This is a genomic window from Streptomyces sp. 3214.6 (assembly GCF_900129855.1).
GTDB lineage: Bacteria > Actinomycetota > Actinomycetes > Streptomycetales > Streptomycetaceae > Streptomyces > Streptomyces soliscabiei.
The window spans coordinates 5,936,740-6,165,553 of sequence record NZ_LT670819.1; the positions used below are offsets into that span (position 1 = coordinate 5,936,740).

Consider the following 228,814-nt stretch of genomic DNA (forward strand, 5'->3'; position numbering starts at 1 on the left):
AAGTGACGGTACCTGCAGAAGAAGCGCCGGCTAACTACGTGCCAGCAGCCGCGGTAATACGTAGGGCGCAAGCGTTGTCCGGAATTATTGGGCGTAAAGAGCTCGTAGGCGGTCTGTCGCGTCGGATGTGAAAGCCCGGGGCTTAACCCCGGGTCTGCATTCGATACGGGCAGACTAGAGTGTGGTAGGGGAGATCGGAATTCCTGGTGTAGCGGTGAAATGCGCAGATATCAGGAGGAACACCGGTGGCGAAGGCGGATCTCTGGGCCATTACTGACGCTGAGGAGCGAAAGCGTGGGGAGCGAACAGGATTAGATACCCTGGTAGTCCACGCCGTAAACGGTGGGAACTAGGTGTTGGCGACATTCCACGTCGTCGGTGCCGCAGCTAACGCATTAAGTTCCCCGCCTGGGGAGTACGGCCGCAAGGCTAAAACTCAAAGGAATTGACGGGGGCCCGCACAAGCAGCGGAGCATGTGGCTTAATTCGACGCAACGCGAAGAACCTTACCAAGGCTTGACATACACCGGAAACGGCCAGAGATGGTCGCCCCCTTGTGGTCGGTGTACAGGTGGTGCATGGCTGTCGTCAGCTCGTGTCGTGAGATGTTGGGTTAAGTCCCGCAACGAGCGCAACCCTTGTTCTGTGTTGCCAGCATGCCCTTCGGGGTGATGGGGACTCACAGGAGACTGCCGGGGTCAACTCGGAGGAAGGTGGGGACGACGTCAAGTCATCATGCCCCTTATGTCTTGGGCTGCACACGTGCTACAATGGCCGGTACAAAGAGCTGCGAAACCGTGAGGTGGAGCGAATCTCAAAAAGCCGGTCTCAGTTCGGATTGGGGTCTGCAACTCGACCCCATGAAGTCGGAGTTGCTAGTAATCGCAGATCAGCATTGCTGCGGTGAATACGTTCCCGGGCCTTGTACACACCGCCCGTCACGTCACGAAAGTCGGTAACACCCGAAGCCGGTGGCCCAACCCCTTGTGGGAGGGAGCTGTCGAAGGTGGGACTGGCGATTGGGACGAAGTCGTAACAAGGTAGCCGTACCGGAAGGTGCGGCTGGATCACCTCCTTTCTAAGGAGCACTTCTAGGCAGCCGCAAGGTTGTCCAGAGGCCAGTACATCGGCGTACGTCCGATGCTGGTTGCTCATGGGTGGAACGTTGATTATTCGGCACTCTTGATCGTCTTCTCCTTCTAGTACTGCTCTTCGGAGCGTGGAATGAATGAGGGAAGCGGCGGGGGTGCCGGGCACGCTGTTGGGTGTCTGAGGGAATGAACCCCTCAGTTGCCGGCCCCAGTGAACTCCAGCCTGTTGGTTGGGGGTGATGGGTGGCTGGTCGTTGTTTGAGAACTGCACAGTGGACGCGAGCATCTGTGGCCAAGTTTTTAAGGGCGCACGGTGGATGCCTTGGCACCAGGAACCGATGAAGGACGTGGGAGGCCACGATAGTCCCCGGGGAGTCGTCAACCAGGCTTTGATCCGGGGGTTTCCGAATGGGGAAACCCGGCAGTCGTCATGGGCTGTCACCCATACCTGAACACATAGGGTATGTGGAGGGAACGCGGGGAAGTGAAACATCTCAGTACCCGCAGGAAGAGAAAACAACCGTGATTCCGGGAGTAGTGGCGAGCGAAACCGGATGAGGCCAAACCTACGACGTGTGAGACCCGGCAGGGGTTGCGTCGTGGGGGTTGTGGGATCTCTCTTCTGTCGTCTGCCGGCGACAGGACGAGTCAGAAACCGTTGATGTAGGCGAAGGACATGCGAAAGGTCCGGCGTAGAGGGTAAGACCCCCGTAGTCGAAACGTCAGCGGCTCGTTTGAGAGACACCCAAGTAGCACGGGGCCCGAGAAATCCCGTGTGAATCTGGCGGGACCACCCGCTAAGCCTAAATATTCCCTGGTGACCGATAGCGGATAGTACCGTGAGGGAATGGTGAAAAGTACCGCGGGAGCGGAGTGAAATAGTACCTGAAACCGTGTGCCTACAAGCCGTGGGAGCGTCGGATATGTGCTTGCACATATCTCGTGACTGCGTGCCTTTTGAAGAATGAGCCTGCGAGTTTGCGGTGTGTTGCGAGGTTAACCCGGGTGGGGTAGCCGTAGCGAAAGCGAGTCCGAACAGGGCGTTTCAGTAGCACGCTCAAGACCCGAAGCGGAGTGATCTAGCCATGGGCAGGTTGAAGCGGAGGTAAGACTTCGTGGAGGACCGAACCCACCAGGGTTGAAAACCTGGGGGATGACCTGTGGTTAGGGGTGAAAGGCCAATCAAACTCCGTGATAGCTGGTTCTCCCCGAAATGCATTTAGGTGCAGCGTCGTGTGTTTCTTGCCGGAGGTAGAGCACTGGATAGGCGATGGGCCCTACCGGGTTACTGACCTTAGCCAAACTCCGAATGCCGGTAAGTGAGAGCGCGGCAGTGAGACTGTGGGGGATAAGCTCCATGGTCGAGAGGGAAACAGCCCAGAGCATCGACTAAGGCCCCTAAGCGTACGCTAAGTGGGAAAGGATGTGGAGTCGCAGAGACAACCAGGAGGTTGGCTTAGAAGCAGCCACCCTTGAAAGAGTGCGTAATAGCTCACTGGTCTAGTGATTCCGCGCCGACAATGTAGCGGGGCTCAAGCGTACCGCCGAAGTCGTGTCATTGCAGCAATACGCCCAACGGCGGCTGTGATGGGTAGGGGAGCGTCGTGTGCCGGGTGAAGCAGCACCGGAAGGTAGTTGTGGACGGTTCACGAGTGAGAATGCAGGCATGAGTAGCGATTCACACGTGAGAAACGTGTGCGCCGATTGACTAAGGGTTCCTGGGTCAAGCTGATCTGCCCAGGGTAAGTCGGGACCTAAGGCGAGGCCGACAGGCGTAGTCGATGGATAACCGGTTGATATTCCGGTACCCGCTGTGAAGCGTCAAACATTGAATCAGGCGATGCTAAGTCCGTGAAGCCGTTCCGGACCCTTCGGGGAATGGAAAGTGGTGGAGCCGACGGACCAGACTTGTAGTAGGTGAGTGATGGGGTGACGCAGGAAGGTAGTCCATCCCGGGCGGTGGTTGTCCCGGGGTAAGGGTGTAGGGCGAATGGTAGGCAAATCCGCCGTTCATATAGTCTGAGACCTGATGCCGAGCCGATTGTGGCGAAGTGGATGATCCTATGCTGTCGAGAAAAGCCTCTAGCGAGTTTCATGGCGGCCCGTACCCTAAACCGACTCAGGTGGTCAGGTAGAGAATACCGAGGCGTTCGGGTGAACTATGGTTAAGGAACTCGGCAAAATGCCCCCGTAACTTCGGGAGAAGGGGGGCCACGCTTGGTGAGAGCACTTGCTGCTCGAGCTGGGGGTGGCCGCAGAGACCAGCGAGAAGCGACTGTTTACTAAAAACACAGGTCCGTGCGAAGCCGTAAGGCGATGTATACGGACTGACGCCTGCCCGGTGCTGGAACGTTAAGGGGACCGGTTAGTCACATTTCGGTGTGGCGAAGCTGAGAACTTAAGCGCCAGTAAACGGCGGTGGTAACTATAACCATCCTAAGGTAGCGAAATTCCTTGTCGGGTAAGTTCCGACCTGCACGAATGGCGTAACGACTTCTCGACTGTCTCAACCATAGGCCCGGTGAAATTGCACTACGAGTAAAGATGCTCGTTTCGCGCAGCAGGACGGAAAGACCCCGGGACCTTTACTACAGTTTGATATTGGTGTTCGGTTCGGCTTGTGTAGGATAGGTGGGAGACTGTGAAGCTTGGACGCCAGTTCAGGTGGAGTCGTCGTTGAAATACCACTCTGGTCGTGCTGGATGTCTAACCTGGGTCCGTGATCCGGATCAGGGACAGTGTCTGATGGGTAGTTTAACTGGGGCGGTTGCCTCCTAAAGAGTAACGGAGGCGCCCAAAGGTTCCCTCAGCCTGGTTGGCAATCAGGTGTTGAGTGTAAGTGCACAAGGGAGCTTGACTGTGAGACCGACGGGTCGAGCAGGGACGAAAGTCGGGACTAGTGATCCGGCGGTGGCTTGTGGAAGCGCCGTCGCTCAACGGATAAAAGGTACCCCGGGGATAACAGGCTGATCTTCCCCAAGAGTCCATATCGACGGGATGGTTTGGCACCTCGATGTCGGCTCGTCGCATCCTGGGGCTGGAGTCGGTCCCAAGGGTTGGGCTGTTCGCCCATTAAAGCGGTACGCGAGCTGGGTTTAGAACGTCGTGAGACAGTTCGGTCCCTATCCGCTGCGCGCGCAGGAACATTGAGAAGGGCTGTCCCTAGTACGAGAGGACCGGGACGGACGAACCTCTGGTGTGCCAGTTGTTCTGCCAAGGGCATGGCTGGTTGGCTACGTTCGGGAGGGATAACCGCTGAAAGCATCTAAGCGGGAAGCCTGCTTCGAGATGAGTGTTCCCACCTCCTTGAGAGGGTAAGGCTCCCAGTAGACGACTGGGTTGATAGGCCGGATGTGGAAGCCCAGTAATGGGTGAAGCTGACTGGTACTAATAGGCCGAGGGCTTGTCCTCAGTTGCTCGCGTCCACTGTGTTGGTTCTGAAACCACGAACGGCCCCATGCCCATGGTCACGGGTGTGGTGCGGCTGAAACAGTTTCATAGTGTTTCGGTGGTCATAGCGTGAGGGAAACGCCCGGTTACATTCCGAACCCGGAAGCTAAGCCTTACAGCGCCGATGGTACTGCAGGGGGGACCCTGTGGGAGAGTAGGACACCGCCGAACAAATATTGAAGAAAACCCCCGTGCCGTTCGGCACGGGGGTTTTCTGCGTTTATGGTTGTCTGGACGGGCTCTCCTTAGGGAGAGTCCGTTTTGCGTTACAGGCGGCCTGCCGCTTTCAGTGCCAAATAGGCGTCTGCCAGGGCAGGGGCGAGCTCGCTCGGTGTCGCGTCGACGACGGTGACGCCGTGCCGACGGAGTTGCTCGGCTGTGCGATGGCGTTCCGCCTGAGCCTGGGCTGCGGCTGCGGCGTCGTACACAGCGTCGGTGTCGCCGCGGGACGTGGCCATGCGGGCGATGCGTGGGTCGGCGACCGAGGCCACCAGGACGGTGTGGCGTTGGGTGAGCTGAGAGAGGACGGGCAGGAGGCCTTCCTCGACTGGGGCGGCGTCGAGCGTGGTCATGAGGACGATGAGGGAGCGGCGGGGAGTCGTGCGGAGCGCTGCTGCCATGAGGCCGCCCGCGTTCGTTTCGACCAGTTCGGGTTCAAGCGTGGCCATGGCGTTGACCAGGGATGGAAGAACGTCCCGTGCGGTCCGGCCCTGGACCAGGGCGCGTACGCGGCGGTCGTAGGCGAGGAGGTCGACTCGGTCGCCGGCGCGCGATGCCAGCGCGGCGAGGAGGAGGGCCGCGTCCATGGAGGCGTCCAGGCGGGGAGCGTCGTCGACACGTCCTGCTGAAGTGCGGCCGGTGTCGAGGACCAGAAGGATGTGTCGGTCCCGTTCGGGTCGCCACGTGCGGACCGCGACCGTGGAGTGGCGGGCTGTGGCACGCCAGTCGATGGAGCGGGTGTCGTCACCAGGAACATATTCGCGCAGGCTGTCGAACTCTGTGCCTTCGCCGCGGGTCAGGACGCTGGTCCGGCCGTCGAGTTCGCGCAAGCGGGCCAGCTTCGACGGGAGGTGCTTGCGGCTGGTGAACGGGGGGAGGACGCGTACGGTCCAGGGGACCTTGTGGGCGCCCTGGCGGGAGAAGAGGCCGAGGGGGCCGTAGGAGCGGATCGTGACGCGGTCGGTGTGGTGGTCGCCGCGGCGGGTGGGGCGTAGGCGGGTGGTGAGGCGGCGGCGTTCGCCGGGCGGGATCGTGAGGCGGTGACGGGAGGCCTCCGTCTCCGTTCCTGGCTGCCAGCTGCTGGGGGGCCAGGCGTCGCGGAGGTGGGCGCGCAGTGGGCGGCGGGACGGGTTGGTGATCGTGAGGGTGACGTCCGCCGGTTCGCCGAGGCGGGCGGTGGTGTCGCCGGAGCGGGTCAGGCCCAGGCGGCGTACGGGGGCCGCGAGTGCGAAGTCGCAGGCGCAGGCCACGGCAAGGGGGGCGTTGACCGCGAGGATGCCCGTCCAGCCGGGGTCCCAGATGCCGACGGGGAGGGAGCCGAGGGCCGCGAGGAGTGCGGTGCGTCCGGTGAGTGCCATCAGCGGGGGACGGGGACGTGGGTGAGGATCGCGTTGATGACGGAGTCGGCGGTGACGCCTTCCATCTCGGCCTCCGGGCGGAGTTGTACGCGGTGGCGGAGCGTGGGGAGGGCGAGGGCTTTGACGTCGTCGGGGATGACGTAGTCGCGGCCGGTCAGCCATGCCCACGCGCGTGCTGTGGCGAGGAGTGCGGTCGCGCCTCGCGGGGAGGCGCCCAGGGTGAGCGACGGGGATTCGCGGGTGGCGCGGCAGATGTCGACGACGTAGGCCGTGATCTCGGGGGAGATCGTTGTTTTGGCGACGGCCGCGCGGGCCGCTTCGAGGTCGGCCGGGCCTGCGACGGGGCGTACGCCGGCGGCGTGCAGGTCGCGTGGGTTGAAGCCCTCCGCGTGGCGGGTGAGGACGTCGATCTCCTCCTGGCGGGAGGGGAGAGGGATCGTCAGTTTGAGGAGGAACCGGTCCAGTTGGGCTTCGGGGAGGGGGTAGGTGCCCTCGTACTCGACGGGGTTCTGGGTTGCCGCGACCAGGAACGGGTCGGGGAGGGCGCGTGGGGTGCCGTCGACGGTGACCTGGCGTTCCTCCATGGCCTCGAGGAGGGACGACTGGGTTTTCGGCGGGGTGCGGTTGATTTCGTCGGCGAGGAGGAGGTTGGTGAAGACGGGGCCGGGCTGGAAGGAGAACTCGGCGGTGCGGGTGTCGTAGACGAGGGAGCCGGTGACGTCGCTCGGCATGAGGTCGGGGGTGAACTGGACGCGCTTGGTGTCGAGTTCGAGTGCGGATGCGAGGGCGCGGACGAGCAACGTTTTGGCCACTCCGGGGACTCCTTCAAGGAGAACGTGTCCGCGGCAGAGGAGGGCGACGACGAGGCCGGTCACAGCGGGGTCCTGGCCGACCACGGCCTTGGCGATCTCGGCGCGCAGGGCTTCCAGGGAGGCTCGGGCGCGGCCCGGGTCCCCGGTGGTCCCGGCGTTGTCAGTGGTCGGGTCCATCATGGACGGCGTACCTCTCTTTCGAGGGCGTCGAGTTGGTCGGCGAGCGCGATCAGGGCCGCGTCGTCGCCGGGGGGCGGGCCGAAGAGGAGGGAGTGCAGGGACTGTCCGTCTCCGTGGAGGTGGGCGGACAGGGCGGGGATGAGTGCCTCGGGCGCGTGCGCCTGGGTGACGGGGACGCCTAGGAGAGGGGCGAGGCGGGTGCGGGTGGTGGAGCGAAGAGCGGCGGCGGCGCGGTCGCGGGCGGCCGCCTTGCGGTAGAGGCGGGCGCGGCCTTCGACGGTTTCGGAGGCGTGGATCGCCACGGGGAGTTTTTCGGGCACGAGGGGGCCCAGTCGGCGTGCCCGCCACAGGGCGGCGAGGGCTGCCGCGACGAAGAGCTGCAGGGTGCCCCAGATCCAGCCGGAGGGGAGCAGGTCGAGGAAGCCCTTTTGGTCGTCCGGGGCGGCGGCGGAGGTGTCGGAGAGCGAGGGGAGGTACCAGACCAGATGGGTGCGGGAGCCGAGGAGTTGGAGGGCGAGCGAGGCGTTGCCCTGCTTGTCGAGGCGGTTGTTGTAGAGGATGTCGGGCGCGCCGAGGATGACGGTGTCGCCGTCGCCGGAGGCGTCCGGGATGCGGAGGAGGGTCGCCAGGCGCTCGCTGGGGTAGCACTCGTCGGCGCCGAGGTGGCGGCTGGTGTAGCGGATGCCGCCGGTTTCCGCGGCGCCGGCGCCGCGGGCGGCGGGCAGGGCGCACTCGGGGGAGAGCGTGGAGCCGCGGCTGGTGGCCGGGTCCGCGGTCACGCCGGGGGCGAGGGTTCCCACGGACCAGCTGCCGGGGGCGACGAGGACGGTGCGGCCGCCGGAGCCGGCGATCGCCGAGTGCAGCTCGTTTTGTTGGCGCTCCGTCAGGAGGTCGGGGGTGGCGACGAGGAGGGTGGTGGCGGGGCCTGCCGCGGTGCGGGCGTCGGCCAGGGTGTCGACCACGCGGGTCGACACGCCGTGGTCGGTGAGGAGTTCGGCGATCGCGTGGCTGCCGTAGGGGTGGGCGGAGCGGGGGTCGAGGGCGCCGTGGCGGGCGTCGGACTGGAGCGCGGCGAGCGTGACGGCTCCCGCCAGGAGCAGTACGAAGGCGAGAGTGAGTCCTCGCGCGCGGGTCCACAGCCGCAGGGCGGTGGGCGAGGCCGAGGTGGAGGGGAGCGTGGCCTCGGTCGTCATTCGGCGGCTCCGTGGCGGGCGGGGTGGGCCGTGGTGTGGGTGTTGCTCGCCGCCAGTTGGGGTTTGGTGCGTTCCAGGTCGAGGTCGAGTTCGGCCATCCGCCTGTACGACTGCTCCGTCGCGCGGCGGCCGCCGTATGTCACGTCGTCGAAGTCGCGGGCGGCGGTGCGCAGTCGGTCGGTGTGGGCGGGCAGGGTGCGGCCGGCCTCGTCGGCGGCTTCGTCGGCCGTGCGGCCGGGGTGCGTGTCGAGGAGAGCGCGTTCCTCCAGGGAGCGGACGACGGCGCGCATGCGTTCCTGGACGGCCCTGTTCCAGTGGCCCTGGGCGGCGTGTGCCTCGGCGGTGGCGCGGTGTTCGGCGGCGCTGCGGGAGCGGTCGTCGAACAGGGCGGCGGCGGAGGAGGGTTGGCGGCGCGGGGTGCCCAGGCGCCACCACAGGGCGCCCACGACGGCCACGACGGCGAGGACGACGACCAGGAGGCCGAGTGTGCCGCCGGGGGTGGCGGTCGAAGCGGTGTCGAACAGGTCGCCGATCCAGTCCCACAAGGTGTCCAGGGCGCGTTGGAACAGGCTGGGGTCGTTCTGGTGGTACAGGTCCTTGGACAGCTCGCGGCGGGCCGCCTCCCGCGCGGGGTCCCGTGGGATGGTCACCGGCGGTTCGTCACCCGAGCGGGCCAGTGACAGTACGGTGCCGTCGCCGCCCGCCCGCAACAGGGCTTGCGCGGCCCGGCCGGCGGCGCGGGAGAGGGCTGCCGCGGGTGCGTCGGTGAGGCCGGGCAGCGCCCGGACGGGCAAACCGCCCGGGGGCGGTACCGCTGTGAGAACTCCCCCCGCCGGGATCACCGCATCAGCTCCCCGGGGTGGTGCCGGGAGTGGGGGCGCCGTAGCCCTGGACGCCGGCGGCGCGGGCCAGGTCGAGGTCGAGGGCCTCGCGGCGGATGCGCTGGTCGATGTAGAGCAGCACGATGACGCCCGCCGCGATCGGGAAGGTGATCATGGAGCCGATGACCGAGCCGATGCCGCTGACGATCAGGTAGGTCCAGCCGTAGTCGCCGCCCGCCTCGACCATGCCGCCGACGCCGCCGTCGCTCAGGGCTGCGCCGAGGAGGGCGAAGGGGACGACGACGATCATCGCGACGATGTTCGCGATGATGAGGGCGAGCAGCTGGATGCCGAAGACGCGCCACCAGGAGCCGCGGGTGAGCTTCGCGGAACGGCCGAGCGACTTCTTGATGCCCTGCTTCTCCAGCATCAGCGCGGGGGAGGCAAGGGAGAACCGGATCAGCAGCCACAGCACGAGGGCGATCGAGCCGAGGATGCCGAAGGCCATGAGCGCGTCACCCGCGTCGGAGTTCCCGGCGGCGCCCACGAGGATGCCCGGCAGCAGACAGGCGAGGACGACGGCGGCGGTGATGAGCATCAGCAGGAGGATCAGCCCGAACAGCCGGGGTACTTGGGGGCGGGCGTCGCGCCAGGCCTCCTTGAGAGTGACGGGTTTGCCGAGCACGGCGCGGCTGGTGACGGCTGTGAGCAGGGCGGTCGCCGTGATGGTGCCGAGGAGAGTGATGAGGAGGACGGGGCCGGAGGCGCGCATGGCGTCGCCCATGGCGTTGAGCTGCTCGTCGACGGTGGCGGCCGGGTCGCCGAGGGCGGCGGTGTCCGTGGAGCCGTCGAGGATCAGGCCCTGCAGCAGGACGACGAAGACCTCGGTGACGATCGCGACGGTCAGCGAGATGCCCAGGACCGTGCGCCAGTAGGTGCGCATGGTGGCGACGGCGCCGTCGAGGATCTCGCCCACGCCGAGCGGGCGCAGCGGGATCACGCCAGGCTTCGCGGCAGGCGGGGGGCCGCCCCAGCCGGCGCCCCAGCCCCCGGGAGGGCCGTAGCCGCCGTAACCGCCGTAACCGCCGTGTCCGGCGGGGCCGCCGAGGTGTCCGCCTCCAGGTCCGGCGGGCGGGTGGGGGCCCCAGCCCGGGCCAGGCGGCGGGGGTGGCGGCGGTGGCGGGGCCTGGCCTGGGCTCTGGGGGCCTGCGGGCGCCGACCACTGGCCGGGCGGCGGCTGTTCCTTGGACCACTTCGTGCCGGGGCTCTGTGGGTTCGCGTCCGGCTGGTCCGCGGGCTGCTGCTCGGCGGGCCGGCCGGTCGGCTCGGCGGGGTGGGACGCGCCGGGCTCCTGTCCGTCGGACGGGGCGGATCCGGGCGAGGCCCAGCCCGGAGTGTCTTTCATCGTCGCTCCTTCACGGTGCCCGTCCGCGGTCGCGGCGGCAGGTTGGCAGCCATCGTGTCATGGGGTGCTGACCGAGGGACCGGCCGCGGTATGGGCCGCACATCTTCAATGGTCCGTCGGATAGTGGGCAGACTGACCGCATGGCTGATCAGTACGCGCAATCCGGCGAGGGCAAGCGGCCGACCGAGGCCCCGGTGCTTCGTTGGGAGGAGCCGCCAGAAGGTCCCGTACTGGTTCTTCTCGACCAGACGAGACTGCCGGCCGAGGAAGTCGAACTGGTGTGTACGGACGCGTCCGCGCTGGTGGAGGCGATCCGCTCGCTGGCCGTGCGGGGAGCGCCGCTGCTCGGGATCGCCGGGGCGTACGGTGTCGCGCTCGCCGCCGCGCGCGGCTTCGACGTGGACGAGGCCGCGAACGTGCTGGCGGGGGCCCGGCCCACCGCGGTGAACCTGTCCGTCGGTGTGCGCCGCGCCCGGTCCGCGTACCAGGCGGAACTGGCCCGCAGCGGCGATCCGGGTCAGGGCGCGCTGGCGGCGCTGGCGGCCGCGCGGCGGCTGCACCAGGAGGACGCCGAGGCCAGCGCCCGGATGGCCGGGCACGGGCTGGCACTCCTCGACGAACTGCTGCCCGGCGGCGGACACCGTGTCCTCACGCACTGCAACACCGGCTCGCTGGTGTCGGGCGGGGAGGGGACCGCGTTCGCGGTGGCGCTCGCCGCGCACCGGGCGGGGCGGCTTCGCCGGCTGTGGGTCGACGAGACGCGTCCGCTGCTGCAGGGCGCTCGGCTCACGGCGTACGAGGCCGCGCGCAACGGCATGGCGTACACCCTGCTGACGGACAACGCGGCGGGTTCGCTCTTCGCGGCGGGCGAGGTGGACGCGGTGCTGATCGGGGCGGACCGGATCGCGGCCGACGGATCGGTGGCGAACAAGGTGGGGAGTTATCCGCTCGCGGTGCTCGCGCGCTATCACCATGTGCCGTTCATCGTGGTGGCGCCGGTGACGACGGTGGATCCGGAGACGCCGGACGGGGCGTCGATCGAGGTGGAGCAACGTCCCGGGTTCGAGGTAACGGAGGTCACGGCACCGCAGGCGCCGGTGACGGGCGCGGGAGGAGGGATTCCGGTGGCGCCCTTGGGGACCCAGGCGTACAACCCGGCGTTCGACGTGACGCCGCCGGAGCTGGTGACGGCGATCGTCACGGAGGAGGGCGCGATATCGCCGGTGACGGCCGATGCCCTTGCCGAGCTGTGCCGCAGGGCGCGCCGGGGTGGGGACCGGCGCTGACCGGACCGGCCCGCGGCTGCCGGTGTCATGAGCGTGCGGGTTGGTTGGCGATCAGGAGGGTCGTGCCGGCGGGGCGGAAGCCGAGGCGGGCGTAGATGCGGGCAACGGTCTCCTTCGCGTAGGCCAGGAAGATCGTGTCGACGCCGTGGTCGCGGGCGTGGGCGACCAGGGCCGCTGTCACGGCGGCGGCCAGACCCTGGCGGCGAGCTGAGGGCAGGGCGCAGACGCCGCCGATCTCCGTGGTGCCGGTCGCGGGGTGGTAGTGGCCCGCGGCGAGCGGTGTGCCGTCCGGGGCGAGGGCGGCGACGAGCGTCTTGTGTCCGGCGCGGATCGTGGGGCGGACCACGGCCACGGTGCCGTCCTCCGTGAGTTCCTCGGCCAGCCTCGACAGCTCCGTACGGTCCGCGGGGCGTGCCGGGTTCGATGGGTCCGTGGTGGGGATGGGCTCCGTGGCGAAGGCCAGGCGGGGCAGGGCGAGGACTGCGGGCAGGGCGGGATCGTCCGCGGTGAGCGCGCGCAGTGTCATGCCGTTCGGAAGGGGCTGTGGTGGGAGTGAGCGACGGGGAGGGAGAACCATCAGCGGGCGGCGCAGTACGGGCAGGCCGGCCGCCTCGATACGGGCCTGCAGTGTCGGTGCCGACTCGGCCAGCCATTCGAAGGCCTCCGGCACGCCGAGCTCACGCTGGCGGGCCCGCACCCGGGCGATGTCGGCGGAGCCGACGAAGGCCGCGCCCTCCGCGCTGGGCTGGGCGTGGCTCGGTCCGCCGTAGTACGGGGCACCCGGCTCCCTGCGTACGAACAGTCGTAGCGCGCCGAAGTCCTCGGCTTCGGCGAAGAGGAGGGGCACGGTGGAGTAGTACCGCTCGATGCGGTCGCGCAACGGGTCGCTCATGCGGCGCATCCCATCACCGAGACCGCCGCGCGCACCGCGGTTTTTCACTGGCATCACCGCCGGTGCCGGCCCGGGCGCCGCCGCGCACAGAGGCACTACATCAGCCGCTGACATCGGCTACGGAGGACGGGGGCAGACAGTGACGGTCCCGTACGACTATCGTCACTGGCCGGTGACCCTGCTCACCTGGGCAACCTTCACCGTTATGAGAATGGGATGATGTCGTTTATGAAGGGACGAGTCCTTGTCGTCGACGACGACACCGCACTGGCCGAGATGCTCGGCATCGTGTTGCGTGGTGAAGGTTTTGAGCCGTCTTTCGTAGCCGACGGTGACAAGGCGCTGGCTGCTTTCCGTGAGGCGAAGCCCGATCTGGTGCTGCTGGACCTGATGCTGCCCGGCCGGGACGGCATCGAGGTGTGCCGCCTGATCAGGGCGGAGTCCGGCGTGCCGATCGTGATGCTCACGGCGAAGAGCGACACCGTCGACGTGGTCGTCGGGCTGGAGTCCGGCGCCGACGACTACATCGTGAAGCCGTTCAAGCCGAAGGAGCTGGTCGCCCGGATCCGGGCTCGGCTGCGGAGGTCGGAGGAGCCGGCGCCCGAGCAGCTCGCCATCGGCGACCTCGTCATCGACGTGGCCGGTCACTCCGTGAAGCGGGACGGGCAGTCGATCGCGCTGACGCCGCTGGAATTCGACCTGCTGGTCGCGCTCGCGCGCAAACCCTGGCAGGTGTTCACCCGCGAGGTGCTCCTGGAACAGGTATGGGGCTACCGGCACGCCGCCGACACCCGCCTGGTCAACGTGCACGTCCAGCGGCTGCGCTCCAAGGTCGAGAAGGACCCCGAGCGACCCGAGATCGTGGTGACCGTCCGTGGCGTCGGATACAAGGCAGGACCCAGCTGACATGTCCGGGGACAGTGCCGCTTCGGCTCCCGGCCGGTCCGGGGCCCGACCGGAGCGGCCTGTCGGCCGTAAGACACCGGGTTCACGCTTCGCCCGCCTCCTCGAAGGCGGACTGCTGCAAGGCGGGGTGCAGGGCAGCCCCGTCCTACGGCTGCTGCTGCGCTGGGTACGCCGGCCACTGCTGCCCGTCATGCGGCTGTGGCGGCGCAACATCCAGCTCAAGGTCGTCGCCACGACCCTGCTGATGTCGCTGGGCGTCGTCCTGCTGCTGGGCTTCGTCGTCATCGGGCAGGTCCGCAACGGCCTGCTGGACGCCAAGGTCAAAGCGTCCCAGAGCCAGGCCACCGGCGGATTCGCCGTGGCCAAGCAGAAGGCCGACGAGGCCTCCAGCGCCGTCGCGGACGACGGGACCCCGCCGGGCAGCCGCGCCTCGCGGAACGTCAGCGAATGGATGAGCGAGCTCGTGCTGTCGCTGTCCAGCGGCGGCCAGGGCGCGTTCGACGTGGTCACCCTGCCCTCCGGCGACGACAGCGGCGGCTACGGACCGCGCGCCTCCGGCTTCGTCGACCCCAACAAGAGCGTCCCGGAGAACCTGCGCGAACGCGTCAACACCAGCACCGGCGCGGTCCAGAGCTACTCCCGCATCATCTACCTCAGCGACAAGGAGTCCCAGCCCGCCCTGGTCATCGGCAAGCAGGTCAGCGACCCCAACGAGGACCCGTACGAGCTGTACTACCTCTTCCCGCTCACTCAGGAGGAGAAGTCGCTGAGCCTGGTCAAGGGCACCCTGGCGACCGCCGGACTCTTCGTCGTCGTCCTCCTCGGGGCCATCGCCTGGCTCGTGGTGCGCCAGGTCGTCACACCCGTGCGGATGGCCGCAGGGATCGCCGAACGGCTCTCCGCGGGACGCCTGCAGGAGCGGATGAAGGTCACCGGCGAGGACGACATCGCCCGCCTCGGCGAGGCCTTCAACAAGATGGCCCAGAACCTCCAGCTGAAGATCCAGCAGCTGGAGGACCTGTCGCGGATGCAGCGGCGCTTCGTGTCCGACGTCTCGCACGAGCTGCGGACGCCGCTGACGACCGTCCGCATGGCAGCCGACGTCATCCACGACGCCCGCGTCGACTTCGACCCCGTCACCGCGCGGTCCGCGGAACTCCTCGCCGACCAGCTCGACCGGTTCGAGACGCTCCTCGCCGACCTGCTGGAGATCAGCCGCTTCGACGCCGGCGCCGCCGCCCTGGAAGCCGAACCGATCGACCTCAGGGAGGTCGTGCGGCGCGTCGTCAGCGGGGCCGCCCCGCTCGCCGAACGCAAGGGCACGACCGTACGCGTCATCGGCGACCAGCAGCCCGTCGTCGCCGAGGCAGACGCCCGGCGCGTGGAGCGAGTGCTGCGCAACCTGGTCGTCAACGCCGTGGAACACGGCGAGGGCAAGGACGTCATCGTCAAACTGGCCGCCGCGGGCGGCGCCGTCGCCATCGCCGTACGCGACTACGGCGTCGGGCTCAAACCCGGCGAGGCCACCCGCGTCTTCAGCCGCTTCTGGCGCGCCGATCCGGCACGCGCGCGTACCACCGGCGGCACCGGCCTGGGCCTGTCCATCGCCCTGGAGGACGCCCGACTGCACGGCGGCTGGCTGCAGGCCTGGGGCGAGCCCGGCGGCGGCTCCCAGTTCCGGCTGACGCTGCCCAGGACCGCCGACGAGCCGCTGCGGGGCTCGCCGATACCGCTCGAACCCAAGGACTCCCGCCGCAACCGCGGCGAACGCGACGACGCGGGCCGCCCGCGCGGCGGAGGCGAGAAGAGCGCCACGGTGCCGGTGCAGCCCGCCAGTGAGCAACTGTCGGCCGCCCGCGCCCCGCTCACACCCCGCATGACCAGCGTGGCACCCACCGCCGACCCGACAGCCCTGCCCGGCAACGGCGCACGCGTCGTGCCGCGGACCGCCCCGGGCACCGGAAACGGACGACGACCCGACGAACCGTCCACGACACGGGCCGCGACGGAGACAGCACACGGCGAGGACCCGGAGCCGTCCGAAACGGCGGACCAGGATGACACGGCACTGAGGGGGACTCCGGACCGGCGGGGAGCCGCGACGGAGAGCTCGGACGAGCAAGGGGAGGCATTCCGTGGGCGCTGAACGGCGCAAGGGGGGAACCCGGCGCACGCCGGGGCGCACGATGGCGTACGCCGCCTGTGGCGCCGTGCTGTTGGCGGGGTGCGCCTCGATGCCCGACAGCGGCGACCTGCGCGGCGTCGAATCCACACCGCGCCAGGACCCCCAGGTGCGCGTGTTCGCGATGCCGCCCCCGGACGACGCACAGCCCCAGGAGATCGTCCAGGGCTTCCTCGAGGCGCTCACCAGCGACGACCCGAGCTACTCCACGGCACGGCAGTACCTGACCAACAAGGCCGCCCAGAAATGGGAGCCCGAACGCTCCACGACGGTCCTCGCCGACGGACCGGCAACCGTGGCCGGACCCACCGGAAGCCGGGACGACGGCAACGACTTCTCGTACGTCCTGACCGGCACGAGAGTCGCCGTCGTCGACGCCCAGCAGTCGTACACGCCCGCCTCGGGCAACTACGGCCAGACGGTCCACCTCACCCGCGACAAGAAGACCGGACAATGGCGCATCGACGCGCTCCCCCCGGGCGTCGTCATGGGCAAGTCCGACTTCCAGCGCAACTACGTGTCCGTCAACAAGTACTACTTCGCCTCCAACACCGCCGCCGACGGCTCCGGACAGCCCATGGCCGTCGCCGACCCCGTCTACGTACGGGAACGCGTCGACCCCATGACGCAGATGGTGCGCAGTGTGCTCACCGGACCCACCAGCTGGCTGCGCCACGTCGTCAGATCCAGTTTCCCCACGGGCACCGCACTGCCCAAGGGCACCTCGCTCGCCCCCGACGACCAGAACAAGCTCACCGTGCCGCTGAACGACAAGGCAGCCCACATCGGACGCGGCAAGTGCGACGAGATGGCCGCCCAGCTGCTGTTCTCCCTGCAGAGCCTCGCCCCCACCATCGAAGAGATCGCGCTTCGCGCGGGCGGCACACAACTGTGCAGCCTCGCCGCTGACCGGGCCGCGGCCGTCGCCGCACGCGGATCGCAGACCAACCCCGGCTACCTGTACTTCATCGACGGCCAGCACCGCCTCGTCCGCATGACGAGCGGCAGCGGCAACACCCGGGCCGAGCCCGTGCCCGGAGCGCTCGGCGACGGCGCCAAGGCACTGCGCTCCGTCGCCGTGGCCCGCGACGAACACAGCGCGGCCGGAGTCGCCCTCGACGGCAAGACGCTCTACGTCACCTCCACCGTGTCGGGCAGCTCCATCGGCGACCCCGCACTGCAGAGCAAGGGCAAGACGGAGACCGACCGGCTCACCACCCCCAGCTGGGACGCCCAGGGCGACCTGTGGGTGGCCGACCGCGACCCCGACCGCCCTCGGCTGCTCCTGCTGGCGAAGGGCCGCGGCCAGCCGCTGGAGGTCCTCACCCCGGGACTGGACGGCCGGATCAACGCCGTACGAGTGGCTGCCGACGGGGTGCGGATCGCGCTCGTCGTGGACAAGGGCGGCAAGCAGTCCCTGCTCATCGGGCGGATCGAACGCGGCGCGGGCAGCGGCGAGCAGCCGTCCGTGTCGGTCCAGGAACTGCGCTCGGCGACACCGGAATTGGAACAGGTCAGGGCCATGGCGTGGGCTGGGGACAGTCGGCTCGTGGTGGTCGGTCGCGAGGCCGGCGGCGTGGAGCAGGTCCAGTACGTGCAGTGCGACGGCTCGATCCCCGAGGCCGGCACACTTCCCGGCCTCACCGAGGTCACCAGCATCGCCGCCTCCGAGGACAGCAACACCCCGCTGTTCGCCACCTCCAAGGACGGGCTGCTGTGGCTGCCCGGCGGGAGTGGCTGGCGGACCCTGAAGGAAACCGCTTCCACCGTGTTTTACCCGGGATGATTTTTTTTCCCGCGGGAGTGACGGCGGGCGGACTGTGAGATCGCCTCAGGTCCGCCTTCCCGAGAGTTTTCCACAGCCTCTCGTTCATGGTTCCAGGGTTTTCCACAGGGGTGGTGGGCCGCTTCGGACATGGGCACAGTGGTCGACGTGGAAAGCGTTCGCAAGTGGTGGCAGGAACTCGCCGGCCTGGTGCTGCCCGCCGACTGCGGAGGCTGCGGAAGCTCACGTACGGTGCTCTGCCCGCGATGCCGTACGGCGCTGAGCGGGGCCGCGCCGTTTCGGGTACGGCCGGCGCCGGAACCGCAAGGGCTGCCCGCTGTGCACGCGGCGGCCCGGTACGCGGACGAAGTCCGGGCCGTCCTGCTCGCCCACAAGGAACGCGGCGCGCTGGCGCTGACGCGACCCTTGGGTGCGGCGTTGGCGGGGGCTGTGCGGGCGGGGGTGGGGGAGGCGGGGGTGGGGGTGGGGGAGGGGGAGGCCCCCCAGTCCGCCGGAAGCCTGCTGCTCGTCCCCGTCCCCTCCGCCCGTGCCGCCGTGCGTGCCCGTGGGCATGATCCGGCGCGGCGGATCGCGCTTGCGGCGGCCGGTGAGCTGCGGCGGGCCGGGATGCCGGCGCGGGTGGCCGCGGTGTTGCGGCAGCGGCGGCCCGTGGTCGATCAGTCGGGGCTCGACTCCCGGCAGCGGCTGGCCAACATGGTGGACGCGTTGGGGGTGGTGCCCGGGGGTGCGCGGGTGCTGCGCGGCGGTCGTGTGGTGCTTGTCGACGATCTGGTGACGACGGGCGCTTCGCTGGCGGAGGCGGCGCGCGCGGTACGGGCGTCGCTGTCGGCTTCGGTGCCGCCGTTGCCGTCGGTGTCAGCGGATCAGGAGAGGCGGCCGGAGGAGGCGCGGGGGCGGGCGGCATGGTGGGGACGCCCCGGTGAGGGGGAGCGTTGGGGGGAGGTGGGGGGCGGGATGGGTGGTGAAGGGGCGGCGGCGGTGTACGGGGGTGTCACCAGGGAAGGCAGACAGGTGAAGTCGTTCGGAGTGAGGGAGACAGGCGCGGGAGGTGCCGCTGACGTGCTGTGCGCGGCCGTGGTGGCGGCCTCGCCGGACTCTTTCGAAATAAACCGGAACTGAGTGAGAACTTGCGTCGTTGCAGGTAATGAGAAGGTCAATTCACCTGAACGGAGGTACGCCGCAGTAGAGGGTGACGACATCCGTCCGGGCGAGATATGTTCGGTTGTGAGGGAAAGCCGCAGGCCACACCTCTCATATCCGAATGCCGTGCTGCGGTTTGCGTAATCGCCCGCAGTGCCTGGGGTGTAGATCTCGCCCATGGGGGAGGAGGAGGTGGAAGTCACCAAGTCCGAGGTTCCGGTGCTCACCGGAGCCTGGTGCAAAAGGGAGATGCTCCGCGGCGAAGCGGAGTGATCCGGGAACGGAGTTCTGCGTGGACATCGTCGTCAAGGGCCGCAAGACCGAGGTGCCCGAGCGGTTCCGCAAGCACGTGGCCGAGAAGCTGAACCTGGAGAAGATCCAGAAGCTCGACGGCAAGGTGATCAGCCTCGACGTCGAGGTCTCCAAGGAGCCCAACCCCCGACAGGCCGACCGCTGTGACCGAGTGGAGATCACGCTCCGCTCCCGCGGTCCGGTGATCCGGGCGGAGGCGTCGGCCAACGACCCGTATGCGGCACTCGACCTGGCGGCGGAGAAGCTCGACGCCCAGCTGCGCAAGCAGCACGACAAGCGTTACACGCGCCGCGGCGCCCGCAGGCTCTCCGCGGCAGAGGTTCCCGACCACGTCCCGGGTGTGGCGACGCTCAACGGCAACGGCCGCCCCGTCCAGGCAGGGGAGTCGGACAGTGTGCCGACGAAGAAGATCGGCTCGCTGGAGGTGCAGGGGGACGGCCCTCTCGTGGTCCGCGAGAAGACGCACGTGGCCGCTCCGATGACCCTCGACCAGGCCCTCTACGAGATGGAACTGGTCGGACACGACTTCTATCTGTTCGTCGACTCCGAGACGAAGCAGCCGAGCGTCGTCTACCGGCGGCACGCCTACGACTACGGCGTGATCTACCTCGACACCGACCCGATGGTGGCGCAGGCGCACTCGCCCGAGGCGGGTGGCGCGCTGGGCGGCTGACGCTGCCCGGTGGCAGTGAGCGGTGACAGCTGAGCGGTGTGCCCCTGGAGCGCGGTGTGCGCCCCCAGGGGCATCCGTGTGCGACCCCTTCGGGCATCGCTCTGTCACCGCGTTGTCGTTCGGGCATGGAATCATGGCAGGGCGGCTCAACCGGTGGGTCGTTGCCTTGGGTTGGCGATGGCTCAGGACCACGGCCACAGCCTTCAGGGGGAGGAACGATGGCGGACAGCTTCGGACCGATGCGGGACGAGGGCGCCGACGACGGCGTCGTCGGCATGGGCCCGGACGAGGGCACTCCACGCAAGGAGCCGATCAGAGTCCTTGTCGTGGACGACCACGCCCTGTTCCGTCGAGGCTTGGAGATCGTGCTCGCGGCCGAGGAGGACATCCAGGTCGTGGGTGAGGCGGGCGACGGGGCCGAGGCCGTGGACAAGGCGGCCGACCTGCTGCCGGACATCGTGCTGATGGACGTACGGATGCCCAAGCGCGGTGGTATCGAGGCGTGCACCTCCATCAAGGAGGTGGCCCCCAGCGCGAAGATCATCATGTTGACGATCAGCGACGAGGAGGCCGACCTCTACGAGGCGATCAAGGCGGGTGCGACCGGGTATCTCCTCAAGGAGATCTCCACGGATGAGGTCGCCACCGCGATCCGCGCGGTCGCCGACGGGCAGTCGCAGATCAGCCCCTCCATGGCGTCGAAGCTGCTCACCGAGTTCAAGTCGATGATCCAGCGGACCGACGAGCGTCGGCTGGTGCCCGCGCCGCGGCTGACCGACCGTGAGCTGGAGGTGCTCAAGCTGGTGGCCACGGGGATGAACAACCGTGACATCGCCAAGGAGTTGTTCATCTCCGAGAACACCGTGAAGAACCATGTGCGCAACATCCTGGAGAAGCTGCAGCTGCACTCCAGGATGGAGGCGGTGGTGTACGCGATGCGGGAGAAGATCCTCGAGATCCGCTGACTCCGGTCAGGCGGGGCGGGCAGGTCGGGCGGGTCGGCCGGTCAGGCGAGTGCGCGGGTCAGTTCTTCGGTGAGCGGCTCGCGCAGGTCGGGGGCGTCCACGCGTTCCACGCGTACGTCCGTGCAGTCCACCCAGGTCGCGGCCTCCAGCAGGGCCTGTGCGACCGCCGGGACCGCCTTCGGGCCGTCCAGGGTGACCTGCCTGGCGACCAGGGTGCGGCCTTCCCGGGCCGGGTCCACGCGGCCGACGAGTCGGCCGCCGGCCAGGACCGGCATCGCGAAGTAGCCGTACACGCGCTTCGGCTTGGGGACGTAGGCCTCCAGGCGGTGGGTGAAGCCGAAGATCCGCTCGGTGCGTGCCCGTTCCCAGATCAGGGAGTCGAACGGGGACAGGAGCGTGGTGCGGTGGCGGCCGCGCGGGGGCGTTTCCAGGGCCGTCGGGTCGGCCCAGGCGGGCTTGCCCCAGCCTTCGACGGTGACGGGGACCAGGCCCGAGTCGGCGATCACCGCGTCGACCTGCTCGCCCTTGAGGCGGTGGTAGTCGGCGATGTCCGCGCGCGTGCCCACGCCGAGGGACTGGCCGGCCAGGCGGACGAGGCGGCGCAGGCATTCGGTGTCGTCGAGTTCGTCGTGCAACAGGTCGGCGGGTACGGCGCGTTCGGCGAGGTCGTACACGCGTTTCCAGCCGCGGCGGTCGACGCAGACCACCTCGCCGTACATCAGCGCGCGTTCCACGGCGACCTTGGTGCCGGACCAGTCCCACCACTCGCTGGTCTTCTTCGCGCCGCCGAGTTCGGTGGCGGTGAGGGGGCCTTCGGTGCGGAGCTGCTTGATGACCTGCTCGTACGTGCCGTCGGGGAGGGTGTGGTTCCAGTGCGGGCGGCTGCGGTAGGCGCGGCGGCGGAAGGCGAAGTGGGGCCATTCCTCGATGGGGAGGATGCAGGCGGCGTGGGACCAGTACTCGAAGGCGTGGGTGTCTTTCCAGTACGCGTTCTCGACGGTTTTGCGGCCGACGGCGCCGAGGCGGGCGTAGGGGATGAGTTCGTGGGAGCGGGCGAGGACGGAGATGGTGTCGAGTTGGACCGCGCCCAGGTGGCGGAGGACGCCGCGGACGCCGGCCTTGCGGTCGGGCGTGCCGAGGAAGCCTTGTGCCCGTAGGGCGATGCGGCGGGCTTCGTCTGCGGAGAGCTCGGTGGCGGGGCGCGGGGTCGTCATGGCTCGCACGATAGGGGGTGGGTCTGACAGTGGCGGTTGAGCTGGGGGTTCGGGGGCTCGCAAGGGCTTCGTTCCGAAAAGCCGGCGGCCGGTTCAAGGGCCGGGCGGCTGGGGAGGCGCGGGCAGGTAGGGCGCCGTCGACGGCAGTCCGAGGTCCGACGGGAGCAGGGAGGCGAGCCAGCAGTCTCGTCGTACGCCCTTGTTGTTGATGGAGGAGCGCAGGGTGCCTTCGTGGGTGAAGCCGGCGTTTTCGGCGACCGCGCGGGAGGCGGTGTTGCCGACTTCGGCCCGCCATTCGACGCGGTCGATGGAGAGGCTGGTGAAGGCCCAGTGGGCGGCGGCGAGGGTGGCCTCGGTGGTGTAGCCGAGGCCCCGGTGTTCCTTGGTGGCCCAGAAGCCGACCTCGGCCGTGCCGAGGGAGCGCAGGGTGAGGCTGAGGACGCCGGTGAGGGCTCCGTCGGGGAGGAAGACGCCGAAGGTGAACATCGAGCCGGTCGACCAGCCCTCCGGTGCGAGTAGTTCGGTGAAGCTCTGGGCGTGTTCGGGGAGGTAGGGGGAGGGGATCGTGGTCCAGCGCTGGATGTCGGGGTCCTGGGCGGCGGTGTACACGGCGGCGGTGTCCTGGGGGCCGAGGGGGCGAAGGACGAGGCGGGTGGTGGTGAGGGTGACGGGCTCGGGCTCCATCGGCCGATTCTCCGTGCGCGCGCGCACGGTGCGCCATTGTTTTGCGGTGCGTGAGCGTGTGATCACAATTCGCGCAATTCGTGTGGCGGACGCGGCACCATCGGCGGGGCCCGGCCGTTGTCCCGGGTAGAAGATTTTTGGAGCAGGTGCGCAGCAGTGTGCGGTCCTCGTACGGCAGGCCTCCCGGCGCGGTGGGGTCCTCGCATACGATGGCCGTTGCTCAGCAAGTCAAAAGGAAACCGACCGTCCCAGGCCCGACCGGCAAGGAGACCAACCCCCGTGTCCGTCCTCTCGAAGATCATGCGTGCAGGCGAAGGCAAGATCCTGCGCAAGCTGCACCGCATCGCGGACCAGGTCAACTCCATCGAAGAGGACTTCGTCGACCTCTCCGACGCCGAGCTGCGGGCCCTCACCGATGAGTACAAGCAGCGGTACGCCGATGGTGAGAGCCTGGACGACCTGTTGCCGGAGGCGTTCGCCACCGTGCGTGAGGCCGCCAAGCGTGTCCTCGGTCAGCGTCACTACGACGTGCAGATCATGGGTGGCGCCGCCCTGCACCTTGGTTATGTCGCCGAGATGAAGACCGGTGAGGGCAAGACGCTCGTCGGCACGCTGCCCGCGTATCTGAACGCGCTGTCCGGCAAGGGCGTCCACCTGATCACGGTGAACGACTATCTGGCGGAGCGCGACTCCGAGATGATGGGGCGCGTCCACAAGTTCCTGGGTCTGAACGTCGGCTGCATCCTGGCCAACATGACGCCGGCCCAGCGTCGTGAGCAGTACGCGTGCGACATCACCTACGGCACGAACAACGAGTTCGGCTTCGACTACCTGCGCGACAACATGGCGTGGGCGCAGGACGAGCTGGTGCAGCGCGGCCACAACTTCGCCATCGTCGACGAGGTCGACTCCATCCTGGTCGACGAGGCCCGTACGCCGCTGATCATCTCCGGTCCGGCCGACCAGGCCACGAAGTGGTACGGCGACTTCGCGAAGCTGGTGACGCGCCTGAAGAAGGGTGAGGCCGGCAACCCGCTCAAGGGCATCGAGGAGACCGGCGACTACGAGGTCGACGAGAAGAAGCGCACGGTCGCCATTCACGAGGCCGGTGTCAGCAAGGTCGAGGACTGGCTGGGCATCGACAACCTGTACGAGTCGGTGAACACCCCTCTGGTGGGCTACCTGAACAACGCCATCAAGGCGAAGGAGCTCTTCAAGAAGGACAAGGACTACGTCGTCATGGACGGCGAAGTCATGATCGTCGATGAGCACACCGGTCGTATCCTCGCCGGCCGCCGCTACAACGAGGGCATGCATCAGGCGATCGAGGCGAAGGAGGGGGTGGACATCAAGGACGAGAACCAGACGCTCGCCACGATCACCCTGCAGAACTTCTTCCGCCTCTACAAGCGTCACGACCACGACGGCAAGGAACAGCCCGGTCTGTCCGGCATGACCGGTACGGCGATGACCGAGGCAGCCGAGTTCCACCAGATCTACAAGCTCGGCGTGGTCCCGATCCCGACGAACCGGCCGATGGTCCGTAAGGACCAGTCGGACCTGATCTACCGCACCGAGGTCGCGAAGTTCGAGGCGGTCGTCGACGACATCGCCGAGAAGCACGAGAAGGGTCAGCCGATCCTCGTCGGTACGACGTCGGTCGAGAAGTCCGAGTACCTGTCGCAGCAGCTGTCCAAGCGGGGCATCCAGCACGAGGTGCTGAACGCCAAGCACCACGAGCGTGAGGCGTCGATCGTCGCCCAGGCCGGCCGTAAGGGCGCGGTGACCGTCGCCACCAACATGGCCGGTCGTGGTACGGACATCAAGCTCGGTGGCAACCCCGACGACCTCGCCGAGGCGGAGCTGCGGCAGCGTGGCCTCGACCCCGAGGAGCACATCGAGGAGTGGGCGCAGGCCCTGCCCGCCGCCCTGGAGAAGGCCGAGCAGGCGGTCAAGGCCGAGTTCGAAGAGGTCAAGGACCTCGGTGGCCTCTACGTCCTCGGTACCGAGCGGCACGAGTCGCGGCGTATCGACAACCAGTTGCGTGGTCGTTCGGGCCGTCAGGGCGACCCGGGCGAGTCCCGGTTCTACCTGTCGCTGGGTGACGACCTGATGCGGCTGTTCAAGGCGCAGATGGTCGAGCGCGTGATGTCGATGGCGAACGTGCCGGACGACGTGCCGATCGAGAACAAGATGGTCACGCGCGCGATCGCGTCGGCGCAGTCGCAGGTGGAGCAGCAGAACTTCGAGACGCGTAAGAACGTCCTGAAGTACGACGAGGTCCTCAACCGTCAGCGTGAGGTCATCTACGGTGAGCGGCGTCGTGTCCTGGAGGGTGAGGACCTGCAGGAGCAGATCCACCACTTCATGGACGACACGATCGACGCGTACGTGGGTGCGGAGACCGCCGAGGGCTTCCCGGAGGACTGGGACCTGGACCGGCTGTGGGGTGCCTTCAAGCAGCTGTACCCGGTGAAGGTCACCGTCGAGGAGCTGGAGGAGGCGGCCGGTGACCGGGCCGGTCTGACCGCCGAGTTCCTCTCGGAGTCCATCAAGGACGACATCCGGGAGCAGTACGAGTCCCGGGAGTCCCAGCTCGGCTCGGAGATCATGCGTGAGCTGGAGCGTCGGGTCGTGCTGTCGGTCCTGGACCGCAAGTGGCGCGAGCACCTCTACGAGATGGACTACCTCCAGGAGGGCATCGGCCTGCGCGCGATGGCGCAGAAGGACCCGCTGGTCGAGTACCAGCGTGAGGGCTTCGACATGTTCTCCGCGATGATGGACGGCATCAAGGAGGAGTCGGTCGGCTACCTGTTCAACCTGGAGGTCCAGGTCGAGCAGCAGGTCGAGGAGGTTCCGGTGGAGGACGCCGAGCCGGTCGACATGGAGAAGCAGGACGTGGTGCCGGCGCAGGCGGGTTCGCGTCCGGAGATCCGGGCGAAGGGGCTGGACGCTCCGCAGCGTCGTCAGCTGCACTTCTCGGCTCCGACGGTGGACGGCGAGGGCGGCACGATCGAGGGCGACTTCGAGAGTGACGACGACGAGCCCGTGCGCTCCGAGGCCGACGGCCTTACGCGCGCGGAGCGGCGCAAGCAGGCGAAGGCCGGGCGGCGCCGTAAGAAGTAGGGCTCGGGGACGGGCAGTTCGTAGCGGCTTCGGGGCCGGGTCACCTGTGGGTGGCCCGGCCCTTTGGCGTGGGCAGGCGCGAACTTCCGCGAGCTTGGCCCTCACGGCCCCCTTGGCCTTCTGGTGGCCTGGGTGGTCCTGTGGGTGGTCCTGGGGGCCCTTGTGGGCGGGGAGGAGGGGTGCGGAGGGTTGGGGGGCCAGTCCGCCGGGCTGTTGCGTTCAGCGGCTCTGTGGGCCGTTCGGTTGTCCTTTCAGTCGTCCTGGGGGTGGGGCCTGCGGGGGCCGTCGAGTTCCACCGCGGTGCAGCGCCAGCGGCGGTCCGTGCCGCGTTCCAGGCGGAAGGCCATCGCGCGCAGGCGGTCGCCGGCGCCGATGCGGGCGAAGGCCTCGATGGCGCCGGGGCGGGGGACGTAGTAGCCGATGTCGCGGACGACGGGACGGGCGCCGTGGGCGGTGCGCAGGGCGCCGCTTTCGGCGAGGCGCGCCAGGTCGTCGTAGGCGTGGCCGAGGGTGTGGCGGAGCATGAAGTGGACGGGGCGTCGGCCGGTCAGGACGGCGAGGAGGCGGTCGGCGAAGAGGTCGGTGGGACGGGGCTGGGAGGCGGGGCGGCCGGGGGTCTGAGCGGCGACGGTGGGCGCGAGGGTGGGGGTGCCGGTTCCGGTGCCGGTTCCGGTGCCGGGGGCTCGGGGTGGGCGACTGCCGCTGCCCGGGGTGCGGGGTGGGGTGCCCGCGGGGCGGCGGGTGTCGCGGCGGCCGGGAGGGCGGGTGCCGGGGTGTGCTTGCGTCCTCGTCATGACCTTGTTCATGGGTGACCCCGTTCGGCGGGCCCGGCGACTACCGGGCGGTAACTTTCCGTTGCGGATCTTGTACGGGGTCGCGGTCCGTGACGGCAAGGAAGCGGGGCGTCGGGGGCGAGGGGTCGGAAGGTTCACCTATCAGGGGTGGCCTACGGTGCGGAAAGCCCGACGCCATGGGGGTGGGCCGGGTGAATTCAGGGGCGCTGGGTTGACGCCTGCGGGGGTGCGGGCAGGGGCCCGAAAGGGGACGGCCGCACGTATCCTGAAGGCGCTCGGGGAGGCGCGGAACCGCCCTCCCGGGGCACCGAGACCGAGCCTGCGACCACGCAACGACCACGAAGAGAGCGGCCAGCCATGCGCGTCTACGTCCCCCTGACCCTCCCCGGTCTCGCCGAGGCGCACAAGACGGGTGAGCTGGGGCGCGAGCCGCTCGTCGCGTACGCCGTCACGCCCGCGCTGCGCGAGTGGTACCTCTCGGACGACATCGAGGAGCTGGAGTACGCGGCGCTCAGCAGGGCCGCGCTCGCCTCGCTGCGCCTGCTCGCGGCGGACCCGGGTGCCCCGCGGCGGCGGGTCGTCGTGGCCGTCGACGTGCCCGACCGCGCGGCCGCCGTGGACCCCGACCGGGGTCTCGATCCGGCGGCGCTGGGCGAGGTGAGGGTGGCTGGCGTCGTGTCGCTGTCGAAGGCGGCGGCGGTGCACGTGGACGCCGCGGAGGCGGAGAGCAACGTAACGGCTGCGGCGCAGGCGCTCGCGGCGGCGGACGGCGGGGACGACGACGCGCAGTTCGTCGTGGACGGAGCCGAGGACCACGAGCTGCTGTGGTTCGCCCCGCAGGAGATCCCGAACCTGGTCGGGTCGGGGGACTGACCCGCTGTCTCCGGCCGGCTTCGTTCGGTCACTTGATTGTCAGTGGCGGCGGGTACGTTTTCCGGTATGGGGATGCAGCAGGAAGCGGCGCACATCGTCTGGGACTGGAACGGGACGCTGCTCAACGACAATGACGCGATCATCGGGGCGACGAACGCGGCGTTCGCGGAGCTGGGGCTGGAGCCGCTCACATTGGAGCGCTACCGGGCGCTGTACTGCGTGCCGGTGCCGAAGTTCTACGAGCGGCTGATGGGAAGACTGCCCACCGACGCCGAGTGGGAGGCCATGGACGCGGTGTTCCACCGGTACTACGCCGAGCACCGGGTGCGGTGCGGGCTCACCGAGGGCGCGGTGGAGCTGCTCGCGGGATGGCGGTCGGCGGGGCACAGCCAGTCGCTGCTGAGCATGTACGTGCACGAGGAGCTTGTGCCGCTGGTTCGGGGGTTCGGGATCGAGCCGCACTTCATACGGGTCGACGGGCGGACGGGGCCGTCCGGGGGAAGCAAGGCCGAGCACATGGTGCGGCACCTGAAGGCGCTGGCCGGCGTCGAGGCGGCGCGCACGGTCGTGATCGGGGACGCCGCGGATGACGCGGTGGCCGCGTTGCATGTGGGGGCGCGGGCCGTGCTGTACACCGGCGGGTCGCACAGCCGGGCCAGCCTGGAGGGGGTCGGGGTGCCGGTGGTGGACACACTGGGGGAGGCGGTGGAGGTCGCGGGGGAGTTGGCTGCGGCGGCGTGAGCCTTGGGTGCGGCGTCCTGCGGGCGCCGCACCTGGGGGTCAGGTCACCGGTGCCTTTGCGCGGAGCACTGTCAGGAATTCGCGCATCCAGGCCGAGTGGTCCGGCCAGGCGCGGGAGGAGACCAGGGTGCCGTCGACCACTGCTTCGGCGTCCTGGAAGACGGCGCCGGCGGACTGCATGTCGATCTCCAGCGCCGGGTACGCCGTGACGCGGCGGCCGCGGAGGGCGTCGGCGGCCGCGGTGATCAGGGGGCCGTGGCAGATCTGGGCGACGGGTTTGTCGGCGTCGAAGAACGACTTGAGGATCTTGCGGAGTTCGGGGTCGTTGCGGAGGTACTCGGGGGCGCGGCCGCCGGGGATCACGACGGCGACGTACTGGCCGGGGTCGACCTCGGAGAAGGCGAGGTCGGCGGGCCAGGTGTAACCGGGCTTCTCGGTGTAGGTGTCGAAGCCGGGTTCGAAGTCGTGGACGACGAACTGGAGCTTCTTGCGGGTGGGGGCGGCGATGTGGACCTCGTAGCCCTCCTCGAGCAGGCGCTGGTAGGGGTAGAGGACTTCCAGGGATTCCGCTGCGTCGCCGGTGACGATGAGGATCTTCGCGGTCATGGTGGGCGGTTCCTCTCGAGCGGGCGGTGTCATGGGCAAGGTGCCTCTTGGGGGTGGGTTTGCCAAGAGGGGGTGCGTTCGGGCGTTTCTTCCCAGCCGCCTCTTTCATGGTGTTCCGTGTTCCGGTGCTGTGCAGAACGTCAAACTTCTGGTCGTTGTTTTGTACACATACGGCTCATGACGGGGGCCCCGTGAGGAGCGATAGCCTTGGTGGCGTGATCAGCGCGATAGCTCGCGGGGGTGTGGTAACCCCTGCCCTGCGCCCGGTGTGTGCGGACCATCTCCGCGACCGGGCGGTGGACGCTGGTCGGCGCGGGCGGGACGGGGCCGCATGGGGCCCCTGGACGCCGTACACCCCCTGGGAGCAGACGCAGCAGAGAGCAGCGTCACACGCCGGGGACGTGTCGAACATGGCCGATATCCCCCCGCTCATCTCGCCTTGCGGCATAGCGTCGAAGCAGCCCGGAGACCCCGGGTCGTGGCGTCGAGCCGCAGGGGAAGAGACCGTACTTCCTTCTACGTCACGCAACGGCGCGCGACAGGAGCCAGAGGACAATGCAGACCAAGCTGGACGAAGCCAAGGCCGAGCTGCTCGAGAGGGCGGCGCGGGTCGCTGAGAACAGCCCGGTCGGGGGGAACCTACCGACTGGGACGACGAGCGAGGGCACTCCGGGGACCCCGGACCACGCGGCCCTCCTCGCGTTCCTCCAGCGGTACTACCTGCACACCGCCCCGGAGGACCTCGGCGACCGTGACCCGGTCGACGTCTTCGGAGCCGCACTCTCGCACTACCGGCTGGCCGAGAGCCGGCCGCAGGGGACGGCCAACGTAAGGGTCCACACCCCTACGGTCGAGGAGAACGGGTGGACGTGCAGTCACTCCGTGGTGGAGGTCGTCACCGACGACATGCCGTTCCTCGTCGACTCCGTCACCAATGAGCTGAGCCGGCAGGGACGGGGGATCCACCTCGTCATCCATCCGCAGATCGCGGTGCGGCGGGATGTGACCGGCAGGCTCATCGAGGTGCTCGGCGCGCCGCCCGCCGGGGACCTGCCGCACGACGCGCACGTCGAGTCCTGGATCCACGTGGAGATCGACCGGGAGACCGACCGCGCCGACCTGAAGCAGATCACCGCCGATCTGCTGCGGGTCCTGTCCGACGTCCGGGAGGCCGTCGAGGACTGGGAGAAGATGCGGGACACCGCGCTGCGGGTCGCCGACGAGCTCCCCGAGGAGCCCGTTCCCGGCGATCTGGCGCGGCCCGACGTCGACGAGGCCCGTGAGCTGCTGCGCTGGCTGGCCGCCGACCACTTCACCTTCCTCGGCTACCGGGAGTACCAGCTGCGCGAGGACGACACCCTCGCCGCCGTGCCGGGCACCGGTCTCGGCATCCTGCGCTCCGACCCGCACCACTCCGGCGACGAGAGCCACCCGGTCAGCCCGTCCTTCGAGCGGCTGTCCGCCGACGCCCGCGCCAAGGCGCGCGAGCACAAGCTGCTGGTGCTGACCAAGGCGAACAGCCGGGCCACCGTGCACCGGCCCTCCTACCTCGACTACGTCGGCGTGAAGAAGTTCGACGCGGACGGCAACGTCGTCGGTGAGCGGCGTTTCCTCGGGCTGTTCTCCTCCGCCGCCTACACCGAGTCCGTGGCGCGGGTGCCCGTCGTGCGGCGCAAGGTCGAGGCCGTGCTGAAGGGCGCCGGGTTCTCGCCGAACAGCCACGACGGGCGCGACCTGGTCCAGATCATGGAGACCTACCCGCGCGACGAGCTGTTCCAGACGCCGGTGGACGAACTGCGGTCCATCGTCACCAGCGTGCTGTATCTGCAGGAGCGGCGGCGGCTGCGGCTCTACCTGCGGCAGGACGAGTACGGGCGCTACTACTCCGCGCTGGTCTACCTGCCCCGCGACCGCTACACCACCGGCGTGCGGCTGCGGATCATCGACATCCTCAAGGAGGAGCTGGGCGGGACGAGCGTCGACTTCACCGCCTGGAACACCGAGTCGATCCTGTCCCGGCTGCACTTCGTCGTCCGGGTCCCGCAGGGCACCGAGCTGCCCGAGCTGTCCGACGCCGACAAGGACCGTATCGAGGCGCGGCTGGTGGAGGCGGCGCGGTCCTGGGCGGACGCGTTCGGCGAGGCGATGAACGCCGAGTGCGGGGAGGAGCGGGCCGCGGAGCTGCTGCGGCGCTACAACAACGCCTTCCCCGAGGGCTACAAGGCCGACCACACGCCGCGCGCCGCGGTCGCCGACCTGGTCCATCTGGAACAGCTCACCGAGGAGCGGGACTTCTCGCTCAGCCTGTACGAGCCGGTGGGCGCCGGACCGGACGAGCGCCGCTTCAAGATCTACCGCAAGGGTGAGGCGATCTCCCTGTCGGCGGTGCTGCCGGTGCTCAGCCGGCTCGGCGTCGAGGTGATCGACGAGCGGCCCTACGAGCTGCGCTGCACGGACCGCAGCAACGCCTGGATCTACGACTTCGGTCTGCGCATCCCCAAGTCGCTGGCCGGTCCCGGCGGTGACTTCCTCGGCGACGACGGGCGCGAGCGGTTCCAGGAGGCGTTCTCGGCGACCTGGACCGGCAAGGCGGAGAACGACGGGTTCAACGCGCTGGTGCTGGGCGCCGGGCTGAACTGGCGGCAGGCGATGGTGCTGCGCGCGTACGCCAAGTACCTGCGTCAGGCCGGGTCCACGTTCAGCCAGGACTACATGGAGGACACCCTCCGGACCAATGTCCACACCACCCGGCTGCTGGTGTCGTTGTTCGAGGCGCGGATGTCGCCCGACCGGCAGCGCGCCGGGCTCGAGATCGTCGACGCCCTGCTGGAGGAGCTCGACGCCGCGCTCGACCAGGTGGCCTCGCTCGACGAGGACCGCATCCTGCGGTCCTTCCTCACCGTCATCAAGGCGACGCTGCGCACGAACTTCTTCCAGGAGCGCGCGGGCGGCCGCCCGCACGACTACGTGTCGATGAAGTTCGACCCGCAGGCCATCCCGGACCTGCCCGCGCCGCGGCCCGCGTTCGAGATCTGGGTGTACTCGCCGCAGGTGGAGGGCGTACACCTGCGGTTCGGGAAGGTCGCGCGCGGCGGCTTGCGCTGGTCGGACCGGCGGGAGGACTTCCGCACCGAGGTCCTCGGCCTGGTCAAGGCGCAGATGGTGAAGAACACCGTCATCGTGCCGGTCGGCGCCAAGGGCGGCTTCGTCGCCAAGCAGCTGCCCGACCCGGGCGTCGACCGTGACGCGTGGCTCGCCGAGGGCATCGCCAGCTACAAGACGTTCATCTCGGCGCTGCTCGACATCACCGACAACATGGTCGGCGGGGAGGTCGTGCCGCCGGCCGACGTCGTCCGGCACGACGAGGACGACACCTACCTGGTGGTCGCCGCCGACAAGGGCACGGCGACGTTCTCCGACATCGCCAACGAGGTCGCCGAGTCGTACAACTTCTGGCTCGGGGACGCCTTCGCCTCCGGCGGCTCGGCCGGCTACGACCACAAGGGCATGGGCATCACCGCCCGCGGCGCCTGGGAGTCCGTGAAGCGGCACTTCCGGGAGCTGGGCGTGAACACGCAGGCCGAGGACTTCACGGTCGTCGGCATCGGTGACATGTCCGGCGACGTGTTCGGCAACGGCATGCTGCTGTCCGAGCACATCCGTCTGGTCGCCGCGTTCGACCACCGGCACATCTTCATCGACCCGAACCCGGTCGCGGCGACCTCCTACGCCGAGCGCCGCCGCCTGTTCGAGCTGCCCCGCTCCAGCTGGGCCGACTACGACACCGGCCTGCTGTCGGCCGGCGGCGGGGTCTTCCCGCGGACGGCGAAGGCGATCCCGGTGAACGGGCACATCCGGGAGGCCCTCGGCATCGAGGCGGGCGTCACCAAGCTGACCCCGGCCGACCTGATGAAGGCGATCCTGCGGGCGCCGGTGGACCTGCTGTGGAACGGCGGCATCGGCACGTACGTGAAGTCCTCCACGGAGTCGAACGCGGACGTCGGCGACAAGGCCAACGACCCGATCCGGGTGGACGGCGCCGACCTGCGCGTCAAGGTCGTCGGCGAGGGCGGCAACCTGGGACTGACTCAGCTCGGCCGGATCGAGTTTGCCCGCGGCGGCGGCAGGATCAACACCGACGCCATCGACAACAGCGCGGGCGTGGACACCTCCGACCACGAGGTGAACATCAAGATCCTGCTCAACGGCCTGGTCGCCGAGGGCGACATGACCGTCAAGCAGCGCAACAAGCTGCTCGCGGAGATGACCGACGAGGTCGGCGCTCTCGTCCTGCGCAACAACTACGCGCAGAACACGGCGATCGCCAACGCCCTGGCCCAGTCCAAGGACATGCTCCACGCCCAGCAGCGCTTCATGCGCCACCTGGTCAGGGAGAAGCACCTGGACCGGGCGCTGGAGTTCCTGCCCACGGACCGGCAGATCCGCGAGCGCCTCGGCGCCGGGCAGGGGCTGACCAGCCCGGAGACGGCCGTCCTGCTGGCGTACACGAAGATCACGGTGTCGGACGAGCTGCTGCACACCTCGCTGCCCGAGGACCCCTACCTGCGCACGCTGCTGCACGCGTACTTCCCGACGGCGCTGCGTGAGCGGTTCCCCGAGGGCATCGACAGCCACCCGCTGCGCCGCGAGATCGCCACGACCGTCCTGGTCAACGACACGGTCAACACGGGCGGTACGACGTATCTGCACCGGCTGCGCGAGGAGACCGGCGCGTCGCTGGAGGAGATCGTGCGGGCCCAGACCGCGGCCCGGGCGATCTTTTGCTCGGCGCCGGTGTGGGACGCGGTGGAGGCCCTCGACAACCAGGTCGAGGCGGCCGTGCAGACGCGGATCCGGCTGCACTCGCGGCGGCTCGTCGAGCGCGGCACGCGCTGGCTGCTGAACAACCGGCCGCAGCCGCTCCAGCTCGCCGAGACCGTCGACTTCTTCGCCGAGCGCGTCGAGCAGGTGTGGGCGCAGCTGACGAAGCTGCTGCGCGGCGCGGACCTGGAGTGGTGGCAGAAGATCTACGACGAGCTGACCGACGCGGGCGTCCCTGCCGAGCTGGCCACCCGGGTGGCCGGGTTCTCGTCGGCGTTCCCGGCGCTGGACATCGTCTCGGTGGCCGACCGCATGGGCAAGGACCCGCTGGACGTCGCCGAGGTCTCCTACGACCTCGCCGACCGTCTGCGCATCACCCAGCTCATGGACCGCATCATCGAGCTGCCGCGCGCCGACCGCTGGCAGTCCATGGCCCGTGCCTCCATCCGCGAGGACCTGTACGCGGCCCATGCGGCGCTGACCGCGGACGTCCTGGCCGTCGGCAACGGCACCTCGACGCCCGAGCAGCGGTTCAAGGCGTGGGAGGAGAAGAACGCGGCGATCCTGGGTCGGGCGCGCACCACGCTGGAGGAGATCCAGAGCTCGGAGACGTTCGACCTGGCCAACCTGTCGGTGGCCATGCGGACGATGCGCACCCTGCTGCGGACGCACTCGTAGGCGATACGCACACGGATGAGAGAAGGGCGCTCCCCCAAGCCATCGGGGGAGCGCCCTTCTCGTGTGCCGACCGTGCCGAACGCCTCGACCGTACGGGTTACTTCTTCTTGCCCGAGGTGAACTCCTCGTAGGCGGCCAGGACCTCTTCCGTGGGGCCGTCCATGCGCAGTTCGCCGCGCTCGAGCCACAGCACGCGGTCGCAGGTGGTGCGGATCGCGGCGTTGCTGTGGCTGACCAGGAAGACGGTGCCGGCGTGCTGGCGCATCTCCTGGATGCGGGCCGCCGAACGCGCCTGGAACCGGGCGTCACCGGTCGACAGCGCCTCGTCGATCAGCAGCACGTCGTGGTCCTTGGCGGCGGCGATGGAGAAGCGCAGCCGCGAGCCCATGCCGGAGGAGTAGGTGCGCATGGGCAGGGAGATGAAGTCGCCCTTCTCGTTGATGCCGGAGAAGTCGACGATCTCCTGGTAGCGCTCCTTGATCTGCTCCGGCGTCATGCCCATGGCCAGGCCGCCGAGGTAGACGTTGCGCTCGCCGGTCAGGTCGCCCATCAGGGCCGCGTTGACGCCGAGGAGGGAGGGCTGGCCGTCGGTGTAGATCTTGCCGTTCTCCACCGGCTGCAGGCCCGCGATGCCCTTGAGCAGGGTCGACTTGCCGGAGCCGTTGGTGCCGATCAGGCCGACCGCCTCGCCCTTGTAGGCGACGAAGGAGACCTTCTTGACGGCGTGCACGATCCGCATGCCTGAGGCCTTCGCGGCCTGCTTGGGGCGCATGATGCGGTTGAGGGCGGCGGTGGCGCTGCCCCGGCCGCTGCCGGTTCCGTTGATCCGGTAGACGATGTCGACGCTGTCGGCGATGACGGTGGGGGCCCGCTCGTCGACGGGCTCGGCGGGTGCGGTGCGCGTTGCGTTGCCTGCGTTGTCTGCGATGTCAGCCACGGCCGTACGTCTCCTCAGCCTTCCAGAAGTAGATGAAGCCACAGACGCCGGCGAGCACCGCCCAGCCGGTCGCGATCAGCCACACGTGGGGCGGCAGCTGGCTGGCGTGGAAGCTGTCGATCAGCGCGAAGCGCATCAGGTCGATGTAGACGGCGGCGGGGTTGGCCCTCAGCAGGTCGCCGACCCAGGTGGGCATGCCGTGGTGCTTTTCGATCAGGTTGTCGATGCTCCACATGACGCCCGAGATGTACATCCAGGTGCGCAGGACGAACGGCATCAGCTGGGCGATGTCCGGCGTCTTCGCGCCGGCCCGCGCCATGATCATCGAGACACCGGCATTGAAGACGAACTGGAGCGTCAGCGCCGGGATGACGAGCACCCAGGACAGGGCCGGCGGCACGCCCACCGCGAACAGGATGATCACCAGGGCGGCCATCGAGAACAGCAGCTGCTGGAGCTGCTGGAGACAGAACGAGAGCGGCAGCGCGGCCCGGGGGAAGTGCAGGGCCCGTACCAGGCCGATGCTGCCGGAGATGGCGCGGGTGCCCGTCATGATCGAGCTCTGGGTGAACGTGAACACGAACACGCCCGTGACCAGGAACGGGATGAAGTCAGCCACGTTCTTCTTGGTCTCCAGCAGGACACCGAAGATGAAGTAGTACACCGCCGCGTTCAGCAGCGGGGTCATCACCTGCCAGACCTGGCCCAGCTTCGCCTGGCTGTACTGGGCGGTGAGCTTGGCGGTGGCGAACGCGGTGATGAAGTGGCGGCGCGCCCAGAGCTGGCGGATGTACTCCGGCAGGGGAGGGCGGGCGCCGCTGACCGCCAGGCCGTGCCGCTCGGCCAGGGCTGCGAGCTCGCCGGGACCGTAGGCCGGTGTCTGGGGCGGTGTGTGGAGGACCTGACTCACATCCGCTGCTTTCACTCGGGGGAGGGGGGTTGCGGGCGCCGTTTCCTTAAGTCGTCCGACGTTTTCTTACGTTTCTCTTCACGTTTTCTTACGTCAGGACGGGACCGTATCGTCGCAACGTGAGAGTAGGCCGAGTTGACGTCGGAACGCAACCGTATCGTCGTAACGCCCTATGCTGGTCGCCATGACGACGAACGCGACGAACGCCGAAGGACCCCAGGTGCGCCCGCGCCGCCGGGCGCCCGCGGGTGCGGCCGTGCTCCGCGAGGAGGTGACGGAAGCCATCCGGGCCGCCGTCTTCGAGGAGCTCGCGACCGTCGGCTACGCCCGGATGTCCATCGAGGGCATCGCCCGCCGCGCCGGAGTGGGCAAGACCGCGGTGTACCGCCGCTGGCGCTCCAAGCTGCACCTGGTCCTCGACATTGTCTCGATCATCGCCGTGCAGGGCCTGCCGGCGCCGGAGACCGGCAGCCTGGAGGGCGACCTGCGCATGCTCTACGAGGTGACCTCGCGGGCGCTGCGCCACCCCGTGGCCTCGCAGATCATCCCGGACCTCCAGGCCGAGGCGGCCCGCAATCCCGACATCGCCGAGGCCATGCAGAAGGCGCTGAAGGAGGGGCAGGACGGGGTCGCCCTGAAGATCGTCGCGGCGGCGGAGCAGCGCGGGGAGATCCGTGCGGGGTTCAACGAGGAGCTGGCGCTCGATCTGATCTCGGGTCCGCTTTACTGGCGTTCGGTGGTGATCCGCAGCCCGAAGCTGCCCAAGGGGTATTTGGGCGCGCTGGCTCGCGCGACCGCCGAGGCGATCAAGGCGCTGTAAGCGATCGAGGTGCTGCAGGCGGGTTGAGGCGCGGTACGTGAGCAAGTCGCGGTAGGTGTCGAGGCACTGCAGGCGAGGGACTCCCCGACGAGGACGGCCATCTGCGTGTCGTCGGTCGCCTCCCCCGGATCCCAGCCGCCGCCCCCGCACATCTCGCCACCGTGCGCGGCGGAGCCGCCCTGTCCGGCCGGCGGGAAGCGTTCGGAGAACGCACCCTCCGGTCCGAACTCGAAGGGCGCGCCCAGCGCGTCCCCCACGGCGGAGCCGACGACACAGCCGACAGCGTGCAGCGAGTCAGTCATCCGGGCAGCCTACGGCGACGCCGAGACGACCTGTGTCTCTTCCGTCTCCTGGGCGGCCGCCGCGTCGAGTGCCACGGTGAGCTGGTCCAGGCGCTCGCGCAGGACGCCGATCTCGGAGAGTTCGAGGCCGGTGGCGCCGAGGATCCTGCGGGGCACCTCCAGGGCCTGCTCGCGTAGGGCCGTGCCCTCCTCGGTGAGCCGCACCTCCACCGAGCGCTCGTCGCGGGCGCTGCGCTCACGTCGTACCAGACCGGCCGTCTCCAGCCGCTTGAGCAGCGGGGAGAGCGTGCCGGAGTCCAGACGCAGGTGTTCGCCCAGCTTCTTGACGGGCAGCGGGCCCTCCTCCCACAGGACCAGCATCACCAGGTACTGCGGATAGGTCAGCCCGAGATCCTTGAGGATCACGCGGTACACGCCGTTGAAGGCGCGCGACGCGGCGTGCAGGGAGAAGCAGATCTGGCGGTCCAGGCGGAGCCAGTTCTGCGTGGCGTTCTCCTGGCCGACGGCGGGCGGCGGGGTGGGCACGGGGGCGGTCATATCCCCAGGATAGCTCTTACCCGCAATTTAGTTGTGCCCAATTGAATTGTGTGCTCTACTTATCTCCGTCGGGCGGCCGGACCGGGCCGCCGGAACATGATCTGAGAGGGATGGTTTTCCATGGACGCGCTCTACACCGCTGTCGCCACCGCCACGCACGGCCGCGAGGGTCGCGCCGTCTCCTCCGACGGCAAGATCGACCTCGCGCTGGCCATGCCTGCGGAGCTCGGCGGCAACGGGGAGGGCACCAACCCGGAGCAGCTCTTCGCCGCCGGTTACGCCGCCTGTTTCGGCAGCGCCCTGGGCCTCGTCGGCCGCGCCGCCAAGGTCGACGTCAGCGACGCCGCGGTGACGGCCGAGGTCGGCATAGGCAAGCAGGGCGAGGGCTTCGGCCTGAAGGTCACGCTGCGCGTGGAGCTGCCCGACGCCGTGGACGAGGAGACCGGCCGCAAGCTCGTCGAGCAGGCCCACCAGGTCTGCCCCTACTCCAACGCCACCCGCGGCAACATCGAGGTCGACCTCGTCGTCGAGTAGTCCGGGCCTCTCAGTCGGGACGTCAGCGGCGGGCGGCGGGACACGCGGTCAGTGTCCCGCCGCCCGCCGCACCCGCCACGCCCGCAGCCACAGCGCGGGCACACAGATCAGCACCAGCCAGAAGTGTCCGGGCACCCCTTGCGGCAGCCGCTCGGGCAGCGGATCCGCACCCGCGATCCCGGTCCTCAGGGCGAGCGCGTCCAGATAGGGCCTGCAGTACGCCGCCGTCGACGGCACCGCGGCCGTGAGCGCCCACCGGCTCACCACGGCGGCCCGCCGCTCGCGTTCCCACCCGGCGACGAGCGCCACCGCCCCGACCGCCGCCGCGACGAACGTCATCGGGTGCACCAGCAGGATCAGCGCGTACAGCGCCCCGACCCACGCGTACCCCCACAGGCTCGGCAGGCCGCTCGGACCGACGAACCGGACCGGACAGCGCACCGCCCCCGCGCGCGTGCCCGTCCACGCCCAGGCCCAGCAGGTCAGCCCGACGGCCAAGGTCGACGGATGGCCGAGGCCGCCGGCACCGTCCGGCCAGGACCCGTCGCCGCCCCACCACAACGCCAGGCCGAACAGGGCCAGCCCCAGGAGCGCGGCCCGGCGACGATCCGTCAGCACGCGCGTGAAACGGCCGATCCCCGTCAGCAACACCAGCAGGTTGAACGGTCCGGCCACCGCCGCGCGGCCCAGCGGGTCCCGCCAGCACGCGAGCGACATCGCCAGCCAGACCAGGGTGCCGAAGAACTGGTACGGCGTCGGAGGCCGGAAGACGCGGGCAGTGGGGCGCATTCCTCGCGTCTTCCCCTTCACGGCCTCCTGCTCCCGGCGGCTAGGCCGCACGGCGGATCCTGACGCCTTCCCGAGGCCTTTCCGACGCCTTCCCGCCGTGCTCCCGGTGCCTGCCGCGCCCCGCGCGCAGGTCAGCTGTGCTCCGGAAGCACCGCCGTCATCGCCATCACCATCACCATCGCCTCCGCCTCCGCCTCCGCCTCCGTCACGACCGTGACCGGCGTTCGTCGTCGTGGCCGGCGCTTCGCCCAGCAGGATCTGCCGGGCCACGCGCTCGGCGGCCCGCCCGTCGTCGGAGGCGAACACGAAGGGCGAACGGCGTTCAGCGGCCGTCGGCGACGGGGCCGATCACAGGGCCGGTGGCGGGGCCGGTGGCGGAGGGCTGTGGCACGGGGGCGAGCGGGGTGCGCGCCGAAGGCACCGACGTCGCCGGCTGTGCCGCAGCCTGCGCCGTCGCCTGCGCCGTCGCCTGGGCCGTCGACGGCACCGGACGGCGTTCGGAGAGCGGCACCACCGCCGGCAGCTCCGACTCGCCCAGCACGATCCGCCGGACGACCCGCTCGGCGGCGCGGCCGTCGTCGTGGGCGCAGAACCGCTCGCGGAACGCGGCCCGCAGCTGGGCCGAGCGGGAGCCGCGCCAGTGGCCGGTCGAGAAGATGTCGATCAGCTCGTCCTCGCTGCGCGCGACCGCGCCCGGGGCGAAGGCCCGCAGGTCGAAGTAGGTGCCGCGGGCCGCCTCGTACGCCGCCCAGTCATCGGCGTGGATCACGATCGGGCGGTCCAGGTTGGCGTAGTCGAACATCAGGGACGAGTAGTCGGTGATCAGGGCGTCCGAGGCCAGACAGAGGGCCTCCACGCTCGGATGCCCGCTGACGTCGACGACGCCGGCCAGTCGCCGGGCCACCGGGGCCTCCTGCCAGTAGTGCGCGCGGGACAGCACCATGAAACGCGGGCCCAGACGGCGCAGCACGCGTTCCAGGTCGAGGTGGGAGCCCTGGACGCGGCGGTAGTCGCGGTGGGTCGGCGCGTACAGGACGGCGACCGTGTCGCGCGGGATGCCGAGGGACTCGCGCAGCCGGGCCACGTCCGCCGCCGTCGCCTTCTGGTAGACGTCGTTGCGGGGATAGCCGTACTCCAGGGTCTCGTAGCGTCCCGGGTAGACGCGCTCCCAGGTGAGGCTGGTGTGGCGGTTGGCGGACAGCACGTAGTCCCACTTGTCGACGCCCCTCAGCAGTTCCTCGAAGTCCATGTCGCGGGCCGCCGCCGGGCGTTCCCACAGGTCGAGGCCCATGTGCTTGAGGGGCGTGCCGTGCTGGGTCTGTACGAAGACCTGGCCGGGCCGCTTGACCAGCCGCCGGTCGAAGTTGACGTTGTTGACGAGGTACTTGGAGCGGGCCAGCGCCGTCCAGTAGGCGGCCGTGCCGGGGCGCACCTGGCGCGGGCCCGGCGGGACGGCCCCCTGGTGCTCGGGCCGGGCGATCCACGCCGTGCGCACCTGCGGCGCGAACGTGCGGAACGCCTCCTCCAGTGCGCCCGGGTTGCAGCTGTGCCCGCGTCCCCAGTACGCGGCGAACACGGCCCGGTCGGCGCGCAGCGGCAGCCGCAGCTGGACCCGGTAGTGGGCCTGCAGAACGGCCGTCCGCAGGGCGCGGGACAGCTTCGAGGCCGCCTTGTGCGTACGTCGGCGCACGCACATCGACACCTGCAACAGCCGGTAGGTGCGGTGTAGGCCGAAGTGGACCAAGGCATGGCGCAGCCGTGAGCGGTGGGGGTGCCCCCACTCGAGCGGAGCCGAGAGCGGGGGAGGGACCGAGGCGCCCGGGACGCGGTAACGGCGGTAGTGGGCGCGCGCCCTGCGCAGGAACTCGGCGCGCGAGCCGCGCGGGAGCCGGTCGCGCCTGGTGAACACCGTCGACAGGTGGTCGACCATGCGGTGGAACAACACCGGCTGCCACTCGGCGAGTTCGGGCCGCCGCTCGACGAATGCGAAGACCCGGTCGTACTGCTCGAAGACGTCCAGGTGCCCCCGGCTCGTGGTGGACGGGATGTTGCCCTGGCGGCGCCGGCGGTGGTGCACGCAGACCCGGTCCAGCGTCGCCAGGGTCCGTGCCGCCAGCAGCGCCGGGTACGTCCACGGAGTGTCCTCGTAGTCGCCGGGCGGGAACGTGAGGCCCTCGCGTTCGATGAACTCCCGCCGGTAGGCCTTGTCCCAGGCCACCATCAGCATGCTCAGCAGCCCCGGGCGGTCCGCCAGCCGGAACGGCGCCGGGCCCTCCTCGGTGAGCTGGTCGGCGAACTGGTTGCGGACGGTCTCGCCCGTCCAGTACGTGCTCGCGTAGTCGTAGACCAGGACGTCCGGCTCGCCCGTCTCCTTCAGCCGGTCGGCGATGGTGCGCAGCGCGTTCGGGGTGAGCGTGTCGTCGGAGTCGAGGAACAGCAGGTAGTCGCCGCTCGCCTGCGCCAGCCCCGCGTTGCGGGCCTGCCCCGGACCCACGTTCCGCGGCAGGTGCACGGCGCGCACGCGCGGGTCGCGGGCCGCGAACTCGTCGATGATCTCGCCGCAGGCATCCGGCGAACGGTCGTCGACGGCGATCAGTTCGAGATCGGCGTACGACTGGGACAGCACCGAGTCGAGGCACTCGTGCAGATACGCCTGAACCTTGTACGCGGGGACGATGACACTGAACCTGGGCAAGGCACATCCATGGGTCGGCGCGGGCGGTGGGCAGGGCCTTGCCCGGGAACGGCCAATGGGGTGAATCGGTTACGGTCCGTGCGGCATACGGAGGATTGGGCGTGAGGGGAATGTGGGTGAACGGAGAAGGGCGGGCCGATGACTCGGCCCGCCCCTGACCGCTTTGCGGGGTTACTTGACCGCGCCCGCCATCACACCGGACACGAACTGCCGCTGGAACGCGAAGAACACGGCCAGCGGGATCACCATCGAGATGAACGCGCCGGGCGCGAGCACGTCGATGTTGTTGCCGAACTGCCTCACCTGCGTCTGCAGGGCGACCGTGATCGGCTGGCTGTCGGCGTTGGTGAACACCAGCGCCACCAGCATGTCGTTCCACACCCACAGGAACTGGAAGATGCCCAGGGACGCGATCGCCGGCCCGCCCAGCGGCATCACGACCCGCGCGAACAGCCGCAGTTCACCGGCGCCGTCCAGGCGGGCCGCCTCCAGCAGTTCACGGGGGATCTCCGCGAAGAAGTTCCGTAGCAGGAACACCGCGAAGGGCAGCCCGAACCCGACGTGGAACAGGATCACGCCCAGAATGTTCCCGAACAGGCCGATCTTGCCGAACAGTTCGGCGATCGGGATCAGCGCCACCTGCACGGGCACCACCAACAGCCCCACGACGCCCAGGAACCACCAGTCCCGGCCCGGGAACTCCATCCACGCGAAGGCGTAGCCGGCGAGCGAGCCGATGACGACGACCAGGACCGTCGCCGGCACCGTGATCAGCACGGTGTTGACGAGCGAGTTGGTGATGTCGCTGTTCTCCAGGAGCTTCTGGTAGCTGTCGAAGGTGAGCTGGGAGGGCTGGGAGAACACCTTCCACCAGCCGCTGGCGCTCATGTCCTCGGGAGCGCGTAGCGAGGAGATCAGCAGACCGATGGTCGGCACCAGCCAGAACAGGCCGACGACGATGAGGAAGACGCGGACCAGCCCGCCGTTCAGCTTCTCCATGACCCATTCGAGCCGCTTCGTCACCGCCGCACCTCCCGCCTGAGCCGACGCACGTTGAACCACATCACCGGGATCACCAGCAGCAGCAGGAACACCGCGATCGCGCTGGCGATGCCGGGCTGGTCCTCGGAGAAGCCCTTGCGGTACAGCTCCAGCGCGAGCACGTTCGCGTCGTCCTGCGACGAGCCCGGGGCGATGATGAAGACCAGGTCGAACACCTTCAGCACGTTGATCATCAGGGTGACGGTGACGACCGCGAGGACCGGCGCGAGCAGCGGCACGGTGACCCTGCGGAACACCTGCCACTCGCTGGCGCCGTCGACGCGCGCGGCTTCCAGCAGTTCCCGCGGCACACCCGCCAGGCCGGCCGCGATCAGCACCATCGCGAAGCCCGCCCACATCCAGATGTACGAGCCGATGATCGACGGTGTGACCAGCGACGGGCCCAGCCAGTCCAGCCCGTTGTAGGCCTCCTTGAAGTTGCTCGCGGGGAGTCGGAGTTGAGCGCCGTCGGCCTTGGCGGGGAGGCTGAAGGTGCCGTCGGCGGCGGCCTTCGTCGATGCCACCACCTTGCCGTCCTTCACCGCCTCGATCCTCATCCCGGGGTAGCCCACCTCGGACGGGTCGGGCGCGCCGAGCGTGCCCACGCCCTTGCCGCGGGTGAAGTCCTGCCAGGTGGTGCCGGTGACCTTGCCGTCCTCGGGCTGGGCCCGGACGGCCTTCTTCGCGTCGTCGGGCATCTGGTCGGGGGCGACGCCGACCAGGGGGAGGGCGACCGGGGTGCCGGCCCGGACGGGCGTCCTGGTGATGAAGCCGCCCTGGTCGGCCCGCAGTGGCGAGTCGCGTCCCGGGTGGGCCTTCGGGAACGCCGACGCCTGGGCGAACGTGTCGTGGACGCCCACCCACACGGCGTTGGCGACGCCCTTGTCCGGGTCCTGGTCGTAGACCAGCCGGAAGATGATGCCGGCGGCCAGCATGGAGATCGCCATCGGCATGAAGACGACCAGCTTGAACGCCGTGCCCCAGCGCACCCGTTCGGTCAGCACCGCGAAGATGAGACCGAGTGCGGTGGCGACCGTCGGCGCGAACACCACCCAGATGATGTTGTTCTTCAGGGCGGTGCGGATGCCGTCGTCGGTGAAGAGGGCCTTGTAGTTGTCGACGCCGGCGAAGCCGTCGCCGGACTGGTCGTAGAAACTGCGCACGAGCGAGTACCCGATCGGGTAGACCACGAGCGCGCCGAGCAGCACGAGGGCGGGCAGCAGGAACAGCGCTGCCACGGTCTTTCGGGTGCCGGTCACGCTCTTGCGCGAGCGAGGAGGGGCGGGGGCTCCGGGAGCCCCCGCCGCCGCGGGCGTCGCCATCGCCGGGTCAGTTCCCGTACGCCGTCGCCGCGTCCGACTCCAGTTTCGCCTGGGTGCCGGCCACGTTCGTCGGGTTCTTCAGGAAGTCCTGCAGGTCCTTCCACTCGCCCTTGCCGGGCGTGCCGCCGAACGCCTGCGGGGCCTGGTCGGACATGTCGAAGCGGAAGTCGTCGCCGGCCGCGATCAGCGCCTTGGCGATCGTCTGCTGCACCTCGTTCGGATACGCGGAGATGTCGACGCTCTTGTTCGGCGAGAGATAGCCGCCGAGCTTGGCCTGGATCTCCGCCGCGTCCGGCGAGGCCAGGAACGTGGCCAGCGCCTGTGCGCCCTTGGAGTCCTTCAGGATGACGGCCGCGTCGCCGCCGGAGACCACGGGCGCGGTGGCGCCGACCGTCGGGAAGGGGAACACCTTGGCGTCCGTGCCGACCTTCGACTTGGTGTCGGCGATGTTGACCTGCACGAAGTCACCCTCGTAGACCATGGCCGCCTTCGGCTGGTCGCCGCCGGTGAAGGTCTGGGTCACCGAGGCCGGGAACTCGGTCTGCAGCGCGCCCTTCGCGCCGCCCGCCACCCAGTCCTTCTTGCCCCAGATCTGGGCGAGCGTGGTCAGCGCCTCCTTCACGGAGGGGTCCGTCCACTTGATCTTGTGCTGGGCGAGCTGGTCGTACTTCTCCGGGCCCGCCTGGGAGAGGTAGACGTTCTCGAACCAGTCGGTGAGCGTCCAGCCGTCGGCGCCGCCGATCGAGAACGGCGTGACACCGGAGTCGTACACCGTCTGCGCGGTGGCCAGCAGGTCCTTCCACGTCTTGGGCTCGGCCGCCCCCGCGTTCTCGAAGACCTTGGCGTTGTACCAGACCAGCGACTTGTTCGCGGCCTTGTAGTAGACGCCGTACTGCTTGCCGCCCACCTTGCCGATGTCCTGCCAGCCCTGCGAGTAGTTCTTGGCGAGCTCCGCCTGGGCCTCGGCGCCCAGCGGTTTGGCCCAGCCCTTGTCGGCGGCCTGCTTGATGGCGCCGGGCTGCGGCAGCATCGCCACGTCCGGCGGTGCGCCGCCCGCGATCTTCGAGCCGAGGAAGTTGATGATCGGGTCCTGCGCGGGCACGAAGGTGATCTTCGCGCCGGTGCGCTTCTCGAACTCGGCCAGAACCTTCTTGAAGTTCGCCTGCTCGGTGCCGGTCCAGACGGCGGCCACCTCGAGCGTGGTGCCGTCGAGCTTGGGGAGGGTGAGAGTGCTGCCGGAGTCCTTCGTTCCGGTGCTGCTGTCGCTTCCGCTGCTCTTGTCGTCGTTGCTGCTGCACGCCGTGGCCGAGAGCGCGAGGGCTCCCGCCAGGAGCGTGGCGGCTGCTTTCACGGTCCTGCGTGTCCGGATGGTGTCGTCGCTGGTGCTGCGCATCACTGCCCCGTTCTTCGTTCCTCGTCGAACGTTGAGCGCTGTCCCGTGGGCACTGGTCTACGCCGGGTGTCATGCCTCGGCAAGAGCGCCCCCGCTGTCAAGCGGGGGATCGTGACCGCGTCGTGATCGGTGGGCGCTGCTCCTCACACGCCGGACGGGCTGAATTGGGCGAGTTGGCGTGCCGCCCGCTCCAGGGCGCTGGCCAGCAGGGCCAAGTCGGTGGGGCCGTTGCCCAGTTCTCGGACCGGTCTGCGGGTCGGGGGGTCGCCCATGCGGGGCCACTCCAGGGGGACCACCGTGGGGCGCAGCGTCGCCGTGCGGGGGATACGGCCCGTGACGCGGCCGCCCTGGAACGGGGTGAGGCGGCCGTCCGCGCTCTTGAGGCGGCCTCGGCCCGGCGCCGGTTCGTCCGTGCCTGAACCCGGCGGGTCGAGAGTGATCCGAACGGTGGACATGCGGGCCGGTTCCGACTCCGCCGTACGGCCTCCGGGCCCGGCCGCCGCCACCAGGTGCACGCCGAGCCGCTCGCCCTCGCGGGCCACCGCCTCCAGCGCGCGCATGACGGAGCCGGCGGCGGGCCGGCCCGGGGAGCCGAGAGCGGGGGCGACGAGGGCGTCCAGGTCGTCGACCACGACCACCAGACGGGGCAGCGGCGACACCGTCTCGGTACGTTGCCGGGCGGCCGCTCCCGGGCGCAGCCGGAGGGTGGTGCTGGGCGGGGCCTCCAGATCGGCGGCGCCCGATGCGGCGCCGGACGCGGCGTTGTTGCCCGGCCCGGTCCCCGGGGGCGGGGTGTTCGCGGTGCGCTGCGGGACGATGCGGCCGGAGACCGCGCGGTGCGTGTGCCACTCCGCGAAGTGGGAGCGGCCCAGCAGTTCGGCCCGCCGCTTCAGCTCGGCGCTCAGCGACTGCGCGAACTCCCGCATCCGTACCGGGTCGTTGGCGGTGAGGTGGGTGGTGACATGCGGGACGTCCGTACAGACCTGCAGGCCGTCGCCCGGGCCGCCGCTGCCCTTGCCGACGGTGTCGCGGCCGTCCAGCAGGATGACGCCCAGCCGGTCCGGGCGCTCGGCGGCGGCCAGCGAGGCGACGACCGCCCGCAGCAACTCCGTACGCCCGCTGCCGGTCGGGCCCTCGATCAGCAGATGGGGGCCCTCGGCGACCAGGTCCACCCCGACCGGCCCGCGCGGACCGGCGCCGAGCACGGCCCGGACCCGGCCGCCGAGCGCCTCGGAGTCGTCCGCCGCGTCCGCCCAGCGGGCCATCAGGGAGGCCGGCGTGGCCCGGGCGAGGCCCAACTCGTCCAGGAGACGCGCCGACTGGGGCAGCGGCGCCGACACACGCGTGTGTCGTTCGCCGCCACCACCCGAGCCGTCCGGGCGCAGCGGTGCGAGAGCCCGCGCGAAGCGTTCGGCCCAGGCCAGGGAGACCGCGTCCACCGCGCCGACCGTGCCGGCACCCACCGGGCCGGGCCGCTCCGTCTCCGCCCCGGCCCGCGCGACCCGCAGCAGCCGCAGGGCCGTCGCCACGTCCCCGCTGAGCAGCGCGACCGCCCCGCACGCGCGGAACGTGGGCGCCGCCGCGCAGGCCGCCTCGTACATCTGCGTCACCGGTGCGGCAGGGGAGGCCGCGGGCGTCTCCGCCAGGCAGACGACGTGGATCCCCGCGCGCGGACCGGCCACCGCGAGCCGGCTCACGGCTTCCCGCAGGTCGGCGCCGCCGGGGTCGCCGTCCACCACGAGCACCGTGTACGGGCCGGGGAAGCCGCCGTCCGTCGTGTCGTCGGCCACCGCCCAGGAGGGTCGGCGTTCGGTGCCGCGGGGCGTGGGTAGGTGCACCGGTGCCGTAGCGCTGTCCGTGACGCTCGGGCTGTCGGAGAGGTGGTCCTGAAGGCGGCGCAGGAGTTCGTCGGTGCGGGCCGTGGCCTGGTCGCGGTCGTAGGCGAGGAGGAGACGGCAGTCCTGGCCGTGCCCGGGCCGCAGTTGGGGCAGCCAGCCCAGCCAGGACCACTCGGCGACGCGCTCCTCCTCGGAACGCGCGCGGTCCGCGCTGATCAGGACGACTTCCAGGGCGTCGGGGGAGTGCAGCGCGGCGAGCTGGGCCAGCACCGCGCGTGCCAGCCCGGACAGCCGCGGGCGCGGCCCGGCCAGACCGAGCGCGCCGACCTCGCGCAGCCCCGCCGTCACCGGGACCGCGGGCAGCAGGCCCGAGCCGTCCGGCGCCGGCCGGTCGGCGGTGCCCAGCCGCACGGTGAGCGCCTCCGGGTGACCCGGTCCGCGCTCCCACAGCCGCGGGCCCGGGCCCAGCGCGGTCAGCAGCAGCGCCGCCGGGTCCGGCCAGGTCTCGGGTGCGGGCGGCGGGGCGGCGGCCGACGGCAGCGCCTCGATACCGGCCGGCTCGTCGTCATGCTCCCCCGGGGCGGCCGTCTCCTGGTCGCCCCCGCGGCCCCCGGCCAGCCGCCGAGCCCATGCGGAGAGCCCCCCGCGTCTGCGCACGCCCGGGGGCACGTCGGTGCCGCGCAGGGGGGTGCCTTTGCGGCGGGAGGCGCTCCGCGGGTCGGTGTCGGGGACGTCGTCAGGGCCGTCGTAGGGGGAGGCGGGGGAGGGGGGTGAAGCGGCAGACGGGTGCTGCGGGGTGTGGGAGGCGTGGGAAGCCGGGGAGGTGTGAGGCCCGCGGACGTCGTCGTCCGCCGTGGTGAACGAGCCGAGGCCGGAGCGGCCGCCGTGGGTCGCCGAGGCGTCCATGGCTGCGCCGCCCGCTGCGGGCGTGCCACTCGGGGGAACGGCTCCCTGCGGGGGCCGGCGTCCGGCGTCCGTCGTGCGCGCTGTGCCGTCGCCGTGCCGGCTCTCGATGCGCGGCGCCGTGCCCTGGTCCGGCACCAGCGGTGTCTCCCGGGAGCCGCGCGGGCGCTCGCCCCGGGCGTCGGCCGAGCCGCTCCAGTCCACCGTGCCGTAGGCGTGACCGGTCGGACCGGAAGGGCCCGCCCGGCCGACCGGGTCGCTCGTGGCCGACGCGCTGCCTCCTGTGGCCGGCGCGGTGCCGCCCGGCACGCGCGCGGGGGCCGGTCCCGTCGTGCCGGCCGGTTCGCTGCCGCCCGGCACACGCGTGTGGCGGGCCGCCGCCGCGTCCGTCCCCCCGCAGGGCACCCGGACATGCCCCTCCCCGTCCGGGGTCGTCGCCACCCGGGGGCCCGGGCCGCCGGGCGGGGCCAGGCGCAGGGCCGACTCGCCGATGCGGAGCAGGGCGCCGGGGGCGAGGCGGACGGGCCGGGACGGTACGCGCGTGCCGTCCAGGGTGGTGCCGTTGGTGGAGCCGAGGTCGGCGACCGTGAGCCGGCCGTCGGGCGAGAGCGTCACCGCGCAGTGCAGGCGCGAGACGTCCGGGTCGTCGAGAGGCACGTCGGCATCGGCGGAGCGGCCGACGCGGACCTGGCCGCCGTGCAGCAGATGGACCCCGCCCGCGTCGGGCCCCGCCACCACGTGCAGCCGGGCCGGGGCGTCGTCGACCTCGGGATGCGGTTCGGGGTCGGCCGGGGCGCCCAGGGACAGCACCGCGCCGTCGATCAGCGGGGGCTCGCCGAGCGTGCAGCGCTGTGCGTCGAGCCGCTCCACGCCCGCGTACAGCAAGACCGCGGCCGCGGACGAGGACGACGCGGCACCCTCCCCGGAGACCGCCGCGGCCAGCGCCGACGCCACCGCGGCCAGGGCGGTGCCGGCGGGCGCCGTGACCAGCACGTCGCAGCTCGCGGCCCGGCCCCGCGCCTCGGGGTGCGGGCCCTGCGGGTCTACGACGGTCAGCCGGATCTGCATCGCCGTCAGCGGTCCCTTCTGCACGGGCGCGGACTTCCCCCACCCCACACGAGCACAGCGGCCAGTACTGAAGGCATCCTCGCACCTGTCACTGACAACGTGCCCACCACCCGATGGCAAGTGATCTTGATTGGTCGGCTCTGCCCGCAAAAGTGCCTGACAAGTGCGGCGCCGATGATCAGTTGAGATCGGTCACGTCCGGCTCCGGCAACCAGGACGACCGAGTCACGCGTCTTTCCTTCGCACCCGGACGACAGCCCGGTGTCCGTACGGCGGCACTACAGTGGGTCGGAACACGGACAGACAGGTAAGCAAGCAGCAGGGAGCGCGTGACGTGCGGCCAGTCGGCAGCAAGTACCTGCTCGAGGAGCCGCTCGGACGCGGCGCCACGGGCACCGTCTGGCGAGCCCGCCAGCGCGAGACCGCGGGCGCCGAGGCGGCCGTGCCCGGCCAGCCCGGCGAGACCGTGGCGATCAAGGTCCTCAAGGAAGAGCTGGCCAACGACCCCGACGTCGTGATGCGCTTCCTGCGGGAGCGGTCCGTACTGCTGCGGCTGACCCACCCGAACATCGTCCAGGTCCGTGACCTGGTCGTCGAGGGCGATCTGCTGGCGCTGGTCATGGACCTCGTCGAGGGCCCCGACCTGCACCGCTATCTGCGCGAGAACGGCCCCTTCACCCCTGTCGCCGCCGCCCTGCTCACCGCCCAGGTCGCCGACGCGCTCGCCGCCAGTCACGCCGACGGCGTAGTGCACCGCGACCTGAAGCCGGCCAACGTCCTGCTGCGGCAGAACGGCGGGGAGATGCACCCCCTGCTCACCGACTTCGGCATCGCCCGCCTCGCCGACTCCCCGGGACTGACCCGCACCAGCGAGTTCGTCGGGACGCCCGCGTACGTCGCCCCCGAGTCCGCCGAGGGCCGCCCGCAGACCTCCGCCGTCGACATCTACGGCGCCGGCATCCTGCTGTACGAGCTGGTCACCGGCCGTCCGCCGTTCTCCGGCGGCTCCGCCCTCGAGGTCCTCCACCAGCATCTGAGCGCCGAGCCGCGCCGCCCCTCCACGGTCCCCGACCCGCTGTGGACGGTCATCGAGCGCTGTCTGCGCAAGAACCCCGACGACCGGCCGAGCGCCGAGAACCTCGCGCGCGGGCTGCGGATCGTCGCCGAGGGCATCGGGGTGCACGCGAACTCGATGCAGATCGCCGCCGCCGACGGCGTCGGCCATGTGCTCGCGCCCGACCCCTCGCCCGCGACCGTGCCCGGCGGCGCCTACGACCCGAACGCCGCGACCAGCGTCCTGCCGCACACGAACGGCCCGGCGGGCGCCGCCGACCCCACCGCCGTCCTGCCGCACACGGGCAGTCCGCAGGGCGCGGCCGACCCGACGGCCGTCCTGCCGCCGGTGCCGCCGCACCAGCAGGGGCAGCAGCCCGAGCAGCCGCACCCCTGGCAGTCCCAGATGCAGGGCGCCCGCGCCCGCAACGAGCAGACCCAGGTCCAGCAGTACCTCGACCCCGGCGAGGACCCGCTGCGCCGCCGCCCCCAGCGGCAGGTCAACCGTCAGCAGCCGCAGCAGCAGCCGTATCCCCCGCAGCAACCGCAGCAGCAGCGGCCTCCGCAGCGTCCGCACCAGCAGCAGCCCGGCTACGGGTACCAGGGGCAGCCGCAGCAGCAGTACGCGCCTCCGCAAGCCCAGCAGCCTCACCAGCAGCCCCAGCGGTACGCGCCGCCGCCCCAGCCCCAGCAGCCGCAGCAGCGGCCTGCACCCGAGCCCCGGCAGCCGCGCGAGCCGCGGCAGCGCAGCGCCAACCCGATGCGGATCCCCGGCCTGGGCTGTCTCAAGGGCTGCCTGTTCACGATCGTCATCCTGTTCGTGGCCGGCTGGCTGGTCTGGGAGTTCAGCCCGCTGCAGGGCTGGATCGGCACCGGCAAGAGCTACTGGCAGCTGGTCACCGGCTGGATCGACGACGTCACCGGGTGGATCGGCGACCTGGGCGGGAGCGGCTCGGGCGGCGGGAGCGGCTCGGGCGGCAGCGGGAACTGAGGCACCGGTGGCCGCCGGGGGACCCCGGTGGGCACCGGTTCGACGCCTGCCCTGACCGCGAGTTTGTGGACTTGTCGACATCTGACGGGTGATTTCCGTCTCCGCGGTGAAGGTTGGCTCTTCGGACGCGTACTTTGATGGGCAACACGCGTCTGTAGGAGCAGTCTTGGCACGGAAGATCGGCAGCCGGTACACCGCCCACCAGATCCTGGGACGGGGCAGCGCCGGCACGGTGTGGCTGGGCGAGGGACCGGAAGGCCCCGTCGCCGTCAAGCTGCTGCGCGAGGACCTCGCCTCCGACGAGGAGCTCGTGGGCCGCTTTGTGCAGGAGCGCACGGCACTGCTCGGTCTGGAACACCCCCACGTGGTGTCCGTACGGGACCTGGTGGTCGACGGCAACGACCTGGCGCTGGTCATGGACCTGGTCCGGGGCACCGACCTGCGCACCCGCCTCGAACGCGACCGGCGGCTCGCGCCCGAGGCCGCCGTGGCGATCGTCGCGGACGTCGCCGAGGGCCTGGCCGCCGCGCACGCCGCCGGGATCGTGCACCGCGACGTGAAGCCCGAGAACATCCTGCTCGACATGCAGGGCCCGCTCGGCCCCGGCGGCTCGCACCGCGCGCTGCTGACCGACTTCGGCGTCGCGAAACTCATCGACACCCCCAAGCGGACCCGCGCCACGAAGATCATCGGCACGCCGGACTACCTCGCCCCGGAGATCGTCGAGGGCCTCCCGCCGCGCGCCTCGGTCGACATCTACGCCCTGGCGACGGTGCTGTACGAGCTGCTCGCGGGCTTCACCCCGTTCGGCGGCGGGCACCCGGGCGCGGTGCTGCGCCGCCATGTCACCGAGTCCGTCGCCCCGCTGCCCGGCATCCCGGACGAGCTGTGGCAACTGCTCGTGCAGTGCCTGGCGAAGGCGCCGGCCTCCCGGCTGCGGGCGTCCGAGCTGGCCGCACGACTGCGGGAGCAGCTGCCGACGCTGGCGGGAATGCCCCCGCTGGACGTCGACTCGCCGGACACGGAGCAGGAGGACGGCGCCGAGCCGCACGAGACCGCGCCCACCGCGTCCGCCCCCGAGGCGCCCTCCGGGAAGGCCCGGCGGGGCTCGGTCCCGCTGGTGCCGGGCGCGAAGCCGGACTCCAACCGCGACACCCACACGTCGATGCGCGTCCCCGCGCCCGACGAGCTGGCGGGCGGGGCGCACGGGACGGCCCGGGTGCCGAGGGCGGCCGGCGCACCGCGCCCCGGCTCGGCACGGAACCGTTCCGCCACGCGTCGGCGCCGGATCACGCTGGGCGTGGCCGCGGCGGCGCTGGTCGCTGCCGCGGGGATCGGCACCTGGGCGGCCACCTCGGGCGACGACGCGGGGGCGACCCCGCAGGACACCAACAACTCGACCCCGGCGTCACCGTGACCTCCTCGTCTCCCGAATGCCGGACGGGCTGGGATGCCGGGTCCGTTACGCTGGAGGCGTGGCAGTCGTCGATGTATCCGAAGAGCTCAAGTCCCTCTCCTCGACCATGGAGTCGATCGAGGCCGTTCTGGACCTCGACAAGCTGAGGGCAGACATCGCCGTGCTCGAGGAGCAGGCGGCCGCGCCGTCCCTGTGGGACAACCCGGACGAGGCGCAGAAGATCACCAGCAAGCTGTCCCACCTCCAGGCCGAGGTCAGGAAGGCGGACGCGCTGCGCGGCCGGATCGACGATCTCGCCGTGCTGTTCGAGATGGCCGAGGAGGAGGACGACCCGGACACCCGCGCCGAGGCCGAGTCCGAGCTCACCGCCGTCCGTAAGGCGCTGGACGAGATGGAGGTCCGCACGCTGCTCAGCGGGGAGTACGACGCCCGCGAGGCGCTGGTCAACATCCGCGCCGAGGCCGGTGGCGTCGACGCCGCGGACTTCGCCGAGAAGCTGCAGCGCATGTACCTGCGGTGGGCGGAGCAGAAGGGCTTCAAGACCGAGGTCTACGAGACGTCGTACGCCGAGGAGGCCGGCATCAAGTCGACCACCTTCGCCGTGCAGGTCCCGTACGCGTACGGCACGCTCTCCGTCGAGCAGGGCACGCACCGTCTGGTGCGCATCTCGCCCTTCGACAACCAGGGGCGCCGGCAGACCTCCTTCGCGGGTGTCGAGATCCTCCCCGTGGTCGAGCAGACCGACCACATCGAGATCGACGAGTCCGAGCTGCGGGTGGACGTCTACCGCTCCTCCGGCCCCGGCGGCCAGGGCGTGAACACCACCGACTCCGCGGTGCGCCTCACCCACCTGCCCACTGGCATCGTCGTCTCCTGCCAGAACGAGCGGTCGCAGATCCAGAACAAGGCGACCGCGATGAACGTGCTCCAGGCGAAGCTGCTGGAGCGGCAGCGCCAGGAGGAGCGGGCCAAGATGGACGCCCTCAAGGACGGCGGCAGCTCCTGGGGCAACCAGATGCGTTCATATGTCCTGCACCCGTACCAGATGGTGAAGGACCTGCGCACCGAGTTCGAGGTCGGTAACCCCGAGGCCGTGTTCAACGGTGAGATCGACGGGTTCCTGGAAGCCGGAATTCGCTGGCGCAAGCAGCAAGAGAAGTAGTTTTGTCGACAAGGTAACCGCCCCTGAAACAGGGGCGGTTACCTTTTACGTCACATTCACAGCACCACCATCGCGCAAAGCGCCCCGACTTGGACATTGCGTGCGCAACGACCTTGACGCTGCTTTGAAAAATGGGGAAGGTGCAGTGTGGCATGCGTATCTCCGGGGCGCATGTGAACCGGGGGACTTCAGCTACATATCGGCTACCTCCGTCGATCACGGCCCCGGGCGCGGCCTCATCGACGATTCAGCTACTGGGGGTAGCAACCATATGACCAAGAAGACGCGGATCCGGGTCGCGCGCATAGCCGCCGGCGCCGTGATCGCCGCGGGCGCCTCGCTGACGGTCGCCGGCGTTGCCTCGGCCGCCGGTGACGAGGGTGGCCTCAGCGGCCTTGTGTCGACGTCCGGCGAAGGCAAAGTCACCCCGCAGACGGGCGGAGAGCCCTGCCCGATCGGGATCTGCACCGACGGCGGCACGTCGACGGGTACGTCCACCGGTACCTCGACGGGTACGTCCGAGGGCACGTCGACGGGCACCTCGTCCGGTACGTCCACGGGTACCTCGGAGGGCACGTCCACCGGTACCTCGACCGGCACGTCCTCGGGTACCTCCACCGGTACCTCGGCGGGCACGTCGACCGGCACCTCGTCCGGTACGTCCACGGGCACCTCGGAGGGCACGTCCACCGGTACCTCGACCGGCACGTCCTCGGGTACCTCGACGGGTACCTCGGCGGGCACGTCCACCGGTACCTCGGCGGGCACGTCCACGGGTACCTCGGCGGGCACGTCCACCGGTACCTCGGCGGGCACGTCCACGGGCACCTCGACCGGCACGTCCACCGGTACCTCGGCGGGCACGTCTTCCGGCACCTCGACCGGTACTTCCGCCGGCACGTCCACCGGTACCTCGTCCGGTACCTCGACGGGTAACACGTCCTCGGGTTCGTCCTCGGAGGGCAACACCTCCTCGGGTTCGTCCTCCGAGGGCAGCACCACCGCCGGTTCGACCTCGGCCGGCAGCGCCTCCGCCGGTACGGGTACCGACACCGACGGCGCCTCCACCCAGGAGGTGGGCAGCTCCGCGCTGACCGACACCTCCGAAGCGGCCGCGCAGGGCGGTGGCAAGGAGCTCGCCGAGACCGGTGCCGGACAGACCATGTTCCTGCTCATCGGCGCCGCCACGATGATCGCCGGCGGCATCGGCTTCCGCGTGCTGCCGCGCCTCGTGGAGGGCCGCGGCGGGGCCGCTGCCTGACGGTAGGTAGTCGCACCCGTACGTGACGTACGCACCAAGGGGCCCGGAGCAGCAGCTCCGGGCCCCTTCGCGTGTCCCGCCGCGGGTTACGCGGTCTGGTGTGCCAGCAGCGCGAACGCCGCCACCAGCACCGCCAGCAGCGCGATCAGCGCCATGGGGTTCAGCCCCGCGAAGAAGTTCTCTTGTTGCTGCAGCCGCTCGCGGTTCGCGCGGCACACCGGGCACCGGCCCTCGCTCACGGGCGCGGCGCAGTTAGCGCACACCAGCCGGTCGTACGTCATGCGCTCGCCCTCCTTGCACCGGTTCCATGGACACAACGCTTACGGGAACGCGAACGTTCCCCTACCACTCTGCCAGGTTCCTGGGGAGGGTGCGCGGCTCACTCCGAGACGCCCGGGCATACAAAGTGCCGTACAAAAACGCACAAGCCCCGCCCAACCCCTCCCGACGCCTGCGCCGCACTCCCCGGTTCGCGTATGGTCACGCTCATCTACCCCCGGCGACCCGTGGTGCATCCGTGATCCGATTCGACAACGTCTCCAAGGTCTACCCCAAGCAGACCCGCCCCGCACTCAGGGATGTCTCCCTGGAGGTGGAGAAGGGCGAGTTCGTGTTCCTCGTGGGATCCTCCGGCTCCGGAAAGTCCACCTTCCTGCGGCTGGTCCTGCGCGAGGAGCGCACCAGCCACGGCCAGGTGCACGTCCTGGGCAAGGACCTCGCGCGCCTGTCCAACTGGAAGGTGCCGCAGATGCGCCGCCAGCTGGGGACGGTGTTCCAGGACTTCCGGCTGCTGCCCAACAAGACGGTGGCGGAGAACGTCGCCTTCGCGCAGGAGGTCATCGGCAAGTCGAAGGGCGAGATCCGCAAGTCCGTGCCGCAGGTGCTCGACCTCGTCGGGCTGGGCGGCAAGGAGGACCGGATGCCCGGTGAGCTCTCCGGTGGTGAGCAGCAGCGCGTCGCCATCGCGCGTGCCTTCGTGAACCGGCCCAAGCTGCTGATCGCCGACGAGCCCACCGGCAACCTCGACCCGCAGACCTCCGTCGGCATCATGAAGCTGCTCGACCGGATCAACCGGACGGGAACGACCGTGCTGATGGCCACGCACGACCAGAACATCGTGGACCAGATGCGCAAGCGCGTCATCGAGCTGGAGCAGGGCCGCCTCGTCCGCGACCAGGCGCGCGGCGTCTACGGCTACCAGCACTGACCCGCCCCGCCATCGCCCCCGCCCTCGCGGACGTCCCCGGAAAGGCCTGAACAACTCGCCATGCGCGCCCAGTTCGTACTGTCGGAGATCGGTGTGGGTCTCCGCCGCAACCTGACGATGACCTTCGCCGTCGTCGTCTCCGTCGCCCTGTCCCTGGCGCTCTTCGGCGGGTCGCTCCTGATGAGCGACCAGGTCAGCACGATGAAGGGCTACTGGTACGACAAGGTCAACGTCTCGATCTTCCTCTGCAACAAGAGTGACGCCGAGTCGGACCCCAACTGCGCCAAGGGTGCGGTCACCGCGGACCAGAAGAAGCAGATCAAGTCCGACCTGGACAAGATGGGCGTCGTCGAGAAGGTGACGTACGAGTCGCAGGACGAGGCCTACAAGCACTACAAGGAGCAGTTCGGCGACTCCCCGCTGGCCAGCTCCCTCACGCCGGACCAGATGCAGGAGTCGTACCGCATCAAGCTGAAGGACCCGGAGAAGTACCAGGTCATCGCGACCGCCTTCGACGGGCGGGACGGCGTGCAGTCGGTGCAGGACCAGAAGGGCATCCTGGACAACCTCTTCGGGCTGCTCAACGGCATGAACTGGGCGGCGCGGGCGGTGATGGCGCTGATGCTGGTGGTCGCGCTGATGCTGATCGTCAACACCGTGCGTGTCTCGGCCTTCAGCCGGCGGCGCGAGACGGGCATCATGCGGCTCGTCGGCGCCTCCGGGTTCTACATCCAGGCGCCGTTCATCGCCGAGGCCGCGGTCGCCGGACTCATCGGCGGGACGGTCGCCTGCGGATTCCTGGTGATCGCCCGGTACTTCATCATCGACAACGGCCTGGCCCTCTCCGAGAAGCTGAACCTGATCAACTTCATCGGCTGGGACGCCGTGTTGACGAAGCTCCCGCTCATCCTCGCCACCAGCCTGCTGATGCCCGCTTTGGCCGCTTTCTTCGCTCTGCGCAAGTACCTGAAGGTGTGACGCACGCCCCGCGGGCCGTACGGTCAACCGACCGTGCGGCCCTTTGCGTTCCCCTAGACTCACCGCCATGTCAGGCCGAGACCTGTTCTGTCAGCCCCGCCGTTTCGGCCGCGGGGCCGCCCTGACATTGGTGTTCGCGAGCGTCCTCGTCGCCGGTGCGGCGACCGGCTCGCTGCCGCAGGAACTGGGCGGCGGGCGCAGGAGCGCGGGCGCCGCGGGCAGTGTGACCCCCTCCACCGCCCCCGCCGGACACTTCGAGGACGTGACGCGGGCCGCCGAGGAGGCCGCAGCCGACGGCAAGTCCCCGATGGAGGCCGCCGAGCGTGCCGTCAGCCGCAGCGGGGACCGTTGGGCGGCCGTCTACTCCGAGGGCGAGTACGAGGAGTTCGAGAAGTCCCTCGACGGCCGGTACACCGGCGTCGGCCTGGAGGCGCGGCGCGAGCGGGACGGCCGCATCGAGGTCACCAAGGTGCAGTCCGGCTCACCCGCCGCCGAAGCCGGACTCCGCGCGGGCGACTGGCTGAGCAGTGTCGACGGGCGGCCCGTGGACGGGCTCCCGGTCACCGACGTCGTCTCCTTACTGCGCGGCGACGCCAAGGACGCGTCCGCCGGCACCACCGTCCGGCTCGGTCTGCGGCGCGGCACGCGCGCGTGGAGCGAGACCCTGCGCCGGGCCCTGCTGTCCACGGACTCCGTCACCGTGCACCGGCTCGCCGACGGCATCACCGTCATCACCGTCGCCGCGTTCACCAAGGGCGTCGGCGACAGCGTGCGCACCGCCGTCCGCCGGGCGCCGGCCGACGCCGGGATCGTCCTGGATCTGCGCGGCAACTCCGGCGGCCTGGTCACCGAGGCCGTCACCGCCGCCTCCGCGTTCCTCGACGGCGGCCTCGTCGCCACCTACGACGTCGACGGCGAGCAGCGCGCGCTGCACGCCGAGGCCGGCGGCGACACCACCAGACCCCTGGTCGCGGTCGTCGACGGCGGCACGATGAGCGCGGCCGAGCTGCTCACCGGCGCCCTCCAGGACCGCGGTCGCGCGGTCGTCGTGGGCTCCCGCACCTTCGGCAAGGGCTCGGTCCAGATGCCGAACCGGCTGCCCGACGGCTCGGTCGCCGAGCTCACCGTCGGCCACTACCGCACCCCCGCCGGCCACAGCGTCGACGGCCACGGCATCACCCCTGACCTGGAAGCGGACACCGGGGCGCTGAAGCGCGCGGAGGCCGTGCTGAGCGGTCTCGGGGACGGTTCGTAATCGGCTTTCCCTCATACCCCTGCGAGGTGCGAAAATGGCGGGACTATGAGCAAGGGAATGTACGTACCGAAGGAGTCCCAGCCGAAGCAGGGTGGGGCGGCCGCGTCCGGCAAGGTCAAGGACGGCAAGCGGAAGATCGTCGCGCAGAACAAGAAGGCCCGGCACGACTACGCGATCATCGACGTCTACGAGGCCGGGCTCGTCCTCACCGGCACCGAGGTGAAGTCGCTGCGCCAGGGCCGGGCCTCGCTGACCGACGGCTTCGTCCAGATCGAGGGGAACGAGGCGTGGCTGCACGCCGCCCACATCCCCGAGTACAGCCAGGGCAGCTGGACCAACCACTCCGCGCGCCGCAAGCGCAAGCTGCTGCTGCACCGCGAGGAGATCGACAAGCTGGCGGTGAAGTCGGAGGAGACGGGCCACACGATCGTGCCCCTCGCCCTGTACTTCAAGGACGGCCGGGCGAAGGCCGAGATCGCGCTGGCGCGCGGCAAGAAGGAGTACGACAAGCGTCAGACCCTGCGCGAGAAGCAGGACCGCCGGGAGACGGACCGGGCGATCGCGGCGGCGAAGCGGAAGCAGCGGCACGCGTAGCCGCGGGGAATACGGTGGCATCGGTGTGCGTTGGTCACGTACGATGGCACAAGCACCCCACGGCGGGTGCGAAACCTCTTCGGAGGGCTTGAAAAATCAACATGGGGATGATCGGTTTCGACAGCGGCTGTTGAAGCAGGGGAAGCGTGTCGAGGAAGCGGCAATGATCTCGTAAACCATATGTCGCAAAAAATAATCGCCAATACCAAGAGCGATTCCCAGTCCTACGCCCTCGCTGCCTAATAAGCAGTGATGTAGGACCCTAAAGGGTGTCAGCCCGGGAGTGTTCCCGGCCCGGATCCTGGCATAATCTAGGGAACTAAACCATCTGGCCCGGTCACGGGGTCGGATGGGAAATCAAACAGTGACTGGGCCCGTCGGCGACTTGTTCGCGTGATCACCGGGGCCGAGAAAATCACAGCGAACTGCACACGGAGAAGCCCTGATTCTGCACCGTTGGACGCGGGTTCGATTCCCGCCATCTCCACTCATCCCATGTGAACAGAAGACCCCGCCCCTTTCGAGGAGCGGGGTCTTCTGCTGTGTACGACGACGTCGGCGCCTCATCCGAGGGTGCGGGGGGCCGTGCTCGCGCGGGGGGTCAGGTGGGGTGGGAGGAGGGTCGCCTGGGGGACCTGCTCGTTGTCCAGTTTTCGCATCAGGAGGTTCACCGCCTGCTCGCCGATCTCCGTGGACGGCAGGGCGATCGATGTGACGGGGACGCGGAGGGTGGAGGCGAGTTCGTCGGGGCAGATCGCCGTCACCGACAGGTCGCCGGGGATGCGCAGGCCGAGTTGCTCGAACGCGTCGATCAGGGGCTCCAGGATCGCCTCGTTGTGGACGACGACGCCCGTCAGCGCCGGCTGTTCGCGCAGGAGCTGCTCCGCGACGTGGCGGGCCGCGGCCGGGGTCGCCTCGCAGGGGTGGACCGCGGAGGCGAGGCCGGCGCGGTCTGCGGCCGCGGTGAAACCCTGGACCACGCGCTGGGCGAACGCCGTCGCGCGCACGTACACCTCCGGTGGTGAGCCGACGAGCCCCACCACCCGGTGCCCGAGCTGCGCCAGATGCTCCACGCACCGCTCGCCCGCCGCCCGGAAGTCGAGGTCGATGCAGGTCAGCCCGTCGGCCTCGAGCGGGAAACCGATCATCACGGACGGCCGGTCGAGGGAGCGCAGCAACGGCAGCCGCGGGTCGTGGAGTTGGACGTCCATCAGGATCAGCGCGTCGACCAGCGCCGTGTCCGCGACCCTGCGCAGACCTTCCTCGCCCTCCTCCTGGGTCAGCAGCAGGACGTCGTGGTCGTGCCGTCGGGCGGCCGTCACCACCGACACCGCGAACTGCATGACGACCGGGACGTGGATACCGGTCCGCAGGGGGACGACCAGCGCGAGCACGTTGGAGCGGCTGCTGGCCAGGGCGCGGGCGCCCGCGTGCGGGCGGTAGCCCAGCTCACGGGCGGCCTCCTCGACCCGCTTGCGGGTCTCCGCGGAGATCGGGCGTTTGCCGCTCAGCGCGTACGACACCGTGCTGGGGGAGACCCCGGCGTGCCGTGCCACATCGGTGATCTTCACCATCAGCCCGCCTCCACGCTCTCCAGTGTCAGGAACCCGGTGCCCGCCTTCGCCCGCACGACCCGGTCGCCGACCGCCAGCGCCCACGGCGCCGAGGGGTCGCTCGCGGACGCCCGGAGCGTGTCGCCCTCCCGGACGACGGTGAAGGTCACGTCCCCGACCCGTACCGTCACCTGGGCGCCGCGCTCCAGGCCGTAGGTGCGCAGGGTGACGCCGTCGGCGTGCGGGTAGTCCGGCCGGTCGGCGTGGGCGCCCACCGGGAGCACCGCGCCGGGCCGCACCAGCAGCGGCAGGCCGAGGAAGCCGTGCCGTTCCCGGATCCAGCGCGGCCCGGTCACCGTCCGGCCGGTCAGGTAGTGCGTCCATGTGCCGTCGGGGACGTAGTACGTCACCTCTCCCTCGTCGCTGAACACCGGCGCGACCAGCAGGTCGGGGCCGAGCATGTACTGCCGTTCCAGGTGCGCGCACCCGGGGTCGTCGGGGAACTCCAGGACCATCGCCCGCATCACCGGCACGCCCTCCTCGTGGGCGACGCGCGCGGCCTCGTACAGGTACGGCATGAGGCGCAGCTTCAGGCGGGTGAAGTGGCGCAGGACGTCCACCGCCTCCTCGTCGAACAGCCAGGGCACCCGGTAGGAGGAGCTGCCGTGCAGTCTGCTGTGGGAGGACAGCAGGCCGAAGGCCAGCCAGCGCTTGAAGAGGGACGGGGTGGGGGTGCCCTCGAAGCCGCCGATGTCGTGGCTCCAGAAGCCGAAGCCCGACAGACCCAGGGACAGGCCGCCGCGCAGCGACTCGGCCATCGACTCGTAGGTCGCCTCGCAGTCGCCGCCCCAGTGGACGGGGAACTGCTGGCTGCCGGTGGTCGCCGAGCGGGCGAAGACGACTGCCTCGCCCTCGCCGCGGTGTTTGCGCAGGACGTCGAACACGGTGCGGTTGTAGAGGTAGGTGTAGTAGTTGTGCATCCGCTCCGGGTCGGAGCCGTCCGCCCACGCCACGTCGACCGGGACGCGTTCGCCGAAGTCCGTCTTGAAGCAGTCGACGCCCTGCGCGAGCAGCGCCTCCAGTTTGGCCGCGTACCAGTCGCGGGCGGCGGGGCTGGTGAAGTCGACGAGGGCCATGCCGGGCTGCCACAGGTCCCACTGCCAGATGCTCCCGTCGGGCCTGCGCAGCAGATGCCCCAGCTCCCTGCCCTCCGCGAACAGCGGTGAGCGCTGCGCGATGTACGGGTTGATCCACACGCTGACGTGCAGGCCCTTCGCCTTCAGCCGGGCCAGCATGCCCTCCGGGTCGGGGAAGACACGGGGGTCCCAACGGAAGTCGCACCAGTTGAACTCCCGCATCCAGAAGCAGTCGAAGTGGAAGACGGAGAGGGGGAGTTCGCGTTCCCGCATGCCCTCGATGAACGACGTCACGGTCTCCTCGTCGTAGGAGGTGGTGAACGACGTGGACAGCCACAGGCCGAAGGACCAGGTCGGCGGGAGGGCGGGGCGGCCGGTGAGGGCGGTGTACCTGCGCAGGATGTCCTTCGGGGTGGGGCCGTGGATGACGTAGTACGTCAGCTCCTGTGTCTCGGCGCTGAACTGGACCTTGGACACCGTCTCCGAGCCGATCTCGAAGGAGACCTTGCCCGGGTGGTCGACGAAGACGCCGTAGCCCGCGTCCGTGAGGTAGAACGGCACGTTCTTGTAGGCCTGTTCGGTGGCGGTGCCGCCGTCGGCGTTCCAGATGTCGACGACCTGGCCGTTCTTCACCAGCGGTCCGAAGCGTTCACCGAGGCCGTAGACGGCGGTCCCCACGCCCAGGTTGAGCTGTTCGCGCAGGTAGTGGCCGCCGGTGCCGGCGTCCCGCATGATGCCCATGCCTTTGGGGCCGCTGGAGGTGAGCGTGCGGCCGTGCGCGAGGAACTCCACGTGCCAGGGCCCGGAGCGGGCGACCTTCACGGACAGCGCGCCGGACGTCAGCATCGCGTGGTCGTCGTCGTGGGCGAGCTGGGGGGTGGGGTCGGCGCCGGTGAGGTCGAAGGCGGGCTCGCGGGGGCGCTCGCCGGTGAAGTGGGTGAGGGTGAGGCCGATGACGTCGGGCATCGGGGTGTGCGCTCTGATCGTCATGACCGGTCCCGTCATCAGGTCGCCGCGGCTGCGGATGGGCCGGGTCGGCGCGTGGATCTCCAGGGCGCCGTCCGAGGCGGTGACGTCGAGGACCTCGGCGGGGTGGGCGGCGGTGACGCCCTCGCGCAGCAGCCAGTATCCGTCGGAGAACTTCATGGGCGGGGGTCCTTACTGCTCGGTCCTCACTACTTCACGGCGCCCACGGCGATGCCGCGGGTGAGCGTCCGCTGGAAGACGAGGAAGAAGACGAGGGCCGGGAGCACCCCGAGGAGGGCGGCCGCGTTGGTCATCGTGGCGTCCATCAGCCGCTGGCCCTGGAGGACGCCGAGGGCCACCGACACGGTCTGGTTGTCGTTGGAGACGAGCATGACCAGCGGCAGCAGGAACTCGTTCCAGGTCCAGATGAAGAAGAAGACGAGGAGCACGCCGATGGTGGGGCGGCTGACCGGGACGACGATCCGCCACAGCACCTGCCACTTGGTCGCGCCGTCGATGCGGGCGGCCTCGATGATCTCGCGCGGGAACCGGCCGAGGACGGAGGAGAGGAGATACGTGCCGAATGCCGACTGGATCACCGTGAAGACGATGATCACGCTGAGCCGGGTGTCGTACAGGCCGGCCTGCTTGCTCAGGTAGTAGAGCGGGTAGACCAGCGCCTCCTGCGGGAGCATGTTCGCCAGGACGAAGAAGGCCAGCACCCAGGTGCGGCCCTTGATCCGGCCGATGCCGATCGCGTACGCGGTCAGGATGGACAGGACGACCGCGAGCACCGCCACCGAGCCGCTGATGACGACCGAGTTGATCAGCTTCTGGGTGTAGTCCACCCGTTCCCAGAAGTCCTTCAGTCCGTCCAGGTAGAGGCCCTCGGGCAGGCTCAGCGGGCCGTTGCGGGAGTACTCCGCCGGGGACTTGACCGCGTTCACCGCCACGATCAGAAACGGGACGATCATGAACAGGGCGGCCAGGCAGAGGGCGATCAGGACCGGATAGCGGCGCAGGGCCCTCGTCATGTGCGCGCCCCTTCCTCGGCGTCCTCCGCGCGGGTCTGCAGTCTCAGGCCGATCAGGGACAGGGCCAGGATGATCACGGTCAGCACCGTGGAGATCGCGGCGCCGTAGCCGACCTGGGTCTTCTCGAAGAACGTGGTGAAGGAGAAGTACGAGGGGACGTCGGTCGCGCCGCCGGGGCCGCCCTTGGTCAGGACGTACACCGCGCCGAACACCTTCAGCGCGGCGATCGTGCACCAGGTCAGCACGACGTACAGCTCGGGGCGGATCTGCGGCAGTGTGATGTGCCGGAAGCGGCGCCACCAGCCGGCGCCGTCCAGCTCGGCGGCCTCGTGCAGCTGGGGGTCGACGCGTTGCAGGCCCGCCATGAAGACGACCAGCGGGAAGCCGAGCTGCACCCACACCATCACACCCATGACGCTGTAGAGCGCGACGTCGGGGTCGCCGAGCCAGTCCTGCCGCCACCCGCCGAGGCCGACCGCTTCGAGAAGCTCGTTGAGGGAGCCGTTGTCGGGAGCCAGGATCCAGCTCCAGACGATGCCCGCGACCGCGATCGGCAGCACCTGGGGCAGGTAGAAGCAGGCCCGCAGGACGGCGGCGATCCGGGAGCCGAAGTGCTTGCCGACGTAGTCGAACAGGGCGGCGGCCAGGACCAGTCCGACGGCCGTGGGGATCGCCGCCATCGCGACGACCATGAAGAGGCTGTGCCGGAACGACTCCCAGAACTCCGTGTCGTCGACCAGCTCCCGGTAGTTGGCGAGCCCGGACCACGACGGGCTGCCCACGCCCTGCCAGTCGGTGAAGCTCACGCCCGTGTTCATCAGGAACGGGACGACGATCACGGTGAGGAAGGCCAGGGCGCCGGGGAGGAGGAAGAGGGCGTAGGAGTCGCGCGGGGCTCCGGGGGCTCTGGGGGCGCGCGCCCTCATCGCTTCGGTGCGCCCTTGTCATAGGCCTTCTGGAGACTGCTGAGGTAGTCGTCGGGTTTCTCGCTGCCGGTGATCAGCTTCTGGGTCTCGGAGACCAGGACGTCGTAGAAGCCGGGGACCGGCCAGTCCGGGTAGAAGGCCAGGCCGTCGCGGCCGCTGACGGTGTTGAAGTGGGTGATCAGCTCCTTGGCCTTCGGGTCGGTGATGGCGGCCGGGTCCGCCGCGACGGGGACGCCGCCCTTGTTGCCCAGCAGGTTCTGGATCTTCTTCGACAGGGTGATGTCGATGAAGTCGTAGGCGAGCTCCTTGTTCTTCGCGCTCTTGGGGACGACCCAGAGGTTGCCGCCGGAGCCCGGGGTGAGGGTCGAGCCGGGCCACAGGGTGGTGCCCCAGTCGAAGGTCGCCTCGTCCTGGAAGCGGCCGTACCACCAGCTGCCGGAGAACAGGATCGGCGCCTTGCCCTGGAGGAAGGAGACGCCGGCGTCCTCGGCCTTGGCGCTCGTGGAGCTCTTGCCGACGTATCCCTTCTTCACCCAGTCGGCGAACGTCTCGGCGGCATAGGTCCAGGCCGCGTCGTGGAAGTCGGCCTTCTTGCCCTTGTACAGCTCGTAGGAGTCGACCCAGGAGCGGTCCGCCTTGGACAGGGCCAGCTGGTAGACGTACTGCTGGGCGAGGTACTCGGCGCCGGAGTTGGCGAGCGGCGTGATGTCGTTCTCGGTGAACTTCTTCATCGCGGCGACCAGGTCGTCGAACGTCTTCGGCTCGGCGATCTTGTACTTCGCGAACAGGTCCTTGTTGAAGTAGACCATCGTGTACTCGGCGTAGTCGGTCACGCCGTACCACTTGCCGGAGCCCATCACGCCGTCGGCGTCGTACTGGCTGGTGGTGCGCACGCCCGGGCTGAGCAGCTTGTCCCAGCCGCGTTTCGTCGCCGCGGCGGACAGGTCGGTGAGGAGGCCCTGCTTGGAGAGCAGGCCCGCCGTCGCGTTGCCCTTGTTGTACTCCATGAGGTCGGGCGCGTCGGAGGAGTTGAGGACCATCGGGGCGGTCTTCTGGATCTGCTCGAAGCTCTTCTCCTCGAACTTCACCTTCACACCCGGATGCGTGGCCTCGAACTCCTTGATCGCCTCCGTCCAGGCCACGCCCATCGCGCTGTTGGGGGCCTCGTAGTGCCACAGCCGCAGGGTCCCCGCGTCGGAGGAGCCGCCGCCGTCCGAGCCGCCGCAGGAGGCCAGGAGCAGGGATCCGGCGAGGACCGCCGCCGCACTCGCCACCACACGCCTTCGTGCCGTCAACATCCTGTACCTCCGGGGGAGTCGGATGGTGCTGGGGGCAGAACAGCCGTCACGCGGCGTTCGACGACTCGGTACGTCGACCTCGTTCGTCGTCGACCTCGTTCGTCGACCGGTTCGTCGAATCGATTCGATGCGTGACGTCGAAGCGCTTCGACGGGGAAGGTATGCGTCTGATGTGATCGCGTCAATGGGGCGCGGGGAAGGGGTGCGGGAACCGGCAGCCATGAGCGGGGTCGGTTAGGGGTGCCGAAAAGTGTCCGGCGCTTTTCCGGCCGGCGGCCGGGGAGGGGGTCGCCGTATCGCGGATAAAGCGGGCAATCCGCCGTCCCGTTGGAGTGAATTTTTCCGGCCATGCCTGAGACCTCGCTCGATCCCCTTGTCGACCGCGTCCCTTTGTCCGTCTGTGTCGTTGGTGTGATGAAAGGGGCTGGTCCCTCCGACCCTCGATGCCCTTCGGTGGGCCGGGAGTCGGGGTGGGGCGGCGAGAACGTGCCTCCGGCGAGCCGTCAAGGGGTTAAATCCGGCCATAGGCATGAACATGACTTCTGACCATAAATGACACATCGCGAACACAGGGCCCAAGCCTGCGCTAGATTCGTCGACCTGAGCGCAATGGGGTAAAAGGGGCGCAGGAGCCGGGTGGGGGCCTGGTTCCGCCGACGTGCGCTCGGGGTCGTAAGCGCACCCAGAACAGTTCCGTGGGGGGAAGTGCGCACGTGAAGAATTGGCGAGAAGACGCCCAACCGGAGTGGCCGGAGGTGGCGACGCCGACCCGGGACGTACCGGTCTCGGGGGCAGGATCCCAGAACTTTCCGGGGGCGCGGGGGCAATCCCTGACGTCCATGGCGGGAGAAAGTGGCGGATACCAGTCAGTGATGGATGTACCGCGTGAAAGCGGTCTGTTGTCGGGCCCCGAAACCTCGAACAGCATTTCCGAAAACGAACGGTCGAGCGATCTCCGGGATCCCTGGGGAGAGGAGCCCGGCGGGGCGGACGGCAAGGGGAACGATCCGGCCGAGGTGACGGTGCGGCTCGACCCCCTCAAGAAGGGGCGGGCCGACGGTCCCGAGGCCGGCGCGTCCGACGTCCCGGTGTTCGTCGACGAGTCGGGCCGACGCGGCCGGACGTTCCGCCGCATCGGCATCCTCGTGGGGACCGCGTGCGGGGCGTACGCCGTCGTCATCGTGGCCACGCTGCTGTCGGGCAACGCGGGCGCGCCCTGGCTGCCGGTACCGGTGCCGGGCGTCGCCGACGACGACAAGCCGGCGGCCGGCAAGGTCGACAGCCCGTCGGCGCCGGACGACTCCGTGAGCGAGCGACCTGGGGTGCCGGGCGCCGTGCTGCCGGGCGGCGCGGGCAACACCGCCCTGCCGTCCGGCGCGGTGCCGGGCAAGCCGGGGGCGAGCGCGGTGCCGGGCGCTTCGGCGAGCCCGGCGGCGTCGCCGGGCGGGGCGTCGCCGGCGGCCCGGCCCTCGGCGAGCGGGACGGCCCGGCCCAGCGCGGGGCCCACGGCCACGGCGTCCTCGACGCCCGGTCCGAGCAGCCCGGTGGTCGCCCCGCCTGCGTCCTCCCCGCCACCGCCCCCGGCATCCTCACCCGCCGCACCTCCCTCGCCCGCCGCCTCCCCCTCCCCGGCCGGAGGAACCACCACCACAGTCGCCAACGGCCCCCCGGACCCGACCCCGGCACCAACGGCGTCGGCGTCGACCTCGGCGGTCTGAGGAGCGAGGGGTTGGCAACCGCTCGTCGACGAGCGCGTATGAGGGTAGGAACGGTGCGTCGAGAAACGGCCGGCGGAGTTTCTGGCGCCGGTCGAATCGGGCCTGGGGGCATCGGCGAAAGGGCCCGAGGGTGGGCCGTTGGACGCCGGGCCCGGATGTCGGGCGCCAGGGCCGGGGGCACGCGACCGGGCTGGGGGCATGCAACCCGGCCGGGGGCACGCAACCCGGCCGGGGGCACGCAACCCCCGTAACCGGCGCCCCTCGAAGCGCTTCCGTCGTCTGACCCCGACGAGATGATCCTGGCTCGGCCGCTCGGCCCTCGCTGTGCGGCCTCTTTACCTGGCCCCCGGGACGAGAAGTCGTCTGCCCGACCCGGTGAGTTGATCTACAGCCCACTCCCTTCGCGCCGGGATTCCCGTTGCCTGACCCGTATGGGTCACCCTCTCCAGCCGCCCCACGGGGGCGCGATCGCACCGCCCGGCTCCCGCAGCCCAACCCGCCGGCAACGCCCAACAGCCACTGCCTGCTCGCACGGCCCACTCCCCGCACAAATGACTCCTCACCGCCCACCCTCGTCGCGCAAGGCGCGTGGCGAGCCGTTTTCGGAGATGCAGCTCTCATGGCACCACGTACCAGCCGGCGCTCGACCCGACGGGCCGCCGTCGGGCAGTCCGCGCATTCGTCGGGCGGTCAGGCCGCCCCCGTCCCCGCCCCCGGGTCCGACTCGTCTTCGGCGGGTGGTGGGCGGCGGGCCGGCCGGCGGTCGGGGGCGCGGCGCGGGCGGGCCGTGGGACACGGCGGCGGCGGGGCCGCGCACGGGGCGGCGCCGCCGCCCGAACGCAAGCGTCTGGTGCCGCTGCGACTGCGCCACCTGCTGCCCCTGCTCGTGCTCCTCGCGATGATGGCGATGCTGATGCTGCGCGGCTACGTGCACAGCGAGATCCTCGCCGACTACCGCATCCACCCCGAGGCCGCCGCCGACAAGGTGCCGAAGAAGATCCTCGACGGCGGCCCGGTCGTCGACACCCGTGGCGGCCGCCAGACCAGCCTCGACGTGCCGGATCACAAGATCGTGCTCACCTTCGACGACGGCCCCGACCCCAAGTGGACCCCCGAGGTCCTCGACGTCCTGAAGAAGCACCACGCGCACGCCGTCTTCTTCATCACCGGCACCATGGCCTCCCGCTATCCGGACCTGGTCCGGCGGATGGTGGACGAGGGGCACGAGATCGGGCTGCACACCTTCAACCACCCCGACCTGTCCTACCAGTCGAAGAAGCGCATCGACTGGGAACTCACCCAGAACCAGCTGGCCCTGGCGGGCGCGGCGGGCATCCGGACCTCCCTCTTCCGGCCGCCCTACTCCTCCACCGCCGACGCCCTCGACGACGCGTCCTGGCCGGTCACCGAGTACGTCGGCACCCGCGGCTACCTCACTGTCTTCACGACCGCCGACAGCGAGGACTGGCAGCGGCCGGGCGTGCGGCAGATCATCCGCAACGCCACGCCGCAGCACGGCGAGGGCGCGGTCGTCCTCATGCACGACTCCGGCGGCGACCGCCACCAGACGGTCCAGGCCCTCGACGCCTACCTCCCCGAACTCCAGGCGAAGCGCTACACGTTCGAGAACCTCACCGAGGCCCTGCGCGCCCCCAGCGCGCACACCCCGGTCACCGGGCTCGACCTGTGGAAGGGCAAGGCCTGGGTCTTCCTGGTCGAGGCCTCCGACGACATCACCGGCGTCCTCGTCGTCGGCCTCGCCGTCATCGGCGTCCTCGTCTTCGCCCGCTTCGGCCTGATGCTGCTGCTGTCCGCGATCCACACCCGCCGCACCCGCCGCAAGGGCTTCGTCTGGGGCCCCGACGCGCCCGTCACCGAACCCGCTTCGGTGCTCGTCCCGGCCTACAACGAGGCCAAGTGCATCGAGAACACGGTGCGTTCGCTGATGAAGAGCGAGCACCCGATCGAGATCCTCGTCATCGACGACGGCTCCAGCGACGGCACCGCCCGCATCGTCGAGGACCTGAACCTGCCCGGCGTCCGTGTCGTCCGCCAGCTCAACGCGGGCAAGCCCGCCGCGCTCAACCGGGGCATTGCCAACGCCCGGCACGACCTGATCGTGATGATGGACGGCGACACCGTCTTCGAGCCCTCCACGGTCCGTGAACTCGTCCAGCCCTTCGCGGACCCGAAGGTCGGCGCCGTCGCCGGCAACGCCAAGGTCGGCAACAAGGACACCCTCATCGGCGCCTGGCAGCACATCGAGTACGTGATGGGCTTCAACCTCGACCGCCGCATGTACGACGTCCTGCGCTGCATGCCCACCATCCCGGGGGCCGTCGGCGCGTTCCGCCGCAGCGCGCTGGACCGCGTCGGCGGCATGAGCGACGACACCCTCGCCGAGGACACCGACATCACCATGGCCATCCACCGGGACGGCTGGCATGTCGTGTACGCGGAGAAGGCGCGTGCCTGGACCGAGGCGCCCGAGTCCGTCCAGCAACTGTGGTCCCAGCGCTACCGCTGGTGCTACGGCACCATGCAGGCGATCTGGAAGCACCGTCGGGCGTTGGTCGAGCGGGGCCCCTCCGGGCGCTTCGGCCGCGTCGGCCTCCCTCTCGTCTCGCTCTTCATGGTCGTCGCCCCGCTCCTCGCCCCGCTCATCGACCTCTTCCTCGTCTACGGCCTGCTCTTCGGGCCGACCGGCAAGACCATCGCCGCCTGGTTCGGCGTCCTCGCCGTCCAGGCGGGCTGCGCGGCCTACGCCTTCGTCCTGGACCGCGAACGCCTCACCCCCCTCATCTCCCTCCCGCTCCAGCAACTCCTCTACCGCCAGCTGATGTACATCGTCCTGCTGCAGTCCTGGATCACCGCCCTCACCGGCGGCCGGCTGCGCTGGCAGAAACTGCGCCGCAAGGGCCAGGTGGCCGCACCCCCGGGCGCCCCGACGCCGGCCATGGACGGAGGAACGGCCCGATGAACACCCAACCCACGGACACCCAGCCCATGCCCGAAGCCGAGATCGAAACCGCGACCGGCACGGCAGCCGAGTACGAGACGAAGAACGAGACGCAGAACGAGACGCAGAACGAGTCCAAGAGCGGGAAGAAGCCGGGTGGCGGGCGTGACCGCTACTTCGATCTTCTCCGGGGCATCGCCCTCTTCCGTGTCGTCTTCTACCACCTGATGGGCTGGGCCTGGCTGCCCATCGTCTTCCCCTCCATGGGCGTGATGTTCGCCCTCGCCGGAAATCTCATGGCCCGCTCGCTGGCCAGACGCCCCGCGCTGGAAGTCGTACGGGGCCGGCTGCGCCGACTGCTGCCCCCGCTGTGGCTGCTGGGCGCGGTCGGCGTGACGGGCATGGCGGTGGCGGGCTGGAGTCCGGACGACGAGGGGCATCCCGGCTGGTGGTGGCTGCACCTCGGCTACTGGATCCTGCCGCTGAGCGACCCGCCGTACGGCGACGGCCTGCCCGGTGTGCAGGGGCTGATCGGCGACGACTGGGCCGTCGACATGGCCGTACCCCTCTGGTACATCCGCGCCTACCTGTGGTTCGTGCTGCTCTCCCCGCTTCTTCTGCGCGCCCTGCGCCGGCTGCCCTGGCCGACGATCCTCGCGCCGGTCGCGCTGTCCGCCGCCCTGGAGTTCGGGGCGCTGTCGGTGCCCAGTTGGCGGCTGGAGGCCAACCTCAGCGACTTCGGCGCGTTCGGCGCGTGCTGGCTGCTGGGCATGGCGCACCAGGAGGGCATCCTGCGCCGGCTGCCCCGCTACGTCGTCCCGTCGCTGGCGCCGGCGGTCGGCGGAGTCGGTCTCTGGTACGCCCTGGGTCACCACCTGAGGGAGGGCCACGACCTCGACGACATGCCGTTCGCGCAGTCCCTGTGGTCGTTCGCGGCGGTCCTGCTGCTTCTGCACATCAGTCCGTCCTGGACCGAGTGGCCGGCCCGGCTGCGCCGCTGGGACCGGCTGATCACCCTGCTCAACTCGCGTGCCGTGACGATCTACCTGTGGCACAACCTGTGCATCGGCATCGTGGAGGCCCTGTGGGACCGCCTGTGGGGCATCCCGTGGCTGGAGGTCAACACCCCCTGGGTCCTGGAGAGTCCGTGGCCGCAGCTGCCGTTCATCTGGCTCCTCACCGCGGCCTGCGTCGTCTGCTTCGGCTGGGTGGAGGACCTGGCGGCCCGCCGCAGGCCCCGGCTGTGGCCGGACGGCCGAGGGAGAGCGCGCCGCGCCTGAGGCGCGCCGTCCCTGTCGGGGAGATCGCCGGCGCGCGTGGGGTCGTAAAGGGCAGGTCAAAGCGTGTCGGCCGACGATTCCCGGGGGCGAGGGGGTGTGGAAGACTGCCCGGGCGTTGCGCAAGTGAACAGTTGTCCGGCTGAGGGGGAGATGAGTGCCGGTGAGCAAGCAGCAGGTGCAGAACATGCTGCGGTTGATGGCGGGAGGCGGGCCCGTCGAGCTCACCAGCCCCATGGCCTCCGTGAAGAAGCTGGCCCGGCTCGCCTTCGTGGCGCAGCAGTTCGGCTACGAGTACGCGGACGTCCGGCAGGGCGGCTCGCGGGGCAGCGCGCTGAAGATGCTGATCGTCCCCGACCCCGCCCCGCAGGCACGCGCGCGGGCCGCGCAGAACTGGGCGCAGTACCCGAACGTCTCCGACGGCGTCTCCCTGCCGCCCGTCGTGCCCGACGCCTTCGAGCTGCTGAAGGCGCGCATCAACTTCGACCTCACCGGCAAGAACGCCGAGAAGCGCATGGGGTACGGCGCGCTGGGCGTCACCGCGGGCTGCGCGATCCTCGGTGTACGGCTCGGCGGCACGAACACCGACTTCATCGCCGCCGCCGTCACCTGGGTCGTCCTCATGGGCGTCTTCGGTATCGGCTTCGTCGTCACCCGGCACCGCAACGCCAAGTTCGCCGCCCGGCTGCAGGCCGCAGGCTTCGCGCGGGTGACCGACGAGACCGGGCGGGTGCGCTACCTCCCGCCGGGCGCGATGGCCGGATACGGCCAGAGCCCGTACGGCGGCGGCTTCCCGGCACCGGCCCCGGCCCCGGGCCCTTACGGCGCCCAGTACGGCGGCGCGTACGGCACCGCCGCCCCGACGCCCGCGGGCGGCTACGGACAGCAGCAGCCCCCGCAGCAGCCCCAGCCCCACGCCCAACCGCAGCCCTACGCCCAGCCCCAGCCCCACGCCCAGCCCCACCAGCAGCCGGGCCCGTACGGCGGGCAGCAGCCGTACCCCCAGCCGCATCCTCAGCCGTACCCCCAGCCGCATCCTCAGCCGCAGGCCCAGCAGTATCCTCAGCGGCCCCCGGCCCCGTATCCGCCTCAGGGCCCGGCCCCCTACGGGCAGCAGCCCCCGCGCTGAGCCCTGCCCAAAACCTCTCACCGGGCCCCCGCGCAAGGTGAGAGCAACGTTCCTTTCCGGTCACCCACAGCCACAGCCCGGAAACGCGCCCTCCCTACCTTCGGGACTCATCACCGCTCATCCCCCCGAACCACCCGAGTCCCGGAGCACCGTGGAGGCGTCATGACAGCCCCGAGTACAGCCCCCGCACCCCCGTCCCCCGTGAAGAAGGGGAGCCGCTGGATCGAGGAGTGGGACCCGGAGAACGAGACCTTCTGGAACGACAAGGGCGAGAAGATCGCCCGCCGTAACCTGCTCTTCTCCGTCCTCTCCGAGCACATCGGCTTCTCGATCTGGACGATGTGGTCCGTGCTGGTGCTCTTCATGGGCCCGAAGTACGGCCTCACCCCGGCCGACAAGTTCCTGCTGACGTCGATGGTGACGCTGGTCGGGGCGGTCGTGCGGGTGCCGTACACCTTCGCCGTCGCGGTCTTCGGCGGCCGGAACTGGACGATCATCTCCGCCGGTCTGCTCCTGATCCCCACGATCGCCGCGTTCGCGGTGATGAAGCCCGGCACCTCCTTCAACACGTTTTTGCTGGTCGGTCTGCTGGCGGGCATCGGCGGCGGCAACTTCGCCTCCTCGATGACCAACATCAACGCCTTCTTCCCGCTGCGCAAGAAGGGGTGGGCGCTCGGCCTCAACGCGGGCGGCGGCAACATCGGCGTGCCGGTCATCCAGCTGATCGCCCTCGCCGTCATCGGCGCGAGCGGCGGGCCGCGCGTACTGCTCGGGATCTACATCCCGCTGATCCTTCTCGCCGCGACCCTCGCCGCGCTGTACATGGACAACCTCGCGTCCGTGAAGAACGACACCGGCGCCGCCATCGACTCCGCGAAGGACGCCCACACCTGGATCATGTCCTTCCTCTACGTCGGGACGTTCGGGTCGTTCATCGGCTACTCCTTCGCCTTCGGCCAGGTGCTGACCAACCAGTTCGGCCGGACGCCGCTCCAGGCGGCCTACCTCACCTTCATCGGCCCGCTGCTCGGCTCCCTCATCCGCCCGGTCGGCGGCTGGCTCGCCGACCGCTACGGCGGCGCCCGCATCACCCTGTACAACTACGTCGGCATGGCCGCCGCCACCGCCGTCCTGGTCTTCGCCAGCATGCAGAAGTCGCTGCCGCTCTTCGTCTCCGTCTTCGTGGTGCTGTTCGTGCTCAGCGGCCTCGGCAACGGGTCGACGTACAAGATGATCCCGGGCATCTTCCAGGCGAAGGCCGTCGCCAAGGGGCTCGAAGGGGAAGAGGCGGCTGCCTACGGGCGACGGCTGTCCGGCGCCTCCATGGGGCTCATCGGGGCGGTCGGCGCGCTCGGCGGCGTCGGCATCAACATGGCCTTCCGGCAGTCCTTCCTCTCCTACGGCTCCGGAACCGGCGCGTTCGTCGCCTTCCTCGCCTTCTACGCGGTGTGCTTCGTGGTCACCTGGGCCGTATACCTTCGCCGTCCGGCGGGCCGGGTGACGGCAGCCAGCTCGGCATCCGAGGCGAAGCCGCAGCTCAGTTACGCCGAGGTGTGACGTAACACTGACGACATGTCGCCGAACCGAGCCTGTCACGCACCGTTGACAGGCTCGTCGGCATGTAGATGTACACGCGACTTGAGTGCGGGACGAGGGCTATGTACGAGGAACAGCAACAACCGGCCTCCAGCCCCCAGGGCGCCGTCGAACACGGGCCCCTCGCGGGCTTCACCGTGGGCGTGACGGCAGCGCGCCGGGCCGAGGAGCTCGGCGCGCTGCTCCAGCGGCGCGGGGCGGCGGTGCTGCACGCGCCCGCGTTGCGGATCGTGCCGCTCGCCGATGACGGCGAGCTGCTCGCCGCCACCAAGGACCTCATCGACCAGGCGCCGGACGTCGTGGTGGCCACCACCGCCATCGGCTTCCGTGGCTGGGTCGAGGCCGCCGACGGCTGGGGGCTCGGTGAGCAGCTGCTCGCCCGGCTCGGCGGCGTCGAGCTGCTGGCCCGCGGGCCCAAGGTCAAGGGCGCCATCCGGGCCGCGGGGCTGACGGAGGACTGGTCGCCGTCGAGCGAGTCCATGGCCGAGGTGCTCGACCGACTGCTGGAGGAGGGCGTCGACGGGCGCCGGGTCGCCGTCCAGCTGCACGGCGAGCCGCTGCCGGGGTTCGTGGAGTCGCTGCGGGCCGCGGGCGCGGAAGTGGTGGGGGTGCCCGTCTACCGGTGGATGCCGCCGGAGGACGTCTCGCCGCTCGACCGGCTCCTCGACGCCGCCGTCTCGCGCGGACTGGACGCCATCACCTTCACCAGCGCGCCGGCGGCCGCGTCCCTGCTGTCGCGGGCCGAGGAGCGCGGGCTGCTGCCCGAGCTGCTCGCCGCCCTGCACCACGATGTGCTGCCCGCCTGCGTCGGGCCGGTCACCGCGCTGCCGCTGCAGGCGCGGGGCGTGGACACCGTCTCCCCCGAGCGGTTCCGGCTCGGGCCGCTCGTGCAGTTGCTGTGCCAGGAGCTGCCGGGGCGGGCCCGGGCGCTGCCGATCGCCGGGCACCGGGTGGAGATCCGGGGGCACGCGGTGCTGGTGGACGGGTCGTTGAAGCCGGTGCCGCCGGCCGGGATGTCGCTGCTGCGGGCGCTGTCGCGGCGGCCGGGGTGGGTGGTGCCGCGGTCGGACCTGCTGCGGGCGCTGCCGGGGGCGGGGCGTGACGAGCATGCCGTCGAGACGGCGATGGCCCGTCTGCGGACGGCCCTCGGGGCGCCGAAGCTGATCCAGACGGTGGTGAAGCGGGGGTACCGGCTGGCGCTGGACCCTGCGGCCGACGCGAAGTACGCGGACGCGTAGGTCTTTGGGCGGGTTGTCCCTCACCCGGGGTCGGTGTGGCCGTCCCCGGGGGCTGCCGCCCCCGGACCCCCGCTTCGGCCCCGAAAGGGCCTCGTCCTCAACCGCCGGACAGGGTGGGATGCACTGACCTGCGTGGCAAAGCCCAGGGGGTTCCGGTTACCGCCCCGGCACTGGCACTGTGAAGAAGAACGGTTTCCTCATGAGTGCCTCTCGGCTGGCGGTGACACGCGCATGGACGAGCTGCGGTTCGATGCCGGACGGATCTGTCTCGACCTGCTCGCGACCGCGCACCCCCTCGAACGGCTCGACGCCGTCGCGCCGCTGGATGCGTGGATCCGCGGCTGTGGGCTCGTCCCGCCGGGGACCCCGCTCGGCCACGCCGACGCGTCCTGGCCGCCGGCCTTCCGGGAACTGCGCCGCACCATCGGCCAGTTGGTGCACGGCTGGCTCGCCCGAGGGGACGCCGGGTCGTACGACCTCGCCCTCGCCCGCGTCAACGAGGTCGCCCGGGCCGCGCCCCCGACCCCCCGTGCCGTGCGCGGCGAAGACGGCGCGCTCGTGCGGGCGTTGGACGGGCCGCCGGAGTGCGCCGCGCTGCTCGCCGCCGTGGCCCGGGACGCGGTGGAGCTGTTGACCGATCCCGCCGCCCGGGCGGCGCTGCGGCAGTGCGCGGGGTACAACTGCCCGATCGTGTACGTCGACACGTCCCGGGGCCGTCGGCGCCGCTGGTGTTCCAGTGAGGTCTGCGGGAACCGGGAGCGGGTCGCCCGGCATCGCCGACGCGCGGCGGCACTCGCGCGGACCTGACGCGCCGTCGCCTCTCCAACTGCCCTGTCTGGTATGCGGCTTTCGTGGAGGCGGGTCGGCCCAACCATCGAAGTGATTTCGATTACACGCCGTTTACCCGCGTCGCGCCCCGGGCAGTCGGCCCGATCTTGTCGGTGTGGCGAAAATGTAAAGAAAACGGGGTGGGAATGTGCCGCCATGTCCCCCTCGTCATGACACCCGGAAGAAAAGTCTCCCCGCGGTTTGAACACTCAACACCCCGCTTCCGTACCCGTCGTCGAGCGACCGACTGGGGGAACCCCCGGACACCGGAGGTGGGCGTGCGCAAGGATGCGGCCGTGGCCAATGAACGTGGATCGAGGGCCCGACATCGCATGTCCCAGCCCTCGGAACCTGACGAGGAGCTGATGCGTGCTCTGTATCGGGAGCATGCCGGACCCCTGCTTGCGTATGTCCTGCGCCTGGTTGCCGGAGATCGGCAGCGTGCCGAGGACGTCGTACAAGAGACGCTCATCCGTGCCTGGAAGAACGCCGGTCAGCTCAATCGAGCGACCGGATCGGTACGCCCCTGGCTGGTGACGGTCGCACGCCGCATCGTCATCGACGGCCACCGCAGCCGGCAGGCCCGGCCGCAGGAGGTCGACCCGTCGCCGCTGGAGGTCATTCCTGCGGAGGACGAGATCGACAAGGCGCTGTGGCTGATGACGCTGTCCGACGCGCTCGACGACCTGACCCCGGCTCACCGGGAGGTGCTCGTCGAGACGTATTTCAAGGGGCGTACCGTCAACGAGGCGGCCGAGACGCTGGGCATACCCAGCGGCACCGTGCGCTCACGGGTCTTCTATGCCCTGCGGTCGATGAAGCTGGCTCTTGAGGAGCGGGGGGTGACGGCGTGATGAGCGGTTACGGGGGATTCGGAGCAGGTGGTTCGGGTATGTCTGGCCCCATGCAGGGATCAGTGGGATCTCCGAGCCCGAGCGAACACGAGACCGTCGGCGCCTACGCCCTCGGCATCCTCGACGACGCCGAGGCGACCGCCTTCGAGATGCACCTCGCGGGCTGCGAATGGTGCGCTCAGCAACTGGACGAGCTCGCCGGCATGGAACCCATGCTGGCCGCCCTCGCGGACCTGCCGGGCACCGGCACACCCGCGATCGGCGACTCCCTGTCCGCCCGCCCCAGCCCGCGCCTCGCGGAACGGCTGGTCGACGAGGTGTCCGAGCGCCGGGCGCAAAAGCGCCGCCGCTCCTTCTTCCTCGTGGCGGCCGCGGCCGCGCTGATCATCGGCGGCCCGCTCACGGTGCTGGCGGCGACCGGCGGCGACAGCGGGACCAAGGGGACCGAGGCGAGCGCGACCAAGTCCGCCAACGCCGCCAAGTCGACGTTCGACACGCTCTCCGACCGGGTGTCGTCGACCGACCCCGCGTCCAAGGTCTCCGCGACCGTCGCCATGGGCGAGAAGGCGTGGGGCACGGAGATCGGCGTCGAGCTGAAGAACGTGACGGGTCCGGAGAAGTGCTCGCTCATCGCCGTCGGCAAGAACGGCGAGCGCGAGACGGTCTCCTCCTGGTCGGTCCCGGAGTGGGGCTACGGCCTGCCGGGCGCCAAGACCGAACAGGCGAAGAACCCGCTCTACGTCGTCGGCGGCGCGGCCTTCGCCCCGAACGAGATCGACCACTTCGAGGTCATGACCTTCGGCGGCAAGAAGCTCGTCCAGGTCGACGCGTAGCTTCACCGGCCCCCTTCGCGTACGGTTGACGGCTGCCCAGCACGTCAGAAGGGGGCCCGGTGGCCGCTCAGGCACAGCAGGAAACCGCGGTCGTATCGGTCCAGGAAACCGCACCGGATTCGGTGCGGGACCGAGAGATCAGCGTGGAACAGGAACACCTCGACCGGGTGTACCGCCGCCTCGAGGAGAAGATCGACGAGGCCGAGTTCCTCATGAACGACGCGGCCCAGCGGGGTCAGGTCGGCACGCCCGGCGCCCTCGCCGAGCGGGACGCGCAGGTGTTCCGCGCGGGCGTCCACCTCAACCGGCTCAACAACGAGTTCGAGGACTTCCTGTTCGGGCGGATCGACCTCCTCCTCGGCAAGGACGGCAAGAAGGGTCCCGACGGCGCCTACACCGCCGTGGAGCCCGCGGAGGGCACCGTCAGGCCCGACAACACCGCCGACATCGCCGAGACGCTCCACATCGGCCGGATCGGCGTCCTCGACTCCGAGTACGCCCCGCTGGTCATCGACTGGCGGGCGCCGGCGGCGGCCCCCTTCTACCGGTCCACCCCGGTCGACCCGGGGCGCGTCGTACGGCGTCGCGTGATCCGCTCCAAGGGGCGCCGGGTCCTCGGCGTCGAGGACGACCTGATGCGTCCCGAGCTGAAGGCGTCCCTGGACGGCGACGAGCTCGCCGTCATCGGCGACGGCGCCCTGATGGCCGCGCTCGGGCAGGCCCGCAGCCACACCATGCGGGACATCGTCGCCTCCATCCAGGCCGAGCAGGACCTCGTCATCCGCGCCCCCGCCGCCTCCGTCACCTACGTCGAGGGCGGCCCGGGGACCGGGAAGACGGCCGTCGCCCTGCACCGGGCGGCCTACCTCCTCTACCAGGACCGGCGCCGGTACGCGGGCGGCATCCTCATCGTCTCGCCCACCCCGCTGCTGGTGGCGTACACGGAGGGCGTGCTGCCCTCCCTCGGCGAGGAGGGGCAGGTCGCCATCCGCGCCATCGGCTCCCTCGTCGACGGCGCCGAGGCCACCCTGTACGACTCCCCGGCGGTGGCCCGCGCCAAGGGCTCGTACCGCATGCTGAAGGTGCTGCGGAAGGCGGCCCGCGGCGCACTGGAGACCGGCGGCAACGCCAACGCCAACGGCAGTGGCAGTGGCGGCCAGGGCGCGGGGCAGCTCAGCTTCGACGAGCCCCCCGCCGGCCCCTCCGGCGCCGGCGTCACCCCCACCCGTCTGCGGGTCGTCGCCTTCGGCCGCCGGCTGGAGCTGGAGGCCGCCGACCTGGACCGGATCCGGCAGAGCGCCCTCAGCGGCACCGCCCCCGTGAACCTGCTGCGCCCCCGCGCCCGCAAGCTCCTCCTGGACGCCCTGTGGGAGCGCTCCGGCGCGGCCGGCCGGCACACCGACCCCGAGCTCGCCGCCGAGCTGCGCTCCTCCTTCGACGAGGACGTGACCACCGAGGACACGTTCATCGCCTTCCTCGACGCCTGGTGGCCCGAGCTGACCCCGCAGGCCGTCCTGGCGGCCATGGCCGACGAACGGCGGCTCGGCCGCTGGGCCCGCCGCATCCTCAACCCCGGCGAGGTCCGCAGGGTCGCCCGCTCCCTCAAGCGGGACGGCCGCTCCGTGCACGACATCGCCATGCTCGACGAGCTCCAGTCGATCCTCGGCGCCCCGGTGCGCCCGAGGAAGCGCCGCGAACTCGACCCGCTGGACCAGCTCACCGGCCTGGAGGAGCTGATGCCGGTGCGCGAGGAGTCGCAGCGCGAGCGCGCCGAGCGGCTCGCGCAGGAGCGCGTCGAGTACGCCCACGTCATCGTCGACGAGGCGCAGGACCTCACGCCGATGCAGTGGCGCATGGTCGGCCGCCGCGGCCGGCACGCCACCTGGACGGTCGTCGGCGACCCGGCCCAGTCCTCCTGGTCCGACCCGGACGAGGCCGCCGAGGCCCGCGACGAGGCCCTCGGCACCCGCCCCCGCCGCCGCTTCCAGCTCACCGTGAACTACCGCAACCCGGCCGAGATCGCCGAGCTGGCCGCCAAGGTGCTGGCGCTGGCCATGCCGGGCGCCGAGTCCCCGTCGGCGGTCAGGTCGACGGGGGTCGTACCGCGCTTCACGGCCGTCACCGACACCCTGGCGTCGACCGTGCGTGCCGAGGCCGAGCGGCTCCTGGACCGGGTCGACGGCACCGTCGGCGTCGTCGTCGCCATGAACCGCCGCGAGGAGGCCAGACGCTGGCTCGCCGGGCTCGGCGAACGCGTGGTGGCCCTCGGTAGCCTGGAGGCCAAGGGCCTGGAGTACGACGCCACGGTCGTCGTCTCACCGGCGGAGATCGCGGACGAGAGCCCGGCGGGCCTGCGCGTGCTGTACGTGGCGCTCACCCGGGCCACGCAGCAGCTCACGGTCGTCTCCGGGGACCGCGACGAACCGGACGCGGGCGGCGTGCCGGACCTCCTGCGGGACTGAACAGCCGACGGTTTCCTGTGAACTGCCCGGACGGGAATGGCGATCGGGGATCCGTTTGTTAGCCTGGGTGTGACACCGGCTCGATCCAAGCCCCCGGGCCCAACCTTCGTCGCTACGAGCGACCACTTGCCGCGAGGCGAGCATGGCGGGTCGGTGTCATGAACGCAGGAGAGGCCCACATCACCGCGTGTGATGTGGGCCTCTTTTATTGAGAACAAAACGATCGCAATCCAGGGCGGCTTTCACGTACTCGTCGGTAGGTGCGACGATCGGACGGCAAACCCGCGACCCAGCAGTGCAGAGGAAGTCGGCCATGGCAACGGCGCCCAGCGTCTCCTACTCGATGACGGTCCGGCTGGAGGTGCCCGCGAGCGGTACCGCGGTCTCCCAGCTCACCGGGGCCGTCGAGTCCCACGGAGGCTCGGTGACCGGCCTCGACGTCACCGCTTCCGGGCACGAGAAGCTCCGCATCGACGTCACCATCGCCGCCACCTCCACCTCCCACGCCGACGAGATCGTCGAGCAGCTGCGCGGGATCGAGGGCGTCACCCTCGGCAAGGTCTCCGACCGTACGTTCCTGATGCACCTCGGCGGCAAGATCGAGATGGCGTCGAAGCACCCCATCCGCAACCGTGACGATCTCTCGATGATCTACACGCCGGGTGTGGCCCGCGTCTGCATGGCGATCGCCGAGAACCCCGAGGACGCCCGCCGCCTCACCATCAAGCGCAACTCCGTTGCGGTCGTGACGGACGGCTCGGCCGTGCTGGGCCTGGGCAACATCGGCCCGAAGGCCGCGCTGCCCGTCATGGAGGGCAAGGCGGCCCTCTTCAAGCGGTTCGCCGGCATCGACGCCTGGCCGCTGTGCCTGGACACCCAGGACACCGACGCGATCGTCGAGATCGTGAAGGCGATCGCCCCGGGCTTCGCGGGCATCAACCTGGAGGACATCTCCGCCCCGCGCTGCTTCGAGATCGAGGCCCGCCTGCGCGAGGCCCTCGACATCCCCGTCTTCCACGACGACCAGCACGGCACCGCGATCGTCGTCCTCGCCTCCCTCACGAACGCCCTGCGCGTCGTGGACAAGGGCATCGGGGACGTCCGGGTCGTCATGTCCGGCGCCGGCGCGGCCGGCACGGCCATCCTCAAGCTGCTGCTCGCGGCCGGCGTGAAGAACGCGGTCGTCGCCGACATCCACGGCGTCGTCCACGCGGACCGCGAGGACCTCGTCTCCGCGGCCCCCGACTCGGCGCTGCGGTGGATCGCCGACAACACCAACCCCGAGGGCCTCACCGGCACCCTGAAGGAGGCCGTGCGCGGCGCGGACGTCTTCATCGGCGTCTCCGCCCCGAACGTCCTCGACGGGGCCGACGTGGCCGCGATGGCCGAGGACGCCATCGTGTTCGCGCTCGCGAACCCGGACCCCGAGGTGGACCCGGCGATCGCCCGCCAGACGGCCGCCGTCGTGGCCACCGGCCGCTCCGACTTCCCCAACCAGATCAACAACGTGCTGGTCTTCCCGGGCGTCTTCCGCGGCCTGCTGGACGCGCAGTCCCGCACGGTCAACACCGACATGATGCTGGCGGCCGCAAAGGCCCTGGCCGACGTCGTGAGCGACGACGAGCTGAACGCGAACTACATCATCCCGAGCGTCTTCAACGACAAGGTCGCCGGCGCGGTGGCGGGTGCGGTGCGGGACGCCGCGAAGGCGGTCGGCGCGTCGGCCTCGTAGGCTCCGGTGCGTAAGGTGCGGGGCCGGTGCGGCTGTGAGGCTCGCCACGACGGCCCCGCAACGGCGCGTCGCGGAACCTCGCGCCGCGACCCGCCCTCTAGGGTTGCGCCGAGCTAAGCCCCCTTCGTGTGACACACATGGGTTGTCTCACGCCTGAGTGCGGGTGCCGGATTGGCTTTCCCGCCGCAGGTAGGGGCAGGATGCGTCTCTGGGCGCGAGCACAACGACTTCGCTGTGCCCCACATGCGGCTCCGCCGCGTGGCACGCCTCAACGGCAAGAAGAACACGGGAGTAACAACATGAACCGCAGTGAGCTGGTGGCCGCGCTGGCCGACCGCGCCGAGGTGACCCGCAAGGACGCCGACGCAGTGCTGGCCGCGTTCGCCGAGGTCGTCGGCGACATCGTCTCCAAGGGCGACGAGAAGGTCACCATCCCCGGCTTCCTGACCTTCGAGCGCACCCACCGTGCCGCTCGCACCGCGCGCAACCCGCAGACCGGCGACCCGATCCAGATCCCGGCCGGCTACAGCGTGAAGGTCTCCGCGGGCTCGAAGCTCAAGGAAGCGGCCAAGGGCAAGTGACGCTCCGCTGAGAGCGCCGTAGGCCATACGAGGGGGCGGCACCCGGGATCCCGGGTGCCGCCCCCTCGTGGTCGCGCTCAACAATGGCCTCAAACGCCGGCCGGGCCGGATTTCGCCGGCCCCGGCCGAGTGCCTGGCCGACTCGCCTAGCCGAGTGCCTTGCCGGGGAGCTCGACCTTCGCGCCGAGTTCCACGAGCTTCTCCATGAAGTTCTCGTAGCCGCGGTTGATGAGGTCGATGCCGTGGACGCGGGAGGTGCCCTGGGCCGCGAGGGCGGCGATCAGGTACGAGAAGCCGCCGCGGAGGTCGGGGATGACCAGGTCGGCGCCCTGGAGCTTGGTCGGGCCGGAGACGACCGCCGAGTGCAGGAAGTTGCGCTGCCCGAAGCGGCAGTCGGAGCCACCGAGGCACTCCCGGTACAGCTGGATGTGCGCGCCCATCTGGTTGAGCGCCGAGGTGAAGCCCAGCCGGGACTCGTAGACCGTCTCGTGGACGATGGACAGGCCCGTGGCCTGCGTCAGGGCGACGACCAGCGGCTGCTGCCAGTCGGTCTGGAAACCGGGGTGGACGTCCGTCTCCAGCGCGATGGACTTCAGCTGGCCGCCCGGGTGCCAGAACCGGATGCCCTCGTCGTCGATCTCGAAGGCGCCGCCCACCTTGCGGTAGGTGTTCAGGAACGTCATCATCGAGCGCTGCTGGGCGCCGCGGACGTAGATGTTGCCCTCGGTCGCCAGCGCCGCGCTCGCCCAGGAGGCGGCCTCCAGGCGGTCCGAGAGGGCCGCGTGGTTGTAGCCGCCGAGCTTGTCCACACCGGTGATGCGGATGGTGCGGTCGGTGTCCATCGCGATGATGGCGCCCATCTTCTGCAGTACGCAGATGAGGTCCTCGATCTCCGGCTCCACGGCCGCGTTCGAGAGCTCGGTGACGCCCTCCGCCAGGACGGCCGTCAGCAGCACCTGCTCGGTCGCGCCGACGGACGGGTACGGCAGCCGGATCTTCGTGCCGCGCAGCCGCTGCGGGGCCTCCAGGTACTGCCCGTCCGCCCGCTTCTCGATCTTCGCGCCGAACTGCCGCAGCACGTCGAAGTGGAAGTCGATCGGCCGGCCGCCGATGTCGCAGCCGCCGAGGCCCGGGATGAACGCATGCCCGAGGCGGTGCAGCAGCGGGCCGCAGAACAGGATCGGGATCCGGCTGGAGCCCGCGTGGGCGTCGATGTCGGCGACGTTGGCGCTCTCGACATAGGTCGGGTCGAGCACCAGCTCGCCCGGCTCCTCGCCCGGACGGACCGTCACCCCGTGCAGTTGCAGCAGGCCGCGTACGACCCGCACGTCACGGATGTCCGGAACGTTGCGCAGCCGACTCGGCTCACTGCCCAGCAGGGCGGCGACCATGGCCTTGGGTACGAGGTTCTTCGCACCGCGGACACGGATCTCGCCCTCGAGCGGGGTTCCGCCGTGGACAAGCAGTACGTCGTCAGAGCCGTTGACGGTCATGTATCTCGCGTTCCATGGATGGTGGATTGGGGGCAAGGGCCTTGGTTCGGCCCGGGATCGGGGGCAGGGCCAGATGAGACAGAGTAATCGCCGTCGACCCCTGTCCCGTAAGCCCAAGGACCGCCCAGGAACGTCATAGCCGTGTCACAACACGAGGCGTTTCCCGGCGGGCACACGGGGTCACCGCCGTCCCGTGCCGCCGTTCGTGCGCCCGGGCTCCCGACCTGCTCTCGCTCGCGTACCCCGCATTGCCTCCCCACTTCACGGGAAGATGCGGGATCATGTCTGGCATGACCGAGGTGTCCTCGCTCACAGGGCGGCTGCTCGTGGCAACGCCCGCCCTGGCGGACCCGAACTTCGACCGTGCGGTGGTGCTCCTTCTCGACCACGACGAGGAGGGCTCCCTCGGTGTCGTCCTCAACCGGCCCACGCCGGTGGGCGTGAGCGACATCCTGGAGGGCTGGGCGGACCTCACCGGCGAACCCGGCGTCGTCTTCCAGGGCGGCCCGGTGTCCCTCGACTCCGCCCTCGGGGTCGCCGTCATCCCGGGCGGCACGGCCGTCGACGGCGCCCCGATGGGCTGGCGCCGGGTGCACGGCGCGATCGGCCTCGTCGACCTGGAGGCCCCGCCGGAGCTCCTCGCCTCGGCCCTCGGCTCCCTGCGGATCTTCGCCGGCTACGCCGGCTGGGGCCCCGGCCAGCTGGAGGACGAGCTGGTGGAGGGCGCCTGGTACGTCGTGGAGTCCGAGCCCGGCGACGTCTCCTCGCCCGCCCCGGAGAGACTCTGGCGCGAGGTGCTGCGCCGCCAGCGCAGCGAGCTGGCGATGGTGGCGACGTATCCGGACGACCCTTCGCTCAACTGACGGCTGTGAGCTTCAGTACCCTTGGTGGTCATGAGCACTCTTGAGCCTGAGACCCAGCCCCAGCGAGGCACTGGGACGGGGACCCTCGTAGAGCCGACGCCGCAGGTGTCGCACGGTGACGGGGACCACGAGCGCTTCGCCCACTACGTCCAGAAGGACAAGATCATGGCGAGCGCCCTCGACGGGACGCCCGTCGTGGCCCTGTGCGGCAAGGTATGGGTGCCTGGCCGCGACCCGAAGAAGTACCCGGTGTGCCCGATGTGCAAGGAGATCTTCGAGTCCATGGGCATGGGCGGCGACGACAAGGGCCAGGGCGGCGACAAGAAGTAGCCCGCCGGTCCTCGGAAGGCCCCCGGGGCGCGTTCTGACGCGCTTCGGGGGCCTTTGCGTGTTTCTGCCGTTGCACGGGGTGCGTCGGGTGGTCACAGAGTGGTTGAGACCTCTTGTCGTCGCGTTCATGAAGTCCCTAGCCTCCGGTGTGTTGTGCAGAGCAAAACAGCCATTGCGTATGTTGCAACGCAACGCTCGGAGGATCGCTCCATGAAGCTCCCCTCGCTCCCCTCGCTCACCACGATCACCACGATCACCACCAGACTCGCCGTGCTCGCGGCCGCCGCCCTCGTCGCCACCGCCTGCGCCCCCCAGACGTCCGACAACTCCTCTTCCGACACCGACGCCAAGACGGGCACCCTGCGCGTCTGGCTCTTCCAGGAGGTCGGCAACAAGCCGAAGGAACAGGTCGTCGACTCCGTCGTCGCCGCCTTCGAGAAGGCCCACAAGGGCACGAAGGCCGCCGTCGAGTACATCCCCGTCGACACCCGCGCCCAGCGCGTCAAGGCAGCCTTCAACGACCCGAAGTCCGCCCCCGACGTCATGGAGTACGGCAACACCGACACGGCCGGATACGTCCACGACGGCGGACTCCTCGACGTCACCCAGGACTTCGGCGAGTGGGACGAGACCAAGGACACCGACCCCACCGCCAAACAGTCCGTCACCGTCGACGGCAAGCTCTACGGCGCGCCCTTCTACGTCGGCGTCCGCGCCCTCTACTACCGCACGGACGTCTTCCGGGAACTCGGCCTCGACGTCCCTAAGTCCATGGACGAGCTCGCGACCACCGCGCGCAGAATCCGCGCCGCGAAACCCGACCTGTACGGCCTGGTCGTCGGCGGCGCCTACACCTACGGCGCGATGCCCTTCGTCTGGGCGGCCGGCGGCGAACTCGCCGACGGCAAGAACGGCTCGTACGCCTCCGCCATCGACAGCGCGGCCGCCGGCAAGGGCATCACCGCGTACACCTCGCTCTTCTCCGACGACAACTGTCCCGCCGCCAAGTGCGCGGGCATGGGCGGCAACGACACCATCACCGCGTTCGCCGCCGGCAAGGCGGGCATGGCGATCGGCGGCGACTTCAGCCACACGGCGGTCGAGGCGGGCAAGGTCAAGGGCGAGTACGCGGTCGTCCCGCTGCCCGGTGTGACGTCCGGCTCGATCGCCCCGGCCTTCGCGGGCGGCAACAACATCGGCGTTCTGAAGAGCACCTCGCACCGCACCCTCGCCGTCCAGCTGATGGAGGCCCTCGCCTCCAAGAAGACGCAGGGCGCGCTGTTCGACGCGATGGGCTTCCTGCCCACCTTCACGGACGTCCGCGACCAGGTCGCGGCCAAGGAGCCCTTCGTGAAGCCGTTCGTGCGGACGCTGGCCGCCGGGACGAAGTTCGTGCCCGCCTCGCCCGCGTGGTCGCAGATCGACTCCTCCCGCGTCCTGCCGACCATGTTCCAGGAGGTCATCAGCGGCAAGAAGGACGTCGCGGCGGCCTCCGCCGAGGCGGCGAAGAAGATGGACGCGGCGTTCGGCTCCGCCGGGTGATGTCGGGAACGCCCGGCGGGCGGAGCCGGCAGGCCCCCTGGCTCTACCTCGCCCCTGCGCTGGTCGTCCTCGGCGGGCTGCTGGTCTACCCCGTCTATCAGCTCGGGTTGATCTCACTCTTCCGGTACACGCAGGCGCAGGTCAGCGGTGGTCAGCCGACCGTCTTCCGGGGGTTCGGGAACTACGCCGACGTGTTCTCGGACGACCAGTTCTGGCAGGTGCTGCTGGCGACGGTCGTCTTCGCGGCTGCCTGTGTGCTCTCCACGCTCGCCGTGGGCTGCGCGCTCGCCGTGCTGCTCACGCGCGTGCGTGCCGTGCCCCGGCTCGCGCTGATGCTGGCCGCGCTGGGCGCCTGGGCCACCCCGGCGGTCACCGGCTCCACGGTCTGGCTGCTGCTGTTCGACCCCGACTTCGGCCCGGTCAACCGGGTGCTCGGTCTCGGCGACCACTCGTGGACGTACGGCCGCTACAGCGCCTTCCTCCTCGTCCTCCTCGAAGTGGTGTGGTGCTCGTTCCCGTTCGTGATGGTCACCGTCTACGCCGGGATCCGCGCCGTGCCGACGGAGGTGCTGGAGGCGGCCGCCCTCGACGGAGCCTCGCAGTGGCGGATCTGGCGGTCGGTGCTCGCCCCGATGCTGCGGCCGATCCTCGTGGTCGTCACCATCCAGTCGGTCATCTGGGACTTCAAGGTCTTCACCCAGATCTACGTCATGACGAACGGCGGAGGCATCGCCGGTCAGAACCTCGTCCTGAACGTCTACGCCTATCAACAGGCCTTCGCGTCCTCGCAGTACGGCCTCGGGTCGGCGATCGGCGTCGTGATGCTGCTGATCCTGCTCGCCGTCACGCTGGTCTACCTGCGGCTGCTGCGCCGCCAGGGGGAGGAACTGTGAGGGAGCGATCGTGCGGGGAGGAGCTGTGAACCTTCTGCGGGGCCTGATGGCCCGTCCGTGGCGGCTGGCCGCCGAGGCCGGCGCGCTGCTGATCGCGGCCGTCGTCGCCTTCCCGCTGTACTGGATGGTGCTGAGCGCCTTCAAACCGGCCGGGGAGATCGAGTCGAGCGAGCCGCGGCCATGGACGCTCGCGCCCTCTCTGGATTCCTTCCGGCGGGTGTTCGGACAGCAGGAATTCGGCCGCTACTTCCTCAACAGTGTTGTCGTGGCGGGCACGGTGGTGATCGCCTCCGGAGTGATCGCGTTTCTCGCCGCGACCGCCGTGACCCGATTCCGTTTCCGCTTCCGGACCACTTTGCTGATCATGTTCCTGGTGGCCCAGATGGTGCCCGTGGAGGCACTGACGATCCCGTTGTTCTTCCTCATGCGGGACTTCGGTCAGTTGAACACCCTGGGGTCGCTGATCCTGCCCCACATCGCCTTCTCGCTGCCCTTCGCGATCTGGATGCTGAGAGGGTTCGTGAAAGCCGTTCCTCAGGCGCTGGAGGAGGCCGCGTACCTCGATGGGGCGAGCCGTACCCGCTTTCTGTGGCAGATCCTTTTCCCGCTCGTCCTGCCGGGGCTGGTGGCCACGAGCGTGTTTTCCTTCATCTCCGCCTGGAACGACTTCCTGTTCGCGAAGTCGTTCATCATCAGCGACACTTCCCAGTCGACGCTGCCCATGGCCCTGCTGGTCTTCTACAAGCCGGACGACCCCGACTGGGGCGGTGTGATGGCGGGTTCCACGGTGATGACGATTCCGGTGCTGGTGTTCTTCGTACTCGTACAGCGACGACTGGTCTCGGGGCTGGGCGGAGCGGTAAAGGACTGACCATGACTTCACTGATTCCGGTGCCCCGCCGGGTCGTCGCCGGCTCCGACGAGGTGCGGCTGACGGCGCACTCCCGGATCCACGCCGGTACCGCGACCGAGGGCGTCGGCCACTGGCTGCGCACCGTCCTGTGGCAGGCCACCGGCCTGCCGCTGCACGAGGGACGGGAACTCGACGACATCGTCGGCGACGGCATCGGGCTCCGACTGGACCCCGGGCTCGGCCCCGAGGAGTACCGCCTCGTCAGCGACCGGAGCGGCGTCCTCATCGAGGGCGGCGGCGCGGCCGGGGTGTTCTGGGGCGCTCAGACCCTGCGGCAACTGATGGGTGCCGACGCGTACCGCAAAGCCCCGCTCGGCCGGGACCGCACCTGGACCGTGCCGCACGTCACGATCGAGGACGCCCCCCGTTTCCGCTGGCGCGGCCTCATGTTGGACGTCGCCCGGCACTTCATGCCCAAGGAAGGCGTCCTGCGCTACCTGGACCTGATGGCGGCGCACAAACTCAACGTCTTCCACTTCCATCTGACGGACGATCAGGGCTGGCGCGTCGAGATCAAGAGGCACCCCCGGCTGACCGAGGTCGGTTCCTGGCGAACCCGCACGAAATTCGGCCATCGCGCCTCACCCCTGTGGGACGAGAGGCCGCACGGCGGCTTCTACACGCAGGACGACATCCGGGAGATCGTTGCGTACGCCGCCGAGCGGCATATCACCGTGGTCCCCGAAATCGACGTACCCGGACACTCGCAGGCCGCCATCGCCGCGTATCCGGAACTCGGCAACACCGACGCCACGACTGCATCCATCGAGGGGGGCACCGCCCTCTCTGTCTGGGACACCTGGGGGATCAACCCGAACGTACTCGCCCCCACTGACAACACCCTGCGCTTCTACGAGGGTGTCTTCGAGGAAGTCCTCGATCTCTTCCCCTCGGAGTTCGTGCACATCGGGGGTGACGAATGCCTCAAGGACCAGTGGCGGCAGTCGCCCACCGCGCAGGCGCGCATCGAGGAACTCGGACTCGCGGACGAGGACGAACTGCAGTCCTGGTTCATCGGCCACTTCGACAAGTGGCTCTCCGCGCACGGGCGTCGGCTCATCGGCTGGGACGAGATCCTGGAGGGCGGGCTCGCGGCGGGCGCGGCCGTGTCGTCCTGGCGCGGGTACGCGGGCGGGATCGCCGCCGCGCGCGCGGGACACGACGTCGTCATGTGCCCCGAGCAGCACGTGTACCTGGACCACCGGCAGGACGGCGGCCCGGACGAGCCGGTGCCGATCGGCTATGTGCGCACCCTGGAGGACGTCTATCGGTTCGAACCCGTACCCGCGGAGTTGACGCCCCGGGAGGCCGCGCACGTGCTCGGCACCCAGGCCAACCTGTGGACGGAGGTCATGGAGGACCACGCGCGCGTGGACTACCAGGCCTTCCCCCGTCTCGCCGCGTTCGCCGAGGTCGCCTGGAGTGCCCTGCCCGCCCCGGCGGAACGGGACTTCGCCGGCTTCGAGCGGCGGATGCGGGCCCACTACGGGCGACTCGACGCCCTGGGTGTCGGCTACCGTCCGCCGTCCGGGCCCCGGCCGTGGCAGCGGCGGCCCGGCGTCCTCGGCCGCCCGATCGACGGACCGCCCCCGAACCGGTGAGCTCCGAACCGGTGATCACGGGCGTCACGGAAAAACCCCGGCAGGGTCACCGAAGAGTGGCAATCGCACGCACCGGTGATGTCGTATGAAAACGGACCATCTGTGCGGTGAGGTGGGCGAATGCCTCCTAGCGGACCCCCGCGTTCGGGTGTTGCGAAGATGTGCCAGAGTTGCCACGTCCGCCCTGTCAGCACGTACCGTACGGCAACACAGGTGGGACCAGGTGGGGCAGCGGGAAGGGGCAGCCGGTTTTGAGCACGCACGCACCGCAGGCGGCGCAGGCCGTCACGCTGCCCACAACGCTGGACGAGGCCGTGGCGGCGCTGGCGGCCATGCCCGCGGCCGTGCCGGTGGCCGGCGGCACCGACCTGATGGCTGCCGTCAACTCCGGGCAACTGCGGCCCGCCGGGCTCGTCGGGCTCGGCCGGATCAGCGAGATCCGTGGCTGGCAGTACCAGGACGGCCACGCGTTGCTCGGCGCCGGACTCACGCACGCGCGCATGGGCCGTCCCGACTTCGCCGCCCTCATCCCGGCGCTCGCCGCAGCGGCGCGCGCCGCGGGCCCGCCGCAGATCCGCAACGCGGGCACCCTCGGCGGCAACATCGCCTCGGCCGCCCCCACGGGCGACGCGCTGCCCGTGCTGGCCGCGCTGGAAGCGACCCTGATCATCGCGGGCTCGGGCGGAGCCCGCCGGGAGATCCCGGTGTCGCACCTGCTGGCCGGCATGGAGATGCTGCGCGGCGGCGAACTCATCGGCTACGTGCGCGTGCCGCTGCTGCACGCCCCGCAGGTCTTCCTGAAGGCCACCGGCCGCACCGGCCCGGGCCGCGCGGTCGCCTCCGTGGCGCTGGTCCTCGACCCCGCCCGGCGCGGCGTCAGGTGTGCCGTGGGCGCCATAGCGCCGATGCCGCTGCGGCCCCTGGAGGCCGAGCAGTGGGTCGCCCGCCTCATCGACTGGGACAACAACCGCACGATCGTCCCCGAGGCCCTGAACGCCTTCGGGGAGTACGTCGCCGCCGCCTGCATCCCCGACCCGGTGCCCGGCGTGGACGGCTCCGTACCGGAACTTCCGCCCGCAGTACTGCACCTGCGGCGCACCGTCGCCGCGCTGGCCCGACGAGCACTGGGGAGGGCGCTGTCGTGACCGACGACCAGCACGGACACGGACACGGACAGGGACACGGCCAAGGGCACGGACAGGAGACCGGGCAGGGCCAGGGCGCGCCGCAGGGCGGCAGCCGCTGGGACCCGCTGCCCCAGGGGGACTACGACGACGGCGCGACCGCCTTCGTGAAGCTCCCCGAGGGCGGCATCGACGCCCTCCTGGCCGGCCGAGGCAACAGCCCGCTCGCCGCGCCGGGCCACGGCTATGTGCCGCCGCAGATAGCGGTGGCGCCCGAGCCGGACGACACCGCCTGGGCGGCCCCGGCCGGCGGCGCGGACTGGGCCGCCCCCCAGGGCACCCCGCAGACGGTCGGCGACGACCGGTTCTCGTACCACCCGGGCGCGACCGGCCAGTGGACCTTCGAGGACACCTCGGCAGGCGGCCAGGGTGCGGCGCAGTCCGCGCCCGCCCCCGGCCACGACGTCACCGGCCAGTGGTCGATCCCCGTCGCGGGCGGCGAACTGCCCGACGAGTCGGGCGAGTTCACCGCGTCGGCACTGGTCGAGCAGTGGGGCGGCACCCCCCCGTCCACCCTGCCCGGCGGCGCGCCCGCGCCCTGGGCGACGGGCCCGGCGGACCCGACGGGCGCGACCGATACGGCGGGCGCCGCGGGCCAGGCCTGGGGACACCCCACGGACGGCGCCGACCCGGCCGTACGACAGGCGGCGACGGAGGCGCCCGCCTTCGGACACGCGCCGGAGCACGCGCCCCCGCACCACGAGCCGGCCGGCCACGAGCAGTCGCACACCGAGCCTTCGCACGGTGACCCTTCGCACGGCGAGCACCAGCACGAACACGGGCACACCGGGCAACACGCGCACCCCGACGGCGCGTTCGCCCCGGAAGTCTCGGCCGAGGCGTACACCGTGCCCCCGAACGGCCCCCTGGAGGCCGCTCGACAGGCCGCGGAGGCCGAGCGGACCACCGAGGCCGACGGGGACCCGGAGCACGCCCACGAGGCCGCCCACGAGCCCGCCCCCGCCGCCGACGGCGCCCCCTCGGATCCCGACGCGCAGACGGAACCGGTCGCGGAGACCGAGGAACGGGACGCGGCCCCGGACGTCGCCTCCCCGCAACCCGCCGAGGCCGCCGAGCCCGGTGAGGCCGCGGAGGCCGTGGAAGCGCCCGAGGACGCCCCGGCGCCGTTCCACGAGGAACACCCCCTCGCCGCCTATGTGCTGCGCGTCAACGGCTCCGAGCGCCCCGTCACCGACGCCTGGATCGGCGAGTCGCTGCTCTACGTGCTGCGTGAGCGCCTCGGCCTCGCGGGCGCCAAGGACGGCTGCTCGCAGGGCGAGTGCGGGGCCTGCAACGTACAGGTGGACGGGCGGCTCGTCGCCTCCTGTCTGGTGCCGGCCGTGACCGCCGCCGGCAGCGAGGTCCGTACCGTCGAGGGCCTGGCCGAGGACGGACAGCCCTCGGACGTGCAGCGGGCGCTCGCCAAGTGCGGGGCCGTGCAGTGCGGCTTCTGCGTGCCCGGCATGGCGATGACCGTGCACGACCTGCTGGAGGGCAACCCGGCGCCGTCGGAACTGGAGGCCCGCCAGGCCCTGTGCGGCAACCTGTGCCGCTGCTCCGGCTACCGGGGCGTCCTCCAGGCCGTGCAGGACGTCGTCGCCGAACGCGAGGCGCACGCCGCCGCCGAGGCGGGGACGGACGGGGACGAGGCCCGTATCCCCCACCAGGCGGGACCCGGCGCGGGCGGCGTCCACGCGTCGGCGTTCGAGAACCCGGCACAGCCCCACCCCCATGACCCGGCGTACGGACAGGGCCAGGACGGAGGCCAGGCGTGAGCAACGAAGCAGCCACCGCGACGACCGCCGTGGAGGCGGCCCCCGCCCCCGAGCCGATCCCGCACGGGCTCGGCGCGTCCCTGCAGCCCGCCGACGCGCGCGCGAAGACCGAGGGCACCTTCCCGTACGCGGCCGACCTGTGGGCCGAGGGCCTGCTGTGGGCGGCCGTGCTGCGCTCCCCGCACCCGCACGCGCGCATCGTGTCCATCGACACGTCCCACGCGCGTGAGATGGCCGGCGTACGGGCCGTCGTCACCCACGAGGACGTGCCGGGCAGCCCGGTGCACGGCCGCGGCAAGGCCGACCGTCCCGTGTTCGCCTCCGAGGTCGTGCGCCACCACGGCGAGCCCATCGCGGCCGTCGCCGCCGACCACCCGGACACCGCGCGGATGGCCGCCGCCGCCGTCATCGTCGAGTACGAAGTACTCGACCCGGTGATCGACCCGGAGCTGGCCTTCGAGGCGGAGCCCCTGCACCCCGACGGCAACCTGATCCGGCACATCCCGCTGCACCACGGCGACCCGGGCGCGGCCGGCGAGATCGTCGTCGAGGGCCAGTACCGCATCGGCCGCGCCGACCCCGCCCCGGTCGGCGCCGAGGCCGGCCTCGCCGTGCCCCGTCCCGACGGCGGCGTGGAGCTGTACCTGGCCTCCACCGACCCGCACAACGACCGGGACACGGCCGCCGCCTGCTACGGCCTCGAACCCGAACGGGTGAAGATCGTCGTCACCGGGGTGCCCGGCGCGACGGCCGACCGCGAGGACCAGGGCTTCCAGCTCCCCCTCGGCCTGCTGGCCCTGAAGACCGGCTGCCCGGTGAAGCTGACGGCCACCCGCGAGGAGTCCTTCCTCGGCCACGTCCACCGCCACCCGACGCTGCTGCGCTACCGCCACCACGCCGACGCCGAGGGCCGGCTGGTGAAGGTCGAGGCGCAGATCCTGCTGGACGCCGGCGCGTACGCCGACACCTCCGCCGAGGCCCTGGCCGCCGCCGTCTCCTTCGCCTGCGGCCCCTACGTCGTCCCGAACGCCTTCATCGAGGGCTGGGCGGTCCGCACGAACAACCCGCCGTCGGGCCATGTACGCGGCGAGGGCGCGATGCAGGTGTGCGCCGCCTACGAGGCGCAGATGGACAAGCTGGCGAAGAAGCTCGGCGTGGACCCGGCGGAGCTGCGGCTGCGCAACGTCATGGCGACCGGGGACGTCCTGCCGACCGGCCAGACGGTGACCTGCCCGGCCCCCGTCGCCGAACTCCTCCAGGCCGTCCAGGAGTTCCCCCTCCCGGAGCTCCCCAAGGACACGCCCGAGGAGGAGTGGCTGCTGCCCGGCGGCCCCGAGGGCGCGGGCGAACCGGGCGCGGTGCGCCGGGGCGTGGGCTACGGCCTGGGCATGGTGCACATGCTGGGCGCGGAGGGCGCCGACGAGGTCTCCACGGCGACCGTGAAGGTCCAGGACGGCGTCGCGACGGTCCTGTGCGCGGCGGTGGAGACCGGCCAGGGCTTCACGACGCTGGCCCGCCAGATCGTCCAGGAGACGCTCGGCATCGACGAGGTGCACGTGGCCCCCGTGGACACCGACCAGCCCCCCGCGGGCGCGGGCTGCCGGGGCCGCCACACCTGGGTGTCCGGCGGCGCGGTGGAACGCGCGGCGAAGATGGTCCGCACCCAGCTCCTGCAGCCCCTGGCGCACAAGTTCGGCATGTCCACGGAGCTGCTCCAGATCACCGACGGCAAGATCACCTCGTACGACGGCGTCCTGTCGACGACCGTCACGGAGGAACTGCACGGCAAGGAGCTGTGGGCGACGGCCCAGTGCCGGCCGCACCCGACCGAGCCGCTGGACGCGGCGGGTCAGGGCGACGCCTTCGTCGGCCTCGCGTTCTGCGCGATCCGCGCGGTCGTGGACGTCGACATCGAGCTCGGCTCGGTCCGGGTCGTGGAACTCGCGATCGCCCAGGACGTCGGCCGGATCCTGAACCCGGCGCAGCTCGCCGCCCGCATCGAGGCGGGCGTGACGCAGGGCGTCGGCATCGCGCTCACCGAGAACCTGCGCACCCCGCGCGGCCTGATCCGCCACCCCGACCTCACCGGCTACGCGCTGCCCACGGCCCTGGACGCGCCGGACATCCGGATCGTCAAACTGGTCGAGGAACGCGATGTGGTCGCCCCCTTCGGGGCGAAGGCGGCCAGCGCGGTCCCGGTGGTGACCTCGCCCGCGGCGATCGCCTCCGCCGTCCGCGCGGCCACCGGCCGCCCGGTCAACCGGCTGCCGATAAGGCCCCAGGCAGCGGTGGTGACGGACCGATGAGCGAGCCCGAGCCGGAGCCCCGCCAGTACGAGCCCCCGCCGAGCGTGGGCAAGCTGCTCGGCTGGATCCTGCTGTTCGTACTGGCGGCGGTGGTCGTGGTCCTCGGCGGCGTGTACCTCACGTAGGAGCGGACGGTCGGGGCGATCGCGGCGGGACGGGAACGCGCGAGAGCGCGCTGACGTCTGACAGTGCGGGCCGGTGGCGGGTGTGTTGGGTGCTGTCGCTGGTCAGAGCCGTTGTCAGTGGTGCCGCGTAGGCTGCGGAGCAGTGGGACGGCGCACGCAACTTTCCGCACGGGGGACCCGATGGGCACGACCAGGACCACCACCGCCACAACGACGATCACCTTCACCGAGGACCAGCTCGACCCGTATGTCACGCACGCACCGACGCGCCGCTGGCTCACCGGCCCCGGCCTGCCGGGCGTGCCGGGCGACGGCGGCCTGCTGACGTTCGAGGCGCTGCGCACGGACGGGCTGCGCACAGTCGCGGACTCCACGGACGACCCCGGCGGCCGCCTCGCGGCACAGCTGCGCGACCGGCTGGTGATAGGCGGAATCCTGGGAGCCGACGGCCGGGAGAGGGAGTCGGTCCTGCTCGACGGGATGACGGGCGAGATCTCCACCACGTACTTCCTGCACGACCGCCTCGACCTGATGGACACCCGCCCGCTGGCACCCTCCCTGGAGAAGCTGGTGCGCTGCGCGACGGCGGTGGACGAACTGGCGGCCCTGCGCGGCCAGTTCGCCTCCTACGCGGGCCGGCTCGGCCCGAAGGCGGTGGCGGAGGCGTCCCGCCAGCTGCTGGCGGTGTTCGAGGCGGGCGCGCAGCGGACGAGGGGCACGGGCACGAGCGAGGAGCCGGGCCTCTTCTGGAAGCTGGCCGCGGTGATCCGCCCGCTCGCGCTGGTGGCCGGCCCGGGCACCAGGTCCGGCCTGGCCCTGGATCTGCCGGTCCGCCTGCTGGACGAGGAGTTCGGCTCCGGCGCGATCGTCCGCTTCGAGGACGTCGACTTCCCGACGGCGCTCACGCACGCCCCGACCCGCCGCTTCCTGCGCGAGGTGGGCCTGCCGGAGGAGGTCGTCTGGTTCTCGCTGGAGACGGACATGCCGCTGCAGACCCTCGCCGAGTACGGCGCGGAGGACGACAGCGGCCGCACCGCGGCACCCCTCCCGGCGAACGCGGACCGCCTGATCCGCCTGGGCCGTCTCCTGGAGGACACCAGCCTGGTCGTCGACGGCGTCACGGGCGCGGTGCTGAGCTGGAGCGAGCCGGACCTCGGCCTGCGCCCGCTCAACGCGGACATCTCGACCCTGGCGTTCACCCTCTGGCTGATACGGCGCGAGCGGGCCCTGGACGCGGTGCACGACCTGACCGAGGCCTACGACCAGCTGGCCGAGGCCATGTCACGCACCCTGGCCGCGGTCGACCCGATCGCCTGCGACCCCACCCCGGCCCCCGGCATTCCCACGGACGACGGCCGACGGTACTGGCCGGGGGTGTTCGAGGACGAGGCGGGCGGCGGGCTGTACGCCTGACACGCGGTGAGTCCGCGAGAACGAGATGGTCAAGTACGTCGTCCCGTTCGCGCAGGATCGCGACGGTTGCGGACGGCATTCCCGGATTGCGCAGGTCGCATTCGGGGTGCAGGGCCGCGACCTGTTCGAGGGCCGCGCCCAACGCGTCCATGAGCGGACGGGCGGGGTCTGCCAGAGCGGCAACAAGCGCCCCGCCCAGGTGACCGACGTACCACGGGACGTCGTGCTGGCACCCCGTGTCCAGCCCTGCCGTACTCAGCCCGTCCAGCACGACGGCCAACGACGCCGTACCGGCCAACCAGTCCTCGTGGGGTTCGCTTCCGCCGGGACGGGTGTCGATGGATACGCGCATGGTCACCCCTCCTGCCGGTACGGCGAACCTACGCGAAGGCTGCGCGAGATGCGCGTCAACCATCGTCGTACCGGCACTCCTTCCTTGCCCGGTCTGACTACCCTGGTTCTGACGAAGCTGCGAGGAGGGGCCAAGGCTGTGATGTCTCAAGACGCTACTCCAGACCCGTACGCCGACCCGATGAAGTTCGGCCAGCGGGTGCAGATCCTCCGCGAGCGCCGCGGAATGACCCAGACCCAGGCCGCCGACCTTCTCGGTATCTCGCCGCACACGTATCGCAAGATCGAGAACGGGCAACAGAAGGCACCTGGGCTCGACATGGTGTTTCGCATCGCCGAAGTACTGCGGGTACGCGACCTGGCAGACCTGACGGGGCGTCCCGAAACGCACGTCGACCTGTTCATCGGCCCAGGCCACCCTCGGCTGGCCGCCGTCAAGGCTGCCATCGACAGCTTCCCGGTCACCTCTGGCGTCGAGCCGCCGCCCGTCGCTCATCTCGAAGCCCGGCTGCAGGCCGCGTGGAAGGCCCGGCACGCGTCCAGGAACCACCGCGAGGCCATCGGCAGACTCCTCCCCGACCTGCTCCGCGACGCCCAGGCTCTGGTCAGGCAGGCCGATTCCGCTGCCGAGCGGCGCGCGGCGCAAGGCCTGCTCGCCGAGGTGTACTCCCTGGCGCAGTTCTTCATCGCCTACCAGCCCGACAGCTCCCTCCTGTGGCGCGTCGCCGAGCGCGGCATGATCGCCGCTCAGGAGAGCGAGGACCCACACGCCGTCGGCGTCGCGTCGTGGCTGCTGGCCCAGGCCCACCGGGACAGCGGTCCCCGGAACTACGATGCGGCCGACGCCGTCAACGCGGCGGCCGTACGGTTCCTCGAAGCCCTGCTGCCTGACGCCTCGGATGATGTTCTGGCCATCGCCGGCGCTCTGGAATTCGAGCTCGGCTACACCGCGGCCCGTCGAAGGCAGACAGGTACTGCCTGGCGGCACTGGGACAAAGCCAACGACATCGCGGCCCGACTGCCGACCGACTACTACCACCCCGTCACCAGCTTCAGCCGAGCGGTGATGGGAGCCCACGCGGTGACTGTCGCCGTCGAGCTCCATCATGGCGGCGAGTCCGTGCGGCAGGCCGCGAAGGCGGACCGCGGCATTATCAAGTCCCGCCCCCGGCGGGCTCGCCATCGGATCGAGGAGGCTCGCGGCTACCAACTGGACAACCAGCCGGACGTCGCCGTCGCATCGCTGGAAAAGGCTTACGAGGCTGCTCCGGAGACCATCCGCTACAACGGCTACGCCAAGGCGATCCTTCTGGAGCAGGTCGAGTCGACGCGTTCCCCTCGTCGTCGCCGTGCGGCCGAACTGGCGCAGAAGGTCGGCATCCTCGCCGCCTGACCGATCTGACAGTAGCGACCGGATTACGGTCGGCGACGTGGTGCAGGCGCTTCTACGGTCGAGGTTCAGGACCCCGGCGACCGCTCACGACGGTCCCGGGGCACGTCCAACGCTGCTTAGGAGCGTCGACATGACGAACGGTACCGCCCGACCCTCGCAACGCCTTCGAGGCGGTGGAATGACCATCCGCGTCTACACCGTGGACTGCCACGGCCAGATCACCGACGACCGTGGCACGTGCACACAGCATCGCGGGTCGAAGCCACTCCCAATGGTCCAGGACAACGCGTTCCCTGCCTGTGTCTGCCCGAAGTGCTGCAGGGCGGTGACCTCGTGAATACCGCGAGCTCTGAGACGGGCGCTTCGCCCATTGCCGCTGCTTCCATGCGCGCGGCAGCCACCTGGTTCCTCGCCCAGAAGGTGCTCCCGAGCCACCAGACCGTGAAGCTGTTCGCCCAGGACTTCACCACGTTCCTGGAACATCTCATCCCACAGATCGAGCAGTTGGCCGCGGGACGTGCCAGGGACGACGCACAGGCGATGGTCGCGCGGGCGGGGCTCGCAGAGGCTCGCAGACGGCTCGGTATCGCAGAGCGGCCGGGGCTGAACGGTGAGGTGGAACGCGTGAAGCGGCTCGCGCGATCCGTCCTCGCCCTCCGCGATCACTACGACACACTGACCGGCGTCCGAATGTGCGTTGTCTGCGACCGAGCGGTTGAGGACGGCGAGGAGGCTGTTCCCTACGAGCAGGTCAGTACGACCGGCAGCACAGGGTGGGCCCACAGCCACTGTGTCAACTCCGTGAGTCGCAGCCCTCGCTGACCGGGGTCCTGACAGGACACCGGGTTTCGGTGTTGCCGCCCCGGCCGACCACACGCCAGTGGTCGGCCGCGACGCGGGCTTTGGAGGCCGTGGCGGGAATTGAACCCACGTACCTCGCTTTGCAGGTTTGTCCGGGCTGGTCAGGGCTTGATCCTGGTGCGTTCGCGGGCGTTCGATCCCGTACGGCTGCGGTGCCCGCTGGGGTGCTGTGAACGGCTCTGGACGGCCGCGTACGGAGGTGAACGAGACGGAAACTGAGACGGCCGCCATTGCCCTTCGGTTGAGTGCCAGGTGCCACTCGCCCTTGATCCCTCAGCACCCCCAACACGCTTTCCAACTATCCGCATGGCCATACGGGTGCGTTCATAGGGGGGCACGTGCCAGGTCAGACGGGATGCGCGTACGGCTGTGCACGGGGGCGGCCGCCCTGTGCACTGGATAAAGACCAGGGCAACGAGTGGCTCGTGAAGCCCTTCTTAGACGCGAGGGACGACGCCGACGAACTCTGCTCCCGTGTGGTTGCCCATGATGAACGCGAAGCCGTGCCCCTCGCTGCATGTGAGGTCAACGCGCGAGTCGTTGCCGCAGGCTCGACCGTCATCGTACGGCCAACAGGCGGCCCGGCCTCGCCCTCTCCCCTGCGCCGCACGAAGGCATCCGTACAGGTTCTCGCTGCGCCGTTCGCCAAGGACACGGCTCTGAACTCGACGACGGAATCACATGAGCGTCTTTGACAAAACGGGCTCCCGTGAGGGCCACGCAGCCCTAAGCTGGCAAGGTGGCAGACCTCGGCGGCGCCAGCCGCGCTCTGATTGGCACCTATAAGGGTGCGAAACTCGGGAAGAGGACCATCACCCAGAGAAGTTGGTTCAAGTTCCTCCTCCGCCGCTCCATCATGTACGCGCTGGTAATTGACCAGCAGGACGTAGATAGGCAGCGCATCAGGGAAGCGACGGATCTCCTATTCCGAGTGATGGCGCATACGCCAATTCCTGACGAGCCAGACGGATTCTTTGCCCGAATATCTCGCTGGTTCCGCAAGAAGACCCATGCGGTATTTTATCCGAAATACGAGGGCACCCATCGCTCAACCTTCCAAGATCGGATCGGCGGCTGGGCCAAGCTGGTCGCCGAGAGCCATCAAGGTAAGAGGGCCCTCAGTTACGCACAATTCGATGCCGGCGAAGAGACGGCCGCCGTCTTCGCTAAGAGATTTCAGCTAGCAACTGAATTCGTTCTGAGAGATGCTCTGGGTCCTGAATCGGAAGCCCTTAATCATGTCCGAGACAGGATGCTCCAAGAGATTGAACTCGGACGCACTGAGGCAGAGACCCTACTCGAGCAGCACAGGAGAAACCAGGCGCTCAAAAGCGCCGGCGCTGGCGCCACCGGAGCTCTCCTCAGCGCCTTCGGCTTTAACAACAACTGGTACGAGACCATCGGATTCGGCGTCGTCGGATTGGCAGTGGGGGCACTGAGTGAGTCCACCCCTGTCGGGCTGCAAATGACACAAGTAATGGCAGCAGCCCGGCGAGAAGCCCTCTCATGGCTTCGCCTTCTCGCAAACGCATTGATACCCCCGCCGACACGCAGACTCCCCGGGGAACAGGAACCTCACTGGCTTGAACTGCTGCCGCGAGTGATCTTCGCGGCAGCTCACAATGATCGAAGCCAACTAGAAAGCGTCCTTGACGAGCTCCAGGCCAAGGCCCTCATCGCCCAGGTGATTGAGTCTGCGGAACGCGCGAAGGATGGCGAGTTACTCGGGGCATTGACCGAGGTTCAAAGAACCTTAAGATACAAAGAGTACGAGCAAATGCCAGACGCCATTCAGCATCTAATCTTCATCATACGTCAAGTTCCATTCAGAATCGGCGGGTATGCCCGCCCAGAGATCGCCTCGGGTGAGACGTATCCTCAAATCCGGCGAGCTCCGGATGAACTTGAGGGAGAGCTCGAATAGGAGACCGAAGGTGGGGGGACCCAGATAAACTGTCTGGGTCCCCCCACCTTCGACGGTTCAGACCTGTACCGATGCCGGGCCCTATGGAGCGCGGCGTACGGGTCTGAAAGGCAGCGTACGATTACGAACGAGACGGAAAACGAGACGGCTGTCAGCATCGAGCCAGTCAAGGTGAGCACGCTCGCAGGGAGTGCCCCGACTGCCCGTTCTCAGGTGCCGGTACCTGATCTCCTTGCCTGCTGGCTCAGTTGGGAAGCGGCTGTTTTCATTGCCCCTTCGTTAACTGCCCACTTCATCTTGTAGATCAAGTCCGGAACTAGTGGTGTTGAGCGGCGGAGTTCGTACAGACTCTCTTGCCAGACCAGTAGATCGTTGCCCTCAATCGAATCAGTGCTGCCTCTCATTCGGATTTCGATCGAACGTGTCAGGTCCCCTCGGTCACGTGCTGCGCGCCGAATTCCGACAACGTATCGGACGACATCTAGAAACGATGGCAAAACTGGAAGGACAATTCCAACGAGGAACGTGGCTAGCGAAAGGTCGTACACGACAGTTGTCACTATGAGCGCCACAGCCCAAATGACAGTAAGCGATGTCCAAACGATTGCTGTCGACCGCAGTAGCCTGTCCGAATAGGATGCGTTGGCGCGCTGCGAAATGGCGACCGTTAGGATTCCGGAATTGCTAGAGTCGACCGGGTACCAATCCAACAGTTTTTCATCAGTTGCCGTTTGTCTGAGTTCTGGATCGGGGCCAGCTACTGTGGCAATTTCCTCTATCGAGGGAAGCGTTGACCGGTCGACGCTGCTCGGCATTCCGAAAACATAGAAGTCGAATTGTTCTTGCACCGCTGCGGCCTTATTTACCCCGGCTGACTGGGCACTAATAAGGACGCTTTGGCCTAGAAAAATCCACAATCCTGCAATCGCCCCGGAGACAACTGCGAGATCTGGCCAGATGACAGAGATGACGGGGGCGCCGAGTCCGATAACTATCGGTTACGCACCGGACCTCGCCAAGACGGGATTCCATCCGCTTGACGGGGCCCGCTACCTCCGGGATGTTGCGGACGCTGATGCGCGGGTCGTGCACCTTGTCGCCCGCCACTCCTGTTCATGGATGGAAGCGGACGCCCGGGGGCTGCGCGAGGAACTTGAGGGCGAATTCCCGAGAGAGAGCGCTGAGCTCAATGACGCGCTCTGCTACTGCGACATGAACACGACTCCGGACGGAACGCCCACGAATCCAGTGGACCGTGTCAACGAGATCGCCGGCCGCTACGGGCCAGACAGCCTGATCGGTACGTTCATCCGTCGCGCCGAACCGGAGATCCTCGCGTGTGCTCGAACGAGTCGCCGCCGCGAAGCGTCAGCCGATGTAGGGAACGGGACGGGTCCGGTCCATGGCGTGCTCGATCCTGAGGCGCATGGTGGGGTGGACGTCCAACTTCGACAGGTCCGCTGGGTCGACCCAGCGGACCTGCGTTGTTTCGTTGCTCGTACGCACCTCGCCGCCGACCGGGCGCGCGCGGAAGCAGATGCTGAATTGCTGCCGGACCTCGCCGTCGTCGTACTTCATGGTGGACGCCGTGCGGACGGACATCGCGAAGCAGGTGGACGGCCTGATCTGGAAGCCCGAGGCGGACCGGGCGGACGACGATGACGATGGGGCCGCTGGGATGCTCGTACGGGCGGGTTAGCCGCGGCTGCGGGCCGCAGTTCCTCGAAATGAGAGGTGCGGCCCGCCCGACCTGCTGAAACTCCTGCGCATCCGGTCTCCGTTCGCGACATCCTGCCGACATGGACGACGGACTTGTGGCGTTAGTGACGGCGGGCGTCGGGCTGGTCGGTGCGCTTGGCGGAGCGGCTATGGGCGGACTGGCTGCGGTCCGTGGGGCGCGTATGGGGGCAGAGACCACGGCGCGCGCGACGATCGAACAAGCACGGACCCAGGAGCGGGCTCAACACGACCACTGGTTGCGGGACGAGAGGAAGCGTGCGGCGGTCCTCATGCTTGAGGCGTATGACAAGTTCACCATTGCCGCATCCAACGTCACGCGCATGTTCGACCTGCAGATTGAGGCATCACCAGATGTCTGGAGCGCGTACAACTTGACCATGAACGAGATTCGGGGGGCCTACTTTCCCCTCCGTCTCCTCGGACCTATTCGGGTGCATCAGGCAGCACGTGAGCTCTGGCAGTTGATCGAGCAGTACCACGAAGGAATTGAGGAGTGGGCCGACGGCATCATGACGGCGACCGACGAAACCAGGGCTGAGTGGCGGTCTCGCGAGGAGCAGCAGAGGTACGCACTCGGACGTAAACACAGCGACCTGATCGATGCTGTGAGCCAGTCATTGCAGAGCAATGATGCCGTCCCGGGCCCCAACTGAGACGGCAACTGAGACGGAGGACCAAAAGGGCGGCACCCTTCCGGGGGGCCGCCCTTTCCTTTTGCCTGGTCAGGCACTTGAGGCCGTGGCGGGAATTGAACCCACGTACCTCGCTTTGCAGGCGAGTCCCTAAGCCACTCGGGCACACGGCCAGGTTGGGAGTGGGGCGTTGGGGCCCCGTTCCGAACTCGGTACGTCGACCGTACGGGTGGGGCGGCGACGGGCTCAAGGGGCCCGGTGGGGCTGCAATGGGACTGCCATACGCCGTTCATGAAACGGGGGTGTCGGCCGGTGGTCGTACGACCAATGACCCGGTAGTGGACCCGTCTTCCGACAGGGGTCAATGTCGGTTGTGGACCTTACGCTGGCGACCATGACCGCCCTGAAACCCCGCGACCCCCGTGCCGCAGTCGCATACGACCCTGTCGACGAGAGCGTTCTCGGGCGTTCCTATCGGGCCCTCAGCGTCGGGATCGTCTCTGTTGTGCTGCTCATCGCCTTTGAGGCGACCGCCGTGGGGACGGCGATGCCGGTTGCGGCTCGGGAGCTCGACGGGGTGTCGCTCTACGCGTTCGCGTTCTCCGGGTACTTCACCACCAGCTTGTTCGGGATGGTGTTCGCCGGGCAGTGGTCGGATCGGCGGGGGCCGCTCGGGGCGTTGAGCAGTGGCATCGGGGCTTTCGCGGCTGGGCTTCTGGTGTCCGGGAGCGCCCAGGTCATGTGGGTGTTCATCCTCGGGCGGGCCGTGCAGGGGCTCGGGGGCGGGCTGGTCATCGTTGCCTTGTATGTCGTCGTCGGGCGGGCTTATCCGGAGCGACTGCGGCCCGCGATCATGGCTGCGTTCGCCGCCTGTTGGGTCGTACCGTCCGTCGTGGGGCCGCTTGCCGCGGGGGCGGTGACCGAGCAGTTCGGGTGGCGGTGGGTCTTCCTCGGGATACCCGTCCTTGTCGTTCTTCCGCTCGGGCTCGCCCTGCCTCAGATACGGCGGCGGGCGGGTGGGCCCGTGGAGGGCGTCCCCGCGGCTTCCTTCGATCGGCGGCGGATCCGGCTGGCTCTCGCCATCTCCCTTGGTGCCGGGCTGCTTCAGTACGCCGCACAGGATCTGCGTCCGGTCTCGTTGCTGCCGGGGGCAGTCGGAGTCGTGTTGCTCGTGCCCGCCGTGCTCGGGCTGTTGCCGCGCGGGACGTGGCGGGCGGCCCGGGGGCTGCCGTCCGTGATGCTGCTGCGCGGGGTCGCCGCCGGCTCGTTCATCGCCGCCGAGTCCTTCGTGCCGTTGATGCTGGTGACCGAGCGGGGGCTGAGTCCCACCCTTGCCGGGTTCTCGCTCGCCGCCGGGGGCGCTACCTGGGCGTTGGGGTCGTGGGTGCAGTCGCGGTCGCGGGCGGAGCCGTATCGGGACCGGTTGATGGCGCTCGGGATGGTGCTGGCGGCCGGCGCGATCGCGGCCGCGCCCAGTGTGCTGGTCCAATCCGTGCCGCCCTGGACCGTGGCCGTCGCCTGGGCGTTCGGGTGTTTCGGGATGGGGCTCGTCATCTCCTCCACCAGTGTGCTGCTGCTCCAGCTTTCCGCCCCCGAGGAGGCCGGAGCCAACTCCGCCGGGCTGCAGATCGCCGATGGTCTGTCCAATGCGCTGTTGCTGGCTGCGGGGGGTGCGGCGTTCGCTGCGCTCGGCGGCGGGAGCGGGACCGCGGCCCATGCGGCGGCCGACGCGACCGTCGGCGGGGCCTCGCATCCGGCCGCCTTCGTCGCCGTCTTCCTGCCGATGGCGGCCGTGGCGCTGTTCGGGGCGTGGGTGACCACCCGGCTGCGCGAGCGGCGACCGTAAACCCCGGAACCGGTGGAGACCCCGGCACCCCGAAACCCGGAACCCCGGAACCCCGGAACGTCGAAGCGCCGAGCCCCGGAAATCCCGTGGCCGTCGACCCGCCCCTCTCCTAACCTCCCTGCCTATGCAGCCCCTCACCCTCCCCCCGGATCTCAGCCACGCCCTCGACGACCTCGCGGACGCCACCGGTCGTCGGCCCGAGGACGTCGCGCTGGACGCCGTACGCGAGTGGCTGCGTGCGGAGGAGGCGCGGGTGCGGGCCGTGGCCGAGCGGCTCGCGGGAGCCCACGCCGACCTGCTGCGGAGGCTTGGGGAATGAGCCGCCACCCCACTGACCCCGCTCACCCGACTCGTCACCTCACCGTCCCCGAGGTGACGGACATCGCGCGGATCGCGTTCGGCGGGCGGGCCCCCGAGGCGCGGGCGCCCGGTCTGCTCGCCTCCGCCGTGCACCGGCCACGCGCCCGGATGTTCGGCACGGCCGCGTACGACGACGTCCACGAGCAGGCCGCCGCCCTCCTGCACGCGATCGCCGCCAACCACGCCCTCGTCGACGGCAACAAGCGTGCCGCGTGGCTGGCGGCCGTGACCTTCCTCGCGCTGCACGGTGTGGATCTCGCCGACTGCGACCAGGACGCGGCATACGACCTGGTCATCGATGTCGCCTCCGGTGCGGAGCCGCGGGTCGCCGTGATCGCCGAGCGGCTGCGGGCGCTGTGACGTGAGTCCCACCCAACGGCGACCCGGCCCGGTTCGCACCTGGACACCGCCGGGCCGCCGGTAGGGTGGCCCGGTTGTCATATGTAGCCGAGTCCTTCCCCCGTAGCCCCTCTGATCCGACCCCCTCACCGGAGACCGTGACTACCTCCCGCCCGTCGCCCGCCGCCACCCTCAACGGAGGGCCCTCCGGGCCCACGCCCATGTCTGCCACCTCCGCGTCCTCCTCCCACTCCCATCACCTGTCGCCCGCCTTTCCCGGTCGTGCGCCGTGGGGCACCGCCAGCAAGCTGCGTGCCTGGCAGCAGGGGGCGATGGAGAAGTACATCCAGGAGCAGCCGCGCGACTTCCTCGCCGTCGCCACCCCCGGCGCCGGCAAGACGACGTTCGCGCTGACCCTCGCCTCCTGGCTGCTGCACCATCACGTCGTGCAGCAGGTGACGGTGGTCGCGCCGACCGAGCACCTGAAGAAGCAGTGGGCGGAAGCGGCCGCGAGGATAGGCATCCGGCTGGACCCGGAGTACAGCGCCGGCCCGCTCAGCAGGGACTACCACGGCGTCGCCGTGACCTATGCGGGCGTCGGCGTACGGCCGATGCTGCACCGGAACCGGTCCGAACAGCGCAAGACCCTCGTCATCCTCGACGAGATCCACCACGCCGGTGACTCCAAGTCGTGGGGTGAGGCGTGTCTGGAGGCCTTCGAGCCGGCCACCCGCCGCCTCGCGCTCACCGGCACGCCGTTCCGGTCCGACACCAACCCCATCCCCTTCGTGACGTACGAGGAGGGGAACGACGGGATCCGGCGGTCCGCCGCCGACTACACCTACGGTTACGGGTCGGCGCTCGCCGACAACGTCGTGCGGCCGGTCATCTTCCTCTCCTACAGCGGCAACATGCGCTGGCGGACGAAAGCCGGCGACGAGATCGCGGCGCGGCTCGGCGAGCCGATGACCAAGGACGCGATCAGCCAGGCCTGGCGTACGGCGCTCGATCCGCGCGGCGAGTGGATGCCGAGCGTGCTGCGCGCCGCCGATCAGCGGCTCACCGAGGTCAGGAAGGCCATCCCGGACGCCGGTGCGCTCGTCATCGCCTCCGACCAGGACGCCGCCCGCGCCTACGCCAAGCTGATCCGGGAGATCACGGGCACGAAGGCGACCGTCGTCCTGTCCGACGACAGCGGCGCGTCCAACCGCATCGACGAGTTCAGCGCGAGCAACGACCGGTGGATGGTCGCGGTGCGGATGGTGTCGGAAGGCGTCGACGTGCCGCGGCTGGCGGTGGGGGTGTACGCCACCACCATCTCCACGCCCCTCTTCTTCGCCCAGGCCGTCGGGCGTTTCGTGCGGTCCCGGCGGCGCGGCGAGACCGCGTCCGTGTTCCTGCCGACCGTGCCCGACCTCCTCACCTTCGCCAACGAGATGGAGGTCGAGCGCGACCACGCCCTCGACAAGCCCAAGAAGGAGGGCGAGGAGGATCCGTACGCCGAGTCCGAGAAGGAGATGGACGAGGCGAACAAGGAGCAGGACGAGGACACCGGAGAACAGGAGCAGTTCGCCTTCGAGGCGCTGGAGTCCGAGGCCGTCTTCGACCGGGTGATGTACAACGGCGCCGAGTTCGGCATGCAGGCCCACCCGGGAAGCGAGGAGGAGCAGGACTACCTCGGCATTCCGGGGCTCCTCGAACCCGACCAGGTGCAGCTGCTGCTCCAGAAGCGGCAGGCCAAGCAGATCGCGCACAGCAGGAAGAAGCCGGACACCGAGGCCGACCTGCTGGAACTGCCCGCCGAGCGGCGGCCGGTCGTCTCGCACAAGGAGATGATGGAGCTGCGCAAGCAGCTCAACACGATGGTCGGCGCGTACGTCCATCAGAGCGGTAAGCCGCACGGTGTGATCCACACCGAGCTGCGGCGCGTGTGCGGGGGGCCGCCGAGCGCGGAGGCGACGGCGGGGCAGCTGCGGCAGCGGATCGCCAAGGTGCAGGAGTGGGCCACGCGGATGAAGTGACGTCCGTGCCCTGTGAGGTCTTGCGTTCTCCGCGAGGTTTGGAGGGGCGTGCGGGGTGTCGTCACGCTCCGTACGTATCGGGATAAATGCAGGTAGTCCATACCGGCCAATGACCGGATTCTGGACGGAGCCTTCCGCTCAGCGAACCTGCTTCGCTACTGTCCCGCTACGCACACGCCCCGTGGCAGCGCCGCCGCGGAGCGCAGCCGTGAAGCGACTGGGCCCGGACACGCCGGGCCCATCTGTCGATCGGCGGCCTCTCAAGCGCGTCACTGACGGGACTCGGTGACGCATCCGCCGCGACGGGGGCCTGCCGACCTCACCACTTAAGGAGTGGGCGTCGTGACCGCGGAGACCTCCCAGACGCTCGATCGAGGGCTGAAGGTTCTCAAGCTGCTGGCCGATACCGACCACGGGCTGACCGTCACCGAGCTTTCCAACAAACTGGGCGTGAACCGGACCGTTGTGTACCGGTTGCTCGCCACCCTGGAGCAGCACGCACTCGTACGACGTGACCTGGGCGGGCGAGCCCGCGTCGGACTCGGCGTGCTGAGGCTCGGCCGCCAGGTGCATCCGCTGGTGCGGGAGGCCGCGTTGCCCGCGCTGCGGTCGCTGGCCGAGGACATAGGGGCGACCGCGCATCTGACGCTGGTGGACGGGACGGAGGCGCTCGCCGTCGCCGTCGTCGAGCCGACCTGGACGGACTACCACGTGGCCTACCGGGCCGGGTTCCGGCATCCGCTGGACCGGGGCGCCGCGGGCCGGGCGATCCTCGCCGCACGCCAGCGGCGACCGGACGAGCCGGGGTACACCCTGACGCACGGCGAGTTGGAGGCGGGGGCGAGCGGGGCCGCGGCGCCGTTGCTCGGAGTCACGGGCGTCGAGGGCAGCGTGGGTGTGGTGATGCTGGCGGACGCGGTGCCGGAGCGGGTGGGGCCGCGGGTGATGGACGCTGCGCGGGAGGTGGCGGAGGCGTTGCGCTGAGCCCTGCGGCTCCTGACGCGGGGCGGTGCCCTGGGCGGGTGCGGGGCGTTCGGTGCCGCGCGGTGTGGTGCGGGGCTGTGGGGGCGTCGGCCGGCGGTTGCCGGGTGCCGCCTGCGCCCACCTTCCCCCACTCTCGGCTTCGCTCGAGCGGGGGGACCCCCATCGCCCCGGCGGCACGACTGCCCGCAGGCTGGGGGGTGGGGGGCTGGGGGCGACCGTTACATTGACCTCGTGCTCTCTCGTCTCTCACGTCCCCAGGCCCTCGTCGTCTGTGCTCTGCCGCTCGTGGCGCTGTTCGCCACGGCGGCGTTCGCGCCGTTGCCGTTCTCGGTGGCGCAGCCGGGCATGACGGCGAACGTCCTCGGTGAGAACAAGGGCGACCCGGTCATCACGATCTCCGGCGCGCCCACCCGGGAGACTAAGGGGCAGCTGCGGATGACGACGATCGAGGCGACCAGCCCCGACACGGACGTCACGCTCTCCGATGTGATCGACGGCTGGTTCCGTACCGACCAGGCGATCATGCCGCGCGACTCGGTCTACCCCAGCGGGGAGAGCACCAAGGAGATCGAGCGGCACAACACCGAGCAGATGCGGCAGTCCCAGGACGCCGCGACCGAGGCCGCGCTGTCGTACCTGCACCGCACCGGCGACGGCCTCAAGGTCACACTGAAGCTGGCCGACGTGGGCGGCCCGAGCGCGGGGCTGCTGTTCTCGCTAGGCATCGTCGACAAGCTCGACGGCGACGGCAGCGGCGGCGACCTCACGGGCGGCCGCACGATCGCCGGGACGGGGACCATCGACGCCGACGGCAAGGTCGGCGCGGTCGGCGGCGTCGCCCTGAAGACGCAGGCCGCCCGGCGCGACGGGGCGACCGTGTTCCTCGTGCCGAAGGACGAGTGCGGCGACGCGAAGGCCGAGCTGCCCAAGGGCCTGCGGCTGATCCCGGTCACCACCCTCAAGGGCGCGGTGGGCGCACTTGTCGCCCTGGAGAACGGGAAGGGCTCGGTACCGAGCTGCTGACCCACCTGATCAACTGAACCCTGATCAACTGAACCCCTGGTCACTTCACGAATCCCTGGTCACTTCACGAACCCCTGGACCTTCATCCAGTCCAGGGCGACCTGGTGCGGATCCTCCCCGTCGACGTCCACCTTGGCGTTCAGCTCCTGCGCCACCGTGTTGTCGAGCCTCTTCGTGATCGGGTTCAGCAGGCCCGCGATCGCCGGCCACTTCTTCAGCGCCTTGGAGTTGATCACGGGGGCCGCGTTGTAGTTGGGGAAGAAGTCCTTGTCGTCGTCCATCACCACCAGGTTCATCGACCTGATGCGGCCGTCGGTCGTGTACACCTCCCCGTAGGTGCAACTCCCCTTCGCCGCCTGCGTGTAGATGATCCCCGTGTCCATCTGGGTGATCCGGGACGCCGCGATGTTCATGCCGTACGCCTTCTCCATGCCCGGCAGCCCGTCCGCCCGGTTGGCGAACTCGCCCTCCACGCACAGCGTCACGGCACCCGGGTCCGACTTCGACAGCGCGGCCACGTCCGACAGCGTGTTCGTGCCGTACTTCCTGTGGTTGGCCTGGTTCATGGCCAGCGCGTAGGTGTTGTCCAGCCGGGACGGCGGCAGCCAGGTCAGCCCGTTCCCCAGGTCGGCGTCATGGACCGCCCGCCACTGCGCCTGCGGGTCGGTGATGGGCTCGCTGTTGCCCATGTACGTGATCCACGCGGTGCCCGTGTACTCGTACATGGCGTCGGCGTCGCCCTTGCGGACCGCCTCACGGCTGCCGATGGAGCCCTGGATGCCGGTACGGTCCAGTACGTCCGCGCCGGCCGCCTGGAAGGCGATGCCGATCATCGCGCCGAGGATGAGGTTCTCGGTGAACGACTTGGACGTCACCGTGAGATGGGCGCCGTCCAGCGGCTCGCCCTGTCCGATCGACCCGGGCGAGACGTCGTCGACCATCGGCGAGCCGCTGCTCAGCCCGCACCCGGAGAGCACCGCCAGCGCGAGGACCGGCGCCAGTGTGCGGGCGGCTTTCCGCCGCGGGCGTCTCACGTGCCCACCTCCAGTCCGCGTGGCCGCAGCAGCACCTCGGCCAGCGAGGCCAGCCAGTCGACCAGCAGCGCCAGCGCCACCGTGAGGATCGCGCCCAGCACCAGCACCGGCATGCGCTGGTTGGTGATGCCGGCCGTGATCAGGACGCCCAGGCCGCCGCCCCCGCCGAAGGTCGCCAGGGTCGCCGTGCCGACGTTCAGCACGAGCGCCGTGCGGACGCCGGCCAGGATGAGCGGGACCGCCAGCGGCAGCTCCACCCGGCACAGCACCCCGACGGGGGTCATGCCGATCCCGCGGGCCGCCTCCAGCAGCGTCGGGTCGTTCGCCTTCAGCCCCGCCACGGTGTTGGAGAGCACGGGCAGGACGGCGTAGGCGATGATGCCGATCAGGGCGGCCCTGCGGCCGATGCCCAGCCAGATCACCAGCAGCGCCAGCAGGCCGATCGCGGGGGTCGCCTGCCCCATGTTGGCGAGGGCCAGCGCGACGGGTGTCGCCTTCCGGAACCTCCGCCGGGTGAGCAGGATGCCCAGCGGGATCGCGATGATCAGCACGAAGAAGGTGGAGATCACCGTGAGTTGGACTTGCTGCCACAGGGCCTTGGACACCTGCCCGTTCGACAGCGCGTTCTTGGAGATCGTGTCCAGGTCCGCCTGCTGGAACCACAGCCAGGTCGCCAGCAGCAGGGCGACCAGGAAGGCGGGCAGGAAGGTCAGCTTCTGCCAGGTGAGGCGTCGCCGCGGGGGAGCGGGCGGCGGGGACGGCGACTCCGCCTCCGCCTCCGCGTCCGCCTGCGCCTGTTCCTGGGCCTGTTCCTGCGCCTGGTTCTCCGCCGGTTCCTCCGGCCGGTCGTCGAGCTCGGGGGTGCTCACGCCTTCGCCTCCCCGGCCGGGCCCTCCTGTTCGGCGTGCGTCTGCGCGGCCCGGGCCTCCTCCAGGTCGTGCTGTGCCTCCAGGGCCTCCAGCCGGTCGGCCTCCAGCAGTTCGTGGACGGAGTTCATCAGCGTCTCCATGTCGACGACCCCGGTGTACTCGCCGCGCCGCCCGGTGACCGCGACCCGTCCGGTGCTGTCGGTCAGCACCGCCTCCAGCGCGTCGCGCAGGGTGGCGTCCCGGGTCACCGTGTCGTGGACCAGGGTGCCCGCCCGGGCCAGTGAGCCCCTGGCCCGCATCAGGTCCCCGCGGCGCAGCCACTTGTAGGGCCGGCCCCGCCTGTCCAGCAGCAGGATCTCGTTCGTGCCGCTGACCCGGAGCTTGTTGAAGATGGTCTGGAGCGGGTCGTCGACGGTCACCGTCGGGTAGCCGGTGATCTCCACGTCCCGGACGCGGCTGAGGTTGAGCCGCTTCAGGGCCGCCCCCGCCCCGACGAACCCGGACACGAAGTCGTCCGCCGGGTTGGTGAGGATCGCCTCCGGGGTGTCGAACTGGGCGATGTGCGAGCGCTCGCGCAGCACCGCGATCCGGTCGCCGAGCTTGATCGCCTCGTCGAAGTCGTGGGTGACGAACACGATGGTCTTGTGCAGCTCGTGCTGGAGCCGGATCAGCTCGTCCTGGAGGTGGTCGCGGGTGATCGGGTCGACGGCGCCGAACGGCTCGTCCATCAGCAGCACCGGCGGGTCGGCCGCCAACGCCCTTGCCACACCCACCCGTTGCTGCTGCCCGCCGGACAGCTGGCGCGGATAGCGGCCGTGGAACTCGCCGGGGTCGAGGCCGACCAGGTCGAGCATCTCCTCCACCCGGCCCCGGATCCGCGCCTTCGGCCAGCCGATCATCCGCGGCACGAGCGAGATGTTCTGCGCGACCGTCATGTGCGGGAAGAGTCCGGACGACTGGATCGCGTACCCCACCTTGCGGCGCAGCTTCACCGGGTCGATGTCGGTGACGTCCTCGCCGTCGATCCGGATCCGTCCGCCGCTCGGCTCGATCAGCCGGTTGATCATCTTCAGCGTCGTCGACTTCCCGCAGCCGGACGGCCCCACGAAGATGACGGTCTCGCCCGCCTTGATCTCCATGGTGACGTTGTCGACGGCGGGGTTCGGATTGCCCGGGTAGCGCTTGGTGAGGTTCTCCAGCTCGATCGACGCCCCGTGGGAGGAGGCGCGGGAGCCGTCGGGCGAGTCAGACACGGATCCCCCTGGGAATCGTCAGCCGTCCGATCAGGACGTACGCGGCGTCGAACAGCAGGGCCAGCACGATGATCCCGAGCGTGCCCGCGAGCACCTGGTTGAGCGCGTTCTTGCTGCCCAGCGAGGCGATGCCACGGAAGATCTCGTTGCCGAGACCGGGCCCGGAGGCATACGCGGCGATGGCGGCGATGCCCATCAGCATCTGCGTGGAGACCCGGATCCCGGTCAGGATCGGCGGCCAGGCCAGCGGCAGCTCGACCCGCGTCAGCCGCGTCAGCCGGGACATCCCGATGCCCTTGGCCGCGTCCACCAGGGACGGATCGACCCCGCGCAGCCCGACGATGGCGTTGCGCACGATCGGCAGCAGCCCGTACAGCGTCAGCGCGATCACCGTCGGCGGAACGCCCAGCCCCACCATCGGGATCAGCAGACCGATCATGGCGAGCGACGGGATGGTGAGGATGGTGGAGGTGGCGGTGGTGGCGAGGTTGCCGCCCCATTCGCTGCGGTAGGCGAGGACCCCGATCAGCACACCCAGCAGGGTCGCCACGACCATGCACTGGAAGACGACGCTGGCGTGTTGGTAGGCGTCGGTGAGCAGCTGCTGGTGACGGTTGCCCAGGTACTCCCAGAAGCTCACACGCCCTCACCACCCCATGCCGGCCGGGTTCATCTCCCTGTCCGCAGGCCTGCCGCCTGTTCCACCAGCGGGATGATCCGCAGCGGAACGGGGTTCTCCATCACGATCGCGGTGGCGGCCCGGACAATGCCATCAAAACCGACGACCAGGTCGATCACCCGCTGGAGATCGGCGTTGGAACGGGCCACCAGCCGGCACAGCATGTCCCCGCTGCCGGTGGTGGTGTGCAGCTCCAGCACCTCCGGGACGGTGGCCAAGTGCGCCCGCACGTCGGCCCCTTGCCCCTGCCGGATCTGCAGCGTGGCGAAGGCGGTGACCGGGTAGCCGAGGGCCGCCGGATCGACCTCGGGGCCAAATCCCCGGATGACTCCATTCGACTGAAGCCGGTCGAGCCGCGCCTGCACCGTCCCGCGGGCCACCCCCAGCCGCCGGGACATCTCCAGCACCCCCAGCCGCGGCTCCCGGGCCAGCAGCACGATGATCCGGCCGTCCAGCTGATCGATCCCCATCCCCGCGCGCCTCCACGATGGTCAGCCTGTACACAACACCCGCGGATACGGGCGTCCGACTGAACACATTGTCCAGCGATGGTGCGAACTATTGCGCACCTTGCCGCCCGGCGCGACGCTTTCGGTATGACGCAGACCACACACCACACTCCCGACACCGCCCGGCAGGCCGATCCCTTCCCGGTCAAGGGAATGGACGCGGTCGTCTTCGCCGTGGGCAACGCCAAGCAGGCGGCGCACTACTACTCCACCGCCTTCGGCATGACGCTGGTCGCCTACTCCGGACCGGAGACGGGCAGCCGTGAGACCGCCTCGTACGTGCTCACGAACGGCTCGGCCCGCTTCGTCCTGACCTCCGTCATCAAGCCCGCCACCACCTGGGGCCACTTCCTCGACCGGCATGTCGCCGAGCACGGCGACGGCGTCGTCGACCTCGCCATCGAGGTCCCGGACGCCCGCGCCGCGTACGCCTACGCCGTCGAGCACGGCGCCCGCTCGATCGCCGAGCCGTACGAGCTGAAGGACGAGCACGGCACGGTCGTGCTGGCCGCGATCGCCACCTACGGCGAGACCCGCCACACCCTCGTCGACCGCTCCGGCTACGACGGCCCCTACCTCCCCGGCTTCGTCGCCGCCGACCCGATCGTCGCACCGCCCGCCCAGCGCACCTTCCAGGCCATCGACCACTGCGTCGGCAACGTCGAACTCGGCCGGATGAACGACTGGGTCGGGTTCTACAACAAGGTCATGGGCTTCACGAACATGAAGGAGTTCGTGGGCGACGACATCGCCACCGAGTACAGCGCGCTGATGTCGAAGGTCGTCGCCGACGGCACCCTCAAGGTCAAGTTCCCGATCAACGAGCCGGCGATCGCGAAGAAGAAGTCCCAGATCGACGAGTACCTGGAGTTCTACGGCGGCGCGGGCGTCCAGCACATCGCGCTCAACACCGGCGACATCGTGCAGACGGTACGGACGATGCGCGCGGCCGGCGTCCAGTTCCTCGACACCCCGGACTCCTACTACGACACGCTCGGCGAGTGGGCCGGCGACACCCGCGTCCCCGTCGAGACCCTGCGCGAGCTGAAGATCCTCGTCGACCGCGACGAGGACGGCTATCTGCTGCAGATCTTCACCAAGCCGGTCCAGGACAAGCCGACCGTCTTCTTCGAGATCATCGAACGGCACGGCTCGATGGGCTTCGGCAAGGGCAACTTCAAGGCCCTGTTCGAGGCGATCGAACGCGAGCAGGCCAAGCGGGGCAACCTGTAGGACGGCAACCCCTGTAGGCAGCTCGTCAAGGGGGTCACCGGGGCAGTTTCGCCGGGGCCGGTTCGGCGCCCAGGTCCGCCAGGGCGACCCGGGCCACCGGAACGAGCAGCGGGGAGAAGTACGGGTTGATCTGCAACGCCTCCTGAAGGTGTCTGCGGGCCGGCCCGTCCTGCCCCAGCCTCCGCTCGATCATGGCCCGGTGGTACAGGTACGGCGCGCTGCGCACCGCGCCCCCGTGCATCCGGTCGGTGGCGATCATGGCCAACTTCAGGGCCTCCTTGTCGTCGTCGGCCCGGTGCAGCGCCCAGCCCAGCGCGTCCGCGACCGCGATCGCCGGCTGCCGCCGCCACTCGGCCCGCAGCCGCCGTACCGCCGACGCCGGATCGCCGTGGTCCGCCTCGAACCGGCCCAGCACCAGCGCCCCGTCGACCCCGCCCGCCGCCTCTTGCCGGACCCGCGCCCGCAGCAGGTCGTACTGCACGTGCGCCGCCTGCGTGAGCCCCAGCGACTCGTACAGCTCGCCCAGCTCCAGCGCGTACCCCGGCAGCGGCTGCCGGGCGAGCGCCGCCCGGTACGCGCTCAGCGCCTCCGACGTCCGCCCCAGCGCCGCCAGCGCCCGCCCCTGCCCGGCCTGCGCGGCCCGCTGGTCGGGGTCGATCCGGACCGCCTCCTCGAAGTGCCGCAGCGCGTCCTCCCGCTCGCCGCGCTCCCAGGCGAGCTGCCCGGCCCGCTCCAGCCAGGCCGCCTGCTCGGCGGGCGCGGAGGCACCGGCCGCCGCGTCGGCCAGCGCCGCCTGCGCGTCCTCCCGCCAGCCCCGGTCCCAGTAGACGCCCGCCGCCCGCGCCCGCACCGCGGGACCGGAGTGCAGCGCCGTCAGCCTGTCGAGCGCCGTGCGGGCCTTCTTGTAGTCGCCGAGCCCCGTGTAGGCGTCGATGAGCTGCGCATACGTCGTCCAGCGCGTCGGCGCCGCCTTGCGCGCGGCCTCGCCCCAGGCCAGGGCCGTGGGGAAGTCGCGGCGCGCGTTGGCCAGCGCGGCCAGACCCTCCAGGGCCTCGGCGTTGCCCCCGGGGCGCGCGTTCAGTGAGGTCCGCAGCGCCTGCTCGGCCCTGGGGTAGAGGAGCGCCGCGTCGGCGGTGCGCCGGCCCTGTTCGACGTAGGCCGTGCCGAGCACCGCCCAGGACCGGGCGTCCTTGGGATGCGTCCGCACCCGGCTCTCCCGCTGCTCGATCAGCGCCGCCAGGTCGGACAGCCCGGCCGGCACCCCCGCCCGGACCGCCGTCCCCGCCTGCGCCCCCGGCGCCGGCGCGGGCGCCCGCCGCACGGCCGGCGCCCCGCCCGGCCAGGACATCAGCGCCCCGCCGCCCAGCACGAGACATCCCGCGAGCGAGCCGACGAGCAGCCGCCGCCGACGGAACCAAGAGACCTTCTCCATGGCGTTCACTGTGCGTCAGTACGACGACTCTGCGACGTCAGCCGAAGCGCCCGGCGGACGGGGTTCACACCGATGGCCCCGGGTGCGAACCTGTGATCATGAGCCGTTCGGAAGCACGACACAACGACGGGTCCGTGGTGACGGGCACCCTCCTCGACCGTCTGCTGACCGGCCTGCCCGCCGAGGCCGTCCTCACCGACCCGGACGTCACGGTCTCCTACGCCAACGACATGGCGAGCTTCTGCCCCGCCGGCGCCCCGGCCGTGGTCGTGCTGCCGCGCACGGTCGAGGAGGTCCAGCACGTCATGCGCACGGCAAGCGAGCTGCGCGTCCCGGTCGTCCCGCAGGGCGCGCGCACCGGCCTGTCCGGCGGCGCCAACGCCTCCGACGGCTGCGTCGTCCTCTCCCTGACGAAGATGGACCGCATCCTCGAGATCAACCCGGTCGACCGGATCGCCGTCGTCGAACCGGGCGTCGTCAACGCGACGCTCTCCCGCGCGGTCGGCGAACACGGCCTGTACTACCCGCCCGACCCCTCCAGCTGGGAGATGTGCACGATCGGCGGGAACATCGGCACCGCCTCGGGCGGCCTGTGCTGTGTGAAGTACGGGGTGACGGCCGAGTACGTCCTCGGCCTGGACGTCGTCCTGGCCGACGGCCGGCTGATGTCCACCGGCCGCCGCACCGCGAAGGGCGTCGCCGGGTACGACCTGACCCGGCTGTTCGTCGGCTCCGAGGGCTCGCTGGGGATCGTCGTGCGGGCGATCCTGGCGCTGAAGCCGCAGCCGCCGCAGCAGCTGGTGCTGGCGGCCGAGTTCGCGTCCGGGGCCGCCGCCTGCGACGCGGTGTGCCGGATCATGGCGGGCGGGCACGTCCCGTCCCTCCTCGAACTGATGGACCATACGACGGTCCGCGCCGTCAACGACCTCGCCCACATGGGCCTGCCGGACACCACCGAAGCCCTCCTCCTGGCCGCCTTCGACACCCCCGACCCGGGCGCCGACCTCGCCGCCGTCGGCGCGCTGTGCGAGGCGGCCGGCGCGACCCAGGTGGTCCCCGCGGACGACTTCGCCGAGTCCGAACTGCTGCTCCAGGCCCGGCGGTCGTCGCTGGTCGCCCTGGAGGCCGTCAAGGGCACGACGATGATCGACGACGTGTGCGTGCCCCGCTCCCGGCTCGCCGAGATGCTCGAAGGCGTCGAACGCATCGCGGACAAGCATCAGTTGACGATCGGGGTCGTCGCCCACGCCGGCGACGGCAACACCCACCCCACCGTCTGCTTCGACGCGCAGGACCCCGACGAGTGCCGGCGCGCCCGTGAGTCCTTCGACGAGATCATGGGCCTCGGCCTGGAACTCGGCGGCACCATCACCGGCGAGCACGGCGTGGGCGTGCTGAAGAAGGAGTGGCTCGCGCGCGAACTCGGCCCGGTGGGCGTGGAGATGCAGCGGGCGGTCAAGGCGGCCTTCGACCCGCTGGGCATCCTCAACCCGGGCAAGCTGTTCTGAGCCTCCCAGGGCAGCGGACCGGGGGCTCACTCACCTCCGTCCTTCGACTCTTCGCCCGGCCACGGGTCGCGCAGCCACAGGTCGTCCGCGGGGGTGGGGGCGAGCAGGTCGGCCAGGGCGCCGTCGAGGCCCAGTTGCTCGCCCTCGGTCCCCGGGGGCACCACCCGCAGCGTCCGCTCCAGCCAGGCCGACACCTGGGCCGCGGGCGCCTCCAGGAGGGCGTCGCCGTCCGGTGAACTCAGCGCCATCAGGACGACGCTGCGCCCGTCCGCCTTCGTCGGCCACACCCGCACGTCCCCGTGCCCGCACGGCCGGAACACGCCCTCCACCAGCAGCTCGCGGGCGAACGTCCAGTTGACCGGGTGCTCGGAGTTGATGTGGAAGGCGACGTGGACGGCGAAGGGGTCGTCGCTGCGGTAGCCGAGCCGGGCCGGGACCGGGATGCTGCGCTCCGGCGACAGGATGAGCTTGAGCTCCAGCTCGCGCTCCACCACGGTGTGCTGCATGTCGGTTCTCCTCTCGATACGGACCTCGTACGGGCCCGCGGTGGGCCCGTACGAGTGGAGAGGGGGCCGGGCCGGAACCATTACGCGGATTCGGAGAACTTTTTCGCGACGTTTTCCGCAGGGGGTGCCGGGGCGCGGTGCGGAGCGGGGTGTGGAGCGGGCCGCGGCGGGTTCGGGTCCTGCGACCCGGGGGGGGCAGTTCCGAACGTGTGAAGAGCGTGCACGAGGTTGCTCGGAAAAGGGCGGGTCCGACGGGACTGGCGGTGGGGGTTGCGCCGGTCTGATAGATGTGGAGGCTCCCATCCCACCCCCGAGCAGATACGGGACGACGGACATGAGCGCCCCAACCCCGGCACCCGGCGACGACAGGCCCCGCGAAGGGTATTACCCGGACCCGTCCATTCCTGGCTACGTCCGGTACTGGAACGGTGCCGCCTGGGTACCGGGCACCAGCCGACCGGCGCCGTCCGACGGCCGCCCGCTCACGCCCCCGTCCGGCGCGCCCCCGGCCTCCGTGGAGGAGACCGGCCCGCACTTCTTCGACGAGGACCCGGCGCCGGCCGACCCGTACGACGGCCGTCCCGAGCCGGCCTCCGCGTGGGGCGCCGACCGCGCCCACCAGTCCGGCTTCGGCGGCGAGCAGGACCGCCGCGTCTCCTGGGGCGGCGGCCCGCAGGCTCCCGATCCGAGGGTCCCGTCGCCCGCCCCGGCCCAGCCCGAGGGCCGGTCGACGAGCACGGACGGCACGGCGACGATCCCGCCCGCCGACCCGGAGGACGGCAGCGGGGACGTGGTCTCCGGTGGCACCTTCGTCTTCCGCCGGCCGACGGCGGGCAACGGGGGAGCTGACGGCAACGGGGGAGCCGGTGCGGTCGGAACGCGGTCCGGCGCGTCCGGTCCCGCGGGCCTCATCCCTGACGAGGGCACCGTCACCTTCCGCGCGCCGGTCCCGCGCACGGGCGACCAGCCCGGCGCTTCCGGCGCGCACCCCGGGAGCACACCGGGCTCCGCCTCGCCGTTCCCGCCCGCAGCCCGGTCGACGCCTGGTTTCGCTGCGCAGGGTCCGGCAGAGGCGGCCGCCCCCGGCTCGGTCCCACCAGGCTTCGGCACCCAGGGCCCCGTCGGCGCGTCCGGCAACACCGCCACCCCCGGCCCGGCTGCCAAGCCCGGTTTCGGGGCCGGTAAGGCGGCTGCCGAGCGGGCTGCGGCTCAGGGCGCCGGTGTTCCGGCCCCGCAGGGCCCCGCCGGGTTCCCGGCAGCCCAGTCCGCCGCAGCGCCGGCCGCCCAGGCACCCGGCGTCCAGCCCGCCGCGCATGCACCCGGCGCCCCGGCGCCCGCCGCTCTCTCCGGTTCCCAGCAGACCGCCCCGAGCGTGCCCCATCAGTCCGGCGCTCCCGGCCTGGCCCAGCCGCAGCCTGGTGTTCCCGGTGGGGCCCAGCCGCAGTCTGCCGTGGCTGGGGACCGGGCGTCCGGGGCAGTGGGGGCCGGCCCGTTGGCTGCCGGGGCCGGTGGGGGGCAGCCGTCGTGGGCGCAGCAGGTGCACCGGCTGGCGGGGGCCGAGGACGGCCCCGTCGCGCCCTGGAAGCCGCCGGTCGAGGACATCTTCCAGGCGGCAGCCCGGCGTCAGGCCTCGGCCCGTCCCGCGGGTCTCGGAAAGCGGCTGGCGGCGCGTCTCGTCGACACGCTCGTCCTCGCGGGCGTCACCTCCGCCGCCGCCGTACCGCTCGGCGTGAAGGCGCTCGACCACGTCAACGAGAAGATCGACGCGGCCAAGCTCACCGGAGAGACCGTCACGGTCTGGCTGCTGGACGGCACGACGTCGGTGTACCTGGCGATCGTCCTAGGGGTCCTGCTGGTCTTCGGGGTGGTCTACGAGGCCCTGCCGACCGCCAAGTGGGGCCGCACGCTGGGCAAGAAGCTGTTCGGTCTGGAGGTGCGGGACATCGAGGGCGGCGAACCCCCGTCCTTCGGGGCGGCCCTGCGCCGCTGGCTCGTGTACAGCGTGCCCGGTCTGCTCGTCGTCGGTGTCGTGGGCGTCGTCTGGGGGCTGTTCGACAAGCCGTGGCGGCAGTGCTGGCACGACAAGGCTGCGCACACGTTCGTCGCCGGCTGACCGGTGGCCCGGACGGCCGGTGGCCCGGACGGCCGGTAGCCCGGACGGCTGCTCGCCGGATGCGGAGCCGAGGGGTTCGGGGTCGACTCGGGGGCATGACCACCGAACCGCCCCCCGGCTCCGGCGGCGGCGAGCCGCCGGAGGACGACCCGTTCAGGAAACGGCCTTCGCAGCAGCCCCCGCGGTCGCCGCACGGCGAGGGGCAGGGCGGTTCGCCCTACGACACCCCGCAGGGACCGTACGGCGGCGGCCCGTACGGAGGCGACCCGTACGGCGGCGGCCCGCACGGGGGTGGTCCCTACGGCGGTGACCCTTACGGCGGTTACCCCGAGGACCCGCTGGCCGGGATGCCCCCGCTCGCCGACAGCGGCAAGCGCACGCTGGCGAGGATCATCGACATGATCCTCGTCTTCGCCGTGGTGACGCTGCTGGCGTGGGCCTTCGGGGTGGCGCAGTACACGACGGACGCGGACAAGATCCAGTTCGGCAAGACCTTCGGGCGTGAGCTCGTCGCCGCGATCCTGTACGTCGCGTACGACACGGTGCTGACCGCCCGGTCCGGCCAGACGCTGGGCAAGAAGTGGCTCGGCATGCGTGTGGCCGACCTCGACGACGGCTCCACTCCCTCCGCGCAGACGTCGCTGATCCGCGCCCTGGTGCTGTGGGTGCCGTTCGCGTTCTGCTGCGCCTGTCTGTGGACGGCGGTCTGCGGCGGCTGGAGCTTCTTCGACAAGCCCTACAAGCAGGGCCTGCACGACAAGGCGGCCAAGACGGTGGTGGTCAGCACCACCTGACACACAACCAGTCGACCGGCCGACCCGCCGACCGGCCGACACGTCCGGCCGACCGGCACGACCAAGGGCCCGCGCCCGATGCCCGGCGCGGGCCCTTGGTCGTGCCGCGGGGTCTCAGGGAGCTGTGGGCTCCCGGACGGGCTCGGACGCCGAGGCGACCGAGGCCGGTACGGGGGCGCTCACGGGCGCGTGCACAGGAACGGGTACGGGACCGGGTGCCGGAACCGGAACGGGTGCGGTCCGGCTCGCGGATCGGCTGGGTCGGCGCGCCGCGGAGCGGGCCACGGGGGCCCGCGACGGCTTCGGCGTCGGCACCGTCATGGCGACGAGGACGCCGAGTGCGACCGCGGCGACGACGACGACGGCGATCCCGGGGCCCGAACTCGTCTGTGACAGCAGCAGCATGGCGAGCGTCGAGAGGATGACGGTGCAGGAACCGTATGTGAGCTGTGCGACAGTCGGACGAGGCATGGCAATCGTGTCCTCGGAAGCGGGGGCGTTCTCGACTCTATTCGCCTGCATGCCCGAGTGGACCGAACGGTAAGCGTGACCTAACCCACGGTGCCGGTGCACAGGGGGCGCACGGAGTCATGGCGTCCACCAAGTGGACTGCCCCGCGCGCCTGTCTCATTACCGTCATGTGTCCGTATTGCGAACACCGGCTTCCAATAATGCAGTTGTCTTGCTCAAGTCAAGATCTGTCTTTTCTCGCAAACCAGTAGTCAAATGGCGTCACTTGACTACACGCGTATAACAGCGCGCGGACCTTCCTTGACAGGGATCCCCCTTTCCGCGCGCACGGGCGCGTGCGTGGGAGGACATCAAGTGACCAGTAGATCCTGGACGTTCAGGACGGCCGCGACGGTCGTCGCCCTCGCGGCGGCCACGGCGACGTTCACGACGTTCGCCGTGGCGCAGGCAGCCGAGAACAGCTCGGCGCAGCCCCCGGCGGCGGGCAGGCACGACCCTCAGCCGGCCAAGGCCCGCGAGCACGACTTCGACGGGCCGCTCAGCAAGACGCAGGAGGCGCAGCGCGAGGAGGCCCTCAAGGAGGTCATAGCCGGCCGGTCGTCGGTCAAGAACCGCGACGGCTCGAAGGTCGTCCAGCTCAAGAGCAAGAAGGGCGACAGCAAGTACGTCGAACTCGGCCGCGAGAAGACCGACAAGATCTTCACGATCCTCGTCGAGTTCGGCGACCAGGTCGACAGCCGCTACGGCGGCACGCCCGGCCCGCTGCACAACCAGATAGCCAAGCCGGACCGCAAGCAGGACAACTCCACGGCCTGGCAGGCGGACTACGACCAGAAGCACTTCCAGGACCTGTACTTCGGCACCGGCAAGAACGCCGAGTCGCTCAAGAAGTACTACGAGAAGCAGTCCTCGGGCCGCTACTCGGTCGACGGCGAGGTCACCGACTGGGTCAAGGTCCCCTACAACGAGGCCCGCTACGGCTCCAACAAGGCCTCCAACGGCGCCTGGTACGCGGTCCAGGACGGCGTCAACGCCTGGGTCGCCGAGCGCGAGGCCGCCGGTGACACGGCCGCCGAGATCAAGGCGGAGCTGGCCCAGTACGACCAGTGGGACCGCTACGACTTCGACGGCGACGGCGACTTCAACGAGCCCGACGGCTACATCGACCACTTCCAGATCGTGCACGCCGGCGAGGACGAGTCCGCGGGCGGCGGCGCCCAGGGCGAGGACGCCATCTGGGCCCACCGCTGGTACGCCTTCGGCACCGACGCCGGCTCCACCGGCCCGGACGCCAACAGGCTCGGCGGCACCCAGATCGGCGACACGGGCATCTGGGTCGGCGACTACACCATCCAGCCGGAGAACGGCGGACTCGGCGTCTACGCGCACGAGTACGGCCACGACCTCGGCCTGCCGGACGAGTACGACACCTCCCGCGGCGGCGAGAACTCCACCGGCTTCTGGACGCTGATGTCCTCCGGTTCCTGGCTGGGCACCGGCAAGGACACCATCGGCGACCTGCCCGGCGACATGAACGCCTGGGACAAGCTGCAGCTGGGCTGGCTCGACTACGACGTGGCCACGGCCGGCAAGAAGTCGAACCACACGCTGGGCGTCGCGGAGTACAACACCAAGAACCCGCAGGCCCTCATCGTCCAGCTGCCCGACAAGACGGTCACCACCGAGGTGGTCGCCCCGGCGCAGGGCAAGACGCAGTGGTGGAGCGGCAGCGGCAACGACCTGCGCAACTCCCTGTCCCGCTCGGTCGACCTGACCGGCAAGTCCGCCGCGAGCCTCACCCTCGACGGCTGGTGGGACATCGAGGCCGACTTCGACTACCTCTACACCGAGGTGTCCACCGACGGCGGCGCCAACTGGACGCCGATCGACGGCAAGCTGGCCGACGGCAGCGCCATCACCCGTGACGGCAGCGGCAAGCCCGCCCTCACCGGCTCGGTCGCGGCATACCAGAAGCTGACCTACTCGCTGGACGCCTACGCGGGCAAGAAGGTCGACCTGCGCTTCCGCTACCAGAGCGACGGTGGCGTGGCCCTGAAGGGCTTCGCGGCCGACGAGATCACGGTCACCGCCGACGGCGCGACCCTCTTCTCCGACAACGCCGAGTCCCAGGACACCGCCTGGACGGCGAACGGCTTCTCCCGCATCGGCGCGTCCATCACGGACGACTACCCGCAGTACTACATCGCCGAGAACCGCCAGTACACGTCGTACGACAAGACCCTCAAGGTCGGCCCGTACAACTTCGGCTTCTCGACGACCCGTCCGTCCTGGGTCGAGCACTACCCGTACCAGAACGGTCTGCTGATCTGGAAGTGGGACACCTCGCAGGCGGACGACAACACCAGCCAGCACAACGGCACGGGCCTGATCCTGCCCGTCGACGCGCACCCGACGCCGATGAAGTGGGCCGACGGCACGTACATGAACAGCCGGATCCAGTCCTTCGACTCGACCTTCGGCCGCGCCGCGACCGACGCGCTCACGCTGCACAAGGCGGGCGTCGCGACCAAGGTCAAGTCGCGCATCGGCATCCCGGTCTTCGACGACGGCACGTCCACGTACTGGGACCCGAAGACCCCGCTCGCGGGCGTGAAGGTCACTGACACCAACACCCGCATCAAGATCGTCAATGAGCCGGCGGACGGCTCGACGATCAGCCTGCAGGTCGGCCCTTCGGCGAAGTAGCCGACGTTTTCGCAGGTCAGACACGTATCGGCGGTGACCCCCTGGCGGGTCGCCGCCGATCGTGTTTAGGTGCCTCCTGTGCTTCGCTTATTGACACCGACACGGACGCCGGCGCTGACGCCGACCTCGATACCGACTCGCACGGGGGTGTGACCGCATGGCCGCAGGAGGCTTCTGCAAGCTGCCCGACGGCATGGTGGTGGTGGCGCTGAACCTGCCCCGCCCCGCCGCCCGGGAGGGCCTCCCGGGCCCGTCCACGGACGTCCGCGTCCTCGTCCACGCCCGCAACCGCGCCAGAGCCCTGACCAGGCTCCGCAACCTGGGCCTGAGAGCGGTCTACCTCCGCGGCAACGCGGCCCCGCCCACCCCGGACGAGATCACGGCGGTCCTCCACCACCCCGACGGCCTCGTCTGGCGCACGGCCCCCGACAACGGCGTCCCGGTCGGCGTCATGGCGGTCCCGGAACTGTGGCGCCCGATCCGGTCACTGCTGCGCAGGGCGGCGGCGTAGGGCCTGTCCGGCGGACAGGCCCTGGCCGCCCGCGGCCGGCCGGGTCAGGGAGCCGGCCCGGGGGCCGGCTGTCACCCGAGCTCGAACACGCCCTGGAGGAATGCGAGAGACACGCCCTGGCGGGTGACGCCGACGGCTGCAACTGCGCGTACCGGACCGTATGCGGCCTTCCCTGGCCGAGCACAGGGAGATCGCCGACGCCATCGCGCGCGGCGACGCCGACTCAGTACGCCTCCACCACCTGCACGTCCTCCTCCGTGACCACGCCCTCCACGATGCGGAACGAACGGAACTGGAAGTCGCCGAGCGAGTCGGTGTCGGCCGTGGAGACCAGGACGTAGTGGGCGCCGGGCTCGTTGGCGTAGGAGATGTCCGTGCGGGAGGGGTAGGCCTCGGTCGCGGTGTGGGAGTGGTAGACGATCACCGGCTCCTCGTCGCGGTCGTCCATCTCGCGGTACAGCTTGAGCAGGTCGCCCGAGTCGAACTCGTAGAACGTGGGGGACATGGCCGCGTTCAGCATCGGGATGAATCGCTCGGGGCGGTCCGAGCCGGCCGGGCCCGCGACGACGCCGCACGCCTCGTCGGGGTGGTCCTTGCGCGCGTGCGCGACGATCTGGTCGACGAGGGTCTGGGTGATGGTCAGCATGCCCGTCAGGATAAGCAAAGGGGCCGTTCCGTACCGAGGAGTGGTACGGAACGGCCCACATCGCGGACACCCCCTAAGGGGCGCGGGGCCCTGACATGTGCGGCTCCGCCGCGCGGGCGCGACCGGCCATGACGGGCTGGCAGGCGGCCGACGGCCTTCTTCCTGCGGCGCTCAGCCGACCTTCTCCTGCTCCGGCTCGCGGCGATTCGCGATCTCCGGGTTGCGCCACTTCAGTACGGCCCAGCCGGAGGCCAGCGCCGCGGCCCAGCCCGCCATCACGTACAGACAGACGCGGGAGTCGGCGTCGTAGGCGATCAGGCCGGTGACGAAGAGCAGGAACACGATGGCCACCCAGCTGAACGCCGAGCCGCCGGGCGCGGGGAAGCTGGACGCGGGCAGCCGGCCCGCGACGACCGCGCGGCGGTACAGGACGTGGCTGATCAGGATCATCAGCCAGGTCCAGATGCCGGCCGCGGTGGCGACGGAGGTGACGTAGCCGAAGGCCTTCTCCGGGACGACGTAGTTCAGGACGACGCCGATGCCCATGAAGAGGACGGAGACCGTGATGCCGAAGGCGGGCGTCTTGGTCGACGACAGCTTCTTGAAGACCGCCGGGGCCTCGCCGCTCTCGGCCAGGTTCCGCAGCATGCGGCCCGTGGAGTACATGCCGGAGTTGCAGGAGGACAGCGCCGCGGTGAGCACGACGAAGTTGACGATGCCCGCGCCCGCCGGGATGCCGATCATCGCGAACGCCTTCACGAAGGGGCTGACGCCCTCCGCGAACTCGGTCCACTTCACCACGCAGAGGATGACGGTGAGCGCGCCGACGTAGAACAGCGCGATGCGCCACGGCAGTGTGTTGATGGCCTTGGGGAGCGTCTTCTCCGGGTTCTCCGACTCGCCCGCCGTCACACCGACCAGCTCGACCGCGAGGTAGGCGAACATGACGCCCTGCAGGGTCATCAGGGAGGAGCCGACACCCTTGGGGAAGAAGCCGTCGAACTCCCACAGGTTGGAGACGGCGGCGGTGTCACCGGCGTTGCTGAAGCCGAAGGTCAGCACGCCGAGGCCGATCACGATCATGCCGATCAGGGCCGTGACCTTGACCATCGAGAACCAGAACTCCAGCTCCCCGAAGACCTTCACCGAGATCAGGTTGACCCCGAAGAGGATCACCAGGAACACCAGCGCCGTCACCCACTGGTGGACGGCCGGGAACCAGTAGTTGACGTAGATCGCGGCGGCCGTCAGCTCGGCCATGCCGGTGACGACCCACATCAGCCAGTACGTCCAGCCGGTGAAGTAGCCGAAGAACGGGCCGAGGAACTCGCGGGAGTACTCCGCGAACGAACCCGAGACCGGGCGGTACAGCAGCAGCTCGCCGAGCGCCCGCATGATGAAGAAGACGATCGCGCCCGCGAGCGCGTACATCAGGATGAGGCTGGGACCGGCCTTGGCGATGTTCGCGCCGGCGCCCAGGAAGAGACCGACGCCGATGGCGCCGCCGATCGCGATCATCTGGACCTGGCGGCTGCCGAGTCCGCGCTCGTACCCCTCTTCAGAGGTTTTCTCCGTGGCGTCCTTGACGTCCTTGACGTCCTTGTCGACCTGAGCGGAGGTCATGTGTTTGTGCGCCTTTCTCCGAATCCCCCCGTGTACTGGAGCTGCCCGGCCGGCGGTCCGCCGGCCATACGGCGCACCCGGCGGGACATGGGTGGCGTCCGCCGGGCGATCGTGAAGATTTATCACGCCCGCAACACTGATCACCGGCGGGACGTGTGGCGCACACCACAGGGAGAAGCGGACAAAACGCATCCCCGGACGGCATAACCGGCCGGGGAGGTAACGTGATCGTTATCCGGATTTGAGCGTCCGCTGAGCGAACGCGACTATGGACGAACCAGGGCAAGTCCTACGGCGTAAGGGTCGTCACGAGCGTCTCCTGGAGCCCGCCCAGCCACAGGTACGCCATCACCATCGGCTTGCGCGGATCCTCGTCCGGCAGCCGGTAGAGCAGGTCGGTGTCGTCCTCGTCGGTGATCTCCAGCCGGGAGCCGATCGCGAGCCGCAGGTCGTTCAGCGCGCGCAGCCACTGCTGGGACTCCCGCGGGGTCAGCTTCAGCACCGCCCCGCCCTCACCGGCCGCCTCGGCGGCCAGCGCGTCCAGCGAGCGCACCACCGCGAGGGCGTTCTCACGCTTGCCGGCCCTGAGGTCGTTCTCGGTGTAGCGGCGGAACTCGGCGGAGTGCGCCTTCTGCTCGTCCGCCTGCCGCGGCCCCGGGGTGCCCTCCGGGTCGGTGTAGGCGTCGGGGAAGAGCCGGCGCAGCACCGGGTCGGCGGGGGGCTCGCTCGGCCCCTCGGCGAAGAGCTCGGCGAGCGGGTCGTCGGGGGTGTCCTCGGCGGGGCCGGGGCCGATCAGCTCCAGGAGCTGCACGGCCAGCGACCGGATGATGGAGATCTCGACGTCGTCGAGTGCGACGGCCGCGCCGCCGCCGGGGAGCGGTTCGAAGTGTCCAGGCATATGAGGGGAGGCTACTTCCGGTCCTGCTGGAGGGTGGCCCACAGGCCGTAGCCGTGCATGGCCTGCACGTCGCGTTCCATCTCCTCGCGGGAGCCGCTGGAGACGACCGCCCGGCCCTTGTGGTGGACGTCGAGCATGAGCTTGGTGGCCTTGTCCTTGGAGTAGCCGAAGTACGACTGGAAGACGTACGTCACATAGCTCATGAGGTTGACCGGGTCGTTGTGGACGATCGTGACCCAGGGGACGTCCGGCTCGGGTACGGCGAAGACCTCCTCCGCCGATTCGGTGCGTTCGATCTCAAGGGGAGCGGGTGACGTCACAACGCCCATGCTGCCACGCATCCGGGAAATCGTCACACCGACGAAAAGGGGTGTAGCATCTGCTGCCATGAACACAGCGGACCTTGGGCTGCCGGTAGAGGTTCCCTCGACAGCGCTCTTCACGGACCAGTACGAGCTGACGATGCTGCAGGCCGCCCTGAAGGCGGGCACGGCCGAACGGCGCAGCGTGTTCGAGGTCTTCACCCGGCGACTGCCGGACGGTCGGCGCTACGGCGTCGTCGCCGGCACCGGGCGGGTCCTGGACGCCGTCGAGAACTTCCGCTTCGACGCCGACGTCCTGGGTTTCCTGCGCGAACGCGGCATCGTCGACGCGGAGACCCTGGACTGGCTCGCCGGATACCGCTTCTCGGGTGACATCTGGGGCTACCCCGAGGGCGAGGTGTACTTCCCGGGCTCGCCGATCATGCGGGTCGAGGGCTCCTTCGCCGAGTGCGTGCTCCTGGAGACCGTGATCCTCTCCATCCTCAACCACGACTCCGCGATCGCGGCCGCCGCCTCCCGCATGTCCTCCGCCGCGGGCGGGCGCCCGCTGATCGAGATGGGCGCCCGCCGCACCCACGAACTGGCCGCGGTCGCCGCGTCCCGCGCCGCCTACGTCGGCGGCTTCACCACCACCTCCGACCTCGCCGCCGGCTTCCGCTACGGCATCCCCACCGTCGGCACCAGCGCCCACGCCTTCACCCTGCTCCACGACCACGAGCGGGACGCCTTCCAGGCCCAGGTGAACTCCCTCGGCCGGGGCACCACCCTCCTCGTGGACACCTACGACGTCGCCGAGGCCGTCCGCATGGCCGTGGAGGTGGCGGGACCCGAGCTCGGCGCGGTCCGCATCGACTCCGGCGACCTGCTCCTCGTCGCCCACCGGGTCCGCCAGCAGCTCGACGAGCTCGGCGCGCGCGACACCCGCATCATCGTCACCTCCGACCTCGACGAGTACGCCATCGCCTCCCTCGCCGCGGCCCCCGTGGACGCCTACGGCGTCGGCACCCAGCTCGTCACCGGCTCCGGGCACCCCACCTGCTCCATGGTCTACAAGCTGGTCGCCCGCGCCGAGTCCGCCGACCCCGGGTCCCCGCTGCTGCCGGTCGCGAAGAAGTCCTCCGGCGGCAAGACCTCCATCGGCGGCCGCAAGTGGGCGGCGCGCCGGCCCGACGCGTACGGCGTCGCCGAGGCCGAGGTCGTCGGCACCGGCGACGTCTCCGCCGAACTGGCCGACCACCAACTGCTCGTCGAGCTGGTCAAGGGCGGCCAGGTCGTCGCCCGCGAGCCCCTGGACGTCGTCCGCGACCGCCACACGGCGGCCCTCGACCGCCTCCCGCTCTCCGCGACCCAGCTGTCCCGCGGCGAACCCGTCATTCCCACGGAGTATGTACAGGACCACCCGGGTAACTCGGGTAACTAGGACGCGCGCCCGGCGCACACACCGGGCGATGCCCCCTCCCGCCCGACCGCCAAAGTCTCTAGGCTCAATTACTTCAACCTCAGTCGAAGGACACCGCCCATGCGCCGCGCCTTGATCGTCGTAGATGTGCAGAACGACTTCTGCGAAGGGGGCAGTCTCGCGGTGGCCGGCGGCGCCGACGTGGCCGCCGCGATCACCGAGCTGATCGGGCAGGCCCCCGCCGGATACCGGCACGTCGTGGCCACCCGCGACCACCACATCGCCCCCGGCGGCCACTTCGCGGACAACCCCGACTACGTCCACTCCTGGCCCGCGCACTGCGTCGCCGGCACCGAGGGCGTCGGCTTCCACCCCAACTTCGCCCCGGCCGTCGCCTCCGGCGCCATCGACGCCGTCTTCAGCAAGGGCGCCTACGCGGCCGCCTACAGCGGCTTCGAGGGCGCCGACGAGAACGGCGTCAAGCTGGGCGACTGGCTGCGCGCCCGCCAGGTCGACGAGGTGGACGTCGTCGGCATCGCCACCGACCACTGCGTACGCGCCACCGCCCTGGACGCGGCCCGCGAGGGCTTCCGCACCCAGGTCCTGCTGGACCTCACCGCGGGCGTGGCCAAGGAGACCACCGACCGCGCCCTGGAGGAACTCCGCGAGGCCGGCGTCGACCTCTCCGGGAAGCCGGTCGTCTAGCCCCGCCATGGACTCGACGAGTATCGAGGGGACCGGGGGATCGAGGGGATCGAGGGGGGCCGTCAGCAGTCACCCTGGAGGACGCGATGGTGCGGCAGCAGACCCGACTGGCCGGGGAACCGACCTCCTGGCCCCCGTCTGGCACCTGCTCGACCTGACCCCGGGCGGCCGGGGCGACTGGTATCCCTCCCTCGATTACTGACCTGCCCCGACCGCCCGCCCGCGTTACCGTTTCCGCAAGGTGTGCCCGCACAACTCGCCCCCACGGAGATGGTGTTGACGCAACGCTCGCATGTACGGCGCCCCACGCTCGAGGACGTCGCCCGGCAGTCGGGAGTGTCGAAGTCGACCGTGTCCCGGGTGGTCAACGGGGAGGCCCGGGTGAGCGCGGAGGTCGTCGACCGGGTTCGCCGGGTCGTCTCCGAACTCGGCTACGTCCCCAACCAGGGCGCCCGCCAGCTCGTCACCCACCGCACCGGCGCGGTCGCGGTCGTCGCCGCCCAGCCTGCCGACCGGCTCTTCATCGACCCGTTCTTCGACTGCCTGCTGCGCGGCATCCGCCGCGAACTCGCCCGGCACGGCGCCCAGGCCGTCCTGCTGTTCCTCGACGAACCCGACGACTACGCGCGCGTGGCCGACTACCTGGGCGGCGGCCATGTCGACGGCGCGCTGCTGTTCTCCCTGCTCCCCGGCGACCGCCTGCCGGAGATGATCGACCGTCTCGGCCTGCCCGCCGTCTTCGGCGGCCGCCCCCTCCTGCGCGACGGCGACACCGTGCACGGCCACGCCTACGTCGACGGCGACAACCGCGGCGGCGCCCGGCAGGCCGTCCAGCATCTGGTCTCGCTCGGACGGCAGCACATCGCCACCGTCGCCGGCCCCTACGACCAGGAGACTTCCGCCGCCGACCGCCTCGCCGGCTACCGGGACGTCCTGCCGGCCGCCCCGGCCGACCTCGTCGAGAAGGCCGACTACACCCGGCAGGGCGGCGCCGCGGCCATGGCCGCGCTGCTGGACCGCCGCCCCGACCTGGACGCCGTGTTCGTCGCCTCCGACTTCATGGCCTCCGGCGCCCTGCAGACCCTGCGCGAGCGCGGCCGCAGGGTCCCGGACGACGTGGCCGTCGTCGGCTTCGACGACCTCGCCTCCATCGCCGAGACGACCGACCCGCCGCTGACCACCGTCCACCAGGACGTGAAGGAGATGGGCCGGCTGATGGCACAGCTGCTGATGCGGGACAGAGCGGCGGGCGGAGCGGCGGGCGGGGTGGCGGGCGCGGCGGCGGAGGGAGCCGTGCACGTGGCGTCCGAGGTGTCCTCCGTGGTCGTCCCCACCCAACTGGTCCGACGGGCCTCCGCTTGAGCCGTCACCTGGGCATCGGAGCCCCGGTCTCACTCCCCGGCCCGATTACGTCCATCATGTGGGATCACACTCCTGGGCGCGGACCGGGAATCGATACGATGAGCCCATGGTTTTGAACGACGTGAGCGAGAAGACGCCGGGCGCACTGCTCGTGGCGCGGCTGCACGTCGACCTGTGCAGGCTCGCCAGCGCCATCTGTTGACGCAGGCCCTGCCGCCGCACGGCCGTGAGCCGCGGCTCTCACACGCACGTTTTCCGCGCTGCCCGCACCGCACCTTCCTCCCGACAGGAGCCCTGAGCCATGGCCATCGAGGTCCGCATCCCGACCATTCTCCGCCAGTACACCGACGGTCAGAAGGCGGTGGAGGGCAGCGGTGACACCCTCGCCGACCTGTTCACCGACCTCGAGACCCGGCATGCGGGCATCCACGCCCGCATCGTGGACGACGGCAAGCTGCGCCGCTTCGTGAACGTGTACCTCAACGACGAGGACGTCCGCTTCGTCGACGGCATCGACACCAAGCTGACCGACGGCGACACCGTGACGATCCTGCCGGCCGTGGCCGGCGGCATGGCCTAGGCCGGCAGACCGGCCATGCGCTACGACTCCCCGCTGGCCGCGGTGGGCAACACCCCTCTGGTGCGCCTGCCGCGGCTGTCGCCGTCCGCCGACGTCCGCATCTGGGCCAAGCTGGAGGACCGCAACCCCACCGGCTCGGTGAAGGACCGCCCCGCCCTGCACATGGTCGAACAGGCGGAGAAGGACGGCCGCCTCACCCCCGGCTGCACCATCCTGGAGCCGACCTCGGGCAACACCGGTATCTCGCTGGCCATGGCGGCCAAGCTCAAGGGCTACCGGATGGTCTGCGTGATGCCCGAGAACACCTCGCAGGAACGCCGGGACCTGCTCGGCATGTGGGGCGCCGAGATCATCTCCTCCCCGGCCGCGGGCGGCTCCAACACCGCCGTCCGCGTCGCCAAGGAACTCGCCGCCGAGCACCCCGACTGGGTGATGCTCTACCAGTACGGCAACCCCGACAACGCCGGCGCCCACTACGCGACGACCGGCCCGGAGATCCTCGCCGACCTCCCCTCGATCACGCACTTCGTGGCCGGCCTGGGCACGACCGGCACCCTCATGGGCGTCGGCCGCTACCTCCGCGAGCACAAGCCGGACGTGAAGATCGTCGCCGCCGAGCCGCGCTACGACGACCTGGTCTACGGCCTGCGCAACCTCGACGAGGGCTTCGTACCCGAGCTCTACGACGCCTCCGTCCTCACCACCCGCTTCTCGGTCGGCTCGGCGGACGCCGTGACCCGCACCCGGGAACTCCTCCAGCAGGAGGGCATCTTCGCGGGCGTCTCCACCGGCGCGGCCCTGCACGCCGCGATCGGCGTCGGCAAGAAGGCGCTGAAGGCGGGGGAGAGCGCCGACATCGCGTTCGTCGTGGCGGACGGCGGCTGGAAGTACCTCTCGACGGGCGTCTACACGGCGGCCACCACCGAGGAAGCGATCGAGACCCTCCAGGGCCAGCTCTGGGCGTAGGGCGGGCATAGAGCTCATCAACCGCGCGTCAGCCCCCTCCTACGAGGGGGCTAAACGCTGTCCATAGGGCGGCAAAGAACTTCCTTCGGCACTGCCGGTCGCCGCACCCGCGGGGCTACGTTCGGCGCGCACCCTGTCATGTCACGCTCACTCGACGCGCGGGGTGTCGACCCTGTTCGAAATGTCATGCTCATGACTGCGCGGCTGCCGCCGCTACGCGCGTCACGGGCCTGCCCATCAGCTCGACCCCACCGATGGAGGCAGCACCCCATGCGTGAGTCACACCCGAGCAAGCGGAGACGGAGCCTGCGAAGACTCCTGACCGTCGCCGTGCCCGCCCTCACCCTCACCGTCGCAGGGCTCATGGCCGCACCGTCCGCAGGCGCCCAACCCGCCCCGGCCGCCGCACACCCCTCCCGCGTCACCCAGAACACGCAGGCCCTCACCGCCCCCGAGCGGCAGACCGTCCACCCCACCGGCAAGGCCGGCCAGAAAGTCCCCACCACCCGCCTGTGCGCCACCGCCGCGCCCGGCCACGCGTCCTGCTTCGCCCAGCGCCGCACCGACATCAAGCAGAAGCTCGCCTCCGCGCTCGCCGCCGCCGCGCCCTCCGGCCTCAGCCCCGCCAACCTGCACAGCGCCTACAACCTGCCCTCGACCGGCGGTTCGGGCCTGACCGTCGCCGTCGTCGACGCCTACAACGACCCCAACGCCGCGTCCGACCTCGCCACCTACCGCTCGACGTACGGCCTCTCGGCCTGCACCACGGCCAACGGCTGCTTCAAGCAGGTCGGCCAGACCGGCTCCACCACCTCGCTGCCCTCCAACGACACCGGCTGGGCGGGTGAGGAGGCGCTGGACATCGACATGGTCAGCGCCGTCTGCCCGAACTGCAACATCATCCTCGTGGAGGCCAGTTCGGCGAACGACTCCGACCTGGGCATCGCCGAGAACGAGGCCGTCGCGCTGGGCGCGAAGGTCGTCTCCAACAGCTGGGGCGGCGCCGAGTCCTCCTCCCAGACCAGCGAGGACACCCAGTACTTCAAGCACCCGGGCGTCGCCATCACCGTCTCCTCCGGCGACTCCGCCTACGGCGCCGAGTACCCGGCGACCTCCCAGTACGTGACGGCCGTCGGCGGCACCGCGCTCTCCACCTCCTCCGGGTCCCGCGGCTGGACCGAGTCCGTGTGGAAGACGTCCAGCACCGAGGGCACCGGCTCCGGCTGCTCCGCGTACGACGCCAAGCCGAGCTGGCAGACCGACACCGGCTGCTCCAAGCGCATGGAGGCCGACGTCTCCGCCGTCGCCGACCCGGCCACCGGCGTGGCGGTCTACGACACCTACGGCGGCTCCGGCTGGGCGGTCTACGGCGGCACCAGCGCCTCCGCGCCCATCATCGCGGGCGTGTACGCCCTCGCCGGAACCCCGGGTTCCAGCGACTACCCGACGAAGTACCCCTACTCCCACACGAGCAGCCTGTACGACGTCACCAGCGGCAACAACGGCTCCTGCTCGACCTCGTACTTCTGCACCGCCGGCGCCGGCTACGACGGCCCCACCGGCTGGGGCACCCCCAACGGCACCGCCGCCTTCGCCTCCGGCGCCGGCAACACGGTGACCGTCACCAACCCCGGCAGCCGCTCCACGGCCGCCGGCAGCTCGGTCAGTCTGCAGATCAGCGCCAGTGACAGCGCGGGCGCGACCCTCACCTACAGTGCGTCCGGCCTGCCGACCGGCCTGTCGATCAGCAGCTCGACCGGACTGATCTCCGGTACGGCGAGCACGGCGGGCACGTACTCCGTCACCGTCTCCGCCTCCGACAGCACCGGCGCGTCCGGCTCGGCGTCCTTCACCTGGACGGTGAGCACCTCCGGCGGCGGCACGTGCACCTCGGCGCAGCTCCTGGGCAACCCGGGCTTCGAGTCCGGCAACACCACATGGACCGGCAGCTCGGGCGTCATCACCAACTCCAGCAGTGAGGCGGCGCACGCCGGCTCCTACAAGGCATGGCTCGACGGCTACGGCTCCAGCCACACCGACACGCTGTCCCAGTCGGTGACCGTCCCGAGCGGCTGCAAGGCGACGTTCACCTTCTACCTGCACATCGACAGCGCGGAGACCTCCACCAGCACCGCCTACGACAAGCTGACGGTCACCGCGGGCTCGACGACCCTGGCGACCTACTCCAACCTCAACGCGGCCACCGGTTACAGCCAGAAGTCCCTGGACCTGTCCTCGTACGCGGGCTCCACGGTCACGCTCAAGTTCACCGGCGCGGAGGACTCCTCGCTCCAGACCAGCTTCGTCATCGACGACACTGCGGTGACGACCGGCTGATCCTGCCTGCGCCTGTGCGTGTGGGAGGGGACGAGAGGGAGCCGGATGCTCGGGAGAAACGTCACACCGAAGTCCGGGCACCCTCCCCCTCCCACACAGCAGGAAGGCGGCGACCCCATGCGCCGTACGACGTTCCACCGCACGACCGCCGTCGCGGCCCTCACGGCGACGGCGTTCCTCCTCGCGGGCTGCGGCGCCGAGAACCACGACGGCGCGGTCTCCACGGCCCCGACCACGACGCCCCCGACGGCCGCCGACCAGGACTGCACGGCGTCGAAGCCGACGCCCGCCCAGCTCTCCGCCGCCGACGACGGCCGTACGGTCTGTCTGCGGGTGGGCGGGCGACTGCGCCTCGACCTGGACGGCACCGAGGCCCGGCCGTGGACCGCCGTCCCCGCTGCCGGCGACGTCCTCAAGGCGACCAACGCGGGCATCGGCGCCCCGCCGGGCGACGCCATCGCCGCCTACGACGCGGTGGCCGCCGGCACCGCCCGCCTCACCGCCACCCGCCCGTTGTGCGCCGAACCCACCGGCCAGGGTCAGGTGTCCTGCAAAGGCGTCAAGGAATGGAGCGTCACCGTGACCGTGAAGCCGCGATGAGCCGGACAGTCCCTAGCCGGCCAGGTGGCGGACCTGGTCCCACAGGACCGGGTCCACCACTCCCACCCGGCGCCGGAAGTCCCGCACCGGGATCTGACGCAGCTCGTCGGTCTCCAGGAAACTCGGCCGCCCCTGCGCGTCCCCCACGGCGCCCGGCGGCAGCGGGATCACCCCGGCCCGCTCGTCGTGGTACTTGCTGGTGATCTTCGCGACGGTCACCCGGTCCCCGCGCACCATCAGCACCAGACACGGCCGGTCCTTGGCCCCCGGCCCGTCCTCGAACGGCACGTCCGCCCACCAGATCTCCGCGGGCTGAGGATGCCCCGCGGCGACGCCGCGTCCGCGCGTCGCCCGGCCCGTCGCCCGCCCGGTGGGCCGGCCCGGCGGACGGGTCCTGCGCCGCTGCTGCCGATGCCCCCGCCCCCAGCCGTCCACGAGCGTGGCGACGACCGCGAGCAGTACCACCGCCGCGAGCGCGAGCCACCAGGACGTGTCCATACGACGACGTTACCGGCGCGCGCCCACCACCGCGCGCCCTTCGCCCGCCTCACGCGCCGCCGGTCCAGCCGAACCGGTGACACCACAGGTGAGTTCGCCCACAACGGCCCCTGGCGGAGGAGCGACCCGGGGTTTTGCGCCTTACGCTCGACGGACCGCACGACCCCTGTCGCCCCATTTGACGATCATTCGTTCCCGACCCGTCCCCCGGATCCTTCCCGGTACTCATCGGTACCTCTGGGTTTCCCGCCAGCGGAGGTTTCTGTTTCATGAAGCTCACCGTCGTCGGCTGCTCGGGGTCGTTCCCGTCCGCGGAATCGGCCTGCTCGAGCTACCTCGTCGAGGCCGACGGCTTCCGGCTGCTGCTCGACATGGGCAACGGCGCCCTGGGCGAGCTGCAGCGCCACTGCGGTCTCTACGACCTCGACGCGATCTTCCTGAGTCATCTGCACGCCGACCACTGCATCGACATGTGCGCGTACTTCGTCGCACGCTACTACCGGCACGACGGCGGGCGCTGCGCCCCGATCCCGGTCTACGGCCCGGAAGGCACGGAGCACCGCCTGACCACGGCCTACGCCGACACCCCGTCGGCCTCCTCCATGAGCGAGGTCTTCGACTTCCACACGGTCAAGCCGTCCACCTTCGACATCGGCCCGTTCACCGTGCACACCGAACGCGTGGCGCACCCGGTGGAGGCGTACGGCATCCGCGTCGAGCACGGCGGCCGGTCGCTGACCTACTCCGGCGACACCGGCGTCAGCCCGGCGCTGGAGGAACTCGCCCGCGACACCGACCTGTTCCTGTGCGAGGCCGCCTTCACCCACGGCAAGGAGAACATCCCCGACCTGCACCTCAACGGCCGTGAGGCGGGCGAGGCGGCGAGCCGGGCGGGTGCGCGCAAGCTGGTGCTGACCCACATCCCGCCGTGGACCGACCCCCAGATCAACCTGGCCGACGCCCGCGAGGTGTTCGACGGCCCGGTGGAGCTGGCGGCGCCGCGGGTGACGTACCAGATCTGACGGTCCCCAGCCGTACGAGGTTCAGGCGTACGGCACGACGAAGGCCCCCGGAGCTCGCTGCTCCGGGGGCCTTCGTGTGCGCATCGGCTATGAACCGGCTCTCACGCCTTGGTGAGGTCCTCGACCTCCTCCTCGGGCTCGCGGCCCGGGGTGGGGAGGTTCCACTTGGTGATGGCGAAGCGGAAGACGAAGTAGTAGATGGCGCCGAAGACCAGACCGATCGGGATGATCAGCCAGGGCTTGGTGGCCAGGTTCCAGTTCAGCGCGTAGTCGATGAAGCCCGCGGAGAACGTGAAGCCCGCGTGGACGCCGAGGGCCCAGGTGATCGCCATGGACAGCGCCGTCAGCACCGCGTGGATCGCGTACAGCAGCGGCGCGATGAACATGAACGAGAACTCGATGGGCTCGGTGACACCGGTGACGAAGGAGGTCAGGGCGAGCGAGATCATCATGCCCAGCACGGCCTTGCGGCGCTCGGGACGGGCGGTGTGCGCCATGGCGAGCGCGGCGGCGGGCAGACCGAACATCATGATCGGGAAGAAGCCCGACATGAACTGTCCAGCGGTCGGGTCACCGGCGAAGAAGCGGGTGAGGTCGCCGTGCACGACGGTACCGGCGGAGTCCTTGAAGTCACCGATCTGGAACCAGGAGACGGAGTTCACGAACTGGTGCATGCCGACCGGGATCAGCGCGCGGTTGATCAGACCGAACAGACCCGCACCGAGGGCGCCGAGACCCGTGATCCACTCGCCGAAGTTCGAGATGCCCTCACCGATCGGCTCCCAGACCAGACCGAAGAAGACGCCCATGGCCGTACCGACGAACGCCATGATGATCGGCACCAGGCGGCGGCCGTTGAAGAAGCCGAGCCAGTCCACCAGCTTCTTGCGGTGGTACCGCTGCCACAGCACCGCGGACAGCAGACCCATCAGGATGCCGCCGAGCACTCCGGGGTTGTTGTAGGTCGCGGCCACGTCCGCGCCCGCCTGGACCTTGGCCTCGGTGACCGGGAACGCCTTGAGGACGTTGCTGTAGACCAGGAAGCCCACCAGGGCGGCCAGCGCGGTCGAGCCGTCCGACTTCTTGGCGAAGCCGATCGCGACGCCTATGCAGAACAGCATCGGCAGGTTGTCGAAGATCGCACCACCGGCCGTGGCGAACACCGCCGTGAGCTTGTCGGGCAGGTGCAGCTTGTCGTGGACGTCCGTCTGCCCCAGTCGCAGCAGGATGCCCGCCGCCGGCAGTACGGCGATGGGCAGCTGCAGGCTGCGGCCGACCTTCTGGAGGCCCTGGAAAAGACCGGATCCCCACTTCTTCGTGGGGGCCGCCGTGGGCGCGGTGGCGGTGCTCATAGACTTCCTCCATCGGGTGGTGGTCTACACCACTCAGTGGTGTAGACCATGTTGTAGCACGATGAAGGCGGCATAAGGAACCCACGGTTCCCGTGATCCTGGGACTACCGTGGGCTACGTCGAAGAGTCCTACGCCGGGCTATGCCTTGGTGACATCCTCCCGCTCCTCCTCCGGCTCCCGTCCCGGCGTTTTCAGGTCGAACTTGGTGATCGCGAAACGGAAGATCACGTAGTAGACGGCGGCGAAACACAGCCCGATCGGGACGATCGCCCACGGCTTCGTCGCCAGGTTCCAGTTGATGACGTAGTCGATGAGCCCGGCCGAGAAGCTGAAGCCGTCGTGCACGCCGAGCCCCCACGTCACCGCCATCGACACCCCCGTCAGCACCGCGTGCACCGCGTACAACGCGGGCGCGACGAACAGGAACGAGTACTCGATCGGCTCGGTGATGCCCGTGACGAACGACGTCAGCGCCACCGACAGCATCAGACCGCCGATCTCCTTACGACGCTCCGGCCGCGCGCAGTGCGTGATCGCGAGCGCCGCCGCGGGCAGCGCGAACATCATGATCGGGAAGAAACCGGAGGTGAACTGTCCCGCGTCCGGGTCGCCCGCCAGAAACATGTTGATGTCACCGTGCACGACCGTCCCGTCCGGCTTCGTGTAACTGCCGAACTGGAACCAGATGGGCACGTTCAGGAACTGGTGCAGGCCGATGACGAGCAGTGCACGATTCGCGACGCCGAAGATGCCCGCACCCCACGCGTCCAGCCCGTCCAGCCAGTCGCTGAAGTTCTCCAGACCGTCGCCGATCGGCGGCCAGATCCACAGACACAACGCGGCGAACGCGATCGCCACGAACGCCATGACGATCGGCACGAGCCGCCGCCCGTTGAAGAACCCCAGCCAGTCCACCAGCTTCGTCCGGTGATAGCGCTGCCAGAAGAACGCCGACAGCAGCCCCATCACGATCCCGCCGAACACCCCGGGATTCTGGAACGTGAACGCCGTCACGGTCTGGTCGACCGACGCCAGACAGCCGACCCCCGGCACGGCCTTCGCCCCCGCCGGGCAGTCCTTCGGGAACTGACGCAGCACGTTGTAGTAGACGAGGAACCCCGCCACCGCCGCCAGCGCCGTCGAACCGTCCGCCTTCTTCGCCATCCCGATGGCCACACCCACGCAGAACAGCATCGGCAGCCCCAACTCGGAGTTGAGCAGCGCACCGCCCGCGCCGGCCATCACCTTCGAGACGTTCGTCCAGCCCAACCCGTCGTCCCCGAACACATCGGGCTGGCCCAGCCGGTTGAGGATGCCCGCGGCCGGCAGCACCGCGATCGGCAGCTGCAGACTGCGCCCCATCTTCTGCAGTCCCTGGTACACCCCGTGCCAGCGCCGGCGCGCGGGGCGGGCCTCGGACTCGGCGCTCTCGGAACTCATCGTTTGGCGACCGCCTGTCAGGTGGTGTAGACCAGCTACGGACGATTGGGCTGCGTGACGTCATCCTCGGTCACGCACGAAACGATCGCTCGCAAAGTTGGGCCAACTGTGGATTACTGCGACAAAGCGGTTCGCATCAGGGAATTCAGGGAGACGGAACATGGCCACCAAGGCTGAGAAGATCGTCGCCGGACTCGGCGGCCTCGACAACATCGAAGAGATCGAGGGCTGCATCACCCGCCTGCGCACCGAGGTCGTCGACCCGACCAAGGTCGACGAAGCCGCCCTGAAGGCCGCCGGCGCACACGGCGTCGTCAAGATGGGCACCGCCATCCAGGTCGTCATCGGCACCGACGCCGACCCCATCGCCGCGGAGATCGAAGACATGATGTGAGCCCTCGCGCTCACCCGGCAGGGGCTCTTCCCGAAGGGGGAGGAGCCCCTTCCGCTGCTGCGGCTAGGCTCAGCGCCATGTCTCGAATCGACGGCCGCACCCCTGAACAGCTCCGCCCCGTGACGATCGAACGCGGCTGGAGCAAGCACGCCGAGGGCTCCGTCCTCGTCTCCTTCGGCGACACGAAGGTCTTCTGCACCGCCTCAGTCACCGAAGGCGTCCCCCGCTGGCGCAAGGGCAGCGGCGAGGGCTGGGTCACCGCGGAGTACTCCATGCTCCCCCGTGCCACCAACACCCGCGGCGACCGCGAGTCCGTCCGCGGCAAGATCGGCGGCCGCACCCATGAGATCTCCCGCCTCATCGGCCGCTCCCTGCGCGCGGTGATCGACTACAAGGCGCTCGGCGAGAACACCATCGTCCTCGACTGCGACGTCCTCCAGGCCGACGGCGGCACCCGCACGGCCGCCATCACCGGCGCGTACGTGGCGCTCGCCGACGCGATCACCTGGGCCCAGGGCAAGAAGCTGATCAAGGCCGGACGGCAGCCGCTCACCGGCACCGTGTCCGCGGTCTCGGTCGGCATCGTGGGAGGAGTGCCCCTGCTGGACCTCCGCTACGAGGAAGACGTCCGCGCCGAGACCGACATGAACGTCGTCTGCACCGGCGACGGCCGCTTCGTCGAGGTCCAAGGCACCGCCGAGGCCGAGCCGTTCGCCCGCGAGGAGCTCAACTCCCTCCTGGACCTGGCCGTTTCCGGCTGCGCGGAACTCACTGTCCTGCAGCGCACGGCACTTGATACGGTCCTGGAAAAGTAAAGGGAACACCAAGGGCACGCCAGCGGGGCGGCGGGCGCGAGCAACCGGCCCGCCCGCCCGGGCGTCTTGGGCAGTACGTACGTCAACGGGGGCCTCCTGGGCCTGACCATGGGGAGGAACACAGTGATGTCCACGGCCGCGAGCCCACGCCCGCATCGGCGTCGCCGTACCGTCATCGCCACCGCCGCGGCCGCCGTCGCCCTCACCGTGGGACTGACGGCGACCGGCTGCGACGCGGTCAACAAGGCCCTGGACTGCGTCCAGACCGCCGACTCCATCGCCGACAGCGTCACCGACCTCCAGCAGGCCGTGGAGAACGCCGCGAACGACCCCACGCAGACCGACGAGTCGCTGACCTCCATCGAGAACAACCTCGACAAGATAGGCGACAAAACGGACAACGCCGACGTCAACAAGGCCGTCGACGACCTCCAGAAGGCCGTCTCCAACGTCCGCACGTCCGTCAAGAACGGCGACAACACCCCCGACCTCAGCCCGGTCACCGACGCGGCGGGCGAACTGACGAAGGTCTGCACCCCGTAGGGCCTGGCCGGCGGAACTCGGGATACTGGGGGCCATGACCCGCCTGATCCTCGCCACCCGCAACGCCGGAAAGATCGCCGAACTCAGGTCGATCCTCGCCGACGCAGGCCTGCCCCACGACCTCGTCGGCGCGGACGCCTACCCCGAGATCCCCGACGTCAAGGAAACCGGAGTGACGTTCGCCGAGAACGCCCTCCTGAAAGCCCACGCCCTGGCCCAGGCCACGGGCCTCCCGGCGGTCGCCGACGACTCGGGCCTCTGCGTCGACGTCCTGGGCGGCGCCCCCGGCATCTTCTCCGCCCGCTGGTCCGGCACCCACGGCGACGACAAGGCCAACCTGGAGTTGTTGCTCGCCCAGCTCTCGGACATCGCGGACGAGCACAGGGGGGCCCACTTCGCCTGCGCAGCGGCGTTGGCTCTGCCGGACGGGACGGAGCGGGTGGTCGAGGGCCGCCTGCGGGGCGTACTCCGCCACACCCCGACCGGCACGAACGGCTTCGGCTACGACCCGATCCTCCAGCCGGACGGCGAGACGCGCACGTGCGCGGAACTGACCCCGACCGAGAAGAACGCGATCAGCCACCGCGGCAAGGCGTTCAGGGGGCTGGTACCGGTGGTTCGGGAGCTGTTGGGCTGAGCGGGCACGGAAACGGCCTGCAAATCTCACCTTCGATTCGCAGGCCGTTTGACGTGCGGCCGGAGGGATTCGAACCCTCACGGGATTTCTCCCACGGGCTTCTAAGGCCCGCGCGTGCTGCCTGTTTCGCCACGGCCGCTCAAAAAACGGTCATTGTGCTCGACCGGCGGCACTCAGTGTACGGGCCTGCCGCGTCACCCGGCGAGTGGGACTCTGCGCTTTCGGCGACACCACGTCTCCGTCAGCGCATGGCAATTGGGGCACAAGTAGCGAAGGTTCTCTTCGCGATTGTCCCGCCAGTCGCCGTTGACGTGGTCCGCGCAGAGTTCCTCCGGAGTGAAGGGCAGGTCCAAGTCGGGGCGGTCGATGCCGGGGAAGTGGCTGATGTCGATGCCGGCTACATCGATGCGGCGTCGGATATGGGAAAGCGTCCCTGTTGCGGGGGCGGCACCCAGTTTCAGGGCGACTTCCCGTAGAGAGGCCGATGAGGCGGCGGCTTCCGCGATAGCGGCGTCAGGATATTTACGCCACGGGCTGCGCTTGACGAAGTGGTTCGTGTCCAATCCGTGCCGTGTGACGTGCTCCTGCTATACCCGCCGGTGGCCGCCACTCGGCTTGAGGCCGAGCCGTCGCATCAGGTCGGCCCAGTTGCGCGCCTCGGCAATCTCCGGGGCGAGCCTCTCTCACAGTCACGCCCGGAACGTGAAGCGGCCCGCGTTCGGGGTGTCCCGAGGCGGGCCGCCTACCGGCAGAGGATCAGGGGCTCAGATACCCAGGTCCTTGATGATCTTCGCTACGTGGCCGGTCGCTCGGACGTTGTACAGCGCCCGCTCCACCTTGCCCTCCTCGTCGACCACGATCGTGGAGCGGATGACGCCCATGTACGTCTTGCCGTAGTTCTTCTTCTCGCCGTACGCGGCATAGGCCTCGGTGACGGTCTTCTCGGGGTCGGCCAGGAGGGTGACCTTCAGGGACTCCTTGTCGCGGAACTTGCCCAGCTTCTCGGGGCTGTCCGGGGAGATGCCGATGACGTCGTACCCGGCGCCGGTCAGGAGTTCGAGGTTGTCGGTGAAGTCGCAGGCCTGCTTCGTGCAGCCGGGGGTCAGGGCGGCCGGGTAGAAGTAGACGATGACCTTGCGGCCCTTGTGGTCCGACAGGGACACCTCGTTGCCGTCGGCGTCCGGGAGGGTGAAGGCGGGGGCCACGTCCCCGGGCTGGAGTCGCTCGCTCATCGGTCCAGCGTAACCGGGGGTCCTGACAGTGCGGTGACGGGCGGAGCTGACAGACTGTGCGGAACAAGACACAGCTGACTTCGGAGGCCTTACCGTGGCGGAGACGTCGGACACCAGAACCCCGGCGCAGATCGAGGCGGACATCAGGGCCCGCCGCGAGGTGCTGGCGGAGACGCTGGACGAGATCGGGGTGCGGGTGCATCCGAAGACCATCGTCGGGGACGCCAAGGCGAAGGTCGTCGCCAACGTCGATCACACTCTCGGAAAGGCCTATGTGCAGGTCAACCGGGTCGTGACCGAGGTGAAAGCGCAGTTCGTGGACGGCGAGGGCGCGCCTCGGCTGGAGCGGGTCGTGCCCGTGGCGCTCGTGGTCGTCGGGGTCGTGGGACTGCTCGCGCTCAGCGGGCGGCGCCGCAGGGGCTGAGACCGGGTCCCTGTGCGACCCTTCGGGCAGGTAGGTTCAGTGGTGTGAGCGCCAACAGAAACGACCACAGTTCCCAGCACGACAAGCTGCCCATCCGGATGCTGCACGACCGTGTGCTCGTGCGGCAGGAGACCGGCGAGGGCGAGCGGCGTTCGGGTGGCGGCATTCTGATTCCCGCCACCGCGGCCGTCGGTCGCCGGCTGGCCTGGGCGGAGGTCGTCGCGGTGGGGCAGAACGTACGGACCGTGGAGCCGGGGGACCGGGTGCTGTACGACCCGGAGGACCGCGCGGAGGTCGAGGTGCGGGGCGTCGCGTATGTGCTGATGCGGGAGCGGGATCTGCACGCGGTGGCGGCTGACCGGTTCGAGGGGTCCGAGGACACCACCGGCCTGTACCTGTAGAAACCCTCAGAACCTTCAGAAACCCTCAGAACCTTCAGGAGCCTTCAGGAGCCTTCAGAACCTCCGGGAAACCTCTGAACGACGGCAGGGGGGCCGGTGACCATGGTCACCGGCCCCCCTGCCGTCGTTCTGCCGGACGGGCGCCGAGGTCAGTCCCAGCCCGTGGCCGTCAGCTGGGGGCCGGCTGTCGTGCCCGATGAGGTGCCGGGGTCTCCGGTCGCGCCGTCGGTGGTCGCGCCGCCGTCGCCCGTCCCCCCGTTTGCCGCGCCGCCGTCGCCCGTGCCGCCGTCCGCGGTCCCGCTCGTGGTGCCGCCGTCGGCGGGGGGCGTGCCGCCCGTGGTCGCCGGGCCGCCGGTGTTCCCGGTCGTGCTGCCGGCCGTCGTGGGGCCGTTCGTCCGGCCGGGGGTCTCGCCCTGGCCCTGCGTCTGGCCCTTGGTGGTGTCGCCGGTCGTGCCGTCGTCGTTCGTGTCGCCGGAGGTGTCGTCCTCGGAGGAGGGCGGGGTGGACGGGTAGGCGGACTCCTCGCTGCCCTCCTGGATCTTGAGGTTGAAGTCCGAGACGGGGGTGCCCTTCAGGGCGTTCTTGGTGAACTGGGCCCAGATCTGGGTGGGTGCGCCGCCGCCGTTGATGCGGGGCAGGCCCATGGCGCCCTTGAGGGACTTGTGGTGGGCGGTCTGCGGGTCCTGGCCCATGACGGCGACGACGGTGGCGAGGTCGGGGGTGTAGCCGGCGAACCAGGCGGCCTGGTCGTCCTCGGCGGTGCCGGTCTTGCCGGCGGTGGGGCGGCCGGCGGCCTGGGCCTCGGTGGCGGTGCCGTTCTCGACGACGCTCTGCAGCATGGCGGTCGTGGTGTCGGCGGCCTCGCGGCTGACGACCTGGGAGGCCTTGGGCCTGGGCAGCTCCATGACGTCGGAGCCGTCCTTGGTGACCTTGTCGATCAGCGTGTACACGCCGTGCTTGCCGTGGTTGGCGAGGGTGGCGTACGCCTCCGCCATGTCCAGGACGCTGGCGTTGGCCGTGCCGAGGGCGATGGAGGGGTAGGGCTGGAGGTCGGGGGTGGTGGTCGGCAGGCCGAGGTCGATCGCGGTCTGCTTGACCTTGGCGGGGCCGACGTCGACGGCCATCTGCGCGTACACCGAGTTGACCGACTTGTCGGTGGCGGTGCGCACGTTGATGCTGCCGTAGTTGAAGTAGTCCTCGTTCTCGGGGGCGTAGGTGCCGCCGCTCCAGCCCTGGATGGGACGCTTGTTGGTGCCGTCGTAGATCGTGTTCGGGGTGATCTGGCGGTTGTCCTGGGTGGTGGAGTCGTTCTCGACGGCCGAGGTGAACACGAACGGCTTGAAGGTGGAGCCGACCTGGAAGTCCCGGCGGGTGGCGTTGTTGGTGTACTGCTTGACGTAGTCGATGCCGCCGTACAGGGCGAGGACCTTGCCGGTCTTGGGGTCGACGGCGGCGCCGCCCGCGCGGACGTAGGAGTCGACCTTGCGTTCCTTCGGGTCGAGCTTGGCCATCAGCTTGTCCTTGACGGCGTCGACGAAGGCGTCCTGCTTGGACTTCTGCAGGGTGGTGGTGATGCGGTAGCCGCCGGAGTCGAGCTCGTCCTGGGTGACGATCTTGTTCTCGCGCAGGTAGTCCTTGATCGCGTTGACGAGGTAGCCGCGCTGACCGGACATGCCGGTGTCGGCGCCGGAGGTCTCCTTGGGGGTGGGGAACTTCATGCCGGCGCGCGCCGCCTGGCTGAGCCAGCCCTTGGTGACCATGCCGTCGAGGACGTAGTTCCAGCGGGCCTGCGCGGCGGCCTTGTTCTCGGGGTGGGCGATGACGTCGTACTCGCTGGGCGCGTTGACCAGCGCGGCGAGGTAGGCGCCCTGGGCGGGGCTGAGGTTGCTCGCGTCGACGCCGTAGTAGGCCTTGGCGGCGGCCTGCATGCCGTAGGCGTTGCGGCCGAAGTAGCTGGTGTTGAGGTAGCCCTCGAGGATGTCGTCCTTGGAGGTCTCGCGGTCCAGCTTGATGGAGATGAAGAACTCCTTCACCTTGCGGGTGACGGTCTGTTCCTGCGCGAGGTAGTAGTTCTTCACGTACTGCTGGGTGATGGTGGAGCCGGACTGCTTGCCCTTGCCGAGGGCGGTGTTCCAGCCGGCCCGGAGCATCGCCTTGGGGTCGATGGCGGACTCGGTGTAGAAGTCGCGGTCCTCGGCGGCCAGGACGGCGTGCTGGGCGTCCTTTGAGATCTGCGCGAGGCTGACGTTCTCGCGGTTGACCTTGCCGTCGCGGGCGATCTCGGTGCCGTCGGCGTAGAGGTAGACGTTGGACTGCTTGGTGGCGAGCGCGTTGGCCGGCGGGATCTTGACCATCGAGTAGCCGAGGAAGAACAGGCCGACGATCAGCAGGACACCGAGGACGAACGTGCCGAGCACCATCCGCCAGGTCGGCAGGAGGCGGCGCAAGCCGGTGCGCCTCGGTCGCTTCACCTTCTTGCCCTCCTTCCCTTCCGTGGCTTCCGTGCCGTCCGGGCCACTTCCTCCGTCACCCGCCTGGGGCCTTCCTGGTGAGCCCTCGGTCGGCTGCTGCGGCTGTGGCTCGTCACTCATGTGTTGCAGGACTCCTGTTTCGCGTCGTACGTTCCCGTACGCCTTTAACGCCTCTTACGTCTCTTACGTCTCGTAACGCCTCGTACGCGTTGAGCGCCCCCTGCTGAAGACTCTCGCACCGAGCGAACCGTTCCCGGCAATCGGCGCGCGTTGCATCACACGTCGTGCCCGGAAAACGCGTGGCATGCGACCGGAGGTGCGCACTAGGCTCCTGCGCTTCGGTGTCGAAGCGGACGCCAAGAATGACTAGCGGGCGAGGGGGACGGTTGCCTTGGGATCGGCGCGTTTGTACGCGGCCGTCGCAGCGGGGGGTTTCAGAAGGTACGCGACCTACCGGGTGGCCACGGCCGCCGGAGTGTTCACGAACACCGTTTTCGGCCTGATCCTCGTCTACACATACCTGGCGTTGTGGGACGAGCGGCCGCACCTCGGGGGCTACGACCAGGCGCAGGCGGTCACTTATGTGTGGCTGGGGCAGGCGCTGTACGCGACGCTGGCGATCCAGGGCGGCGGCTTCGAGATCGAGTTCATGGAGCGGATCCGCAGTGGTGCGGTGGCGATCGACCTGTACCGGCCGGCGGATCTGCAGGCGTGGTGGCTGGCGAACGACATGGGGCGGGCGCTGTTCCAGTTGGTCGGGCGGGGAGTGATCCCGTTCGCCCTCGGGACGGTGTTCTTCCCCACGGCGCTGCCATCCGATCCGGTGACCTGGCTGGCCTTCCTCGTGGCGCTCGTGCTGGCGATGCTGGTGAGCTTCGGGATCCGGTTCCTGGTGGCGCTGAGCGGGTTCTGGCTGCTCGACGGCACGGGCGCGATCCAGGTGATGATGGTCACCGGGATCTTCTGTTCGGGGATGGCGCTGCCGTTGAACGCGTTCCCGGAGCCGTACGGCGACATCGTGATGGCGCTGCCGTGGGCGGCGCAACTGCAGATGCCCGCCGACCTGTTGTTCGGGCAGGCCGATCCGCTGCCCGTGTTCGCTTTCCAGGCGGTGTGGGCCGTGGTGCTGCTGGGCGCGGGGCGGCTGGTGCAGTCGGCCGCGGCGCGCCGGGTGGTGGTGCAGGGTGGGTGAACGGGGCCGTCTGGCGGAGGGCCTGCGGGCCTATGCGCTGATCTCCGCGATGTGGATCCGCTCCACGCTCGCCTACCGGCTGTCCTTCGTGATGACGGTGCTGGGCGGTCTGCTGGTGACCGGTCTGGACTTTGTCGCGATCTTGCTGATGTTCTCCCGGGTCGACATGCTCGGCGGCTACGGGCTGCCCGAGGTGGCGTTCCTGTACGGCCTGTCGGCGACGGCCTTCGGGGTCGCAGATCTGGCGATGGGCTCGGCGGGGCGGCTCGGCACGCGCGTGCGTGACGGCACGCTGGACACCCTGCTGGTGCGTCCCGCGCCGGTGCTGGCCCAGGTCGCCGCGGATCGTTTCGCGCTGCGCCGGATCAGCCGTATCACGCAGGGGCTGCTGGTGCTGGGCTATGCGCTGGTCGCCCTCGATGTCGCCTGGACCCCGCTGAAGGTGCTGCTGGTGCCGCTGACGGTGGTGTCCGGCGGGGTGATCTTCTCGGCGGTGTTCGTGGCGGGCGCGGCGTTCCAGTTCGTGACGCAGGACGCGGCGGAGGTGCAGAACGCCTTCACGTTCGGCGGGCAGACGATGCTGCAGTATCCGCCGACGGTGTTCGGTACGGAGCTGGTGCGCGGGGTGACGTTCGTCTTCCCGCTGGCCTTCGTCAACTGGGTGCCCGCCGCCTATGTGTTGGGGCGGCCGTATCCGCTGGGGCTGCCCGATGGGGCGGCGTTCGCGCCGCCGCTGGTGGCGGCGGTGTGCTGTGTGCTGGCGGGGTGGGCGTGGCGGGCGGGTCTGCGGACGTATCGGAGCACCGGGAGCTAGGGCGTGACAGGCATGGCGGGCAGGACAGGCATGACGGACGAGACGAGCGGGACCGGCGGGACCGGCGAGACGGACGGGCGCTTCATCGAACTGGACGGCGTCGAGAAGGTCTTCGACGTGCGTAAGAAGACCGGGTTCCTCAGGCGGGAGGTGCGCCGGGTGCGGGCGGTCGACGCGATCTCCTTCACCGTGGCGCGCGGCGAGATGGTCGGCTACATCGGGCCGAACGGCGCCGGGAAGTCGACGACGATCAAGATGCTGACGGGGATCCTCATGCCGAGCGGCGGCCGGCTGCGGGTCGCGGGCATCGACCCGTCCCGTGAGCGGACCCGGCTGGCGCACCGGATAGGGGTGGTGTTCGGGCAGCGCACGACCCTGTGGTGGGACCTGCCGCTCATCGACTCCTACCGGCTGATGCACCGCATGTACCGCATCCCGGACGGCCGTTACCGCGAGAACCTCGACCGGCTGGTCGAACTCCTCGACCTGTCCGCCCTGTTGGACGTGCCGGTGCGTCAGCTCTCGCTCGGGCAGCGGATGCGCGGCGACATCGCGGCGGCGCTGCTGCACGATCCCGAGGTGCTGTATCTCGACGAGCCGACGATCGGCCTGGACGTGGTCTCCAAGGCGCGGGTGCGGGAGTTCCTGCGGGAGTTGAACACCGAGCGCGGCACGACGGTGCTGCTCACCACGCACGACCTCCAGGACATCGAGCAGCTGTGCTCCCGGGTGATGGTCATCGACCACGGCCGGCTGGTCTACGACGGTGCGCTGGCGGGGCTGCACGAGGCGGGCGAGAGCGAGCGGACGCTGGTGGTGGACCTGGAGCGGGAGCTGCCGCCGATCGAGGTGGGGGAGGCGGCGCGGGTGGTGAAGGTGGACGGTCCGCGCCAGTGGCTGGCGTTCCCGGCGGCGCAGTCGGCGGCTCCGCTGGTCGCGCGGATCGCGGCGGAGTATCCGCTGGTGGACCTGTCGGTGCGGGAGCCCGACATCGAGGCCGTGATCGCGAAGATGTACGCCGAGCGCGAGGGCGAGCGGGAGCGTGAGCGCGAGGGCGAGCGGGCGGCGGGACGCGCGGTGGGACAGGAGACCGTAGTGCCCGGGGCCGGTACCTCGTAGGCTGCTGATATGACCGACGACGACGCAGTCCCCGGTTCTCCCGAAGGAGTCCCGGGTCTCCCCGACGCAGTCCCGGGTCCCGCCGAACTCCGCGCCTCCGACGCCGATCGTGAGCGCGTCGCCGAGGTCCTGCGGGAGGCCGTCGCGGAGGGCCGGCTCGACATGACGGAGTTCGAGGAGCGGCTCGACCAGACGTACAAGGCGCGCACGTACGGGGAGTTGGCGCCGATCACCCGGGATCTGCCGGTCGCCGGGGTCACGCCCCCGCCGGTCGTGTCGCTGAGCAAGGAGCCGCCGGCGGACGGCAGTTGGGCCGGGCGGATCGTGGGCGGCGAGGGCTCGTCGACGTGGGCCGTGGCCGTGATGTCGGGCTTCCAGCGCCGGGGCCGCTGGACGGTCCCGCGGCGGTTCGACTGCTTCGCCTTCTGGGGCGGCGGGGAGATCGACCTGCGCGAGGCGGACTTCGCCGCCGGCGAGGTCGTGATCAACTGTGTGGCGATCATGGGCGGGGTGCAGATCATCGTGCCGCCGGGCGTCGAGGTCGTCGTCCGCGGGATCGGTGTGATGGGCGGCTTCGACGACGGGGCGACGGGCGTGGCGGGGGATCCGGGCGCGCCGCGGGTGGTCGTCACCGGGTTCGCGTTCTGGGGCGGGGTCGGCGTCGAGCGCAAGAAGACGAAGGCCGCGCGCCGGCAGGAGAAGCTGGACCGCAAGGCGGCGATGCGCGAGCTGCACACCGGCTTCCGGGACGACGTCCACGAGGCCCACCGGCGGATGCTGGAAGGTCACCGGGACCTGATGCGTGACCGCCGCGAGGAGCACCGGGAGCGGCACGAGGAGCGGCGCGAGCGGCACCGGGAACGCCGGGAGGAGCGGGACAGGCGCCGCTACGGCGACTACTGAGAACCGCCCCCGTGCGTCCCACGGTTGCGCCGGACAGGCCCTAGAGTGCCGCCGGCGTCGAGCCCGCCAGCTTCGGCAGGCCGACGGTCTGCGCCAGCTTGCGGTAGCCCCGGTCGCTGGGGTGCAGATGGTCGCCGGAGTCGTATTCGGCGCGCAGGCTGCGCGGGTCGTAGGGGTCGCGCAGCGCCTTGTCGAAGTCGACGACCTCGTCGAACACCCCGCCCGCCCGGATCGCCGCGTTGACGCGCTGCCGTACGTCCTCGCGGGCGGCGGTGTAGCCGCGGTGGCCGCGGAACGGGGTGAGGGTGGCGCCGACGACCTTGACGCCGTGCGCGTGGGCGCGGTCGGTGAGGGTGCGCAGGCCGTCCACGATGCTCCGCGGGTCGGCGGGCTGCTTGCCGCGCAGGATGTCGTTGATGCCGAGGTCGATGACGACGGCCTTCACGTTCGTCACCCCGAGGACGTCCCGGTCGAAGCGGTTCAGGCCGCTCGCGCCGCGGCGGGGGTCGTCGGCGAGGACCCGGTTGCCGCTGATGCCCGCGTTGACGACGCCGTAGCGGGGCGTGTCGCCACGGGAGGTCCCGGCCGTGCGCAGCCGGTCGGCGAGGACGTCGGGCCAGCGGCGGTTGGCGCCCGCGGTGGAGGTGACGCCGTCGGTGATGGAGTCGCCGAGGGCGACGACGGTGCCGTCGGCCTCGTCGCTGAGCACGTCCAGCGCGGTCAGATAGCGCCAGTACGGGCTCGTGTCGGTGAACGCGGCGCCGGTGACGTCCTCGGCGGACTCGCCCTCGGCGACGTAGCTGGTCTGCCGGGCGCGCGGGTGGAAGGTGACCGGGCCGGCGGAGGTGGGGGAGTAGGTGCTGACCAGGACGTCGGCGTCGGACGGGACGGCAACGGTGACGGCGTCGCTGACGGTCTGCCCGCCCGCCGGGACGACGACGGTCGTGGCACCGCCGAAGGTGAGCCGGCGCAGGGTGTCGGGGTCCGCGGCGGCGCTGTCGTCGTCGGCGGCGACGGCGAGGGTGGCGTGGGTGACGATGAGGGGGCCGGTGCCGTAGAGGTTGGACAGGGTGACACGGGCACTCGTCCCGCCGACGCCGGTGTGCACGACGTTGCGGACCGTGCGGCCCGCCATGCCGTCGGACTCGGTGCCGGGTTCGGCGCCGGCCGGGGCGGCGGCCCAGGCGCCGACCCAGACGCCCGTCGAGACAGGGGCCGCGTCGTGGGCGCCGGGGGGTGCGGCGAGGCGGCCGTCGGTGACGGAGGTGACGGCGGCCCGGCGCGGGCCGGGGCCGTGTCCGGCGGCGGCTCCGACGTATATGGCGGCGGACAGGGCCACGATCAGGGCGGTGATCGCGGACAGCAGCACACCACCGTGACGCCTGGTCATGCGGGCTCGGTTCTCCTGGGCGAGGGGAGCGGAAGGCTCCGGAACGGGGGCAGGAGCTCACCCTTGACCTCCCGCCTTACAGACGCCGGGAACTCCTGTTCCGTTCCGGGAGTCGGTCAGGAAGGGACAATGTGTGCGGGATCACCGAACGGGTGGAGCAAATGGAACGTAGCGAAGCGGCGGCGCCGGACGGGACCACGTCCTATCGCGCCATGACCTCCTTCACTCCGGCGGACGAGGAGCGCCGGCGCGGCGTGCGCCGGATGAAGCTCACCGCGGCCGGGCTGCTGCTGTTCGTGGCCGTGGTCTACGTCCTCGCCGAGTGGGCCGCCCACCGGGGCGCGGGCGCCTGGGCGGGTTATGTGGCGGCGGCCGCGGAGGCGGGCATGGTGGGCGCGCTCGCCGACTGGTTCGCGGTCACCGCCCTCTTCCGGCACCCGCTGGGCCTGCCCATCCCGCACACCGCGATCATCCCGAACAAGAAGGACCAGCTGGGCGTCTCGCTGGGCGAGTTCGTCGGCGAGAACTTCCTCTCCGAGGACGTCGTACGGCAGCGGCTGCGCGCGGTCGGCATCGGCACCCGGCTGGGCTCCTGGCTCGCGGAGCCCGAGCACGCCGACCGGGTGACGGCCGAGCTGGCGACCGCGCTGCGGGGCGCGCTGACCGTGCTGCGCGACTCGGACGTGCAGGCGGTGGTGGGGGAGGCGATCACGCGCCGGGCGGACGCCCAGGAGATCGCGCCGGGCATCGGGAAGATGCTGGAGAAGGTCGTCGCGGACGGCGGCCACCGGCGGGCCGTCGACCTGGTGGTGACCCGGGCGCACGACTGGCTGGTGCTGCACGCCGACTCGGTGATGGACGCCGTGCAGGGCGGGGCGCCGGGCTGGACCCCGCGATTCGTCGACAAGAAGGTCGGCGAACGCGTCTACAAGGAACTGCTGCGTTTCTGCGCGGAGATGCGGGACATGCCGACCCACCCGGCGCGCGGCGCCCTCGACCGCTTCCTCAGCGACTTCGCCTCCGACCTGCAGTCCGACACGGACACCCGGGCGCGGGTGGAGCGGCTCAAGGGCGAGGTGCTGGGCCGCGGCGAGGTCCAGGACCTGATCGCGTCCGCCTGGAGCGCGGTCCGCTCCATGATCGTCGCGGCGGCGGAGGACGAGCGCAGCGAGCTGCGCCTGCGCGTACGGGCCTCGCTGCTGTCCCTGGGCGCGCGGATGGCCACCGAACGCAAGGTCCAGGACAAGGTCGACAACTGGGTCGAGGGCGCGGCGGTGCACGTCGTGACGACGTACCGGCGCGAGATCACCTCCCTGATCACCGACACGGTCGCGAGCTGGGACCCGGAGCACACGACCCGCAAGATCGAGGCCAACATCGGCCGCGACCTGCAGTTCATCCGGATCAACGGCACAGTGGTGGGCTCGCTGGCCGGACTGGTCATCTACGCGGTGGCGCGGGGGCTGGGGGCATGACACGGCCGGGGGTGTGACACGACCGGGGGCATGACACGGCTGCGGGTGCGACACGGCTGAGGCCATGACACGACTGGGGGCATGAAGCGACTGCGGGCGTGACACCTCCGGTGGCGTAACAGCGCTGGTGGCGGGAACCCGGCCGAGGTTCGCTCGATGGGGAGGGAGCCCATGACCACCGCGCAGGCCGCAACCGGCCGTACCGTCACCACCGACATCCCCGCCCGCCTCGACCGCCTGCCCTGGTCGCGCTGGCACTGGACGATCGTCATCGGACTGGGCACCGTGTGGATCCTGGACGGCCTGGAGGTCACGGTCGTCGGGAACATCGCCGGCCGGCTGTCGGAGCCCGGCAGCGGCCTGCCGATCACCTCCGGCCAGGTCACCGGCATCGCGGCCGCGCTGTACGTGGCGGGCGCCTGCGCCGGCGCCCTCTTCTGGGGCCGGCTGACCGACAAGTGGGGCCGCAAGAACCTGTTCATGATCACCCTGGCGGTCTATCTGGCCGCCACTGCCCTGACCGCCGTCTCCTTCGACACCTGGTGGTTCCTGCTCTTCCGCTTCCTCACCGGCTTCGGCATCGGCGGCGAGTACGCGGCCATCAACTCCGCGATCGACGAGCTGATCCCGGCGCAGTACCGCGGGCGCGTGGACCTGATCATCAACGGCAGCTTCTGGCTGGGCGCGGTCGCCGGTTCGCTGCTGTCGATCGTCGCGCTGAACACGGACGTCTTCGCGGCGGACGTGGGCTGGCGGCTGACGTTCGCGCTGGGCGCCGTCCTCGCCCTGGTGATCCTCCTCGTACGACGGCACGTCCCGGAGAGCCCGCGCTGGTTGCTGATCCACGGTCGGGACCGGGAGGCGGAGGAGATCGTGACGTCGATCGAACGGCGCGTCGAGGCCGAACGGGAGGCTCCCCTGGCCCGCCCGGAGGGCGAGCTCACGATCCATCAGCGCCGCAGCGTCTCCTTCGTCGAGATCGGCCGCACGGTGTTCTCCGACTACCGGCGCCGCTCGATCCTCGGCTTCGCCCTCTTCATCGGCCAGGCCTTCCTCTACAACGCGATCACCTTCGGCTTCGGCGCGATCCTGACGACGTTCTTCGACGTGCCGAGCGGCAACACGGGCTACTACTTCGCCGTCATCGCGATCGGCAACTTCTGCGGCCCGCTGCTGCTGGGCAGGCTGTTCGACACGGTCGGCCGCAGGGTGATGATCGCGTCGACGTACCTTCTCTCCGGCCTGCTGCTGTTCGCCACGGCCTGGCTGTTCGACCGGGGCTCGCTGACCGCGACCACGATGACGGCCTGCTGGTGCGCGGTGCTGTTCTTCGCGTCGGCCGGCGCCTCCAGCGCCTACCTCACGGTCTCCGAGGTCTTCCCGATGGAGACCCGCGCGATGTCCATCGCCTTCTTCTACGCCCTCGGCACCGCCGCCGGCGGCATCAGCGGCCCCCTGCTGTTCGCCGACCTCACCAGCACGGGCAGGGTCGGCGACACCGTCCTGGCCTTCTGTATCGGCGCGACCCTGATGTGCGCGGCGGGACTGGTGGCGGCGTTCCTGGCGGTGAACGCCGAACGCCGCTCCCTGGAGGACATCGCCCGCCCCCTGACCGCGGCGGCGACCAAGGCCCGCAAGGCGGCGAAGCCGACGACACCGGGCGGCCCGGGACCGTCCGGCCCGCAGCCGCGGAAGGCCACAGCTTGAGCAGCCCGTGGTCCGTCCGGTTCCTCGACCCGGGAGGGTTCTCTACTCCGTCCCGCCCCGGGTGCGGCCGCGGCGGCGCAGCAGCAGGAGGCCGCCGGCCAGGGCGGTGAGGCCGGTGGTGGCGGTCCAGGCGACGACGTCGGTGGAGCCGGTGGCGGCGAGGTCGCCGTGCCCTCCGGCGGCGGACGCCGCGTTGGCCGGGGTCGGCGAAGGGGACCCGGACGCGGACGGGGCGGACCCGGATGCGGAGCGGGCGGACCCGGGTGCGGACGGGGCGGCCGAGGCGCCGCTCGACGCCGGGGTGTCCGCGGCGTTCGTCGTCGATCTGTCCCGGGTGAACGCCAGGGTGCCGAAGCCGAGTTGGTCGTAGCCGCCGCTGTTGGGGCCGTAGTCCCCGCCGCCGCCCTCGGGCGCGGCCTTGGCGGCGATCCGGGTGAGGTAGGGGGCGGACAGTCCCCGGCGCTTGGTGTAGTGGTTGGCGATCATCGCCCAGATCGGCCGGGTCATCGCCGGGTCGACGCCCGCCGCGTCCGAGGCGGTCTCCTTGCCGGACCAGCCCCCGATCGCCCCCTTCCTGCGGGTGTTGGCGGTGTAGGCGACGTCGCCGCCGAGGCTCCACTTGGCCACGTACTGGGCGCCCTTGAGGAAGCGGCTGTCGTCGTAGCCGTAGAGGTCGATGCCCTGGTTCCAGGCCATCTCGCAGAACGTGCCCATCAGGCCGACGCCGAGCAGCGCGTGCCCCTGGTCGCGGCCGGCCTCCAGCCACTCGGCGAGGCCGTCGTCGTGCACGACGGGGATCGCGTTCCTGACGGCGCCGAGCCCCGCGCCGCTCTTGAAGTACTCGACGGCCCGCTCCACCTGGGCGCGGTCGTCGCAGAAGATGCCGGTGGCCAGGACGCAGGCCATGGCTGTGAGGTCCCAGTTGGGCCAGTAGTTGGTGATGACGGCACCGTTGTGGTGGGTCAGGAAGTCCTCGCTGAGCGGGGAGAAGACGGTGGTCAGCATCTTCTGGAAGCGTTCGAGTTCGAATCCGTCGTGGTCGCGGACGAGTTCGGCCGCGTTGGCGAACTGGTAGCCGTACAGCCCGGCCGCGAGAAACCGGTCCGCGGAGCCCTGCAGCGACGTCAGCTTCGCCGACCAGGCGTTGAGGATCGCGACGGCCGTGTCGGCGTACGCGCTGTCCCCGCCGACGTGGAAACGCAGACCGTTCTGGTAGGCGGCGTGGATGTCGTTGTAGAGGACCGTGTAGTTCTGCGGCGAGCCCGCGCCCCGGTACACGGTCGCCTGCGGGTTGGCCGTCCAGCCGCTCTGCGCATGCCGGTTGGCGGTGAGCCTGGCGTACCCGGCCGTGTAGGGCGCGGCGCCGGCCTTCACCTTCGCGGCCATGCGCGCCAGGTCGGCGCCGGTGTGCAGCAGGCCGGGGTGCCCGTAGCCCGCCGCGGACGCAGGCGGTGCCGCGGTGACACCGATGGCGGTCGCACCGGCGGCCACACCCGCGGCCTTCAGCATGCTCCGGCGGCTGACGCTGATCTGTCGAGGTCGAGTCAGGTGCATGCGCGGGAGACGGACGGGGGCGGGGCCGATAACGAAAACCGGGCCGCCTTCGCCCGGCCTACGCTCCGGTCGTCGACCCCGGCCGGACGATCATCAAGACCGTCACCGTGGCCCACAGCAGGTTGAACACCCCGGTGAACATGGCGAGTTGGACGGTCGTCTCCCGCGCGCCCTGCCCCTCGACGAGCACCTCCTGCCGGGGCAGGACGAGGACCAGCAGCACACCCGCGGCCAGCACGGTCAGCACCATCGACACGATGAGCCAGGCATCGCCCATCACCCCCATCGCGCTCGCCGTCGCGAACCCGAAGACGGGGACGGCGATGCCGACGGCCGCGTACACCTGGCAGATGCGGTGCAGCAGCCGCACGGTCTCGCTCGCCCGCGCGTCGTCCGGCGCGGCCAGGGCGCGGCGGGCGGCGGGCGGGAACATGCTGGCGGCGACGGTGACGGGCCCGATCGCGACGATCGCGGCGAGGACATGGACAGCGAGGAGGAACTTGGTCACGGCCCGACGCTAAGCAGCGCGAGGATCTTGCGGAAGTGGCGGAAATGCCAGAGGGCAACGGGTTTCCGCCAGGACCCGGGGGTGGCGGTAATCCGTCGTATGGGTACGGTTTTGCCATGCATACCGTCGCCGTACTGGCCCTGGACGGGGTCATTCCGTTCGATCTGTCCGCCCCGATCGACACCTTCGGCTGGGCGCGGCTGCCCGACGGGCGGGAGGCGTACCGGGTGCGGGTCTGTTCGCCGTCCGCCTCGGGGGAGGTGAGCGCGGGGGCGTTCACGGTGCGCGCGCCGTACGGGCTCCAGGCGCTGGCCGAGGCGGACACGATCATCCTGCCCGGAGTGGACGACCCGCCGGAGGTGCTGCCGGACGGCGTCGCGGAGGCGCTGCGGGACGCGGCGGCGAACGGCACGCGGATCGCCTCGGTCTGCGTCGGGGCGTTCCTGTTCGCCGCGACGGGCCTGCTCGACGGGCTGCGCGTGACGACGCACTGGTGCGCGGCGCGGGACCTCGCCGAGCGCCACCCGAAGGTGACGGTCGACCCGAACGTCCTCTACGTCGACAACGGCCAGTTCCTCACCTCGGCGGGCGCGGCGGCGGCACTGGACATGTGCCTGCACATGATCCGCCACGACTACGGCTCGGCGATCGCCGCGCAGGCGGCCCGGATGTCGGTCATGCCCCTCGAACGGGAGGGCGGCCAGGCCCAGTTCATCGTCCAGGATCTGGCGCCCGCGCCCGCCGGGGCGACCCTCGAACCCCTGCTGACCTGGCTGGAGGACAACTGCGGCAGCGATCTGACGCTGGACCGGATCGCCGGGCAGGCCGGCCTGAGCACCCGCACCCTCAACCGCCGCTTCCGCGAACAGACCGGCACGACACCGCTGCGCTGGCTGCACCGGGCGCGGGTGCGGCACGCGCAGTACCTGCTGGAGTCGACGGCGTACCCGGTCGAACGGATCGCCGCCCAGGCGGGGTTCGGCTCCCCGACGGCGTTCCGGGAACGCTTCCGGAGCGTGGTGGGCACGAGCCCGCAGGGCTATCGGCGGGCGTTCCGGTCGAGGACGGGGGCTGCGGCCGGGGGCAGGGCGGGGCGGGCGGCGGAGGCGGCGATGTCCGCGGGTCCGGGTCCGACCCCTCCGTACCCGTCGCACTCCTCCTGAAGCCGGCCGCTGCCGCGCTTAGGACAGGCCCTGAGCGTGCCGGTCCGCCACCGCCCACGACGCGTGCGCGACCGCGCCCGCCACCCCGAACACCGACGGCCAGGCGCCCACCTTCTTCGCCAGCGGATGCGACCCCGCGAAAGCGGCCACGTACGCCGCCGTCAACGCGCCCGCGGCCTTCCCGCCGGCCTGCCGCCGCCACTGCTGCGCGGCCGCGGCCCCCGCGGCGGCGAGGACGACCCCGCCGAGCTGCCGCTTCTTCGTCCACCGGGCCACACCGAACCCGCCGACCAGCCCACCCGCGGCGATCGCCGCACTGGGGATCTTGGCCGTCTTGGCCGTCTTCGCCGTCTTCGCCATGTCCGCCTGCCTCCCATTTCCGTCGCCCCGAGGCTAACCGGCGGGCCCGTCGAGCCGACCTCCGGGCTATACAGGAGGGGATATACAGGAGGGGATACACAGGAGGGGCCGCACAGGAGACCAAGCCAGCCGCGCCAGAAACCCACCCCAGGACGGACCCCCGACGTGACGCCCGCCACCCTCACCACACCCGACGGAATCCACCTCTCGTACCGCGACGAGACCCCTCCCCCCCCCGCGACGGCGCCCCCGGTCCTGCTCCTGCACGGACTGGCGGGCCACCTGGGCGAATGGGACGACCTGACCGCCCGTCTCCTCGCCGACGGCCACCGCGTGGTGAGATACGACGCCCGAGGCCACGGCGCGAGCACCCGCACCCCGGCCGACATGACGAGAGCGGCCGCGGTACGGGACGCCGTAGCGCTCCTGGACGGGCTCGACCTCCCCCCGGCGATCCTCCTCGGCCAGTCCCTGGGCGGCCTGACGGCCCTGCTGACGGCGGCAGCGCACCCGTCCCGCGTCAGCTCCCTGATCCTGGTGGAGGCGGGCCCGGCGGGCGGCGACCCGGAACTGCCCGAGCAGATAGGGAGCTGGCTGGACAGCTGGCCGACACCGTTCCCGACCTTCGAACAGGCCGTCGCCTTCCTCGGCCACGAGGCCTGGGCGAGAGGCCTGGACTGGCGACTGGACGGCAGCGGAACGGGCGGCAGCGGGACCGGCGGCAGCGGGACGGGCGGGGGCGGGTACGCCCGCGTCGACCGCGACACGATGGTCGCGGCGGTGACGGAACTCGCCGCGCGGGATTACTGGGAGGAGTGGTCCCGGGTGACCTGCCCCACCCTGGTGGTCCGGGGCGAGAACGGCGCGATGCCGGCCGAGGAACAACGCCGGATGCAGACCCGCCGCCCCGCCGACACCCACATCACGGTGATCCCGGACGCCTCCCACGACGTCCACCTGGACCGCCCGCAGGCCCTGCACGAGGCGGTGACGACCTTCCTGGGCGCTGTCCCCGAACTCCCTGAACCCGAACCCGAACCCGAACCCGAACCCGCCGAACCCCCGGAACACGCGAGGTTCGCCGAGTACCTGCGCGCCCTCGACCGGATCCCGCCCGCTGAGGAGGCGACCTTGGTCCGTCGCATCCTCACCGACCCGGACCGCCAGATGGCCCGCGCGGCGGTGCTCCGGCACCTGGACCGCAGGGCGGCGACGCTCCACCGCTGCGACGACGCGACCTGGCAGACCTGGACGGATCCGCTGGCCGAGGTCGTACGGGACGACCCCTTCCTCACCGCCCGCCTCCAGGAGTGGACCGTCCTCCACACCGTCACCGCCAACCCCTCCTGGAACCAGGCGACGGCCGGGGCCCTGCTCACCGCCTCCGACTGGCTGCAACGCAGACTCACGCAGACCCCGGGCGTCCCGGCCCCCGCCCTCGCCTTCCTGGCCGAGCACGGCCGCACGAGGCGAGTCCGCGCGGCTGCGGCTGCGGCTGCGGCTGCCGCGGCTGCGGCGAGGCGCACAGGCCCTGCCTAGTACCAGCCGGTGCAGGTGATCGCCGTGTTGTAGCCGGAGTCGCCGCAGGCCCGCATCAGCTTGCCGTTCGAGTCACGCCAGGCTTCGGTGTGAACGCTGGTGCCGGCGGCGATCTCCCGCCAGCCCAGCTGCGGCTCCCAGGTGCGGCCGCCGTCGCTGCTGCGGTCCACCCAGACGTGCATGCCGGGAGAGCCGTTGGTGACACGGCCCCAGGCACAGGTGTTGGTCCCGGAGCCGTTGTACCTCAGCTCGAAGAGCTGGCCCCTGGCCCCGGTCGCCGAGCGGGCGGTCCCGGACACCGTGTTGGTGTTGCAGCCGTCCGCGGCGCTGGCGGTGGTGGCGGCTCCGGACATGGCCAGCAGCCCTGTGGTCATCGCCAACGCCGAGAACGTGGCCGCGACCTTCTTGTTCATGCGCATCGTCTTCTGTCCCCCTTGAAAGCCCTGAGGCTCCTGTGGTCGATGGCTGAAGTCTCGGCCGCGGGAGCGCGGCGCGACCACCCTGAACAACAGAGGTTGACGCGCACACAACGCCCCTGCTAGGCGCTCCGCCGGACGTGCGGTGCTTCCTTCGAGATCGCGCCACAAGCCCCGCCCCCCTCGGGCTCCCCCCCTCGGGCTACCCCCCTCGGCCTAACTCCGCCCGGCCCGGCGGCGGTCGCCGGGGACCTGGCCGCGCTTGTCGACGACGGCGCGGTCCAGCACCGCGCTGGTGAACAGGACCGTCCCCGCCTCGGCCCGCTCGGTGTCCCGGCTGAAGACGGTGCGTTCGCCGAGGTAGTCGAGGGTCGCGCGATCGAAGATCCACTCCGTGCGGGTCCCGTCCGCCGTGTCCTCACGGGCGATCGCGATCCCGTGCCGTCCCGCCGCGTCGACGGCGTCGGGCAGCTCGGTCACGCCGGGAATGCGGGCGGTGGCCCGGTAGAAGGCGGCGGCGTTGGCGGAGGGCATGATCTGCTCCCTGAGAAGGTCGCCGATCTGGTTGAAGACGGCCTGACCCCGGTCCTTACGGGTCTCGTCCCGCGGCGTCTCCTTGTAGAGCAGCTTCAGCAGCGCGCCGGGATCGGTGGGCAGGGAGGCGAGCCAGGCGTAGGTGGGCCGTTCGATCCCGGCGGGGTAGCCGGCGTCCTTCGGATCGGTGCCGTCCGGCACGCCCACCTCGATCGGCCAGTCCTGCCCGTCCTCGCGGATCAGCCCGACGTCGATCGTGGACCCCGCCCGCTGCGAGAACCACACCTGCCGCTCGTGCAGCTTCCCCAGCTTGACGGGTCCCTCGAAGACGCCTTCGTTCCCGGCCGTCCTGCTCCGCACGTACACGAACTGGTCCTCGCCCACCGCTTCGACGTCGGTCCGCATGGCGACGGCAGCGATACGGTCGAGGGTCACGCCGGCGCTGTGACCACCGCCGCTGTCCGCGCCGCCCGTTCGGCCGGCGCCGGGCCGAGCCGCCGTGCCACCACCCCCCTCGTGCTGCCCCGCGCCGATCCCGACGGTGAGCCCGGCCGCCAGTGCCACGGCGACGGCCCCGGCGACGAGCGCGGGCCGCGACCACCGTCGGGGCCGCGGCAGAGAGCGCACGCCGTCCGTCGCGTCCCGACGGCCGCGGTCACGGTCACGTTCGCGCGCGAGGTCACGGTCATGGTCATGGTCATGGTGGTGGTCGTGGTCGTGGTCGATGACCTGCATCAGAACGTCCTTGTGGTGGGAGTGACGCCCGGACGGCAGCCCCCGCTCGACGGGACCGGTCGGCAACAGCCGCGCCAGTTCCCCGAGTTCGTCGAGTTCCTCCGGAGTGGAGTTCATCGGGCTTCCTCCTGAATGGGCAGGACCGCGAACGCGGTCTCACTCCCTACCTCTCCGCGACGGGTACGGGGTTCCGTACCCCGCCCCGAACGCGCCTCCCGCTCGACGATCTCCCGAAGCCGGGCCCGCGCCCGCGACAGCCGCGACCGGACGGTCCCCACGGGCACCCCGAGAGCCTCGGCGGCCTGCGCGTAGTCGAGCCCGCCCCACACGCACAGGGCGATGACCTCCCGCTCGTGCCGCCTGAGCCGCCCCAGCACCCGCCGCACTTCGGCGAGCCGACGGGCGTCGTCGACCCGTCCGACGACGTCCTCGGCGAAGTCGTCGACAGCCTCACCTGCTCCGGCCGCGGCCTCGGACCGCCGCGCGAGAAAGGCGAGCCGCCGTCGAAGACTCCGGTCGGCGTTGCGTGCCTTGTTGGTGGCGATCCCGAACAACCAGGGCCGCAACGAACCCCCTTCGGCCTCCACGTCCCCGCGCCCCCGCCAAGCGGCGAGAAACGTCTCCGACATGACCTCCTCGGCGACCGACCAGTCACCGGTCAGCCGCAGGGCATGGTGGTAGACGGCCGTGGCATACAGCTCGTACAGCTCGGAGAACGCCTCACGCTCCCCGCCCCGCACGCGCCCGCGCAAACGCCCGTCGTCGTCATCGTTGGACCTCACACATCTACCTCTCCGGGCCGGGGAGGCAGTTCCCGTGGCGTCGATCACACCCGACGCCTCCCGCGCCCGGCACAGCGCGGGCAGGCGCGCCGCCGCGCGGACCGAACGTACACCCGGCGACAGCGTCGGCAGACATGACGGAACCATCCACTCCACGACGTCGACCGATCACCTTCCGGCGAGTTGTGATCATCTGCGGAGATGACTGCGTGTCGCGTGCGCGGCGCTGGTGATCTGGTGACGTGACCCGGGATGGCGCGCGCATTCCCGTGTCACCCGTCACTCTCCACTCACCGGAGGAAATACATGAGCGCTGCTGTCCGACGGACCGTCTACGCCCTGGCCGCGGTCACCTCGGTCCTGCTCTCCCTGGTCGCGTTCGACTCGTTCTCCTCGTCCTCGGCGGACGCCGCGGTCGCCACGCCCGTCGTCAAGTCGAAGTACTTCACCGGCGGCGAAACCACGATCTCCTGCCCGTCCGGCTGGACGGCGACGGGCGGCGGCGTCGGAGCCGACATCGTCGCCGGCATGTACGTCGCTCGTACGGAGCCCACGCGCAACTCCTCCGGCAAGCCCGTCGGCTGGAAGGGCAACGTGCAGCAGAGGTCGAACGGCAGGGCGGGCAGCGGCACGATCTACGTCGTCTGCGCCCCCTGACACCACCGGTAGCCACCGCACGGCGAAGGCCGCGGCCCGACGGGGCCCGGCCTTCGCCCACCGGGCCGGGCCGGGCCGCACCGGGCCGTACCGGTCCTACCAGGGAAGCGGCCCCGCCGCGTCGAAGTACCCGCCGGTCGGACCATCGGAGCCCACCTGCGCCATCCGGACGATGATCTCCGCGCCCTCCTCGACGCTCTGGACGCCGGTGTTCCCGTTGAGGTCGGTCTTCGTGAACCCGGGCTCCACCACGTTGATCCGCATCGCCGGGAACGCCTTCGCGAACTGCACGGTGATCATGTTGACCGTCGCCTTCGAGGCCGGGTAGGCGACGCCCGGATAGCCGTACGCCGGCGTACTCGCGTCCGCGACCCGCGTCAGGGAGCCCAGACCGCTGCCGACGTTGACGACCACCGGCGCGGGCGAGCGCAGCAGCAGCGGCAGGAAGGCGTGCGTGACGCGCACCATGCCGAAGACGTTCGTCTCGAACACCTCCCGCATGTGCTCGGCGGTCACTTCCGCCGCACCGATCACGCTGTTGCCGACGCCCCGGCTCTCGATGCCCGCGTTGTTGATCAGCACGTCCAGTCCGCCGTCCGCCTCGATCGTCTTGGCCGCGGCCTCGACGGAGACGTCGTCGGTGACGTCCAGCCGCACCCATCGCGCCCCCAGCCGCTCGGCGGCCCGCCGCCCACGCTCGGCGACACGGCTGCCGACGTAGACGATGTGTCCCGCGGCGACGAGCCGCCGAGCGGTCTCGAACCCGAGCCCCTTGTTGGCCCCGGTGATCAGTGTCGTTGTGGTGGTGGTCGTCGTAGTCATGACCCCAGGCTGCGTCGGAGGGCGGGGCATCAGCCAGGAGCCCCGTCTTCCTGGGACTGCCGGTACCAGGACGACCCCGGCCGGGCGGTGCACAGTGGTGACATGGCGACCACGGACTTCGGGCGGACGATACGACGATGGCGGGACCGCGTCTCCCCGGCCGCGGCGGGACTGCCCTCGGGCGGCCACCGGCGCGCCCCCGGCCTGCGCCGCGAGGAACTGGCGATGCTGGCGGGCATCTCGGTCGACTACGTGACCCGCCTGGAACAGGGCCGGGCCGCGAACCCCTCGGAGCAGGTCGTCGAAGCCCTCGGACGGGCGCTGCGGGTGTCCCCGACCGAACGCGAACACCTCTTCCACGCCGCTGGGCTCGTACCGCCGGGCCGGGGCACGGTTCCGGCGTACATCGCACCGAGCGTGCACCGCATGCTCGACCGCCTGACCGGAACCCCGGTGGCGGTCTCCGACGCGGCCTGGACGCTCCTCCTCGCCAACCCCCTCTACACGGCCCTCATGGGCGAACGCCACGGCCGCGAACGCAACGGCGCCTGGCGCGCCTTCCTGGGCTCGGGCGACCGCATCCGCCACACCCCACAGGCCCGCGAGGCAATGGAGTCCGCGGTGGTCGCCGACCTGCGCACAGCACAGACCCGCTACCCGGCGGACCAGCGCCTGCGCACCCTGATCGCGGACCTACGAGCAAACAGCCCCCGCTTCGCCGACCTGTGGACCTCGGGTGCCGTAGGCCACCACCAGGCCTCCCGCAAAACCATCGACCACCCCCAGGTGGGCCCGCTCACCCTGGACTGCGACGTCCTCTCCGTCGCCGGCAGCGACCTCCGCATCATGATCTACACAGCCGAACCGGCCACGGAGGACGCGCAACGCCTCGAACTCCTCGCGGTACTGGGACCCCAGCCGCTCGCTGAGGAACGGCGACCACTATGAACACCCGTACCGGAACGTGTTTCGGTAGTCCTGCAAGGGCTCGGACTCGTGCCGCTTCTCAGCGGCCTGCGTCAGCAGCACGTCGTGCGGACCCACTGACAGGTACAGAGCTACTCGGCGGGAGCTCCGTCGTCTGGGGTCACTGCGACGATCGCGACCGTCGGAGGTGGTGGAGACGGGGTGTAGACATACGCCACGGCCAACCCTGGCAGATCGCCTCGGGGCTCGATCCGTGTCTTGCGGACCTCCGTGCCGTCTGTCCGGGAAGGCCCGAGCATCACGCCGAGCCGCGGCATCAGCTCCAGTTCCTGCCGCAGTACTTCGAGGGCGTGCTCGGCTCCGAGGGCTTTCGCTCGCTCGGCTGCCCTGACCGTCACGGCCGCGACGACGCCGCTCACTGGTCCTGGTCCTCCCGCTTCAGGCGGGCCGCGAGGTCGATGCCCTCCTGCACTGCGATGTCGAATTCAGGGTCCTGATAGAGGCGGATTCTGCCCCGGTAGTCGACGATCACCGCAGCGACCGCGTTCAGGTCCGTCTCCGTCGCCGTTTCCAGTGCGTGCTGTAGATCCGCCTCGAAGGACTCCCGGTCCCCGGGGAAGCCGTGCCCGGACCGCAGAGCGGCTCGAATGTCGCCGATGGTCCTCAAGGTCAACGGCGCAGGAACGGGCGTCTCCTCGTGGTGTGCGCTCACGATCTGCTCCTTGATCCTCTGTCCTGGGGGCAGTGTTCTACAGATCCGGCAGCCAGGATGCATCCTCTCTGGGCGGGGCCTGATGTCCCTTCGCCAAGGCCGCCGCCACGAAGGAGCACCACGCTCTGGTGCCCACGGTGACCACCGGCCCTTCCGACAACTTGGAATCACGCATGAGTGTGCCATGCTCCATGAGCCCGCACTCGACGCATTTCCCTCCCGCCCCGCTGCTGTACGACGTCGCAGAATGAGGGTGTAGCCGGGGGCTGTGAGTTCTCGAGGTCGCCTGTACAGATTTCATGCTCAGCTGCACTCATGTCCGGGCGCGGCGGGACGTGCGCCGAGGAACGAGTCATGCGCCGTCGTTGCCGTCGCGCAGGGACTGAATCATGCTCTGCAGGATCCGGAACGCGCCCGACTGCTCGGTCTCGGTCAGGCCGGCCAGCATTCTGACCTCGACGGACCGGACCGCTACGGTCGCCTTCTCCAGGCTCCGTCGGCCGCGAGGCGTGAGCCGCGCGGGAAGAACCTTCCCGACGGGCGCCTCCGCAGGCCTGGTCACGTAGCCCTCTCGCTCCAGGGTCTGGAGCAGCACGTTCATCGACTGCCGTGTCACGAACGCGCCACGCGCGAGCTCGGAGTTCGACAACCCCGGCCGTTGCGCCAGCAGCTCGAGGCAGGAGTAGTGCGTCACGCTCATCCCGAGTGGCCGCAGCACCTCCTCCATGGCTGCGCGCAGGGCGCTCGAAGCCTCTTTCAGCAGGTAGCCCAGTGATTTGTCCAGGTCGACGCCGTCACCGCTTTGACTCATGTCAGTATTCTGACATACGTTGGCCTGTGTCAGGAATCTGACACGAAGAGAAGGAGTATCACCATGCCCGCCACCGGCCCCGACTTCATCTCGCTCCAAGCGCGCGACCTCGACGCGTCGCAGGCGTTCTACGAGCAGTACCTCGGCCTCGTCCGCTCGCCGGCCGGGCCTCCGCACGCCGTCGTCTTCGAGACCAAGCCGATCGCGTTCGCACTCCGCGACGTCATTCCCGGCACCGACCTCGCATCCGTCGCCCAGCCCGGCATCGGCGCCGCGATCTGGCTCCACGCCACCGACGTCCAGGCCATCCACGACGCTCTCGTCGCCGACGGTCACACCATCGTCTCCGCACCGATCGACGGCCCCTTCGGCCGGACATTCACCTTCGCCGACCCCGACGGCTACCAGGTCACGCTCCACGACCGCGCCTGATCAGCGAAACGCCACCGCCGGGTCACCGTTCCCCCTGGGGGAAAGCGTAGCTACCGGGAAAGTCGCAGACGCCGACGAGCACTATGCCTCCGGTGTTCCGTCCGCCGAGATACGGCGGAAGCCGAGGTACGGGACGAGTGATTCCGGCAGGACGATCGAGCCGTCCTCTTGCTGGCCCTGTTCGAGCAGTGCGGCCAAGGTGCGGCCGACCGGGAGACCCGAGCCGTTGAGTGTGGCGACCAGCTTCGGCTTTCCGTCTGCACCACGGGTGCGGATGTTCGCGCGCCGCCCTTGGAAGGTGCCGAAGTTCGAGACCGACGAAATCTCGCGGTAGGTGCTCTGGCTGGGGAACCAGACCTCCAGGTCGTAGGTGAGCTGGGCGGAGAAGCCCGTGTCACCTGCGGCGAGGGTGACCACGCGGTAGGCCAGGCCCAGCTCCTTCAGACAGGCTTCGGCGTGGCCGAGCATCTTCTCCAACTCGGCGTCCGCCTCCTCGGGATCACAGATCCGCACCATCTCCACCTTGGTGAACTGGTGTTGACGAATCAGACCCCGGGTGTCGCGGCCGTACGAGCCGGCCTCCGAGCGGAAGCACGGAGTCTGTGCGGTGATCGCGATCGGCAGCTCGGAGGGCGGAATGATCTCGTCGGCGTAGAGGTTGGTCAGCGGGACCTCGGCCGTGGGGATCAGGAACAGTTCACGGTCGGTGACGCCGGTCTTGAACAGGTCTTCCTCGAACTTCGGCAGCTGGCCCGTGCCCGTCATCGTCTTGCGCGTGACCAGGAACGGCACCGAGTGCTCGACGTAGTCGTGCCGACGGGTGTGGAGGTCGAGGAAGAGCGTGGTGAGCGCCCGCTCAAGGGCGGCTCCGGCTCCTCGTGAGACGGCGAAGCGGGGGCCCGACAGCTTTGTGGCCCGAGCGAAGTCGAGGATTCCGGTGGCCTCGCCGAGATCGACATGGTCCTTCGGGGCGAACGAGAACGACGGCGGGGCACCGACCCGGCGGACCTCGACCGCGAACTCCTCGGAGTCACCATCGGGCGCCCTGTCGTCGGGGAGGTTCGGGATGGTGAGAAGCAGCGTGCGGAGCGCCTCCTGCACCCGTTCCTGATCGGCCTCGATCTCGCGGACCTGATCCTTGATCTCGCGGGCGCGTTCCTTCAGCTTGGAGATGTCCCCGCCCAGCTTCGCAGCCTGCTGAACCTCGCCGGCCACGCGCTTGGACTCTGCCCTCAACTCGTCGGCCGAGCGGATGTTCCGGATTCGCTGCGCCTGAAGACTCTCCAGCGCGGACAGGTCCAGCGAGTATCCGCGTCGAGCGAGCCGACGAACCGCTTCGGCACCCATGTCGAGAAGGGCGCGGGCATCATGCATGAGGGGCTTCTTCTTTCTCCGACGAGTGGCCGATCGCGTCGAAGGTAGCAACTGCGGCACCTGCCCCGATCCCCAATTTCGCGGGGCTGCCGTGCGCTTCGGAATCCTTTCGCCCCGGCACTGCCGTGCCCCCGGCACCCGCCGGATGCCGTTGTTGATCTACGAGTTGAGCCCGTCGACGAGGTACTTGACTGCGTCGAGCGGTCTCCGGGCGCTGTACGAGAGCTGGGGGCCAGCGCCCACGCGGTCAGATCGGCTGTGGTCGGGGTCTGCATGCCGTTCCGGAGCCGGGAGACTTTGGAGGGCTGACAACCGAGCTTGGCGGCAAGAACCCTGCCTTCGAGACCGGCCTCGGCGCGCAGCTCGCGCAGCCTCGCGCCGAGGGCCTCTCTGGCGGTCTGGTAGTCCGTGCTCACATGGGCGAACGTACCCGCCCGGCGAACTCTTGGGTACGGACGGCATGGTGCCAGGCGGCGTCCCTGGCCTGGCAGGCGGCCAGGACTTCGGCGGGGTCTTCGGTGACGTACACGCCCAGGGTGGTGTCCTCGTCGTCGAACGCGAAGCGGGCGAGGATCTTCGCGTCGAAGAGCCAGAAGTCGTAGTCGGTCAACCGAAGTTCCTGAGCCCGGGCGCGGGTCAGATTGCGGATGTCCTCGCCCGCGGCGACGTTGCCTGGCGCGCTCGCCAGAAGAAACTCCTGTCCTTGGGTCGGGGGTTCGTCGACCAGGCGTACGCGCTCGAACCGCTTGCCCTGAGCTGTCTGGGTGCGGACGTTCTCCCGCCAGGCGTTGTCCGGGTCGCGAGAGATGTCCTCTCCCGCGCTTGGGACTGTTGCGGTCGGAGGCGTAGCCCCGGCGCGTCTCCAGCCGCCAAGCGGTGTGCTTGAAGTCCCGGAAGAGACCGGAGACGGAGGCGAACGGCTGGAGTTCGGAGGCGTCGCTCCTGGGCGCGTAGCGGGTCAGCAGGCTGCGCGGGACGCGAACGAAGGTCTCCGACTCCTTCACGTCCCGCAATTGGACCAGGTGCTCCGGGTCGGTCTCCCGCTCGCCCTGGACAAGGATCTCGTCAGTTCCCTCGATGTCGTACAGGGTGGGGCAGTCACCGTCGTCGCTGGTTGTGCCGATGAACCTGAGCGTCACGTGGCCCTCCGTCTGCGGTGGTGGGAGATCCAGGATGAGTGTGTCGTCTCGGGCTCGCTCGAGAATTGCGGCAGATTGCGCCTACTGAATGCTGGCCTGCAATTGCGCGCAAGCAACTCCGGCGAGCAGGCGACGAGGGATCCCTCGGGTGCCGTCAGCCCGTGGTGCCACGCTTCACGGCACTTATGAACGAGAACCAGGCCCCGCTTCGCACAGCGAGCTCAGCTCTTCCCACCCTCTTCGAGTCGCGAACCAGAGCCCCGCCATCCATCAGCGCGCACTCGACGCACTCCCCTCCCGCACCGTTGCTGTACGACGACGTGAACCACGTCGGACGGCTGGTCTCGCTGGGCTCTGCAATGCTCACCTTGCGTATTCCTTCAGGACTGTTTCGATCAGGTGGGCCGAACGCTGAGGGCTCAGGGCAGCGGCCCGCAGGCCGTCGAACGCTCGGGTGTACTCACGAACATGATGCTCGCCTTCCAGGTAGACGGCATCGGTGATGCCGTCCCGATAGACGATGTCGGGATCCTCCTGCGCAGGAAAGCCCAGCATGGTGAATGAGCCCGTGGCCGGATAGGTGCCGGAGTCGAAGGGGAGGACCTGAAGGGTCACGGTGGGCAACTGGGCAGTGTCCAGGACGCGTTCGATCTGTTCGCGCATCAGTGCTCGGTCCCCTATGACATTGCGCAGAGCGCCTTCGTTCACGATGAACCAGGCTTCGGGGGCGTCGGGCCCTTTCAGGAGGGCCTGACGCTCCATGCGTACTTGTACGGCCCTGTCGATGTCTTCGGCGGACATGTGCGCGCCGGTCTTGTGGAGCTCGGACGTGTAGGCGTGGGTCTGCATGAGGCCGGGCACCAGCTCGCACTGGTACTGGCGGAAGGTGGAGGCCTCCTGTTCCAGACCGATGTAGATGTTGAACCATTCCGGCACACCTGAGCCGTGGACCTGCCACCAGCCCCGCATCTTGGCCTGCCGGGCAAGCGACTTGAGGAACTCGCGCAGTTCGTCGCTGGTGCCGTAGAACCGGCAGAGGGCGTCGATGTCCGACGGCTGCACCCGGCCGCTGCCCGTCTCCATGCGATTGACCTTGGAACCGCTCCAGTCCAGCGCCGCGCCGACCTGGGCGCAGGTGAGAGTGGCCTGCTCACGGAGCTTCTTCAGCTCGTACGAGAGGCGGCGACGGCGTGCCGTAGGTGATCCGGCCATATCAACCCCGTTTCAGATAGCGGGCGTTCAGTCTCACGCCAAGGGGTGTGCTTGCCAATCACTCGGAAGTGGGAATCTCGCCGTGCACATTGCATGAAGGGATCTGCAACCCTCACTCTGAGTGCAACGCAACTCATCGTGAGTGCCCGTGACGCTGTGTCGCCCATGGGGTGTCGCAACGGCGAGAGGGGTTTTCGTGGGTCAGGAAGCATGCATGTCGCGCAAGCCGTGGGACCTTGCCTTCACGGCCGAGCCGAGAGAAGTGGCTGCCCTGCGTCGGATCATGCGGCTGCATCTCGGCATCTGGGGGCTACAGGAAGTCATCGACGAAGCTCAGCTCTGCATGAGCGAGTTGGTCTCCAACGTCATCACGCACGTCGGCCCCGGAACCCCAGCCACGCTCGCGGTTTCGATGAACGGGGTTCGCCTGCGCATTGAGGTCCACGACCCCGATGCACGTGCCTTGCCCACCCTCCTTGACGCGAACACCAACTCCGAGGCTGGGCGAGGCATGGCGCTTGTGGACGCCATTGCCGACCGCTGGGGCGTCCAACTACACGCTGACCAGAAGGTGACGTGGTGTGAGCTGGCCACTGGCCTGACCCCGGCAAACGGCCACTCCCCGAATCCGCGTATCGCACGAGCCGAGAAGATGTTTGAGCTGTACGAAGTGGCAGCGCCCTGGGGTATCCATGGCTCGAGCAGGCTTCGCGCGGCGGTCAGGGAATCCGTGGCGGTAGATGCAATCGCTGACCTCCTCCACTGGCTCCGACTACATGGTCACGATGCGGAAGAGGCTCTAGACCGAGCGCAGATGCGCTTCGAGGCTGAGCTCGAAGGTGTAGGCGAATCGCTGTGATGTCACCCGGCCTTGATTGTCGAGTACGTCCAGACATCCGCCGGGATCTTGTGCTTGAGCCGCCAGGTGATGGCCATCGGCTTGCTCCCGGTGTGACCCTCGAACTCGGCAGGGCCAAGCAGCATCCATGGTTGTGACGCGCCGATGTCAGAGGTCTTGTACCGCCGCACGAAAAGCAGGACGTGGCTGCCGTTTGTCACGTGGTGTTGGTAGCGCTGACCGGTGGGGGAGGATTCTGAGATCTGGTTTTGGGACTCCCAATGGAATTGAGTCTCACTCAGCGCGTAGTCGTGGTAGCGAGTCTGCGGGGAGAAGTCCTTCTCGTCCTTCTCCAAGGTGATGAGTAGAGCGTCGGTCTTGATCGACTCGCACCACTTCACGCCCTCACGGAAGTCCCCAGGCATAAAGCCACCAATTACGGACTGACCAAGAGCCGGCAGGATCTCTTCGCGAGTGTAGGAGGCACGCACCGTCAGCGGAATTCCGGTCTCACCGCCCATACCGAGGAGTGCGATTGGGACGTGTTCGGTGTGAGCAAGGTTGTATGCCAATACCTGACGCAGCTCGCTACGCACAGCGTGCTGCTTACGCAACATCGCAAACCCAGCGTCGTAATGCGTGAATCCCTTCCGTGTCACACCGCCGAGGGGCCACAGCTGGAAGAAGAGCATGCGGGCGTAGGCCTGGCCCTGCTCGTCGAGCTCGCTATAGGCGGGAGCGGCATCCTCCAGCAGTCGGGTGTAGGCAGCCACCCGCAGCGGGTCGTCCACGTGGAGGAAGGAGGAGACACGCTTGAGAAAGGCCGCTTCACCTTCGGGTGCCTCTCCCTTGAGGAGTCCTGAGCGGCGGAGCAGCCCAGTCCAGGAGTTGCCATTGCCTCGGTAAAGCTCCTTGAGTTCACGGCCGCTCTCTTCCAGGTATCGGCTCAGCTGTGGCTCGGCGTAGTCAGCCACCTCGCGGGCCAACGCCGTTACATTGACGCTGATCTGCTCCTTGATGTTGGCGATGATGGTTTTCTTCGCCTTCTCCTCAAGGATGATCTCGCAGCCGGACGGGAGCTGAGGGAAGTCGTGCTCGATGTGGTCCAGCAGGCGCTTTCGGGTCAGGTTCGTCAGCGCGCGGAACTGGTTCTCGAAGCGGAACTCCTTGCGGTGCTGCCCGATGAAGTCGAGCACGGTGAGCACCGCCTTGTCCTCAGTGCGGCGGAGGCCGCGGCCGAGTTGCTGCAGGAACACGGTCGCACTGGAGGTCGGGCGGAGTAGGAGCAGGGTGTCTACGTCAGGGATATCGAGCCCCTCGTTGAAGAGGTCGACGGAGAAGATCACCTGGAGCGCTCCGGACCTCAGGTCCGCGAGCGCCTGCCTGCGCTGTTCGGTAGGGGTCTCGCCGGACAGCGCAATGGCGTTCAGGCCGGCCGTTCGGAAGGCCTCTGCCATGAAGTGGGCGTGAGTGACCGATACGCAGAATCCCAGGGCGCGTATTCCTGCGGGCTCCGCTATCTTCTCCCGGACCGCCTTCACGACCAGTCGTGCACGCCTGAGATTGTTTGACAGGACGTTACTCAAAGCGCTTGCGTCATACGCTCCGCGCTTCCACTCCACCGTGCTGAGGTCAGTGTTATCGCTAATGCCGAAATAGTGGAAGGGACTGAGGAGTTCATTCTCCAGCGCCTCCCACAAGCGCATTTCGGCGGCGATCCGGCCGTCAAAAAATTCGTCCTGGATGTTCTTGCCGTCCATGCGCTCCGGTGTCGCCGTGAGCCCCAGCAGTTCCAGCGGCTGAAAATGATCAACGATCTTTCGGTACGTTGGTGATGTCCCGTGATGGAACTCGTCGATCACGATCACGTCGAAGTGGTCAGGGGAGAACCGGTCGAGTGTCTTGGCGTTCAGCGATTGCACGCTGGCGAACACATGTGTCCAGTGCTCTGGGTTGTCGCCACTGTGGAAGGCTTCACCAAAGTTGGGATCCACCAGCACGTCCTGATAGGTCCGCATTGACTGCTGCAAGATCTCCTTTCGGTGAGCAATGAACAGGAGTCGCAGGTCACGGCCGTGCTTCTTTTTCAACTGCTTGTAGTCAAGGGCTGCCATGACAGTTTTGCCGGTGCCGGTGGCCGCTACGAGCAGATTTCGGTGCCGGTCGTGTACCTCCCGCTCCACCTCCAGCCGCTCCAACATGTCGCGCTGATGTGGATACGGCCGTACTTCCAGGCCAGACAACGTGATCCCACGGTCGGCGGCACTGGTCGACGACGTGCCACCTGCGATAGCAAGAGCCTCTTGAAGTCGCTCTCCGTCAGATTCGGGGTCGTAAATTTCAAACGCAGGATCGCTCCAGTAGGCCTCAAACGTGGCATCGAACTTTCGCAGCACGTCGGGAGTGGCGACGGAAGACAACCGAACATTCCACTCCAGGCCATCGAGAAGCGCCGCCTTGGAGAGATTGGAACTGCCGACATAGGCCGTGTCGTAGCCGCTCTTGCGACGGAAAAGCCAAGCCTTGGCATGCAGCCGCGTCGTGCGGGTCTCGTAGTTGACCTTGACCTCGGCGTTGAATTCCTGCACCAACCGGTCCAGCGCACGGCGTTCGGTGGCCCCGATGTAGGTCGTGGTGATGACCCGTATCGGCACGTCCCGCTCATGGGCTGCTTTCAAGGACTGCTCGATGATGCGCAGACCGTGCCACTTTACGAAGGCGCAGAGCAGGTCGACACTGTCGGCGGTGGCGAGTTCGGCGCGGAGCTCGAAGCCGAGGCTCGGATCCTCGGGCGAGTTGGTAATGAGGGCAGCGTCGGAGAGCGGGATGCCCGGCCGCACGGCGAAGACGCCCGGGGCCTCTTGGCGGGTGATCGCGAGGAGTTGGCGCGGGCCGTCCGCTACGAGTTCTATCCATTCCTGCGCTCCATCCAGCGTGCTGATGGATTCTAGGATGTGGTTCGCCGCGTAGACACGTTCCTCTGCCGGAAGGTTCTGGAGGACACGCCGGACTGTTCCTGCGACATGCCTTGCCAAGACGTGCGGCACCGATCCTGGCCCCACTGCCTCACTCACGGGATGCCAACCAAGGCTGGTGAGCTCCTTCAGCTGCTGCTCGAAGCGCAGCGTGATGAGCTCCTCGTACAGGCCCGCGGAGGGTCCCGAAGGTTCGTCTGGCTTGGTCATGTCGGATTCCCCCGCTCGCTTGGACAGCTGCCCTATGTGTAACAGAGGGCACTGACACGGACAGATGTAGGGGTGGAGCGGCTGGATCACGCGCTCCGCCTGGTCAGGTCTGATTATTTAGTTGACTGGATCGATCGAAGTCGGTCCAGTATGGGCGCGTGGAAATCAAACGGGTGATCGGGTCCATTGAGGGTGTCGTCGTGGGAGACCACTTCAGAAGCCGACTCAAGGTGATGGGCGCAAAGCTCCACCAAACGAACCAAAAGGGTATCTCCTGGCTCAAGGATGAGCAGGATGGCCTGCCGGTTGCCGACGCGATCGTCCTCAACGGTGGGTATGTGGACGATGACGATCACTGGACGACCATGAAGTACACGGGTGCGTCGGAAGGCAAGGATCGTGACTCCGAGACCGGCAGGCTTCTTCGCAGTCAATCGTGGTCATACGTCGATAATGCTGCCCTCAAGCGCAGTTGTGAGCGCAAATACCCCATTCGCGTAATCCGCGGATACGAGGGTGACGAGCGGTACTCGCCGCCTAAGGGATATCGATACGACGGTTTGTTCAAGGTTACGGACTTTCGTACGGCTATATCCAAGTGGCCTGGTCCTGATGGGTCCGAGATCAAGATTTGCCAGTTTGACCTGGAGCGACTGCCTGACTCACAGCAGGGACTCACGTCGGTAGAGCGACGTATGGCCGAGATGCTCGAAGAAGTGGAGGAGCTCCACGCGGAAGAGGGTGAGGAGAGGTATCCAGAGGTGCGGACCGTGTCGGTCAAGCGCCTCATGCGCAGCGCGGCAACGTCACAACGTGTCAAGGCCCTCTACGACGGAGAGTGCCAGCTCTGCGGGCTCCGCTTGCTCGGCCCGGATGGTGCGCCGCACAGCCAGGGTGCGCATATCAGGCCCTTGGGAGGACCTCACAATGGGCCTGATGTTGAGCCAAATATTCTTTGTGTCTGCCCCAACTGCCACGTACGACTGGACGTTGGCGCGGTGGTTGTGGAGAAGGATTGGTCAATCGTTGTGCGTGCAGCCATGTTCGGCGCACCGATATTGCCGAAACTCAGGACCAAGGGCTGGCATCGGGTGCATCCGGAGTACATCCGTTATCACCGCGAGTGGTGGGAGAGCCGAGGGAATCTCGGCCAGAACTCCTAGTAGTGCTTCGGCCCCGAAGGCGCTCCCTCCCGCCCAACGCCCCGGCCCCGCACCGCCGTCAGCGGCCGAGGTGGCCGGAGGCCGGTTCCGGGCCGGGCCGGGCCGGAACCGGCCTACTTCCACAGCTGTTCCCGGCGCGTGCCGTTGCAGGTGGTCACCATGACCTGCGTGGCGCCGCCGAAGGATGGGGCGGCGATCTCCAGGCAGTGGCCGGTGTTGGTGTTCTTCAAGGGCTGGCCTGCCGAGGTGGAGGTGCCGAGGCTCCATTTGACGTAGCCGGTTCCGCCGGGGGCGTCGCAGGCTTCCAGTTGGGTCGAGTAGTCGTTGTTGAAGGGTGCCGACAGGCACTTTCCGTTTGCGCGGTTGACCAGTTCGAAGGTGCCGCCGCCGGTGGAGCGCAGCGTCCATGTGTAGGCGTCGCTGGAGCTGCAGGTTCCGAAGCCGGGGTAGACGTCGCCGTCGCTGCCGTACACGCACTGGTCGTTGGAGGCGTTTCGGAGGGTCGACACGGATCCCGGGGAGAGGGTGGCGGAGTCGGACTTCGCGGGGGGTGGTGTTCCCGCGTCGGGCGTGCTCCCCGTGTTGGACCTGGGCTTGGTTCTGGTCTGTACCGGCTGGGCTACGGGCTCCGCGGAGCCGCTCGCGCGGGGGGCCGGGGCCGACGGGGAGCGGATGGCGGACGGGGAGCCGGAAGGCGAGGGCGATGGGGAGGTCGACGTGGGGGGCGACAGTGAGGGCGCCGGGAGAGTGCGCTCGGGGCCTGATGATCTGGGGGAGGAGTTCGGGAGGCCTGGGAGGAGGGCGATGGCCGTGATCGTGCCGCCCGCCACGACGACGGGCACGATCACCATGCGCAAGCGGCGTACGCGCCGGTCCCGGTCGGCGACGTTCTCGGCGATGGCGACGTTCTCGGCGTGGCCGATCGCCACGCCCCCGTGGGTGGCCGTGACGGCGGTGTGAGCGGTGATGCGCGGGGGACGGCCGCCGTCACCGTGTGCGCCGAAGCCCCAAGCGTGCCGCAGCCTTCCGGAAGGCGTACGGCTGCCGCTCGGCTGCTGTGGACCTGACAAGCCGGGGGCGGTCAGTGCTGGGCCGCCCCCGGCTTGGGAGGGTCCAGGTGTACGCCTCCCTGCACATGCATCACACCGGCAGCCACCGATCCGCCCGTGGCATCGATGATCACATCCCCGTTGGCCGCGACGCCGCCGGAGCCTGCCGAGGCGCCGGAGCCGGGAGCGTGCCGTCGGACATGCTCGACCAGCGCCTCCAGCTCGCTGGCGACCTCGTTCCTCTCCCGTTCGGGGAGGTCCTGGAGCAGGTCCCTGAAACGCGTCGTCCAGGAGCCCGCCTGGTCGGCGCGCATGCGCACCAGCACTCTCTCCGCGTCGTCGCCGACGGCTGCTCGTGCGAGGTCGGCGGCAGTCTGGTCGAGGCGCTGCAGCACCACTTCTTCGCGTTGGCCGTCTCGGCCCAGGAGCCGGGCCACCGTGGTTCTGGTCTCGATCCAGGCGTCGGTTCCCGCCGCCGTCACCACCGCTGTTCCGCCCGAAGCGGCAAGCGCGACCAAGATTTCCGACAACATCCACAGCCCCCTGTGACCAGTCGAGTGACGGACCTTCAGCCACGCCATTCAACAGGTCTCCCCGGGTGGGCGACCGGCGAATCCGGCAACGGGCCGGAGGTCAGGGGGTCCCCTTCAGGCGGTTCACGGTGACGGGGGCGGTGGTGCGGTTGCCGGTGGCGTCGATGCCGAAGCGGCCGCCGGCGCCCGGGACCGCGTTGTCGGTCAGGGTGTAGAGCTGGTCGCGGACGGCGTAGCGACCGGGCAGGTCGGTGGCTGTGGTGGCGGCCTGGTGGATGGCGGTGGCGACGGTCAGGACGGCGTCGTGGGCGAGGACGGCCGAGTGTCCGAGGGTCGCGTGGGCGGCGACGAATGCCTGTCCGTGGTGGTCGCGGGTGAAGGCTTGCAGGAAGTCGTCGTACAGGGAGCGGTCGCGGTTGGAGTCGCTTTGCAGAGCGGTGGAGGTGGGGAGGGAGGCATAGAGCACGGTGATGGAGGCGTCGAGCCGGCGCAGGGCGTCCGTGGTGAGGTGCAGGTCCGCTGTGCCCGATCCGGTGACCACCGTGAGCTGCCGCTGGCGACAGGGGCGTTGGCTGAGCGCGGTGAGGAAGTCGGGCAGGTATTTCTCCCGGGCGGCGAAGTACACCGTGTCGATGGCGGGGGCGATGTCGCAGAGTGGCCCGATGATGTTGAGGAAGGAGTTCGGGCCACGCCTGGGGTCGACGGGGAATCCCGCTTCGGGGAGGAGATGCTTTTTGAGTCCGTTCAGGCTGAGGAAGTCGTGGTAGAGGGACTCGGTGTAGGGATCCGGGCTTTGGTTGGAGGTCACCGACCTGACCACCGCGGCGGTGTGTTTCTGACCGGCCAGTTCTTTGCCGACCGCTGTGAGCAGCGCCGTGTTGGTGAAGCCGACACGGACCAGGCCTTTGATCGGCCCCTTGTCGTCGACGGCGCCGGTGTCGAAACCGTCGGCGGTGATGAGGTCGGCGACCATGGGGATGCCGGCGTCGCTCAGCTCACGGGCGGCGTCGACGGACTCCCCACGGGCCAGTCCCATTCCGGTGACGGCGACCAGGTTCCTTTCGAGTTTCAGCTGGTCGACAGCGTCCTTCCAGTGCCGTTCGCCGCTGCCCATGCCGGCCAGAACCAGACGTATCTTGGCTGTGCTGCTGTCCGCGGCGTTGGCCTGCTCCACCGCGGTATAGGCGCCCTCGGCCTCCGCGACTAATTGATCCAGTGCCTGGCCGTTGGTCGCGTCGGCTGAGGACAGCGGCGCCAGGAACGCGACCGTGACGTACCGGCCACCACGGGTTGCTTCCCTGTTCTCGGCGCGCAGGGCGGCCAATACGGGTTCGAGAGCGGTACCGAAGACTCCGGGGCCGTCACTGCCGTCGGTGACTCCCGTGCACTCGCCGTCGGCCCTCGTCACCAGTGCCGGGTTCGACGTCCCGCAATGCTTCTGCCGGAAACCCTCCTGCCCGTGCTGGGCGTGGAGGTACAACCCGTACCCGCCTGTGGACCCGATGGCGGCCACCACGCCGAGTGCCGCGCTGACCGCGGCGGCCACGCCGGAGTGCCGCAGCCGTGTCCATCCCTTGCGCCACGGTTTGACCGCCGGACCGGACAGCGGTGTAGGTGCGCTGGGGCGTGCGGACGGGGCGCCGGCGAGGTCGGCGTCGAAGAGATCGGCGTCGAAGAGATCGGAACCGAATCGGAGACTGTCGGAGAGCGGAGGGCGTACGGGCTGGAACGCCAGGGCTGCCCGGAACCAACTCCAGTAGGTGCTACGCGGCGTCAAGGGCGCCCGCGCATCGGAGAGCGGCCCCACCAGAGCCCGGCGGAACTGTTCGAAGCCGTTGGCAGCCATTTAGACCCCCTCTTCGGGTGCGGCGACCTCGGAGGGCAGTAGAGAGCTGGAAACGGGCAGTCGACGGGGCGCACGCTTTGGCTCAGGGGCAGGCGGAGGGGGCGGAGGCGGGGCTTGAGCGGCAAGTTGCGCAATGGCGAGTGGCGCGGTGATACCCAGGGTGACAGCTGCCAGCGGGCCCGAGATCTGACTCGTGGACGCATAAAGGAACGGCACGCCGGTGCCCATGAAAAGGCGAAGCCCCAAAGCGCCGAAATAGGGGCTGAACCTCCTATTTCGTTTGCTCCGCCAAGGCCATCCCGCGTCTTTCGACAGGAGTAGGGACAGCATCCACGCTTCGTTGAGGAGCACGCCAAGCCCGCCCCAAGCACACGCTTGCCAGACAAGCATGCAGCCCCCTCACGCCCGACCTCGCCGTACCTACGGCCGCCTTCGCCGAAGTTAACGGACGGTTTGCCCTTTCAGGGGATATTCGATACATCCGAAACAAAGCGCAATTAAATTAGCAAATTTCGACTATGCCGAAGCTCTACGTCATCTGCCGAAGCTATGTTGTCCGCTATGACGCGCACCCCCGAAGGCGATGACCCCTCTCGCCCCCTCACCGGCAAGGTCGTAGTGGTGACCGGTGCCGCCCGAGGCCAGGGCGCCGCCGAAGCCGAGGCCCTTGCCCGCGCCGGCGCCACGGTGATCGCCACTGACGTTCGTTCCGAAGGGGACTGCCGGCGGCTCGACGTTGCAAGTGAGGGGGACTGGGCGGATCTGGCCGCCGAACTTCGTGAGACGTATGGGCATGTTCACGGGCTGGTCAACAACGCGGGTGTCATTCATCGGGCGCGGCTCGGGGAGGTGCGGGCGGAGGATTTCGGGCGGGTTCATGCCGTCAACACCGTCGGGCCGGTGCTGGGTATTCAGTACCTCTCGCCGCTGATGCCGCCGGGCTCGTCCATCGTGAACGTCGGTTCGTCCACCGCGTACACCGGCTACTACCCGGTGGCCTACACCGCCAGCAAGTGGGCGCTGCGGGGCGTCTCGAAGGTCGCGGCCACGGAGTTGGGGCCGCTGGGGATCCGGGTCAACACCGTGCATCCCGGCTACATCGAGACGGAGATGACCGCCGCCGCGACCCCGGCCTTCCGTGAGACGACCATCCGGGAGACGCCTCTTGGCCGTAGCGGCACCGTCGACGACGTCGCGCCCCTGATCGTCTTCCTGCTCTCCGACGCGTCCTCCTTCATCACGGGAGCGGAGATCCCCGTCGACGGGGGTTTCAGCGCGCACGGCGGCGTCAAGTCCATCTCGGACGCGCTGCGGCCCGACGGACCGAGCGTCGCCTGAGCCCTTCTTACGCCCCCACCCCGTGGCACGCCTCGTAAGCCGTCCCCGACGCGCACCAGCATCCAGCGCCCCGCTCCGGAGGCCACCCGACCGCCCGGCCCCGGGCCGCCAGCGTCGTCGCGTACTGGGGCAGCAGGTCGGCGTCGCCCGGGGAGGTCGCCTCCGAGGCCGCGAATGCCTCGTACGACGGGACCGTGCCCGTGACGATGCCGAGGTTGCCCGTCCCCGAGGCCGACAGTTCCCTCAGTGAGGCCTCTATCGTCGCGAGGTGGGTCTCGTGGGAGGGGTACTCCGCCTCCAGGGTCGGGTAGGCGGTGACCAGTTCCGTCAGTTCGCTCGCCGGCCAGTGCAGGACCGCCACCGGGAACGGGCGGGACAGCTCCTCCCGGTAGGCGCCCAGCTCGGCGCGGAGGCGGGAGATCTCGGCCTCCAGTTCCGCCGGGTTGTCCGAGCCGAGGGACCAGACGCGTTTCGGGTCGTGGAGCTCGTCCAGGGAGACGGGCAGCGAGTGCAGGGTGTCCGCCAGCAGGTCCCACTCGTCGTGGGCCACGCCGAGCATCCTGCGGACCCGGTGGCGGCCGAACAGCAGCGCATGTGACGCGTGCGGGGGTTCCGGCGCGTCCGCCAGGAGCAGGCTGACGCCCTCGGTGAACGTCTTCTGGGCCGCTTCCAGCTCGTCGTGGGATTCCAGGGACTCCGCGACGATCACCCAGGGGGCCGGGTCGCGGGGGGCCGCGGCGCGGATGCCGTCGATGATCGCTCGGGCCTCGGCCTCGTGGCCGTACTCCCACAGGTTGGAGGCCTTCAGGGCGCGGACCAGGTGGGGGGCGTCCAGCCCGCCCGGGGCCGACAGTAGGCGGTCGTAGAGGGTCGTCGCGGCGGGGCGGTCGCCGGCCAGTTCCAGATGAGCCGCGGCCTGCAGCAGCAGGGCTTCGGCATCCTCGGGATACAGGCCGGCGGTCCGCTCCAGGCGTGCCGCTTCGGCGGTGTGGTCGACGTTCTCGGCAGGCGTGTCGGGGCGCATGGGGGACACCGTAGCGCCGCCCGGTGACGAAAGAGAGGTATCTGCAGGCCAGAGGCCCATATCACCTCACGGCCACCGCCAGATCCGCCAGATCCGCCAGATCCGCCAGATCCGCCAGATCCTCCGGGTCGTCTAGATCGTCACCCCGTCCACCTGGAGCGTCTGCACCGCGCCCGCCGCGAACGGCACGCTGATCGTCTTGCCGCTCAGGTGGATGTCGGAGTGGGACGTGTAGAGGTCGCCCGTGCCGCTCGTCACCGTGTTCCAGCGGGGGACCAGGCCGCCCGATCCGCCGCTCACCGTGGTGAAGCGGGAGAGGTCGAACGTCAGGGTCTGGGCCGAGGTCGACGTGTTCGCCGCGACGATCACCAGGCGTTTCGCCGCCTTGTCGATCGCCGCCGCCGCGTAGCTCACGCCGGTGTCGAGGATCGTCATGCCGGGGCGGATGTGACGGCTGAACTGGGCCATCACGTAGTACTTCGTCGTGACCGCGCCGGCCGCCAGCGTGCTCGGGTCGTACGCGATCATCGCCCAGCCCGCCGACGGGTCCATGACCTGCCAGTAGACCCATGCCGTCGGGTGCAGCCAGCGGAAGTCGTAGAGCAGGTTGCTCGCCATCGTGAGGCCGGTGCCGTCCTTGTCACCGGTCTCGGAGTTCCACAGGGCCTTGCCGGCCGTCGTCACCACGTCCGTGTAGAGCAGGTCGCGGCGGCCGCCCGAGCCCTGGTAGCCGTGGACGTTGACCCGGTTCACGTACCCCTTCGTCGTCGACGAGAAGGAGTTCCACGTCGTACGCGCCAGGTCGTAGTTCGTCTCGTCGGACGCGGAGATCCTCGTCCCCGTCAGGCCGCGCTTGTCCAACTCGCCGCGCATGTACGGCAGTACGGCCGACTGGACGGTCGCGTCCATGTGGCAGCCCTCCTGCGTGCCGGTCGCCGTCCACCAGGACGACGACGGCTCGTTGAAGGGGTCGACGGTCGCGAAGTTCACGCCCCAGTTGTTCTTGGCGTACAGCGCCACCGCCGCGAGGTGCGACGCGTGCTGGCGGTAGTTCCAGGACTGGAGGTTGTTGCCGCCGTCCGAGGCGCCCGACGGGTTGTGGTTCAGGCACATCCACCACATGGGGGAGTTGGCGAAGAGTTCCGTTGTGGCGCCCCGCGACGTCGCCTTCTGCAGCATCGCACGCTGGTTGGCGTCCGCCGTCCAGTCCCAGGCCGAGGACGTCGGGTCCTCGTTGTTCCAGTCCTGCCAGTAGCCCTCGATCTGCTTGAACCGGGGGATGTTGGCGGAGACCGCCATCGACGTGCCGCTCACCGTGTTCCAGCTGCACGCGCCCAGGTTGTAGCGGGCGATGTTGAGGCCGAGGCCGGGGAGGGTCCTGCCGTTGTAGGACACCGACTTGGTCGTGAAGAAGATGTCGGCGAAGTCGTCCCGGGCGCCGAAGACGTTCGCCCACCAGGCCAGGGAGGTGCCCCAGCCCTCCCACGTGCCGTACGTCGTCGACGGATTGACGGAAATCGTCGCGTCGGCGTGGGCGGTGCCCGTCGCCAGGGCGCTTCCGAAGAGCGCGCCGCCCGTGGCCGCCAGCAGTGTCCTGCGTCGGATCATGGCTTCTCCGCTTCGAGTCGAGGCCGGTCCCGTTCGGCCGACACGAAGCATCGGGTGCGACGCCTGGGGTTGTCGAGAGTTCTGACAGCCCTTTCTCAAACCTGTGGAGAAAGGGCGAGGAGGGGTTCGACAGGGCGAACAGGACAGGTCTCGTATGTACGGCTCTGGAGACCTTGTCCCCTACCCCTTATGGTGCCCCGCGTGCGGATTCCCCTCGTACGGCACAGCACCCGGCGACGGCGCGCCCGGTACCGGCGGGTGCTCTGGAGCGGTGCCGAACTGCTCGTCACCGCCGGGGTGTTGGTCCTGCTTCTCGTCGTGCACCAGCTGTGGTGGACCAACCGGGAGGCGAAGGACGGCGCCGAGCGGAGAGTGGAGGCCTTGGAACGGGAGTGGGGGGCCGGCGGCGACGGGCGCGACGGCGGCGAATCCGGCTCCGGCTCCGCTGCCGACGGCTCCGACGACGGTCGCCCGCCCGCCCAGTCCGGTGGCGGCGACGGTACAGGGAACGGGAACGGAGACGGAGACGGGATCGGGAACGGGAACGGGAACGGAGACGCGTCGTCGTCGGCCGTCACCCCCCGCTCCTCCCAGGCCTACGCAGTCCTCCGCATCCCCCGCCTCGACCTGCGGGTGCCCGTCGCGGAGGGAACCAGCAAGCAGCACGTGCTCAACAAGGGGTACGTCGGCCACTACACCGGCACCCAACAGCCGGGCCAGGGCGGGAACTTCGCGGTCGCCGGGCATCGCAACACCCACGGTGAGCCGTTCCGGTACCTCAACCACCTCAGGAAGGGCGACAAGGTGGAGGTGGAGACCCGCAACGCGACCTACACCTACACCGTCGACAAGATCCTGCCGCAGACCTCACCCCGCGACTCGGGCGTCATCCGGCCCGTGCCCCGCTCCCTCACCAAGCCCGCCTACGGCTACGAGACCCCCGGCCGCTACGTCACCCTCACCACCTGCACCCCCGAGTACACCTCCCGCTACCGGCTGGTCGTCTGGGGCGAACTGACCTCCACGAAGCCGAAGTCCTAGGCTGACGACGGCTCACGGCCGCTGCTCCAGTGCCTCCCGTACGGCGTTCAGGATGGTCTCGGTGCCGGCGCCCAGGGCGCGGGCCGCCGAGGTGAAGTCGCGGGCCAGGGTGGTGAGTCGGTCGGCGTCGGGGTGCTGGGGTTCGGCGGGGAGAGCCGCGACCCGGGTGCCCGCGCCCCGGCGGGTGCGGATCAGTTCGGCGGCCTCCAGCTCACGGTAGGCGCGGGCCACCGTGCCGGGCGCCAGGCCCAGATCGGCGGCCAACTGCCGTACGGTCGGCAGCCGTTCACCCTCCACCAGTCGGCCGGTGACGATGAACGAGGCCAGTTGGGCGCGGATCTGCTCGTACGGCGGCACCTGGCTGGTGGTGTCGACGCGGACGGCGGGTTCACTCATCGTCCACGGCCCGGGGCGCGACGATGGTGAACAGGGACCAGCCGAGGGCGAACAGGCTCAGCAGGCCCAGGGGGTAGATCACCAGGGCCGTGACGTTGCCCAGCATTCCGGCGCACTTCGAGTAGAACAGCACCCTGGCGATCATCCCGACGACGAGCAGCAGTTGGCTGGAGACCAGCAGTCCCCAGGCTCCGGTGATCGCCCAACTGCGGTCGTGGCGCTGCTGGTTGTCCCCGGGGCGATGGGCGATGCGGCGCAGGGACCAGACGCAGGCGGCGGTGCCGAGGGTGAGGGAGACGAGGACCGGGGTGGCGTAGTAGAGGCCGGGCCACGGGCCGAGGTGCCTGGTCACGGTGGAGCAGGTGACGGCGAGGGTGCGGCCCGTCCGGCCGGCCCTGTCGGGGGAGGCCGCGGCGGCCCCGATCGTCAGCAGGACGGCGATGCAGGCCGCCTGGAAGACGAGCAGGGGGGCCATGCGGGGCGGTACGTGGTCCCGGACCCGGCGGGGGGCGAGGACGGCGGTGCGGACCGCCTCCAGCGGAGCGGGGGTGAGGGAGTCGCCGAGCAGGACCCCGCCGACCGCACACAGGCCGAACGCCGTGACGGCGGAGACGAACGGCATGGCCATGTCGTCGCTGTCCATGGTGGCCAGCGCCTGGGCGACCACGACGCCCAACGCCAGCCCGGCCCAACGGGCGCAGAGATCGGCGCGGGCCAGGAGTCTTTCGGGCGAGACGGTGTCGAGCATGTCGAGTCCCCCGGTGAGTCATGCGAACGATGAGTGTGACGCTTGTATCAAGTGGTGAGTACAAGATGCCGTCGACCGCACCTTGTGTCAAACACTTGATACAAGCGAGAACTTCGTCCCTGGGGTGCCTCAACTGAGGTATAAACGAAGGGAGATCCATACCGATGGTCCGGTGCAGGAAGGGGGAAGCAGCGTGATCCGCAGTCGGTTCACCGCGCGCTCCGCGCCGCTCCTGCTCCTCCTCGTGCTCGACGTCCTCCTCCTCGACGCCGGCAGCCTCTCCGCCGCCGTCGCGCTGGCCGCGACCGCCGCGGCCGGTTCCGCGCTCGCCGTCTGCACGCTCATCGCCGCGCGCAGCGCCCCCGCCGTCCCGCCCACCCGGGTGCGCACGGCCATCAGGGACCGGGCCCGCCGTACGGCCTTCCTGCCGCAACGCGACCCCGACGCCTCCGGCCGGCCCCGCCCCAGGGCGCCCGGCCACGCCCTCCCGACGACCGTCGCGTAGGGCCTCACTCCCGACCTCGTGGCCCCGCGCGGGTCGTCCTGCCGCCACGCCCGGAACATTCCGGCACCCATCCCGGCACGACGAGAACCCCCGGAGGGCTCCTCCCCCATGTCCGTACTCATGTCCGCACCCATGTCCGTCTTCGCCGACCTGGTCGGCCGGCTCGCCGACCTGCTCCACCCGCTGTTCGGCACATCCGCCGCGGCCGCCGCGATCGTCCTGTTCACGGCACTCGTACGACTCCTCGTCCATCCCCTCTCCCGGGCGGCCGCCCGCGGTCAGAAGGCCCGGACGGCACTGCAGCCGAAGGTCGCCGAGCTGCGCAGGAAGCATGCGAAGAACCCCGCGCGGCTCCAGAAGGCCGTGCTGGAACTGCACGCCGAGGAAAAGGTGTCACCGCTGTCGGGCTGCCTGCCCAGCCTGCTGCAGTTCCCCGCGTTCTTCGTGCTCTACCGCCTCTTCTCCAGCTCCTCGATCGACGGCGCGGCCAACGAACTGCTCGACCACCGGCTGCTCGCCGCGCCCCTCGGCGACCGCTGGACCGACGCGCTCGCCGGGACCGGGCTCGTCGGCGGGGCCGGCGTGGTCTACCTCGTGCTGTTCGCCCTCGTCGCCGCCGTCGCCTCCTTCAACTACGTGCGCGCCAAGCGGACGCCGCTGCCCGAGACCGGCGGCCAGGACGTGCCCGGGATCGGCGCCCTCACCAAGGTGATGCCGTTCATGTCCTTCTTCACCCTGATCACCGTGGCCGTCGTACCGCTGGCCGCCGCGCTGTACGTGATCACCAGCTCGACCTGGAGCGCCGTCGAACGAGCCGTCCTGTACAGGTGACGGTCCAGTACGTGAACCGGGTATTGCGGAGTGGACGTCCAGCTTGGAGTATCGGCCAGTCATCCGATGGCTGCACCCGTCGGCGGACGCTCCGCGATCTAGGAAGACGGTGACGGACCATGAAGCTGCTGCGAGTCGGTACGGCGGGCGTGGAGCGCCCCGCACTGCTCGAAGCCGACGACACACTGCGCGACCTGACGGGTGTCGTGGACGACATCGACGGCGCGCTGCTCGCCGACGACGAGGCCCTCGGCCGGATCCGGGCCGCCGCCGACTCCGGTGAGCTGCCCGTCCTGGACCCGGCCGGGCTCAGGGTCGGGCCCCCGCTGGCCCGGATCGGCAAGATCGTGTGCATCGGGCTGAACTACCACGACCACGCCCGGGAGACGGGGGCCGAGCCGCCCGCCGAGCCCGTCATCTTCTTCAAGGCGGCGGACACGGTCGTGGGGCCGTACGACACCGTGCTCGTCCCCCGCGGGTCCGCGAAGACCGACTGGGAGGTGGAGCTGGCGGTCGTCATCGGGCGTACGGCCCGCTACCTGGGGTCGGCGGAGGAAGGGCTCGCGCATGTCGCGGGGTACGCCGTCGCGCACGACGTGTCCGAGCGGGAGTTCCAGATCGAGCGGGGCGGGACCTGGGACAAGGGCAAGAACTGCGAGACGTTCAACCCGCTGGGGCCTTGGCTGGTGACGGCGGACGACGTGCCCGACCCGCAGGAGCTCTCCCTGAGGCTGTGGGTCAACGGGGAGCTGAAGCAGGACGGGACGACGGCCGAGCAGATCTTTCCCGTGGGGGAGGTCGTGCGGTACGTCAGCCAGTTCATGACGCTGTACCCCGGCGACGTCATCAACACCGGAACGCCGGCGGGCGTGGCGCTGGGCGCACCCGAGCCCAAGCCGTTCCTGCGGGCCGGCGATGTGGTCGAGCTGGAGATCTCCGGGCTGGGCAGGCAACGCCAGGAGTTCAAGGACGCGTGACGCTCCGCCCCGGGGGCCGGGCAACCGTGCCCGCGCCCCTGGAGGCGTCTCGCCTACACGTACTTCTCCAGGAACTGTTCCAGTACCTCCACCACGAAGCGGTGGTCCTCCAGCTGGGGGAGGCCGGACACCGTCACCGCGCCCACGATGCCCACGCCCTCCACGTTGATGGGGAAGGAGCCGCCGTGGGCCGCGTATTCGTCGGGGTCCAGGCGGGAGGACTCCTCGAACGTCGTGCCCTTGGCGCGGTGGCGGGCGCCCACCAGGTAGGAGGAGGCGCCGAAGCGTTGCACCACTCGGCGCTTGCGGGCGATCCAGGCGTCGTTGTCCGGGGTCGAGCCGGGCAGGGCCGCGTGGAAGAGCTGCTGGCCGGCGCGGTGGATGTCGACGGCGACCGGCGCCTGGCGCTCGCGGGCCAGTTCCACCAGCAGTGAGCCGAGCGCCCACGCGTCGTCGTTCGTGAACTGGCGGAAGACCAGCCGCCGTTCCTGGCCCTGGAGCTCCTCCAGGGTCGGGGTGATCTCCGGGGTGAACTTCGGGGTGATCTCGTGGGTGCCCATTACAGCGTCACCGCCACTTTGTCTCGTGCCGAACGGCGGGCCGCCTCCAGGACATCGAGGGCGGCAGCCGCCTCGACAGCGGTCACCGGGTTGGGACCGCCGTCGATCAGTGCCTTGGCCACCGCAGCGTAGTAGGCCGGATAGTCGCCGGGGAGGGTCCGTACGGGTCGTCCACCGCCGGTCAGCGGCGACTCTCCGGCGCCGAGACGGCCCCACAGCTCCTCGGGCTCCGTGCCCCAGGCCGTGTCCGCCGTCGCGCCGGGGCGCTCGCCGTCCCTCAGCGCCGCCTCCTGCGGGTCCAGGCCGTACTTCACATAGCCCGCCTTCGAGCCCAGTACGCGGAAGCGCGGGCCGAGCTGGGCGGTCGTAGCGGAGACGTACAGGTGGGAGCGGACGCCGTTCGCGTGCGTCAGCGCGATGAACGTGTCGTCGTCGGTCTCCGCGCCCGGCCGCCGCACGTCCGTCTCGGCGTACACGGAGACCACCGGGCCGAAGAGGACCAGCGCCTGGTCGACGACGTGACTGCCGAGATCGTAGAGGAGACCTCCGATCTCTGCCGGGTCGCCGGACTCCCGCCAGCCGCCCTTCGGCAGCGGCCGCCACCGCTCGAACCGGGACTCGAAGCGCCACACGTCGCCCAGTTCGCCGTCGGCGAGGAGCCCTCGCAGGGTCAGGAAGTCGTTGTCCCAGCGGCGGTTCTGGAAGACGGACAGGAGCAGGCCGCGCTCCTCGGCGAGGGCGGCCAGCTCACGCGCCTCGGCCGCGGCGCCGGCGACCGGCTTGTCGACGACGACCGGCAGACCGGCCTTCAGCATGGCCGTCGCGAGCGGCACATGCGTCTTGTTCGGGGACGCGATGACGACCAGGTCCAGCTCGCCGGCCCGGGCCGGCAGGTCGTCGGGGGTGGCGGCGACGCGTACGTCCGGGAACTCGGCGCGGGCCTGCTCCTGCCGCTCGGGGTTCGAGGTGACCACCGTGTCGAGGACGAGGCCCTCGGTCGCGGCGATCAGCGGGGCGTGGAAGACGGAGCCTGCGAGGCCGTAGCCGATCAGGCCCACGCGGAGAGGAGTACCTGTCATGGCATCCACTTTCGCAACGCTGTTGCCAAAGTGCAAGCAGAGGGCAGAATGGGGGCGTGAACAGGACGGACGGCGGCGGTCGCACCACAGGCGCAGGGGTGAACCTGCTCGCCCTGCGCAGTCACAACACCGCGCTCGTGCTCGACCTGCTGCGCACGGCCGGCCCGGACGGCATCAGCCGGCTCGAACTCGCCGAGCGCACCGGGCTCACCCCGCAGGCGGTCAGCAAGATCACCGCGCGGCTGCGGGAGGACGGGCTGGCGGCGGAGGCGGGCCACCGCGCCTCGACCGGCGGCAAGCCGCGCACGGTCCTGCGCCTGGTCCCCGACGCCGGCCACGCGGTCGGCGTCCACCTGGACCGGGACGAGCTGAGGGTGGTCCTGGCGGACCTCGACGGGCGGGTGGTCGGAGAGCGGAGCACCCCCCTGTCGCTGGGCGCGGGAGCGGAGGCAGTGCTGGGCGCGGTGGTGAGGCAGGTGGCAGCGGTCACACGGGAGTTGGGGGCGGCTGTCGTGCCGGGTGGGGCCGGGGGTGGCGGGGCGCCGTCCGCCGGGGAGTGTGAACAGCGCCTTGCGCTGGGCACGTTTCTCGGGGTCGGGGTGGCTCTTCCCGGCCCCCTTGATCATGCCCATGGTGTGCTGCACCGGGTCACCGGGTTTCCCGAGTGGGACGGGTTTCCGTTGCGGGACGTGCTGGCGGCGCGGCTCGGGACACCGGTGGTCGTCGACAAGGACACCAACGCGGCCGCGCTCGGCCTCGCCGTCGGAGGTGAGCCGGGCTCCTTCGCCTGCCTCCACCTCGGGACGGGCCTCGGCGCCGGCCTGGTGATCGGCGGGACCGTCCACCGTGGCGCCCGCACCGGCGCGGGGGAGTTCGGACACCAGGTCATCCAGCTGGACGGGCCGCCCTGCACCTGCGGCAACCGGGGCTGCGTCGAGGCGCTGTGCCTGGCGGCCATCGGGCGGGGGGACGCGGCCGAGGCGGCACGCGTACTCGGCGAGGCCGCCGCGAACCTGGCCGCACTGCTCGACATCGACGCCGTGCTGTTGGGCGGTCGTACGATCGCGGCCGACCCGGAGCCGTTCGTGCACGGCGTCGCCGCCGTCCTCGACGCCCGGGCCCGCCGTGAGGGATCCCCGGAGGGCGCCGTACCGGTACGCCTCGCTCCCGGCGGCGCCCGCGGCGTCGCGGAGGGCGCGGCCCAACTGCTACTGGCACCGGTGTTCGGCCGCGGGGACGGCTGACCCCGTCTCTCCTCGGCTCCCCCGTTCTCGCCCCCCGTTCGGCTCCGCCCCTCCGCCCCTCCGCCCCTCCGCCCCTCAGTTCCTCAGTCCCTCAATCCCTCCGCCGAACGAGGGGATTCGTACGGTCGTGCGGTGTGCCGTGGCTTTTCGCGCCGTTCCTTCGTGCAGGCTCACGTGTTCATGCGACTGTGCCCGCCTGTCTCCCTCTGCCTCGCCGCGGCCGCCGCCTTCCTCCCCGCGTCCGCGCACGCGGAAGCCGGCCCGAGTTGCGCGGGCCCCGACACCGGCGCCTTCCCCCTCACCACCCGCCTCCACGGCGGCCCCGCCTCCTTCCGGGCCGGGGGCGGATTCGGCATCTGGTATCTCGACCTCACCAACACCACCCGTCGTGCCTGCGAGGGCGTCCATCCGGTCGTCGTCCTGGTCGACGCCCGGCGCGCCCTGAAGCCGTCCCAGCCGCACCTGGAGTTCTACGTCGGCAAAGAGCCGCACCCGGTCCGCTTCGTGTCCACGGAAGACGACGAACTGGTCGGGGCGTTCACCGACGAGCACGCCGATGAGCACGCCGACGAAGCCGACGACTTCCCCGGCTTCACTGTCGGTCCCGGCCGCACCCTCACCGTCAAGCTGCGCCTCGCGCTCGGCTCGGACGCCGTCCGGAACACCGTCACCGCCAACGCGGCCGTCGTCCAGCGCCACGGTGACGACGGCGACTGGATCGGACAGTCGAACGACTACCGCTTCGCCATCGACTCCGACGCCACTCCCACTCCCACTCCCACTCCCACGGCCACGGCCACCGCCACCGCCGACAGCGACACCGATACCGACGCTGACACCGACATCGAGGCCGGCACCGCCCCCGACTCGGGCGCCCTCACGCACGCCCCCACGGGCACTTCCCTCCCCACGTCTCTCTCAACGTCTCTCCCCACGTCCCTCGCGTCTCCCCTCCCCACCCCCGCCGCCTCCGCCACGGACTCCGGCCACCTCTCCCTCGCCGACGAGGCCGCGGAGCTCGCCCGCACCGGTCTCACCTCACCTGTCGGCCTCGCCGCGGTCACCGCCTGCTTCCTCGCCGCCGGAACGGCCCTGCTGCTGGCCCGCCGACCGGCCCGCCGAGCAGCGCGTCGACGTCGTTGACGCGGGGGCGCATCCCAGTCAGTGGACGCCTGGAATCCGGCCATTCCCTCAAGATCGGGGCTGTGGCTAGGCTGGGGCGGCGTACGCGGCAACCGCGTACCCGCGCAGCAACCGCGTACATGCGTACGGCAGGGAGATCCCGCACATGGCAGACCGCAAGCCCATCGAGTCGTGGCTCACCGACATGGACGGTGTGCTCATCCACGAGGGCGTGCCGATCCCCGGCGCCGACGCCTTCCTGAAGAAGCTGCGCGAGTCCGGCAAGCCGTTCCTGGTCCTCACCAACAACTCGATCTACACCCCGCGGGACCTGCATGCCCGCCTCCAGCGCATGGGCCTGGACGTGCCGATCGACAACATCTGGACCTCCGCGCTGGCCACCGCCCAGTTCCTCGGCGACCAGCGGCCCGACGGCACGGCGTACGTGATCGGCGAGGCGGGGCTGACCACCGCGCTGCACGACATCGGCTACATCCTCACCGACCACGAGCCCGACTACGTCGTCCTGGGCGAGACCCGCACCTACTCCTTCGAGGCGATGACGAAGGCCGTCCGGCTCATCAACGACGGCGCCCGTTTCATCTGCACCAACCCGGACGAGACCGGCCCCTCCGCCGAGGGCGCGCTGCCGGCCACCGGAGCCGTCGCCGCGTTGATCACCAAGGCGACCGGCAAGACCCCGTACTTCGCGGGCAAGCCCAACCCGCTGATGATGCGCACCGGGCTGAACGCCATCGGCGCCCACTCCGAGACCAGCGCGATGATCGGCGACCGCATGGACACCGACGTACTGGCCGGCATGGAGGCCGGGATGCAGACCTTCCTCGTGCTCACCGGCCTGACCCGGCCCGAGCAGGTCGAGAACTTCCCGTACCGGCCGTCGAAGGTCGTGGACTCGATCGCGGACCTCGTCGACCGCGTCTGAAACCCGCACCACGGCGGAACCCACCCATACGGAGCAGTGAGGGCCGTCTGCGGATGCGCATCGGGTCAGGTCGGGGGACTCTCCAGACAGCTGGAGGTTCACGATGGGCTCATGGAAAGTCACTCTCTGTGCGGGCGTCGCGGTCGTCGCCGCGGTGCTCGTCCCCACGGCGTACGCGGCAGGCGAAGGCGGCCAGGACGGCGGCGGGAGCGGGAGCGGGGGCGGGAGCGTCTCCGTGACGCCGTCCACGCCCTCGCCCGGCGCCGACGTCACGCTGAAGGTGACCGGCTGCGGCGGCAGAACCGCCACCGCGGCCTCGGACGCCTTCGTCGCGGACGCCCGACTCGTCAGCACCGGCGACACGCTCGTCGGCGACACCCGGGTCCGCTCCTCGCTGGAGCCCGGCGGCTACGACGTGCGGATCACCTGCGTCGGCTCCCAGCCGAAGAGCCGGATCGAGGTCGTCGCGTCGTCGCCGGCGCATCGGTCGGCCACGCCCGCCACCACCCCCGTCGCGCCCGTCCAGGCGGGCGGCGGCGGTGCCGCCCCGCCCCGTCCGCTCGCCGCCGTCGGCGAGGCGCGGGCGGACGTCCGCGGCCCCGGCACCGCGCAGACGGTCATCGGGCTGGTGCTCGCGGGCGTCGCCGCGACCGTCGTCGTGTTCCGCGGGATGCGCAGCAGACGCGGGGCGGAATAGGCGATGTCCGACGGCGAACGCTCTTCCGGTCGTTTCCTCACCGGTCTGGCCTGGGCGGTGCTGCTGCTCGGGCTGTGGCTGTGGGGGCGCGAGGCGACCGACGTACGGCACGGCATATCCGCCCCCGCGACGGGTGACATCGCCGCGGTGGGACGCCCGCCCGACGCCGAACTCCCGCCCGCGGCAAAGCCGTTGGGGCAGGCGGTGCCGCAGCGCGTCGACATCCCCGACCTGGGCGTCCAGGCCCCGGTGATCGCGCGCGGCCTCGATGTCCGGGGGGCCGTCGACCCGCCGCCCTTCGACCAGGCGGGCGTCGTCGGCTGGTACGCCGGTGGTGCGAAACCCGGCGCCAAGGGCACCGCCCTGCTGGTCGGACACGTCGACACCGAGACGCGGCCCGCCGTCTTCTACCGGCTCAGCACCCTCAAGGCCGGCGAGACGGTCCGGGTGGTCCGGGACGACGGCAAGGTCGCCGAGTTCACCGTCGACGACGTCGAAGTCGTCCAGCGCGACCACTTCGACGCCCGACAGGCCTACGGTCCCCGCCGGCCGAACCGCGCCGAACTGCGCCTGATCACCTGCGGCGGCACCTTCGACCGGGCGACCCGCAGCTACACGGCCAACGTGATCGTGTCGGCGTACCTGACGGGCACTGCCGTCTGACGTGACGTGCTGTCACGTCACGTGCCCCGGCCCGGTCGACGGTCCGCTCCCCCGGAAACCGCCGACCGAGCCGGTCCTCGACCGCGCGTGCTCGGGTTGCGGGAGTAACCCGGCGACAGGCGCGGGAGGCTGTGAGGTTCACCTACCCCGTTGGCGGCCGTAAAGACCGCTTTCCGGCGCTCTCGTGGGCAGTGCGGGTCTTATGTCAGGATTGAGACCGGGGTAGGGCCGATGCGGAAGCCGTGCGGAAGGCCGTGAGCAAGCCCCGTGAGCAAGTCCGTGCACCCAAGGGGGAGTTGGATGTACGTCAGGAGGGGGGCCGTGTCCTTGCTGGGCGCGGTGCTGCTGCTCACCGCGTGCTCTTCGGGCGGCGACGGCAAGGCCGAAAGGCCCACGAGCGGACCCGTGAACCCGGCCCCGAGCGAGTCGGTGAGCGGGCCCGCCGTCACCCAACAGCCCAAGGAGGCCGACCCGTTCTGGGTCAACCCGGACGGCTCGGCGGCCCGTCAGGCGGCCGTCTACGAGAAGGCCGGGGAGAAGGAAGAGGCCGCCGCGGTCCGGGAGATCGCCGAGCAGCCGACCGGCCAGTGGCTCGGCCCGGAGAACCCGGAACAGGAGGCCCGCGGCTTCACCGAGGCCGCCGACCGGGTGGGCCGCACCCCGCTCCTCGTCCTCTACAACATCCCGCACCGCGACTGCGGCCAGTACTCCCAGGGCGGGGCATCCGACGGGGCCGCCTACCGCACCTGGATCGCCGCGGTGGCCCGGGGTATCGCCGACCGTCCGGCGATCGTCGTCCTCGAACCCGACGCCCTCCTCCACCTGGTCGACGGCTGCACCCCTGCCGCCTTCCACGAGGAGCGCTACGACCTCCTGGACGACGCCGTCACCGCCCTCAAGGTCCTGAAGAACACCAAGGTCTACCTGGACGCGGGCAACGCCGGCTGGGGGCACCCCGACCAGATCCACGAGCCCCTCCGGCGGGCCGGCCTGGCCCACGCCGACGGTTTCGCCGTCAACGTCTCCAACTTCTACTCCACCGAGGACTCCATCGCGTACGGCAAGCAGCTCTCGGCGAAGACGGGCGGCAAGCACTTCGTCGTCGACACCAGCCGCAACGGCAACGGCCCGTACGAGGAGGGCGACCCGGCGGAGCGCTGGTGCAACCCGCCGGGCCGCGCCCTGGGCCCCACCCCGACGACCCGGACGGCGGACCCCCTGGTCGACGCCTACCTGTGGGTGAAGCGCCCGGGGGAGTCGGACGGCGAGTGCAAGGGCGGCCCCAAGGCAGGGGACTGGTGGGCGGCGTACGCCCTGCGGCTGGCCCGCGGCTGACCGTGCTCGCCAGTTCGGCGCCGGGACCCTCGGACGCTCGACGCTCGGGGCTCGGGTGCTCGGGCGCGCAAAACCTCAGCCGACCGCGTCGATCAGCAGCTTCGCGGCCACGGCCGCCCCGTCGGTGCGGATCGAGCCGGCCACGGCCCTCGCTCGTGCGCGGGTCTCGGGCGTGAGGGCCGTCCTGAGCGCGGCGGACAGGGACTCGACGGTCGGCGTCGGACCGTCGTGCGCCGCGCCGATGCCCAGCTCGGCGATCCGGGCGGCCCAGTACGGCTGGTCCGCTCCCTGAGGCACGATCACCTGGGGTGCGCCGGCCCGGGCAGCCGTCGTCGTGGTGCCCGCGCCGCCGTGGTGCACGACGGCCGCCACCCGGCCGAACAGCGCCTGGTGGTTGGCTTCGCCGACGACGAGACGGTCGTCCTTGTCGTCGATCAGGCCCAGGCCCGCCCAGCCGCGCCCGACGAGGACGCGGCGGCCCAGCGCGCGGACCGCCTCGACGGCCTCCCGCGCGGTGTCCTGCGAGACGCCGCGCATGCTGCCGAAGCCGATGAACACCGGTGGTGAGCCGGCTTCGAGGAACGCCAACAGGTCGTCCGGCAAAGGGCGTTCGTCCGGCAGGAGCCACGCACCGGTGTGGACGACGCCGAGCTCCGAGGTCTCCGGCCACGGGCTCAGCGTCGGGTCGGCCGCCAGCCACGGCCGGTCGGTGAGCATGAAGGTGCGGACGTCGTCCACCGGCGGCAGGCCGACCGAGGCCCGGTGGGCGTTGAGCGCCGGGCCGTGCAGCGTGTTGAAGGTCTGGGCGTTGAGCTCCCACAGCGTCCGGTTGTCGGCCTCCTCCGGGGGGAGCGACTGACCCGGCAGCAGCATCGGCGGTGGCGCGTGGTGCGGCGACGGCAGGATGAACGGGCAGAAGGTCGCGTACATGTAGGGGATGCCGACCTTCTCGGCCGCCGACCGCGAGGCGAAATGCGCGAGACCGGTCGCCAGGAGGGCGTCGCATCCCTCGGCCGCCGCCGCGATCGTGTCGAACATCGCGGCCAGTTGGGACACCCGCCGGTCGGCCTCGGCCGCCGACGCGGGCCGCACCATCGATCTCATCGGCGGTCCGACCGGCACCAGCGGCACCCCGGCGCCGGCCAGCAACTCCACGAACTCCTCGTCCGGCGGCGCGCACATCCGCACCTCCGCGCCGAGTTCCCGCAAGTGCACCGCGAGTCCCACCAGCGGCTCGACGTCCCCGCGCGACCCGTACGTCGACAACAGCACACGCACCTGGTGACTCCCCTTGTTCCGCAGAAACCGGCTTCGGCCGGTGATTCTGCGGCACGACGGGGGCCTTGCCGCAAGGCCCCCGGTGCGCTGTACGTTGGCTACGGCACCTTCACCCACCGCGCCTCACTGGGAACCCCGCGGCTGTCGTCGGCGAACAGCATGTACCAGCCGCTCGGCACCAGATTCCGGTTCGTCGGCACGGTGACCCGCACCTTGTTTCCCGTGACGGTGAATTCGGCCGCGACCGACCGCTGATCCACGTCCGTCACATGCGTGGACGCACTCGGTCGAATCAGCCGCACTTTCCGAAGGGACGAAGCGTCCGCCGACGTGAACACCCCGGACGCGCCGCGGGCCATACTCTTCGGCCCGCCGGAGAACTCCGGCCGCTTCCCCCGATACAGATAGGGCGGCGAATAGATCTCGATCCGCTGCTCGAACTTTCCGGGTTTGGTGTTCGCCGCGTCCCCGTACAGCGAGTCGGAGCCGAAGAACATCACCCGGCCGTCGGGCAACAGCAGCGACCCGGAATGGTAGTTGCGGCCGACCAGCGGATCGGCGACCTGCTCGAACATATTGCTGTCCGGGTGGTAGAGACGGGCCTGCAGAATGTTGGAGTTGCCCCGTCCCCGGTAGTCCTCCGAGCCGCCGGACACCAGCACACTGTCGTCGGGGAGCACGGAAACCTGCGGATACCGTGTTCCCTTCGCCAGCGAGGGGCCGTCCACGAAGCGCGGGCTCTCGGCCAGCAGGTCCACGAGCCGGGTGCGCGCGCTGGAGCGCGGCGACTCCCCGACGCCCCCGCCGCCGACGACCATGTACCGCTCGTCCTGCGCGGGCGGCAGCAGCACGGTCGCCGACGTCTCCATCAGGTCCGGGTCGCTCAGGCCCGGCAGCCTGGTGAAGCCGTTGCCGGTGACGTCCCAGATGCCGGGATCGCGTCCCACGTCCGCGGGCCCGTACCCCGCGTTGGAACCGGAGTAGAAAATCTTTCCGTCCTGCATCAGGAACAACGCGGGATACGTGGGAAACTGCCGGACCTTCTTCGTGTACGTCCATTTCCGGGTGGCCGGGTCGAACACCTCGTTCTTGCCCGGCACCAACTGCCCGATGTCGTCGAGCCCGGAGACGCTGAGGATCTTCCCGTCGCTCAGGGTCGTGAGCGTCGGATACCAGCGGGCCTCGTTCATCGGATCGACCTTGATGTACTTCTCGGCGACCGGGTCGAACTCGTAGGCGTCCCGGATCCCCTGGAAGTCCTTCTTGTCGAGGGCGAGTTTCTGCGCGATGCCGTACGTGTTGCGCGCGTCGACGCCGTCCAGTCCCCGGACTCGGTAGTTGTCCTGGGTTCCGGTCTCGTATGTCGTCCCCGACTTCTGTGCCTCGACATAGATCCGGCCGAGGCCCGGGTCGTTGCGCAGGAACTTCCCGGTCTTTTGGTCGAAGACCTTCGTCGCGCGCGGCACGAGGACCGGGTCCTTCGACACGAACGTCTTCCGGTTCTCGCGCCCGGTGAACGCCGTCCCCGCCGGCAGGGTGATCGGTTTGTCCGGGTTCTCGTTGTGGACGATCATCAGCCCGCCGGCCTTGGTGACGTCCCCCTTCAGTTTCTCGTACCGTTTCGTCCCGCCCGCGATGAGGACGGAGCCGTTCGCGAGCTGGGTGTGGCCGGTGCAGAACAGGTCGTTGGGGGTGGGCACCTTTTTCACGGTGCCCTTCGCCGGGTCCCAGATCCGGGTGTCGAACTTCTTCGCGTCGAAGTTGTCCTGGTTGTTGCCGGAGCCCGCGACCAGCAGCACCTTCCCGGTGTGCAGGAGTACCGCGTGGATGGTGTCCTGCCGGTACTCCTTCGGGAACTCGACGATCTGCCAGTGGCCGTTGGCCGCCTTGTACTCGGGCTTGTTGATCGCGTACTGGTGGTACCTCTGCGTCCCGAAGCGGTAGAGCCACGGCCCGTTCATCCCGGCCAGCACGACGACTACCGCCGTGGTGATCGCGAACCTGCGGGCACGCCGATGGACGACGAAACGGCCGACCCCGTCCCTCATTCCTCACGTCCCCCCAGCCCGCCCCGTCCGCCCGGTCCTCCCAGGCCGCCCGGACCCCCCACCGGGACCTCCCAGACGGTCTCGACCGGGGGAACCGTGCCCTGCGCCGGCACCCGCTCGCCGTCCCGCGCCTCCTGCGCCGGCCGCGTTCTCACCTCCCGCGTCTTCTCCTCCCGCGCCCTCGCTTCCCGCGCCCTCGCCTCGCGTACCTTCGCCTCCCGTACGACCACCCGCCACGCCACGATCGGCGAGGCGGTGACCAGCAGGGCGAACGAGGCCCAGACGATCATCGCGGGCTGGGCGTGCCCGAACACGAACCCGGCGACGATGGACGCGGTGAAGACCAGCACGAAGAACAGATGGATCCGGAAGGTCCCGAACAGCGTGTCCGGGCTGGCGGAGTCCCCCTTCGGCGTCACCACGAACCTGCTCCTGCGCCGCAGTACGGCGTCCATGAGCGAGCGGGCGTACACCGGCGCCGACAGCGCCGACATGGCCATGCCGGCCACCCCGCCCGACCCCTCCGGCTCGTGAGGGGAGACGTTGTGCCGCCGGTTCCACAGGTACAGGCCGATCTGCAGCGCCGAGGCGTTGCCGTACAGCATCAGCCACACCGCCGGGTCGATGTTCACGCCCGAGGCGCCGAGGCCCAGGAACAGCGCGCAGCTCAGTGCGGCCAGGATCCAGTTGAGGGCCGACATCGGGTAGAAGACGATCATCATCGTGTAGTTGAAGAGCTTGCCCGGCGGCATGCTGAAGAAGCCCTTCCAGTACTGCTTGAGGATCGTCTCGTAGGTGCCGCGGGACCAGCGCAGCTGCTGGGTGAAGAAGTCGGTCCAGGCGGCCGGGCCCTCGCCGACCGCGAGCACGTCCGGGGTGTAGACCGACCGCCACCTGCGTCCCGTGGCCGGATTGCGGGTGCGGTGCAGCTCGAAGCCGGTGGCCATGTCCTCGGTGATCGAGTCGTACAGCCCGCCGATCTGCTTCAGCGCGCTGATCCGCACGGCGTTGGAGGTGCCCACGAACATCGGGGCGCCGTAGCGGTTGCCGGCCCGCTGGATCAGGGCGTGGAAGAGGAACTGCTGGGACTCCGCGGCCTTGGTGACGAACGTGTCGTAGTTGCCGTAGACCTGCGGTCCGATGACGAAGCCGACGTCCGGGTCGCGGAAGTAGCCCAGCATCCGCTCCAGGTAGTTGGGCAGCGGTACGTGGTCGGTGTCGACGGAGGCGAAGTAGTCGTAGGCGTCGCCGTGGGCCTCCAGCCAGGCGTTGTAGTTGCCGTGCTTGGTCTTCGCGCGGTGCGGGCCCGACGGCCGGTTCCAGCGCTCGACGCCCTTGCGGCTGAAGTGGTGCACGCCCAGGCGCGCGCAGACCTCCTTCACCTCGGGGTCGTCGCCCTCGTCGAGCAGCCAGACGTGCAGCAGGCCCCGGTGGCGCAGCCGGACGGCGGCCTGAAGGGTCTTCGTCACCATCTCCAGGGGCTCCTTGCCGGGCACGAAGGAGGTGAGGAAGGCGACGCGGGTGCCGGTCTGGGGCACCACCGGGACGGGGTCGCGGGCGACCAGGGTGGCGTGCGCGTTGGACAGCACGTTCAGACAGCGGAAGAACTCGATCAGGCCGATCGACACCAGCATCACGATGTCGAGGGCGGGCAGGAAACCGTGGGCCGGGTGGTCGCGCTCGGTCCAGTGCGCCGGCCTCAGCAGCCACACCAGCAGCACCACCGACAGCAGCGGCGCCGCGCAGAGCATCAGCGCGGCCCGGATCCGGTGCGGCTCCTGGGCCAGCAGCGAGCGGTAGCGGACGGTGTACGGTCTGCCCGGCTCCGGCTGGGTGAGGGGCCCCGCCAGTCGGCTGTAGTGCTCGTAGTCGTACTTCGGCAGAGACTTTCTGAGGCGGCGATAGGTCACCGTGCCGCCGGAACGTCCCGCATGGTGGTGCGCAGGCACCGTCATGAATCATCCCCCCACACGCAGCTCGCACCGCGTGTAAATCCCCCCAACTGCCGCGAATCCGCAGCATCTTGAGAACCAGGGTTCTATGGGGTTCAGCATGATCGCAAGATGCGAAACGCGCTGTTTACTGCTCATACGGTCGCAATGTGGCGCATGTGGGAGTGTGGTGCGCTTCGTGAACCCGCTGTGGGTATTCGCACGCGGATACGAACGAAGGCCCCTCGCTTTCGCGAGAGGCCTTCGGTGTCTGTGCGCCGCCAGGGACTCGAACCCCGGACCCGCTGATTAAGAGTCAGCTGCTCTAACCAACTGAGCTAGCGGCGCCTGCTGACGAGAGAACTCTACAGGACCTCCGAGGGTGCCCAGGACCACCCGTTCCCGGGCCCACTCCCCGCCGCTCCCCGCCATGGGCGCGCGTACATCATTCGGACCGTCAGCATGCGCGTCGTGAAGACAGTTGAGAAACTGCCCTGTGTGCACAGTCGCGGACATTTCCAGCTGGAGTGTGAGGGGAATCGCATGGCGGCTCCGGTATTCGAGGAATTCGATCCCGCGAGCGACTGCGAATGCCCCGGATGCGTAGCGCGGCGGCGGGCGAGCCGACATTCCCCGCCCGCGCCGTTCGGCGGTCGCCCGGCCGCCCACCGTGCCGTGGTCGTCGCCACCGTGACGGCCGCGGCACTCGGCGCGGGCCATGCGCTGCCCGCCGTCGCCGCCGCGCAGGCCCCCGACGGGCCCGGCGTTCCCGCAGGTGAAGAGCCCGACACGCCCCAGGGTGGCAAGGCGCCGCTGCATGGACCGGCCGGCCAGTCGGCGCACCCCGGGGGCCTGGCGGGACCGGTCAGAACGCCCCCGACGACCCGGGCGGACATCATCGGACGGGCCAAGGAATGGGTTTCCGCCGAGGTGCCGTACAGCATGGACACCTACTGGTACGACGGTTACCGGCAGGACTGCTCGGGCTTCGTCTCCATGGCCTGGAACCTGCCCGGGAACGAGTGGACGGGCAGCCTCAACCAGTTCGGGACGCGGATTTCCAAGGAGGAACTCCAGCCCGGCGACATTCTGCTGTTCCACAATCCGACCGACCCCGAGAAAGGCTCGCACGTCGTCCTTTTCGGCGGCTGGACGGACTACACCCACAGCTACTACGTCGTCTACGAGCAGACCCGCCCGACCACTCGCCGCCAGGCCACTCCCTACGCCTATTGGAGCAATTCCGACCGATACGTTCCCTATCGCTACAAGGGCCTCACGGCGACCACACCGGGCACCGGCACGGCGGCGGGTACCGGCACCGGTATCAGTACCGGTGCCGGTACCGGGACACAGGTCGGCAATGCCGGTGGCGGCGGGAACAGGCCCGGGACCGGGGATGTCGCCTCGACGCCGTATCCGGGGCGGGCGGCTTTCGGGCCCGGCGCGAACAATCAGTACGTCGCCCTGCTCGGCCGGCTTCTCGTCGAGCGCGGCGGCGCGCGTTTCTACGCCTCGGGCCCCGGTCCGCGCTGGTCGGCCTCCGACGGCTGGGCCACCATGGCCTTCCAGCGCGCCCAGGGGTGGAGTGGCCCCGACGCCGACGGTATCCCCGGCCCGCGGACCTGGGCCCTGCTCGTCACCCACCAGGGCAGGAACATCGAGGCCTCGCTGCCTCCCGGGACGACCACCGGCAGCGGGGGCAGCCCCGGCACCGCCGCCGGCCCGGCCACCGCCGCCGGAAACGGGGCCGATGCCGGAAACGAGGCGGCCGCCGCAAACGGAGCGGTCGCCGGAGCCGGTACGACCGGCCCGCCCGCCGCTTCCGTGACGCCGCGCATTCCCCCGTACCCCGGCCGGGCCGCCTTCCGTCCGGGTGCGCAGAACGCGTACGTCACCCAGTTGGGGAAGCGGCTGGTGAAGAAGGGGTTCGGCAGGTACTACCCGTCCGGGCCGGGGCCGCGCTGGGGCGAGGCGGACCGGCGCGGAGTCGAGGCCTTCCAGCGCGCCCAGGGCTGGCGCGGCGGCGCGGCCGACGGCTACCCGGGCCCGGAGACCTGGCGGCGGCTCTTCCTGTGACCGCGGTTCCCTCCCCACAACCCACTCACTGTCATGGCGTATCTGGCGCGGAGGCTGGAGGCACGCAATGCACACGACCACTTCACAGACGCCCGAGTCCGAGGGGCCGTCCAGGCCCGCCCGGCTCATCCAGAACGAGGCGACCACCGAGATCCCCGTCCACCTGCTGTTCCGTGACGAGCCCGAGCCGCGGCCGGTGCCGCTCGGGCCCGCCGTGGTGGGCAGCCGGGCGGGCACCGACGAGCAGCCGCGGCTGCGCCGGCCGACACCGGCCGTACCGCGGCCGGTGGCGCAGGTCGACCCCGAGCTGGCGGAGCGGCGGGCCCGGGTGCTGCCGGGCGCGGCGGGAGTGTTCGCCGGGGCCTGCGGGGCGGCGGGCTGTGTGGCCGCCTCATGGTGGGCCGGGGTGCTGCCGCCGCTGGCGGTGCGGGCGTTGCGGCTGCCGGAGTTCGCGGGCGCCGGGCTCGGTCCGGCGCAGTGGGCGGCGTACGCGGGTGCGGGTGCGCTGGGTCTGTTCGGCTTCGGCGGTCTCGCCCGGGGGCGGACGGGGCGGGCCTGGGTGCTCGGTCTGTTCGGCCGCTACCGGGGGACCGTGCGACGCACGGGTCTGCTGTGGGTGAACCCGCTGCTGCTGCGCCGCCGGGTGGACGTGCGGCTGCGGCACTGGCGCAGTGAGCCGATGCCCGCCGCCGACGGCAGCGGGGTCGCGCTGCGGGTCGTGGCCCTGGTGGTGTGGCGGGTGCGGGACACCGCGCGGGCCACGCTCGGCGTCGACGACCACGAGACGTATCTGCGCGAGTGCGTCGAGGCGGCCCTCGCCCGGATCCCGGTGGAGACGCCGGGCGCGGGGCGGGGTTCGGTGGAGGCGGCGGGGGAGGCGCTGACGCGGCGGGTCGCGCAGGACGCGGGCGCCATCGGTCTGGAGGTGTACTCCGTGCAGCCGCTGCGGATCGAGTACGCCCCCGAGGTGGCCGCCGCGATGCACCGCCGCCGGATCGCCGCGCTCGACGCCCAGCACCGGGCGACGGTGCTGACGTCGGTCGTGGACTCGGTGGAGGACACGGTGACCCGGCTGACCATGCGGGGGCTGGTGGAGCTCGACGACTACGAGCGCAAGGCGCTGGTGAAGGACCTGACCGTGGCCTTCTGCGCGGGGCGTTCGGAACAGACGCCGTGAGGGGCGCGCCATGAGGGAGGCAGGCCGTGTCGTTGATATGGACACAGCCAAGAAACGGCAATAATCTCGAACTTGGTCTAGACCTGCACGGCTCAGCTCAGTGAACTCCCCACGTTCTCCAGGAGCGACAGCATGCGCAAAAAGACCAGGCTCCACGCCGCCGTGCTGGGCCTCGCCACCGCCGGAGCCTTCGTGCTCTCGGCCGGCGGCGCCAGCAGCCACGGCTACACCGACCTCCCCATCAGCAGGCAGAAGCTCTGCCAGAACGGCACCGTCACGGGCTGCGGCGACATCCAGTGGGAGCCGCAGAGCGTCGAGGGCCCGAAGGGCTTCCCGGCGTCCGGCGCGTCGGACGGCCGGATCTGCTCCGCGAACAACACCCGCTTCGCCCAGCTCGACAGCCCGAAGACCCCGTCGGGCGCGGCATGGCCGACCACCAAGGTGACCGGCGGTCAGAGCTACACCTTCCGCTGGCAGTTCACCGCGATGCACGCCACGACCGACTTCAAGTACTACGTCACCAGGCAGGGCTGGAACCAGAACCACAACCTGGCCCGCTCCGACCTCACCCTCACCCCGTTCCTGACCGTGCCCTACGGTGGTCAGCGGCCCCCGGCCACCCTCTCGCACAGCGGCACGCTGCCGTCCGGGCTCAGCGGACGGCACATGATCGTCGCGGTGTGGACGATCGCCGACACGACCAACGCGTTCTACGCCTGCTCCGACGTCACGTTCTGAGCATCGTTTGAGCTCCCCCGGGGTCCGGCGGGGGTACGTTCCCTGCACGCCGACACGACCAGGTCGGCGCCGGAACCTCGGGGGAGCCCATGGAAGCCTTCTTCTACCTTGTGCCGTCGGTCATGATCGCCGGCCTGCTCTTCGGCGTGTTGGGTCTGCTCCGCCGCTCCCGGCGGGTCGCCCGGGCCTGGAGCGGCGGCCTCACCGCCGAGGCGCGCTGTCTGCGGTCGTACACGACGACCAGCGGCGGCGGCGACGACACCATGGTCAGCACGACCCTGCACCACGTCTACGAGTTCACCACCCGCGACGGCCGCACCATCCGCTTCGAGGAGGCGAACGGCCCCGGGACGACCCTCGAGGGCGACATCGTCACCGTCCACTACGCCGCCGGTCACCCCGACGAGGCCACGGCCAAGGCACCGGCCCCCGGCAGGCTCTTCGCCGAGTCGGGATGCCTGCTGCTCTTCCTCGGCACGGCCATCGCCTTCTGTGTGTTCTTCATGGTCACCGCCCACTGGATGTTCGCCGAGAGCGACGGCTTCATGCCCTAGCTCTCCACATCTGACGGTACGTCAACTACCGTGCGCGGCCATGGAGTCCACCGGGGATACCGTCGCCGAACTCGTAGCAGCACGGTGGGGCGACCACCGTCCGGGACTGTGGTGTGAAGACCCCGGGAAGCCGGTCCTCACCCACCACGAAGTCGCCGCCGGCGCCGCCGCGCGGGCGGCGCTGCTGGCCGACCTGCTGCCGGCGGACGGCCCGCCGCACCTCGGGGTGCTGCTGGACAACACCCCGGAGTTCCCGCTCTGGCTGTCCGCCGCGGCCCTCGCCGGCGCGGCGGTGGCCGGGATCAACCCCACCCGGCGGGGCCCCGAACTGGCCCGGGACATCCTGCACACCGAGTGCCGCCTCCTCATCACCGAACACACCCACCTCCCCCTCCTCAGGGGCCTCGACCTGCCCGGGGTCCGGCTGCTGATCACCGGCACCCCGGAGTACGACGACCTGCTCGCGCCGTACACGGACGCCCGCCCCGACCCCTCCCGCGCCACCCCCGCCGACCGGCTCCTCCTCTACTTCACGTCCGGCTCGACCGGCGCGCCCAAGGCGGCCCTGTGCACCCAGGGTCGGCTGGCCGCCGCCGGACGCTCGCTGGCGGGGCAGTTCTCGGTCCGGCCGGACGACGTGCACTACGTCTGCATGCCGATGTTCCACGGCAACGCGGTGATCGCCGACTGGGCGCCCGCGCTGGCCGCCGGCGCGGGCGTGGCCCTGCGGCGACGGTTCTCGGCCTCCGGTTTCCTGGCGGACGTACGGCGCTACCGCGCGACGTACTTCACCTACGTGGGCCGGGCGATCCAGTACGTCCTGGCCACCGAGCCCGGCCCCGACGACCGGGACCACGCGCTGCGGCTCGGCTTCGGCACCGAGGCGGGGGCGGTGGACGCGGCGGCCTTCGAGCGACGGTTCGGGGTGCGGCTGGTGGAGGGGTACGGCTCGTCGGAGGGTGGGGCGGCCGTGCAGTGGTCGCCGGGGACCCCGGCGGGCGCGGTCGGGAGGGCGGCGCCCGGGCTCGTCGTACTCGACCCGGAGACGCGCGCCGAGTGTCCGCCGGCCGAGTTCGACGCGGCCGGCCGGCTGCTGAACGGTGAGCAGGCGATAGGGGAGCTGGTCAACCGGGGTCCGAATCCCTTCGAGGGCTACTGGCGCAACCCGGCGGCGGAGGCGGAGCGGCGCCGGGAGGACGGCGCGTACTGGACCGGCGACCTCTTCTACCGCGACTCCGACGGCTTCCTCTACTTCGCGGGCCGCACCGACGACCGGCTCCGCGTCGACAGCGAGAACCTGGCCGCCGCGATGATCGAGAACATCCTCGCCCGGTACGAGGGCGCGGACGCCGTCGCCGTGTACGCGGTCCCGGACCCGGTGACCGGCGACCAGGTGATGGCGACGCTGGCCGGGACCTTCGACCCGCTCGCCTTCGCCGAGTTCCTGCTCGCCCAGCCCGACCTGGGCACGAAGATGGCGCCCCGGTTCGTCCGGGTGGTGGACCGGATGCCCGTCACCGCCACCAACAAGATCCACCGGGCGTTGCTGCGCAGGGAGGGCGTGCGCTGTGCCGACCCGGTGTGGTGGCGACCGCCGGGGGAGGCGACGTACCGAAGGCTGACGGCGGAGGAGGCGGAGGAGGCCGTGGGAGCCGGGCAGGCGGGGCAGGTGGGGCAGGTGGGGCAAGGCGAAGGGCCCCTCGTGTCCACGAGAGGCCCTTCATCTGTGCGCCGCCAGGGACTCGAACCCCGGACCCGCTGATTAAGAGTCAGCTGCTCTAACCAACTGAGCTAGCGGCGCATGACTCCCGCCCTCCGCTTTCGGCGGCTGGCGACGGAGAAAATACTACCTGGTCCGCGAGGGTGCTTCCGACCACCCCTTCAGATCGTGAGCGACAGCAGTACCGGCGCCGCGTTCCTGTTCAGGGCGTCGGCGGCCTGGCGGAGGCGGTGGGCGTGCGCGAGGGGCAGGGACAGGGCCAGACAGCCGGCCGTGGACCCCGCGGTGATCGGGACGGCCGCGCAGACCGTGCCGATCGCGTACTCCTGGAGGTCGAGCACCGGGACCGTGGGCGGCTGGGCCTCCAGACGCGAGAGCAGCAGCTTGTCGCTGGTGATGGTGCGGGAGGTGAGCCGGGCCATCTTGTGCCGGGAGAGGTGGTCGCGTCGGCCGTTGTGGTCGAGCTGGCCGAGGATGCTCTTGCCGAGCGCGGTGGCGTGCGCGGAGTAGCGGAAGTCGACCCACTCGTTGACGGACGGCGTGGCGGGGCCGTCGGCGTACTGGGTGATCGTGACCTCGCCGTCGACGTACCGGCTGATGTAGACGGCGGCGCCGACGGAGTCGCGGAGCCGGTCCAGGGTGTGCTGGAGCTTGTCGCGCAGGGCCTGCTCGCGGTGGTGGGCGGAGCCCAGCCGGGTGAGCGCGTCGCCCGTGACGTACGCGCCGTCGGCGATCTGCTCGACGTAGCCTTCGCGGCGCAGCATGCGCAGGAGCGTGGTCAGTCGCTCCGAGGTGAGGCCGGTCTGGCGGGAGAGTTGGGCGTCGGTGACACCGGTGGAGTGCCGCGCCACCGTCTCCAGGACGCGCAACGCTTCCTGGGCCGAGTGGTACGGCGCGGTCGGCTCGTGCTTCAGCGCCACGGTTTCCCCCCTGGTCGCTTTCTGGCCGTGATCCGTGATCTGTGATCTTGACAGTGATCCTGGCAGCGTGATCCTGACAGCGAATCACCTTCCACGATAACGGCCAAGAGGCCGGGTGGGAGGGGTTGTTGGCGAGAATGTGTTGCACTTACGACTCGCCGAACTGCGGCACTGACCCGCTGGCATATGCCTACGTCATGACCCGCCGCCCGGACCAGCGCTCTCACCCACCCGGCCGCACCGCACCGGCGTCACAGCACCGCGCTCAGGAACTCCCGCGTCCGTTCCTGCTCCGGCGAACCGAAGATCTTCTCCGGCGGGCCCGACTCGATGACCCGGCCCGCGTCGAACATCAGGACCTGGTCGGAGATGTCCCGGGCGAAGTTCATCTCGTGGGTCACACAGAGCATCGTGATGTCGGTGGTGCGGGCGATGTCCCTGAGCACGTCGAGGACGCCCGCGACCAGCTCGGGGTCGAGCGCCGAGGTGACCTCGTCCAGGAGCAGCACCTGCGGCCGCATCGCCAGCGCCCGCGCGATCGCCACGCGCTGCTGCTGCCCGCCGGACAGCTGGGTGGGCCGGGCGTCGGCCTTGTCGGCGAGGCCGACCAGGTCCAGCAGCTCCCGGGCGCGCTCCTCGGCCTCGTCCTTGGACAGGCCGAGGACGGTCACCGGGGCCTCGGTGACGTTCCGCAGCACGGTCATGTTCGGGAACAGGTTGAACTGCTGGAACACCATCCCGATCTTCTTGCGGACCTCCCGGATCTGCTTCTCGGGGGCCGGGAACAGCCGCTCCCCGGCGACCGTGATGGTCCCCTCGTCGGGCTTGGTCAGCGTCATCAGCAGCCGCAGGATGGTCGTCTTGCCGGAGCCGGACGGGCCGATCAGCGTCACGTGCTTGCCGGACTCCACGGAGAAGTCGAGCCGGTCGAGCACGGTGTTCGACCCGAACCGCTTGGTGACCTGCTCCAGGCGGATCAGCTCGCTGCCGTCCACCGGCGGATTGGCGCCCGCGTCGGAGTCTTTCATCAGATGGGTGTCAGTGGACAAGACGTCGCTCCAGGGCTCGCAGAAGAAGGGAGGCCAGGTAGGAGATGAGGATGAAGGCCACGCCGATCACGGTGAGGGGCTCGGTGAACTGGAAGTGCTCCTGGGAGAAGAGCCGCGCCTGACCGAGCATGTCGAGGACGGTGATCGCCATCAGCAGCGGCGTGTCCTTGAGCATCGCGATCACGTAGTTGCCGAGCGCCGGGACGACCCTTCGGATCGCCTGCGGCAGGATCACCACCCGCCAGGTCCGGCCGGCCGGCAGGTTCAGTGCCGTCGCCGCCTCCCACTGCCCGGCGGGCACGCCCTCGATGCCGGCCCGGTAGACCTGCATCGTGTATGTCGAGTAGTGCAGCCCGATCGCGAAGACGCCGGTCGTCAGCGCGGAGAAGGTCAGACCCCATTCGGGCAGCACATAGAAGAGGAAGAACAGCTGCACCAGCAGCGGCGTGTTGCGCACGAACTCCGTGACGACCCCGACCGGCCAGCGCACCCAGCGGGTCGGCGTGCGCATCAGCAGAGCCCAGACCAGCCCGAGGAAGAAGGAGATCAGCGAGCCGAGGGCGAGGGCCTGCAGGGTGACCAGCAGCCCGTCCCAGAAGTGCGGCATGAAATCGGCGACCGCGCCCCAGTCCCATGTCATCAGGAACCTCCTCCGACTCCGATGCCCACCCCGGCGCTGACCGGCCCGGGTTCCGTGACGACCTTGCGCGTGGGCGCCTTCCCGACGCCCGCCTTCAGCCGCTTCTCAAGCCCTCGCATCACCCGCGTCAGCAGGAAGGCGATCACGAAGTAGATGAGCAGCAGATATGTGTAGATCTCCGCGCTCTCCTGCAGTGCGAGCCGCACCAGGTTCCCGCTGAACGCCAGATCGCCCATGCCCATGACCGACACCAGGGCGGTGCCTTTGAGCAGCTCGATCAGCAGGTTGGAGAACGGCGGGATCATCTCCGGCACCGCCTGCGGCAGCAGGATCAGCCGCATCCGCTGCCAGGGCGTGAAGCTGAGCGCGATCCCGCCCTCCTGCTGCGCCGGGTCGACGGCCTTCAGCGCGCCGCGCACGATCTCCGAGCCGTACGCCCCGTAGGTCAGGCCGAGCGCCAGGGTGCCCGCCCACATCGGCACCAGTTGCCAGCCGAAGGCCGGGGGCAGCACGAAGAACACCCAGAAGATCATCACCAGCGCCGAGGTCCCGCGGAACACCTCGGTGTAGAACCCGGCGAGGAAGCGCACGATCCACAGCCGGTGGGTGCGCGCGACACCGGCCACGAAGGACACGGCCGCGGCCAGCAGCGCGCTGAGGACCAGCAACTGGACGGTGGTCCAGATCCCCTTGAGGACGAGTTCCCAGAGTCCGGTGGTCATGAGGCCGTCCCCCCGCCGCACAGCTGCTTCGCGGTCAGGCGGGTCATCTCGGCCTCGGTGAAGCCGAACGGCTTCAGGACGCGGGCCAGCTCGCCGCTCTTCTTCAGCTTGTGCAGCTCGACGTTGAAGGCGTCCCGCAGCCGGGTCTCGGTGAGCCGGAAGGCGAAGGCGCCGCCGTCGACGGTCGGCTTGCCGTCGATCACGGCCGCGAAGGGCTTGGTCGCCTCGGTCCTGTGGGACTTCTTCACCACGTCGCGGGTGGTCACGGCCGTGCCGGCGAACACGTCGACCCGCCCGGCCTCCACGGCGTTCAGCCCGGCGACCTGGTCGGGCACGATCAGGATGTCGCTCTCCTTGTAGCCGGCCGCCACCGCGTGCTGGATCTGCGCGTACCCGGTGCCGGTGGCGAACTTCGCCTTCTTCTTCACGACGTCCTGATAGGTGTCCAGCCCCTTGGGGTTGCCTTTGCGCACCACGAACGAGTCGAGCATCTGGTAGTCGGGGTCGGCGAACAGGACCTGCGCGCAGCGCTCGGGGGTGACGTACATCCCGGCGGCCACGACATCGAACTGCTGTGAGTTCAGCCCCGGGATGAGCGACCCGAACTCGGTGGGCACGGCCTGGACCCTGTCCACGCCCAGCCGCTTGAAGATGACCCTGGCCAGCTCCGGCGCCTCGCCGGTCAGGTCGCCGTCCTTGTCGATGTACCCGAACGGGACCTCACCCGCGATGCCCAGCCGGACGACACCGGCCGCCTTCAGCCGGTCGAGCAGGTCGCCGCCGTTCGCGGTCGACGCGGTCGCCACACGGGAGCAGCCGGCGGCGCCCAGCACGCCGACCGCCGCCACCCCCGCGAGCAGCGACCGGCGTGTGGTCCCGGGTATGCGTTCGCGTTCGCGATGTTCCAGTGGTGGAGCCATGGCGGCGCGGCTACCCCGGACCATGCGACTTTATGCAGCCCGCTTTGAGCCCCGTCTCCGGCCGCTGCGATCACCTGCGGCGCGGCCCGGGATTCGCTTCCGCCCTCCCGGGAGCGGGGACGTCAGTGTCCGGGAACGTATCCGCGCTGCTTGTCGACCACGTTCTTCAGTGGCCGGCCGGCCGCCCACCGCTCGAACAACTCCACGAACTGCGCGCCGAGCTCGTCCCGCCAGCCGACCGTGTCGCCGCTCATGTGCGGCGAGATCAGCAGTCCCGGCACCTGCCAGAGCGGACTGTCGGGAGCGAGCGGCTCGGCAGCGAGGACGTCCAGCGCCGCGCCCGCGATCCACCGCCGCTGAAGCGCCCGCACCAGTGCGTCCTCGACGACCAGTTGCCCGCGGCCGACGTTCACGAAGCAGGCCGACGGCTGCATCACGCCGAACAGCGGGGTGTCGAACATGCCGTGCGTCTGCTCGGTGAGCGGGGCGGCGGCGATGACCCAGTCGGCGCGGGCGAGGAGCCGGTTCAGGTCGTCCGGGCCGTGGATGCCGGTGCGCGGGACCCGGCCGACGACGGCCGTGGTCATGCCGAGCGCCTTCAGCACGCGGGCGATCTCCCGCCCGATCGGCCCCGACCCGACGACGACCGCCCGCGTCCCGGCGACGCGTCGGCTGTCCCGGTGCCGCCACTCGCCGCGCTGCTGGAGCTCCCAGGTGCGCGGCAGGTCCTTCGCCATCGCCAGGACCAGCGCGGCGACGTACTCGGCGATCGGCTGGTCGAACACCCCGCGGGCGTTCGTCACGACCGTGTCCGACGCGGCCAGTTCGGGGCACATCAGGTGGTCCACGCCCGCGCTCGCCGTGTGCACCCAGCGCGGCCGGGGCCCCTCCCCGGGCCAGGCGGCGCGCACGGCGTGCGAGGTGAAGTCCCACACCAGCAGGACGTCCGCCGTCGGGAGGCGCGCGGCGAGCGAGGCCTCGTCGGTGTGCAGCACCCGGGCCCGCCCGGTGAGCCGCCCGAGCCGGGGCAGCGGCTCGGCGTCCAGGACGAGCAGGGTGGGCAGAGACGCGGCGGTGGAGGCGGCGACGGAGGCGGGGAGGACGGTCATCCGGTGCCGCCTCCCTCCGGGTCTTCGTCGCTGGTGACCACGTGTCTGACGTGCACGGATTGACCACGTTCGCACCCGAACCCACCGTCGTCAACAAGGCCGCGCCCACGGCTCGTTGTCCCCGGCTCCCGGGCCGGCCGATGCGGCCTGTCGACGGCATCCCCGACCGGAGGTCGAACCGCGCATACCGGTCATATCGGCCAACCAGGTGATCATGTGGGCGGCGCTGCGCCGACTGGGTACCCGAGCGGTGGGACCGTATCGAGCGCTGTCTGGACGCAGCGGCGCCCGTGGTCCCCCGTACTGCGGGAACCGCCCGTACTGCGGGAACCCCCGGTACCGCCGGAAGAAGAGCAGCAGCAGGAAGGCTGGACATGACCGCACTCGGTTTCCTCTACCCGGGCCACTCGGCCGAGGACGACTACCCCCGTATCGAGCAGCTCCTGGGCAGCGACATCCGGCTGGACCTGGTCCACACGGACATCGGAGAGGACGCGCACTGGGTCGACGTGCTGCGGATGGGGGTCCCCCCGGGCTCGAGCGCGGTCGAGAGTCTGGGGGAGGGAGCGGCCGAACGGCTGGCGGCCGGCGTCGGGCAACTGCGGCTCGCGGGCGCCGAGGCGATCGTGTGGGCCTGCACCAGCGGCGGCTTCGTGCACGGCTGGGAGGGTGCCCAGGAACAGGTGCGCGTCCTGGCCACGACGGCCGGGATGCCGGCCTCCTCCACCTCGTTCGCCTTCGTGCACGCGGCCCAGGAGATCGGTGCCCGACGGGTCGCCGTCGGGGCGACGTACCCGGACGACGTGGCCGGGCTGTTCGCCGGGTTCCTGCGGGCGGGGGGTGTGGAGGTGACGGCTCTGAGCAGCGCCGGGACCATCACGGCGGCCGAGGTCGGCACCTGGGACGAGTCCCAGGTCCTGGCCCTCGCCCGACAGGCCGACACCCCCGACGCCGACGCGGTCCTGCTCCCCGACACCGCCCTGCACACGGCCGCCCACCTGCCCCGCCTGGAGAAGGAACTCGGCAAACCGGTCCTCACCGCCAACCAGGTCACGGTCTGGGAGGCCCTACGCCTCGCCGACCGACGCGTGAACGCGCCGGGCCTGGGCATCCTCTTCACCCGGGAGCCGATCGTGCAGGTGTGAACCGGGGGCGGGCATGCAGGCGGAAACGGTCATAGCCGTCGCGGCGACGGTCGTCGCGCTCGGTTCGCTGTGGGTCAGCTACAGCCAGGGCAAGGCTGCCCCCTCGTGGTGCGCTGGGACGAGGTGGCCGTCGGCCAGTGGGAGCACGGAGCCTGGGACCTGATGTTCGACGCGGACGACCCCGACAGCGTCGCCCGTTTCTACGACCGCATCCGGAACCGCGTGGTGATCGACATTCACTATGAGTCCGTCTACGGCGGCGAGGGGTTCGCCGTCTCCTCGCGCCCTCCGGAACAAACGGGGACCCCCTCCTGTTAGCCGGGGGAGGACAGCGCACGGTCGACAACAGGAGGAACCCCGTGGCGGTAGACGAGATCCGAGGCGCGGTACTGGGCAGTGCCCCGACCCCCCTGTCGGTACTGGACCTGGTCACCGTCGGCTCCGGTCGTACCGCCACCGACGCGCTGCGCACCAGCGTCGAGCTGGCGCGGTTCACCGAGTCGCGTGGTTTTCTGCGCTACTGGGTCGCCGAGCACCACTCGATGCCGGGCGTCGCCTCCTCCTCGCCCGCGGTGATCCTCGCCCACCTCGCCGCCCACACCGACCGCATCCGGCTCGGCTCGGGCGGCGTCATGCTGCCCAACCACGCGCCCCTCGTCATCGCCGAGCAGTTCGGCACCCTGGAGGCGCTCGCGCCGGGCCGCGTCGACCTCGGCCTCGGCCGCGCGCCCGGCACCGACGGCGCTACGGCCGCCGCCCTGCGCCGCACCGAGCGGCTGCACGAGGGCGCCGACGACTTCCCCGAGCAGCTCGCCGAGCTCACCCGTTTCCTGGACGACGACTTCCCCGACGGCCATCCCTACCGCCGGATCCACGCGATCCCCGGCCCCGTCCAGGGCACAGCGCCGGGCGGGGTGCAGTCGGCGCACCGGCCGCCGATCTGGCTGCTCGGATCCTCCGGCTTCAGCGCCCGGCTGGCCGGAATGCTCGGTCTGCCCTTCGCCTTCGCGCACCACTTCTCCGCGCAGAACACCGTCCCGGCCCTCGATCTGTACCGGGAGTCGTTCCGGCCGTCCGCGGTGCTCGCCGAGCCGTACGCGCTGATCGGCGTCTCCGTGCTCGCCGCCGACGACGAGCGTGAGGCCCGCCGGCAGACCCTGGCCATGGGCCTCAACATGGTCCGGCTGCGCGGCGGCCGCCCCGGTCTGTTCCCTTCCCCGGAGGAGGCGGAGGCGCATGAATTCAGCCCCCTGGAGCGGGAGTTCGTCGACTCCTGGACCGCGAACATCATCCAGGGCACGGCCGACGAGGTCCGCACCGGCCTCGACGACCTCCACAAGCGCACCGGCGCCGACGAGTTGATGCTCACCAGCCACGCCCACCGCGGCGAGCTGCGCCTGCGTTCCTACGAACTGATCGCCGACGCCTACGGGTTGCCGACCGCGTAGGACTCGGTGCCGGACTCGGTGCCCGACACGGTTCCGGATTCGGTGCCGGACCGGGTGCCGGACTCGGTACCCAGCAGCTCGGAGATACGATCCGGCGACACCGGACGGGAGTACAGCCAGCCCTGCCCGGTGTCGCAGCCGATGCTGCGCAGCCGCGTCGCCTGCGCGGAGGTCTCCACGCACTCGGCGGTGACGGTCAGCCCGAGCCGGTGGGCGAGGTCGATCATCGCCTCGACGACGACCTCGTCGGCCGGGTTCGGCGCGGCGCCCGAGCCCTCGTACTGGAAGCCACGTACGAAGGACCCGTCGAGCTTCAGCACCGACACCGGCAGCCGGCTCAGATAGGCGAGGTTGGAGTAACCGGTGCCGAAGTCGTCGATGGCGATGCCCACACCCATGTCGCTGAGCGCCTGCAACGCCTGCAACGGCCGCCCCGCCGAGCCCATCACGGCCGACTCGGTGAGCTCCAGCTGCAGCAGATGCGGGGCGAGCCCGGTCTCGGCGAGGACTTCCGCGACGTCCGCCACCAGGTCGGAGTCCCACACCTGACGCACCGCCACGTTGACGCTGACGAACAGCGGCGGTTCGTCCGGATTGTCCAGCTGCCACTGCCGCGCCTGGCGGCACGCGGTGGCCAGAATCCATCGGCCCAGCGGCACGATCGAGCCGTCCTCCTCGGCCAGCGCGACGAACCGATTCGGCGGCAGCAGCCCGAACCGGGGGTGGTCCCAGCGGACCAGGGCCTCCACCCCGTGCAGCCGGCCGTCCGACATGCCGACCAGCGGCTGGTAGTCGAGGCGGAACTCGCCGCGCTCGATGGCCGGCCGGAGCGTGGACGCCAGCGCCTGGCGGGTCATCAGATGCGCGTTGCGCTCGGGGTCGAACAGCGTCCAGCGGTCCTTGCCGTCCACCTTCGCCCAGTACAGGGTCGTATCGGCGGCCTGCATCAGCCCGGTCGCGGTGGTGCCGGCCGCGTGCCGCTCCACGACCCCGATCGACGCGGAGACGTTCAACCGGTGCCCGGCCAGGTCGAAGGGGGCCTGGAGCGCCTTGAGCACGGACTCGGCGAGATCGGCGAGCTGCTCGGTGCCGGTGGAGTCCTCCACGAGCAGCGCGAACTCGTCGCCGCCCAGCCGGGCCACCAGCGGCACGCTCGGCCTGGTCCGCCCGGCCTCCTCGGCACACGCCGTCAGCCGGTCGGCGACGGCGGCCAGCAGCCGGTCGCCGACCCGGTGACCGAGGGTGTCGTTGACGGCCTTGAAGCCGTCCAGATCCAGGTAGCACAAACCGATCCGGCCGGTCCCGCTCTGCTCGTACGCCTCCGCCTCCAGCGCGGCCGAGACCCGCTCGAAGAACAGGGTGCGGTTGGGCAGCCGGGTCACCGGGTCGTGCATCTGCAGGTGCCGCAGCCGCGCCTGGAGGTCACGGTGCGCGCTGACGTCGGCGACCGACAGCAGCACGCCGGGCATGTCCGCGTCCAGCGGGGAGACGGTGACCTGCGCCCACAGCGAGCGCCCGTCGGGCTGCTTCAGCCGCCGGGTGCAGCGCAGTTTCGCCTGCCGGCCGCGCAGCACCTCGCGGTAGGCGTGCCAGGTCCGGGCGTCGGAGGCCAGGTCCAGCAGGTCGGAGGCGACCCGCCCGACCAGGCCCGCGGCGTCGCCGAGCAGTGCGCCGAGCGCGTCGTTGGCGTCGACGATGAGACCCTCGCGGTCGACCACGGCCATGGCGAGGGGTGCTGCCGCGAAGACGGAACGGTAGGCCGGAGGCCGGTGGACCCGGGGCCCGCTGTCCGTACTGTTGATGTCACTCTCTGTGACGGCTGACCGGTCGAGGTCTGCCGCGGGCGTCGGCCCTTCGGACGTTCCGCTCACCGCTCGCTCCCGCAGTGCACTCGATCTCTGTCCGTGCAGGAAAGTCTGCCGATCATAGAGGCTGCCCCCGGACCCGCGCAGCCACTGCCCAGTGTCCCGGAACAACCCACTCTTCTGACAGATCGTTTCTGCCCGCACCTGGCCCGGTTCTTCGGTCGGGCGACCGCTTGTGACGTTCCGTGAGAATTCCGGGGGTGTCGGGGTGATGCCCGCTTTCCGCCGCCTCACTCGTCTGGGGCAGACAAACAGGGCGTAGTACTACAAATTCACACAGGCTGGGTGGCGGTGTCCCGTGAACCGCCCCCGGAGGTCTGAAGTGCCGCGACTGCCGCGACGTCCGCGACCGTTCCCGCCGCTCCCGCGCCCTCGACTGCGCAGTACCACGGCCGTGTTCACCACCCTCTCGGCTCTCGCCGCGACCTCCCTGGTCACCGGCCCCTCCGTCGCCGAACCCCTCTCCGTGGCCCCCTGCGCGCTGCCCCGCACCGCCGCCCACCACTCCGAGGGCGTCGACACCTGGAACACCGCCTATCCCCGCCCCGTCCGCTCCCTCGACGCGGTGATGGTCTTCCTGTCCTTCCCCGACCGGCCCCCCACGACCTCCCCCGCCGAACTGGCCGCCGACCACTTCCCGGCCACCAGCCGCTTCTTCCAGCAGGCGTCCTACGGCAGATTCACCCTGCGTCCGCACCCGCAAAAGCGCTGGATCCGCATGCCGAAGCCGTCCACCGCCTACGCCATACAGCGCGACTGGCGGGCCGAGAGCCGGGCCGCCTACCTGCACGACGCCCTGGCCGCCGCCGATCCCCAGGTCGACTTCTCCCGCTACGACGTCGTCTACTTCGTGGCCGACCCGGACGCGCCCGGAGTCGACTCGGACGCGACGAAGGTCGTCAACCTGGACTCCCCGCTGACGGCCGACGGCACGGACATCAGCCGCATCGTCACGGTCTTCGAGAAGCATCCCCCGGACCGTCTCGTCCTCGCCCATGAGACCAGCCACGTCTTCGACCTGCCCGACCTCTACCACCGCCCCGCCGACGGCAAGGGCGACTGGGACACCTACGTCGGCGACTGGGACCTGATGGGCAGCCAGTTCGGCCTCGCCCCCGACCTGTTCGCCTGGCACAAGTGGAAGCTGGGCTGGCTGGATCCACGCCAGGTGATGTGCGTACGGGGCCCCGGACCGACCCGGCTGACCCTGGAACCCCTCGGCGCCGGACCGGGCGTGCCGGTCGCCCGCGCCTCCGGGGCGCCGGCCTTCGGACTCGGCCACGGCGTCAAACTCGCGGTCGTGCGCACCGGCCCCGACAGCGTGCTCGCCTTCGAGGCGCGCGGTCCGGTGGGCGTCGACGGCGCGGCCTGCCGCTCCGGCATCCTCGTCTACCGCGTCAGTGGCGACGCCCGCTCCGGCCGCGGCCCCGTCGAGGTGATCGACGCCCACCCGAGTACCGAGGCCTGCTGGGAGAACTCCGTCTACCCACCCCTCGCGGACGCCCCGGTCGCCCTCGGCGAAAGCTTCACCGTGCCGGGCGACGGTGTACGGGTGGACGTGGAAGGGCGCACGGAGTCGGGGGAGTGGACGGTACGGATCACACCGGCGGCGCCATAGGTCCGGTCCTGCCCGGGAGCCGCGAAAGCGGGTCCAAGGGAGCGCGGGCTCAAGGGAAAGGGGGCCCAAGGGAAAGGGGGCCAAAGGGGGTATGCGAAAGGCCCCTCGCTTTCGCGAGAGGCCTTTGCCGTCTGTGCGCCGCCAGGGACTCGAACCCCGGACCCGCTGATTAAGAGTCAGCTGCTCTAACCAACTGAGCTAGCGGCGCCTGCTGACGTCGTAGACCTTAGCATCCTGCTCGGCGGGAGGTGAAATCGATATCCGCACGGCCGAACGGGCCGCCCGGACGGCCGCCCACAGCAGGATCTCGGGCCCCGGAAGCCACGGCTGACGCGTGTCCGGAGCGACCATCCAGCGCGTCGAGGCTCCCTCGCGGGCCGGGGTCAGCGCGGGTACGGTCACCGCGTCACCGGTGCCGTGGCACAGCAGCGGCGGCACGGTGCCGACCCGGCCGTCCGGCCGGCCGTCGGCGCTCCACTCCTCCCACTCCAGCAGCGAGGGCAGCCGCTGGGCCGTCCCCGGCGCCGAGAACAACAGCGTCCGCCCGCGGAACGCGGCCACCGGACCGGAGCCCGGCCCCTCGCTCCACAGCCGGTCCAGCATCAGCCGCCCGAACATCGCCGGCGCGCTGACGATGTCGAACACCGAGCCGCACGGCAGGACCGCCGGGGCGTGCGGCCGCTCCTCCCAGAGGGCGAGCGTGCTGCGCGGATACGTTCCGGCGGAGGCCAGCCAGGCGGCGCCGTCCGGGGTGACACCGATGGGTTCGTCGCAGGGACTGCTCATACCGCACAGGTCTACCGGTGGTGAGCGGCCGATCTCACAGGGTTGCGGGAAACGAGTACGGACAACGACCGGAGGGAGTATCGTGCCCGCCCGGCATATGCCAGACGGGACTTGCCCTCACACGGGGTCGACGTGCCCCCGCCCCTCGGCGTCGCCCTTCAGCAGATCCCGGCCGAACTCGACCATCTTCTTCGCGTAGTCCTCGGTCCACTCGGCGCGCTCGGCGATGTCCGCGGCCGTCAGCCGGTCGAAGCGGCGCGGATCGGCGAGCTGCGCCGCCGCCATCGCCTGGAACTCCACCGCCCGGTCGGCCGCCGCCCGGAATGCGAGCGTCAGCTCCGTCGCCCGCGCCAGCAGGGCGGCCGGATCGTCTATCGACTCCAGGTCGAAGAAGTGCTCCGGATCACCGGCTGCCTCGGCGGGCTCGAAGAGCAGGGGCGCGGGGCGTAGCCGCTGTTCGTTCCGACGCGGCGTGGGCTCCGCCATGTCTTGGCCTCCTCGTACGGTTCGGATGCGGACCACCTTCCATTGTCCCCCGGTCACGCAAGAGGCCCTGGCCTCGCCCTCTCAAGGCCCCCGACCCCCTCGATGTTCCCGTCCGCATCACCTCTTCCAACTCACCCGGTGCTCCGCGAGATGCGCCAGCACCGCGTGGTTGGCTTCCCAGCCGTCCGGGCTGTTTCCATTGGCCGCCTCCGGCGGCGTGCCGGACTCCGTCCGGCGGATCGGGCGGCGCCGTGCCGATCGCCTGACGGGCAGGTGCCGTGAGGACGGTCAGGGACGCCAGGCCACCCGGTGCTCCGCGAGATGCGCCAGCACCGCGTGGTTGGCTTCCCAGCCGTCCGGAAATTTCACGAGAGTGCCCAGCTGGACCGGTTCCGTGGACGGGTAGTCGTCCAGGAGGTCGCTCACGCCTGCCCGGCACACCACCACGCAGGCGTGCCGGTGGCGGGAGGCCAGGACGCACAGGCGGCCCGTCTCCAGGTGGAAGGCGGTGGCGTCGGGGCGGCCGGAAAGCGGGTGCAGGATCACCGTGACGTCGAACTCCATGCCCTGGAGACGGTTCGCCGTATCCACCGTGACGTCCGCGACGCCCAGGTCCGCCAATGCTGCCCGGACCGCCGCCGCCTGGTCGCGGTGGGCCGTGCCGACGGCGACCCGGTCGGCGGTCAGGGGGGTGGGGGCGTCAGAGCGTTCGGAGGTGGCCGCGCCGCCTCGGTCCAGGAGGCGTCGCACGACCGTCGCGACCGCCCGCACCGCCTCCGGGTCGGTGCGGGGCGTGTGCCGGGCGGGCAGCTCCAGCAGGCCCCAGCCTGACTCCGCCGCCTCGTCGATCACCCGGTCGGCGCCCGAGCCGTCCGAGGGCACGGCGAAGGACAGCCGGCGGTCGCCGTGGCCGGTGCCGCTGCGGAACGGCGTGTAGGGGTAGAAGGCGTCCGAGACCAGCGGCGCCGCCGACGCCGGGAGCCGCCAGGACACCGGGAGGCGGTGCTGCGGCAGCTCGGGGTTGTGGGCGAGCAGCGTCGAGACGGCCGAGGCCGACGGGTCGTACGACAGGCCCGCCCACTGCTCGCCGCCGACGATCGAGAACGGGTCCAGCTGCCCCGGGTCGCCCACGAACAGCGCCCGCTCGAACAGCCCGGCCACGGCCAGCAGTCCGTCCGAGCGCATCTGGTACGCCTCGTCCACGATCGCGTGCCGCCACGGCTCGTCGACCTTCACATGCGCCCACTTGGCGGCGGTGGAGATCACCACCGGCAGCCCGGCCAGCTCCGCCGCCTTCGCCGACTTCCGTACGTTCGGCAGCTCCTCCAGCGCCTTGTCGTACGGGTCGGCGTCGCTGCTGTGCAGGCGGCCCACCGGCAGCTCGGGGTTCTTCTCGGCGAGCCGCACGACCAGATCGTCGACCTGCGCGTTGGTCTGCGCCACCACCATCAACGAGTGCCCCGCGTCGGCGAGTTCGAGCGCCGCGCGCACCACCAGCGTGGACTTCCCGGCGCCGGGCGGGGAGTCGACGACGACCCCGCGCGCGGTGCCGTGCAGCGTGTCGCGCAGGATCGCGTCGGTGGCCCGGCCGGCGGCGGCACCGGGGTCGAAGACGGCCTCGGTGGTCACAGCAGGTCCTCCTGGGTCATCGGGTCGGCGGCTTCCGGTCCGGCGGCCGCCTCACCCGGCGGACCGCCGTGCGTCCACGGAGTGTCCTCCGGGTCGGGCAACTTCGCGCCGCCGCGCTGTTCGTGTTCGAAGAGCGTGAAGCAGAGCAGGTCGCCCTTCTCGGGCACGGACCCCGCCTCGGGCTCCTTGCCGCGGCCCATCTTGTCGACGATCCGCAGCACCAGCAGGCCCTCCTCCACCTGTTCCACGAACTCCGCCGCCTGCGGCTTCCCGCCCAGCGACCGGAACACCTTCGCCCGCCCCGCGAGCTGCGGCCGGTCGTCCGTCCGCACGGTGACCAGCGGCCGCGGGCTCGGCCGCCTGCCCTCGCTGTACGCCATGACGACGTCGACGACCTCGCCCGCGAACGCCTCCCCGGCCAGCCGTCGCCCGGCCATCACCAGCGGATCGTCCAGCGCCTCCTGGGCCTCCAGGCGGGCCTGTTCCCGCTCGCGGGTGGCGAGCTTGTTCGCGGCGGTGACCGCGTCGTCACGGCGGGGCTGCGGGGGCTCACCAGCGACGACCCGGTCGCGGTGCCCGGTGAACGACCAGCGGTCGCGCGTCCACCGCTCCTCGACGTGCGCGCCCTCCGGCAGCGCCCGCAACAGGTCCAGGCCGTCCCAGACCTTCTCCCAGGTGGGGAGCGTCCGACTGGCCACCAGCGCGCGGATCTCTTGCTCGGCGGCGCTGAGCGCGCCCAGCCGGTCGTCGGCCTGCAGGCCGTCCTCGGCGGCGGCCAGGGCGGTGCGCGCGCGGTCGTAGCGCTCGATGGCCGGGGCGAGCAGCTTGTTGTCGAACGCCGGGTCGGTCGCCGGACCGGCCGGCGGGCACAGCAGTTGTCCCGCCGCGTCCCGCGCGAGCTCCGCCCGCAGCGCCGCCGCCGCGCCCGTCTCGCCCGCCGGAGGGGCGATCCAGGCGAGCAGCGCCCCCAGATGCTGGTCCTCCAGGCTGGACTGTCCCGTCGCCCAGTGCCGGCCCAGCACCTCGGTCAGCGCCAGCAGCAGCGACGACCCCGGCACCCGCGACCGCTCCCCGAAGTGTGTCAGCCACCGCCCGAGCAGCGGCACGCGCGCCGGTGCCGGATACGGCGTCTCGGGGTCCTGTTCCGCCGTACGCCTGAAGCGCATGGAGCGGCCCAGGAGGCGGACGAAGTCGACGCCGGCGCGGCTCGGGACGATCAGCTGGGGCGCGTCGGCGCACAGCTCGACCTCGACCTTGACGCGCTTTCCGGTCTCCGGGTCGGTCTCGTTCCGTTCGGCGGCCTCCACGGCGTCCGCGTAGTCGTCGATGTACGGCAGGACGATGTCGGCCAGTTCGGCGAGGAACGCGAACCTGAGGTCGCGGTCGCGCGGCTGCGGTACGACGAGCAGGCGCGGCGCGGTCCGGTCGGTGCCGACCAGCGCGCCCAGCGGGGCGCCGGCCTCACCGGCGGTGGTGAGCGGCACAAGGACCAGCGGCCGCTCGGTCAGGCGCCGGTGGCGGACGGTGGCGGTGGGCTGGGCGTGGCCGGTGTGGACGGCCTCCAGGCGGGCGAGGGTGGCGATCAGTGACACATCGCCCCCAGGGCTTCGGCGCGCAGCTGTGCGGCTCTGCGCAGGGCGGCCACCGCCGGATCGGTGGGGTCTCCGGCCTCGCCGCGGGCCGCCGCGAGGACGCCGTCGACGGTCGTCAGGTCGCCGAGTTCGGCGCGCACGGACCGGCCCAGCGAGGTGACGGCGCCGGCCGCGCGGGAGCGGTCGCGGCAGTGGAAGGCCAGCTCGCAGGCGGCCAGGCACTCGGGCGCATACGTCGCCGGGACCGATTCGACGGCGGCCGTGAGCTGCTCGGCGGGCAGCTCGGGGGAGAAGCAGGCGCCCTCCGGGAGGGCGTCGGCGATGTCCTGGATGCGAGTGAGGCGGGCCAGCTGGCGGGCGGTGACCGCGCGCTGCTTGCGCACGTCCACGGCGGAGGCGGTGGGCAGGTTGGAGAAGTCCTTGGGGCAGACCAGGAGCACGCGGTGACGCACGCGCGGGGCCGGGTCGAGCCGGGCGGCGACCTCTTCCAGGGCCAGCACATAGACGGCGGCCTGCCGGGCGGCGGCGCCGACCTTCGCCGGGTCCGCCGAACCGTCCAGCATCGGAAAGGACTTGATCTCCACGACCGTCCAGCTGCCGTCCGGGTGCACCACCACGGCGTCCGGCTCCAGGAAGGCGGGGGAGCCCGCGACGTCCAGCGCGATCATCGGGTGGTCCAGCAGTGTCCAGGTGCCGCTCGCCGCGGTGGCCTCGCGCAGCGCCAGCGACGTGCGCGCGGTACGGCCCTCGGGGCCGATCGCGGACAGGTCGGGCACGGCGGCGCCGACGGGCGGTGCGGCGGCCGGGTCCAGTCGCTCGTGCACCAGCCGCAGCAGTTCCGCGCCGCCGTCCGCCTTCACCTTCGCCTCGAACGCGTTGCCGCGCGTGAGGGCGAACTGGGACTGTCCGAACACCGACGGCGAACCCAACGCGCCCGCCACCGCTGCCTTGTCCACCCCGGCGCCGTCGAGGATCGCGCGCCGCCTGCAGCCCGGGTTGGCGGCGAGCGCCGCGAGGGCACGGGCGTCCAGCGCCTTGGCCGGTACGTCCGGTCCGCGCAGCTCAGCGAGCCGCTGCCGGAGCGCCGTCCCCCGCGTCCGAGGGAGAGGCACCCGGGTCGGCTCCGGGCCGAAGCCGTGACTCGCGCTGCCTTGGAATTCGCTCACCCGGGGAAGTCTGGCATCCGCCACTGACAATCGAGGCCGATGCGCCGGGAGAGTCCGCCGGGAGCAGCGGGACCCGGGCCGTGAACCACACCCGCGCGCGATCCGCGCCGCGCATCACCAGCGGGGTCAGCAGCAGTCCGACGCCCATCACGGCGGCGCCCGCGACCGCGTCGAGGAAGTAGTGGTTGGCGGTGCCCATCACCACGAGCGTCGTCACCAGCGGGTAGACGACGCCCGCCGTCTTCGCCAGACGGGTGCCGCCGTGGCGCCACAGCATCACGCCGCACCACAGGGCCCAGCCGACATGCAGGCTCGGCATGGCCGCGTACTGGTTCGTCATGCCGCCCATGCCGCGAGGGGCGCTCGCCTCGCCGCCCCACCAGCCGTACGAGCTGTACTGGGCCATCGTGTCCACGAAGCCGTGGCCCGCCGACAGCAGCCGGGGCGGGCAGGTGGGCAGCATGGTGAAGCCGACGAGGCCCATGAAGGTGGACGTCATCAGCCAGGTGCGGGCGGCCCGGTAGCGCACGGCCCGGGAGCGGAACAGCCAGACCAGGATCGCGGGTGTCACCACGTAGTGCAGCGACGCGTACCAGAAGTCGGCCGGCACGCCGATCCACGCCTGGGTTCTGAACAGCCGGTTCAGCGGGTGCTCGGCGTTGATGTGCAGGAACTTCTCGATGCGCAGGATCGCCAGGCCGTGGTCGACCGCCGTCGTGACGTCGCCGCGCGCGAGCAGGCGCCCCGCCGAGTAGCAGGCGTACACCAGCACGATCAGGGGCAGCTCGGTCCACCAGCGCAGCCGTGCCCGCGGGGCCGCCTCGGTGCCTGGTGTCTCGGTCTGCGGCATCCGATTGCCTCCCCCTTCTTGTCGCTGTGTACTCGTCGCTGCGGCGCCGGTGGCGCGGGACAGGCCACTTTACGGTGTATGTACGCGCCCGTTACGAGCGCCCCGGCTCTCAAAGACGCTGAGATCGCCCGGCGGGTTGCCCCTGTTCAGGGTGAGCGATGATGGAGGGGTTCCGCCTCCGTTTTCTCCCCTGATTCCTCCAGGGGTTTCCCCGGAAAGGCCCCTTATGGCACCGCGCATCCTGCTGGCCCGGCACGGACAGACGCAGTGGTCGCTGTCCGGCAAGCACACCGGCAGGACCGACGTGCCCCTTCTGGAGGAGGGCCGGCGGGGCGCCAAGCTGCTCGGCGAGCGGCTGCACCGGGCGCCGTTCGACGGCCTGAGGGACGTCGAGATACGCACCAGCCCGCTGGCACGCGCGCGTGAGACGTGCGAACTCGCCGGCTTCGGCGAGCGGGCCACGACCTGGGACACCCTCATGGAGTGGCACTACGGCGCCTACGAGGGTCTGACGCCCGCCGAGATCCAGGCCGTCCGGCCCGGCTGGCTGATCTGGCGCGACGGCGTCCCCGAGGGCGAGACCCTCGCCGAGGTGACCGCCCGCGCGGACGAGGTCGTCGGCTGGGCGCGCTCGGCCGAGCGGGATGTGCTGGTCTTCGCCCACGGGCACATCCTCCGCTCCATAGGGGCACGCTGGCTGGGTCTGCCGCTGGACTTCGCGGCCCGTATCCGGCTGAACCCGACGTCGCTCTCGGTCCTGGGCTGGGCCTACGGCGAACCGGCGATCGAGAGCTGGAACGACCTC

The 228,814-nt window shown here is 70.3% G+C and carries 198 protein-coding genes, 5 tRNA genes, 3 rRNA genes, 1 other RNA gene and 4 pseudogenes (2 of these 211 running past the window's edge); 115 read left to right on the plus strand and 96 right to left on the minus strand.

The annotated features are described in order from the left end of the window. From B5557_RS26915 to rrf, 3 genes are all read left to right on the plus strand, one after another. Positions 1-1,078 (plus strand): 16S ribosomal RNA (locus B5557_RS26915) (it extends 448 nt beyond the left edge of the window). Between the two features lie 303 nt (positions 1,079-1,381). Then, positions 1,382-4,502 (plus strand): 23S ribosomal RNA (locus tag B5557_RS26920). Positions 4,503-4,595: 93 nt separating this feature from the next. Then, positions 4,596-4,712: ribosomal RNA gene (gene rrf / locus B5557_RS26925) — 5S ribosomal RNA — on the plus strand. Together the 16S, 23S and 5S rRNA genes form the textbook arrangement of a ribosomal RNA operon. 95 nt (positions 4,713-4,807) lie before the next feature. On the opposite strand, the gene B5557_RS26930 is transcribed toward rrf, so the two are convergent. From B5557_RS26930 to B5557_RS26950, 5 genes are all read right to left on the minus strand, one after another. Then, positions 4,808-6,118 carry a DUF58 domain-containing protein gene (locus B5557_RS26930; protein ID WP_079661875.1) on the minus strand — a complete coding sequence of 437 codons (1,311 nt, stop codon included), beginning with the start codon at positions 6,116-6,118 and terminating at the stop codon, positions 4,808-4,810. Continuing rightward, the gene (locus tag B5557_RS26935; RefSeq protein ID WP_099936741.1) at positions 6,118-7,107 is read right to left on the minus strand and encodes an AAA family ATPase; all 990 of its coding nucleotides are present in this window, start codon (positions 7,105-7,107) and stop codon (positions 6,118-6,120) included. Before B5557_RS26935 ends, B5557_RS26930 begins: the two co-directional genes overlap by 1 nt. Further along, complete coding sequence (locus B5557_RS26940) at positions 7,107-8,303, minus strand: DUF4350 domain-containing protein (RefSeq protein ID WP_079661877.1); 1,197 nt, start codon at positions 8,301-8,303, stop codon at positions 7,107-7,109. The genes B5557_RS26935 and B5557_RS26940 overlap by 1 nt, the downstream gene beginning before the upstream one ends. After that, entirely contained in the window at positions 8,300-9,016 is a 717-nt protein-coding gene (locus B5557_RS26945) for a DUF4129 domain-containing protein (protein ID WP_231976477.1), read from the minus strand. Before B5557_RS26945 ends, B5557_RS26940 begins: the two co-directional genes overlap by 4 nt. Before the next feature lie 133 nt (positions 9,017-9,149). Then, the gene (locus B5557_RS26950; RefSeq protein ID WP_079661878.1) at positions 9,150-10,529 is read right to left on the minus strand and encodes a glycerophosphoryl diester phosphodiesterase membrane domain-containing protein; all 1,380 of its coding nucleotides are present in this window, start codon (positions 10,527-10,529) and stop codon (positions 9,150-9,152) included. Between the two features lie 140 nt (positions 10,530-10,669). Here B5557_RS26950 and mtnA point away from each other — a divergent pair, with 140 nt between their 5' ends. Next, positions 10,670-11,815, plus strand: a complete 1,146-nt coding sequence (mtnA, locus tag B5557_RS26955) for an S-methyl-5-thioribose-1-phosphate isomerase (RefSeq protein WP_079661879.1) — start codon at positions 10,670-10,672, stop codon at positions 11,813-11,815. Positions 11,816-11,840: 25 nt separating this feature from the next. Here mtnA and B5557_RS26960 read toward each other — a convergent pair whose 3' ends face one another. Continuing rightward, positions 11,841-12,716 (minus strand): GNAT family N-acetyltransferase, encoded by an 876-nt coding sequence (locus B5557_RS26960; RefSeq protein ID WP_443031275.1) that lies wholly within the window; start codon positions 12,714-12,716, stop codon positions 11,841-11,843. Between the two features lie 207 nt (positions 12,717-12,923). On the opposite strand from B5557_RS26960, the gene mtrA reads away from it, so the two are divergent. The 6 genes from mtrA to B5557_RS26990 all read left to right on the plus strand — a co-directional run bounded on the left by mtrA (position 12,924) and on the right by B5557_RS26990 (position 20,671). Next, positions 12,924-13,613, plus strand: a complete 690-nt coding sequence (mtrA, locus tag B5557_RS26965; RefSeq protein ID WP_187283109.1) for a two-component system response regulator MtrA — start codon at positions 12,924-12,926, stop codon at positions 13,611-13,613. A 1-nt stretch (position 13,614) separates the two neighbouring features. Next, on the plus strand, positions 13,615-15,759 hold the full coding sequence (gene mtrB, locus B5557_RS26970; RefSeq protein WP_079661880.1) for an MtrAB system histidine kinase MtrB: 2,145 nt from the start codon (positions 13,615-13,617) through the stop codon (positions 15,757-15,759). 40 nt (positions 15,760-15,799) lie between these two features. Further along, complete coding sequence (locus B5557_RS26975; RefSeq protein ID WP_443031368.1) at positions 15,800-17,581, plus strand: LpqB family beta-propeller domain-containing protein; 1,782 nt, start codon at positions 15,800-15,802, stop codon at positions 17,579-17,581. A gap of 129 nt (positions 17,582-17,710) precedes the next feature. Further along, positions 17,711-18,700, plus strand: coding sequence for a ComF family protein (locus B5557_RS26980; protein ID WP_079661882.1), 990 nt, complete (start codon positions 17,711-17,713; stop codon positions 18,698-18,700). A gap of 313 nt (positions 18,701-19,013) precedes the next feature. Continuing rightward, complete coding sequence (gene hpf, locus B5557_RS26985) at positions 19,014-19,706, plus strand: ribosome hibernation-promoting factor, HPF/YfiA family (protein ID WP_099936746.1); 693 nt, start codon at positions 19,014-19,016, stop codon at positions 19,704-19,706. Between the two features lie 218 nt (positions 19,707-19,924). Then, the gene (locus B5557_RS26990; RefSeq protein WP_079661884.1) at positions 19,925-20,671 is read left to right on the plus strand and encodes a response regulator; all 747 of its coding nucleotides are present in this window, start codon (positions 19,925-19,927) and stop codon (positions 20,669-20,671) included. A 41-nt stretch (positions 20,672-20,712) separates the two neighbouring features. On the opposite strand, the gene B5557_RS26995 is transcribed toward B5557_RS26990, so the two are convergent. After that, positions 20,713-21,885, minus strand: a complete 1,173-nt coding sequence (locus B5557_RS26995; protein ID WP_079661885.1) for a winged helix-turn-helix domain-containing protein — start codon at positions 21,883-21,885, stop codon at positions 20,713-20,715. 93 nt (positions 21,886-21,978) lie between these two features. Continuing rightward, the gene (locus B5557_RS27000) at positions 21,979-22,569 is read right to left on the minus strand and encodes a GNAT family N-acetyltransferase (RefSeq protein WP_079661886.1); all 591 of its coding nucleotides are present in this window, start codon (positions 22,567-22,569) and stop codon (positions 21,979-21,981) included. Between the two features lie 279 nt (positions 22,570-22,848). Here B5557_RS27000 and secA point away from each other — a divergent pair, with 279 nt between their 5' ends. Further along, entirely contained in the window at positions 22,849-25,695 is a 2,847-nt protein-coding gene (secA, locus tag B5557_RS27005) for a preprotein translocase subunit SecA (RefSeq protein ID WP_079661887.1), read from the plus strand. 251 nt (positions 25,696-25,946) lie between these two features. Here the strand turns inward: secA and B5557_RS27010 are convergent, their stop codons facing one another. Continuing rightward, entirely contained in the window at positions 25,947-26,501 is a 555-nt protein-coding gene (locus B5557_RS27010) for an Rv3235 family protein (protein WP_079661888.1), read from the minus strand. A gap of 345 nt (positions 26,502-26,846) precedes the next feature. Here B5557_RS27010 and B5557_RS27020 point away from each other — a divergent pair, with 345 nt between their 5' ends. Both B5557_RS27020 and B5557_RS27025 read left to right on the plus strand, forming a co-directional pair. After that, positions 26,847-27,362: a DUF6912 family protein gene (locus B5557_RS27020; protein ID WP_079661889.1), complete on the plus strand. Its 516-nt coding sequence runs from the start codon at positions 26,847-26,849 to the stop codon at positions 27,360-27,362. A 66-nt stretch (positions 27,363-27,428) separates the two neighbouring features. Beyond that, the gene (locus B5557_RS27025; protein ID WP_079661890.1) at positions 27,429-28,103 is read left to right on the plus strand and encodes an HAD family hydrolase; all 675 of its coding nucleotides are present in this window, start codon (positions 27,429-27,431) and stop codon (positions 28,101-28,103) included. Between the two features lie 39 nt (positions 28,104-28,142). Here the strand turns inward: B5557_RS27025 and B5557_RS27030 are convergent, their stop codons facing one another. After that, entirely contained in the window at positions 28,143-28,709 is a 567-nt protein-coding gene (locus B5557_RS27030; protein WP_079661891.1) for a DJ-1/PfpI family protein, read from the minus strand. 555 nt (positions 28,710-29,264) lie between these two features. Between B5557_RS27030 and B5557_RS27035 the strand changes: the two genes are divergently transcribed. After that, positions 29,265-34,208 (plus strand): NAD-glutamate dehydrogenase, encoded by a 4,944-nt coding sequence (locus B5557_RS27035; RefSeq protein ID WP_079661892.1) that lies wholly within the window; start codon positions 29,265-29,267, stop codon positions 34,206-34,208. Between the two features lie 97 nt (positions 34,209-34,305). Here B5557_RS27035 and B5557_RS27040 read toward each other — a convergent pair whose 3' ends face one another. Further along, entirely contained in the window at positions 34,306-35,136 is an 831-nt protein-coding gene (locus B5557_RS27040; protein ID WP_079665025.1) for an ABC transporter ATP-binding protein, read from the minus strand. Between the two features lies 1 nt (position 35,137). After that, positions 35,138-36,055 carry an ABC transporter permease gene (locus B5557_RS27045; protein ID WP_079661893.1) on the minus strand — a complete coding sequence of 306 codons (918 nt, stop codon included), beginning with the start codon at positions 36,053-36,055 and terminating at the stop codon, positions 35,138-35,140. A gap of 172 nt (positions 36,056-36,227) precedes the next feature. Between B5557_RS27045 and B5557_RS27050 the strand changes: the two genes are divergently transcribed. Further along, complete coding sequence (locus B5557_RS27050; protein ID WP_079661894.1) at positions 36,228-36,875, plus strand: TetR/AcrR family transcriptional regulator; 648 nt, start codon at positions 36,228-36,230, stop codon at positions 36,873-36,875. Here the strand turns inward: B5557_RS27050 and B5557_RS46325 are convergent. Next, positions 36,779-37,177 carry an ADP-ribosylglycohydrolase family protein gene (locus B5557_RS46325; protein WP_443031276.1) on the minus strand — a complete coding sequence of 133 codons (399 nt, stop codon included), beginning with the start codon at positions 37,175-37,177 and terminating at the stop codon, positions 36,779-36,781. The genes B5557_RS27050 and B5557_RS46325 overlap by 97 nt on opposite strands. Positions 37,178-37,186: 9 nt before the next feature. Then, positions 37,187-37,714, minus strand: coding sequence for a MarR family winged helix-turn-helix transcriptional regulator (locus tag B5557_RS27060; RefSeq protein ID WP_079661895.1), 528 nt, complete (start codon positions 37,712-37,714; stop codon positions 37,187-37,189). A gap of 120 nt (positions 37,715-37,834) precedes the next feature. Here B5557_RS27060 and B5557_RS27065 point away from each other — a divergent pair, with 120 nt between their 5' ends. Next, positions 37,835-38,248, plus strand: coding sequence for an organic hydroperoxide resistance protein (locus B5557_RS27065; protein ID WP_079661896.1), 414 nt, complete (start codon positions 37,835-37,837; stop codon positions 38,246-38,248). Between the two features lie 48 nt (positions 38,249-38,296). Here B5557_RS27065 and B5557_RS27070 read toward each other — a convergent pair whose 3' ends face one another. The 6 genes from B5557_RS27070 to B5557_RS27095 all read right to left on the minus strand — a co-directional run bounded on the left by B5557_RS27070 (position 38,297) and on the right by B5557_RS27095 (position 49,297). Next, positions 38,297-39,037, minus strand: coding sequence for a hypothetical protein (locus B5557_RS27070; RefSeq protein ID WP_099936752.1), 741 nt, complete (start codon positions 39,035-39,037; stop codon positions 38,297-38,299). Positions 39,038-39,359: 322 nt separating this feature from the next. Continuing rightward, positions 39,360-41,732: a bifunctional glycosyltransferase/CDP-glycerol:glycerophosphate glycerophosphotransferase gene (locus tag B5557_RS27075; protein ID WP_079661898.1), complete on the minus strand. Its 2,373-nt coding sequence runs from the start codon at positions 41,730-41,732 to the stop codon at positions 39,360-39,362. 171 nt (positions 41,733-41,903) lie between these two features. Further along, positions 41,904-42,731: a carbohydrate ABC transporter permease gene (locus B5557_RS27080; protein WP_099937252.1), complete on the minus strand. Its 828-nt coding sequence runs from the start codon at positions 42,729-42,731 to the stop codon at positions 41,904-41,906. Between the two features lie 20 nt (positions 42,732-42,751). Continuing rightward, positions 42,752-44,095: a carbohydrate ABC transporter permease gene (locus B5557_RS27085; protein ID WP_079661900.1), complete on the minus strand. Its 1,344-nt coding sequence runs from the start codon at positions 44,093-44,095 to the stop codon at positions 42,752-42,754. Between the two features lie 7 nt (positions 44,096-44,102). Continuing rightward, the gene (locus B5557_RS27090; protein ID WP_079661901.1) at positions 44,103-45,488 is read right to left on the minus strand and encodes an ABC transporter substrate-binding protein; all 1,386 of its coding nucleotides are present in this window, start codon (positions 45,486-45,488) and stop codon (positions 44,103-44,105) included. A 143-nt stretch (positions 45,489-45,631) separates the two neighbouring features. Further along, the gene (locus tag B5557_RS27095; RefSeq protein ID WP_079665026.1) at positions 45,632-49,297 is read right to left on the minus strand and encodes an FHA domain-containing protein; all 3,666 of its coding nucleotides are present in this window, start codon (positions 49,295-49,297) and stop codon (positions 45,632-45,634) included. 334 nt (positions 49,298-49,631) lie between these two features. On the opposite strand from B5557_RS27095, the gene B5557_RS27100 reads away from it, so the two are divergent. The 3 genes from B5557_RS27100 (at position 49,632) to prfB (ending at position 53,920) form a co-directional block, all read left to right on the plus strand. Next, a complete protein-coding gene (locus B5557_RS27100) occupies positions 49,632-51,341 on the plus strand; it encodes a serine/threonine-protein kinase (RefSeq protein ID WP_079661902.1) in 1,710 nt (569 codons plus the stop codon). Positions 51,342-51,507: 166 nt separating this feature from the next. Then, entirely contained in the window at positions 51,508-52,758 is a 1,251-nt protein-coding gene (locus tag B5557_RS27105) for a serine/threonine-protein kinase (protein ID WP_079661903.1), read from the plus strand. 58 nt (positions 52,759-52,816) lie between these two features. After that, the gene (gene prfB / locus B5557_RS27110; protein ID WP_079661904.1) at positions 52,817-53,920 is read left to right on the plus strand and encodes a peptide chain release factor 2; all 1,104 of its coding nucleotides are present in this window, start codon (positions 52,817-52,819) and stop codon (positions 53,918-53,920) included. A 216-nt stretch (positions 53,921-54,136) separates the two neighbouring features. Here prfB and B5557_RS45970 read toward each other — a convergent pair whose 3' ends face one another. Next, entirely contained in the window at positions 54,137-54,973 is an 837-nt protein-coding gene (locus B5557_RS45970; protein WP_331716797.1) for a hypothetical protein, read from the minus strand. A gap of 22 nt (positions 54,974-54,995) precedes the next feature. On the opposite strand from B5557_RS45970, the gene B5557_RS45975 reads away from it, so the two are divergent. Then, the gene (locus B5557_RS45975; protein WP_331716798.1) at positions 54,996-55,181 is read left to right on the plus strand and encodes an LPXTG cell wall anchor domain-containing protein; all 186 of its coding nucleotides are present in this window, start codon (positions 54,996-54,998) and stop codon (positions 55,179-55,181) included. Between the two features lie 86 nt (positions 55,182-55,267). Here B5557_RS45975 and B5557_RS27120 read toward each other — a convergent pair whose 3' ends face one another. Continuing rightward, a complete protein-coding gene (locus tag B5557_RS27120) occupies positions 55,268-55,462 on the minus strand; it encodes a hypothetical protein (protein WP_079661906.1) in 195 nt (64 codons plus the stop codon). 236 nt (positions 55,463-55,698) lie between these two features. Between B5557_RS27120 and ftsE the strand changes: the two genes are divergently transcribed. The 5 genes from ftsE (at position 55,699) to ssrA (ending at position 59,705) form a co-directional block, all read left to right on the plus strand. Further along, positions 55,699-56,388: a cell division ATP-binding protein FtsE gene (gene ftsE / locus B5557_RS27125; RefSeq protein ID WP_020132390.1), complete on the plus strand. Its 690-nt coding sequence runs from the start codon at positions 55,699-55,701 to the stop codon at positions 56,386-56,388. A gap of 60 nt (positions 56,389-56,448) precedes the next feature. Continuing rightward, positions 56,449-57,366, plus strand: a complete 918-nt coding sequence (ftsX, locus tag B5557_RS27130) for a permease-like cell division protein FtsX (protein WP_079661907.1) — start codon at positions 56,449-56,451, stop codon at positions 57,364-57,366. Positions 57,367-57,433: 67 nt separating this feature from the next. Further along, a complete protein-coding gene (locus tag B5557_RS27135; protein ID WP_079661908.1) occupies positions 57,434-58,621 on the plus strand; it encodes a S41 family peptidase in 1,188 nt (395 codons plus the stop codon). A gap of 45 nt (positions 58,622-58,666) precedes the next feature. Further along, entirely contained in the window at positions 58,667-59,215 is a 549-nt protein-coding gene (gene smpB, locus B5557_RS27140; RefSeq protein ID WP_079661909.1) for an SsrA-binding protein SmpB, read from the plus strand. 103 nt (positions 59,216-59,318) lie between these two features. Next, positions 59,319-59,705, plus strand: a transfer-messenger RNA (tmRNA) gene (gene ssrA / locus B5557_RS27145). Between the two features lie 73 nt (positions 59,706-59,778). Here the strand turns inward: ssrA and B5557_RS27150 are convergent. From B5557_RS27150 to B5557_RS27170, 5 genes are read right to left on the minus strand one after another with little or no spacing between them, the layout of a single operon-like run. Further along, positions 59,779-60,789: a LacI family DNA-binding transcriptional regulator gene (locus tag B5557_RS27150; protein ID WP_173877741.1), complete on the minus strand. Its 1,011-nt coding sequence runs from the start codon at positions 60,787-60,789 to the stop codon at positions 59,779-59,781. Then, a complete protein-coding gene (gene yicI, locus B5557_RS27155) occupies positions 60,789-63,050 on the minus strand; it encodes an alpha-xylosidase (protein WP_079661910.1) in 2,262 nt (753 codons plus the stop codon). Before yicI ends, B5557_RS27150 begins: the two co-directional genes overlap by 1 nt. 29 nt (positions 63,051-63,079) lie before the next feature. Beyond that, the gene (locus tag B5557_RS27160) at positions 63,080-63,904 is read right to left on the minus strand and encodes a carbohydrate ABC transporter permease (protein ID WP_079661911.1); all 825 of its coding nucleotides are present in this window, start codon (positions 63,902-63,904) and stop codon (positions 63,080-63,082) included. After that, positions 63,901-64,830 carry a carbohydrate ABC transporter permease gene (locus B5557_RS27165; RefSeq protein ID WP_079661912.1) on the minus strand — a complete coding sequence of 310 codons (930 nt, stop codon included), beginning with the start codon at positions 64,828-64,830 and terminating at the stop codon, positions 63,901-63,903. Before B5557_RS27165 ends, B5557_RS27160 begins: the two co-directional genes overlap by 4 nt. Next, on the minus strand, positions 64,827-66,128 hold the full coding sequence (locus B5557_RS27170; protein ID WP_079661913.1) for an extracellular solute-binding protein: 1,302 nt from the start codon (positions 66,126-66,128) through the stop codon (positions 64,827-64,829). The genes B5557_RS27165 and B5557_RS27170 overlap by 4 nt, the downstream gene beginning before the upstream one ends. A 1,022-nt stretch (positions 66,129-67,150) precedes the next feature. Here B5557_RS27170 and B5557_RS27175 point away from each other — a divergent pair. From B5557_RS27175 to B5557_RS27230, 12 genes are all read left to right on the plus strand, one after another. Continuing rightward, on the plus strand, positions 67,151-67,846 hold the full coding sequence (locus tag B5557_RS27175; RefSeq protein ID WP_159424434.1) for a hypothetical protein: 696 nt from the start codon (positions 67,151-67,153) through the stop codon (positions 67,844-67,846). Positions 67,847-68,744: 898 nt separating this feature from the next. Then, positions 68,745-70,826 carry a bifunctional polysaccharide deacetylase/glycosyltransferase family 2 protein gene (locus B5557_RS27180; protein ID WP_231976478.1) on the plus strand — a complete coding sequence of 694 codons (2,082 nt, stop codon included), beginning with the start codon at positions 68,745-68,747 and terminating at the stop codon, positions 70,824-70,826. Further along, entirely contained in the window at positions 70,823-72,085 is a 1,263-nt protein-coding gene (locus tag B5557_RS27185) for an acyltransferase family protein (RefSeq protein WP_231976048.1), read from the plus strand. Before B5557_RS27180 ends, B5557_RS27185 begins: the two co-directional genes overlap by 4 nt. Positions 72,086-72,245: 160 nt before the next feature. Continuing rightward, entirely contained in the window at positions 72,246-73,211 is a 966-nt protein-coding gene (locus B5557_RS27190; protein ID WP_079661916.1) for a hypothetical protein, read from the plus strand. A 162-nt stretch (positions 73,212-73,373) separates the two neighbouring features. Next, positions 73,374-74,768 (plus strand): nitrate/nitrite transporter, encoded by a 1,395-nt coding sequence (locus B5557_RS27195; RefSeq protein WP_079661917.1) that lies wholly within the window; start codon positions 73,374-73,376, stop codon positions 74,766-74,768. Between the two features lie 101 nt (positions 74,769-74,869). Next, on the plus strand, positions 74,870-76,045 hold the full coding sequence (locus B5557_RS27200) for a uroporphyrinogen-III synthase (protein WP_079661918.1): 1,176 nt from the start codon (positions 74,870-74,872) through the stop codon (positions 76,043-76,045). A gap of 231 nt (positions 76,046-76,276) precedes the next feature. Further along, the gene (locus B5557_RS27205; protein ID WP_079661919.1) at positions 76,277-76,852 is read left to right on the plus strand and encodes a CGNR zinc finger domain-containing protein; all 576 of its coding nucleotides are present in this window, start codon (positions 76,277-76,279) and stop codon (positions 76,850-76,852) included. Between the two features lie 353 nt (positions 76,853-77,205). Next, the gene (locus B5557_RS27210; RefSeq protein ID WP_010039908.1) at positions 77,206-77,727 is read left to right on the plus strand and encodes a sigma-70 family RNA polymerase sigma factor; all 522 of its coding nucleotides are present in this window, start codon (positions 77,206-77,208) and stop codon (positions 77,725-77,727) included. A 50-nt stretch (positions 77,728-77,777) separates the two neighbouring features. Beyond that, positions 77,778-78,560 (plus strand): anti-sigma factor family protein, encoded by a 783-nt coding sequence (locus B5557_RS27215; protein ID WP_079661920.1) that lies wholly within the window; start codon positions 77,778-77,780, stop codon positions 78,558-78,560. Positions 78,561-78,619: 59 nt separating this feature from the next. Then, positions 78,620-81,022, plus strand: a complete 2,403-nt coding sequence (locus tag B5557_RS27220; RefSeq protein ID WP_079661921.1) for a HelD family protein — start codon at positions 78,620-78,622, stop codon at positions 81,020-81,022. 313 nt (positions 81,023-81,335) lie between these two features. Next, the gene (locus B5557_RS27225; protein WP_079661922.1) at positions 81,336-82,754 is read left to right on the plus strand and encodes an NAD-dependent malic enzyme; all 1,419 of its coding nucleotides are present in this window, start codon (positions 81,336-81,338) and stop codon (positions 82,752-82,754) included. A 299-nt stretch (positions 82,755-83,053) separates the two neighbouring features. Then, positions 83,054-83,335 carry an HU family DNA-binding protein gene (locus B5557_RS27230; RefSeq protein WP_004000874.1) on the plus strand — a complete coding sequence of 94 codons (282 nt, stop codon included), beginning with the start codon at positions 83,054-83,056 and terminating at the stop codon, positions 83,333-83,335. Between the two features lie 146 nt (positions 83,336-83,481). Here B5557_RS27230 and murA read toward each other — a convergent pair whose 3' ends face one another. Next, on the minus strand, positions 83,482-84,828 hold the full coding sequence (gene murA / locus B5557_RS27235) for a UDP-N-acetylglucosamine 1-carboxyvinyltransferase (RefSeq protein WP_079661923.1): 1,347 nt from the start codon (positions 84,826-84,828) through the stop codon (positions 83,482-83,484). 290 nt (positions 84,829-85,118) lie between these two features. Here murA and B5557_RS27240 point away from each other — a divergent pair, with 290 nt between their 5' ends. From B5557_RS27240 to B5557_RS43885, 14 genes are all read left to right on the plus strand, one after another. Continuing rightward, positions 85,119-85,691: a YqgE/AlgH family protein gene (locus B5557_RS27240; RefSeq protein ID WP_079661924.1), complete on the plus strand. Its 573-nt coding sequence runs from the start codon at positions 85,119-85,121 to the stop codon at positions 85,689-85,691. Between the two features lie 30 nt (positions 85,692-85,721). After that, a complete protein-coding gene (locus B5557_RS27245) occupies positions 85,722-86,021 on the plus strand; it encodes a DUF3039 domain-containing protein (RefSeq protein WP_079661925.1) in 300 nt (99 codons plus the stop codon). Positions 86,022-86,231: 210 nt separating this feature from the next. Beyond that, complete coding sequence (locus B5557_RS27250; RefSeq protein WP_079661926.1) at positions 86,232-87,563, plus strand: extracellular solute-binding protein; 1,332 nt, start codon at positions 86,232-86,234, stop codon at positions 87,561-87,563. Continuing rightward, positions 87,563-88,456, plus strand: a complete 894-nt coding sequence (locus tag B5557_RS27255) for a carbohydrate ABC transporter permease (RefSeq protein ID WP_079661927.1) — start codon at positions 87,563-87,565, stop codon at positions 88,454-88,456. Before B5557_RS27250 ends, B5557_RS27255 begins: the two co-directional genes overlap by 1 nt. A gap of 25 nt (positions 88,457-88,481) precedes the next feature. Then, positions 88,482-89,327, plus strand: coding sequence for a carbohydrate ABC transporter permease (locus B5557_RS27260; RefSeq protein WP_079661928.1), 846 nt, complete (start codon positions 88,482-88,484; stop codon positions 89,325-89,327). Between the two features lie 2 nt (positions 89,328-89,329). After that, positions 89,330-90,970: a beta-N-acetylhexosaminidase gene (locus B5557_RS27265; RefSeq protein ID WP_079661929.1), complete on the plus strand. Its 1,641-nt coding sequence runs from the start codon at positions 89,330-89,332 to the stop codon at positions 90,968-90,970. 251 nt (positions 90,971-91,221) lie between these two features. Then, the gene (locus B5557_RS27270; protein ID WP_079661930.1) at positions 91,222-92,115 is read left to right on the plus strand and encodes an FAD binding domain-containing protein; all 894 of its coding nucleotides are present in this window, start codon (positions 91,222-91,224) and stop codon (positions 92,113-92,115) included. Then, the gene (locus B5557_RS27275; RefSeq protein WP_079661931.1) at positions 92,112-93,929 is read left to right on the plus strand and encodes a 2Fe-2S iron-sulfur cluster-binding protein; all 1,818 of its coding nucleotides are present in this window, start codon (positions 92,112-92,114) and stop codon (positions 93,927-93,929) included. Before B5557_RS27270 ends, B5557_RS27275 begins: the two co-directional genes overlap by 4 nt. Continuing rightward, on the plus strand, positions 93,926-96,235 hold the full coding sequence (locus B5557_RS27280; protein ID WP_079661932.1) for a xanthine dehydrogenase family protein molybdopterin-binding subunit: 2,310 nt from the start codon (positions 93,926-93,928) through the stop codon (positions 96,233-96,235). Before B5557_RS27275 ends, B5557_RS27280 begins: the two co-directional genes overlap by 4 nt. Further along, positions 96,232-96,360, plus strand: a complete 129-nt coding sequence (locus B5557_RS45765) for a hypothetical protein (RefSeq protein WP_269460184.1) — start codon at positions 96,232-96,234, stop codon at positions 96,358-96,360. Before B5557_RS27280 ends, B5557_RS45765 begins: the two co-directional genes overlap by 4 nt. 180 nt (positions 96,361-96,540) lie before the next feature. Next, complete coding sequence (locus tag B5557_RS27285) at positions 96,541-97,773, plus strand: SUKH-4 family immunity protein (protein WP_079661933.1); 1,233 nt, start codon at positions 96,541-96,543, stop codon at positions 97,771-97,773. Between the two features lie 493 nt (positions 97,774-98,266). Continuing rightward, on the plus strand, positions 98,267-99,517 hold the full coding sequence (locus B5557_RS27295; RefSeq protein ID WP_079661934.1) for a helix-turn-helix transcriptional regulator: 1,251 nt from the start codon (positions 98,267-98,269) through the stop codon (positions 99,515-99,517). Positions 99,518-99,901: 384 nt separating this feature from the next. Continuing rightward, the gene (locus B5557_RS27300; RefSeq protein ID WP_143688232.1) at positions 99,902-100,339 is read left to right on the plus strand and encodes a DUF6415 family natural product biosynthesis protein; all 438 of its coding nucleotides are present in this window, start codon (positions 99,902-99,904) and stop codon (positions 100,337-100,339) included. Between the two features lie 778 nt (positions 100,340-101,117). Continuing rightward, positions 101,118-102,302: a hypothetical protein gene (locus B5557_RS43885; RefSeq protein WP_143688233.1), complete on the plus strand. Its 1,185-nt coding sequence runs from the start codon at positions 101,118-101,120 to the stop codon at positions 102,300-102,302. Positions 102,303-102,511: 209 nt separating this feature from the next. Here the strand turns inward: B5557_RS43885 and B5557_RS43890 are convergent, their stop codons facing one another. Further along, a complete protein-coding gene (locus tag B5557_RS43890) occupies positions 102,512-103,297 on the minus strand; it encodes an S-4TM family putative pore-forming effector (protein WP_159424513.1) in 786 nt (261 codons plus the stop codon). Here B5557_RS43890 and B5557_RS45340 point away from each other — a divergent pair. Next, positions 103,188-103,683: pseudogene (locus tag B5557_RS45340) on the plus strand (hypothetical protein). The gene B5557_RS43890 and the pseudogene B5557_RS45340 sit on opposite strands and share 110 nt — an antisense overlap. Here B5557_RS45340 and B5557_RS27310 read toward each other — a convergent pair. Beyond that, positions 103,671-103,880 (minus strand): annotated as a pseudogene (locus tag B5557_RS27310) (NUDIX hydrolase); the annotation flags it as partial. The pseudogenes B5557_RS45340 and B5557_RS27310 sit on opposite strands and share 13 nt — an antisense overlap. A gap of 221 nt (positions 103,881-104,101) precedes the next feature. On the opposite strand from B5557_RS27310, the gene B5557_RS27315 reads away from it, so the two are divergent. Then, the gene (locus tag B5557_RS27315; protein ID WP_143688234.1) at positions 104,102-104,695 is read left to right on the plus strand and encodes a hypothetical protein; all 594 of its coding nucleotides are present in this window, start codon (positions 104,102-104,104) and stop codon (positions 104,693-104,695) included. A gap of 80 nt (positions 104,696-104,775) precedes the next feature. On the opposite strand, the gene B5557_RS27320 is transcribed toward B5557_RS27315, so the two are convergent. Next, positions 104,776-104,847 (minus strand) — tRNA-Cys (locus B5557_RS27320). Between the two features lie 221 nt (positions 104,848-105,068). Here B5557_RS27320 and B5557_RS27325 point away from each other — a divergent pair. The 6 genes from B5557_RS27325 to B5557_RS27355 all read left to right on the plus strand — a co-directional run bounded on the left by B5557_RS27325 (position 105,069) and on the right by B5557_RS27355 (position 111,247). Continuing rightward, positions 105,069-106,520 (plus strand): MFS transporter, encoded by a 1,452-nt coding sequence (locus tag B5557_RS27325; protein WP_079665029.1) that lies wholly within the window; start codon positions 105,069-105,071, stop codon positions 106,518-106,520. A gap of 124 nt (positions 106,521-106,644) precedes the next feature. Continuing rightward, entirely contained in the window at positions 106,645-106,839 is a 195-nt protein-coding gene (locus B5557_RS27330; RefSeq protein WP_079661937.1) for a hypothetical protein, read from the plus strand. After that, complete coding sequence (locus tag B5557_RS27335; RefSeq protein ID WP_079661938.1) at positions 106,836-107,240, plus strand: type II toxin-antitoxin system death-on-curing family toxin; 405 nt, start codon at positions 106,836-106,838, stop codon at positions 107,238-107,240. The genes B5557_RS27330 and B5557_RS27335 overlap by 4 nt, the downstream gene beginning before the upstream one ends. A gap of 200 nt (positions 107,241-107,440) precedes the next feature. After that, positions 107,441-109,240 (plus strand): DEAD/DEAH box helicase, encoded by a 1,800-nt coding sequence (locus B5557_RS27340; protein ID WP_079661939.1) that lies wholly within the window; start codon positions 107,441-107,443, stop codon positions 109,238-109,240. A gap of 342 nt (positions 109,241-109,582) precedes the next feature. Next, positions 109,583-110,224, plus strand: a complete 642-nt coding sequence (locus tag B5557_RS27345) for an IclR family transcriptional regulator (protein WP_079661940.1) — start codon at positions 109,583-109,585, stop codon at positions 110,222-110,224. A gap of 231 nt (positions 110,225-110,455) precedes the next feature. Next, on the plus strand, positions 110,456-111,247 hold the full coding sequence (locus tag B5557_RS27355) for a YlbL family protein (RefSeq protein ID WP_079661941.1): 792 nt from the start codon (positions 110,456-110,458) through the stop codon (positions 111,245-111,247). A gap of 59 nt (positions 111,248-111,306) precedes the next feature. Here B5557_RS27355 and B5557_RS27360 read toward each other — a convergent pair whose 3' ends face one another. The 5 genes from B5557_RS27360 to B5557_RS27380 all read right to left on the minus strand — a co-directional run bounded on the left by B5557_RS27360 (position 111,307) and on the right by B5557_RS27380 (position 115,552). Continuing rightward, positions 111,307-112,188 carry a glycine betaine ABC transporter substrate-binding protein gene (locus tag B5557_RS27360; protein WP_107472733.1) on the minus strand — a complete coding sequence of 294 codons (882 nt, stop codon included), beginning with the start codon at positions 112,186-112,188 and terminating at the stop codon, positions 111,307-111,309. Positions 112,189-112,277: 89 nt separating this feature from the next. After that, the gene (locus B5557_RS27365) at positions 112,278-113,150 is read right to left on the minus strand and encodes an ABC transporter permease (RefSeq protein WP_079661943.1); all 873 of its coding nucleotides are present in this window, start codon (positions 113,148-113,150) and stop codon (positions 112,278-112,280) included. Next, positions 113,147-114,403, minus strand: a complete 1,257-nt coding sequence (locus B5557_RS27370; RefSeq protein ID WP_079661944.1) for a betaine/proline/choline family ABC transporter ATP-binding protein — start codon at positions 114,401-114,403, stop codon at positions 113,147-113,149. The genes B5557_RS27365 and B5557_RS27370 overlap by 4 nt, the downstream gene beginning before the upstream one ends. Beyond that, positions 114,396-115,043, minus strand: a complete 648-nt coding sequence (locus tag B5557_RS27375) for an ABC transporter permease (RefSeq protein ID WP_079661945.1) — start codon at positions 115,041-115,043, stop codon at positions 114,396-114,398. Before B5557_RS27375 ends, B5557_RS27370 begins: the two co-directional genes overlap by 8 nt. A 29-nt stretch (positions 115,044-115,072) precedes the next feature. Further along, complete coding sequence (locus tag B5557_RS27380) at positions 115,073-115,552, minus strand: Lrp/AsnC family transcriptional regulator (RefSeq protein WP_079661946.1); 480 nt, start codon at positions 115,550-115,552, stop codon at positions 115,073-115,075. A gap of 126 nt (positions 115,553-115,678) precedes the next feature. On the opposite strand from B5557_RS27380, the gene hppD reads away from it, so the two are divergent. Next, positions 115,679-116,824 carry a 4-hydroxyphenylpyruvate dioxygenase gene (hppD, locus tag B5557_RS27385; protein ID WP_079661947.1) on the plus strand — a complete coding sequence of 382 codons (1,146 nt, stop codon included), beginning with the start codon at positions 115,679-115,681 and terminating at the stop codon, positions 116,822-116,824. A gap of 34 nt (positions 116,825-116,858) precedes the next feature. Here hppD and B5557_RS27390 read toward each other — a convergent pair whose 3' ends face one another. Next, positions 116,859-118,256 (minus strand): tetratricopeptide repeat protein, encoded by a 1,398-nt coding sequence (locus B5557_RS27390; RefSeq protein ID WP_079661948.1) that lies wholly within the window; start codon positions 118,254-118,256, stop codon positions 116,859-116,861. A 92-nt stretch (positions 118,257-118,348) separates the two neighbouring features. On the opposite strand from B5557_RS27390, the gene B5557_RS27395 reads away from it, so the two are divergent. Next, the gene (locus B5557_RS27395; RefSeq protein WP_079661949.1) at positions 118,349-119,764 is read left to right on the plus strand and encodes an FAD-binding oxidoreductase; all 1,416 of its coding nucleotides are present in this window, start codon (positions 118,349-118,351) and stop codon (positions 119,762-119,764) included. 26 nt (positions 119,765-119,790) lie between these two features. Here B5557_RS27395 and B5557_RS27400 read toward each other — a convergent pair whose 3' ends face one another. After that, positions 119,791-120,270: an SsgA family sporulation/cell division regulator gene (locus B5557_RS27400; protein ID WP_079661950.1), complete on the minus strand. Its 480-nt coding sequence runs from the start codon at positions 120,268-120,270 to the stop codon at positions 119,791-119,793. A 334-nt stretch (positions 120,271-120,604) separates the two neighbouring features. On the opposite strand from B5557_RS27400, the gene B5557_RS27405 reads away from it, so the two are divergent. Beyond that, positions 120,605-122,383: an RDD family protein gene (locus tag B5557_RS27405; RefSeq protein WP_079661951.1), complete on the plus strand. Its 1,779-nt coding sequence runs from the start codon at positions 120,605-120,607 to the stop codon at positions 122,381-122,383. Between the two features lie 95 nt (positions 122,384-122,478). Then, the gene (locus B5557_RS27410) at positions 122,479-123,177 is read left to right on the plus strand and encodes an RDD family protein (protein WP_079661952.1); all 699 of its coding nucleotides are present in this window, start codon (positions 122,479-122,481) and stop codon (positions 123,175-123,177) included. Positions 123,178-123,291: 114 nt separating this feature from the next. Here B5557_RS27410 and B5557_RS27415 read toward each other — a convergent pair whose 3' ends face one another. Then, the gene (locus B5557_RS27415) at positions 123,292-123,648 is read right to left on the minus strand and encodes a hypothetical protein (RefSeq protein ID WP_079661953.1); all 357 of its coding nucleotides are present in this window, start codon (positions 123,646-123,648) and stop codon (positions 123,292-123,294) included. A 354-nt stretch (positions 123,649-124,002) separates the two neighbouring features. On the opposite strand from B5557_RS27415, the gene B5557_RS27420 reads away from it, so the two are divergent. Together B5557_RS27420 and B5557_RS27425 are read left to right on the plus strand one after the other, a co-directional pair. Further along, positions 124,003-126,354 (plus strand): immune inhibitor A domain-containing protein, encoded by a 2,352-nt coding sequence (locus tag B5557_RS27420; protein ID WP_079661954.1) that lies wholly within the window; start codon positions 124,003-124,005, stop codon positions 126,352-126,354. 157 nt (positions 126,355-126,511) lie between these two features. Next, entirely contained in the window at positions 126,512-126,865 is a 354-nt protein-coding gene (locus B5557_RS27425) for a hypothetical protein (protein WP_079661955.1), read from the plus strand. Positions 126,866-127,088: 223 nt separating this feature from the next. Here B5557_RS27425 and B5557_RS27430 read toward each other — a convergent pair whose 3' ends face one another. The 4 genes from B5557_RS27430 to clpS form a co-directional block, all read right to left on the minus strand. Continuing rightward, complete coding sequence (locus B5557_RS27430; protein ID WP_079661956.1) at positions 127,089-127,511, minus strand: Mov34/MPN/PAD-1 family protein; 423 nt, start codon at positions 127,509-127,511, stop codon at positions 127,089-127,091. 171 nt (positions 127,512-127,682) lie between these two features. Further along, complete coding sequence (locus B5557_RS27435; protein WP_079661957.1) at positions 127,683-129,134, minus strand: amino acid permease; 1,452 nt, start codon at positions 129,132-129,134, stop codon at positions 127,683-127,685. A gap of 289 nt (positions 129,135-129,423) precedes the next feature. After that, positions 129,424-130,032 carry a DUF2017 domain-containing protein gene (locus B5557_RS27440; protein ID WP_079661958.1) on the minus strand — a complete coding sequence of 203 codons (609 nt, stop codon included), beginning with the start codon at positions 130,030-130,032 and terminating at the stop codon, positions 129,424-129,426. 11 nt (positions 130,033-130,043) lie between these two features. Continuing rightward, complete coding sequence (gene clpS, locus B5557_RS27445) at positions 130,044-130,361, minus strand: ATP-dependent Clp protease adapter ClpS (RefSeq protein WP_079661959.1); 318 nt, start codon at positions 130,359-130,361, stop codon at positions 130,044-130,046. A gap of 58 nt (positions 130,362-130,419) precedes the next feature. Here clpS and B5557_RS27450 point away from each other — a divergent pair, with 58 nt between their 5' ends. The 8 genes from B5557_RS27450 (at position 130,420) to B5557_RS27480 (ending at position 138,304) form a co-directional block, all read left to right on the plus strand. After that, a complete protein-coding gene (locus B5557_RS27450; RefSeq protein WP_079661960.1) occupies positions 130,420-131,775 on the plus strand; it encodes a nicotinate phosphoribosyltransferase in 1,356 nt (451 codons plus the stop codon). Positions 131,776-131,874: 99 nt separating this feature from the next. Then, positions 131,875-132,459, plus strand: a complete 585-nt coding sequence (locus B5557_RS27455; protein WP_079661961.1) for an isochorismatase family protein — start codon at positions 131,875-131,877, stop codon at positions 132,457-132,459. 270 nt (positions 132,460-132,729) lie between these two features. Next, the gene (locus tag B5557_RS27460; protein ID WP_079661962.1) at positions 132,730-133,821 is read left to right on the plus strand and encodes a LacI family DNA-binding transcriptional regulator; all 1,092 of its coding nucleotides are present in this window, start codon (positions 132,730-132,732) and stop codon (positions 133,819-133,821) included. A 106-nt stretch (positions 133,822-133,927) separates the two neighbouring features. Further along, positions 133,928-134,023, plus strand: a complete 96-nt coding sequence (locus B5557_RS45980) for a putative leader peptide (protein WP_020132206.1) — start codon at positions 133,928-133,930, stop codon at positions 134,021-134,023. A gap of 99 nt (positions 134,024-134,122) precedes the next feature. After that, positions 134,123-134,401 (plus strand): MoaD/ThiS family protein, encoded by a 279-nt coding sequence (locus B5557_RS27465; RefSeq protein WP_079661963.1) that lies wholly within the window; start codon positions 134,123-134,125, stop codon positions 134,399-134,401. Between the two features lie 15 nt (positions 134,402-134,416). After that, positions 134,417-135,367: a PLP-dependent cysteine synthase family protein gene (locus B5557_RS27470; RefSeq protein WP_079661964.1), complete on the plus strand. Its 951-nt coding sequence runs from the start codon at positions 134,417-134,419 to the stop codon at positions 135,365-135,367. A gap of 270 nt (positions 135,368-135,637) precedes the next feature. Next, positions 135,638-137,704 carry a putative Ig domain-containing protein gene (locus tag B5557_RS27475; protein ID WP_079661965.1) on the plus strand — a complete coding sequence of 689 codons (2,067 nt, stop codon included), beginning with the start codon at positions 135,638-135,640 and terminating at the stop codon, positions 137,702-137,704. A 117-nt stretch (positions 137,705-137,821) separates the two neighbouring features. Further along, positions 137,822-138,304, plus strand: a complete 483-nt coding sequence (locus tag B5557_RS27480; RefSeq protein WP_079661966.1) for a hypothetical protein — start codon at positions 137,822-137,824, stop codon at positions 138,302-138,304. A 12-nt stretch (positions 138,305-138,316) separates the two neighbouring features. Here B5557_RS27480 and B5557_RS27485 read toward each other — a convergent pair whose 3' ends face one another. Then, a complete protein-coding gene (locus tag B5557_RS27485; protein ID WP_079661967.1) occupies positions 138,317-138,802 on the minus strand; it encodes a type II toxin-antitoxin system PemK/MazF family toxin in 486 nt (161 codons plus the stop codon). Between the two features lie 269 nt (positions 138,803-139,071). Here B5557_RS27485 and B5557_RS27490 point away from each other — a divergent pair, with 269 nt between their 5' ends. Further along, a complete protein-coding gene (locus tag B5557_RS27490; protein ID WP_079661968.1) occupies positions 139,072-139,824 on the plus strand; it encodes an MBL fold metallo-hydrolase in 753 nt (250 codons plus the stop codon). Between the two features lie 101 nt (positions 139,825-139,925). Here B5557_RS27490 and B5557_RS27495 read toward each other — a convergent pair whose 3' ends face one another. Then, positions 139,926-141,176, minus strand: a complete 1,251-nt coding sequence (locus B5557_RS27495) for a PTS transporter subunit EIIC (RefSeq protein ID WP_079661969.1) — start codon at positions 141,174-141,176, stop codon at positions 139,926-139,928. Positions 141,177-141,315: 139 nt separating this feature from the next. Then, positions 141,316-142,617 carry a PTS transporter subunit EIIC gene (locus B5557_RS27500; RefSeq protein ID WP_079661970.1) on the minus strand — a complete coding sequence of 434 codons (1,302 nt, stop codon included), beginning with the start codon at positions 142,615-142,617 and terminating at the stop codon, positions 141,316-141,318. Between the two features lie 160 nt (positions 142,618-142,777). Here B5557_RS27500 and B5557_RS27505 point away from each other — a divergent pair, with 160 nt between their 5' ends. From B5557_RS27505 to rdgB, 4 genes are all read left to right on the plus strand, one after another. Further along, entirely contained in the window at positions 142,778-143,011 is a 234-nt protein-coding gene (locus tag B5557_RS27505) for a glucose PTS transporter subunit EIIB (protein ID WP_079661971.1), read from the plus strand. A 77-nt stretch (positions 143,012-143,088) separates the two neighbouring features. Then, positions 143,089-143,826 carry a ribonuclease PH gene (gene rph, locus B5557_RS27510; RefSeq protein WP_079661972.1) on the plus strand — a complete coding sequence of 246 codons (738 nt, stop codon included), beginning with the start codon at positions 143,089-143,091 and terminating at the stop codon, positions 143,824-143,826. A 126-nt stretch (positions 143,827-143,952) separates the two neighbouring features. After that, on the plus strand, positions 143,953-144,369 hold the full coding sequence (locus B5557_RS27515) for a hypothetical protein (protein WP_079661973.1): 417 nt from the start codon (positions 143,953-143,955) through the stop codon (positions 144,367-144,369). Positions 144,370-144,403: 34 nt separating this feature from the next. Next, complete coding sequence (gene rdgB, locus B5557_RS27520) at positions 144,404-145,006, plus strand: RdgB/HAM1 family non-canonical purine NTP pyrophosphatase (RefSeq protein WP_079661974.1); 603 nt, start codon at positions 144,404-144,406, stop codon at positions 145,004-145,006. A gap of 54 nt (positions 145,007-145,060) precedes the next feature. On the opposite strand, the gene B5557_RS27525 is transcribed toward rdgB, so the two are convergent. From B5557_RS27525 to bcp, 3 genes are all read right to left on the minus strand, one after another. Next, positions 145,061-145,145, minus strand: a tRNA-Leu gene (locus B5557_RS27525). 55 nt (positions 145,146-145,200) lie between these two features. After that, positions 145,201-145,569, minus strand: a complete 369-nt coding sequence (locus B5557_RS27530; protein WP_231976049.1) for a hypothetical protein — start codon at positions 145,567-145,569, stop codon at positions 145,201-145,203. 201 nt (positions 145,570-145,770) lie between these two features. Further along, positions 145,771-146,238, minus strand: coding sequence for a thioredoxin-dependent thiol peroxidase (bcp, locus tag B5557_RS27535; RefSeq protein WP_079661975.1), 468 nt, complete (start codon positions 146,236-146,238; stop codon positions 145,771-145,773). Between the two features lie 94 nt (positions 146,239-146,332). Here bcp and B5557_RS27540 point away from each other — a divergent pair, with 94 nt between their 5' ends. Both B5557_RS27540 and B5557_RS27545 read left to right on the plus strand, forming a co-directional pair. Then, positions 146,333-146,662 (plus strand): DUF3618 domain-containing protein, encoded by a 330-nt coding sequence (locus B5557_RS27540; RefSeq protein WP_079661976.1) that lies wholly within the window; start codon positions 146,333-146,335, stop codon positions 146,660-146,662. A gap of 98 nt (positions 146,663-146,760) precedes the next feature. After that, positions 146,761-147,063, plus strand: coding sequence for a GroES family chaperonin (locus tag B5557_RS27545; RefSeq protein WP_405626776.1), 303 nt, complete (start codon positions 146,761-146,763; stop codon positions 147,061-147,063). Positions 147,064-147,212: 149 nt separating this feature from the next. Here B5557_RS27545 and B5557_RS27550 read toward each other — a convergent pair whose 3' ends face one another. Further along, the gene (locus B5557_RS27550) at positions 147,213-149,654 is read right to left on the minus strand and encodes a transglycosylase domain-containing protein (RefSeq protein ID WP_079661978.1); all 2,442 of its coding nucleotides are present in this window, start codon (positions 149,652-149,654) and stop codon (positions 147,213-147,215) included. Positions 149,655-149,925: 271 nt separating this feature from the next. Between B5557_RS27550 and B5557_RS27555 the strand changes: the two genes are divergently transcribed. Genes B5557_RS27555 through B5557_RS27570 form a run of 4 tightly spaced genes read left to right on the plus strand, consistent with a single transcriptional unit; the run spans position 149,926 to position 153,562 of the window. Then, positions 149,926-150,726 carry an ABC transporter permease gene (locus tag B5557_RS27555; RefSeq protein WP_079661979.1) on the plus strand — a complete coding sequence of 267 codons (801 nt, stop codon included), beginning with the start codon at positions 149,926-149,928 and terminating at the stop codon, positions 150,724-150,726. 49 nt (positions 150,727-150,775) lie between these two features. After that, positions 150,776-151,540: an ABC transporter permease gene (locus B5557_RS27560; RefSeq protein ID WP_099937256.1), complete on the plus strand. Its 765-nt coding sequence runs from the start codon at positions 150,776-150,778 to the stop codon at positions 151,538-151,540. A gap of 30 nt (positions 151,541-151,570) precedes the next feature. Continuing rightward, positions 151,571-152,659: an ABC transporter ATP-binding protein gene (locus tag B5557_RS27565; protein ID WP_079661981.1), complete on the plus strand. Its 1,089-nt coding sequence runs from the start codon at positions 151,571-151,573 to the stop codon at positions 152,657-152,659. 9 nt (positions 152,660-152,668) lie between these two features. Beyond that, positions 152,669-153,562: a DUF1707 SHOCT-like domain-containing protein gene (locus B5557_RS27570; RefSeq protein WP_079661982.1), complete on the plus strand. Its 894-nt coding sequence runs from the start codon at positions 152,669-152,671 to the stop codon at positions 153,560-153,562. Positions 153,563-153,602: 40 nt separating this feature from the next. On the opposite strand, the gene B5557_RS27575 is transcribed toward B5557_RS27570, so the two are convergent. Further along, positions 153,603-154,952, minus strand: coding sequence for an SGNH/GDSL hydrolase family protein (locus tag B5557_RS27575; RefSeq protein WP_079661983.1), 1,350 nt, complete (start codon positions 154,950-154,952; stop codon positions 153,603-153,605). A 161-nt stretch (positions 154,953-155,113) separates the two neighbouring features. Between B5557_RS27575 and B5557_RS27580 the strand changes: the two genes are divergently transcribed. Continuing rightward, complete coding sequence (locus B5557_RS27580; protein ID WP_231976050.1) at positions 155,114-156,427, plus strand: DUF445 domain-containing protein; 1,314 nt, start codon at positions 155,114-155,116, stop codon at positions 156,425-156,427. A 171-nt stretch (positions 156,428-156,598) separates the two neighbouring features. Continuing rightward, entirely contained in the window at positions 156,599-158,134 is a 1,536-nt protein-coding gene (locus tag B5557_RS27585; RefSeq protein WP_079661985.1) for an MFS transporter, read from the plus strand. Between the two features lie 42 nt (positions 158,135-158,176). Here B5557_RS27585 and B5557_RS27590 read toward each other — a convergent pair whose 3' ends face one another. After that, entirely contained in the window at positions 158,177-159,643 is a 1,467-nt protein-coding gene (locus B5557_RS27590) for an alginate lyase family protein (protein ID WP_079661986.1), read from the minus strand. A 103-nt stretch (positions 159,644-159,746) separates the two neighbouring features. Next, on the minus strand, positions 159,747-160,196 hold the full coding sequence (locus B5557_RS27595; protein ID WP_079661987.1) for a hypothetical protein: 450 nt from the start codon (positions 160,194-160,196) through the stop codon (positions 159,747-159,749). Between the two features lie 116 nt (positions 160,197-160,312). Between B5557_RS27595 and B5557_RS27600 the strand changes: the two genes are divergently transcribed. Beyond that, positions 160,313-161,359: a GlxA family transcriptional regulator gene (locus B5557_RS27600; RefSeq protein WP_079661988.1), complete on the plus strand. Its 1,047-nt coding sequence runs from the start codon at positions 160,313-160,315 to the stop codon at positions 161,357-161,359. An 18-nt stretch (positions 161,360-161,377) separates the two neighbouring features. Here B5557_RS27600 and B5557_RS44525 read toward each other — a convergent pair whose 3' ends face one another. After that, entirely contained in the window at positions 161,378-161,719 is a 342-nt protein-coding gene (locus B5557_RS44525) for a hypothetical protein (RefSeq protein WP_079661989.1), read from the minus strand. A gap of 165 nt (positions 161,720-161,884) precedes the next feature. On the opposite strand from B5557_RS44525, the gene B5557_RS45985 reads away from it, so the two are divergent. Continuing rightward, the gene (locus tag B5557_RS45985; protein WP_079661990.1) at positions 161,885-163,258 is read left to right on the plus strand and encodes an alpha/beta fold hydrolase; all 1,374 of its coding nucleotides are present in this window, start codon (positions 161,885-161,887) and stop codon (positions 163,256-163,258) included. Here B5557_RS45985 and B5557_RS27615 read toward each other — a convergent pair. The 3 genes from B5557_RS27615 to B5557_RS27625 all read right to left on the minus strand — a co-directional run bounded on the left by B5557_RS27615 (position 163,255) and on the right by B5557_RS27625 (position 165,695). Beyond that, the gene (locus B5557_RS27615; protein WP_079661991.1) at positions 163,255-163,677 is read right to left on the minus strand and encodes a hypothetical protein; all 423 of its coding nucleotides are present in this window, start codon (positions 163,675-163,677) and stop codon (positions 163,255-163,257) included. The two genes, B5557_RS45985 and B5557_RS27615, sit on opposite strands and share 4 nt — an antisense overlap. Positions 163,678-163,890: 213 nt before the next feature. Further along, on the minus strand, positions 163,891-165,060 hold the full coding sequence (locus B5557_RS27620; RefSeq protein WP_079661992.1) for a CU044_5270 family protein: 1,170 nt from the start codon (positions 165,058-165,060) through the stop codon (positions 163,891-163,893). Further along, the gene (locus tag B5557_RS27625) at positions 165,057-165,695 is read right to left on the minus strand and encodes an RNA polymerase sigma factor (RefSeq protein WP_079665030.1); all 639 of its coding nucleotides are present in this window, start codon (positions 165,693-165,695) and stop codon (positions 165,057-165,059) included. The genes B5557_RS27620 and B5557_RS27625 overlap by 4 nt, the downstream gene beginning before the upstream one ends. Before the next feature lie 336 nt (positions 165,696-166,031). Here B5557_RS27625 and B5557_RS27630 point away from each other — a divergent pair, with 336 nt between their 5' ends. Next, positions 166,032-166,382, plus strand: coding sequence for a hypothetical protein (locus B5557_RS27630; protein WP_079661993.1), 351 nt, complete (start codon positions 166,032-166,034; stop codon positions 166,380-166,382). Positions 166,383-166,478: 96 nt separating this feature from the next. On the opposite strand, the gene B5557_RS27635 is transcribed toward B5557_RS27630, so the two are convergent. Continuing rightward, positions 166,479-167,204, minus strand: a complete 726-nt coding sequence (locus B5557_RS27635; RefSeq protein WP_079661994.1) for an SDR family NAD(P)-dependent oxidoreductase — start codon at positions 167,202-167,204, stop codon at positions 166,479-166,481. 102 nt (positions 167,205-167,306) lie between these two features. Here B5557_RS27635 and B5557_RS27640 point away from each other — a divergent pair, with 102 nt between their 5' ends. Next, positions 167,307-168,152, plus strand: a complete 846-nt coding sequence (locus B5557_RS27640; RefSeq protein WP_079661995.1) for a helix-turn-helix transcriptional regulator — start codon at positions 167,307-167,309, stop codon at positions 168,150-168,152. A gap of 110 nt (positions 168,153-168,262) precedes the next feature. On the opposite strand, the gene B5557_RS27645 is transcribed toward B5557_RS27640, so the two are convergent. From B5557_RS27645 to B5557_RS27660, 4 genes are read right to left on the minus strand one after another with little or no spacing between them, the layout of a single operon-like run. Beyond that, a complete protein-coding gene (locus B5557_RS27645; protein ID WP_079661996.1) occupies positions 168,263-168,550 on the minus strand; it encodes a hypothetical protein in 288 nt (95 codons plus the stop codon). Continuing rightward, entirely contained in the window at positions 168,547-168,843 is a 297-nt protein-coding gene (locus tag B5557_RS27650) for a DUF6247 family protein (protein ID WP_231976051.1), read from the minus strand. The genes B5557_RS27645 and B5557_RS27650 overlap by 4 nt, the downstream gene beginning before the upstream one ends. A 37-nt stretch (positions 168,844-168,880) precedes the next feature. Next, positions 168,881-169,144, minus strand: a complete 264-nt coding sequence (locus tag B5557_RS45770) for a DUF397 domain-containing protein (protein ID WP_079661997.1) — start codon at positions 169,142-169,144, stop codon at positions 168,881-168,883. Between the two features lie 51 nt (positions 169,145-169,195). Continuing rightward, entirely contained in the window at positions 169,196-169,654 is a 459-nt protein-coding gene (locus B5557_RS27660) for a MarR family winged helix-turn-helix transcriptional regulator (RefSeq protein ID WP_079661998.1), read from the minus strand. 63 nt (positions 169,655-169,717) lie between these two features. On the opposite strand from B5557_RS27660, the gene B5557_RS27665 reads away from it, so the two are divergent. Then, the gene (locus B5557_RS27665) at positions 169,718-170,086 is read left to right on the plus strand and encodes a VOC family protein (protein ID WP_079661999.1); all 369 of its coding nucleotides are present in this window, start codon (positions 169,718-169,720) and stop codon (positions 170,084-170,086) included. Positions 170,087-170,167: 81 nt separating this feature from the next. Here the strand turns inward: B5557_RS27665 and serS are convergent, their stop codons facing one another. The 5 genes and pseudogenes from serS to B5557_RS27690 form a co-directional block, all read right to left on the minus strand. Further along, the gene (gene serS / locus B5557_RS27670; protein WP_079662000.1) at positions 170,168-171,460 is read right to left on the minus strand and encodes a serine--tRNA ligase; all 1,293 of its coding nucleotides are present in this window, start codon (positions 171,458-171,460) and stop codon (positions 170,168-170,170) included. Positions 171,461-171,690: 230 nt separating this feature from the next. Beyond that, positions 171,691-171,876, minus strand: a pseudogene (locus B5557_RS27675) (helix-turn-helix domain-containing protein); the annotation flags it as partial. Next, positions 171,873-172,599, minus strand: a pseudogene (locus tag B5557_RS27680) (DUF6879 family protein). The pseudogenes B5557_RS27675 and B5557_RS27680, both read right to left, overlap by 4 nt. Positions 172,600-172,753: 154 nt before the next feature. Continuing rightward, the gene (locus tag B5557_RS27685; RefSeq protein WP_079662001.1) at positions 172,754-172,966 is read right to left on the minus strand and encodes a DUF397 domain-containing protein; all 213 of its coding nucleotides are present in this window, start codon (positions 172,964-172,966) and stop codon (positions 172,754-172,756) included. Next, on the minus strand, positions 172,963-173,811 hold the full coding sequence (locus tag B5557_RS27690; protein ID WP_079662002.1) for a helix-turn-helix domain-containing protein: 849 nt from the start codon (positions 173,809-173,811) through the stop codon (positions 172,963-172,965). Before B5557_RS27690 ends, B5557_RS27685 begins: the two co-directional genes overlap by 4 nt. 214 nt (positions 173,812-174,025) lie before the next feature. On the opposite strand from B5557_RS27690, the gene B5557_RS27695 reads away from it, so the two are divergent. Beyond that, positions 174,026-174,670, plus strand: coding sequence for an ATP-binding protein (locus B5557_RS27695; RefSeq protein ID WP_079662003.1), 645 nt, complete (start codon positions 174,026-174,028; stop codon positions 174,668-174,670). Between the two features lie 2 nt (positions 174,671-174,672). On the opposite strand, the gene B5557_RS27700 is transcribed toward B5557_RS27695, so the two are convergent. Beyond that, a complete protein-coding gene (locus B5557_RS27700) occupies positions 174,673-177,834 on the minus strand; it encodes a DEAD/DEAH box helicase (RefSeq protein ID WP_079662004.1) in 3,162 nt (1,053 codons plus the stop codon). A 158-nt stretch (positions 177,835-177,992) separates the two neighbouring features. Between B5557_RS27700 and B5557_RS27705 the strand changes: the two genes are divergently transcribed. Beyond that, positions 177,993-178,997: a YDG/SRA domain-containing protein gene (locus tag B5557_RS27705; protein ID WP_159424435.1), complete on the plus strand. Its 1,005-nt coding sequence runs from the start codon at positions 177,993-177,995 to the stop codon at positions 178,995-178,997. Positions 178,998-179,110: 113 nt separating this feature from the next. Here the strand turns inward: B5557_RS27705 and B5557_RS43895 are convergent, their stop codons facing one another. Beyond that, positions 179,111-179,506: an RICIN domain-containing protein gene (locus B5557_RS43895; protein WP_159424436.1), complete on the minus strand. Its 396-nt coding sequence runs from the start codon at positions 179,504-179,506 to the stop codon at positions 179,111-179,113. Positions 179,507-179,801: 295 nt separating this feature from the next. Between B5557_RS43895 and B5557_RS43900 the strand changes: the two genes are divergently transcribed. After that, positions 179,802-179,957, plus strand: a complete 156-nt coding sequence (locus B5557_RS43900; protein WP_159424437.1) for a hypothetical protein — start codon at positions 179,802-179,804, stop codon at positions 179,955-179,957. Positions 179,958-180,078: 121 nt separating this feature from the next. Here B5557_RS43900 and B5557_RS27715 read toward each other — a convergent pair whose 3' ends face one another. After that, a complete protein-coding gene (locus B5557_RS27715) occupies positions 180,079-180,579 on the minus strand; it encodes a hypothetical protein (RefSeq protein ID WP_079662007.1) in 501 nt (166 codons plus the stop codon). 100 nt (positions 180,580-180,679) lie between these two features. After that, positions 180,680-182,425, minus strand: coding sequence for an ABC transporter substrate-binding protein (locus B5557_RS27720; protein WP_107472637.1), 1,746 nt, complete (start codon positions 182,423-182,425; stop codon positions 180,680-180,682). A 561-nt stretch (positions 182,426-182,986) separates the two neighbouring features. On the opposite strand from B5557_RS27720, the gene B5557_RS27725 reads away from it, so the two are divergent. Continuing rightward, positions 182,987-183,763, plus strand: coding sequence for an SDR family NAD(P)-dependent oxidoreductase (locus B5557_RS27725; RefSeq protein ID WP_079662008.1), 777 nt, complete (start codon positions 182,987-182,989; stop codon positions 183,761-183,763). Positions 183,764-183,770: 7 nt separating this feature from the next. Here B5557_RS27725 and B5557_RS27730 read toward each other — a convergent pair whose 3' ends face one another. Continuing rightward, entirely contained in the window at positions 183,771-184,787 is a 1,017-nt protein-coding gene (locus B5557_RS27730; protein WP_079662009.1) for a hypothetical protein, read from the minus strand. 132 nt (positions 184,788-184,919) lie between these two features. Beyond that, positions 184,920-186,395, minus strand: coding sequence for a glycoside hydrolase (locus B5557_RS27735; RefSeq protein WP_079662010.1), 1,476 nt, complete (start codon positions 186,393-186,395; stop codon positions 184,920-184,922). 189 nt (positions 186,396-186,584) lie between these two features. Here B5557_RS27735 and B5557_RS27740 point away from each other — a divergent pair, with 189 nt between their 5' ends. Further along, positions 186,585-187,436, plus strand: coding sequence for a class E sortase (locus B5557_RS27740; protein WP_079662011.1), 852 nt, complete (start codon positions 186,585-186,587; stop codon positions 187,434-187,436). A 12-nt stretch (positions 187,437-187,448) separates the two neighbouring features. Here B5557_RS27740 and B5557_RS27745 read toward each other — a convergent pair whose 3' ends face one another. Both B5557_RS27745 and B5557_RS27750 read right to left on the minus strand, forming a co-directional pair. Further along, the gene (locus tag B5557_RS27745) at positions 187,449-187,832 is read right to left on the minus strand and encodes a GntR family transcriptional regulator (protein WP_079662012.1); all 384 of its coding nucleotides are present in this window, start codon (positions 187,830-187,832) and stop codon (positions 187,449-187,451) included. Beyond that, positions 187,825-188,580, minus strand: a complete 756-nt coding sequence (locus B5557_RS27750; protein WP_079662013.1) for a hypothetical protein — start codon at positions 188,578-188,580, stop codon at positions 187,825-187,827. Before B5557_RS27750 ends, B5557_RS27745 begins: the two co-directional genes overlap by 8 nt. Before the next feature lie 193 nt (positions 188,581-188,773). On the opposite strand from B5557_RS27750, the gene B5557_RS27755 reads away from it, so the two are divergent. The 3 genes from B5557_RS27755 (at position 188,774) to B5557_RS27765 (ending at position 190,893) form a co-directional block, all read left to right on the plus strand. After that, entirely contained in the window at positions 188,774-189,085 is a 312-nt protein-coding gene (locus B5557_RS27755) for a DUF6412 domain-containing protein (RefSeq protein WP_079662014.1), read from the plus strand. Positions 189,086-189,217: 132 nt separating this feature from the next. Continuing rightward, positions 189,218-189,916: a YidC/Oxa1 family membrane protein insertase gene (locus B5557_RS27760; protein WP_079665033.1), complete on the plus strand. Its 699-nt coding sequence runs from the start codon at positions 189,218-189,220 to the stop codon at positions 189,914-189,916. Between the two features lie 119 nt (positions 189,917-190,035). Then, complete coding sequence (locus B5557_RS27765) at positions 190,036-190,893, plus strand: fumarylacetoacetate hydrolase family protein (RefSeq protein ID WP_079662015.1); 858 nt, start codon at positions 190,036-190,038, stop codon at positions 190,891-190,893. 53 nt (positions 190,894-190,946) lie between these two features. Here the strand turns inward: B5557_RS27765 and B5557_RS27770 are convergent, their stop codons facing one another. Continuing rightward, positions 190,947-191,453 carry a heme-degrading domain-containing protein gene (locus B5557_RS27770; RefSeq protein ID WP_079662016.1) on the minus strand — a complete coding sequence of 169 codons (507 nt, stop codon included), beginning with the start codon at positions 191,451-191,453 and terminating at the stop codon, positions 190,947-190,949. Next, positions 191,453-192,532 (minus strand): Gfo/Idh/MocA family protein, encoded by a 1,080-nt coding sequence (locus B5557_RS27775; protein WP_079662017.1) that lies wholly within the window; start codon positions 192,530-192,532, stop codon positions 191,453-191,455. Before B5557_RS27775 ends, B5557_RS27770 begins: the two co-directional genes overlap by 1 nt. A gap of 56 nt (positions 192,533-192,588) precedes the next feature. On the opposite strand from B5557_RS27775, the gene B5557_RS27780 reads away from it, so the two are divergent. From B5557_RS27780 to B5557_RS27805, 6 genes are all read left to right on the plus strand, one after another. After that, positions 192,589-193,776: an ROK family transcriptional regulator gene (locus tag B5557_RS27780; RefSeq protein ID WP_079662018.1), complete on the plus strand. Its 1,188-nt coding sequence runs from the start codon at positions 192,589-192,591 to the stop codon at positions 193,774-193,776. Positions 193,777-193,950: 174 nt separating this feature from the next. Next, positions 193,951-194,919: a hypothetical protein gene (locus tag B5557_RS27785; RefSeq protein WP_079665034.1), complete on the plus strand. Its 969-nt coding sequence runs from the start codon at positions 193,951-193,953 to the stop codon at positions 194,917-194,919. Positions 194,920-195,064: 145 nt separating this feature from the next. Then, positions 195,065-195,844, plus strand: a complete 780-nt coding sequence (locus B5557_RS27790; RefSeq protein WP_079662019.1) for an HAD-IIA family hydrolase — start codon at positions 195,065-195,067, stop codon at positions 195,842-195,844. Positions 195,845-195,947: 103 nt separating this feature from the next. After that, positions 195,948-196,541 carry a hypothetical protein gene (locus tag B5557_RS27795; RefSeq protein ID WP_079662020.1) on the plus strand — a complete coding sequence of 198 codons (594 nt, stop codon included), beginning with the start codon at positions 195,948-195,950 and terminating at the stop codon, positions 196,539-196,541. 3 nt (positions 196,542-196,544) lie between these two features. Then, positions 196,545-197,204: a class F sortase gene (locus B5557_RS27800; RefSeq protein WP_079662021.1), complete on the plus strand. Its 660-nt coding sequence runs from the start codon at positions 196,545-196,547 to the stop codon at positions 197,202-197,204. A gap of 300 nt (positions 197,205-197,504) precedes the next feature. Further along, on the plus strand, positions 197,505-198,539 hold the full coding sequence (locus tag B5557_RS27805; RefSeq protein ID WP_079662022.1) for a glycoside hydrolase family 6 protein: 1,035 nt from the start codon (positions 197,505-197,507) through the stop codon (positions 198,537-198,539). 75 nt (positions 198,540-198,614) lie between these two features. Here the strand turns inward: B5557_RS27805 and B5557_RS27810 are convergent, their stop codons facing one another. From B5557_RS27810 to B5557_RS27825, 4 genes are all read right to left on the minus strand, one after another. Then, the gene (locus B5557_RS27810) at positions 198,615-199,817 is read right to left on the minus strand and encodes a glycosyltransferase (RefSeq protein WP_079662023.1); all 1,203 of its coding nucleotides are present in this window, start codon (positions 199,815-199,817) and stop codon (positions 198,615-198,617) included. 98 nt (positions 199,818-199,915) lie between these two features. Next, the gene (locus B5557_RS27815; RefSeq protein WP_079662024.1) at positions 199,916-201,865 is read right to left on the minus strand and encodes a kelch motif-containing protein; all 1,950 of its coding nucleotides are present in this window, start codon (positions 201,863-201,865) and stop codon (positions 199,916-199,918) included. Then, positions 201,862-203,820: a glycosyltransferase family 2 protein gene (locus B5557_RS27820; protein ID WP_079662025.1), complete on the minus strand. Its 1,959-nt coding sequence runs from the start codon at positions 203,818-203,820 to the stop codon at positions 201,862-201,864. The genes B5557_RS27815 and B5557_RS27820 overlap by 4 nt, the downstream gene beginning before the upstream one ends. Positions 203,821-204,070: 250 nt before the next feature. Next, positions 204,071-204,144 (minus strand) — tRNA-Lys (locus B5557_RS27825). 195 nt (positions 204,145-204,339) lie between these two features. On the opposite strand from B5557_RS27825, the gene B5557_RS27830 reads away from it, so the two are divergent. The 5 genes from B5557_RS27830 to B5557_RS27850 all read left to right on the plus strand — a co-directional run bounded on the left by B5557_RS27830 (position 204,340) and on the right by B5557_RS27850 (position 210,106). Beyond that, positions 204,340-205,875 (plus strand): peptidoglycan-binding protein, encoded by a 1,536-nt coding sequence (locus B5557_RS27830; RefSeq protein WP_079662026.1) that lies wholly within the window; start codon positions 204,340-204,342, stop codon positions 205,873-205,875. A 67-nt stretch (positions 205,876-205,942) separates the two neighbouring features. Continuing rightward, positions 205,943-207,052 (plus strand): SPFH domain-containing protein, encoded by a 1,110-nt coding sequence (locus B5557_RS27835; protein ID WP_079662027.1) that lies wholly within the window; start codon positions 205,943-205,945, stop codon positions 207,050-207,052. Between the two features lie 132 nt (positions 207,053-207,184). After that, entirely contained in the window at positions 207,185-207,790 is a 606-nt protein-coding gene (locus tag B5557_RS27840; protein WP_079662028.1) for a lytic polysaccharide monooxygenase auxiliary activity family 9 protein, read from the plus strand. An 89-nt stretch (positions 207,791-207,879) separates the two neighbouring features. After that, a complete protein-coding gene (locus tag B5557_RS27845) occupies positions 207,880-208,344 on the plus strand; it encodes a DUF3592 domain-containing protein (protein WP_079662029.1) in 465 nt (154 codons plus the stop codon). A gap of 40 nt (positions 208,345-208,384) precedes the next feature. Beyond that, complete coding sequence (locus B5557_RS27850) at positions 208,385-210,106, plus strand: AMP-binding protein (protein WP_079662030.1); 1,722 nt, start codon at positions 208,385-208,387, stop codon at positions 210,104-210,106. Here the strand turns inward: B5557_RS27850 and B5557_RS27855 are convergent. The 7 genes from B5557_RS27855 to B5557_RS27885 all read right to left on the minus strand — a co-directional run bounded on the left by B5557_RS27855 (position 210,072) and on the right by B5557_RS27885 (position 215,424). Further along, positions 210,072-210,145, minus strand: a tRNA-Lys gene (locus B5557_RS27855). The genes B5557_RS27850 and B5557_RS27855 overlap by 35 nt on opposite strands. A gap of 80 nt (positions 210,146-210,225) precedes the next feature. Continuing rightward, on the minus strand, positions 210,226-210,984 hold the full coding sequence (locus B5557_RS27860) for an IclR family transcriptional regulator (RefSeq protein WP_079662031.1): 759 nt from the start codon (positions 210,982-210,984) through the stop codon (positions 210,226-210,228). 251 nt (positions 210,985-211,235) lie between these two features. Further along, complete coding sequence (gene ehuA / locus B5557_RS27865; protein ID WP_079662032.1) at positions 211,236-212,012, minus strand: ectoine/hydroxyectoine ABC transporter ATP-binding protein EhuA; 777 nt, start codon at positions 212,010-212,012, stop codon at positions 211,236-211,238. A gap of 10 nt (positions 212,013-212,022) precedes the next feature. Beyond that, positions 212,023-212,673 (minus strand): ectoine/hydroxyectoine ABC transporter permease subunit EhuD, encoded by a 651-nt coding sequence (ehuD, locus tag B5557_RS27870; protein ID WP_079662033.1) that lies wholly within the window; start codon positions 212,671-212,673, stop codon positions 212,023-212,025. Next, positions 212,673-213,395, minus strand: coding sequence for an ectoine/hydroxyectoine ABC transporter permease subunit EhuC (gene ehuC, locus B5557_RS27875; RefSeq protein ID WP_079665035.1), 723 nt, complete (start codon positions 213,393-213,395; stop codon positions 212,673-212,675). Before ehuC ends, ehuD begins: the two co-directional genes overlap by 1 nt. Beyond that, positions 213,392-214,315, minus strand: a complete 924-nt coding sequence (gene ehuB, locus B5557_RS27880) for an ectoine/hydroxyectoine ABC transporter substrate-binding protein EhuB (protein WP_079665036.1) — start codon at positions 214,313-214,315, stop codon at positions 213,392-213,394. The genes ehuC and ehuB overlap by 4 nt, the downstream gene beginning before the upstream one ends. 122 nt (positions 214,316-214,437) lie before the next feature. Then, positions 214,438-215,424 (minus strand): D-2-hydroxyacid dehydrogenase, encoded by a 987-nt coding sequence (locus tag B5557_RS27885; protein ID WP_079662034.1) that lies wholly within the window; start codon positions 215,422-215,424, stop codon positions 214,438-214,440. 374 nt (positions 215,425-215,798) lie between these two features. Here B5557_RS27885 and B5557_RS27890 point away from each other — a divergent pair, with 374 nt between their 5' ends. The 3 genes from B5557_RS27890 to B5557_RS27900 all read left to right on the plus strand — a co-directional run bounded on the left by B5557_RS27890 (position 215,799) and on the right by B5557_RS27900 (position 218,017). Then, positions 215,799-216,569 (plus strand): maleate cis-trans isomerase family protein, encoded by a 771-nt coding sequence (locus tag B5557_RS27890; protein WP_079662035.1) that lies wholly within the window; start codon positions 215,799-215,801, stop codon positions 216,567-216,569. Between the two features lie 105 nt (positions 216,570-216,674). After that, positions 216,675-216,887 (plus strand): hypothetical protein, encoded by a 213-nt coding sequence (locus tag B5557_RS43905; protein WP_079662036.1) that lies wholly within the window; start codon positions 216,675-216,677, stop codon positions 216,885-216,887. Between the two features lie 41 nt (positions 216,888-216,928). Then, positions 216,929-218,017, plus strand: coding sequence for an LLM class flavin-dependent oxidoreductase (locus B5557_RS27900; RefSeq protein WP_099936812.1), 1,089 nt, complete (start codon positions 216,929-216,931; stop codon positions 218,015-218,017). On the opposite strand, the gene B5557_RS27905 is transcribed toward B5557_RS27900, so the two are convergent. Next, positions 217,996-219,888 carry a putative bifunctional diguanylate cyclase/phosphodiesterase gene (locus B5557_RS27905; RefSeq protein WP_079662038.1) on the minus strand — a complete coding sequence of 631 codons (1,893 nt, stop codon included), beginning with the start codon at positions 219,886-219,888 and terminating at the stop codon, positions 217,996-217,998. The genes B5557_RS27900 and B5557_RS27905 overlap by 22 nt on opposite strands. Positions 219,889-220,213: 325 nt before the next feature. Between B5557_RS27905 and B5557_RS27910 the strand changes: the two genes are divergently transcribed. Then, positions 220,214-221,500: a M6 family metalloprotease domain-containing protein gene (locus B5557_RS27910; protein ID WP_079665037.1), complete on the plus strand. Its 1,287-nt coding sequence runs from the start codon at positions 220,214-220,216 to the stop codon at positions 221,498-221,500. 134 nt (positions 221,501-221,634) lie between these two features. On the opposite strand, the gene B5557_RS27915 is transcribed toward B5557_RS27910, so the two are convergent. From B5557_RS27915 to B5557_RS27945, 7 genes are all read right to left on the minus strand, one after another. After that, positions 221,635-221,708 (minus strand) — tRNA-Lys (locus B5557_RS27915). Further along, positions 221,699-222,286, minus strand: coding sequence for a bifunctional DNA primase/polymerase (locus tag B5557_RS27920; protein ID WP_079662039.1), 588 nt, complete (start codon positions 222,284-222,286; stop codon positions 221,699-221,701). The genes B5557_RS27915 and B5557_RS27920 overlap by 10 nt, the downstream gene beginning before the upstream one ends. Positions 222,287-222,403: 117 nt before the next feature. Beyond that, a complete protein-coding gene (locus B5557_RS27925) occupies positions 222,404-222,772 on the minus strand; it encodes a hypothetical protein (RefSeq protein ID WP_079662040.1) in 369 nt (122 codons plus the stop codon). 288 nt (positions 222,773-223,060) lie between these two features. Then, on the minus strand, positions 223,061-224,401 hold the full coding sequence (locus B5557_RS27930) for an AAA domain-containing protein (RefSeq protein ID WP_079662041.1): 1,341 nt from the start codon (positions 224,399-224,401) through the stop codon (positions 223,061-223,063). Beyond that, positions 224,398-225,993, minus strand: a complete 1,596-nt coding sequence (locus tag B5557_RS27935; RefSeq protein WP_079662042.1) for a hypothetical protein — start codon at positions 225,991-225,993, stop codon at positions 224,398-224,400. Before B5557_RS27935 ends, B5557_RS27930 begins: the two co-directional genes overlap by 4 nt. Next, a complete protein-coding gene (locus tag B5557_RS27940) occupies positions 225,984-227,105 on the minus strand; it encodes a hypothetical protein (RefSeq protein ID WP_079662043.1) in 1,122 nt (373 codons plus the stop codon). Before B5557_RS27940 ends, B5557_RS27935 begins: the two co-directional genes overlap by 10 nt. After that, positions 227,056-228,009 (minus strand): phosphatase PAP2 family protein, encoded by a 954-nt coding sequence (locus B5557_RS27945; protein ID WP_079662044.1) that lies wholly within the window; start codon positions 228,007-228,009, stop codon positions 227,056-227,058. The genes B5557_RS27940 and B5557_RS27945 overlap by 50 nt, the downstream gene beginning before the upstream one ends. 226 nt (positions 228,010-228,235) lie before the next feature. On the opposite strand from B5557_RS27945, the gene B5557_RS27950 reads away from it, so the two are divergent. Further along, on the plus strand, positions 228,236-228,814 hold the 5' portion of the coding sequence (locus tag B5557_RS27950; protein WP_079662045.1) for a histidine phosphatase family protein. 15 nt of this gene lie beyond the right edge of the window; the window shows 579 of its 594 coding nt (coding positions 1-579); its start codon is at positions 228,236-228,238; the stop codon falls past the right edge of the window.

Coding starts and splice junctions, on each gene's coding strand:
- B5557_RS27200 (WP_079661918.1), top strand. CDS start 74,870: ATGTACGAGGAACAGCAACAACCGGCCTCCAGCCCCCAGGGCGCCGTC.
- B5557_RS27120 (WP_079661906.1), bottom strand. CDS start 55,462: ATGACGTACGACCGGCTGGTGTGCGCTAACTGCGCCGCGCCCGTGAGC.
- B5557_RS27660 (WP_079661998.1), bottom strand. CDS start 169,654: ATGAGTCAAAGCGGTGACGGCGTCGACCTGGACAAATCACTGGGCTAC.
- B5557_RS27495 (WP_079661969.1), bottom strand. CDS start 141,176: ATGAGCACCGCCACCGCGCCCACGGCGGCCCCCACGAAGAAGTGGGGA.
- B5557_RS27820 (WP_079662025.1), bottom strand. CDS start 203,820: ATGACGGTGCCTGCGCACCACCATGCGGGACGTTCCGGCGGCACGGTG.
- B5557_RS45765 (WP_269460184.1), top strand. CDS start 96,232: ATGAGCGAGCCCGAGCCGGAGCCCCGCCAGTACGAGCCCCCGCCGAGC.
- B5557_RS27250 (WP_079661926.1), top strand. CDS start 86,232: ATGAAGCTCCCCTCGCTCCCCTCGCTCACCACGATCACCACGATCACC.
- ehuD (WP_079662033.1), bottom strand. CDS start 212,673: ATGACATGGGACTGGGGCGCGGTCGCCGATTTCATGCCGCACTTCTGG.
- B5557_RS27745 (WP_079662012.1), bottom strand. CDS start 187,832: ATGAGTGAACCCGCCGTCCGCGTCGACACCACCAGCCAGGTGCCGCCG.
- B5557_RS27240 (WP_079661924.1), top strand. CDS start 85,119: ATGACCGAGGTGTCCTCGCTCACAGGGCGGCTGCTCGTGGCAACGCCC.
- B5557_RS27570 (WP_079661982.1), top strand. CDS start 152,669: ATGACCGACGACGACGCAGTCCCCGGTTCTCCCGAAGGAGTCCCGGGT.
- B5557_RS27740 (WP_079662011.1), top strand. CDS start 186,585: ATGGTGCCCCGCGTGCGGATTCCCCTCGTACGGCACAGCACCCGGCGA.
- B5557_RS27715 (WP_079662007.1), bottom strand. CDS start 180,579: ATGTTGTCGGAAATCTTGGTCGCGCTTGCCGCTTCGGGCGGAACAGCG.
- B5557_RS27035 (WP_079661892.1), top strand. CDS start 29,265: ATGCAGACCAAGCTGGACGAAGCCAAGGCCGAGCTGCTCGAGAGGGCG.
- clpS (WP_079661959.1), bottom strand. CDS start 130,361: ATGGGCGTTGTGACGTCACCCGCTCCCCTTGAGATCGAACGCACCGAA.
- B5557_RS27255 (WP_079661927.1), top strand. CDS start 87,563: ATGTCGGGAACGCCCGGCGGGCGGAGCCGGCAGGCCCCCTGGCTCTAC.
- B5557_RS27845 (WP_079662029.1), top strand. CDS start 207,880: ATGGAAGCCTTCTTCTACCTTGTGCCGTCGGTCATGATCGCCGGCCTG.
- B5557_RS27185 (WP_231976048.1), top strand. CDS start 70,823: ATGAACACCCAACCCACGGACACCCAGCCCATGCCCGAAGCCGAGATC.
- B5557_RS26935 (WP_099936741.1), bottom strand. CDS start 7,107: ATGGACCCGACCACTGACAACGCCGGGACCACCGGGGACCCGGGCCGC.
- B5557_RS27070 (WP_099936752.1), bottom strand. CDS start 39,037: ATGCGCCCCACTGCCCGCGTCTTCCGGCCTCCGACGCCGTACCAGTTC.
- B5557_RS27195 (WP_079661917.1), top strand. CDS start 73,374: ATGACAGCCCCGAGTACAGCCCCCGCACCCCCGTCCCCCGTGAAGAAG.
- B5557_RS27135 (WP_079661908.1), top strand. CDS start 57,434: ATGTCAGGCCGAGACCTGTTCTGTCAGCCCCGCCGTTTCGGCCGCGGG.
- B5557_RS27060 (WP_079661895.1), bottom strand. CDS start 37,714: ATGACCGCCCCCGTGCCCACCCCGCCGCCCGCCGTCGGCCAGGAGAAC.
- murA (WP_079661923.1), bottom strand. CDS start 84,828: ATGACCGTCAACGGCTCTGACGACGTACTGCTTGTCCACGGCGGAACC.
- B5557_RS27725 (WP_079662008.1), top strand. CDS start 182,987: ATGACGCGCACCCCCGAAGGCGATGACCCCTCTCGCCCCCTCACCGGC.
- B5557_RS27335 (WP_079661938.1), top strand. CDS start 106,836: ATGAGCCGCCACCCCACTGACCCCGCTCACCCGACTCGTCACCTCACC.
- B5557_RS27170 (WP_079661913.1), bottom strand. CDS start 66,128: ATGTTGACGGCACGAAGGCGTGTGGTGGCGAGTGCGGCGGCGGTCCTC.
- B5557_RS27580 (WP_231976050.1), top strand. CDS start 155,114: ATGGAACGTAGCGAAGCGGCGGCGCCGGACGGGACCACGTCCTATCGC.
- B5557_RS27835 (WP_079662027.1), top strand. CDS start 205,943: ATGCACACGACCACTTCACAGACGCCCGAGTCCGAGGGGCCGTCCAGG.
- B5557_RS27425 (WP_079661955.1), top strand. CDS start 126,512: ATGGCCGCAGGAGGCTTCTGCAAGCTGCCCGACGGCATGGTGGTGGTG.
- B5557_RS27230 (WP_004000874.1), top strand. CDS start 83,054: ATGAACCGCAGTGAGCTGGTGGCCGCGCTGGCCGACCGCGCCGAGGTG.
- B5557_RS27430 (WP_079661956.1), bottom strand. CDS start 127,511: ATGCTGACCATCACCCAGACCCTCGTCGACCAGATCGTCGCGCACGCG.
- B5557_RS27630 (WP_079661993.1), top strand. CDS start 166,032: ATGAGCGCTGCTGTCCGACGGACCGTCTACGCCCTGGCCGCGGTCACC.
- B5557_RS27330 (WP_079661937.1), top strand. CDS start 106,645: ATGCAGCCCCTCACCCTCCCCCCGGATCTCAGCCACGCCCTCGACGAC.
- B5557_RS27890 (WP_079662035.1), top strand. CDS start 215,799: ATGACCGCACTCGGTTTCCTCTACCCGGGCCACTCGGCCGAGGACGAC.
- B5557_RS27775 (WP_079662017.1), bottom strand. CDS start 192,532: ATGACAGGTACTCCTCTCCGCGTGGGCCTGATCGGCTACGGCCTCGCA.
- B5557_RS27095 (WP_079665026.1), bottom strand. CDS start 49,297: ATGCAGATCCGGCTGACCGTCGTAGACCCGCAGGGCCCGCACCCCGAG.
- B5557_RS27165 (WP_079661912.1), bottom strand. CDS start 64,830: ATGAGGGCGCGCGCCCCCAGAGCCCCCGGAGCCCCGCGCGACTCCTAC.
- B5557_RS27805 (WP_079662022.1), top strand. CDS start 197,505: ATGTACGTCAGGAGGGGGGCCGTGTCCTTGCTGGGCGCGGTGCTGCTG.
- B5557_RS26950 (WP_079661878.1), bottom strand. CDS start 10,529: ATGAAAGACACTCCGGGCTGGGCCTCGCCCGGATCCGCCCCGTCCGAC.
- B5557_RS27600 (WP_079661988.1), top strand. CDS start 160,313: ATGCATACCGTCGCCGTACTGGCCCTGGACGGGGTCATTCCGTTCGAT.
- B5557_RS27390 (WP_079661948.1), bottom strand. CDS start 118,256: ATGGAGAAGGTCTCTTGGTTCCGTCGGCGGCGGCTGCTCGTCGGCTCG.
- B5557_RS27085 (WP_079661900.1), bottom strand. CDS start 44,095: ATGGCGACGCCCGCGGCGGCGGGGGCTCCCGGAGCCCCCGCCCCTCCT.
- ftsX (WP_079661907.1), top strand. CDS start 56,449: ATGCGCGCCCAGTTCGTACTGTCGGAGATCGGTGTGGGTCTCCGCCGC.
- B5557_RS27790 (WP_079662019.1), top strand. CDS start 195,065: ATGGCAGACCGCAAGCCCATCGAGTCGTGGCTCACCGACATGGACGGT.
- B5557_RS27215 (WP_079661920.1), top strand. CDS start 77,778: ATGCAGGGATCAGTGGGATCTCCGAGCCCGAGCGAACACGAGACCGTC.
- B5557_RS26940 (WP_079661877.1), bottom strand. CDS start 8,303: ATGACGACCGAGGCCACGCTCCCCTCCACCTCGGCCTCGCCCACCGCC.
- B5557_RS27800 (WP_079662021.1), top strand. CDS start 196,545: ATGTCCGACGGCGAACGCTCTTCCGGTCGTTTCCTCACCGGTCTGGCC.
- B5557_RS27435 (WP_079661957.1), bottom strand. CDS start 129,134: ATGACCTCCGCTCAGGTCGACAAGGACGTCAAGGACGTCAAGGACGCC.
- mtrB (WP_079661880.1), top strand. CDS start 13,615: ATGTCCGGGGACAGTGCCGCTTCGGCTCCCGGCCGGTCCGGGGCCCGA.
- B5557_RS27795 (WP_079662020.1), top strand. CDS start 195,948: ATGGGCTCATGGAAAGTCACTCTCTGTGCGGGCGTCGCGGTCGTCGCC.
- B5557_RS27440 (WP_079661958.1), bottom strand. CDS start 130,032: ATGCCTGGACACTTCGAACCGCTCCCCGGCGGCGGCGCGGCCGTCGCA.
- B5557_RS26930 (WP_079661875.1), bottom strand. CDS start 6,118: ATGGCACTCACCGGACGCACCGCACTCCTCGCGGCCCTCGGCTCCCTC.
- B5557_RS27460 (WP_079661962.1), top strand. CDS start 132,730: ATGGTGTTGACGCAACGCTCGCATGTACGGCGCCCCACGCTCGAGGAC.
- B5557_RS27840 (WP_079662028.1), top strand. CDS start 207,185: ATGCGCAAAAAGACCAGGCTCCACGCCGCCGTGCTGGGCCTCGCCACC.
- B5557_RS26995 (WP_079661885.1), bottom strand. CDS start 21,885: ATGACGACCCCGCGCCCCGCCACCGAGCTCTCCGCAGACGAAGCCCGC.
- B5557_RS27455 (WP_079661961.1), top strand. CDS start 131,875: ATGCGCCGCGCCTTGATCGTCGTAGATGTGCAGAACGACTTCTGCGAA.
- B5557_RS27030 (WP_079661891.1), bottom strand. CDS start 28,709: ATGACCGCGAAGATCCTCATCGTCACCGGCGACGCAGCGGAATCCCTG.
- B5557_RS27485 (WP_079661967.1), bottom strand. CDS start 138,802: ATGGACACGTCCTGGTGGCTCGCGCTCGCGGCGGTGGTACTGCTCGCG.
- ehuB (WP_079665036.1), bottom strand. CDS start 214,315: ATGGCTCCACCACTGGAACATCGCGAACGCGAACGCATACCCGGGACC.
- B5557_RS27415 (WP_079661953.1), bottom strand. CDS start 123,648: ATGCCTCGTCCGACTGTCGCACAGCTCACATACGGTTCCTGCACCGTC.
- yicI (WP_079661910.1), bottom strand. CDS start 63,050: ATGAAGTTCTCCGACGGATACTGGCTGCTGCGCGAGGGCGTCACCGCC.
- rdgB (WP_079661974.1), top strand. CDS start 144,404: ATGACCCGCCTGATCCTCGCCACCCGCAACGCCGGAAAGATCGCCGAA.
- B5557_RS26990 (WP_079661884.1), top strand. CDS start 19,925: ATGGCGGACAGCTTCGGACCGATGCGGGACGAGGGCGCCGACGACGGC.
- B5557_RS27720 (WP_107472637.1), bottom strand. CDS start 182,425: ATGGCTGCCAACGGCTTCGAACAGTTCCGCCGGGCTCTGGTGGGGCCG.
- B5557_RS27885 (WP_079662034.1), bottom strand. CDS start 215,424: ATGACCGTCCTCCCCGCCTCCGTCGCCGCCTCCACCGCCGCGTCTCTG.
- B5557_RS27615 (WP_079661991.1), bottom strand. CDS start 163,677: ATGCGCATGAACAAGAAGGTCGCGGCCACGTTCTCGGCGTTGGCGATG.
- B5557_RS45980 (WP_020132206.1), top strand. CDS start 133,928: ATGGTTTTGAACGACGTGAGCGAGAAGACGCCGGGCGCACTGCTCGTG.
- B5557_RS27265 (WP_079661929.1), top strand. CDS start 89,330: ATGACTTCACTGATTCCGGTGCCCCGCCGGGTCGTCGCCGGCTCCGAC.
- B5557_RS27590 (WP_079661986.1), bottom strand. CDS start 159,643: ATGCTGAAGGCCGCGGGTGTGGCCGCCGGTGCGACCGCCATCGGTGTC.
- B5557_RS27620 (WP_079661992.1), bottom strand. CDS start 165,060: ATGAACTCCACTCCGGAGGAACTCGACGAACTCGGGGAACTGGCGCGG.
- B5557_RS27080 (WP_099937252.1), bottom strand. CDS start 42,731: ATGGAGAAGCTGAACGGCGGGCTGGTCCGCGTCTTCCTCATCGTCGTC.
- B5557_RS26980 (WP_079661882.1), top strand. CDS start 17,711: ATGGGCACAGTGGTCGACGTGGAAAGCGTTCGCAAGTGGTGGCAGGAA.
- B5557_RS27150 (WP_173877741.1), bottom strand. CDS start 60,789: ATGGTGAAGATCACCGATGTGGCACGGCACGCCGGGGTCTCCCCCAGC.
- B5557_RS27690 (WP_079662002.1), bottom strand. CDS start 173,811: ATGGCCGGATCACCTACGGCACGCCGTCGCCGCCTCTCGTACGAGCTG.
- B5557_RS27225 (WP_079661922.1), top strand. CDS start 81,336: ATGGCAACGGCGCCCAGCGTCTCCTACTCGATGACGGTCCGGCTGGAG.
- B5557_RS27000 (WP_079661886.1), bottom strand. CDS start 22,569: ATGGAGCCCGAGCCCGTCACCCTCACCACCACCCGCCTCGTCCTTCGC.
- B5557_RS27505 (WP_079661971.1), top strand. CDS start 142,778: ATGGCCACCAAGGCTGAGAAGATCGTCGCCGGACTCGGCGGCCTCGAC.
- B5557_RS27315 (WP_143688234.1), top strand. CDS start 104,102: ATGGACGACGGACTTGTGGCGTTAGTGACGGCGGGCGTCGGGCTGGTC.
- B5557_RS27450 (WP_079661960.1), top strand. CDS start 130,420: ATGAACACAGCGGACCTTGGGCTGCCGGTAGAGGTTCCCTCGACAGCG.
- hppD (WP_079661947.1), top strand. CDS start 115,679: ATGACGCAGACCACACACCACACTCCCGACACCGCCCGGCAGGCCGAT.
- B5557_RS44525 (WP_079661989.1), bottom strand. CDS start 161,719: ATGGCGAAGACGGCGAAGACGGCCAAGACGGCCAAGATCCCCAGTGCG.
- B5557_RS43900 (WP_159424437.1), top strand. CDS start 179,802: ATGGCCGTGATCGTGCCGCCCGCCACGACGACGGGCACGATCACCATG.
- B5557_RS27765 (WP_079662015.1), top strand. CDS start 190,036: ATGAAGCTGCTGCGAGTCGGTACGGCGGGCGTGGAGCGCCCCGCACTG.
- B5557_RS27300 (WP_143688232.1), top strand. CDS start 99,902: ATGCGCGCGGCAGCCACCTGGTTCCTCGCCCAGAAGGTGCTCCCGAGC.
- B5557_RS27465 (WP_079661963.1), top strand. CDS start 134,123: ATGGCCATCGAGGTCCGCATCCCGACCATTCTCCGCCAGTACACCGAC.
- B5557_RS27245 (WP_079661925.1), top strand. CDS start 85,722: ATGAGCACTCTTGAGCCTGAGACCCAGCCCCAGCGAGGCACTGGGACG.
- B5557_RS27020 (WP_079661889.1), top strand. CDS start 26,847: ATGCGCGTCTACGTCCCCCTGACCCTCCCCGGTCTCGCCGAGGCGCAC.
- mtnA (WP_079661879.1), top strand. CDS start 10,670: ATGGCTGATCAGTACGCGCAATCCGGCGAGGGCAAGCGGCCGACCGAG.
- B5557_RS27400 (WP_079661950.1), bottom strand. CDS start 120,270: ATGCAGCACACCGTGGTGGAGCGCGAGCTGGAGCTCAAGCTCATCCTG.
- B5557_RS27325 (WP_079665029.1), top strand. CDS start 105,069: ATGACCGCCCTGAAACCCCGCGACCCCCGTGCCGCAGTCGCATACGAC.
- B5557_RS27640 (WP_079661995.1), top strand. CDS start 167,307: ATGGCGACCACGGACTTCGGGCGGACGATACGACGATGGCGGGACCGC.
- B5557_RS27475 (WP_079661965.1), top strand. CDS start 135,638: ATGCGTGAGTCACACCCGAGCAAGCGGAGACGGAGCCTGCGAAGACTC.
- B5557_RS46325 (WP_443031276.1), bottom strand. CDS start 37,177: ATGACTGACTCGCTGCACGCTGTCGGCTGTGTCGTCGGCTCCGCCGTG.
- ehuA (WP_079662032.1), bottom strand. CDS start 212,012: ATGAAAGACTCCGACGCGGGCGCCAATCCGCCGGTGGACGGCAGCGAG.
- B5557_RS27760 (WP_079665033.1), top strand. CDS start 189,218: ATGTCCGTCTTCGCCGACCTGGTCGGCCGGCTCGCCGACCTGCTCCAC.
- B5557_RS27405 (WP_079661951.1), top strand. CDS start 120,605: ATGAGCGCCCCAACCCCGGCACCCGGCGACGACAGGCCCCGCGAAGGG.
- B5557_RS27850 (WP_079662030.1), top strand. CDS start 208,385: ATGGAGTCCACCGGGGATACCGTCGCCGAACTCGTAGCAGCACGGTGG.
- B5557_RS27515 (WP_079661973.1), top strand. CDS start 143,953: ATGTCCACGGCCGCGAGCCCACGCCCGCATCGGCGTCGCCGTACCGTC.
- B5557_RS27550 (WP_079661978.1), bottom strand. CDS start 149,654: ATGAGTGACGAGCCACAGCCGCAGCAGCCGACCGAGGGCTCACCAGGA.
- B5557_RS45770 (WP_079661997.1), bottom strand. CDS start 169,144: ATGAAATCTGTACAGGCGACCTCGAGAACTCACAGCCCCCGGCTACAC.
- B5557_RS27695 (WP_079662003.1), top strand. CDS start 174,026: ATGTCGCGCAAGCCGTGGGACCTTGCCTTCACGGCCGAGCCGAGAGAA.
- B5557_RS27945 (WP_079662044.1), bottom strand. CDS start 228,009: ATGCCGCAGACCGAGACACCAGGCACCGAGGCGGCCCCGCGGGCACGG.
- B5557_RS27285 (WP_079661933.1), top strand. CDS start 96,541: ATGGGCACGACCAGGACCACCACCGCCACAACGACGATCACCTTCACC.
- B5557_RS27925 (WP_079662040.1), bottom strand. CDS start 222,772: ATGGCGGAGCCCACGCCGCGTCGGAACGAACAGCGGCTACGCCCCGCG.
- B5557_RS27500 (WP_079661970.1), bottom strand. CDS start 142,617: ATGAGTTCCGAGAGCGCCGAGTCCGAGGCCCGCCCCGCGCGCCGGCGC.
- B5557_RS26975 (WP_443031368.1), top strand. CDS start 15,800: ATGGCGTACGCCGCCTGTGGCGCCGTGCTGTTGGCGGGGTGCGCCTCG.
- B5557_RS27735 (WP_079662010.1), bottom strand. CDS start 186,395: ATGATCCGACGCAGGACACTGCTGGCGGCCACGGGCGGCGCGCTCTTC.
- serS (WP_079662000.1), bottom strand. CDS start 171,460: ATGCATGATGCCCGCGCCCTTCTCGACATGGGTGCCGAAGCGGTTCGT.
- B5557_RS27160 (WP_079661911.1), bottom strand. CDS start 63,904: ATGACGAGGGCCCTGCGCCGCTATCCGGTCCTGATCGCCCTCTGCCTG.
- B5557_RS27050 (WP_079661894.1), top strand. CDS start 36,228: ATGCTGGTCGCCATGACGACGAACGCGACGAACGCCGAAGGACCCCAG.
- B5557_RS27635 (WP_079661994.1), bottom strand. CDS start 167,204: ATGACTACGACGACCACCACCACAACGACACTGATCACCGGGGCCAAC.
- B5557_RS27750 (WP_079662013.1), bottom strand. CDS start 188,580: ATGCTCGACACCGTCTCGCCCGAAAGACTCCTGGCCCGCGCCGATCTC.
- B5557_RS26960 (WP_443031275.1), bottom strand. CDS start 12,716: ATGCGCCGCATGAGCGACCCGTTGCGCGACCGCATCGAGCGGTACTAC.
- B5557_RS27205 (WP_079661919.1), top strand. CDS start 76,277: ATGGACGAGCTGCGGTTCGATGCCGGACGGATCTGTCTCGACCTGCTC.
- B5557_RS27360 (WP_107472733.1), bottom strand. CDS start 112,188: ATGGTCGACGACGTCTCGCCCGGGTCGATCGGACAGGGCGAGCCGCTG.
- B5557_RS27180 (WP_231976478.1), top strand. CDS start 68,745: ATGATGGCGATGCTGATGCTGCGCGGCTACGTGCACAGCGAGATCCTC.
- B5557_RS27340 (WP_079661939.1), top strand. CDS start 107,441: ATGTCTGCCACCTCCGCGTCCTCCTCCCACTCCCATCACCTGTCGCCC.
- mtrA (WP_187283109.1), top strand. CDS start 12,924: ATGATGTCGTTTATGAAGGGACGAGTCCTTGTCGTCGACGACGACACC.
- rph (WP_079661972.1), top strand. CDS start 143,089: ATGTCTCGAATCGACGGCCGCACCCCTGAACAGCTCCGCCCCGTGACG.
- B5557_RS27025 (WP_079661890.1), top strand. CDS start 27,429: ATGGGGATGCAGCAGGAAGCGGCGCACATCGTCTGGGACTGGAACGGG.
- B5557_RS27295 (WP_079661934.1), top strand. CDS start 98,267: ATGTCTCAAGACGCTACTCCAGACCCGTACGCCGACCCGATGAAGTTC.
- B5557_RS27490 (WP_079661968.1), top strand. CDS start 139,072: ATGAAGCTCACCGTCGTCGGCTGCTCGGGGTCGTTCCCGTCCGCGGAA.
- B5557_RS27560 (WP_099937256.1), top strand. CDS start 150,776: ATGTGGATCCGCTCCACGCTCGCCTACCGGCTGTCCTTCGTGATGACG.
- B5557_RS27545 (WP_405626776.1), top strand. CDS start 146,761: ATGCTGCACGACCGTGTGCTCGTGCGGCAGGAGACCGGCGAGGGCGAG.
- B5557_RS27585 (WP_079661985.1), top strand. CDS start 156,599: ATGACCACCGCGCAGGCCGCAACCGGCCGTACCGTCACCACCGACATC.
- B5557_RS27565 (WP_079661981.1), top strand. CDS start 151,571: ATGACGGACGAGACGAGCGGGACCGGCGGGACCGGCGAGACGGACGGG.
- B5557_RS27090 (WP_079661901.1), bottom strand. CDS start 45,488: ATGCGCAGCACCAGCGACGACACCATCCGGACACGCAGGACCGTGAAA.
- bcp (WP_079661975.1), bottom strand. CDS start 146,238: ATGAGCGAGCGACTCCAGCCCGGGGACGTGGCCCCCGCCTTCACCCTC.
- B5557_RS27410 (WP_079661952.1), top strand. CDS start 122,479: ATGACCACCGAACCGCCCCCCGGCTCCGGCGGCGGCGAGCCGCCGGAG.
- B5557_RS27920 (WP_079662039.1), bottom strand. CDS start 222,286: ATGAGCAGTCCCTGCGACGAACCCATCGGTGTCACCCCGGACGGCGCC.
- B5557_RS27010 (WP_079661888.1), bottom strand. CDS start 26,501: ATGAACAAGGTCATGACGAGGACGCAAGCACACCCCGGCACCCGCCCT.
- B5557_RS27480 (WP_079661966.1), top strand. CDS start 137,822: ATGCGCCGTACGACGTTCCACCGCACGACCGCCGTCGCGGCCCTCACG.
- B5557_RS27770 (WP_079662016.1), bottom strand. CDS start 191,453: ATGGGCACCCACGAGATCACCCCGAAGTTCACCCCGGAGATCACCCCG.
- B5557_RS27730 (WP_079662009.1), bottom strand. CDS start 184,787: ATGCGCCCCGACACGCCTGCCGAGAACGTCGACCACACCGCCGAAGCG.
- B5557_RS27830 (WP_079662026.1), top strand. CDS start 204,340: ATGGCGGCTCCGGTATTCGAGGAATTCGATCCCGCGAGCGACTGCGAA.
- B5557_RS27470 (WP_079661964.1), top strand. CDS start 134,417: ATGCGCTACGACTCCCCGCTGGCCGCGGTGGGCAACACCCCTCTGGTG.
- ehuC (WP_079665035.1), bottom strand. CDS start 213,395: ATGACCACCGGACTCTGGGAACTCGTCCTCAAGGGGATCTGGACCACC.
- smpB (WP_079661909.1), top strand. CDS start 58,667: ATGAGCAAGGGAATGTACGTACCGAAGGAGTCCCAGCCGAAGCAGGGT.
- B5557_RS27700 (WP_079662004.1), bottom strand. CDS start 177,834: ATGACCAAGCCAGACGAACCTTCGGGACCCTCCGCGGGCCTGTACGAG.
- B5557_RS27665 (WP_079661999.1), top strand. CDS start 169,718: ATGCCCGCCACCGGCCCCGACTTCATCTCGCTCCAAGCGCGCGACCTC.
- B5557_RS27210 (WP_010039908.1), top strand. CDS start 77,206: ATGTCCCAGCCCTCGGAACCTGACGAGGAGCTGATGCGTGCTCTGTAT.
- B5557_RS27380 (WP_079661946.1), bottom strand. CDS start 115,552: ATGGGGATCGATCAGCTGGACGGCCGGATCATCGTGCTGCTGGCCCGG.
- B5557_RS27065 (WP_079661896.1), top strand. CDS start 37,835: ATGGACGCGCTCTACACCGCTGTCGCCACCGCCACGCACGGCCGCGAG.
- B5557_RS27815 (WP_079662024.1), bottom strand. CDS start 201,865: ATGAGGGACGGGGTCGGCCGTTTCGTCGTCCATCGGCGTGCCCGCAGG.
- B5557_RS27575 (WP_079661983.1), bottom strand. CDS start 154,952: ATGACCAGGCGTCACGGTGGTGTGCTGCTGTCCGCGATCACCGCCCTG.